The sequence below is a fragment of the Nonomuraea sp. NPDC050540 genome (assembly GCF_044457485.1).
Taxonomy (GTDB): domain Bacteria; phylum Actinomycetota; class Actinomycetes; order Streptosporangiales; family Streptosporangiaceae; genus Nonomuraea.
This window is the reverse complement of the sequence record NZ_JBITHA010000005.1, coordinates 507,211-679,657: the sequence shown is the minus strand read 5'-3', so window position 1 is coordinate 679,657 and position 172,447 is coordinate 507,211. Positions and strand designations below refer to the sequence as shown.

Here is a 172,447-nt window from a genome sequence, read left to right as displayed (position 1 = left end):
TCGCCGGGGAACCCCGCGACGATGTCGTCCTTGCCTTCGCCGAGCACGAAGGCGCCGACCATGAAGGCGGCGACGAACGCCAGCGCCCCCATGTGAACGGGCAGGACGGTGGCGACGAGGAACACTGCGGCGAGCACGATGATCGTGATGACTTGCACCGACATGCGGGGACTCCAGCGGTCGACGTGGCGGGTTTTCCATGATGTGGAAACTTGTTTCCGCTTTGCGAGAGTATGACCCGGCTCACATGCCACGTCAAGACTTTCGCACAGCCGGAAACCCGCATATATTCCGCATAGCGATATAGATTTTCCGTATTGCGGGAAGTTCTCATGCTCGGAACCCCCGAGAACGACGATGGCGGCACCGGTGAGCAAGACACCGATGCCGCCGTCGTCGCGGGCTCAGGAGATGCGAGTCGCCTTGTCCGCCGTTCTGCGGAACTTCGTGCCGTCCCATCGGTAGGTCTGGCTGACGACCAGGTCCGGACAGCATCTGGGGGCCCGGTCGCTGACCACCTTGCCGCGCAGGTGCACGAGCCCGTCGCGGATCGAGACCTTCATCGACGTGAAGGAGCGGTTCTTGCCGAGCCGCCCGATCAGGCGGGGGGCCGAGGGTTTGGAGACTCCGTCGTACACAAAGGCGATCAAGGGGTTGCTCGCCGTCGGGCTCGGGCACGACGACACGACGACGGTCTCGCGGCGTCCGTCACGGGTGAGGTCGCCGACGGCCGCGACGCGGGCGCGCACGACGTACCAGGCGGCTTTCGGCCGCGGCTTCGGACAGTTCAGCACCGGCTCCACCACGGACGCCCAGTCGACCCGGGTGGCGGCGTCCGCCGCCGCACCATCCGTGGTGGCCGCGTTGGCGACGCCTCCGCCCAGGACCATCGTCAGGGCGGCGGCGCTCGCCCATGCTCCGAAGCGGCGGCCGATGTGCTCGGTAGATGAGTTCATAGTCACTCAGACGCGCGGACTCTTGAAGATGTTGTGGATCGCGCCGTCCAGGGCTCCCGCGCCGGGCACGCCCGAAAGGCCGGTCCGGCAGGCCGGCGGTCTCCGCCTCGATGGCCGCCCGATGATGCTGCCACCAGGGCTGCGCAGTGGGGAGAACTCGACGTAGCCCTATTGCCGAGGAGGAGCGATGCCTGATTATCAATCGCCGGGCGTCTACATCGAAACAGTCGACTCCGGGTCCCGGCCGATCGAGGGCGTGGGTACGGCTGTCGCCGCGTTCGTCGGCTTCGCGAGCAAAGGACCGAGCGAGCCGACCCTGGTGACGAGCTGGACCCAGTACACGGCCTCCTTCGGTGAGTCCTTCGCGGGAGGCCTGCTCGCCCACGCCGTCTACGGGTTCTTCCTCAACGGCGGCAGCGCCTGCTACGTGGTCCGCATCGGCGGCGACGGCGCCGCCCCGGCCCCCGCGCCACAGGCGATGCTCGGTTCCTTCCGCATCGTGGCCAAGGAACTGCCCGAGGGCGACGGCGGGGACATCAGCGTCGAGGTGTCCGAGCTGCCCCAGGCCGAGGGTGAGCAGTCGCAGGAGGAAAGGTTCGCGATCAAGGTCAAGCGTGACGGCAAGGTCGAGGAGACCTTCGAGTTCCCGCCCAAGTCCGGTAAGGGCACGCTGGCGACGGCCGTCCGGCAGTCGAAGCTGATCAAGGTCGAAGAGGCGGGCGCGGAGCTGGCCAAGCTGGAGCCGCAGGCGGTCACGCTGACGGCGCCGCCCCCGGCCCCGGTGCTGCCCGCCAAGGTGACCCCGGATGTGTACATGGGGAACGAGGAGCAGCGCAGCGGCGTCAGCGGTCTCGCGGCGGTCGACGAGGTGACGATGATCGCGATACCCGACCTGATGGGCGCGTTCGAGCAGGGCGCCATCACCGCCGACGAGGTGAAGAGCGTGCAGGGCCAACTCGTCGCGCACTGCGCGAATTTGCAGGACAGGATGGCGATCCTCGACGCGCCACCCGGGCTGACCGCGGCCGACCTGAAGAAGTGGAATGAAGGTCTCGGCCTGAAGAGTATGTGGGCCACCCTCTACCACCCGTGGATCAAGGTCTTCGAGCCGCAGAGAGGGATGAGACTCATCCCGCCGAGCGGACACATCGCCGGAGTCTGGGCACGTAACGACGCGACCCGCGGAGTGCACAAGGCGCCGGCCAACGAGGTGATCCATGGCGCGATCGTGCTGGAGTCGCAGCTCACCCACGGGGAGCAGAACCTGATCAACCCGACCGGCGTCAACTGCATCCGGGTCATGCCCGGTAGGGGGATCCGCGTGTGGGGAGCACGTACCCTCGCCGACGCCAGCGAGAAGCAATGGCAGTACCTGAACGTCCGGCGCCTGTTCAACTACCTGCGGGAGTCGATTCTGGAAGGCACCCAGTGGGTGGTCTTCGAACCCAACGACGACGCCCTGTGGGCCAGGATCCGGCGTACCATCGCCGCCTTCCTCGTCATGGAGTGGCGCAAAGGCGCGCTGTTCGGGCTCACCCCGGACGAGGCCTTCTACGTCAAGTGCGATCGTGAGACCAATCCGGCAGAGAGCATCAGCAGAGGCATGGTCGTCTGTGAGATCGGTGTCGCACCGGTGAAGCCGGCCGAGTTCGTCATCTTCAGGCTGGCCCAAATGGCGAGCGGCACCAGCCTCGTCAGCGAATAGCACAGGAGATCGCAGATGGCACTTCCCGACCTCGACACCGCGGTCGCCCACTCCTTCGGCCTGGAGGTGGACGGCATCGTCATCAAACAGATCAGCGAGGTGGCCGGGCTCAAGATGGAGCAGGACGTCATCGAGCTGCGCCAGAACACCGCCGACGGCAAGTACATCGTCAAGAAGCTGCCCGGCCGCGTCAAAGCCGGCGAGGTGACGCTGGTCCGCGGCCTGACCGCCGACAACAGCTTCGAGAAATGGGCCAAAGAGGCGCAGTTCGGCCGGATGTCCAACGCCAGAAAAGGCGGCGCCATCATCGTCTACGACTACGAGAACAACCCCATCAAGCGCTACAAGCTGGTCAACGCCTGGCCGAAGAGCCTGGAGATCAGCGCCATGAAGGCGGGCGACACCAACGTGCTCACCGAGACCCTGGTCATCACGTACGAGCAGATGGAGGTCGAGTGAGCATGTGGCGATCGACGGCCGTCGCCGACCCCGCGCCGCCCGCCGGAGAAGCTGCTCCGCTGCGCACCGAGTTCCCCTTCCGGCTGCCACGCGGATACCTCGACGCCTCCGGCACCCTCCACCGCGACGGGGTCATGCGCCTGGCCACCGCCCGCGACGAGCTCATCCCCCTGCGCGACGACCGGGTACGGGAGAACGCCGCCTACCTCACGGTCGTGCTCCTCGGGCGGGTGGTCACCCGCCTGGGCGGCATCGCCGACGTGCACCCCGGGATCATCGAGAACCTCTTCGCCGCCGACCTCGCCTTCCTGCAGGACCTCTACCGCAGGGTCAACAGCGAGGGGCACGCCCGCGCTGACGTGGGCTGCCCCGCCTGCGGGCACGGATTCGCCGTCGACCTCTCGGGCAGCCGCCTGGGGGAATCGTGACCCACGCGCCGGACCGTCTCTACGGGGAGATCGCCTACGTCGCGTACCACTTCCACTGGCCGCTCGACGACATCCTGGACCTGGAGCACGCCGACCGCGAACGATTCGTGGCCCAGATCGCCGCCCTGGACGTCCGTACCTCGCAGGGCACCCCTCGATGAGATGGCCCTGGCGCGTCTCCCGCCGCCCGCGGCCGTCAGCGCCCGCCTCCTGCGCCGACTGGCAGACTTTGCCCCCCATCGCCCTTTCCATCCCCCCGCACCCCGTGCTGCTCGACCCCGCCCGCTTCGCGGCGACGCTGGCGTCCTGGCGCAACCCGTCCTTCCTGACCTTCCCCACCCACGAGCAATCCCCCGAAGCCCCCTCCGGCCTCGTCCACAACCTGGCCACCCCGATCCCGCCCCATACTCGTCGCACCACCCTGCCCCCCACACCCGCCCCCACCCCAACACCCATCAACCCCACACCCAGCCCCACCCCAACACCCACCGACCCCACGCCGGGCCCACGCCCCGCTTCAACACCCACCGAGCCCACGCCCGGCTCACACTCCACCCCGCCGCCCGACGAGCCCGCGCTCGCCTCACACCCCGCCCCCGCACCTGGCACCCACTCCCCCGTGACACCATCCGCTCAGTCGCCCGCCTCGCCCGAGCTCGATGTGCCTCCCGCTGCGCTCCCCGGCAGTCCCGCGCCCATCCCGCCCCGGCCCGCCCCCGAACCGCCCGCGAATGTGCCGCCCTCCCCTGTGACGCCTGCTGTGGAGCCGTGGCCCTCGACCTCTCACCCGGCGCCGACCGTGGGTCCGCGTCCTGAACCCACGCCGCCGATCACGCCACAGCCCCAGCACGCCACGTCACAACCCGCTGATCTAGTACGGCCGATGCCGCCCGTCACCCCCGAAGACGAGCCACTTCCCCCGCACCACACCCCCGGCTCCGTCAGCCGGCACACCCCCAAGCCCGCCACCGGTACACCTGCGGAACCCCGCAACACCTCCAAGCCCACCCCCGGTCCGCCCGCCGCACCCAACACCCGCCACACCCCCGGGCCGATCCCCGGCGCGCCTGCCGTACCCGGCGAGGAAGCGACCACGCCGGGCGGCGATGTGCCCGCAGTCATGCCGCGACCCGCAGGCCATGCCCCTCCGTCTCGCCCGCTGGGTCTGGGCGAACCCCTCATCACCCAGCCCAGCCCACGTACCCCGGAGCAGGCCACGACCACCACCGGCGAGCGACGAACGCCGACCCGAGGGACCACCCCCGAGCCCCCCGGCGAGCATGCCGCCACACGCCAAGACGTCCCCATGCACCAGCGTTCCGGCACACACCAAGACGTCGGCACGCACCATGGTTCCGCCACGCGTCGGGACCCGGGCACGCTCGGTTCGCCATCGGCGCCGCCCGCACTGGGTTCCTTCGCACCTGGCCTCTCCGCGGATCCCAGGATCCTGCGCGGAAGCGGCACCGAGACGGACGGCGACGTGCGGAGGACGCCATCTCCGCCAGAGGACCTGCCGCCGGAAGGCCGGCACCCCAGGCACGAGCCGGGATACCGGGAACCGGCCGCGACACCGCCCGGCGCATCAACGGGCGGACCGGCACCGGAGGGTGCACGGGTACGGGCGAATGGGGCGTCCGCCGTGCACGCGCCCAGTGCGGACGCGCGGGCCGTTCAGGCGACGCGAGTCGAGTGGGAGCCCTGGGACGGGACACGGGCCGTACCGGAGGAACGGGGCGACGGGGTACGCGGGTCGCGGGCCGTACCGGAGGAACCGGGGGACGGGGTGGGCGGGACACGGGACGCATCACAAGCCCAGGGGACACGGGACGGGCAGGAGCGGTCGGCGGGGCGGGTGGAGAGCGGTGAGGAGGGGCCGGTGAAGGTGGAAGAGCTGGTGGAGACGGTCTATGAGCTGCTCGTCCGCAGGTTGAGGGCCGATTCGCGGCTGGATCGGGAGCGGCGGGGGCTGTCCATGGGCTCGCGGTTCTGAGGGGGCGGAGATGGCGGAGGAGGAGATCGCGGTCGCGGTGTGCTACGTGCTCAAGATCGACGGCCATGATCTGGGAACGTTCGACAGCTGCGACGGGCTCGGCTGCGAGGTGGAGATGGAGGAGCGCGAGGAGGGCGGCAACAACGGGTATGTCTGGCAGCTGCCGACTCGGGTGCGGTTCTCCAACGTCCGGCTGTCCCGGCCCGTCACCGCTGCCAGCAAGGACGTCACCAGGTGGTTCGCGGGTACGGTGCACGGTGTGGCGCGCAGGACGGCGACGATCGAGGCGCGCACGCTCGCGGGCGAGCTGATCACGAGCTGGGGGCTGCGTGACGTCGTTCCGGTCAAGTGGACGGGGCCGCGGTTCGACGCCGGGACGCCCAGGCCCGCCATGGAGACGGTCGAGCTGGCCCATCACGGGTTCTTCGGACCGGGCTGGGGAGGCTGATCATGTCCACGCCTGTCGCGTTCGAGGCTTCCGCGCCGTCCGGGGTCGCCGCCCAGGGCCCGCCGCCCAGCCTGGAACGGGCCTATCTGGAGCTCCTTCATCCGCCGAGCGGCGGCTTCGGCAAGCCGGGCACCCGCTACGACACCATCGGCTTCCAGTTCAACCCGAGCGAGCTGTCGTTCACCAAGGCCGCGCGGTGGCGGCGCAGCCCTCAGCGCAACACCAGGAAGAGCGGCGTGCCCCAGTTCCAGGGCCCGGAGCCGTGCAAGCTGACGCTGGAGATGTTCTTCGACGCGAGCGACACCATGGACGACAAGGTCGTCAAGGCGGTGGAGAAGCTGTTCACCTGCGTGGTCCCCACGGACAGGACGCTGGCCAACGCCCAGTCGTGCCCGCCGTGGGTGGTGCTGCGGTGGGGGTTGCTGAACGGGTTCACCGCGTTCGTGAGCGACGTGGCGGCGAGGTTCACCCTGTTCACCCCGGGTGGCCTGCCGATCAGGGCGGTCTGCTCGGTGACGATGGAGGAGGTCGCCGGGGTCCTGCCGAAGCAGAATCCGACCTCGGGCGCGCTGGGCGCGGCCGAGGTGCACGTGGTGGTCGCCGGTGAGACGTTGGCGGCGGTGGCCTACCGCGCGTACGGCGATCCCGCCCTGTGGCGGGCTGTGGCCGAGGCCAATCACATCGACGACCCGTTGCGGCTGCGGCCCGGCACGCGGCTGCTGCTCCCGACGATCGAGGAGCTGACCAGTGGCCGCTGAGCTGTTCACCGGCGGCCTCGTGGTGGACGTCGAGGGCAGTCCTCTGCCGGAGGATGTCGCGGTGCGCCTCGTGTCGGGATATGTCGAGGACAGCGGGCATCTTCCCGACGTGTTCGTGCTGCGCTTCCGTGACGACGCCAACGTGGTGCTGAGCAAGGGCGGCTTCGCCATCGGCGCCAAGGTACGGCTGCGCGTGCAGACCTCCGATCCCGGCGGCCCCCGCCTCCTGATGAGCGGCGAGGTCACCTCGGTGGCCCTCGACCTGGCCGCGGACGGGGCCTTCGCCGAGGTCCGGGGGATGGATGAGGCACACCGGCTCATGCGCGGACGACGAGTGGCCGTATATCCGGACATGATGGTTGCGGACATCGTGCGCAAGGTGGCCCAGCGGGCGGGCCTGAAACCGGGAGAGATCGACCCGCTGCCGGGTGTCGGCGGCCGCCCCGGTACGCAGATCAACCAGGACGGGATCAGCGACTGGGAGTTCCTGTGCCGGTTGGCCCGTCGTACCGGGGCCAGAGTGCGCGTCACCGACGGGAAGCTCTCGTTCCGGCGGCCCGGACCGCCCGCCGGGGCGCCGGCGGTCACCGTGGCGGCGGGTGGCGCCCTGCTGTCGCTCCGCGCCACCGTCACGGCCGGCGGCCAGGTGCCGGAGGTCGAGGTACGGGGCTGGGACTCCGAGAACAAGCAGGAGGTCGCCGCCGTGGCCACCCCGCGCGCCCCCGAGGCGCAGGTGCCCGGCGCCGACCCGGTCGCGCTGGGCAGGCGGTTCGGGGCGCCGTCGTTGATGGCCGGCGACAGCACGTACCGCACACAGGCCGAAGTGACGGCGGCGGCCGGCGCGCTGGCCGCGGAGCTGGGCAGCGGCGCGGCCGAGCTGGAGGGTGTGGTCAGGGGCGATCCGGCGCTGCGGGCGGGCACCCTGGTGGCGCTGGCCAACGTGGGCGCGCCCTTCGAGGGGAAGTACACGCTGTCGACGACCCGGCACGCGTTCTCCGAGGTCACCGGCTACACCACCGCCTTCACCGTGTCGGCCGGACTCCCTCCCGGCCCCGCGCCGTCCGGCGGCACGGGACTGGTGCCCGCGATCGTGAGCGACGTGCACGACCCGGCGGGGCAGGGCAGGCTGCGGCTGAGCATGCCGTGGCTGGCCGACGGATACACGAGCGGCTGGGCCAGGGTGATCACGGCCGGTGCGGGGAGCGAACGCGGAGCGGTGCTGCCCGCGGAGGTCGGCGACGAGGTGCTGGTCGGCTTCGAGAACGGCGACTTCGACCATCCGTACGTGCTCGGCGGGCTCTACAACGGCCAGGACGCGCCCCCCGGCCTGTCCACCTCGATGATCGACGCCGTCAGCGGGGAGGTGAACGTCCGCGCCCTGGTCTCCCGGGCCGGCCACCGCCTGGAGCTCGTCGACTCGGTCACCGACGGCAGCGGAGTCCTGCTCGCCTCGGGCGACGAGCGGCTGACCGTACGGCTGGACGCGCTCACCGGCATGGTCGCGATCAAGGGGGCCAACGGCGTCGCCATCGACGCGGGCAACGGGCCACTGGAACTCAAGGGCGCCCGCGTCACCATGAGCGGCCTGGCCGACGTGGAGATCAGAGGCACCCAGGTGAGGATCAACTGATGGGGTTCGCGGCACGGGTGGGCGACCCGACGGATCATCCCGGCGTCATCACCGGGCCCGGTGTGCCGACCGTGCTCATCGGCGGCATGCCGGCGGCGACGGTCACCGCGATGCACGCCTGCTCGTTCCCCTCCCCCACCACGCCGCACCCGCCGACGCCCATCGTCGGGCCCGGCAGCGTGAGCGTGCTCATCGGCGGACTGCCCGCCGTACGCGTGGGCGACCGTGCCGGATGCGGCGCCATGATCCTCGTCGGCTGCCCGACGGTGACGATCGGCGGATGACCATGAGCAGAGACTTCATCGGGTCGGGCTGGGCCTTTCCCATCGCGGTGGACCGCACCGGATCGATCGCGCTCGTCGCGGCGGAGCGGGAGGTCGCGGAGAGCATCCGCCTCATCCTCGCCACCTCTCCCGGCGAGCGGCCGATGCGCCCCGAATTCGGCTGCGCGATCCATGACCTGGTGTTCGCGCCCGCCAACGCGGGCACGGCGGGACTCATCTCCTATGAGGTACGGCGGGCGGTCGAACGCTGGGAAGTCCGCGTCGACCTGCACGACGTCCAGGTGGGCTTCGGCCGCGCGGACGAAGGGATCCTGCTCATCGACATCCGCTACACGATCCGCGGCGACAACGACCCGCGCAACCTCGTCTTTCCCTTTTACGTCATCCCGCCGCACGAAGGAGCACGATGACGCTTCCAGCTCCCAATCTCGACGACCGGAATTTCCAGGACCTCGTGGACGAGGCCAAACGCCTGGTCCAGGAGCGCTGTCCGGACTGGACAGACCACAACGTCTCCGATCCGGGCATCACGCTCATCGAGACGTTCGCGTTCATGGTCGACCAACTGCTCTACCGCCTGAACCGGGTCACCGACCTGCACTACCTTCGCTATCTGGACCTCATCGGCGTACGGCGGTTTCCGCCGGCGCCGGCGGAGTGCGACCTCACGTTCATGCTGTCGGCGTCGAGGAAACAGCCGGTCACGGTCCCCAAGGGCACCCAGGTGGCGACCGAGATCAAGGTGGCGAAGGCGGAGGAGCCCATCGTCTTCACGACGAAGGACGACCTGCTGATCGTCCCGTGCTCGCTCACCCGCCTCTCCACCGGAACGGTCGGATCGGCTCCGGTGAACCAGAGCGACGCGCTCGCGGAGGGGACGGGCGTGGACTGCTTCTCCCGCTCCCCCGGCCAGGGCGACGCGGTGTACTTCGGGCTCTCGAACGCCGTGCCCGGATGTGTGGTCAGCCTCACGTTCGCGTGCGCGCTCGCGGGGCCCGGAATCGATCCCCGCGACCCCCCTCTCGAATGGCAGTACTGGGACGGGAAGGCCAAGGACTGGGTGTCCTGCGAGGTGGCCGGTGACACCACGGGCGGGCTCACCCAGGACGGCGTGGTGAACGTGTGCATCCCGGGCGGCCACGTGGCTTCCGTGGTGGGCGAGCAGCGGGCGGGCTGGCTCCGGTGCCGGGTGGTGGAGGCGAGGGACGGCCGGCCGTCGTACACCGCCTCACCACGCGTCATGGCGGTGAGCGCGAGGACCATCGGCGGTACGGTCGCGGCCTTCCACGCCGACGTCGTGGCGGACGAGATCGTCGGCGTGGCGGAGGGAGTTCCCGGGCAGCGGCTCACCGTCCAGCGCCCGCCCATCCTCGCCGACGAGCGGATGGTGGTGCAGGTGCACGCGCGTGACGGCACTCAGGAGTGGACCGAGGTGAGTTCCTTCGCCGCGTCGGGACCCGCCGACCGGCACATCATGGTGGACCGGGCGGCGGGCCAGATCGTCTTCGGGCCCGCGGTGCGGCAGAAGGACGGCTCGCTTCGCCGGTACGGCGACGTGCCGGAGAAGGGCGCGTTCATCCAGGTGCCGTACTACCTGACCGGCGGTGGGTCCCGCGGCAACGTGGCGCGCAAGGTGCTGATCGTTCAGCGCGAGCCGGTGCCGTTCGTGAAGTCGGTCATCAACGGCAAGCCCGCCATCGGCGGTGTGGACGGTGAGTCGGTGGCCAACGCCGCCGCCCGGGGCCCGTTGCAACTGCGCATCAGGGATCGCGCCGTCACCGCCGAGGACTACGAGGAACTCGCGCGGGAGGCGGCACCGGAAGCGGCGCGGATCACGTGCGTGACCGCGTCGGATCAAGCCGATCAAGGGGTCCGGGTGCTGGTGGTACCACGAGTGGACGCGACGAAGATGAGCTTCGAGCACCTCCAGCCCTCCAAGGAACTGGTCCGAAAGATCGGGCTGTACCTGGACGAACGGCGCTGCCTGGGTGCCCGCGTGCTCGTCGAGCCGCCCTATTACCAGGGCGTCACCGTCGTGGCCAGGTTGAAGGGCAGGTCGGGCTCGGAACGCGAGGCGGTGCGCACCCAGGCCGTGTCCGCCCTCGACGCCTACCTCAACCCGATCATCGGTGGTCAGTTCGGCACCGGCTGGCCGTTCGGCCGCATGGTGCAGTCGGGGGACGTGCACGCGGTGCTCCAGCGGGTCCCGGGCGTCGAACTCGTCGAGGACATCCAGCTGTTCGAGGCCGATCCGGTCACCGGGGACCGCGGCGAGCCCACCCAGCGCATCGTCCTGGAACCGGACGCCCTCGTCTTTTCCTACCGCCACCAGATCAGGGTGGGGGACTGAGCGATGCGCAAAGCGGTCAGCCACCTGGCGAGTGCCCACCCCATGGGCGAGCAGCTACCGGCCATCTTCGCCGTGGGCAAGGCCCAGAAGCTGACGCAGGCGCTGGACGAGGTGCTCGCCCCCGTCCTCACCACACTGGACTGCCTGGACAGTTACCTCGACCCCGCCCTCACGCCCACGGACATGCTCCCGTGGCTGGCGGGCTGGGTCGCGATCGGCTTCGGCGGGCAGATGACCGAAAAACAGCGGCGCGCGCTCGTGGCCGATGCCGTGTCGCTGCACCGGGGGCGCGGCACCCTGAACGCGTTGACCAGGCTGGTGAAAACCCTCACCGGCATCGACGCGCGGGTCACCGACTCGGGCGGCGTCGGCTGGTCCACCCGGCACGGCGGCTACCTGCCCGGTACGGACGAGGCCGTGGTCACCATCCACCTGCCCGACGAGACGGAGGTCGACCGTCAATGGCTCCAGGACGTGCTCGAACTGGGCGTACCCGCGCACGTCAGCGTCCGCATCACCATTCTCAACCCGCCGGGCTGACCTTTGGCGGAAAAGTGCCTCCTGAAGGTTTCAGGAGGCACTTTCCACGTCACGGGCAGGCGTTATGCGTCCAGGTGCACATTCCCGGTGGATAGCGCCGCTGCACCAATATGGCGTTGATGTTGGCCACGAAGTTGTCCATGATTGCCGCGACGTCCTCCGGCGAAGGCGCGGCGACCTTGAGCGAGCGCCAGGAACGCCCGTTGAACCGCACGCAGACGTCGAATACCGGAAGTTCGGTGACGTCCGCTCCCGCTTCCGGAAGTTGCTGAGGGAGTTCCAGATCGGGGAGGGTCTCCAGGTCCGGTTCCGTCATGTTCTTTTCCTTGCCGTCAGAGGGTGAAGACGCGGATGCCGACGCGCGTGCCGCTTGAGTCGGTGTCGTGAACCAGGGAAATGGCGTAGTCGCAGTCGCCCACGGGCGAGACCCCGTCGGCCCGTGTCGGGAAGCCGCTGAACTCCACCCAGCCGACGCTGCTGTCGCCCTCCTGCCAGGTCAGCGAGGCCTCGCCGACGAACCGCCCGCTGCCCTCCGGATCGGAGACGACGAACGTGCAGGTGTTGCCGTCGCCCCTGTCGTTCTCGGCGGAGATCTGAACCGTCAGCGGAACACCGGGCGTGGCCAGTGCCTTCCCCGACACGGGGAATCCGTTGCTGACATTGAACGAGCTGCCCAGCCCGGAGGATGTGGTGTCGGCGATGGCTCGCACCGACACATTCATGGTGGTTCCGACGCTCAGTGTCGCCATTTTCTGCCCCGTCGAATTCGTGTGCGTCAGATGGGACGATAAGATCCGCTCCCGCGAAGCGCCAAAGACGTCCGAACGATCATGCGGTAAAGGTTTGTTGGCCGAACTCTGGCGACGCCCAGAGCGACGCGGGCATCTTCGGAATGCTGGATATGCGATTTTCGTAGGTATCCGCCTTGCCCGATCGAGCGGGCGCCGAATGGAGATCGGATGGAGCGTATCCAGGTGGTCGTGCGGGCCCACGACCCCATCTCCCGTGCCGGGGTGCTGAGCCAGCTCAGGCAGCGACCCGAGGTTGAGATCTTGGAGACGGAACGCCCGGAGAACGCACACGTCGCGCTCGTCGTCGCCGACTCCGTGTGCCAGGAGACGCTGGGCGTCCTGCGCACCCTGCGCTGCCACGGTGACCTCCGGCTGGTGGTCGTCGCCGGGACCGTGGACGACTCCGGGCTGCTCGCCATCGTGGAGATCGGGGTGTCCGGCGTCGTACGGCGGGCCGAGGCGAGCCCCGAGCGGCTCGTCTCCGTGATCCGCTCGGCCACCACTGGCGGGGGCACCATGCCACCCGATCTCCTCGGCAGGCTGCTCGCCCAGGTCAGCCGGGTTCAGGGCGACCTGCTCACCCCACGCGGCCTGAACTTCTCCGGCCTGGCCGAGCGCGAGGTTCAGGTGCTGCGCCTCATCGCCGAGGGCTACGACACCGCGGAGGTCGCCGCCGAGTTGGCGTACTCGCAACGTACGGTGAAGACCGTCCTGCACGACATCACCACCAGGCTCCACCTCCGCAACCGCGCGCACGCGGTCGCCTACGCCCTGCGCAACGGGCTGCTGTGAGCGGGCAGGACGGTGTGATCGGCGAAGCCGACGACGCGCTGCGCGAGCTGATCCGCCGGGGAGCGCTGTCCGGCTCCAAGACCGAGGTTCTCCTCAGCGCGCCCGGCCAGGAGCCATCGGCCGAGGGCGCGGCTCCCGCGGTGCACCTGCGCCTCTACGACATCCGCGAGGACCTGGGCAAGCGACGGCAGGGCATGATCAACGAAACCAACGCCGACGGCGCGGTCACCGCGAGGCACCGCCCTCCCCGGTACGTCAGCCTGTCGTACGCGGTGACGGTCCGCGCGCCGGAGCCGGAGGAGGAGCACCGGCTCCTGGGCACGATTCTGCGCGCGCTCCTCGCCCACGACACCGTCCCGGCCGACCACCTGACGGGCTCGCTGGCCGAGCTCGGGCTCCCGGTCGCGCTGGTGGCCGCCCATCCGCCGCAGGAGGACCGCGCTTTCGCGGCCGCCTCGGTCGCGGGGGCGCGGCCGTTCGTCAATGTCGTGATCAGCGCTCCGATCAAGCCGGAGACGCCCGGCCCCGTCGCGCCACCGGTACGCAAGCCGCTCGGAGTACACGCGGAAGAACGCCACGGCACCGAAGGACTGGGATGAGTATCAAGTGCACGAACTGTGGCGACGTCAACCCGGACCGCACCAGGTTCTGCGTCCAGTGCGGCGAGTACCTGGCCTGGGACAAGCACGGCGGCGGGCCGGAGGACAACCGCCTGCCGCAGCCCGCCGAGCCGCGCCCGCCCGAGCAGCACGCGGAACTCGTCGCCGCGCTGTCCGAACGATCGGTGTCCGTCACGCCCGGTGAGCAGGCGTCGACGACCGTGACCGTGCGCAACAGGGGCACCCGGGTCGAGCGGGTCAGCGTCGGCGTCAAGGGGGACGCGGCGGCGTTCGCGACCGCCGAGCCCGACGAGCTCGTGATCCCGCCCGGGGACACGGCCACCTCCACGATCGTGTTCGACCCGCCGCGGTCCTCGTCCGTCGCCGCGGGCACGGCCGAGTTCACCGTGCTGTCCCGCTCCCTGGTCACCAGGGGCGTCTACGCGACCGCGGAAGGCACGTGCGACGTCGGCGGCTTCGACGACCTCAAGGTCGACCTGACTCCCGGGATCACCCGGGGCCGGTGGGCGACCCGCCACTCGATCACCTTCGACAGCCGCGGCAACCTGGCCCACCGGGCCCGGCTGCGCGCCACCGACGAAGAGGAGGCGTTGAGCTTCCGGATGCCGGTGTCCAATCTGCTGATCGACGCCGGCCGTACCGTGGTGCCGCTGCGTGTGTCCGCGCGCCCGCCCTTCACCGGGAAGCCGGCGGAGATCCCCTTCTCCGTGACGGCGAGCCTGGACGACGGCGAGAAGTCGTTCCGGGTCGACGGCACCCGGGTGGTGCTGCCGCTGATCCCGTCATGGGCGCTGAAGACCCTGATCGTGGTCCTTGGACTGGTCCTCATCGCCGTCGCCGCGATCGTCGTGATCAACGCGTTGCGGCCGGCGCCGGAGCAGAGGCCGGCGGTCACCGCCCAGGGGCCGTACTCCGCCGGAATCGGCACCCTCACCGACGGGTACGCGTCGGTCGCGGTGAACGGGCTGTCCGACCAGGCGAAGATCTTCGTGACCTCCGACCTGTCCAAGATCGGCGAGAAGGCGGCCAATCTCGGTCAGCCGCGCACCCGCGCGGAACTGCCCACCGGATCCCTCGGCGTGACCGGCCGCGACGGCGGCTCCTTCGCGGTTCAGCCGATCGACGGGGAGAGCGTGGAGGGGATGGCCTTCGACTACCTCGTCGTGAAGCAGTCCAGCGGGACCATCGGCGGCATGCCGTTCGAGGCGGGGTCGGGGTCGCTCCCGCAGGGGGAGACCAGCCTGGACGTACCGGCGGCCGCGGCCACGAGCGACTCGGTGATCCTGCTGACCGTGGAGCTGAACGGGCCTGCGGATCAGCCGATCACGGGTCTCAAGGTGGACGCCAAGAACGACGGCGCCTTCACGGTCGCCACCCTCGACCTGTCGCCGGCGCCCGTGGACGTCGGGTTCAACTGGATCGTCCTCGACTCCGGCGACCCCGCATCGGCCGGGGTGAGCTCGACGGACGCCGTGAGCGGCAGCGGGGACCCGGTGCGCATCAGTTCGCCTCTCGCGGACGGTTCCGGGATCATCCTGCTCACCACGGACGCCGCGCACCGGGGGCTGGCCGGTGTCGCCATGTCGGGAGTATGCGTGGGCGGTCAGGGCGACGGCGAGTTCACGGTGGAGTGGTTCTCCGATCGGATCACCGTTCTGCCCACGGACTTCGACTACCTGATCGTCCCGAAGAAGTGACCCCGCGCGTCCGTGCGTCCTGAAGGGCGGTGAACTCTGCCCTCGGGACGGCCTGATGTGCGCTGGCCGCCGCCACCGCCCGGGTGGCAGCCTCCTGCTGACGACTGTTTTCAGGGGGTATGAGGCCATGAATAACAGGATGCGACTCACGTCCGTCTTTGCAGCCGTTTGTATGACCTTGGCCGGCGCACCACCGGCCGCCTCGACGGTACTCGCCTCCCCCGCACCCGACACGACCCCGGAGGCCGAGCCCAACGAGGAGCCGAAGATCGAGCCCTACCCGGGACCGGAAGGGCCGTCCTCTCCGGGAGAAAAGTCTCCACCTCCGCCGGGAGGGGTGTCCCCGCCTCCGCCGGGAGGAGTGTCCCCGCCCCCACCGGGAGGAGTGTCCCCACCCCCACCGGAAGAGGTGTCCCCACCCCCGGAATGGAGCCCCAGGCCCCGCCCCCGCACCAGCCGGCCCCACGTGGCGCCCGCGGGCTGCGACATCCTGCCGGCCACCGGGCCCGGTAGCCGCAAATGGATGGCCGACCAGCAAGTGGTCGCCGCCATGTCCGGCATTCCGGAACTGTCGACCTTCGTCTCGGCCATCAACCAGGCGTCCTACGCCGCCACCTTCGACACCTCTCGCGACATCACCGTCTTCGCACCGGTGAACGATGCCTTCGACAAGCTCCCCGAGGGGCGGCTCGACACGTGGCTGGGCGACCGCGAGGCGCTCATCAGCCTCCTCGGCTACCACGTGGTCCAGGGCCGCAAGACCCCGGCGGACCTGGCCGACGACAAGCTCACCACGAGGCAGACCGGCACCATCACCGCCCAGACCAGCGACGGCACGATCACGCTGAACGGCGAGGCCGAGGTGACGTGCCCGGACATCAAGACGGCCAACGCGACCGTCTACCTCATCGACACCGTCCTGGACCCGCCCAGCTAGGTGACGACCGTCTTCCCTGGCCGGCCCGCACCCACCAGGGCTACCCGGCGAGCCAGAACCTCCCCGTGCTCACCCCGCCGGGTCAAGGGGAGCTCGCTGAGCGGCCTTCCAGGGTGCGAAGGTCACGGCCCAGTTGCAAGGCGCACTGGCTCTTGCTAGCTTTCCACGCGAGACTTCTCACCGCGGGCTCACGCCTCGCCAACCAGCTTCTTCGGGCCCCGACGGCCGCGGAAAAGGTGGGAGTCGTTCCACACCTGGAAGAGAGTATCTCTGCGATGGTGCTGGCAGTTTGGCGAGCCGTGAACGGGCCGACGACCTTCCTTCGGAGCGCGCGGGAACCCGTGTCCCGCCCTTAGCGCGACCGGTTTCACGTTCTCCCCCTCGCGGCGTTCCCCGCCGCCGCCGAGCAGAGATCCACGACCGGTCGCGAGCCCCGGGCCCGCCACCGCGACGAACAGTCCCTCCCGCGCGAGCACCGTGTGGCCATGACCGGTACTTCCGTGTTCATGGAGGTCGGACAGCATGACAGAAACCCCTTCGGCCACGCGGCGACCGTGGCTGGTCCTCGGCGTCTTCTGCGCCGGATTCTTCATGGCGCTGCTGGACGGAACCATCGTCAACATCGCCGTGCCCACGCTCATCAGCGACATCGGCGCCTCGTACCACCAGATGCTGTGGGTGCTCGACGCCTACCTGCTGGTCTTCACGGTGCTGCTGATCACCACCGGACGGCTCGGGGACATCTTCGGCTACCGGCGGCTGTTCCTGATCGGCACCACGCTCTTCACCGTGGCCTCGGCCCTGTGCGGCCTGGCCGACAGCGGAGGCTGGCTGCTGGCCGCGCGGGTACTGCAGGCCGTGGGTACGGCGCTGCTGTTCCCCCAGGTCATCTCCACGATCCTGACGATCTTCCCGCCGGAGCTGCGCGGCCGCGCGTTCGGCGTCTTCGGGGCGGTCGCGGGCCTGGCCCCGGTCGCCGGGCCGATCGTCGGCGGCTTCATCCTCGCCCACCTCGGCTGGTCCTGGATCTTCTTCATCAACATACCGATCGGCGTGATCACGATCATCCTGACCCTGGTCCACGCCCCGCCGATGCGCTCCGGGGGCAGCCACAGGCTCGACCCGATCGGTGTGGCCCTGGCCACCGGCGGGCTGACCGGCATCGTCTTCGGCCTGGTCGAGGGTGAGCGCTACGGCTGGGGGCCCATCGCCCCCGTCATCTTCGCGGGCATCGTGCTGCTGGTCCTGTTCGTGCTGTGGGAGAGCCGCGGGAAGAGCGAGCCGTTCATTCCCATGGCCCTGTTCGCCGCCCGGGGCTTCTCGGTCGGCAACGGGATCGGCTTCCTCTTCTACGCCGGCATGATGGCCATCCCGCTCGTCATGGTCCTCTACCTGCAGACGGCCCGCGGCCACACCCCGCTGGAGACCGGCCTGATCCTGCTGCCCGGCGCCGTTCTGACCGCTCTCACCTCTGCCCGCAGCGGGCGGCTGTCCGACAGGTTCGGCGGCAGGTACATCCTGATGGCCGGGCTGGCCACGCTCGCCCTCGGGCTGATCGTCCTGGCCGTCACCACCGGCCCGCACAGCACCGCCTGGAGCGTGCTCCCCGGCCTGATGATCATCGGCCTCGGCAACGGCGCCACGTACGCCCCTCTGCAACAGGTCACGATGGACGGCGTGAGCCCCCGGCTGGCCGGCGCCGCCTCCGGCGTCGCGAACACCGTCCGCCAGATCGGCAGCGTCGTGGGCCTGGCCGTCCTGGGCGCCCTGCTCTCCGCCCGTCTCAACGCCACACTCCAGAATGACGCCGTACGGCAGGCCGCCCGGCTGCCCGAGCACCTGCGCGACGCGTTCACGACCGCCATCAGCGACGGCGCCCGGCGCTCCAGCCCGCCCAGCCCACCTGCCGGCCTCAGCCCCGCTGAAGCCGCCCTCTTCCAACGCCTTGGCGACGAGGCCTTCGCCACGAGCTTCGCCAGCGCCATGCACACCACCCTGCTGGCCACCGCCGCCGTCCTCCTCGCCGCCACGGCGTCCTGCGCGCTCCTGGCGAAACGCCGAAAGGACGACCCAACCGTTTCGAAATCAAAATCTCAAAACTAATTTTGAGACAGCGATAGAGATTTCGAGCCTGGGCGCGAGCAAATACCGGAGATCAACACTTACCCTAGGTCAAGCTCTTGGGTAGTCTACTTACCGTAAGTCAGCTCGCTGAAGGGGTCACCACACCATGTATGAACGCACGAAAGTGTCCTTCCAGTCGTCCGGCACCCCCTGCGCGGGGTATCTCTACCTGCCGACCGGCCGTTCCGGGCGACTCCCCTGCGTCGTGCTCTGCCACGGCTTCAGCGGCACCATGGACCGCCTGTACGGCTACGCCGAGCGCTTCGCCGCCGAGGGCATCGCGGCACTGGTCTTCGACTACCGCACCTTCGGCGAGAGCGGCGGCGAACCACGGCAACTCGCCGCCATCAAGGGCCAGCACGACGACCTGCGCGCCGCCGTCGCCTTCGCCCGGGGCCACGAACGCGTCGACCCCCGCCAGATCGCGCTGTGGGGCAACTCGCTCGGCGGCGCGCACGTCGTGTCCGTGGCCGCCGACGACCCCGCGATCGTCGCCGTGGTCTCGCAGATCCCGTACAACGGCTTCCCGAAGCGGGTCGAAGGGCGCAGCACCGGCCAGACCCTCCGCGTCCTGGCCGCCATCGTCTGGGACACCATCCGCGGCAAACTGGGCCTCCGGCCGTACTACATCCCGATGGTGGGCCGTCCCGGCGAACTCGCCGTCACCACCACCCTTGAGGCCGATCAGCACATCCGCACCCTGACCGGCGACGGCCAGACCATGTGGCGCAACAGCGTCGCGCCCAGGGCCTTCATCCCCATGATGCGCTACCGCCCGGCCGAGGACGCCGCCCGCCTCACCCAGCCGCTCCTCGTCTGCATCGCCGCCACCGACCGGGAGACCCCCGGCGAGTCGACCCGCGCGCTGGCGAACAGCGCTCCCAAGGGCGAGCTGCGTGAGTACCCGGGCACCCACTTCAGCTTCTACACCGACCCCGCCATCCGCGACCAGGTCGCCGCCGACCAGATCACGTTCCTCCGCCGTCACCTGCCGTCAACGGCCCCGGTGGCGTGAACAAGGCGCGGCCGATGAGTTTTCCGTGCCCACGGTGTCTACCTAGAGGACAAGGATGAAGACGCGAGAACTGGAGCACCCCGTGGTCATCGTCGCAGGGCACATCATCGTCGAACCTCGGCAGCGCGAGTCCTACCTCGCGGATTGCGTGGACGTCGTTCGGCAGGCTCGCGGGGCGGCGGGATGCCTCGACTTCGCCATCACCGCGGACCTGCTCGACTCCGGCCGCGTCAACATCTTCGAGCGCTGGGAGTCGCAGGCGGCCGTCGACGGTTTTCGCGGCAGCGGTCCCGGCGACGACCAGGGCGCGGCGATGCTCTCGGCATCGGTGGCCGAGTACGACATCGCCGACGTACGCTCGTTGACCGGCGAAGACCACACATGAGGCCGTGGCACCGCCGCGAAAGGCAGCGGATATCTCGCGAGAAACCACGAGCGACACGCCAGTAGTGAGTATTTTGACAATGGCCAGGTGAGGAGAGATCGGCATGTCCCATGATGAGGCACGACGTGTCTTCCAGGCGGTCGACACCTTTGAACCCGGAGAGTTCGTACGATTACTGTCCGACGACGTCAGGATGGTGTTCGGCAACTCCGAGCCCATGGTCGGGCACGCGGCCGTCACCGACGGGCTGCGGGCTTTCTACGCCACCATCGCCGGCCTCGCACACAAGATCGTCAGAACGTGGCGGGCCGGCGGCGACACCGTCGCCGAGACCGAGGTGACCTACCGGCGGCTCGACGGCACGTACGTCAGCGTCGCGGCCGTGTCGATCTGGCACACCCGCGACGACGGCCTGATCGCGGACTACCGCATCTTCGTCGACCTGGCGCCGGTCTATTCCGGCTAACGCCGTATAACCCCGTCGCAGAACAGTGAAAGATTCTGTCCCCCTGGTTGAAGCGCCGCTTTAAAGCCGCGAAAACCCAGAGACCGGCAATGGTCTTACCGATCGGGCACGGCGATCCTGTCTTGGGCAACACCGGTGGTCGCCGTGCCACAGGACCGATGCCGGCCCTCCGCACGTCACCGCCGCCCGCTTAAAGGGTCATCCCTATCCGGCTTTTAAGGCCGAGCGCGCGAGAATGGCCTCTGTTGACAGTGCGATGAGCCGTCATGTATCTCTTGACCCTGGCGCCCGCATTCTCATTATGAAAGTCGCGGGACAAAGCAAATTAGAAATGAACTCCCTCAAAAGGGGTAAGATGTGTTCGCGGGAATTTGCATTAGCCGGCAGGGTGATCTCGGACCGCTCCGGCGCTTACGTCATCGCGGAGATCGGGCACAATCACGAAGGCGACCTCGAAAAGGCGGAGCGACTCGTACTGAGCGCCGCCGTCAAGGGCGCGAGCGCCGCCAAGCTGCAGAAGCGCGACAACAGGACACTGTTCACCAAGGCGATGTACGCGCAGCCCTACGAAGGGCGCAACAGCTTCGGCCCCACCTACGGAGAACACCGCGAGGCCCTGGAATTCGGCAGGACGGAGTACACGCACCTCGCGCAGGTGGCCAAGGAAGCGGGGATCGACTTCTTCTCCACCGCTTTCGACTTCCCGAGCGTCGACTTCCTGATGGAGTTCGACCCTCCGGCCATCAAAATCGCCTCCGCCGACCTCACCAACACCCCGCTGCTCGGCTACGCGGCCAAGACCGGCAAACCACTGATCGTCAGCACGGGCGGCGGCACCCAAGACGAGGTACGGCGAGCCGTCGACACCGTCCTTCCGGTCAACCCGAACCTGGCCCTGCTGCAGTGCACGGCCGTCTACCCCGCCGGTCCAGCGGACCTGAACCTGTCGGTGATCACCCGCTACCGCGAGGACTACCCGGACGTCGTGGTCGGCTTCTCCGGCCACGACCTGGGCGTCGAGGCGAGCCTGGTCGCCTTCACGCTGGGCGCGCGGGTCATCGAGAAGCACTTCACGCTCGACCAGAGCCGCCCCGGCAGCGACCATCACTTCTCGCTGACCCCGCCGCAGCTCGGCACGCTGACCGCCGCGCTGGACACGACGCGGCGGATGCTGGGCTCCCCGGAGAAGTCCTGCTCCGCGCGGGAGCTGGCGGCGGTGCGCAAGCTGGGCAAGAAGCTGGTCGCCGCCCACGACCTGCCGGCGGGGCATCTGCTGACCGAGTGCGACGTCGCCTGCAAATCTCCCGGTGACGGGCTCAAGCCGTACCAGATGGACCAGCTTCTGGGCAGGCGCCTGGCGGTTGCGGTGCGCGAGGACGAGGCATTCGCGATGGAGCTGCTCGCCGCCGGCCCACCCACCGCCAACGGATAGGTCCACGGAATGGCCACGACAGAAAAAGTCCCTTCCCTCTTCTCGCACCAGGCCTTCCGGCGGGTGTTCATGGCCGCGGCGGCCAGCCTGGTCGGCGTCGAGATCGCCTTCGTCGCGCTGCCGCTGGTCGCCATCTCGGCGCTGAACGCCTCCCCCGGCCAGGTCGCGGTGATCGGCGTGCTGGACACGATGGCGTTCCTGCTGATCGGGCTTCCGGCGGGCGCGTGGCTGGATCGGACCCGGCGGCGCTGGGTGATGGTCGTCGCCGACCTGGGCCGCGCCCTGCTCATGGCCTCGATCCCCGTCGCCTGGCTGATGGGCGTCCTGACGATCTGGCAGTTGTTCGCGGTGGCGCTGCTCACCGGGGTGGGGCGGGTCTTCTTCGACGTGGCCAGCCTGAGCTACCTGCCGACGGCCGTCGGCAGGGAACGCCTGGTCCAGGCCAACTCCTACCTGCAGTCCTGGGACGCCGGCGCGACCGTGGCGGGACCGAGCCTGGGCGGCTTCCTGGTCCAGCTGGCCGCCGCGCCCATCGCGATCGCGGTCACCGCGACGACCTATCTGTGGTCGGCGCTGTGCCTGTTCGGCATCCGGGTCAAGGAGCCGGAGCCGGAACGCCGGGCGGACCGGCACCTGGCGCGCGAGGTCGGCGAGGGCGTCTCCTTCGTGCTGCGCCATCGGCTCCTGCGGCCGATCGCGCTGCAGGGCGCGGTCACCAACCTGTTCCTCATGGTGGGCATCATCTCGATCCCGCTGGTGTTCACCCGCCTGCTCCACCTGAACGCCGGCGACATCGGCATCTTCTTCACCTTCGGCGGCGTGGGCATCCTGATCGGCTCGTCGATGGCCAGGCGGGTGGCCGACCGCATCGGCTACGGTCCGTCGCTGTGGCTGGCCGGGCTGGCCGGCGCGCCTCTGTGCCTGCTGGTGCCGCTGGTCCAGCGGGGGGTCTGGCAGTGGGTCACCTACGTGTGCTGGCTCGCGGTCACCTTGAGGATCGGCATGAACAACGTGGTCCTGGTCAGTTTCCGCCAGCGCATCACCCCCGACCGGCTGCTGGGCCGGATGAACGCCACCATGCGCTTCCTCATGACCGGCTCCCTGGCTCTCGGCGCGGGTGTCGCCGGCCTGGTCGGCCAGTTCGCCGGGGTGCGCGCCGCGCTGTGGGTGTCGGTCATCGGCCTGACGGTGGCCTGGCTGCCGGTCTATTTCTCGCCGCTGCGGTGGATGCGCGAGCTTCCGTCGGAAGAGGAAGGTTCAGATGTTCGCTCCGATGACTGAGCGCTACCTGGGTGAGGTGTCCGCGGGCAACCGGGCACTTCTGGAGGCGAAGGAGGCGGCGCCGTTCGGCCCGGCCTTCCTCGCCGCCCACGGCGGCGACCTCACGCTGCCGCGCCCGCTGTTCGTGGACGCCGAGCCCACCCGCGCGCTCGCCGCCGACCTGCACGCTCTCTACGAGCTGGTCTTCCAGCTGCCCGCGCGGCTGTTCGAGGGCGACTTCGACGCCTACCTGAAGGAACTGGGCCTGGAGCCGGCCAAGCACGCCGTCCTGCGCCGCTACCGCGCCACCCCTCTGCTGTACGGCAGGGCCGACGTCTACCACGACGGCGACTCCTACAAGGCACTGGAGTTCAACGTCGGCAGCTCCCTCGGCGGCATCGACCGATCGGCGGTCGAGGCGGGCTTGATGCGCGTACCGGCGTTCCGTGACTTCGCCGAGCGCCACGGCCTGTCCTACGTGAACGCGGCCGGGCGGCTGGCCGAGGAGTGGCGTAAGGCGGCGGCCCCGATCACCGGCGGCGCCGACCCCGTGGTGGCGTTCCTGGAGTGCGACGGCGGGCTGGAGGTGTACCTGCCGATGGTGGAGTCGCTGCGCGAGGCGATGGCGGGCCAGGGCATCGAGATGCTGCTCGGCGAGATCGGCCAGGTCACCGAGCGCGACGGCCGCCTGTGGCTGCACGGTCGCCGGATCGACCTCGTGCTCCGGTACTACACCGAGAACGAGATCGTCTCCGGCGAGGCCCCGATGGAGGCGGTCGAACGTGTCGAGCGCCTCCACGAGGAGGGCCGGGTGGTGCTGTGGGCGACGCTGGACAGCGCGCTCTACCACAGCAAGGGCTGCCTGGCGATGCTCTCCGACGAGCGGTGGCGCGCGGCGTTCACCGCCGAGGAGATCGCGCTGGTCGACCGGGTGCTGCCGCTGACCCGCACGCTCAGCACGTCCCACTCGGTGATCGAGGGCGAGCAGGTCGACCTCGTGGACTACTGCCGCGAGCACCGCGACGAGCTGATACTCAAGCCGCGCGCGAATTTCAGCAGCACCGGCATCGTGGTCGGCTGGGAGAGCGGCGAACGCGACTGGCACGAGGCGCTCGACGACGGCAGGACCACCGGCGCCATCGTCCAGCGCCGCGTACGCCCGAAGCCGTTCGAGGTCATGGATCCGGAGACGAACCAGGTGTCGCGCTGGGTGGGCGTGCTGGGGCCGTTCGTCATGCCCGGCGGGCGCTATTCCGGCTGCTACGCCAGGGCGATGCCCGAGGGCGCCAGCATCGTCAGGGGGCTGGGAGCAGGACCGTCCACGGGGGTCTTCCTGGTCGAAGGAGCAGCGTTATGACCGACCACGTGACCGAGATCTACATCGAGCGCTGCGAGGCGGGCCGCAGCGAACTGGCCAAGGCGATGAGCGACATCCGGCTGACGGAGAAGTTCGCCGCCTCCTGCGCGCACCGGCTGCTGCCGCGTCCGTTCTTCATGGAGCGCGAGCGCATCCTGGGCTTCGCCGCCGACCTGACGCGGCTGTTCGACGTGCTGGTCTCGCTGCCCGAGCGGCTGCACGCCGGCGACGTGGCCGCCTTCTGCGCCGCGCTCGGCTTCGACGCGCGCAGCTCGGCCTTGCTGGCCAAATTCCCGGAACGCCCCACCCTGTACGGCAGAGCCGACCTCTACCACGACGGAGACTCCTTCCGCCTGCTGGAGTTCAACTTCGGCAGCGCCCTCGGCGGCGCCGACCGGGCCCAGATCTCCGCGGCGCTCCTGGAGGTGCCGGCGTTCCGTTCGTTCGCCGTCGAGCACGCGCTGGACTTCGTGCACACCGGCGAGCGCGTGGCCGCGGCCCTGCGCGCCGCGGCGGCCCCGGTCACCGGCTCGCGCGATCCGGTCGTCGGCTTCGTGGAGGCGGACGGAGAGCTGGGGACGTACCTGAACCTGGTCGAGTCGTTCACCGAGGCGCTGACCGGGCTCGGCATCGAGGTGGTGCTGGGCGAGCTGAGCCAGACGGCCTACGACGGCTCCGCCCTGACCGTGGGCGGGCGTCGGGTGGATCTGGTGCTGCGCTACTTCAACATCGGCGAGATCATGGCGGCGTCCGGTGGCGAGCGGGCAGTGGAGCCGGTGCTGCGGGCGCACGCCGACGGCGCAGCGGTCCTGTTCACGACGCTCGCCAGCGAGATCTACAACAACAAGGGCTGCCTGGCGCTGCTGTCCGATGCCCGCTGCCGCGCGACCCTGACCGCCGAGGAGCTGGAGCTGGTGGACCGGGTGCTCCCCTGGACCAGGCGCCTGGTGCCCGGCGAGCTGCCGGAGCAGTGCCTGGACCAGCAGGACGACCTGATCATCAAGCCGTGGGCCGACTTCGGCGGCAGCGGCATCGTCGCGGGCTGGGACGTGCCCGCCGGCGCCTGGCGCGCCGCCGTCGAGCAGGGGGTCGCCACCGGCGCGGTGGTCCAGCGCCGGGTACGGCCCCGCCCAGAACCGGTGGTCAACCCCGACACCGGCGAACTGGAGCTGTGGGCGGCGGCCTGGGACGCCTTCCTCACCCCGGACGGCTACGCGGGCTCGCACATCAGGGCGCTGCCGCACGCGGAGGCGCCGATCATCGGCATGGGCGTCACCCCGGCGACCAGGACCACCGGCATCTTCCTCTACTGAAAGGTGTCCCCTTTCCGCCGGGCCGTTCGTGGTGTGGGTGTATCAGCCATTACCGCGAGGAGAGCTCTCATGGAAGCCCGGTTCGACTACGCCGCCAACCCGATCGGCGCCAAGGCCGCGAAGTACTTCGTCTCGGCGAGCAGGGCGGTGGCCGGCTCGTCGCTGCCGGCCACCACGCTGGAGCTGGTGCAGCTGCGCGTCAGCCAGATCAACGGCTGCGCCGTCTGCATCGACCAGCACACCAAGGACGCCGCGCACGCGGGTGAATCCTCGGTGCGCCTGAACCTGGTCGCGGCCTGGCGGGAGGCGACGGTCTTCACCGACGCCGAGCGGGCCGCCCTGGAACTGGCCGAGCAGGGCACCCGCGTCGCCGACGCGGCCGTCGGCGTCACCGACGAGGCATGGGCGAACGCCGCCAAGCACCACGACGAGGACCAGCTCGCCGCCCTGGTTTCGGCCATCGCCGTCATGAACGCCTGGAACCGCATGAACATCATCACCCAGCAGCCCGCGGGCGGCTACCAGCCCGGCCAGTGGGGGTGAACGGCCCCGCCGGGCCATACATCGTCGGCGCACAGCGGATGTATTAACTGCGGCGCGCACTCTGTTCTCACACGGACAACAACCGAGGAGCACAGATGAACCGTTCCGTCGTACGCGCGCACCGCTACTCCGTAGCCGAGTCCGACCTCGAGGAGTTCCTGGCCCGGCGTGGCTCGCTGATCGCCACCATCCGAGAGAGCCACCCGGGCCTCACCCACGCGGTCCTGGTCAGGCTGGAGGACGGCTCCTACACCGACACCTGGCACTGGGAGAGCGCCGGGCAGATGGGCGCCGCCTTCGCCGATCTGCCCACGTTCCCCGAGGCCCCGCTGACCATGGCACTGACCCAGGACGCCACCGCCCAGAACGGCCAGGTCATCGACGAGTCCTGACCGGCGGGCGATACGTTTCAAGTCCAGTTTCACGAAGGAGATCTGCCATGAGCACCTATGAGGGATTCTCGGCCGAGGAGCGGGCCGCGATGAAGGACCACGCCACGGAGATGAAGAAGGCGGCGCGCCGCGGCACGAAGGCCGACAAGGCCGCCGAGGCCCTGCGGGACGTGCTGGAGAAGATCGCCGAGATGCCGGAGGACGACCGGATTCTGGGCGAGCGCGTCCACGCCGTCGTCACCGCCGCCGCCCCGTCCCTCGCGCCCAAGCTCTGGTACGGCCAGCCCGCGTACGCCCTGGACGGCAAGCTCATCTGCTTCTTCCAGGGCAGGGCGAAGTTCAAGACCCGCTACGCGACGCTCGGGTTCAGCGACGACGCGAAGCTGGACGACGGCCCGATGTGGGCGACCTCCTTCGGCCTGCTCGAGATGACGCCAGAGGTCGAGGCCCGGATCACCGCGCTGGTGAAGCAGGCCGTCGGCTGAGGCCGGTATCCTCGGGAGCTCCCCCGCTCCCGGATTGGTGATCTTGCCGCGTCTCTCCCCGCCCGCCGAAGCGCCGGTCGTCTCGGGCCGTCGCGTGATCGCGGCCGTGGTGTGCGTGCAGCTGGCCGCCTCTCTCGGCTACTACGCGGTGATGGCCCACCTGGTCACGCACCTGCGCGACGACGTCGGCCTGCTCGCGGGCACGATCGCGCTGGTGCTGGGCCTGCGGGTGGCGATGCAGTACGCGCTGTTCCTGCCCTTCGGCTGGCTGGTCGACCGGATCGGTCCCGGCCTGGCGGGGGCGGCGGCGTGCGTGCTCAGGGTCGCCGCGTTCGGGCTGCTGGGGCTGGCCGACACGCTGAGCGGGTTCGTGGCCGGCGCCTTACTGCTCGCGATCGGCGGGGCGCTGTTCCATCCCGCGGCGCAGACGCTGCTGGCCAGGCTGCCCGACGGGGTGCGGCCCAAGGGCTTCGGCACGTACGTGGTGACGGGCCAGATCGCCGCGGTCGCCGGGCCGCCGGCCGGGCTGGTGCTGCTGGCGGGCGGGTTCGTGCTCGTGGCGAGCGTCTCGGCCGCCGCGTGGGCGGTGGCGGCGGTGTTGTTCTGGATGCTGCGCCGCGTGGGCGGCCCCGACGGGCGCTCCGAGGGCCTCATGCTCGCGCGGGGGGTGGCCGAGGTCGTGCGCGACCGGCCGTTCCTTCGCTTCGCCGTCGTCACCTCGCCGGGCACGCTGCTGGTCAGCCAGGCCGTGTCCGTGGTACCGCTGAGCGTCGGCCACTCCGGCCTGATCACCCTCTTCTTCTGTACGGTCGCCGTCGCGACGGCAGGCGTCCAGCCGTTCGTGGCCAGGCGGGCGGAACGGCCCTGGGTGATGCGCGGCGGCCTGCTCTTCCTGGGCGGCGGCTACCTGGTCCTGGCCGCCTACCCGGCGCTGCCGGGGTGGGAGGCGGCGGTGCTGGTGGCGGCGGCCGTACTGAGCGGGCTGGGCAACGGCCTGACCACGCCGGCCGCCTTCCAGACGATCGTCGGCCGCGCGCCAGCGGGGCGGATCGGGGTCTACAACGGCCTGTACGCCTTCGTGTCCGGGCTGGCGGCCTTCGCGGGCGGGCTGGTCATCGGGCCGTTGTTCGACGCGGGGGCCGTGGCGGCGGCGCTGATCGGGCTGGCCGCGCTGGCGGCGGTGTCGGCCGCCGCCCATCGCTAGGGCGCCGGCGGGCGGGCGGCCACCTCGGCGTCGTAGCGGCGGCGGTTGCCGTTGATCTCGTGCCGGTGCGTCCTGGCCCAGTCGCCGAGGCGGACGACGGAGTCCAGCAGCGTCGTGCCGAGTTCGGTGAGCGCGTAGTCCACGCGGGGCGGGACGCTGGGGTGGACGTGGCGCGACAGCAGGCCGTCGCGTTCGAGCTGCCGCAGGGTCCGGGTGAGCATGCGCTGGGAGATGCCGGTGACGGCGCGGTGCAGTTCGCCGAAGCGCAGGGTGCGGTCCTGGAGCTGCCCGATGACCATGATGCTCCACTTGTCGCCGATCAGCGCGAGAATCTGGAGCACCTCCCGGCACGCCTCCAGATCCGGCTCGTCGAGGGGCGGGGAGAGTACGCCGCGGGTCGCCAACACTTACCTCCGTGTGCGTCACCGACACAGATGTGCCGTCTTGTTCCCCACATTAGTAACAGGCCATGCTGCTACGAACAAAGAGTAAGGGAGCAGGTCATGGCAGAGACGCTGGTGGTCGTGGGTGCGGGTCCGGGGCTGGGAATGGGGGTCGCCCGTGCGTTCGGGCGCGCGGGCTTCCGGGTCGGGCTGATCGCGCGTACCCCGGAGAAACTGGACGCGCTGGTCGCGGAACTCACCGGCCTGGGCATCGGCGCGGCCGCCTTCCCCGCCGACATCCGCGACCGGGACGCCCTCGCCGCCGCGCTGGCCGCGGCGAAGGAGCGGCTGGGGGCGATCGACGTCCTCGAGTACGGCCCCAGCCCCACCGGGCCGATCACCAACGCCGTTCAGACCACGGTGGAGTCGGCGACGGCACAGTTCGAGCTGAACCTGCTCGGCGCCGTGCACGCGGTGGGCCAGGTGCTGCCGGACATGCGGGCCCGCGGCGACGGCGCGGTCCTGCTGACCACCGGCGTCTCCTCGACGGTTCCCGCGCCGTTCCTGGCCAACGTGGGCGCGGCGATGGCCGGACTGCGCAACTGGGCGCACTCCCTGCACGCCGAACTCGAGCCCGAGGGCGTCTACGTGGGGACGGTGACCATAGCCACCGGGATCGCCCCCGGCGGCGGCGAGGGCGACCCCGACGCCATCGGCGCCCGCTACCTGCGCATGTACCGGCAGCGTGACCAGGTGGAGGAGGTCATCGGCGACGTGGAAGCCTTCCGCGCCCTCGTCGCCCGGCACTAGCGACGGACGTGAACCACGGGTAGATCGTGCTGAGGCCGAGGCCGACGGTCACCTCCGGCCGCCCGCGCCACCGGCGCCGTCGGTGGCCGGGCGTCGGTGGCCGGGCAGGCGCGGGCGGGCGTCGGCGGGCAGGCGTCAGGGCCGCCACATGGGCCAGAATCTGGCTCCGTCCGGCAGGACGATCGGGCGGCGCTCGACGTAGCCGTGCCTGGCGTACAGGCGGCTGCTTTCCGGGCTGGCGGACTCCAGGTAGGCGGGCAGGCCGTTCAGGGTGGCGTGGTGGTGGTCCATCAGGGCGCTGCCCAGGCCGCGGTTCTGGTGGTCCGGGTGCACGGCCAGGAACAGCAGGTGGTGGTGGGGCGCGTGAGGATGGTGCTCCTCCAGGAGCTCGTCCACGATCTGGAAGCGCTCCCGATGCTCTCCCACCGCCTCCGCCAGACGCCCGTCGTAGTCGTCCGGCGCGGGCAGAGGCGCCTCGCGGTGGAACCAGACGGCGGCGCCCAGCAGGCCGGACTCATCGGCGACGAGGTCGATGTGACCGTTCTTGAGCGCGTCCTCGACGAGGATGGCGGCCCAGGCGGACATGACCGGTGCGCGCCGTTCCGGGTCGGAGATCATGTACGCCACAACCCCCAGACCGGCGAAGGCGGTGCCGACCAGGGCAGCCACCTGGTCGACGTCGGTGTAGTCGGCCCGGTGAACGACGCGGGACTCGGACACGGGTGTGCTCCTTCGGGGTGGCGGATCAGGACGCGACGGCCTTGGCGCCCTGGCCGATCTGGAGGTAGATGCCGGGGCGGTGGCGTTGCAGGACGAAGGCCCAGATCAGGCCGAGTACGGCGGCGATGCCGTACAGGCTGGGCAGGATGACCGCGATCGGCTCGCCCTCGGGCACGCCGAGCAGGGTGGAGAAGTTGGTGACGGCCAGCCCGAGCATGACCACCAGGATGACGGCGGCGGCCACCGGGGCGATGAGGGCGTGGGTGCGGGGTTCGGTGTGGGGGTTGCGGGCGAAGTAGATCGGCACGGAGATCGCGGTCACGGTGAGCAGCACCAGGATGCCGAAGCCGCCCAAGGTGCCGCCGAAGTAGAACAGCTGGACCATCGGGTCGAGTCCGAGGACGGCGTAGACGACGATGACCAGCAGGCCGAGGCAGCTCTGGGCGATGGATCCGGTCTTGGGGGCGCCGGTGCGGGCGGTGGTGCGGCCGAACACCTCGGGCAGCACGCGTTCGCGGCCGAGCGCGAACAGGTAGCGGGCGCTGGTGTTGTGGAAGGAGAGCATGGCGGCGAAGGTGCTGGTGATGAAGAGGACCCGGCCGATGGTGGCGACCACGTCGCCCATGTGGTCGGCGGCGAGGATGAAGATGGTCTCCGCGCTGTCGCGGCGGGCGACGGCGGCGATGTTGGCGGGACCGATGGCCACCTGCATGACCCAGGACGACAGCGCGTACACACCGGCGATCACGGCGACGGACAGGTAGGTGGCGGCGGGGATGGTGCGGCGCGGGTCGCGCGACTCCTCGGAGAACACGACGGCGGCCTCGAACCCGACGAACCCCAGGATGGCGATGACCAGCAGCGCCCCGATCCCGGGCGAGAACAACGCGGCCGGTGACAGCGCCTCCCAGGCCAGCGACGCCCCGGCGGGGTTGAGCAGGTCGGCCAGGTCGAACAGGAGGATGATCGCGATCTCGGCGGTCAGCAGGACGGCCAGCACGCGGCCGTTGAGGTCGACGCGGGACAGGCCGAGCACCGCGACCAGCGCCCAGGCCACCACGGCGATGATCCACCAGGGCAGGGTGATGCCGAGCCAGGCGGCCAGCAGCGGGACGGAGGCGGCGCCGAACACACCGTACAGGGCGACCTGGATGGAGTTGTAGGCCAGCAGCGCCCCCCAGGCGGCGGCTACTCCGGCGGGACGGCCCAGGCCGTGGGTGACATAGGTGTAGAAGGCCCCGGCGTTGGCCATGTAGCGGGCCATCGCCACGTACCCGACGGCGAACAGCGCGAGGACCGCGCCGACCACGAGGAACGCGATCGGCAGGCCGGTGATCCCGGTGACGGCGTAGCCGGTGGTCACCACTCCGGCGATGACGCTGAGCGGCCCGGCTGCCGACAGGACGAAGAACGCGACGGCGGGCACGCCGAGGCGGTTGGCGGCCAGCGCGGCGGTGATCCGGTCGCCCGGGGGGTGGCGATGCTGCGTGGTCACGGGGGTCCTTTCCAGGGGAGTCAGAGGCGGCGGGTGCGGTAGGTGAGGACGGCGTTGCCGACGGCGGCGCGTACCTGGCGGGCCAGGACGGTCAGCGGCGCGGGCAGGGCGCGCAGGACGGTCGCCAGATAGGCCTCGCCGGTCCGGCGCATGGCGGGGTCGTTCAGCAGCACGGGGGTCAGGCCGCACGCGTCGACCAGGGCGAGGAGCATCATGTCCTGGTCGGGGACGGGACGGTGCGCGACCAGGCAGCCCCGCAGCCGCTCCGGGGGCCAGGCGGCCCGGCCGAAGACGGCGCGGGAGGCGTAGCGGTAGCGGCACTGGCGGTTCTTGAGCAGGCGGGGCTGTTCGCGGACGAGCAGCCCGTCGCCGATGAGCCGGTCGGCGACCATGGTGGTGGCCTGGCTCTCCATGTAGGCCAGCCAGGTGGGGATCGAGGTGTGCTGCGGGTGCGCGACCAGTTCGGCCAGCACGCTGGCGGCCAGGGGGTCCTGGACGGCGCCCCGGCCGACGACGACGAGCTGTTCTTCGCGTACGGCCAGCCGTCCGGCGAACACCAGCTCGCCCAGCAGGGCTCCGGCCAGCGCCAGGGCGATGCCGTGCGGGTGCAGGCGGGGTTGCCCGGAAATGGTGACGTCCCAGGCTACGAGGAACAGATCGTCAGCCAGGGGAAGGACGGGTCGGGATGTCATGGGGATCGGAGGGGGACGAATCGGTCAGGCTGCTCCCTCGGGCGCGCGGGTGCGGGCTGTGGGGTGACGAGGGGTGCCAACGACGGTGCGATCCATTCCGGGCCTCCTGTCGGGATTTGCCGGCACGCAAATCCGCACTTTTCCAACCCGGCTGATCATGGTGAATACACCCACAGGGCGTCAAGCATCACTTGACTCTTCACAAGTATCGGCATGAACATAAATCACGATATGTCTCTCCGTTAGCGCAGATGGCGCTTAACGTGGGGTTCTATGCCGGGCTCGCAGCTTATGAGGCCACTATGAGGGTGATGGGCAATTTCGCCATGTCAAATGTGACTTGCCCTCATTTCAGCCGAGCCGCCAGGCCGTCCAGGACACATGCGAGCCCGTCCTCGAACTCCCGCTCCCGGGCTTCCCGCTGGTCCTGGCCGCGCTGGTCCGCGTACAGGGCGGCGAGCCTGGGGTAGGCCCTGACGGCCTCTTCGGCCGCGGGCCACAGGCGTTCGGCCCATTCCTGCTCGTTCTGGCCGCGGCGGGCCAGCCTCGTCAGCCACGCGGCCTCGCTGGCCGCCCGCCCGATGATGTAGGCCATGACCGTGTTCAGCGCCCGGTCGGCGGCCTTCAGGGAGAAGCCGCCCGCCTCGAACACCGCGAGCGTGCCCTCCGACATGCGCAGCACGTTCGGTCCCAGGTAGGCCACTCCGGCCTCGCCGAGCACGGATCCGATCCAGGGATGGCGCAGCAGTCCCGCCCGGACGTTCCGGGCGAACCCCGCGATGTCCGCCCGCCAGTCCTCCCCCGGCGCCGGCGGCTCGATCTCGCCGTAGACCTCGTCCACGACCAGTTCGAGCAGTTCCTCCTTGCTGGCCACGTGCGTGTACATGGAGGTGGCCCCCGCATTGAGCCGGGTGCCGAGCTTGCGCATGCTCAGGGCGTCGATGCCCTCGGCGTCCAGCAGGTCCAGCGCGGCGGCGACGATCTGCTCGCGGCTCAGCGCCGGCTGCTCCCGCCGCTGGGGTCGCGGACGGGTCCACACCGACAGTTCCTTCTCGCCGGACATGCCTTCTCCTCGCCTCGCGCACTCCCTTCCGCACAGTGTACGGCTTGCGCACACCAATCGCTCTCCGTACAGTGTGCGGAGCCCGAACACTGTACGGAGGTAGTCATGGCATCCCCCTTCCCCACTGACCGGTGGCAGGCCAGGCTCGACGAGCTGCGCGCCGCCCACCACGTGCCCGGAGCCACGCTGGCGGTGCTGACCGGCGGCACCGTCCACGAGCTGGCCAGCGGGCTGCTGCACCGCGGCACCGGCGTGCGCGCCACACCCGACTCGGTGTTCCTGGCCGGTTCGCTGGCCAAGGTGTACACCGCCACCCTCGTGACGCAGCTGGCCGCCGAAGGTGAGCTGGACCTGGACGCGCCCGTGGCCGGCGTGCTGCCCGAGTTCGGCACCCCCGACCCGGACGCCACCGCGACGATCACGATCAGGCAGTTGCTCTCGCACACCGGCGGCATGACCAACGACTTCATGTACGACTCGGGACGGGGCGACGACTGCCTGGCCAAGTACGTCCGGGCGTTGCGCGAGGTGCCGCTCGACTGCCCGCCCGGCATGGTGCTGTCCTATGGCAGCTCCGGCTACGTGGTGCTGGGCCGGCTGGTCGAGGTGCTGACCGGCCGGACCTGGGACCAGGCGCTGAGGGAGCGAGTGTTCGAGCCGCTGGGCCTGGAGCACTCGATGACGCTGCCGGAGGAGGCGCTGCGCTTCCGCACCGCGATGGGCCACATGGGCGAGCCCGGCCGGGAGCCAGAACCGGCGCCGATCTGGGACATGATGCCGCGCTCGGCGGGGCCGTACGGGAGGGTGATCGTCTCGGCGGGGGACGTCGTGCGCTTCGCCAAGATGCACCTGGACGGCGGGCTCGCCCCCGGCGGGGCCCGCGTGCTGCCCGCCGACGCGGTCGCCGCGATGCGGCGGCGCGAGGCCGACAGCCTGGACAAGTGGAGCGTCTCGGCCGACGGCTGGGGCCTCGGCTGGACCCTGCACGACTGGAACGGGGTCCCCGGCTTCGGCCATGACGGCAGCGCCGTCTCCCAGTTCTCCTTCCTGCGCGTGCTGCCCGGCGCGGGCGTGGCCGTCGCGCTGCTGGCCAACGGCGGTGCGGCCGGCCGCCTGTACGCCGACCTGTTCCGGGAACTGCTCGGCGAACTGGCCGGGGTGCACATGCCGCCGTCCTTCGCCCCGCCGGCGAACCCGCCGGAGGTGGACCTGACGCCGCTGGCAGGAACGTACCCGCGGGCCGGGGTCGTCACGACCATCAGCCGGGGCGCGGACGGCGGCGGGCGCCTGCGCTACGAGTTCGTCGATGAGATGCGGCACTTCTCCCCGCCGCTGGAGGCCGATCTGGTGCCGGTGTCGCGGACGGCGACCGCCACGGTGTTCGCCGCGGCGGGCATGCCGGTCGGGGAGGAGTTCTGGCCGGTGGTCTGCGCCACGCTGCCGGACGGCAGGCGGTACGTGCAGGTCGGCATGCGCGTCGCCGTCAAAGCGCCTTAGTTCGGCTTGGGCATCTGCTGGGTCGCGCAGTGGATGCCGCCGCCGCCCTCGCCGAGGGTGTCGACGGGCACCTGGACCACCTCGCGCCCGGGATAGAGGTCACGGACGATGGCGGCGGCGTCCTTGTCGGCCTTCTTGTCGCCGAAGCGGGGCAGGATGACGCCGTCGTTGACCACGTAGTAGTTGACGTACGTGGCGAGGAAGCCCTCGCCGCGGCGGCCGATGTCGACCGGCTCGGGCAGCTCGACGAGCTCCAGCCGCCTGCCGCGCGCGTCGACGGCCGTGTCGAGCACCTTGCGCGCCTGGTCGTAGGCGCCGGTCCAGACGTCCTGGGGAGCGTCGTCCGGCGGGGTGCTGATCACCACGACGCCGGGCTCGGAGAACCGGGCCAGGGCGTCGATGTGGTAGTCGGTGATGTCCTTGCCCTTGACGCCCTTCACCCAGATGAAGGTGGTCGCGCCGACGGTCCGCGTCAGCGCGCTTTCGATGTCGGCCCGGCTCTTGCCGGGGTTGCGGTTGTCGTTGATCAGTGAGCTCTCCGTGGCCATCAGCGTGCCCGCGCCGTCGACCTCGATCGAGCCGCCCTCCCCGACGATCGGCGCCTGGATCCTGGTGACGCGCTCCCTGGCCAGGATCTGCCGGGCGACGTCCTTGTCGCGTGAGTGCTTCTGCTTGCGGCCCCAGCCGTTGAAGTTGAAGTCGACGCCGGCGATGTCCTTGCCGCGCAGCACGAAGGTGGGGCCGGTGTCGCGCATCCACAGGTCGTCGACCGGGATCGGCACGACCTCGACCTGTGAACCGCAGGCGCGCTGCGCGGCCTTGACGTCGCCGGGGTTGGCCAGGAGCACCACCGGCTCGAAGGCGGCGATCGCACGGGCGATGCCGGCGATGTCGTCGCGCACGCCCGCGGTGTCGGACTTCCAGATGAGCTCGGTCGGCCACGACATGAACGTCTTCTGGTGCGGATGCGTCTCCTCCGGCATCAGCCATCCGGCGGCCTTCGGTGTGGGCCCCTGCTTCGCCGCCCCGGACCCCGTCACGGACGCGCCGCAGGCGCTCAGCGCGCCCCCCATAGCCGCAAACATCGCTGTTTGTAGCGTCTGACGTCGAGAAATACGCATCACAGTCCCCCTGACTGAAATTTTGGTTAGGATGCAGCCTAGCCGGGCGGCCGGGGTACCGACGCCAGCAGGAGCCGGGTGTAGGCGTGTCGTGGATCGGCCAGCACGGACGCCGTCGTACCGCGTTCGACGACCTCCCCCCGCCGCATGACCACCAGATGGTCGGTGACCTGACTCACCACGCCGAGATCATGGGTGATGAACAGGAACGCGGTGCCGGTCCGCTCACGCAGGTCGGCCAGGAGGTTGAGGATCTGCGCCTGGACGCAGACGTCGAGGGCGGCGACCGCCTCGTCCAGGACGAGGACGGCCGGTTCGACCGCGAGCGCGCGGGCGATGGCCACCCGCTGGCGCTGGCCGCCCGACAGGTGGCGCGGCAGCGCGTCCGCCTCCCGCTCCCCCAGACCCACCTGGTCGAGCAACTCGGCGATCCGCCGCGCGTGGTCGAGGCCGGGGAAGTGCAGCTTCAGGGTCTCCCGCAGCACCGTCCTGGCGCTGAGCCGAGGGTCCAGCGACAGGAACGGGTCCTGGAAGACGATCTGCGCCTCGCGGGCCAGGCGCAGCCGTCCGGCACGGCCGCGCCGCCGGACGGAGCGGTCGTGCCCGCCCACGGTGACGCGTCCGGCGTCGGGGCGCTCCAGGCCGAGGACGATGCGGGCGGTGGTGGTCTTGCCCGACCCCGACTCGCCGACGACGCCGAGCGAGCCGCCTTCGGCCAGCGTGAAGCTGACGTCGCGGACCGCCTGGACGCTTCCGTAGGACTTGGACAGCCCGTCGACTTCAAGCACGCTCTCCCCCTGGGATGCCGTGGTGGCAGGCGACCTGGGCGATCAGCTCGGGTGGATCGGTGCGGCACACGGCCGTCGCCAGCGGGCAGCGCGGGGCGAAGGCGCAGCCGATGAGCTCGGTCCGCGGATCGGGCGGCTGCCCGGGAATGGTGGCCAGCCGTGCCCGCGGCGCCTCCACCCGCGGGGTGGCCGCGAGCAGGGCCGCTGTGTACGGGTGGCGCGGGCGGGAGAACACCGTTCCCGCCGGCCCGCTCTCCGCGATCCGGCCCGCGTACATGACGTGGACACGGTCGGCGATGGCCGCGGCGAGCTCCAGATCGTGGGTGACGAACAACAGCCCGGTCCCGTACCGCCGCCGCACCTCGGCCAGCAGGGCCACGATCTCGGCCTGGGTGGTGATGTCGAGCGCGGTGGTCGGCTCGTCGCACAGCAGCAGCTTCGGATCGCCCATCAGCGCCCCGGCGATCATGACGCGCTGCAGCATGCCGCCCGACAGCTCGTGCGGGTACTGCCGCAGCACCCGTGCTTCCAGACCGACGGCGGCCACCAGCTCGCGGGCGCGATCCCGCGATCCGGGCCGCCCCTCGACCAGGAAGTCACCGATCCTGCGCAGCGGGTTGATGCCCGCCCGCGGGTCCTGAAAGATCATCGCGACGGTACGGCGGCGCAGCTCCCGAAGCCGGGCAGGGGTCAGCGTGAGCACGTCCTGCCCCGCGACCTCCACGCCGCCCTCGACCTCGGCTCCGTCGGGAAGCAGCCCGAGCACGGCCCGCGAGGTGAGGCTCTTGCCCGAGCCGGACTCCCCGACCAGCGCCACGGTCTCGCCCTCGCCCACGGTCAGCTCGACGCCGTCGAGGACGGGCCGCGGCGTGCCGGGCAACCACATCCGCAGGCCGGTGACGCGCAGCACGCTCATGCCCGCCTCCGTGACACGCGGTCGGCCCAGTGCTCGGCGACGACGTTGAACGCCACCACGGTGAGCACGATCGCCGCGCACGGCAGGATGGCCGACAGGGGGTGGCCCTGGAGCAGGGCGGACTGGCCGTCGTTGATCATCGATCCCCAGGTGGGTGTGAGGGGCGGTACGCCCAGGCCCAGGTAGGACAGGGCGGACAGGTCCAGCAGGGCGTAGCCGAAGTTGACCGAGGACTGGGCGAGCACCACGGGCGCGATGTTGGGGATCAGGTGGCGCGCGCAGATGGACAGGCCGGAGAAGCCCTGCACCCGGTAGGCGGCCAGGTAGGGGCGCCGGCGTTCGGAGAGGGTGAGGTCGCGGGCCAGGCGGCTGACGTACGGCAGGTAGGCCAGGGAGAGGGCGATGACCGGGGCGGCCAGGCCGGTGCCGTACAGGGAGACGAAGACGATCGCCACGAGCAGGGCGGGGAAGGCGAGCAGCAGTTCGGCGGCGCGCGACAGCAGCGTGTCGGGCCAGCCGCCGAACCAGCCGGCGGCGACGCCGACCAGAACTCCCGCGACGGTGGAGAACAGGACGACGGCGATCGGTCCCAGCAGCGAGGTGCTCGCGCCGGCGACGAGCCGGGAGAGGGTGTCGCGGCCGGCGGCGTCGGCGCCGAGCGGGTGGGCCGGGGACGGGCCGGTCAGGGCGGCGCCGAGGTCGGTGGCGTTGGGGTCGTGGGGCGTGAGCAGGGGCGCGGCGATCGCGACGAGGACCATCAGCGCGGCGAAGACAAGACAGGTCAGGTAGAGACCGTGCCGCGAGGCACGCGGGCCGCGCAGGATTGCGCCGGCGGCGGTCATACGGCGTCACTCCGTACGCCGAGCCGAACCCGGGGGTCGACCAGCGGGTAGCACAGGTCGACGATCAGGTTCGTCACCGTGAACAGGGCGACCACCAGCAGCGTGATGGCCTGGACGACGGGGAAGTCCTTGACCTGCACGGAGCTTTCCAGCAGCGCGCCGAGCCCGCCGATGCCGAAGGCGGCCTCGACCAGCACGGTGCTGATGACCAGACCGGACAGGGTCAGGCCGCTGACGGTGGCGACGGGGCCGAGCGCGTTGCGCAGGACGTGCCGGCGGATCACCAGGCGTTCGGGCAGGCCGCGGCTGCGGGCGACGGTGACGTGTTCGAGGGCGAGCTGGTCCTTCATGGCACCGCGCGTGACCCGCGCGAGCCAGCCGGTCCAGTACAGGGCCAGCGCCAGGGACGGCAGCGCCAGGTGGTAGATCATGTCGGGCAGCCCGTCGCCGCTGCCGATCGTCGGGAACCAGCCGAGCTGCACGGAGAACACCCACAGCAGGCCGATGGCGGCGACGAACGACGGGGTGCCGAGCGCGACCGAGGTGCCGACGAGCACCGCCGAGTCGGTGGCGGGCCCGCCCACCGCGGCCAGCCGGCCCAGGCCGATGCCGAAGACCACCACCAGCACGGCGGCCATGGTGATGAGCAGCAGCGTGCTCGGCAGCCGGGCCTCGATCAGCCCGAGCACCGGGCTGCGGTACTGCATCGACCGGCCCAGATCGCCGGTGAGCACGCCGCCCGCCCACTTCAGGTACTGCAGGAGGAACGGGTCGTCCAGGTGGTACTGGGCCCGGATCGCCGCGAGCGCCTCCGGGCTGGCCGCCCGGCCGCCGAGCAGGAAGGTCTCCGGGCGGCCAGGGGCCAGGTGGACCGCGCCGAACACCAGGAACGACGCGGTCACCAGCGTCAGCGCCAGCTCCAGCAGGCGCCGCAGCATGAAGCGGGCGATCATCCGGCCGCGCCCACGTCGGCCGCCCACGGGTAGTACATGTAGGCGATGGAGGTCGGGGCGCCGGTGATGCGCCTGCTGAGGTACAGGGACGTGGGCCATTCGGCGACGGGGATCCAGAGCACCTGCTCGGCCTCCTTCCGCCCCAGCCCGGCGGTCAGCGCCGCCCGCTTGACCGGGTCGTACTCGGCGACGGCCTGGTCGACGAGCGCGTCGTAGGCGGGGTCGGCGTAGCCCATGTAGTTCTCGAAGCCGTCGCTGCGGAAGATCGAGTAGCTGGCCAGCGGGTCGGTGATCGACAGGTAGTAGGTGCAGGGGAACAGGTCGACGGCCGCGCGGGCCTTCGGGTCGGAGAACAGCGCGGTGTAGGCGTCGGGCGCGATGGTCTTGAGCTCGACGTCGAGGCCGATCTCGGTGCCCGCCGCCTGTACGGCCGTGGCCAGCAGCGACACGTCGGTGCCGATGGGGCTGGTCGCCACGGTGATCTTCTTGCCGGTGGCGCCGGCCTGCCGGACGAGCTCCCTGGCCGCGGCCACGTCGCGCTTGGCGCCCGGCGGCGCTTGCGTCTGCTTCGGCCAGGCGTCGCGGGGCGCGGGCGCCGCGGCGATCGAGCCGACGCCCTGCAGGCCCGTCTTGACGAAGCCGTCGCGGTCCAGGGCCAGCGACAGCGCCCGCCGTACGCGGACGTCGCTCAGTGTGCCTTCGAGGTTGGTGAAGGCGAGGTTGACCGTGGTCAGGCTCTTGCCGAAGTAGAGCGTGCCCTTGCCGCCCGCGCGCAGGCCGGCGTAGCTGTCGGGGGCGATGAGGTAGCCGCCGTCGACCTCGCCGGTCAGCATCGCGTTGGTCCTGGCGGCCGGGTCGGTGATGAAGCGGAAGGCGACCTGTCCGGCCTTCGCCTTCTTGCCCCAGTAGCCGGGGAAGCGGTCGAGCGCGATCGACTCGCCCTTGCGCCACGGGCCGAGCCGGTAGGGGCCGGTGCAGTCGACGCCGCCGTCCGGGTTGCCGTAGTCGCGGCCCTTGGCCTGGACCGCGCGCGGGTTGACGACCGTTCCCGCGGAGGTGGCCATCCACTGGTTGAACTGGGAGTCCGGCCGCTTCAGCCGTACGGTCACCTCCATCGGGCCGCTCCTGCCGATCGAGGCGACCCGGTCGAAGGACTTGGCCCAGTAGGAGCCCAGGGCGGCGTCCAGGTGGCGGCGCAGGCTGAAGACGACGTCGTCGGCGGTGACCTCGCCGCCGCCGTGGTACTTCACCCCGGGCCGGATGCGGTAGACGAACGTCTTCGCGTCCGGCTGCTTCACCTCCTCGGCCAGGCCGGGCTCCAGGCCGAGCTGCGGGGTCCAGCGCATCAGGCTCTCGCAGATGTTGGACAGGATCATGTTCTGCGGGTAGTCGAAGGCGTAGATGTAGTCGAGCGTCGGCGGCTCGGCGTAGATGGACCAGGTGAAGCCGTCGATCTCGCCCTTGGCGGGCGGCGTCGTGGGCGACAGCGTGAAGCTCGTGCCGGCGGTGGAGTGGGGGGTGGCGGCCCCGCCGCAGGCCACCGCCATGAAGGTGAGGGCCGTGAGTGCTGCGATCCGCATGGGCTCTCCCTGAGGTCAGATCGGGCGGGTCAGCGCGCCGTAGAGCTCCGGCCGCCGGGTGTTGATCAGGCCGAACTCCAGCCAGTCGCGCCGCTGGTCCAGATCGAGGTCGGCGACGAGCACGGCGGGCCGGTCCCGCGGGGCGCGCAGCATCACGCGGCCGTAGGGGTCGGAGATGAACGACGAGCCGTAGAAGGTGATGAGCCCTTCCGCGCCGACCCGGTTGGGCACCACCATGAACAGGGCGTTGGCCAGCCCGTTGGCGGAGATGGCGTGCTCCCACAGGGGCCGGGTGTCGAAGTGCGGCAGTTCCGGCTCCGAGCCGATCGCCGTCGGGTGGACCAGCACCTGGGCGCCCTCCAGCGCGTAGGTCCTGGCCAGCTCGGGGAACCACTCGTCCCAGCAGGTGGGGAAGCCGAACCTGGCGCCGCGGATCTCGGTCACGGGGAAGCCGGTGTCGCCGGGGCGGAAGCACAGGTCCTCGTGGTAGCCGGGGAAGCGCGGGATGTGCAGTTTGCGGGTGCGCGCCAGCAGGGCGCCGTCCGGGTCCACGCAGATCGCGGTGTTGTAGCCGAGGCCGCCGTCGGTGGCCCGCTCGTACAGGGAGGCGTGCACCACGACGCCCAGGTCCGCGGCCAGTTCGGTGGCGAGCGCGGTGGTGGGGCCGCCGGGCAGGTCCTCCATGTGGCGGGCGGCGTCCTGCGCCCGCGTCTTGTCGGCGGCGAAGTAGGGGCTGCGGGTGAGCTCGGGCAGGCAGACCACCTCGGCGCCGAGGCCGGCGGCCAGGCGTACCCCGGTGCGCAGGGCCTCGTCGTGGGCCCGTTCGTCGGGCTGCCAGCGCATCTGGACCAGGCCCACTCGCAGGAGCGTGCCGGGTTCCGTGCCGGGCCGGGCCGGTGAGCCGAGCGGCGAGCCGTAGGAGGTCAGTTCGACGTAGTTCACGAGGCCTGCCCGGCGGCCGGGATCTGCTGGGTGACGCAGTGCACGCCGCCACCGCCGTAGGCGATGACCGGGGTGCGCACGCCGACCACGGTGCGGCCGGGGAAGGCGCCGGCGATGACGGCCAGGGCCTTCTCGTCGGCCTCGGCCCCGGCGACGGGGACGACCACGCCGCCGTTGGCCACGTAGAAGTTCAGGTAGCCGACCTCGATCCGCTCTCCGGCCACCTCGGTGAACGCGCTCTGGGGCAGTTCGACGAGCTCGAACGATCTGCCCGCGGCGTCGGTGGAGGCCTCCAGGACCGCCTTGTTGGCGCGCATGCGGGCGTAGTCGGGGTGCCCGGGGTCGTCGGGGAGCTGGATGAGCACCTTGCCGGGGGCGGTGAACGCGGCGACGCCGTCCACGTGGCCGTCGGTCTCCCGGTCCTCCAGCCCGCCGTACGGCAGCCAGATCACCTTGGTGACGCCCAGCCTGGCCTTGAGCTCGTCCTCGATCTCGGCGCGGGTCAGGCCGGGGTTCCTGTTGGGGTGGAGCAGGCACTGCTCGGTGGTGATCAGCGTGCCTTCGCCGTCGACGGTGATCGCGCCGCCCTCAAGGATCATGCCGGACTCGACGCGGGTGACGCCGAGGCGCTCCAGGAGCAGGGCGGAGATCCTGTCGTCGTGGTCCCAGGGGTGGTGCTTGCCGCCCCAGGAGTTGAAGCGGAAGTCCACGCCGGCGCGGGAGCCGTCCGGGCCGAGCACGAAGATCGGGCCGGAGTCGCGCAGCCACGAGTCGTCGATCGGCAGCTCGACCACCTCGACCGTGTCGCCGCACTGCGCACGCGCCTGTTCTCCCTGGCCGGGCAGCGCCACCATCGTCACCGGCTCGAACCGCGCGACGGCGCGGGCCACCGCCGCGTACTCCTGCCGGGCGGAGGTGAGCACGTCGCCCCACAGTTCCTCCCGGGTCGGCCAGGCCATGAGGCAGCCGTCATGGACGGCCCATTCGGCGGGCATACGCATGATCACTCCTGTCTGAAAATTCAGTCAGCCTTACGGAGTTGCTATAGTGCCCACCGACTGAAGATTCAGTCAAGGTGTCCCCGACCCTGCGACGTGAGGTGAAATGTCGTCCGATCGCCAGCGGCAGATCCTGGAAGCGGCCGTCCGCGTCATCGCCCACAGCGGCGTGCGCGGGCTACGGGTGGAAAAGCTGTCCGCCGAGGCCGGAGTGTCGACCGCGCTGATCTACTACCACTTCGGCGACCGGGCCGGGCTCATGCGCAAGACGCTGGAGTTCGTCAACGAGCGCGCCGGCCGCTACACGCACGAGGCCATGGAGATCGGCAAGGACCCGCGCGAGCAGCTCGAACTGCTCCTGCTCCTCGAACTGCAGGACACCCCCGCGGTCCGGGAGAACAGCGCGGCCTGGGGTGAGCTGCGGGCCAGCGCGGTCTTCAACCCCGACCTGCGCGAGCCGCTCAGCACCTCCACGCGCGGCTGGGTCGACGACCTCGCCGCCATGATCAGGCAGGCTCAGGCGGCCGGGCTGGCCGCCGCGCGGGCCGACCCGCTCGACGTGGCGGAACGGCTGACCGCCCTGGTCGAAGGCGTGAGCGAACGCTGGCTCAGCGGATCGATGACCCTGGAGCGCGCCCGCGAGCTGGTGGGGGGCGCCGTCATCGCGGAGCTCGGGGAAGCGTCGAGTCACGTTCGACCAGACGGGTCGGCAGGGCCCGCGTGACGGGGGCCGCGGCCCTGCCCTCCAGGAGGTCGGCGAGGAGCTCGGCTCCGTACCGGCCCATGAGGCGCGGGTTCAGGTCGATGGCCGTGATCGGCGGCTTGGCGCTCCAGAGGGAGGAGTGGTCGACGCACGAGGCGATGAGCATGTCTTCGGGTACCCGGATGCCGTGCCGTTCCGCCGCCTGGAGGATGCCGAGCGCGCCGCCCTCGGGCGCGCTGACGACGGCGTCGATCTCCGGGTGATCGTTCAGTAGCCGGTCGGCGGCCTGGTACCGGGACTCCGCCGAGTCGACGAAGGGAGTCTGGCTGATGAGCGGAGGCTGACCGCGCGCGGCGCACCAGTCGAGGTAGGCGGCGTGCACGTCGCTGCCGAACGCGGTGTCGCCCGCCAGGCCGAGCAGCCCGATCGTCGTGGCGCCCCGCCGCGCGAGGTGGCCGAGCAGTTCGTGAACGGCGGCGCGGTTGTCGGCCGTCACCACGCCGGCGAACCTGACCGGCGAGCCCAGGTCGCGCTCGCAGCTCACGATGGGCACGTCGAGCCCGGCCAGCGTGTCGAGCACGGGATCGGTGAGCATGGGGTCGACGACGATGAGGCCGTCCAGGAGATCGGCGGAGATCTTCTGCCGGGCGTCGGGCCTGATGGGCATCAGGGTCAGCGTGAGGTCACGGGCGAAGGCCGCGTCGGCGGCGCCGAGCGCGACGTTCATGTAGTAGTCGAGGCCGGAGGCCCGGTCGGGCAGGTACAGCCCGATGGCGCCGGTACGGCCCTGGCGCAGGCGGCGCGCGTTCGGGCTGGCGTGGTAACCGAGGCCGGCGGCCACGGCCACGACGCGGTCCCTGGTGGCGGCGGGCAGGCGGCCCTTGCCGTTGAGCGCGTCGGAGACGGTGGTGATCGAGACGGCGGCCGCCTTGGCCACGTCGCGGATCGTCACTCGCTTCGGCCTGCCCATGGTCGGAAATCTACCGCCTGGCCGGGACCCGAAAACTGAAAAAACGTTTCTGCAACGGCTCTTGAAGAAACGTTTTTTCGCGCACACACTGTGGCCTCTAGGCACCGGCGCCGCCCCAAGGAGGCCTCATGACGCAGGCGGAACACCCGGCCATCGAGCGGCATTCGATCGACTGGATCCCCCTCTCGGAACGCCACGGCCGGCTGTCGAGCCTCGGCGCCATCTGGTTCGTCGGCAGCCTCAACCTCACCGGCTTCGCCACCGGCGTGGTCACCCTGTCCATGGGCGCCACGCTCGTCTGGACCGTCGTCGCCACCGTGCTCGGCTCCCTGTTCGGCACGTTCTTCATGGCCTTCCACTCGGCGCAGGGCCCGCAGCTCGGCCTGCCGCAGCTCGTGCAGTCCAGGCCGCAGTTCGGGTACGTGGGCGCGGCCCTCACCGTCTGGGTGTTCGCGCTGGTCAACTACATCGGCTACAACACCTCCGACGCCCTGCTGGCCGGGGACGCGATGCACTCGCTGTTCGGCCTGCCGGACTGGCTCGGGTACGTGCTCGCCGCCGCGGTCGCCACCGTGATCGCGCTGCTCGGCCACGACTGGATCCACGCCGTCAACCGGTGGCTGACCTGGCCGTTCGTCGCCGTCATGGCCGCCATCACGGTCGCCGCGCTGCTCACCGGCGGCATCCCCGGCTCGGCATGGGAGGCGGGGCCGTTCGAGCCGACGACGTTCATGCTGGTCTTCGTCTTCGTGGCCGGGTTCCAGCTCGGCTGGGCGCCGTACGTCTCGGACTACTCCCGCTACCTGCGTCCCGATATTTCGGTACGTCGCACGTTCTGGTGGACGTACCTGCCGAGCGCGCTGTCCGGCATCTGGGTGTTCGTCCTGGGGGCGGCGGTCTCGGCCGCGGCGCCGAAGGGCGCCACGCCGGTGGCCGCGCTACGGCTGGCCGCCGACCGCCTGTTCTCCGGATTCGGCGCCGTCGCGGTCGGCGTCCTGCTCATCGGCCTGCTGTCGATCATGGCCATCAACCAGTACGGCGGCAGCCTCACCATGATCTCCATAGCCGACTCCTTCCGCCCGGTCAGGCCCACCCGCGAGATCCGGGTCGTGACGATCGGCATCATGCTCGTCAGCGTCGGCTCGATCGCCTCGTTCGTCGGCATCGACCAGTTCGCCTGGTTCTACGCCAACGTCGTGGTCCTCCTGACGTATCTGTTCATCCCGTGGACCGCCATCAACCTCGTGGACTACTTCTTCGTCCGCCGCGGCCGCTACGTGATCGCGGAGATCTTCAACCGCGACGGCATCTACGGGCGGTGGGCGTGGCGGGGCAACCTCGCCTACGTGATCGGCCTGGCCGCCATGACGCCCTTCATGGTCGTGGCGGGCCTGTACACCGGCCCCGTCGCCGCGCTCCTCGGCGGCGTCGACTACTCCCTGTTCGTCGGCCTGCCCGTCGCGGGCGGCTGCTATCTGCTCTTCGCGCGCAGCCTCGACCTGGCCACGGAGCGTGAAGAGGTCCACTGAGAAAGGAGTCACCCATGTCCGAGATCAGCAGACGTTCGATGCTGGCCCGTACGGGTCTCGCCGCGGCGGGTCTGGCGGCGGCGCAGGCGCTCGGCGACGCCCCGGCCGCCTCCGCGGCGTCGGCCGCCGCCTGGCGGGTGCCCGGCGAGGAGACGGCGCACATCCGGACCTGGATGTCCTGGCCGTCGAGCACCACCATCTGGGGCAACCTCCTGTCCAGGATCCAGGCCGACATCGCCAAGCTCGCCAAGGAGATCGCCCGGCACGAACCGGTCACCATGTGTGCCAGCGGCTCCACGAACGCGGCGCGGGCCCGGACGCAGTGCGGCTCCACCGTCACGGTGATCAGCTCGGTCCCGGTCTCCGACTGCTGGATACGCGACACGGGCCCCATGTTCCGCGTCGACGGAGCCGGCGGCCGCGACACCATCGGCCTGAACTTCAACGCCTGGGGCGAGAACGCCACCCGATTCCTCGGCATCCCCGCCTCCGCCTACAACAACGACCGGCGTCTGGCGCAGAATCTGGCCGCGCACATCGGCCTGCCGTTCACCAGGGCCGGGGTGGTGGGTGAAGGCGGCGGGATCGAGTACGACGGCGACGGCACACTCATGGCGACGGAGAGCTGCTGGGTCAACTCCAACCGCAACCCCGGCAAGTCCAGAAGCCAGATCGAGGCGGAACTCCTGGCCCGCTTCGGCGCGACCAAGATGATCTGGCTGCCCGGCGTGCGGGGCCAGGACGTGACCGACGGCCACGTCGACGGCACCGCCCGCTACATCGGGCCGGGCGTCGTGATGGTCCAACTGGCCGGCGACGTACGCCCCGACGTGTGGACCGCCAACGCCCAGGCCATCCACGACGTCCTGGTGAACGCCACCGACGCCAGGGGACGCAGGCTCCGGGTCCTGACCATCGAGGGCCCCGACACGCTCCCCCGCATCCCGTCCGGCCAGCGGGACGAATTCCTCAGCTCCTACATGAACTGGACCTTGACCAACCAGGCGGTCGTCACCGCCCAGTTCGGCGACACCGCGAAGGACACGGCCGCCAGGAACGCGATCGCCGCGGCCTTCGGCAAGCCGGTGGTCATGCTCAACCTGGACAACCTCTACGGAAACGGCGGTGGCGGCGCGCACTGCGTCACCATGCAGGAACCCACCCCCTGACCCGGCCTTCGGGCGGGCACCCCCCAGGCTGCCCGCCCGTGCCGGTGGGCTCTGCCCGCTCCGTGCCCTATGGTGGATCTTGAGTGCGGGACCAGAAGACCACGACCGGAAGGCGGAATCCGGATATGCCAGACGCTCCACAGAACCGGCCCGCCCCGATGGATCTGCAGACCCACCGGCCGCACTCGGCGCGCGTCTACGACTACATCATGGGCGGCAAGGACAACTTCGCCGCCGACCGGGACACCGCGTCCAAGGTGCTGACCAACTGGCCGGGGCTGCGTACCTCGATGCTCGCCAACCGCGCCTGCATGCACCGGATGGCCCGTTACCTGGCCGACGCGGGCGTCCAGCAGTTCGTCGACATCGGCACCGGCATCCCGTCCTCCCCGAACCTGCACGAGGTCGTCCAGGAGAGCGCGCCCGAGGCGCGGATCGTCTATGTCGACAACGACCTCATCGTGCTGACCCACGCGAGAGCCCTGCTGGCGGGTACTCCCGAGGGCCGCATCGCCTACATCCAGGCCGACATGCGCTCCCCCGAGGCGCTCCTCGGCGACCCCACCCTGCACGAGGTGATCGACCTCACCCGCCCGGTGGCCCTGACGGTGATCGCCATGCTCCAGTTCGTGGAGGACGCCCAGGGCCTGGTGGAGGCCCTGATCGCCCCGCTTCCCGCCGGCAGCTACCTGGCCGTCACCATCCCCACCGCCGACCTGGCTCCGGAGTCCGAGCAACTGGCCCGCGAGTACACCAGCAGCGGCATCCCCATGTACCTGCGCACCCGCGCCGAGGTGGAACGCCTGTTCACCGGCCTCGACCTCCTGGACCCGGGCGTCGTCCCGATGCCTCGCTGGCGCCCGGCCCCGGGTGACCGGCCTCTCCCGGACACCGCCACCAACATGTACGCCGCGGTGGGCCGCAAGCCATAGCTACACCGCGTCGTCGACGACCGCGACGGCGTCGACTTCGAGCAGGTACTCCGGCCTGGACAGCGCGGCGACCCCCACCAGCGTGTCCGCCGGCTTGTGGTCGCCGAACAGCGCGACCCTGCCCTCCTCGATCTGCGCGAGGTGCTCACGCCGGTACCCGGCGACGAAGATCGTCAGCTTCGTCACCTGGTCGGGGCGGGCGCCCGCGGCGGCGAGCGCGTGCCCGATGTTGGCGAACACCTGGCGCGCCTGGGCCGTCATGTCCCCGGGCCCGACGAGATCGCCCGCCCCGTCCTCGGCCACCTGACCGGCTATGAAGACCATCCGCGTGCCGGTGGCGACGACGACGTGGCTGTAGGTCTCCGGCGGGTCCAGTTCGCCGGGATTGATGGACTCCAATGCCATGGGGGCACCCTCTCCATAGGAAGCGCCGGCGGGGTCACGGGCGGCGGCCGGCGTAGTGGTGGATGATCAGGGCCGCGATGAAGCCGATGCAGACGATTCCGGCGATCAGGCCCGCGACCTGGGCTGGACCGCCGATGGAGCCGCCGATGGTGTTGATGGCCGCGAACACGAGGAAGCCGATCCACAGGAGCACACGGCGGCGCGGGTCGTTCATGCCGGCCAGTCTAGAAAGCTCCGTCCGGCCCGGAGAATGCCGCAGCCTGCCGGGCCGGTGGTAGTGCAGGGGGGAAGGGACGTCACAGGGCCTCCACCCCCGGCAGAACCGTGGCGCGGAAGGCGGCGTCGAGCTCGGCGGGTGTGGCGGTGATCTCCTCGTCCACCCACCTGCGCAACAACGTCATGAACGCCCCCGCCACACAGCTCACCACCAGCTCGGACACCTCCCCCGTCCTGGCCTCCAGCTCCGCGCGGATCATCCGGCCCAGCATCTTCTCGCCCCGCGCCACCACCACCCCGCCGCCGCGCCTGCCGAGCAGCGCCTTCACCAGCCGCCGCTGCTCGTGCACGTGCTCGAACATCGGCAGGCTGAAGGCGAACAACGGCCCGTCAGCGCCCGGCTCGGCACGCAGGAAGGTCAGCGCCTCCAGATTGCTGAACAGCACGTCCTGCTTGTCGGTGAAGTGCGCGTAGAACGTGGAGCGGCCCACGTCGGCCCGGTCGATGATGTCGGTGACCGTCACCGCGTCGTACCCCTTCTCCAGCGTCAGTTCCACCAGCGCCCCCTGGATGGCCTGCCGCGTGCGCCGTACCCTCCGGTCCAAAGTCCCTCCTTGTGTTCAGTACGGCACAGCCGGGCAGAACTGTTTGTTGCCCCGGCAACACCGACAGACAGACTATTCATTACAGAACACTCTGTTCGACATCGGAGGCGATGATGGGCTTGGGTAAGCTTCTGCACCGGCACGAAGAGCACGCCGACCACGGCGGCACGATCGACCGTCCGCGGGCCTACGGCATCGGCGCCACCCTAGGATTCCTGGGCCGGCGCCGCGAGGTCTTCACCCGCCTGGCCACCAGGTCCGGGGTGCGGACCGGCGACCGGGTCCTCGACGTGGGCTGCGGCACCGGCTACCTGACCAGGATCGTCGCCCCGATCGCGGCCGAGGTCACCGGCGTGGACCCCTCGCCGCCCATGGTGGAACACGCCCGCTCGCGCGCCCCGCGCAACTGCGCCTACCTGGTGGGCGAGGCGCAGGCGCTGGCCCTGCCTGACGACTCGTTCGACGTGGTCATGTCCACGCTCGCCGTCCACCACATCCCGGCCGATCTGCGCGGCGCCGCCGTACGGGAGATGTTCCGGGTGCTGCGTCCCGGCGGACGGCTGCTCATCGCCGAGTTCCGGCCGCCGACCGGACGGCTGGCCGGGCGGCTCACGCAACTGCTCACCGGGCCCGCCATGCGCCACAGTCCGCGCGACCTCCTCGGCGACCTGATCCCCGGCGCGGGCTTCCAGGTCGAGGGGGAAGGCGAACTCAGCCCGATGATCTACTACGTCACCGCGGCGCGCCCCAAATAGGGTCAGGGCCCGGCAGCTGGGCGATCCGCCGCCCGCCGACCCCGCACCCGCACCTTTCTCGATCGCGCCGACAGGGCCACGTTCACGAGCGGGGGTTCTCCAGGCGGGCCACGGCCTCGACCATTTGGGGGAAGGTGTCGATGAACGCGTCGACGCGATGGGCGGCGAAGTCGGCGCGCCGCCTGACGCCGCTTTGCATGCAGGCGATGAAGCGCAGGCCGGCGCCGTTGGCGGCGTGGGCGTCGCCGGGTGAGTCGCCGACGTACAGGCAGTGGTGGGGGTCGAGCCCGGTGGCGGCGAGGAGTTCGTCGAAGGCGCGGGCGTCGGGTTTGCCGTAGCGCATGTTGCCCGCGTGGTAGACGGCGGCGAGGCGGCCCGTCAGCGCGTGGTCCGGGGCCAGCAGGTGCTCCACCTCGGCTTCCGTGCGTGAGGTCAGGAGCATGAGGCTGCGGCCCGCGGCGGCGAGCGCGTCGAGGGCCTGGAGGTTCTCCTGTGCCACGACGTCCAGCCGCCCGGCCGCCACATACCGCCGGAGCACGGCCGGGTACGCGGCGGCGAAGGCCTCGACGTCGATGCCGGGCGAGCGCAGCGGCATCGCCTCCAGCAGCGGCTGCCCCCACGTGGACAGGTGCACGTCCCGGGACATCGGCTCACGGCCGATACACGCCAGGACCTCGTTCTCGAGCTCGAAGCACGCCGCCTCGGTGAGGCAGAGCGTGTCGTCCACATCGATCACCACGGCGCGGATCATCCCGTAAGGATACGGAAGCCGGGCAACAGCCTTACGCCTCGCGGACCTGGGCGTCATCGGGCAGGCGGCCGGGGTCGTTCGCCGCGACCGACATCGACGACATCGTCATCCTGGCCCTGTTCTTCGCCCAGAGCAGCGGGCGGAAGGCCGCGGCGCGCATCGTGGCCGGGCGGTACCTGGGCTTTCTCGGGATCCTGGTCGTGGCGGGGGCGGCCGCGTTCGCCACCCGGCCGCTGATCGCCAGGACCCTCAGCCGGTGGGGGTACATCGTGCCGCCGATCGTCCTGATCGGCATCGGCCTGCTGATCCTCGTCGAGGCGGCGCCTTTTGATCCAGATATTGACGACCTGGCGGGCAGGGGTTAACGTCGCATGTAATTAAAAGGAAACTTTCCTAAGAGTTTCTGAGCCTCTCTTCATCCCACCCCCCAAGCACCGGATGTCGGAGCAGTATGAAGCATCGCAAAACACTCGCAGTCCTGGCGGCCTTACTCTTGCCACTCGGCGCAGCGGTGGTCGCCCCGCCCATGGCCTTCAGTGCCAGCAGCACCCAGGTCGCCTTCGCCGACTGGGCCCCGTGGACCGCGTACACCGCGGGCACCCGGGTCACCTACAACGGCGTCGAGTACGAATGCCGCCAGAGCCACACCTCCCAGCCCGGCTGGGAGCCGCCCAACGTCGCGGCCCTGTGGAAGACCACCGGCGGCGGTGGCACCGACACGCAGGCGCCCACCGTGCCGGGCAACGCCCGTTCGACCGGCGTCACCGCCAGCAGCGTCTCCCTCGCCTGGAACGCCTCGACCGACAACGTCGGCGTCACCGGCTACGAGATCTACCGGGGCGGCACCCTGGTCACCACCGTGACCGGAACCACCCACACCGACAGCGGACTCACCGCCAGCACCAGCTACACCTACACCATCCGCGCCCGCGACGCCGCGGGCAACCGCTCGGCCAACAGCGCCACGGTCACGGCCACCACCTCGGGCGGCGGCGGCGACACGCAGGCACCGACGGTGCCGGGCAACGCCCGCTCGACCGGCGTCACCGCCAGCAGCGTCTCCCTCGCCTGGAACGCCTCGACCGACAACGTCGGCGTCACCGGCTACGAGATCTACCGGGGCGGCACCCTGGTCACCACCGTGACCGGAACCACCCACACCGACAGCGGACTCACCGCCAGCACCAGCTACACCTACACCATCCGCGCCCGCGACGCGGCGGGCAACCGCTCGGCCGACAGCGCGCCGGTCACCGCGACCACCTCGGGCGGCGGCGGCGACACGCAGGCACCCACCGTGCCGGGCAACCTCCGCTCCACCGGCGTCACCTCCAACAGCGTCTCCCTCGCCTGGAACGCCTCCACGGACAACGTCGGCGTCACCGGCTACGAGATCTACCGGGGCGGCACCCTGGTCACCACCGTGACCGGAACCACCCACACCGACACCGGGCTCAGCTCGAACACCGCCTACACCTACACCGTCCGGGCCCGCGACGCGGCGGGCAACCGCTCGGCCGACAGCAACTCGGCCTCCGCCACCACCTCGGACGGCCCCGGCGGCGGCGGTAACAAGGTGCTCGGCTACTTCGTCCAGTGGGGCGTCTACCAGCGCGGCTACCACGTCAAGAACATCGACACCAGCGGCTCGGCCGCCAAGATGACCCACATCAACTACGCGTTCGCCAACACCACGGGCGGCCGCTGCACCATCGGCGACTCCTTCGCCGACTACGAGAAGTCCTACTCGGCGGCCGAGAGCGTCGACGGCGTCGCCGACACCTGGGACCAGCCGCTGCGCGGTAACTTCAACCAGCTGCGCAAGCTGAAGAAGAAGTACCCGAACCTCAAGATCCTCTTCTCCATCGGCGGCTGGACCTGGTCCGGCGGCTTCACCCAGGCCGCGGCCAACCCCACCGCCTTCGCCGAGTCCTGCTACCAGATGGTCGAGGACCCCCGCTGGGCCGACGTCTTCGACGGCATCGACATCGACTGGGAGTACCCCAACGCCTGCGGCCTGACCTGTGACACCAGCGGCTTCGCCTCCTTCAAGAACGTCATGCAGGCCGTACGCGCCCGCTTCGGCCAGAACAACCTGGTCACCGCGGCCATCACCGCCGACGGCACCAACGGCGGCAAGATCGACGCGGCCGACTACGGCGGCGCCGCGCAGTACGTCGACTGGTACAACGTCATGACCTACGACTTCTTCGGCGCCTGGGCCGCGCAGGGCCCGACCGCCCCGCACTCGCCTCTCACCTCCTACACCGGCATCCCGATCGCGGGCTTCTACTCCGACAACGCCATCCAGAAGCTCAAGAGCAAGAACATCCCGGCGAGCAAGCTGCTCCTCGGCATCGGCTTCTACGGCCGAGGCTGGACCGGCGTCACCCAGGCCACACCTGGCGGAACCGCCACCGGCCCGGCGCCAGGCACCTACGAGCCGGGCAACGAGGACTACAAGGTCCTCAAGACCCGCTGTCCCTCCACCGGCACCGTCGCGGGCACGGCCTACGCCTTCTGCGGCAACCAGTGGTGGAGCTACGACACGCCGGCCACCATCGGCGGCAAGATGACCTACTCGAAGAACCAGGGCCTCGGTGGCGCGTTCTTCTGGGAGCTCAGCGGCGACACCAGCAACGGTGAACTGATCACCGCGCTCAAGAACGGTCTCGGCTGACCGTCTGACCGTTGAGGGCCGGTCCCGAAAGGGGCCGGCCCTCTCGTCCTGTCCAGGGTGCTCAGCCGCCCAGCCGGTAGACGTGGTCAGGGGTGACGACGCCGGTGACCGCCCGGCCGAGGACCGTGCTGGGTTCCTGGCCCTCGTAGGAGATGTCGGTGTTGAGCAGCATGACCAGCGTCGCCTGGTAGGCGGGCAGGTAGAGGGTCAAGGCCTGGTAGCCGGGCAGCGAGCCGTTGTGCCCGATCCAGCCCTCCACGTTGAAGATGCCGAGCCCGTAGCCGGTGCCGGAGATCTGCGTCGTTCCCGTCTTGAGGCGCTCGGCCTGCGTACGCGGAGTCAGCAGCGTGCCGGTGGCCAGGATCCTCGCCCACTTCCGCTGGTCCTCCAGGTCCGAGATCATGGCGCCCGCCGCCCAGCCCCAGGAGGGGTTCCAGCCGGTGGCGTCCTCGACCGCGCCCGACGCGGTCTGGTTGGTGTAGCCGTGGGGGTGCGGGCTCGGAAAGGCGGCGCCGGTCGGGAAGAGCGTCCGGTTCAGCCCCTCGGGCTTCAGGATGTTGGCGCTGACGAACTCGTGCAGCGGCCGCCCGCCGAGCTTCTCCACGACCAGCCCCAGCAGGATGAGGTTGGTGTTGCAGTAGGAGAACTCGGCGCCCGGCTCGAACAGCACGGGATGCTTGAAGGAGTAGGCCAGGAGCTCCTGCGGCGTGAAGGAGCGGGTGGGGTCGCCGGTGAGCGCCTTGAAGAACCCCTCGTCCTCGCTGTAGTTGAACAGCCCGCTGCGCATGCCGGCGAGCTGGCGCAGCGTGATGCGCTCGCCGTTCGGGACGCCCTCGACGTAGGTGGCGATCGGGTCGTCCAGGCCGGCCTTGCCCCGGTCGACGAGCTGGAGCAGCGCGGTCACGGTGAACGTCTTGGTGACGCTGCCGATCCGCGAGTACACGCCGGGCGTCATCGCGGCGCCGGTCGCCTTGTCGGCGACGCCGAAGGCCCGCACGTACGAGCCCTTGCCGGGCGCCGACAGGCCGACGACCACGCCGGGCACGCCCGCTTCACGCATGGTCTTCTGGACGACGGAGTCCAGGCGGGCGGCCACCGCCGGGGTCAGCTCGGGAAACTCCCGCGCGGCGACCGTGGCCCCGGCAGGCGTGTGCAGGGCCAGCAGCCCGGTCAGGGCCACCAGCACGCGCATTCGTGAGCACCTCATGGATGAGCCTCCCCCCGAACCCTCCTACCAGCGTAGACGTCCGCCGATCCGGAACTGTGACGACCTCGCCACTAGCCGCGACCACGGCTTCCGCGGGAAAAGAGGGAGTTCATATCAGCGCCAACCGGGACGGAGCGCAATGAAGCGTTTCAAGAAGAACCAGGATCCGACCGCGGGCGACACCGACACGACGCCGGTGGAAGGACCGATTCCCCTGGTGGCCCAGTCCCACTCGGACCTGCCCAAGGGCGCCACCGTCTACCTGCGACCGGCCATCCTGCCGCACACGGGCGGCGACATCATCCGGCGCGTGGTCATCAGTCCCCGTCCCCGCACCCCCTCCCCCTTCGGCGGGCGCATGGGCGACCACACCATCGCCTGGCAGGTGCACCTCGACGCGCTCAAGGCGGTCCTGCACAACCTGACCCTGACCGAGGCCATCAACAAGGTCCAGGCCCTGCACGACGAGGCGACCGCCTGGATGTCCAATCTCGACTCCACCCAGATGAAGCTCTTCCTGTGGCTGGAGGACCACGAGGAGCGCGCGCCCAGGCTGGAGGACGCCGCCCATCGCACGGTGACCGGCCTGGATCTGGCCCGCAGGGCGCTGATCGACGGCCCGCGGAAGAAGAAGGACGGCTCGATGGAGACCCAGGACGAGGTGCGCGCCCGCGCCGCCGACACCCTGGGCGTGGCCGTCGCCCACCATCTGGCCTACGTGAACTACCTCCCGTACGCCACCGTCTTCAACCCCTCGGCCCGCGGCTCGATCGGGTCGGGTGAGGGCCGCTACCGGAACATGCTCATCGCCCACGAGCGCCACTCCCTGTTCATGGACCGCCTGAGAGTCCAGCGCGAGGAGGAGGCGAAGCTGGCCGCCGAGCAGATGGAGACGGAACAACCCGGGCAGCCCGCGCAGCCCAAGGCGCAGCCGCCGAAGGACCCGGACCCGCCCTACACCGCCGACCAGGTCAAGGAGGCGCTGTGGCGGATGTTCTCCTACGACGCCGCCCTGCGCGAGTCGGGGATCATCTTCCTGCTCGACCCCGAGGCGGCCAAGGTCCCGCGCGCCAGCTACAAGGAGCTCGCGATCCTGGCCGAGAACCTGGAGAAGCTGGTCAGCGGCATCGGCTCGATCGCCATGACCCCCACCGACGTCGAGACCATGGCCGAGACGATCGCGCAGAGGTACGCCAGGCCCACCGACGACCAGGAGCTCTTCCACGCCGCCAAGGCCATCAAGACCGCGGCCCGCAGCGTCGTCGGCCTGTCTCCGGGCACCGGCAAGCAACGGCTGCGCGAGCTGCGCGACGGCGAGGGCCGGCACGTCGGCGCCTCCCTCAGCCGAGCCCTGCTCTCGGTCCAGGCCATCGAGGCCCTGGCCAAGGACGCCGCCGCCCGGGTCGAGGCGATCATTCCGACGCTGGTCCACGAACATCAGAGCCTGGTCGCCACCGCGTACCCGCGCAGTGTCACCTACTCGGGCTTCTTCGGCGCCTCCGCCGCCGAGGCGGCCAAGGCCAAGCTCACCGCCGAGCTGCGCCGCCTGTTCCCCGGGGCCGACCTCGGCCAGGAGGCGGTCACGAAACTGCTGACCCGGATCGCCGCGGCCTGGACCACGATGTCCGCCCTGCCGGACGCCACCGGCTCCAACGCCTGGGTGGACGACGCGGCCAACGACCCGCTCGTGGTGACCTTCACCGCCGGTCAGCCGCTGGTCGTCAACGGCCGCGCGCCCGCGCCTCCCGGGGTCACCGGGATGGGCTGCCACACGACCGCCTGGGTGGTCCAGTGCGGCGCCCTGTCACGCCGGCTCGTCACGGCTACGAACGAGGACCGCGCCATGGCGACGGTACGCCAGCTCGTCACCGACGACCTCACGTCGGAGGTCATGAAGCTGGACCGGCTGCTGCCGATCATCCAGTTGGAGGGCGGCCAGCTCGACGAGCTGTTCGACGCGGCACTGGAGGCGCTGACCGCGGCCACGGCCGGTGAGGCCGCCACCGCCTACCTGAACTTCCGCAACCTGCTCCCCTTCGCCACCGTGGACACCGGCGACCGGGGCGGCCACGGCGAGAAGAGCGACGCCGGGCGGAAGGAGACCTACGACGCGAAGGCGCTGGCGGACACGATGGCGCTGGTGGAGGAGGACCTGGCCAGACTGCGCGGCCAGTCCTACGGCGCTCGCCTGTCCACGATCGCCGCCGGCCTGCGCAAGAGCCTGAAGGAGGACGAGACCCACTGGGGCAGCCCGACGCCCCTGCGCGAAGCCGTCGCGGCCTCCGCCGCCCGCCTCAACGCGCTGGCCAGGGAGCTGCGCCGCGGCAGCGTGCCGGACGCGACCAAGGTCATCAGCACCGCCCGCTGGGACGAGCACGACCGGCTGTACACGCTGGCCCACTCCTAGCGCCCCTCGCGGCCGCCGGCGTCGTGAAGACGCCGGCGGCCCGCACCGCCGTCACGCCATGATGTGCGCCCGGTCAGCCGGTACGGCATGCCGCAACGCCTCCCCGCCGGCCAGGCGGCGCAGCTCGTCCACGACCAGTTCCCCCATGCGCGCCCGCTCACCGCCCAGAGCCCCCGCCACGTGCGCGGTCAGGACGACGTTGGGCAGGGTGAACAGCGGCGAGTCCGGCGGCGGCGGTTCCGGCCAGGTGACGTCGAGTACCGCTGTGAGGTCGGTCCTGCGGCGCAGGACGTCCACGAGGGAGTGCTCGTCCACCAGCGCGCCGCGGGCGGTGTTGATCAGGGTGCCGCCGGGCTCCAGGAGGTCGAGAAGCTCGCCGTCGACCACGCCTTCCGTCTCGGGCAGCAGCGGCGCGTGCAGGCTGACGACCGGGCAGGTGGCGAAGAGCTCGGGCAGTTCCACCAGGCGCACGTCCAGCCCGGCGGGGTCGGCCACGGGGTCGCAGGCCAGCACGTCCACGTCGAAGTGCCGCAGGTGGGCGGCGACGAGGCGGCCGATCGCGCCGAGGCCGAACAGGCCGACGCGGGAGCGGTACCCGCCGGCGACGGGCGGGTCGTGCGGGTAGCGGCGGGTGGCCCGGATCTCGCGGGCGATCCGGTGGGCCTGCTTCAGCGCCAGCAGGATCTGGGCCAGCGCGAACTCCGCCACCGGGATCGCGTTGGCGGAGGCGGCGGAGACGATCGGGATCTCGCGGGCCCAGAACTCCGGCGTGGTCAGCGGCCGTACCGAGCCGGCGGCGACCAGCACCGCGCGCAGCTTGGGCGCCCGGCTCAGCAGCGCCGCGTCGAGCCGGGGCGGGCCCCATCCGGTCAGCAGGATCTCCACGTCCGCCAGCACGTCCGGGTCCTGGGCCAGCTGCTCCCGGGTACGCGGTGGCGCGCCCCATCTGACCAGTTCGTCCAGGTCGCGCAGGACCTCGGGCGGGTAGACGTCGCCGCGCCGCCGTTCCTCCATGACGAGCAGGGCGGTGGGCCGGGGATCAAGCTCGGACATGAACACTCCAGAGTCATCAAGAGTCATCGGGTCAGTGGCAGCACGCGGCTTGTTTACGCATCGATTTCGGCCGGGAGTCATCGGACCATTGACCGTGCCAATGGGGCAACGCTAGCTTCTCGGAAAGCGTTATCCAAGAGACTGGGAGCCGTTCACATATGCGGACACATGCCAAATACAGGGTGGGTTGTCTCCTCGCCGCCGCGCTGGTGCTGACCGGGTGCGGCTCCGGTCCGGCGGGAGGCAACGTCGAGCAGGACGCCTCGGCGCCCCTGGAGCTCTGGACCAGGACGACGCCCGGCGGACCGGGCGAGCAGGGCACGATCAAGCTGGCCGCGGCGTTCGAGAAGGCCACGGGCCACAAGGTCAAGGTGACGGCCATCTTCGACGACTTCGAGACGAAGATGCAGCAGCGTGCCGCCCAGAAGGACCTGCCGGACATCGTCATGAACGACGTCGCCCAACTGGGAACGATGCAGAGCCAGGGCCTGCTGCGCGAGATCGACCTGTCCAAGGTCGCCAGCGCCAAGGACGTCAGCGAGCGGGCCCTGGCCGCGGGCAAGGCCGTGGACGGCAAGCAGTACGGCCTGCCGTACTCGGCGCAGGCCACCGCGCTGCTCATCCGCAAGGACTGGCGCGAGAAGCTGGGCCTGAAGCCGCCGCAGAGCTGGGCGGACCTGGCGGCGATGGCCAAGGCGTTCACCGAGAAGGACCCCGACGGCAACGGCGAGGCCGACACCTACGGGCTGGCCGCGCCGCTGTCGACCAAGCGCGGGTACGCGTCCTGGTACTTCTCGAACTTCCTCTGGGCCGCGGGCGGCGACTTCGTGGCCGACGCGGGCGGCGGCAAGTACAAGCCGGCCATGTCCACCGCCGAATCCGTCGCCGCGATGCAGTGGTTCCGCGACCTGGGCTGCAAGGACAAGGTGATCCAGCCGGGCGCGGTCACCATGGACACGCCGCCGACGAACGAGACGTTCGAGGCGGGCAAGGCCGGTCTCTACGTGGTCGGCCCCTACCTGCTGCCCCGTTTCGACAAGGCACTGGGCAAGGACAAGTACGAGGTCATGGCGATGCCCAAGGGCGCCAAGAGCGCCGAGGTGCTGGCCGAGGGCGGCGCGGTCTACCTGATGGCCGGCTCGCCCAACCAGGCGGCGCAGGACGCCTTCGCCGCCTTCGCCATCTCGGCCGAAGGCCAGAAGATCGGCATGGAGGGCGAAGCGGCGTACATCGTGCAGTTGCCCGTCAACACCACCGTCGACATCGCCCAGGTGCGGCCCGACCCGCGCTGGAAGACCTTCGCCGAGGCCTACCAGACCTCCGGCAGGTACGCGCCGTCGCTGCCGAACTGGACCCCGGTGCGCCAGGCGTCGGCCGAGACCGTCAACGCGCTCGTGGCGGACTGCTCCCTCGACCTCAAGGCCGAACTCGGCAAGCTCGACACCAAGCTCGCCGCCATCCTCACCGAACAGGGCATCGCCGCCTCATGAGCGTCGAGCAACTGAGTCCCGTCGCCGCGCGAGCGACGACCGGCGCCCCCGCTCCCCGTTCCAAGAACGGGGGGCGGGACGGCCGCTGGTGGATCCCGTGGCTGTTCCTGGCCCCGGCGATCATCCTGTTCGCGCTCTTCAAGTTCATCCCGATGGGCAACGCGCTGGTCATGTCCTTCCAGGACGTCCAGCCGTTCCTCGGCAACAGGTGGGTCGGGACCAGTAACTACGCCACGATGCTCGCCTCCGAGGGCTTCCACAGCGCGGCCTGGCACACGATCGTGCTGGCCGTGGGGCAGACGGCCGGCTCGATGGCGCTCGGGTTCGCGCTGGCGCTGCTGATGGAGGGGCAGAGCCGCAAGCTCGGCTTCATCAGGTCCGCCGCGTTCCTGCCGGTCGTGGTGCCGATGGCGGTGGTCGCCGAGCTCTGGCGGATCATGTACCACCCGACGGCCGACGGCATGATCAACTCGATCATCGGGCTGGTCGGGCTCGGGCCTTCCGGGTTCATCAACGACCCGGACGCCTCGATGGCCTCGGTGATCATGACCGGGATCTGGCGGGGCGCGCCGTACGACATGATGATCTTCATGGCGGGGCTGGCCGGCGTCAACCGGGACCTCTACGAGGCCGCCACCGTCGACGGCGCCTCCAGGTGGCGCCGGATCCTGCACGTCACGCTGCCCGGCCTGCGCTCGGTCTTCACGATCCTGTTCGTGCTGGCCGCCATCCGCGGGCTGCGGGTCTTCACCGAGGTGTTCCTGCTGACGAACGGCGGGCCGAACGGCTCCACCGAGGTGGTCATGACCCTGATCTACAAGCTCGGCCTGGAGCAGAACCGGCTGGGCGTCGGCGCGGCGGGGGCGGTCCTGCTGTTCGTCGCGACACTCGTGCTGACGGTCTTCGTCTACCTGCTCAGAAGGAAGGAGAACCGATGAGCGAGACGGCTCTCGGTCTCAAGGAGAACGCGACCCCCGCGGGCCGCGCGACGAAGCTGGTGATCTACTCGCTGGTGCTGGTCGTGTTCGCGGGGCCGCTGCTGGCCCTGCTGGTCAGCGCCTTCAACCACGTCTCCGACCCGACCCAGCTGAGCCTGGTGCCGACCAGCCCGACGCTGGACAACTTCACGGTCGCCGTCGACCAGGGCGTGCTGAAATATCTGCTCAACTCCTTCCTCGTCGTGGGCTTCGGGCTGCTGCTCCAGGTCACGGTCTCGGTGCTGGCCTCGTACGCGCTGGCGCGCAAGCGGTTCCGGTTCATGTCGCTGGTGTTCGTGGCCATTCTCGCGACGCTCATGCTGCCCGAGGAGATCCTGGCCATCCCGCTGTCGATCATCCTGGCCGACGTGCCGGTGATCCACGTGAACCTCATCGGGACGCTGGCCGGCATGATCGTGCCGCTCGGCGCCTGGGCGTTCTCCATCCTGGTGATGACCGAGTTCATGAAGGACGTGCCGCGCGAGCTGGAGGAGGCGGCGCGGATCGACGGGGCGGGCGAGCTGCGGATCTTCGCGCAGATCATCCTGCCGATGTGCAAGCCCGCGCTCGGGGTCATCGGCGTGTTCGGGTTCACCATGATCTGGGACCAGTACCTGCTGCCGCTGCTGGTGGCGCAGGACTCCTCGTCCTACACGCTGCCGCTGGCGCTGCGGACGCTGCGCATCGACCCGATCGTGACGCCGGGCGTGGTCATGGCGGCCTCGCTGCTGGCCCTGCTGCCCTCGGTGATCGTGTTCCTGTTCTTCCAGCGTTCGTTCGTCCACGGCCTGTCTTCCGGCGCCCTCAAGGGATGATTTTTCATGACGTGGTTCACCCATGACAGATTCGGGATGTTCATCCACTGGGGCCTGTACGCCCTGCCGGCCCGGCACGAGTGGGTCAAGACCCGGGAGAAGATGACCGACGAGCAGTACCAGGTCTACTTCGACCACTTCTCCCCCGACCGCTACGACCCGGCCGGCTGGGCGCGCGCGGCCAAGACCGCCGGGATGCGTTACGTGGTGCTGACGACCAAGCACCACGACGGGTTCTGCCTGTGGGACAGCGATCTGACCGACTACAAGGCGACCCGCACGCCGTACGGGAAGGACCTGGTGGGGCCCTTCGCCGAGGCCTGCAGGGCCGAGGGGCTGAAGGTCGGCTTCTACCACTCGCTGATCGACTGGCACCACCCGTCCTTCCCCGTCGACGGCACCCACCCCCGCCGTGACGAGGTGGACGGTGAGGGCGGTGGCGACATCGCCGAGTACCGGCGCTACCTGCACGGGCAGGTCCGCGAGCTGCTCACCCGCTACGGGACGATCGACTACCTGTTCTTCGACTTCTCCTACGCCGGCAGGAAGGAGTGGTGGGGCGGCAAGGGCGCCGAGGACTGGGGCTCGGCCGAACTGCTGGAGATGGTCCGCGAGCTGCAGCCCGGCATCCTGGTCAACGACCGCACCGGCCTGCCGGGCGACTTCGTCACGCCCGAGCAGTACCAGCCCTCCGGCCCGGTGGCCGAGGTGTGGGAGGCCTGCCAGACGCTCAACGGCAGCTGGGGCTACGACCGCGACAACCTCGACTACAAGAGCCCGGACCTGCTCATCCGCATGCTGGTCGACGGCGTCGCCAAGGGCGGCAACCTGCTGCTCAACGTGGGCCCGACGGGCCGGGGCGAGATCGACCCCAGGGCGCTGGCCGTCCTGGCCGAGATCGGCGGCTGGATGGACCGGAACGAGCGCTCGATCCGCGGCTGCGGGCCCGCCTCGTTCACGCCGCCCGCCGACTGCCGCTACACCCAGAACGGCGACCGCCTCTACCTGCACCTGTTCAGCTGGCCGCTGCGCCATGTGCACCTGCCGGGGCTGGCGGGCAAGGTCCGCTACGCACAACTGCTCGACGACGCCTCGGAGATCAGGATGGTCGTCACCAAGCCCGGCGAGGTCGCGCAGAACACCAAGATGGGCGGGCAGCCGGAGGGCACCTTGACCCTTCAGCTGCCCGTTCAGCGTCCCCCGGTCGCCGTCCCGGTGATCGAACTCTTCCTTGCCTGACCGCTCACTCGCGCCAGGCCGGCCCGGTATCCGCCGTGCTCGCGCTCCGCGGGGCTCGCGGGGCGGCCTTCCCCGCGAGGGGCACGACCGTGATGCCGTCGGCGGTGTTGGGCGCGTTCACGTCGAGCGTGCCGCCGACGACGAGGTTGCCGTGGAAGGTGTTGGGCTCGAAGGTGAACTTCTGCAACGGCGGCGCGGTGTCCTGCTTGCTGGTCTGCACCGAGACGCCGCCCGCCGGGCGATAGGCGAGGTTGCCGGTGAAGGTGTTGCGTGTGGGCAGGAGGACCATCTGGTAGCCGGGCCAGTGGTTCTTGTAGAACCAGCCGAGGTGCATGTCGCTCTTGGCGTTGTCGACGAACATGTTGCCGGTGAACCGGCTGTCGGTCACCTGGCCGTAGTGGAAGAGGTAGCCGTAGGGAGCGAGCGGGTTCTTCTGCGGCACGAAGCCGGGCGTCAGATAGTCGAGCTGGTTGTTCTCGTCGAACATGTGCTCGCCGCTGGTGACCTTGAGCCCGTAGCCGGAGACTCCGGCCACGTAGTTGCCGCGCACGGTGTGGTGGTCGCCGCTGACCCGGATGCCCTCGCTGGCCGGGTACCGGTCGCCCAGGATGACGTTGTTCTCGACCGTGTTGTAGTTGCCGTAGCGCAGGACGAGGCCGCCGCTCGACTGCTTGATCGTGTTGTGGCGCACGGTGTTGTGGTTGGACTTCAGCGAGATGATCTCGTCGTCGCCGTCGACGTGCTCGAAGAGGTTGTTCTCGATGGTGAAGTACGCCCCCTCCGTCGTCCCGAGATCGCCCCACTGCCCGTAACCCCAGATGCGCAGCGCCTCCATGCCGTTGCGCCCGATGTTGGGGACGTTGGCGAAGCGGCTGTGATCGACCTTGTTGTACGTGGCCCGCGGCCCCCGGTCGTTGCCCACCACGGGCTCCTGGTGGTTCTTGCCCTCCAGCAGGACGTGGTCGAGCCGGTTGGCGCCGCCGCGGAAGTAGACCCAGTAGTAGGGGGTCTGCGGTTCGGCCGGGTTGAAGTTCACCACGGCCGTGTCGGTGACCCGGCCCCGGTCGCTGTTGAACGTGATGACCGACCCCTTGCCGTCGGGCACGGTGCCGCCGGTGAAGGTCAGGCCGCTGACCACGAGGTCGGGGCTGTTCAGCGAGATCCCCGACCGGCCGGTGAGCACGACCTTGCCGGGCGTCTGCGCCCGCAGCGTCACCGGCCTGCCGGGCGCGGCGGCGGCGCTGAGGTCGAGGAAGGCGTTCTCCCATGTGCCGTCGGCCATGACGATCGTGTCGCCGGGGCCCGCGTCCGCCAGGGCCTTGGTGAGCTCGGCCGGATTCGCCACGAGCACCTCGGACGCGGACGCCGCCACGGCCGGGCTCTGGGCCAGGCCTAAGGCGAGGACGGCCGCGGCGAGCAGGCGCGGAGCAGTGATCACGAAACCTCCTACCAATCAAGGGATGAATCCCTTCAGAAGAGCGAATGGACCGCTCAATGCTCGTATTCATCGGAGCATTGAGAGAACCGTAACCTCCGGGCAAGCGTTTTCCAAGAGCCAGACGCACGATGACTTGCGCGACGTTTGCACGCGCTGACGCGCTGTCAGCCATCCCGTCATGGCCCGCGGCCACGTCCCGAACCGACAGTGAGTGCCATGAGCCCATCTGGCATGACCGCGGACCTTCTGCGGCAGGAGATCGACCTCAACGCGCTCGTCGACGCGCTCGGCGAGCGCGCCCCTCAGCTACGGTCGGCCATCGAGACCCGCGTGTCCGCCGCGATCAACGCGCGCACGACCTCGGAGCTGCTCACGCTGACCGTCACCGAAGGCGGCCACACCCGGACGGTGAGCCCCTCCCCCACCCCCGACTACGCCAAGTCGCTCTTCCACTACGTCAAGGGCACCGGCGGCGCGACGATCTCCTGCCGGATCGAGGACGTCGTCGAAGCCGCCGTCGTCGCGGCCACCACGGAGTTCTACCAGTCAGAGGAGACGATGTCGGATCTGGCGGAGGTCCTCGGCCGCCAGCTCGTGGAGAACGCCGCCGTCCACCGCATCCTGGAGGAGGAGTTCCGCGACCTCGCCGCGCACGTGCAACGGGAGGTGAAGGACTCCATCACGCTCTCGACGCACACCACCGTCGGCGAGCAGGCGGCCGACATGGCCCTCGCGAGCGCCACGCACGCCATGCACACCACGCTCGGCGCCACCGTCGCCGCCCTGCTGGCCAAGGCGCTCGCGCTGCCCATGGTGAAGGTCGCGGTGGCCAAGGCCGTGGGCGCGGTGCTGGCCAGCGCGGCGTTCCAGAAGGTGCTGATCATCCTGCTCAAGAAGATCGGGGTCGCGCTGGTCCTGAAGATGCTGCTGGTCAAGCTGTTCGGCGCGGGCGCCGGCGCGCTCGTCGGCTTCATCGTCATCCCGCTGATCGTCGCCTTCCTGGTGTACGAATGGAACACCTTCCCCCAGAAGATCGCGGCCAAGATGTCGGGGCAGGTGGCGGAGAAGCTCGTCGGCCAGAGCGCCGACCTCAACCGGCAGGTCGCCGCCTCCTTCGTGGCCGCCGCCCTCGACGAGGTGCTCGGCAAGCTGCACGACGACCTGCTCTCCCCGGCGAACTGACCTCCCGCGCATGCCAGGACGAAACGGCGGCCCTGTCCGCTGATGCGGGGGGCCATCGGTGTACGGGCTTGAATCTGCGAAGGGGTAACGTAGGCGTTCGTGACGACGTTTCGTATCAGTGAAGCCGCCGCGCTGCTCGGGGTCAGCGCGGACACGATCCGCCGCTGGGTGGACGCGGGCCGCCTCGGCGCCGAGCGCGACGAGCACGGCCACCGGCAGGTCGACGGCGCCGAGCTGGCCGCGTTCGCCCGCGCCCAGGTCGAGGAGGTCGAGGGTGGGCGTTCCTCGGCGCGCAACCGCTTCCGGGGCATCGTGACCGAGGTGATCCGCGACGCGGTGATGGCCCAGGTGGAGATCGCCGCGGGGCCGTTCCGTGTGGTGTCGCTGATGAGCCGGCAGGCCGCCGACGAGCTCGGCCTGGAGGTGGGGGTGGTGGCGGTCGCCGTGATCAAGTCCACCAACGTCGTCGTCGAGATCCCCGGTCACGAGCGCGTGGCCGGCGCGGCGTGAGGAGCCCCTCGATGTTCAGGCGTCTTTCCCCCTGGGTCATCGCGCTGGCCGTGCTGTCCGGGTGCGGTTCCGGAACGGGCGCCTCGGTCCCCCCCACGGGCGGGGCCAAGGAGCTGACGGTGTTCGCGGCGGCCTCGCTGACCGGAACGTTCACCGAGCTCGGCAAGACCTTCGAGGCCGCGCATCCGGGCACCACGGTGAAGTTCAACTTCGGCTCCAGCGCCACGCTGGCCCAGCAGATCGTCCAGGGCGCTCCGGCCGACGTGTTCGCCGCCGCGAGCCCGGCCACGATGAAGACCGTCACCGACGCCTCCCTGGCCGCCGCGCCCGCCACGTTCGTCCGCAACAAGCTGCAGATCGCGGTCCCGGCCGGCAACCCGGCCAAGGTGGACGAACTGAAGGACCTGGCCGACCCCAAGGTCAAGGTCGCGCTGTGCGCCGAGCAGGTGCCGTGCGGGGCCGCCGCGGTCAAGGCGCTGGGCGCGGCCGGTCTCAAGGTCACGCCGGTCACGCTGGAGCAGGACGTCAAGGCCACCCTGACCAAGGTCGAACTCGGCGAGGTGGACGCCGCACTGGTCTACACGACCGACGTGATCGCCTCGGCGGGCAAGGTGACCGGCATCGGCTTCCCCGAGGCCGACAAGGCGATCAACGACTACCCGATCGCCACCCTGACCAAGGCGCCCGCCGGTGACCTGGCCAAGCGGTTCACCGACCTGGTGCTGTCACAGCAGGGCAAGGACGTGCTGACCAAGGCCGGCTTCGAGGCTCCCTGATCCCGATGAGCTCTTCCACGCGCGAGCGGGCCGGGCGGCTGCCATGGATGCTGGTGGTGCCCGCCGTCGCCGGCCTGGTGTTCCTGGTGCTGCCGCTGGCCGGGCTGCTGATCCGCGCGCCCTGGTCCACGCTGGGCCGGCGGCTGGCCGAACCGCACGTGCTGGAGGCGTTGCGGCTGTCGGTGGTGTGCGCTTCCCTGGCCACGCTCATCTGCCTGGTGCTCGGCGTGCCGCTGGCCTGGCTGCTGGCCCGGGTGAGCTTTCCCGGGCGGCGGCTGGCGCGGGCGCTGGTGACCGTGCCGCTGGTGCTGCCGCCGGTGGTCGGCGGCGTCGCGCTGCTGCTCGTGCTGGGGCGGCGGGGGCTCGTCGGGCAGTGGCTGGAGTCGGCGTTCGGGATCACGCTGCCGTTCACCACGGCGGGGGTGGTCATCGCGGAGGCGTTCGTGGCGATGCCGTTCCTGGTGATCAGTGTGGAGGGCGCGCTGCGCGGCGCCGACCAGCGCTTCGAGGAGGCGGCGGCCACGCTCGGCGCCTCCCGGTGGATCGTGTTCCGGCGGGTCACGCTGCCGATGATCATGCCGGGGGTGGTGGCGGGGGCGGTGTTGTGCTGGGCGCGGGCGCTGGGTGAGTTCGGGGCGACGATCACGTTCGCCGGGAACTTCCCCGGCACCACCCGCACGATGCCGCTGGCGGTCTACCTGGCGCTGGAGACCGAGCCGGAGGCGGCGATCGTGCTCAGCCTGGTGCTGCTCGCGGTCTCGGTGATCATCCTGGCCAGCCTGCGCGACCGATGGGTGAACAGCCCATGAGCGCGCGTGACGCGACGGGCGAGGGGCGGGAAGAACCGGTGGGGTTGCGTGCCCGGCTGCGAGTGGACCGGGCCGCGTTCACGCTCGACATCGCGTTCGACGTGGCGCCCGGCGAGGTGGTGGCGCTGCTCGGGCCCAACGGCGCGGGCAAGACCACCGCGCTGCGCGCCCTGGCCGGGCTCACCCGCATGTCCGGCGGCCGGATCATCCTGCGCGGCCGGGACCTGGACGCCCTGCCCGCCGAGAGCCGCCCGATCGGCATGGTCTTCCAGGACTACCTGCTCTTCCCGCACCTGTCCGCGCTGGAGAACGTCGCGTTCGGGCCACGCTGCCGCGGGGTCGCCAAGGCCGAGGCGCGCCGTACCGCCGCCGCCCTGCTGGAGCGGGTCGGGCTGGGCGGCAAGGCCGCCGCCAAGCCGCGGCAGTTGTCCGGCGGGCAGGCGCAGCGGGTCGCGCTGGCCCGGGCGCTGGCCGTCCGGCCCGAGCTGCTGCTGCTGGACGAGCCGCTGGCCGCGCTCGACGCCCACACCCGGCTGGAGGTCCGCTCGCAGCTGCGCCGCCACCTCGACGACTTCGACGGCGCCACCGTCCTGGTCACCCACGACCCGCTCGACGCCATGGTGCTGGCCGACCGGCTGATCGTGATCGAGGACGGGGCCATCGTGCAGCAGGGCGCGCCCGCCGAGGTCGCCCGCCGCCCCCGGACCGACTACGTGGCCCGCCTGGTCGGGCTCAACCTGTACCGCGGCGTGGCCGCCGAGTCCGGGGTCAAGGTGGGCGGGCTGCTGCTGCACGCCAGCGAGCACTTCGACGGGCCGGTGTTCGTGGCCTTCCCGCCCGCCGCCGTGGCCCTGTACCGCTCCCGGCCGGACGGCAGCCCGCGCAACCTGTGGCAGGCCCGCATCGACGGCATCGAACGGCACGGCGACAACGTCCGCGTCCACCTCGGCGGTCCCGTCTCCGCGTTCGCCGACATCACCCCCGCGGCGGTGGCCGAACTCGACCTGTCACCCGGCCAGCGGATCTGGGCTTCGGTCAAGGCCACCGAGACTCACGCGTACCCGGCCTGACCGGCCCACCCGCCGCAGGCCCGCGGCGGGCGATGGGATAGGAAGAAAGTGGAACGGGGTGATGTGTCGTGATCGTTGTCGGCGTGGATGGTTCGCGGGCAGGGCTTGAGGCCGTCGGCTGGGCGGCCAGGGAGGCGGCGCTGCGCGGGCGGACCCTGCTGGTCGTGCACGCGATGCCCGCCTGGGCGCACGCCGCCGTTCCCGGCGAGCGGTACGCCGGGGTGGCGGAGTGGATGCGGGACGGCGCCGCGACCGTGCTGGCCGCCGCCGTCGAGCAGGCCGGGCAGGAGGCGCCCGGCCTGGACGTCGAGCGGCGGGCCGTACCGGGTGACGCCCGCGCGGCGCTGCTGGAGCTGTCCGCCGGCGCCGAACTGCTCGTGATGGGCAGCCACGGGATGGGCGGCTTCCGCGGGCTGCTGCTCGGATCGGTGGCGGCGGGGGTGACCGGGCACGCGGCGTGTGACGTGGTCATCGTCAGGGAACCGCCCGCCACGGTGCCGCGCGGGGAGGTGGTCGTGGGAGTGGACGGTTCCGAGGCCGGTCGGCGCGTGCTCGCGTACGCCTTCGGGCACGCCGACCGGCACGGTCTCGCGCTGCGGGCGGTGCACGCCTGGAACCGGCTGGACCTCGACGGCGTCCTGGCGTCGGCCTCGGCGGAGGAGGACGAGCTGCGGCTGCTGAAGGAGGCGGTCGCGGGCTATCGCGACCGCCATCCCGACGTGCGGGTCGTGTGGGAGGTGGTGCACGACCATCCGGCGCAGGCGCTCAGGAACGCCTCCGAGGGCGCCGACCTGCTCGTCGTGGGGACGCATGGGCAGAGCGCGCTCACCGGGCTGATCCTGGGGTCGGTGAGCCAGGCGATGCTGCACTACGCCACGTGCCCGCTCGCGGTGGTCCGCAACGCGCCGGCGGCGCGTTAGGCGCACTCGGCCAGGCCCAGGGTGAGCGTGCCGTTGAGGTCCTCCAGGTTCCATCCGCCGGTGCTGTAGGCCTGGTTGGTGATCCAGAAGACCATCACGCGCCTGCCGGTGAAGCGGGCGTACTCGCCGAAGGACCAGCCGTTGCCGCCGTCGTGCTCGGCGACCCGGCCGAGGCGGGTGCGGGGGACGATGCCCCAGCCGTAGCCGTAGTAGTGGCGTTCGCGCCGGTCGGTGAGCACGCGCGGGGTGAACATCTCGGCCTTGGCCCGGCGCGACAGGACGGTGTCGCCCTCCAGGGCGCGGTGCCAGCGGTACAGGTCGGCGGCGGTGGAGAGCATGCCGCCGTTGCCGCGCAGGTACCAGTGCGGGCCGTCCTTGGCCCAGGGATGGTCGGTGGGACGGCCCCGCCGCTTGCCGCGCCGGTCGTACTCGACGGCCAGGTCGGCGGGTGACCAGCGCGGCAGCACGTACCCGGTGCGGGTCATTCCCGCGGGCGCGAACAGGTACGCGGCCAGGAACCTCTCGTAGCTGAGACCGGAGGCGCGCTCGACGACGGCGGCCAGCAGGCTGTAGCCGAGGTTGGAGTAGCGGAACCCGGCTCCGGGGGCCTGGCGCAGTGGCGCGGCCAGGGCGCGCCGGATCATGGTGTCGCGCGAGACGGGGACGTAGTCGTCGCCGCCGTCGCCCAGGCCGGAGGTGTGCGTGAGCAGGTGGCGCAGGGTGATCGCGCGCTTGCCGGCGGGGACGCGGCCGAGATGGGCGCTGATCCGGTCGGTGGTGCGGAGCCTGCCCATCATCTGCAGCTTCATGATGGCCGCGGCGGTGAACTGCTTGGTGATCGACATGATGTCGTAGACGGTCTCGCAGCCGGCGGGCGTGCCGCGTTCGCGGTCGGCCAGGCCGAAACCGGCGCAGTGCACGAGCCGGCCGTCGCGCACGACGGCGACGGTGCCGCCGGGACCGTCCGGCAGCGTCCGGTCGAGGAAGGACACGATCCCCTTGTCGACGGGAGCCGGCGCCAGCAGCGTGCCGGCGAGGGCGGCGTGGATCCACACGGAAGTCATGTCCTCGACGCTGGCCCGCCGGCCGGCCCGGAGGTGGCGGGATCGCTGTTCCGGGTTGTGCGGGTCTGTGCGAGTCGGCTGTACTGCCGGGTTATGAGCGACACGACTGATCCTTCTGACGTGCGGACCGGTGCCGAGTTCATGAGCGGGTTGCGCCGGCTCAAGGCGTGGTCGGGGCGGAGCTACCGGGAGATCCAGGCGCGGGCGCAGCGGGCCGGGCACGCGCTGCCGTACTCGACGGCGGCGGGGATGCTGAAGCGTGAGACGCTGCCGCGTGAGCAGGTGGTGGAGGCGTTCGCGCGCGGGTGCGGGCTCGGGGCCGAGCAGGCGTCGGCCTGGGTGGCCGCCCGCAAGCGGGTGGCCACCCAGGTGGCGCCCACACCGCAAGCGGAGGTGGCGCCCGTGCTTGTGGCGGAGCCGGTGCGGACACCGGAGGCGGAGCCGGTGCGGGCGCGGCCGTCGAGGCGGCGGCGGTGGGTCGCGGCCGTGCTCGTGGCCGCGGGGCTGGTCGGCGTCACCGCCACGGTGACCGCGGCGGTGACCACCACGGGGGCGGTCACGCCGGGGGCGGCGCAGCAGGAGGAGACGGATGTTCAGGAGATCGAGCCGTAGCTCGGCAGGTGGGAGAGGTCCGCGGTCATGCGGGCCGCGGCCGAGGTGAGTTCGGGCAGGACGCGCTCCACGAGGGTCTGGGCGGTGGCGCGGCTGGCGTGGGTGGCGACGTTGACGGCGGCGACCACGTTGCCGTCGCCGTCGTGCAGGGGCACCGCGATCGAGCGGACGCCGTCCTCCAGCTCCTGGTCGACCAGCGCGTAGCCGTCGCCGCCCGCCTGCCGTACCGCCTCGGCCAGCAGCGCGGGGTCGGTGACGGTGCGGCAGGTCAGGGGTTTGAGCTCCAGCGCGGCGAGGCGGGCGACGGGCTCGGCGGCCAGGAGCACGCGGCCCATCGAGGTGGCATGGGCGGGGAAGCGGGTGCCGAGCGTGATGTCCACGCTCATGATGCTGGCCGTCGGTACGCGGGCGACGTAGACGACGTCGTCCCCGGACAGCACGGCGACCGAGGCGGACTCGCGCACCCGTTCGGCGAGCGCCGCCAGGTGCGGCTGGACGACCTCGGCGAGGGTGAGCGCCGACAGGCGCGCGTACCCCAGCTCCAGGACGCGCGGCAGGGGCACGAAGCGGGCGCGCCGCGCGCTCACGTAGCCGAACCGCTCCATCGTCTGTACGGCCCGCCGCACGGTAGCCCGCGCCAGCCCCGTGACCTGGGCCGCCTCGGCCAGCGTGAGCCCGCCGGGCGCGGCGCCGAGGGCGACGAGCACGCCGAGCCCGCGGGCCAGCGACTGCAGGTAGGCGGCGCCCATCTCGTCCTTGGGCACGCGCGACAGGTCGGCGCCCGGCACGAGCCGGCGCGGTGGGTCGAGGCGTAGCGCGGCCTCCATGGCGGCGACGGCACGCCGCAGGTGGGGCAGGGCGTGTTCACGCAGGCCGTCGGCGGTGTGCCGGCTGGTGTGGCTGATGACGCTGACCGCGCAGACGGCCTCGCCGCCGGGTTCGTGGACGGGCATGGCGACGGCGACCAGGCCGGGCTCGACGAGCTGGTCGTCCACGGCCCAGGGCACGGCGGCCCCGAGCAGCACGAACCCGGCGGCGCACCGTTCGGCGGCCAGCACGTCGCCGACGCGCAGGGCGACGGTCATCGTGCGCCGCCGGGTGTAGCGGGCGACGAAGCGCACGCTGCCGCCGTCGGGCACGGCGAGGGAGACCGACTCGTCCAGCTCTTCCGCGAGGGCCTCGGCGTGCGGGCCGAGCGTGGCGGGCAGGCCGCTCGCGGCGAGGTAGGCGGCGCCCAGCTCCAGCAGCCGGGGCGCGAGCAGCACGTCGCGGCCGTCGGCCCGCAGGTGGCCGAGGGTGACCAGCGTGGCGAGCACGCGGTCGACCGTCGCGCGGGCCAGCCCGGTGGCTTGCACCAGGTCGGTGGCGCGCCAGCGGCGGTCCGGCACGGCGGTCACCACCCGCAGCACCGTCAGTCCGCGCTCCAGCGCTCCGCTCGGCTCCATGAGCCCTCCTTTGACAGCCCGGCGGGGCGGTCCCCATACTCGAAACCGGCTCATAGTGAACTTTAGTTCACTCTGCGAACGCTTGGAGCGACAATGGACAAGGTGGTCGGCTCCGCCGCGGAGGCGCTGAGCGGCGTGCACGACGGCGCCTCCTTCGCGGTCGGCGGCTTCGGCCTGAGCGGCATCCCGGCCGTGCTGATCGACGCCCTGCTGGACAGCGGCGTCACCGGCATCGGCGTGGTCTCCAACAACTGCGGCACCGACGGCGGCGGCCTCGGGCTCCTGCTGGCGGCCGGGCGCATCGCCCGCGTCACCGCCTCCTACATCGGGGAGAACAAGGAGTTCGGCCGGCGGTACCTGGCGGGTGAGGTCGAGGTGGAGCTGACCCCGCAGGGCAGCCTCGCCGAACGGCTGCGCGCCGGCGGCTGCGGCATCCCCGCCTTCTACACGCCCGCCGGGGTGGGCACACCGGTCGCGGAGTCCGGCCTGCCCCTGCGCCACCACCCCGACGGCTCGGTGGCGCTGACCGCGCCGCCCAAGGAGGTGCGGGAGTTCGACGGCGTGCCGTACGTGCTGGAACACGCGATCACCACCGACTTCGCGCTGGTACGGGCGGCGCGCGGCGACCGGCACGGGAACCTGTCCTTCCGCAAGGCGGCGCGCAACTTCAACCCGCTGGCCGCCATGGCGGGGCGGATCACGATCGCCGAGGTGGAGGAGCTGACCGACCTCGACCCCGACGAGGTGCACCTGCCGGGCGTCTTCGTGCAGCGCGTGCTGCCGCTGACCCCGGAGCAGGCCGCGGCCAAGGGCATCGAGTGGCGCACGGTGCGGGCATGAGCTGGAGCCGCGACGAGATGGCCGCCAGAGCGGCGGCGGAGTTGCGCGACGGCGACTACGTCAACCTCGGGATCGGGCTGCCCACCCGCATCCCGTCGTTCCTGCCGCGCGGGATCAGGGTCACGCTGCACTCGGAGAACGGCGTGCTCGGCGTCGGCCCGTACCCCGCGGCCGACGAGGTGGACCCCGACCTGATCAACGCGGGCAAGGAGACCGTCACCGTCGTGCCCGGCGCGGCCTTCTTCGACTCGGCGCTGTCGTTCGGCATGATCCGCGGCGGGCACATCGACGTGGCGGTGCTCGGCGCGATGCAGGTGTCCGCGGGCGGCGACCTGGCCAACTGGATGGTTCCCGGACGCCTGGTCAAGGGCATGGGTGGAGCCATGGACCTGGTGCACGGCGCGCGGCGGGTGCTCGTCGTCACCGAGCACACCGCCAAGGACGGCAGCCCCAAACTGGTGCGGGAGTGCACGCTGCCGCTCACCGGGCGGGCCTGCGTGCACCGGGTGATCACCGACCTCGGCGTCCTGGACGTCACCCCCGAAGGCTTCGCGCTGGTCGAGACCGCGCCCGGCGTGAGCGTGGACGAACTGCGCGGCCGTACAGGAGCAGTGATCGGATGAGAGCCGTCTACATCGCCGACGCCGTGCGGACCCCCATCGGCCGGTACGGCGGGGCGCTGGCCGAGACCCGTCCGGACGACCTGGCGGCGCACGTGGTCAGGGCGCTGGCCGAGCGCACCGGGCGCGAGCACGTGGACGAGGTGCTGCTCGGCAACGCCAACGGCGCCGGTGAGGACAACCGCAACGTGGCCCGCATGGCGGCGTTGCTGGCCCAGCTGCCGGTGAGCACGCCGGGCGCCACCGTCAACCGGCTGTGCGGTTCGGGGATGGAGGCGGTCATCCAGGCCTACCGCGCCATCGCGATGGGCGACGCCTCGGCGATCATCGCGGGCGGCGTGGAGTCGATGACCCGCGCGCCCTGGGTGCTGCCGAAGCCTTCGCGCGCCTTCCCTGCCGGGGGCGCGGAGCTCGTGTCGACCACGCTCGGGTGGCGGCTGGTCAACCCCAGGATGCCGGCCGAGCACACGGTGCCGCTGGGCGAGGGCGCGGAGCTGATCGCCGACCGGTACGGCATCGCCCGCGAGACCCAGGACACGTTCGCCCTGGAGAGCCACCAGAAAGCCGCAAAAGCCGATTTTTCCCAAGAAGTTGTGCCCGTGGGCGATTTTTCGGCGGATGAGGGCATCAGGCGGGACACCTCGCTGGAGGCCCTGGCCAAACTCAAACCCGCCTTCCGCGCCGGCGGCACGGTCACCGCGGGCAACTCCTCCCCCCTCAACGACGGCGCCGCGGCGCTCCTGCTGACCGACGAGGAAGGGCTCGGCGGCCGCGAGCCCCTCGCCCGGATCGTGGCCTCCGGCGTCAGCGCCCTCGAACCCGCCTTCTTCGGACTCGGCCCGGTCGAGGCGAGCCGCCGGGCCCTGGCCAAGGCCGGCAGGAGCTTCGGCGAGCTGGCCGTGGCCGAGCTGAACGAGGCCTTCGCCGCCCAGGTCCTCGGCTGCCTGGCCGAGCTGCCCGAGCTCGACCCCGCCATCGTCAACCCGCGCGGCGGCGCGATCGCCCTGGGCCACCCCCTGGGCATGTCCGGCGCCCGCCTGACCGGCGCCCTGGCCCACCAGCTCGCCGAAGCCGGGTCGGGCACGGGCCTCGCCTCCCTCTGCATCGGCGTCGGCCAGGGCCTGGCCGTCGTGCTCGAAAGGTGACCCGCATGCTGACGCAGGACGACATCGACCGCGAGATCGCCGAGTGGCCGGCGCCGCCCGAGCCCTCCGGCCACCCACGGCGCGACTACGCCCCCTACCGCAGCAGCGTGCTGCGCCACCCCAAGCAACCCCTGGTGCCGGTCAAGGACCCGGACGCCGCCGAGCTGCGCGGACCCGTCTTCGGCGTCACCGACGTGACCGCCCTGGACGCCGACCTGACCAGGCAGCACGCGGGCGAGCCGCTGGGCGAGCGCATCACCGTCGAGGGCCGGGTCACCGACCGGCAGGGCCGCCCGGTCCGCGGACAACTCGTGGAGATCTGGCAGGCCAACGCCTCCGGCCGCTACCCCCACCAGCGCGACGACCACCCGGCCCCGCACGACCCCCACTTCTCCGGCGTCGGCCGCTGCCTGACCGGCGAGGACGGCGCCTACAGGTTCACCACGATCAAGCCCGGCGCCTACCCCTGGCGCAACCACCGCAACGCCTGGCGACCGGCGCACATCCACTTCTCCGTCTTCGGCAGCGCCTTCACCCAGCGCCTGGTCACGCAGATGTACTTCCCCGGCGACCCGCTCTTCCCCTACGACCCGGTCCTGCGCTCGGTGACCGACGCCGCCGCCAGGCAACGGCTGGTCGCCGCCTACGACCACGCGCTGTCGCAGCCGGAGTGGTCGCTCGGCTACCGCTGGGACATCGTGCTCGACGGGCCCGCCGCCACCTGGACGGAGTCATGACCCTCCCGCCCACCCCCTCCCAGACCGTCGGTCCCTTCTACGGCTACGCCCTGCCCTTCCCCGGCGGCGGCGACCTGGCGAGCGGCGGGATCACCGTGCACGGCCAGGTGTTCGACGGCGCGGGCGCGCCGGTGCCCGACGCGCTGCTGGAGTTCTGGCAGGCCGACGCGGCCGGTTCGCTGCGGGGCGCGCCGGGCAGCCTGCGCCGCGACCCGGTCACCGGGGCGGTCATCGGGCGGCACGGCGCGGACTTCACCGGGTTCGGCCGCGTCTCGACCGACGCCGACGGGCACTGGCTGCTGCGGACCGTGGCGCCGGCCAACGGGTACATCAGCGTGTGCGTGTTCGCACGCGGGCTGCTGCATCACCTGTTCACGCGGATCTACCTGCGGCCCGGCGCGTTCCCCGACTCGATCGAGCGGGGCGGGACGCTGCTGGCCGTACCGGAGCGTGCGGGTGTGTACCGGTGGGACCTGTGGTTGCAGGGGGAGAAGGAGACGGTCTTCCTTGAGTTCGGCTGATCTGGGGCTGTTGTCGCCCATGCGGGGGGCGGGCGAGGCCACCGGCGACCCGGCGGTGCTGCGGGCGATGCTGGAGGCGGAGCTGGCGCTGGCCAGGATCCAGGCCCCGGCGGAGGCGGTCGCGGCGATCGAGCGGGCGTGCGCCGCGCTCGCCGCCACCACGGAGCCGGCCGAGCTGGCCGATCGGGCGCGGTCCGGCGGCAACCCGGTGATCCCGCTCGTCGAACGGCTGCGCGCGGCGGCCGGCGAGCACGCGCGGTGGGTGCACGCGGGCGCCACCAGCCAGGACATCCTCGACACCGCGCTCATGCTCGTCACCCGGCGGGCGCTCGGCCCGCTCCTCGCCGACCTCGACACCGTGATCGCCGGGCTGACCCGGCTGGCCCGCGAGCACCGCGACACCCCGATGGCCGCGCGCACGCTCACCCAGCAGGCTGTGCCCACCACCTTCGGGCTCAAGGCGGCCGGATGGCGCAAGCTCGCGATCGACGCGCGCCGCCGCGTGGCGGCGCTCGACCCGCCCGCCCAGCTCGGCGGTCCCGCCGGGACTCTCGATCCGGCGCTGAGCGCCGCGTTCGCCCGCGAGCTGGGGCTCGCCGCACCGCTCCTGCCCTGGCACGTCCTGCGCGCCCCGGTCGCCGACCTGGCGGGCGCGCTGGCGTTCACCTGCGGGGCGCTCGGCAAGCTCGCCGCGGACGTGCTGGTCCTGTCGCGCGGCGAGATCGGCGAGCTGTCGGAGGGGGTCGGCGGCGGCTCGTCGTCGATGCCGCACAAGCACAACCCCGTCCGCGCCGTCATGATCGCCGCCGCCGCGCGGCAGGTCCCCGCGCTGGCCTCCATCCTGTACGGCTCGCTCGCCGCCGAGGACGAACGGCCGCCAGGCGCCTGGCACGCGGAGTGGCAACCGCTGCGCGAGGCGCTGCGCCTGGCGGCCGGGGCCGCCCGTGACGCCGCCGAGCTGGTGTCCGGCCTGCGCGTGCATCCGGGCCGGATGCGCGCCAACCTGGCGGCCCCCGGCTCCACCGGCGCCGCCGCCGACCTGGTCACCCGAGCGCTGGAGGACACGCCATGAGGCACCGGATCGACGGCCCGGCCGACGGCGAGCCGCTTCTGCTGGGCCCGTCCGTGGGCACGACCGCGCGGCTGTGGGAAGCCCAGGTGCCCGAACTCGCCCGGCGCTTCCGGGTGGTCCGCTACGAGCTGCCCGCTCTCGGCTCCGTCGGCGAGCTGGCCGAGGCGGTGATCGGGCTGGCGGACACGCTGGGGATCGGCGCGTTCCACCACGCGGGCGTCTCCCTCGGCGGGGCGATCGGGGCGCAGCTCGCGCTGACGCGTCCGGGGCGGGTGCGTTCACTGGCGATGATCTGCTCGTCGGCCCGTTTCGGCGAGCCGGAGGGCTGGCACGAGCGGGCGCGGCTGGTGCGCGCGCGGGGCACCGCTCCGCTGCTCGACGCCGCGGCGCGGCGCTGGTTCGCGGCCGGGGCGGGCACCTCGCGGGCCAAAGAGCTGCTGGACGATCTGGCCGGGTTCGACCCCGAGACGTACGCCGCCTGCTGTGACGCGCTGGCCGCGTACGACCTGAGGGGGTCGCTCGCCGCGATCGCGGCGCCCACGCTGATCGTCGCCGGGCGCGAGGATCCGGCCACGCCGCCCGCCCACGCCCGGCTGCTGGCCGACGGCATCCCCGGGGCGAGCCTGGTGGAGATCTCCGGAGCCGCCCACCTGGCCACCGTGGACCGCCCCGCGCAGGTCACCGCCGCCCTGCTGGCCCATCTGCCACCGGCTGACGGCATGCGGGTACGGCGCGAAGTCCTGGGAGACGCGCACGTGGACCGGGCCGTCGCCCGCACCACCGCCTTCACCCGCGACTTCCAGGACTTCATCACCCGCTACGCCTGGGGCGAGATCTGGACCCGCCCCGGGCTCGACCGGCGTACCCGCAGCTGCGTCACGCTGACCGCGCTGGTCGCCGGAGGGCACCTGGAGGAACTGGCCATGCACGCGCGCGCCGCGCTCCGCAACGGCCTGTCCCCCGACGAGATCGGCGAGGTGCTGTTGCAGAGCGCTGTCTACTGCGGCGTCCCGGCGGCCAACGCGGCCTTCGCCGTGGTCCAGCGCGTGCTGGAGGAGCCTCCGTCAGGAGCGTGACGGAACCGGCGGCGTGTCCAGGTTCGGCAGCGTGAACGGGGCGGACTTGGCGGCGGGCTGATCGGTGCCGCACAGCCCGGTGAGCAGGTGCCGCGCGTGGGCGATCTCGCCCGGCTCGGCGGCCGGGTGCCAGGTGAGGTTGACGCCGGTCGAGGCCTGCCGCTGCAGGTTCTCGGTGGTGAAGGAGTTGGTCCCCATGCCGATCACGCCGCCGTCGTGGCCCCACGCCTTGCCGCCGCAGGGCAGGTTCAGCGAGAAGATGCCCAGGCCGTAGTCGGCCGCCGACGGCGCTCCCTCGCCCGGCAGGACCGGAACGGTCTGCTTCATCTGCGCCAGCGAGGCCTGACTGACCAGCTTGCCCCCGAGCAGCGCCCGGTAGAAGCGGTTGAGGTCGGACATCGTGGACACGATCGCCCCGGCGGTCGAGCCCCACGACATGTTGAACACGGTGTAGTCACGCGGCGGGTCGAAGTACCCGAACACCGACGTGTACGCCCTGGCGTGCGGGCGCGGCAGGTACGGCGTACGGGGGAAGGACGTGTTCACCAGCCCCGCCGGGCGGATCACGGACCGGGTGATGTGGTCCTCGGCCTCCTCGCCGGTGATCTTGGTGATCAGCAGCGCGAGGACGATGTAGTTCGTGTTGGAGTACACCCCGGGCAGCTGTCCGGGTTCGCCGGTCTTGCCCACGCCCACTCCGAGGGTGATCAGCTCCTGCTTGGAGTACTGGCGGACCCGCATGGCCTCCAGGTCCTCCGGAACGGTGATCAGCGCCTCGTCGTAGTCGCCGAGGTGGCTGGTGTGGTTGAGCAGCATCCGCACGGTGATGCGCGCATCGGGCAGCAGGCCGGGCAGGTACGTCTCCACCGGAGTGTCCAGCCCGATGCGGCCCCGCTCCACCAGGCGCATCACGGCGGTGGCGGTGAAGCTCTTGGTGATGCTGCCCACCCGGTGGCGCATGTCGGGCCGCATCCTCTGACCGGTCGTCACGTCGGCACGACCGGCGGCGCCCCGCCACTCCTGGCCCCGGTACCGCACGTCGGAGTAGATGCCGTAGACGCCGCCCTTGGGCACCTCCTCCAGCGTCTGCCGCAACGCCCGCCGGTCGAGCCCCGGGTCGGCGGCGGCCGGGGTGGCGGTGACGGTCGCGGTGGCCAGGATCGCCGACCCTGCCACGACTGCGGTCAACAACTTCCTCGCGAGCATGATGAGCCCTTTCACGGAGTGACGCGGAACATCTCCGACCCTCCCAGCTCGAAGATCGTCCCGCCTCCGGCCCGATGCCGAACCCCGCCTCCTTCCCGAGGCGGATCGACAGGCTCGCGAGGAGGAGGTAAGCGCGGCTACGAGCCCACCTGGTCCGGGGCCTCGACCCGGGTGACCGTGACGGCCGGGCCGCCGGGCCGTCCGGTCAGGAAGGCCACGGATTCCTGGTAGGCGGGGTCGAGCCAGTAGTCGGAGTGCCAGTACGCGATGGGCAGCCGTTCGCCGTGCTCGGGGCGGGCCGGGTCCCAGCAGTGGCGGTCGACGACATGGCTGCTTCCGGGACGGGTGACCGAGCCCATGAGCGGCCCGGTGTCCGACGCCGTCGTCGCCACCGTGGCCCACTCCGTGACGGGGCCTGTGATCGACCCCGGTCCTTTGGCGGTTTCTCCGGCTTCCTCGGGGTCCGCGGCCGCGTTCGGGATGCGGTGGAAGATGGGACCGCCGATCGGGTCGCTGCGGCGGTAAAGGTTGATCCACGGCACCTTCGCCACCTCCTTCAGGCAGTCGGGGCCGAAGTAGGCGGGGAAGAAGGCCGCGTACAGGCGGCGCAGCGGGGAGCCGTGCGTCAGCAGGCTGACGCGCTTCTTCATCTCCGGGTCGAGCTGCATGATCGCGGCGACCGCGATGACGCTGCCCTGGCTGTGGCCCGACAGCAGGACCCGGTCGGTCTCGCCGGGGGCGAGCGTGCGCAGGCGGCGCAGCAGGTCGGGGATGACCCTCTCGGTGTAGCAGGGCGGGGCGAGCGGGTGGATGGCCCGCGGCCAGAACGTGCAGATGTCCCACGAAATCCCGATCGTCCGGCGCAGCCCGTTGTCGCTGTACGCCCGCCGGCCCAGCAGAACCAGCCCGACCAGCAGTGCGGCCAGCGCCCAGCTGCCGAGGGTGGCCATGAGCCCGGCGACCCCGCCCACGGGGATGAGCAGCTCGCGCTGGTAGATGACGGTCACCACGGCGAACCCCACCAGCCCGAACCCGGACAGCACCCCCAAGACCAGCCCGGCCTTGTCGGTCAGCGAGGCCAGCGCCCACATGCGCGCCACCGTGGTCTGGTTCTCCGCCCCGTACGGCCCCGCCAGCTTGGGCGCCAGCGCCGCGGCCACCCGCAGCCGCACGCACACCAGGACGACGCCCACGACCAGCGCGCCCACCCCCACGACGGGCAGCAGCGAGGCGGTCCACCAGGTCTCGTCACCCAGGAAGAGGCGGCGGCCGGGACCGTCGGCGGAGATCCCGGAGTTCATGGAGTCGGGGACCCCGAAGAAGGAGGCGGTCCAGAACACGACCCCGAGCCCGAGCGCGTTCACGCAGGCGGTGGCGGCCATCAGCACGAACCAGCTCGCCATCCCGCCCACCGGCCGCCGCGCCTCCCGCTGCCGGTCCATCAGCACCAGGCCCAGAACGACGGCCAGCAGCACCAGCGCCACCCCCGACGTCAACGCGAAGTTCACCCGCCCCAGCACACCGGCCGGCAGCCGGTAGGCCGGCGCCCCGTTGGGCAACCCGTTCAGCGCCACCAGGAACGTGACCACGAAGGCCCCCAGCCCCGCCCACCGCACCGCGACGCACACCCCGTCGAGCCACGGCCGGCCGGAGTCCGACCGGGGGTTGACGCGGCGGGCCACGCCGGGCAGGAGCACCAGCAGCATCGCGGCGACCTGCACGCCCGCGTTGGCGAGCGTCAGGGCCAGCCCCACCCCGATCCCCGTGTACGGCAGCGCCACCACCAGCCCGATCGACCCGAGCGCGAACGCGAGATGGAGCGCCCGCAGCCGCCCCACCGGCCCTTCCCCGTGCCACAACCGTGGCTGGGCGAGAAGGGCGGAGGTGGACTCGGCCCCGTTGGACGGCATGGCCGTACCCTCGTCGCGCTTCCAGGTCCGCCGGCCGATCACCCACAGCAGCACCACGACGGCGAAGGGCACCAGCGCGGTGAGCGCGAGCCGGGGCGAGATCTCATTCGGCCACAGCGCGTTCAGCCACTGCACCCACGACGGCGCGTCCGCCAGGGTGCAGCTCCGGCGGGCGTTCGCGCACTGCCAGCCGACGAGGTCCACGGCGGCCCGGGTCACCGCCCCGACCAGCGCCCCGGTCAGCAGCAGCGCGTAGAGCCGCAGCCCGGCCTCGGCCACGTCGCGCAGCAGGGTCCCCCAGCGCGAGGGTGTGCGGCCCGGGGACCGGGGCGCGGGCCGGGGCAGCATGAAGTACGCCAGGTTGACCAGCGCGAACGGCAGCAGCAACAACCACAGCGCGATCGTCTTGCCGCCGGAGGTGAGGCCGCCCCACGCGTACGCCTCCCTGCGCCGGATCCCGGGCAGGTCGGCGTCCGGGCCGGTCGGCTGCCCGCCGGGCCACCACCGCCGGTAGAACCCGGCCTCGTCGTCACCGCAGACCTGCCGCGGGTGGGGGTGGTTGAGGATGTCGGCGGGCGGGGTGCCGGAGACCCCGTGCACGCGCAGTTCGGTCACCCCGGCCGTGGTGGTGTCGTGGAAACCATCCATACCAGGCACGGTCCGGCATATCCGGGTATGGCGCATGAGTAGGCCCTACTCATGCGCTCCGTCGACAGCCTCCCAAGCCGGGCAGACCACCGGCCCGCACACCCGGCAGCGCAACGGCCGGCCGGTCGTCGTGGACGGCGACGCCGGAACGGTTGGTCTCTAGCGGCGAGGGCGGTTCCTGCGGAATGATCGAACGCATGTCGACGGTGGTGTTCGCCTCAGGCACGAACTATCCGGTGTTCCGCATTCCCGCGATCGTCCGCGCGCAGGACGGGACACTGGTCGCGTTCGCCGAGGGACGGCAGGCGATCAGCGACACCGGCGACATCGACGTGGTGTGCCGCCGCTCCTCCGACGGCGGCCAGAGCTGGGGCCCGCTCCAGGTGGTCACCAGCCACGGGAACGACACCGCGGGAAACCCGGCCCCCGTGGTCCTGCCGTCGGGCCGCATCCTCCTGCTCACCTGCCGCAACGCGGGCGCGGCCACCGAGCACGAGATCATGCGCGGCACCGCCGCCCCCCGCCGCGTCTACCTGCAGCGCTCCGACGACGCCGGCGCGACGTGGAGCCCGCCGGCCGAGATCACCGCCGCCGTGAAGCAACCGGCCTGGCGCTGGTACGCCACCGGCCCCGGCCACGGCATCGTCACCACCTCCGGCCGGATCGTCATCGGCGCCAGCCACTCCCGCCCGCCCGCCGCCGGTGACACCGGATCGGAGCCCAAGCACTACGGCGGCCACTGCGTCTACTCCGACGACCAGGGCGCGAACTGGCGGATCGGCTTCACCTCCTCCAACCCCAACGGCTACGTCAACGAGAACGAGACCACCCTGGCCGAACTGCCCGACGGCCGCCTCTACTTCAACTGCCGCGACCGCGGCGGCACCGGCCCCGGCAACCGCGCCGACGCCTACAGCCGCGACGGCGGCCAGACCCTTGAGCTCTCCTACCGCGCCCAGGCCACGATCGTCACCGCCGACGTCCAGGCCAGCGTCCTGGCGCTGCCGGGCGGCCGGCTCCTGTACTCCGGCCCGTCCCACCTCACCGACCGGGCCGCGATGGGGCTGCGGGTCAGCGAGGACGCGGGTCAGACGTGGCGGTTCGTCCGGCACGTGTCCGGGGTGCCCGCCGCCTACTCCGACCTGGTGCACCTGGGCGACGCGGGGGTCGGGCTGCTGTACGAGACGGGAAACTGGTCACCGTACGACCGCATCACGTTCACCACTCTGCCGGGCATCTGACCGCTCCCCGCCGCATCACGGAGGGATCGCCTCGATCGCGTTCCGCAGGCGGCGCAGCGCGGGCCCGAGTTCGGCCTGCGGCGGCGTGCCCAGGGCCAGCCGCAGCGCGCGCGGACGATACGGGCCGGTGACGAAGGCATCGGCGGTGGATTCGGCTTCCCGCCGGCGGGCTCCTCACCGCGGCGCGCGACCTGGCCGCCCGGATCGTCCGCCACGCGCCGACGGCCGTGGCGGCCTGCCTGCGCGCGGTCACCCGGGGCGTCAACCTGCCGATCGACGAGGCGCTCGCGGTCGAGGCGTCAGCCTTCGCCGCCGCCGTGCCCACCGACGCCGTACGCGCCGGGCTGCGCCGCTTCCTCGACCGAGGCGCCTGACGGGAGCTCGCCGTACAGGCAGGTGACGTGGACGCCGTCGGCGTCGCGGGTCAGGTGGCCCCAGCCGGTCGGCAGCAGCAGGGGCCAGCGGCCGTGCCCCCGGTCCCGCACGGTGAGCCGCCCTGTGCCCGCGTCCCAGACGGCGCCGGACATCGCGTCCAGCACCGACCAGCCCGCCATGGCGCGCACGTAGTGGTCGCCGCACTCGATCTGGTTGTACGGGTTGCGCCGCCGCCCGTCATACCGGCGCCAGAGCCCGCCCAGGATGGCGTCGGCCTCCTCCGTCAGCCCCTCCCACAGGCAGTGCGCGGCGACCTGGTACTCGCTGCCCGTCCACACCTCGTCGCAGTACCGGGTCGGCACCTCGGGCCGCCCGCCCCGCGGCCACGTGCACATGAGCAACCCGGTGTCGCCGCCGTCGGCGAAGACCCGGTACGGATGCTCGAACCCCTCGAAGCCGGTACGCAGGTTGTGCCGCACGATCGCCCGCAACGCCGAGACCACGTGCTCGCGAGGCAGGATGTGGCCGAGGCCGAGCTGGTGTGCCCACCACTGCCCGATGAGCTGGTCGGACAGGCAGCCCGTCCCCCACTGGTAGTCGGTGCCGGGTTCCGGCTCCTGGATGTAGTACTCGCCGTTGAAGAGCCGTTCGTCGTACAGGGCGCTGCCCCGGGCGAACAGCTCGGGCAGGTCGTCGCCGAGGCCCATCTCGGCGGCGGCGCGCAGCGCGGCCAGCCACAGTCCGCCCATGTACGGGTTGAGGCCGTTCAGGTCGATGTCGTGCGTGGACGGCTGCACGCCGCGCAGCACGCCGGTCGCCTCCGGGTCCCAGGTGCGGCGGATGTGGCCGAGCAGCCGCCGGAGGGCGGGGCGGTGGTCGGCGGGGTCGCCGTGCCGTACCTCGCGAAAGGTCTTGAGCAGGGCGCCGAGCATGCCGTCGAGCGCGGGTTCGGTGGGGCCGCCGATGGGGACGTCCCAGAGCTGGCGCAGGTAGGCGGGGGCCAGGACGCGGTGCGGGAGGTAGCCCTGCGGCGCCTGCGTGACGCCGAACTCGGTGGCCCGCATGTCGCGCTCCAGCGTGGGGAAGAGCTTGGCGACGGCCTGGGCGTAGTTCCACACGTGGGTGCAGTTGAGCGGGCACGAGCCGCCGACGTCGCCCGACCACATCGGGGTGGAGGCGCCGAGCACGCCTTCGAAACCGTAGAAGGTGCCGTCGGCGGCCAGGAAGCAGGAGGGACTGCGCAGGATCGCGGCCTGCGCGGCGAGGTGCTCGGCCAGGTCCACCGGCAGGCCGGCGAAGGTGCCGGTCCAGCGCAGCGAGTCGTCGCGCAGGCCGGTCCAGTGTTCCTGGGTGTAGGCGGCCACGTCGATGGCGTCGGGGAAGCGGGTGGCGTAGGCGTTGCCCAGCCAGAAGCGGGTCGGGCCCCAGGCGGGGTTCGGCGGGCCGAACTGGATGAAGTCCGCGTATCTATTGGGGAAGTGCCAGGCGAGACATATCCGGATCTGGGCGCTTGCGCCGGGTTCGAGGGTGACCGGTGCCACCAGGCCGCCGTTCCAGGTGTGGCCCGCCGGCGAAGGGCCCGGCCAGGCGCTGCCGATCTGGGGGTCGGGTGACCAGGACGCGTGCCGTACCCGATCGGCGTCGCCGTAGACGGCGCGTCCGGCGAGAAACGACAGAAACTCCTCCGGGTGCGCCCACTGCGGCAGGAACGACGCGTGCGGCGAGTCGGCCGACAGCACCGCCTGCCCCGCGCCCGGCGCGGCCGGGTCCACGCGCGTGTTCTCCATCACCAGCGCGCTCCACCCGCCGTGGCGGCGCACGCGGTTGGTGTTGCCGCCGTAGCCGGCCGCGCGCACGCCCTCGACCGCGGTGCTCCCGTCGTGCCCCACCGGATTCTGTACGGCCGCCGCCAGCCACACCTGCGCCGGCACGGCCCCGTCGTTGGCCAGCGTGAACGTGAACATCGCCACCGGCAGCGAACTGCGCTCCACGTCGAGCGGGATCAGCGGGTTGAACGCCTCCAGCTCCGCCCGCACCGGCAGCCCGTGGTACTCGATCCGGGCGAACGGATACAGCCCGCGAAAGGTCGTTCCCCGCACTCCCGGATGCCGCGTCAGCAGTTCCCGCTGCCACGCGGGCACGTGGTCGTCGTTGACCAGCGGTGTTCCCTCCGCCCCCGGCGCGGGGGGCGGCGCCTGCAGGATGACGGTCCTGTTCGCCGGCGGCTCCCACGTGCTCACCCGCAGCGCGAAGAAGGTGTACGGCAGGCCGCCCAGGTGGTTGCCCGAGTTCTGGAGCTGCCACTGGCGCAGCCCCCCGTCGGCGCAGATCGCGAGGTTGCCGGTGCCGATCCCGCCCAGCGGCATGGCCACGTGCCGCCCCCGCTCGTGCGGGATGGGCCGCGCCCTCACTTCAGCCCCGAGATGCGGATGCCGGCGATGATGTGCCGCTGGAAGCACAGGAACAGGACGATGACCGGCAGCGCGGCCAGCGTCGAGCCCGCCATGAGCAGGCTCATCTCGGAGCTCCGGTCGGAGCGGAAGGCCGCCAGGTACTGCTGCACCTGGAACAGCTCCGGATCGGTGATCGTCAGCACCGGCCAGATGTAGGCGTTCCAGAACGCCAGGAACGACGTCACCCCCACGACCACGAAGGCTCCTTTGGACATCGGGACGAAGATGTGCAGGAAGACGCGCCACGGCCCGGCGCCGTCGAGCTGGGCGGCCTCCTCCAGCGCGACCGGCAGCCCGAGGTAGTACTGGCGCAGGAAGAAGACCTGCAGGCCGGACGCGGCGCCGGGGATCACCAGGACGGCCAGCGAGTCCAGCATGCCGAGCTGGGTGACGACGACGAACGAGGTGAGCATGATCGCGATGCCCGGGACGAACATCGTGGTGATCACGACGAACCACAGCGTCCGTTTGAGCGCGAAGTCCAGCCGGGCGAAGGCGTAGGCGCCGAGCGCGTTGACGGCCAGGCTGAGCGCCGCGAACAGGACCGCGCCGGTGAACGTGACCGCCAGCGAGCGCAGGAACGCCGCGTCGCCGAGCAACTGGGCGTAGTTCTCCCAGCGCCACATCTCGGGGAAGAACTGGAACGGCGTCGCCACGACCTCGGTCCTGGCCTTGAACCCGGCCACCGCCATCCAGGCCAGCGGGAACAGCGCCGCCACGGTGAACAGGGCGGCGGTGCCGTACCTGATGGCTCGCCCGATCATCCGTCCATCGCCTTCTCCGATCGCACGAGACGGAAGATGATCGCGGAGACCGCGCCCAGGACGGCGAAGAGCAGCAGGGCGGCGGCGATCGAGTAGCCGATGTAGAGGTCGTTGGTGAAGTGGCGGAAGATGAACAGGTTGGGCAGCGTCGTGGAGTCGACCGGGCCGCCCTGTGTCATGACCAGCGGCAGCACGAGAAACTGCAGCGACGCGGCGAACCCGGTGACCAGCAGGAACAGGATGATGTTCTTCATGAGCGGCAGCGTGATCCGGAACATCTTGGTCCACGGTCCGGCGCCGTCCAGCGAGGCGCACTCGTAGTAGGTCTCGGGGATGTCGAGCAGCCCGGCCAGCATGATCAGGGAGGCGACGCCCGCACCGAGCCAGACCGCCGGCACCGCGACCGCGGCGAGCGCGGTGCCGCTCTCGCCGAGCCAGGCCGTGTCCTCCTGTTTGCCCAGCAGGCCGAGGAACCAGTTCAGCAGGCCGCCGCGGTGCGTGTAGATGAGCGAGAAGACGATGGCGGCGATCACCTCGGAGACCACCGCGGGGATGTAGATCGTCACCTTCATGAACGCGGCCATCCGCCGGCTGAGCGACTTGACCAGGACGGCGAAGACGAAGGCCACGGACACCTGGGCCGGCACCACCATGGCCGAGAACGCCAGCCCGCGCAGCACCGCCTCGACGAACGCCTGGTCGGTCAGCACGTCGAGGTAGTTGCCGAGGCCGACGAAGACGGGCGACTCGTAGAAGCTCCAGGTGTAGAAGCTGATGTACGCCGCGTGGACCAGCGGCCAGAGGACGAAGACGCCCAGCAGGGCCAGGAGCGGCGCCAGCATGAGCAGCGCCGTCCCGGTGTCCCTTCGGCGCCTCGTCAAGATCCCTGGCCCGCGAGGTCGTTCTTCGCGATGAACTCCTTGATCTCGGCGTCGGCCGCCTTCAGCGCGGCGTCGATGTCCTTGCCCTGCAGCGCCTTCTCGATGGCCTTGCCGAAGGCCAGGCTGATGGCCCAGTCGTAGGTCGGCTCCGGCTTGGCGCGGGCGACCACCTGGTCCTCGATGGTCTTGGCCCAGGGGTTCTCCGCGGCGGCCGGGTCGTTCTTGACCGCGTCGGCCACGGCCGCGCGCGGCGAGTACTTGGAGAACTTCGTGATCTTGAAGTAGTCGACCAGCAGCCGGGTGTCTCCGGCCAGCAGCCAGCTGATGGCGTCGGCGGCGGGCCGCGCGTGCTTCGACTTGGCGTCCACGACGAGCGTCCAGCCGCCGAGGGTCGCGGTCGGCTTGGAGCCGTCGCCGTCGAAGGACGGCAGCGCGGCGGCGGCGATGTCCGGGACGAGCTGGGGGTAGTCCGACAGCAGGACGCTCGCGGCCCACGAACCGCAGATCATCATGGCCGCCTTGCCCTGGCCCATCGGGTTGGCGTCGGCGTACGGCGCGAGCGGCTGCTTGGGCATGATGCCCTGCTGGTAGAGGGTCTGGTAGACCCGCAGAAGCTGCCGGTACGCCGGGTCGCTCGCCCGCGGCGCCGCCCAGTCGTCGCTGATGGGCAGGTGGGAGGCGGCGTTCCACTGCAGGCCCCAGGTGGACCACGCCATGTCGATCGCGTTGCCGGCGGTCACCACGCCCGAGACGTCCCTGGTGGTGAGCCGCTTGCCGTACGCGATGAGCTCGGCCCAGGTGGCGGGCGGCCGGTTGGGGTCGAGCCCGGCTTTGGCGAACAGGTCCTTGCGATAGAACAGGACGGCCGACGGCTCGACCAGCATCGGGTAGGCGAACTTGCGGCCCTTGTACTCCACCGAGCGCAGCACGGGTTCCTGCAGCCCGGTCCACTTGCCCGCCGGGATGAGCGGGTCGAGCGCCTGGATCTGGCCGGTGCGGGCGAAACCCGGCGCCTTGCTGTAGTTGAGCGTGTAGAGGTCGGGCGCCTTGCCCGCGGCCTGGGCCGCCTTCATCTTCTGGTCCCATGCGTCGGCAGAGACGATCTGGTGCTTGAGTACGACCTTGTCCTGCGCCTGGTTGTAGGCCGCCACGGCCTTCTTGTACCAGGCGTCCTCCTGGTCGGTGAACTTCTGCTGCCACAGGGTGATCTCGGTCCTGCCGCCGGGCCGCTTGTCCGCGCCGGATCCGCAGCCGAGCGCCAGCACCGCCGCGCCCGCCAGGCACGCGGTCAGCCGGATGACTCGCACGTCTCCTCCTTCCCGCTCCTCAGGTCAGCCGGGCGCTCACGGGCGGCAGGGTGAACGGCCGGTGCGGCAGCTCCTGGTACCAGTACGCGACCGAGGACAGGTCGTCGCTGCGCCGGTTGGCGTGCCCGTGCTCGATCGTCACGCGGATCGAGGTGGTGAAGGGCACGGGGTCCTCGATGTGGAAGCGGTACAGGGAGATCTGGCCGCTCCAGTTCTCGCCGCCCGGGAGCGTGATCCCGTGATAGGGCGCGTGGTACGGCCGGCTGGGGCACCACGCGGTGTTGAAGTAGTCCTCGGTGCCGGTGCCGTGCAGGCTCGGCGGGAAGGCCTCGCCGTCGATGAAGATCATGTCGTCGCCCTCGCCGTACCAGTTCCAGTCGGCCGTCTGGCGCAGGTTCGTCACGTTGAGCACGCAGCCGACGTAGTGGCCGCGGCCCTCGGCGTCGAGGATGACGTAGTTCCCGGCGCCGTCGGTGTTGGCGCCGTCGAACAGCCACGCGGAGTTGGACAGCTCGCCCTGCTCCAGGCCGTCGGCGGGGCACTCGCGCCGCCACTGGGCGTGAAATCGGCCCAGCCCGTCGCCCAGCTCGCCGAACTCGTCGTAGTCGATGTAGTAGTAGAACCACAGCACCTCGGACGCGCACTCGCTGACCAGCTCGAACCTGGCGCCGTCGGCGAAGGGCATGTGGAACCAGCAGTTGAACGCCTTGCCGTCCTGCGGGCTCATCTGGAGCGGGGCGGAGACGAAGTCGGCGGTGCGCGCGTGGCCCATGCCGAAGAAGTCCCCGAGCGGCACGAACACGCTGGGGTGCTCGGAGCCGTCCCAGTAGATCTTCAGCACGAGCTTGCGCAGGAAGTCCCGGTCGGCCGTCTCCGGGGTGGCCGGGTCGCGGGGGGCGACGGTCATCCAGATGTGGTTGACCGATCCCGCCCCGCGCAGGTCGGCCAGCGTCACGGTCTGGCCGGGCTCGATGGTGATCCTGTCGTCGTTGCCGCCGGTGCGGTCCCAGCTCGACGCCCGGCGGCGGCGGTGCGCGCGTAACCTCGGCAGGTCGCGGAGGCTGCTGCCGTGCTGGCCGTAGGTCACGGTCATCCTCCTTGAGAAATCGATTGCTGACGTCGTACCTCGGTTGGCGGGTGGCGTCAAGAGGCTCACTGCTGCGTCGAGCCCCTGATTGCGGTCTTGTCCTGGGGTTTTGTCGGAGGAATCGATTTCTCACCCGCGGACGAGCGAGACGTCGTCGAGCTGGAGCCACATGTCGCCGTTGTCGGTCCAGATGCCGGCGAACACCTCCACCGAGGTACGCGGGCCGCTGTCGAACGCCACCTGGTAGCGGGTCCACGAACCCACCGCCCGGAAGTTCGTCTCGCTGAACGGCGCGCCGCCCGGATCCCTGACGCCGAAGAAGCCGTTGTCGTTGTTGGCCGAGGTGCGCAGCCAGCCGGTCATGACATAGCGGGTGTTCGGCGCGACCGTCACCACCTGGTACAGGTCATGCCAGCCCCGGTTGTAGCGGGCGAAGGCATTGCGGTCTGCGGTGAAGGACCAGGTCCCGTTGTCAATGCCGCAGTTGCCGTGACAGGCCCACGGGGTGGCGACCGTACCGGTGGCCTGGCGCTCGAAGCTCGGGTCGCGGACCAGGTTGGCGTTGGTGATGGCGGCGTCCGGGGTCAGGGTGATCCGGATGAGGTAGACGTTGTACGGCGTCCACTCCGACAGCGTCAGGTACAGATCGGGGCCCTGCGACCAGGGGTGCATGAAGCCGCCGTACAGGCCGGGGTGGTCGGCGGAGCTCGCGACGACCGCCGGGGCGCTCCACGGTCCCGTCGGGGCGGCGGCCGAGCGCAGGACCACGTCGCCGCCCTGCAGGTAGGTCATCAGCCACTTGCCGGTGTAGGCGTTGAACCGCACCGACAACTCGGCCACGGGGGCGTTCACCACTGGGGCGGCCAGGGTGTCCTGGCCCTGCTGCCATCGGGAGCCGGTCCAGTACTGGTAGGCGGCCTTGTCGAGGATCTGCTGCTCGGGGACGCGGGCCAGGTAGGCGGCGCCGCTCCGGCCGTTGGGGGTGGCGAAGAGGTGGATATATCCGTCACGTCGGACCATCGCCGCCATCTGGAAGTGGTTGCCGCCGCCCGGGTTGTCCCAGCGGGGGGTGCCCGGGGTGGTCGCCGTCCAGTTCTGGCCGTTGTCGTCGGAGTAGGCGATGCCGGCGTAGTTGGTGTCCCATTGGCCGGGCTGGCCCCAGTGGCGTACCGACATGTACCCCATGTACTGCCGCGTCCCCACCGACACCCCGGCCGTGGGGATGACGGTGATCTCGTCGCCGTCGACCTTCCTGCTGGGGATCAGCTCCTTGGCATGGCCCGCCCGATCGGTGGCCGCACCGCTGAAGGTCATCCCGTCGGCCAGATCCCGGTCGACGCTCCGCAAGAGCACCTGACTCCGCCAGTCACCCCCGTTCGCGCCCGGCGGCGCCCACCCGTCCCCAAAGGTGTCCCCGAACGCGGCCAGCACCTCCCCGGCCCCGTTGTCCCACATGATCCCCAGATCGGTGGCATTGACCTTCCAAGCCAGATCCGTCCCCGACCCCGCCCCCGTAACCTTCGCCACCACCACCCCCGGCGACCGCCCCACCCCCAGGACACCCCACCCTTCTCCCCCACCCAACACCGCCCCCAGGCCCTGCCCTCCTAACACCTTGGGGTCTCGCCCTCTCGGCGCGACCCCCACGCCCCACCTTCCTCGCGCCGCTTCCCCTTGCCCATCCCGTGCGACCTCCCCGCCCGAGACCGTCGAACCCGCGTGCCGCCCTCCCGGCGCGGCCACCGACTGCCACACCCCGGGGTGTCCCGCTGGGGCGCTTTCCCGGCCCGGCGCCGCTTGCCATGGTCCTGGAGCGGGACCTTTCCGCATCGCCGTCGCGGCCGGGAGCGAGCCGGGAGATGCCTGCCTCCCGTGCGACGCGGCGTCGGCGGGCAGGTGGGGGGCAGTGGCGGCGATCAGGGCGAGCAGGCTGCCCGTGACCGTCCAGGTACGTAAGCGTGTGTCCATGTGCCCGGCCTCCTCGGGAAATCGATTTCCCGCATTGTCAAGCGGCCCGGCGACGCCGTCAAGAACCCTGTCATACCAGTACGGCAGGCAGCACCACGTGCCGAGGCGGGAACCCCTCCCCCGACACGCGGCGCAACAACAACTCCACCGCGAGCCGCCCGATCTCGTACGTGGGCTGCGAGATCAGCGTCATCGCGTCACTCAGCCCCAGCGCCCACCGCATGTCGTCGAACACCGCCAGCGTGATGTCCTCCGGATAGCGCAGGCCGTACTCCCGCAAAGCGGTCGCCGCGCCGAGCGCCATCAGGTTGTTCGACACGAACAGCGCGTCCGGCCCGGGTTTGAGACGCAGCAGTCCGGCGGCGGCGGCGCGCCCGCCCTCGATGCGGTAGTCCCCCCGCACGACCAGCTCGCGACGGTAGGCGAGACCGGCGGCCCGCAGCCCGTGCCGGTACCCGGCCAGCCGGTCCACGGCGGTCGTCACCTCGGTCGGCCCCGCGATGAACCCGATCCGCCGACACCCCTGATCCACCAGCCGCAGGACCGCGTCCTGGGCGGCTTTGACGTTGTTGACCCCGACCCGGTCGACTTTGGCCGTCTGCAACCGCCGGTCGACGGTAACGACGGGTATGCCGCGTTCGGCGAGAAGCGAGATCGAGGTACGCGTCGCGGAGGCCGGCGACAGGATCACCCCGGCCATGTTCTCGGCGGCGGCCACCTCGATCGAACGCTGCTCCTTCTCCAGGTCCTCGTCGGTGTTGGCCAGCATCACCGAGTACCCCGCCTTGCTGGCGGCGTCCTCCGCTCCGCGCACCATCGAGGTGAAGAACGGGTTCGTGATGTCCGAGATGATCAGCCCGAGCACGGTGGTGGCACGGGTCCGCAGGAACCTGGCCTGCGAGCTCGGCCGATAGCCCAGCTCCCGGACGGCCGCCAGCACCCGCTCCCGCAGTTCCTCGGCCACCGTGGGCCCGTGGTTGAGCACCCGCGACACCGTGGCCGGAGAAACTCCGGCCCGACCGGCCACATCCTTGATCGTGATCTGCGCCACCGCACCTCCAGTCCCCTGGAAATCGATTTCCCCCGAGTCTCCCACGCCTGCCGGCCCACGACGCCCACATGCCGGCAGACCCGCCCGCGCGAGAGCCCGCAAGCGCGCACACCCACGGACGCACACCGACCGGCGCGCGATGCACACCGACGCGTGCACCGGCCGGCGTGTGCCCACCGCACGCGTGCCCACACGCGCGGGTAGCGCGGACCCGCGTGGCCGCAGACCCGCCCCGCACCACACCTGCGTGGCCCCAGGCGCGGGCGCCCCACAGACGCGTATGACCCCTCGGGTAAACGACCCCGTGCCTCGGGCGACACCGCCTCGGCGCAGGTGAAGCAGCCGGAGGCCGGGTGCACGGCTCCGGACCCGATGGGCATGGGTTGGCCGGGGCCGAGCCTGGTGACCGTGCCCGGTCTTGGGGCTAGGGGGTGTGGAGGGCGGCGTAGAGGCCGTTGGCGGCGAGGAGTTCTTCGTGGGTGCCCTGTTCGGTGATGGTGCCGTTGTGCAGCATCAGGATCAGGTCGGCCTGGCGGATCGTGCTCAGGCGGTGGGCGATGACGAAGCTGGTGCGGTTGCGGCGGGCTCGGGTCAGCGCCTGCTGGATGAGGAGTTCGGTGCGGCTGTCGACCGAGCTCGTGGCTTCGTCCAGGACGAGGATGACCGGGCCGGCGAGGATGGCTCTGGCTATGGTGATCAGCTGGCGTTCTCCCGCGCTCAGGGCACCGCCGTCCTGGTCGATGACGGTGTCGTAGCCGTGGGAGAGGGTGCGGATGAAGTGGTCGGCGTGGGCGGCTCTGGCGGCGGCTTCGACGTCGGCCGGGGTCGCGCCGGTGCGGCCGTAGGCGATGTTGTCGCGGATGGTGCCGCCGAACAGCCAGTTGTCCTGGGGGACCATGCCGGTCGCCGCGCGTAGCGTGTCGCGTTTCATGTCGCGGACGTCCACCCCGTCGACGGTGATACGGCCGGACGTCACGTCGTAGAACCGCATCAGGAGGTTGACCAGAGTGGTCTTGCCCGCACCCGTCGGGCCGACGACGGCCACGGTGCTGCCCGGCTCGACGACCAGCGAAAGGTCCCGGATCACCGCCTCGCCGGACACAGCTCCAGGCACTCCCGCGCTTTCGAGGGCGACCGCGCGTTCCAACGCCGCCTCGGGTTTGCGGAGCGCGGGGCCGTACGTGAAGGAGACCGCTTCGAAGACGACGCGGCCCCGCACAGGCGCGGCCGTCCCAGGCGGGTCCGCGGGCTCCTCCTCGGCGTCGAGCAGGTCGAGGACGCGCGCGCCCGACGCCACCCCCGACTGGATCACCCCCGCCAGACCCGCCAGCGCCGTCAACGGCCCGCCGAACTCGCGCGAGTACTGGACGAACGCCTGCACGGCCCCCACCGTCAATCCACCGGCGGCCAGTTGCAGGCCGCCGACGACCGCGACGAGCACGTAGCCGAGGTTCCCTGCGAGCCCGGTCGCCGGGCCGATGACGCCGCTGACGAACTGGGCGCGGGCCGACGAGTGGTACAGGCGGGCGTTGTGTTCGCGGAAGGACTCGGCCGACTCCTGGCCGCGGCCGTAGGCGGTGATCAGGGTGTGGCCGGTGTAGGCCTCCTCGACGTGCGCGTTCAGTTCGCCCGTGGCCTGCCACTGCCGCGCGAACTCCACCTGCGCCCGCCGCCCCGCCACCCGCGTGAGCTGGACCGACAGCGGTACGGTCACCAGCGCCACCACCGCCAGCAACGGCGAGATCCAGAACATCATCCCCAGCGTCCCCACGATCAGGAACGCGGAGTTGGTGATCTGGCCGATGCTCTGCTGCATGCTCTGCGCGAGGTTGTCGATGTCGTTGGTGGTACGGCTCAGCACCTCCCCCCGGTGCTGCCGGTCGAAGTAGGGCACGGGCAGCCGCCCGAGCTTCTCCTCGACCTCCCGCCGCAGGTGGAAGATGGCGCCCTGGACGAGCCGGGTGGTGTAGCGCCGCTGGAGTATCCAGAACGTCGCGGAACCGGCGTACACGGCGAGCGCGCCCAGCAGCGTGAGGGTCAGCGCGCGGCCGTCGATCCCCTGCTCCGGCCGGGTGATCGCGCCGATGACGACGAGGTCGGTGGCGCGGCCGAGCAGCAGCGGGCCGGTGACGTTGAGGACGATGCTGGCCAGGCCGAGCACCGCCACCCCCCACAACCGGCGCGACGGCCGCAGGAGCGTCAGCAGGCGCCAGGCCGTGCGCCCGAAGCTCATCCGACCAGTTCCTCGCCGAGCTGGGAACGGACGATCTCCCGGTAGACGGGGCTGTCGCGGACGAGCTCGTCGTGCGTGCCCGCGCCCGCGACCCGGCCCTCGTCGAGGACGACGATGTGGTCGGCGTCGAGGATGGCGCGCACGCGCTGGGCCACGACGATGACGGTGGCGTCGGCGGTCTCGGCGGCGAGGGCCTGCCGTACCCGCGACTCCGTGGTGTGGTCGAGGGCGGAGAAGGGGTCGTCGAGGAGGTACACGGGCGCGCGGCGGACCAGCGCGCGGGCCAGGGACAGCCGCTGGCGCTGGCCGCCGGAGAGGTTGGCGCCGCCCTGGGCGACGGGCGTGTCGAGGGCGGGCACGAAGTCGCGGGCCTGGGCGATGCCGAGGGCGTGCCAGAGTTCGTCGTCGGTGGCGCGCGGGCGGCCGTGGCGGAGGTTGGTGGCCACGGTGCCGGAGAACAGGTGCGGGCGCTGCTCGACCAGGCTCGCCGACCGGGCCAGGAGGCCGGGGTCGAGGGTGGTGGCGTCTTCGCCGCCGAAGAGCACCGTGCCTTGCGTGGGATCGGACAGGCGGCGGATCAGGCTGAGCAGCGTGCTCTTGCCGCTGCCGGTGGAGCCGACGATCGCCGTCGTCGTGCCGGGGCGGGCCACCAGGTCGACGCCGTGGAGCACGTCGTCCTCCGCGCCGGGGTAGCGGAAGCGCACGCCGCGCAGCTCGACGCGGCCGGGGGCGCGCATCCGGCCGACCGGGTTCGCGGGCGGCGCCAGGCCGGGCTCGGTGTCCAGCACCTCGGCGACGCGGACGGCGCAGACCTCGGCTCTGGGCAGGTTCATGATGACGAACGCGGCGGTGAGCACGGCGGTCTGGATCATGGCCAGGTAGGTGAGGAACGCGGTCAGCTCGCCGACGCCCAGACCGGCGTCGCCGACCCGCCGCGCGCCCGCCCAGATCACGAAGACGCCGCAGACGTTGACCAGGTTGACCACCAGCGGCATCAGCGCGGCCGACGTGTAGCCCAGGCGGGTCGAGACGTCGGTCAGCTCCTCGTTCGCCCGCCCGAAGCGCGCGCGCTCGGCGTCCTGCCTGACGAACGCGCGGGTCACCCGGATGCCCGCGATCTGCTCCCTGAGCACCCGGTTCACGGCGTCGACGCGCTCCTGTACGGCCCGCGACAACGGCCGCATCCTGCCGACCAGCACCGCCGTGACGGCACCGAGGACCAGCGCGAGCGCGACCAGTAGCCACGACAGCGCGACGTCCTGGAGGACGGCCATCACGATCCCGCCCACGGCCATGACCGGAGCCGCGACGATCACCGTCAGCAGCGACAGCGCGAGCGTCTGGATCTGCTGAACGTCGTTGGTGGTGCGGGTGATCAGCGAGGGTACGCCGAGCGCGCCCACCTCCTGCGTGGACAGGCGCTGGACGTGCAGGTACACCGCCTCCCGCAGGTCACGGCCCACCCCCATGGCCGTACGCGCGCTCAGGTGGACGGCGGCGAGCGTGGCGCCGCCCTGCACGAGGGACACGCCGGCCATGACCGCGCCCAGGCGCAGGATCAGCCCGGTGTCGCCGGTGAACACGCCGTCGTCGATGATCACGGCGTTGAGCGTGGGCAGGTAGAGCAGGGCGGCCGTCTGCGCCACCTGCAGGAAAACGACGGCGGCGACCGCGCGGCGACGCGGGCGCAGATATCTGGCCAGCAGCCGCCAGAGTGCCACGTCGCGCCTCCCTTCACGATCGACTGTAGGGAGGCGCGCGTGGGGTGAGGAAGCGGTTCCGCCCCGGGCGTAGCGGTCCGCTCAGATGCTCAGCCGGCTCCCCGACAGCGGCCGCATGGCCAGCCGCATGAGAGCCAGCGCGTTGTCGTCGCCGGCGATCCGGTTGGCGCTGAGCACGCCGCACCGGCGGCATTCGTGGATCAGCAGCCACTCGCCGTCGTCGCGTACGGTCACGCCCAGCGCCTCCATCCGCCCGCCGCACCCGGCCGCACGGTCGCCCGGCACCCGCCGGTCGAGGTGAAGACTGCCGAGGCAGGACGGGCAGTGGTTGCGGTGCGCGGTGCCCGGCGCGTGCATGGACACGTCCATCCGGCACGAGGCGCACCGGAAGGTCGCCGCCCGCGGCTCCTTACGCCGCTGCGGCCTCCTGACCCGCCCGCGCATCACAGCCTCCCGAACAGCTCGAACGGGAACGGCGGCGACGCCAGCGGGCGTACGGCCATCCGCATGAGGATGAGGACGTTGTCGTCGCCGCGCGCGGGCGAGGAGACGAGATGACCACACGACTCGCACCGGTGCACGACCACCCAGTCGCCTTCGGACGGCACGGCGACCGCGATGGGCGCCATGCGCGCACCGTCGGTCTCGTGTACGGCCGTCAGGCATTCGGGACAGTGATGACGCCGGTCGTCCGAGGTGACCCCGCACCCCGGACAGGAAAAGTATTCGGACACGTTGGAGGTGCTCCTTGCCGAGAAACCACGTGGAACGACAGCAAGGAAGCGCCGAGCCGCCTAGCTCAGCATGCGATGCGGCAGCCCCGGGACAGCGTGACGGCCCGAGACACGGTAGGCGCGCTCGGCGCGGACCGGGGCATACATCACTGCTTCCTGGGGCTCGGCGGCCCGGTTGATTCACCTTCACGGACATCGCGACGCTATCAGCGCCCCGGCCCACCCGACCACGGGTTTTCTCCCCATGCCAACCGAACCCCCCTCTCCCCCGTCCTCTCTTGCGTCCCACCCACCCCGAGGGGGCCACCATGCGCGTCCACCTGCTCGTCCCCGCCGTCGTCCTGCTCGCCGCCTCCTCCGGCGTCCTCCCGATGGGCGGTGAGAGCGCCGGCGTGATGACGTACACGTGCACCACGACCGCCACCGCGCAGACCCAGGAGATCCGGGTGAACGTGGACCTGACCGTGCCCCCCACCGCGAAGGTGGGCGAGCAGATGACGATCGGGTGGCGTGGCTCGTACGCCGGGGGCGGCGAGCTGATCGCACCCATAGCCGGGCTCAAGCTGTACGTCTACGCGGGCATCAGCAAGATCGACAAACTGACCTCCGCCACCGGGGTGGCGACGCTGCCCGAGATCGCCGCCGGGGAGCCCATCCCATTACCCGAGAGCGTCGTCGAGCTCAAGACGACCCCCAGCCAGGAGGGCAGCGGCTTGGTCCGCCCGGGCGCCATGAATTTCGGCACCACGAACACCAGCCCCGTGATCAGGTGCAAGGCTCCTGACAACCGCCCGGTGTACCCGCTCACCGTGGAAGGGGGGACGACCCCCACGGACGCCGAGACCGAGCAGCCCGACGAGACCGAGCAGCCCGGCGAGCCCGTGGACGACGCCGAGACCGTGCGGTCCAACGAGCCGGTGGACGAGGTGAGAACGCCTGTCGGTGGAGCGGAGACGGGTGGTGGTGGTGAGGCCGGGCCGGATGGGCGGATCGTGGTGCTCGCGGGCCTGGTCATGCTGGCCGGGGCCGGAGCGGGGCTGGCCCGCCGGACGAGGTCGCGCGGTTAGCCTCGGCGGTTGCGGCGGTCGAGGATGAACCACCAGGCCAGGCAGATCAGACCGAGCACGCACAGGCTGGCGATCAGCAGCGGCGAGGTGACCAGGAAGGCCAGGACGATCGCGATGACCGCGATGACGATCGGCAGCGTCGGAGTGGGCGTCATGTGCTGATTATCGGGCGGAGCGGATGGCGTCGGCGACTCTGGTGGCCAGGGCCATGACGGTGAGCGACGGGTTGACCGACAGGGAGACGGGGATCAGGGAGGCGTCGCCGACGTACAGGCCGGAGACGCCGATCGCGGCGCCGTCGAGGTCGACGGCGCCGCCCATGGGGACGCTGCCCTGGACGTGCGAGGTGGTCAGGCCGGTCCACACCACGCGCCTGGCCCCGGCGGCGGCCAGTACCTCGACCGCGAAGGCGAGGCCGTCGGCCAGGCGGCGGCGTTCCACGGGGGCGAAGCGTTTGCGGAAGATGTCGCCGGGCTCGGCCGTGGCGGTGTTGAGGTCGTTGGCCATGACGAGCAGCCCGGCCCAGTGGCGGTACGTACGCAGGGTCTCGGTCAGAGCGTCGCCCCACAGAGGCAGGCCGGAGGCGTCCACCAGGCTCATGGCGAAGGCCACCGGGTCCTGGATGGTGGTGCCCTCGACGACGAAGTCCTCCTGGTAGTCGAGGCAGTGCGCGGTGATCGGGTAGACCATGTGGCAGTCCTGCGGCTCGTCGAACAGGCCGTAGACGAGCCGGGCGGGGTGCAGGCCGAGCGTGCCGGGCAGGTCGGGGAAGCCGGGGCTGCGCCGGAGGATCTGCGGTGTGTTGAGTGCCCCGGCAGCCAGGACGACGACGGGCGCGCGGGCCACGCCGCCCGTGTGAACGACGCCGGTGACCTTGCCGTTCTCGATGAGCACCCGGTCGACCTCGGCGCCGGTGGCCAGGCGGATCTCGCCGCGGGCCAGGGCGGGGGCGAGCCACGTGTTGAGGGTGTTGCGGCCGGCGTTGGTCGGGCAGCCCTGCAGGCAGGAGCCGCATCGGCTGCAGTTGTAGTCGGTGTAGGACTCGACCGGGGTCAGGTCGGTGCCGAGTGCCCGGAAGCCGGGCCGTACCCGGTGGACGCTGGGCGGCCAGTCGGCGCGGACCCGCACGCCGAGTGCGGCCTCCACCCGCTCGTAGTAGGGCGTCAGGTCGAACGGGAGCTCGCTCGCGGGCGCCCGCAGCGCGACCTTGGTGTTGATCACGGTGGTGCCGCCGACACAGCGCCCGGACAGGAGGGTGAGCGGGCGCTCGCCCTCGACGTCGGCGAACCGCGCCGGCCACCACAGCCGGTGGTTGGCGCGCAGCTCGAAGCGGGTGTGGTCGGCCGCGCCGCGCAGCTCACCGGCCTCCAGCACCAGCACGTCCAGCCCGGCGCGGCCGAGCTCGGCCGCGATCAGCCCGCCGCCCGCGCCTGACCCGACGACGACCACGTCCGCCGTGTCGTCTCCCCGGTACGGCTCCCGCCGCTCGTCGAGGAAGTCCCAGTCCTTACGCAGCCGAGCCCCCTGCGGCGGCTGGAACCCGATCGCCTCATGCCCGGTGGGCCCGGTATGCCCGGGGGCGGTGTAGTCCCCGTAGTAGGCCTCGATCGCGACCGCCCGCACCAGGTCGAAGGCGGGGCTGCCCACCTGGCCCGCGAGGTCGGCACGGCCCAGCGTGGCAAGGGCGGCGGCGAGGCCGGGCGGGTCGGTCCTGGCGGCGTACTCGGTGACCCCGATGTCAGCCGATCCCGGCACGAGCCGGTCGAAGACGTTCACAGGAAGGCCGCCCCTCCGTCGACGTTGAGTGTCTGCCCGGTGAGGAACCCGCTGGCCGGATCGCACACGTACAGCAGCGTCGACACCAGATCGTCCGGTTCCGCCACCCGCGGCACCCGCTGCATGGCCGCCACGCGCTCGAACCCGCCGTCCGCCCCGGTGCTGCGCGCGGCGGTCTCGGTCCTGGTCAGGCCGGGGGCGATGACGTTGGCGGTGATGTTCTCGGGTCCGAGCAGGGTGGCGAGCGAGCGGGTCATGCCGATGAGCGCGGCCTTGGAGGCGGTGTAGGCGACGAGGTCGGGCGGGCCGACGAAGACGGCGCCGGAGGCGATGCTGACGACGCGCCCCCACCCGGCCTCGCGCAGGTACGGCAGCGCCGCCTGCGTCACCGTGAACGGCCCTTCGACGTTGACCCGCAGGATCCGCCGCAGGTCGTCGAGCGTCGTCTTCTCGAACGGGATGGGCGGGTAGACCCCGGCGTTGTTGACCACGATGTGCGGCCCGCCCGCCTCGGCGGCGACCAGCGCCATGGCCCGCGTGACCTGCGAGGGTTCGGTCACGTCGACGGTGACGGGTAGGAACGCGGCGCCGATCCGCCGGGCGGTCGCGCTCTGGGCGGCGACGTCGAACCCGGCCACCCGCGCCCCGGCGGCGGCCAGGGCGGCGGCGAACTCCCGGCCGAGCCCGCCGGCCGAGCCGGTCACCACCGCGGTACGTCCGGCGAGACGATCACTCACTGTTGGCTCCATGGGCGAGGTGGAGGATCTCGTGGTCGGTCAGCCGCTCGCCGGCCAGTTCGGCGGCGACGCGGCCTTTGCGGAAGACAAGGACCCGGTCGCAGACCTCGGCCAGCTCGGCCGGGTCGGTGGAGGTGAGCAGCACGACCCGGCCCTCCGCGGCCAGTTCCCGCACGATGGCGTGCATTTCGGCTTTCGCCGCGACGTCGACGCCGCGTGTGGGGTCGTCGAGCAGGACGACGCCGGGCGCGGCCTCCAGCCACTTGGCGAAGACGACCTTCTGCTGGTTGCCGCCGGACAGCCGGCCGGCGAGCTGGCCGGGGCCGCTCGCCCGGATCCGCAGCCGCGCGGTGGCCGCGACCGCGCGCTCGCGCAGGTCCTTCGCGCGCACCCAGGTCCCGGTACGGCCCAGCGCGACGGTCCGCACCTGGGCGATGTTCTCCCAGAGGGGTTTGTCCAGCATGAGGCCGAGGCGCTTGCGGTCGCTGGGCACCACGGCGACGCCCGCCTTGATGGCCTGGCGCAGGCCGCGCGGGCGTGGGCCGCCTCCGGGGTAGGCGAGCGTGCCGGCCGAGGGGGCGCGCAGGCCGCAGACGACCTCAAGGACGGCCGTCTGGCCGGCGCCCGCGATGCCGGCCAGGCCGACGATCTCGCCCTGCCGCGCCTCCAGGTCGACGCCGTCGAGGTGGCCGGGCACGTGGACGCCGCGCAGGCGGAGGCCGGCCGTACCGGGGCCGGCGGGGCGGGTGGCACGGGCGGCGGGGACCGTGGGGCGCTCGCCGACCATGGCGCGCACGATCTTCTCAAGCGTCAGCTCGGCCATCGGGACGGCGCTCAGCGCGTTGCGGCCGTCGCGCAGGACCGTGACCTCGTCGCACAGTTGCACCACCTCTTCCAGCACGTGCGAAACGTAGGCGACGGCGACCTGCCTCGAGCGCAGCGCGGCGAGGATGCGCAGCAACCGGGCGGCGGCGTCGGCCTGGAGCGCCGAGGTGGGCTCGTCGAGGATGAGCACCGCGGGGTCCTCCAGCAGCGCCCGCGCGATCTCGACGAGCTGGCGTTCCGCGAGGGTGAGCTCACCCACCCTGGTGGTGGGCGGGCGGGTGAGCTCCAGCTCGTCCAGGACCGGTCCTGCCTTGCGCGCCATGGCCTTCCTGTCCAGCAGGAGGCCGCCGCGGCGCAGGTCGCAGGCGGGGAACAGGTTGGCCAGCACGTCCATGTCGGGGAAGAGGCTGGGCTCCTGGGAGACGACGGCGACGCCCCGCCGTACCGCGTCGCGGGTGGTGGAGAAGCGCACGGGCGCGCCGTTCAGCAGGAGCTCGCCCTCGTCGGGCGGGAGGGCGCCGGCCAAGATCTTGACCAGCGTGGACTTGCCGGCGCCGTTCTCGCCGAGGAGGGCGTGGACGCTGCCGGGGCGCAGCTCGATGCGGGCGCCGTCGAGGGCGCGCACGCCACCGAAGCGCTTGCCGATGCCCGACGCGAGGTACATGGGCTACTTCGCCTCGCTCAGCGGCCTCAGCCTGCCCTGGATACCGCTGAAGAACTCATCGGCCCGGCTCTTCAGCCACGCCCGTTTGGCCTGGTCGGAGGCCTGTCTGGCGGTGATCTCGTCGACGTTGGCCTTGGTGACGAGCAGGTGACCGGGGTCGGCCCAGCCCTCGGGCAGCGCCTTGCCCGCCTTGGCGGCCTCGGCCAGCATGCGGATCGCGACATAGCCCTTGAAGTAGTGCTCGGGGGACATGGCGGCGAAGCTGGTGCCGTCCTTGACCGCGGCCAGCGTCTTGGGGTCGAGGTCGAAGGCGGCCACCAGGTACGAGCCCCCGGCGGTCTGCTTGGCCTTGGCCAGGTTGTACGCGTCCTGGTCCCCGGTGCCGAGGAAGGCCAGCGCCTTCGGATGGGCCTTGACCAGCCCGTTCCAGATCTCGAAGTTGGCGGCCGGGTCGTTCTTGGTCTCGAAGGGGCCGAGCACCTTCACACCGGGCAGCTTCTCGGCGAAGGCCTCCTTCATGCCGTTGGCCCGCTCGTCCAGCACCGGCACACCGGGGTTCGGCGTGCCGAGCACCACGTCGCCGGTGGCGTCCGGCGGCAGGAGCTTGATGGCTTCGAGCGCGAGCTGCTTGCCCGCGCCCCGGTTGTCGTTGCCGACGTAGAGGCCGACGTTGCTGCCGGGGGCGGGCACGGTGTCCACGCCGACCAGCCGGATCTTCCGCGCCGCCAGGTCGGCCAGCGGCCGTACGAACAACTCCGGCGCCAGGTCCTCGATCGCGATGCCGTCGGGCGCGGTGCGGCCGAGGTCGCCGAAGAGCTTGACCTGGGCCGGCGGGTCCACCGAGTTGGGGGCGCTGATCTGCAGGTCGACGCCGCCGACCGCGTCGGCGGCGAACTGCCCGCCGGCCGCCATCTCCTGCGCGAAGTCGGCGTCGGTGGTGGCCAGCGAGAACCCGATCTTCGGGGCGCCGGAGGAGGTGGGGCCGCCGCCGGAACAGGCGGCGGTCAGGACGAGGACGGCGGCGATCAGGGCGCGTTTCACAGAGTTCCTCACAGGGACTCCCTAGAGCTGGCGGAGCCGCGGCGGCGCAACAGGGCGTCGAGCGCGACGGCGAGGAGGATGACGATGCCTGTGGCGAACAGGCTCCAGTTGATGGGGACGCCGAAGTACACGAGTCCGCTGGCGACCGTCCCGAGGATCACGGTGCCGAGGACGGAGCCCCAGACCGTGCCGGAACCGCCGCGCAGCGGGGTGCCGCCGATGATCGCGGCGGCGATGGCCTGCAGCTCGTAGCCCTGGCCGATGGTCGGCTGGCCGGAGGCGAAGAAGCCCAGCGTGAGCACGCCCGCCACCCCGGCCAGCGCGCCGGACAGCACCAGCACCTGGAGGCGGACGCGCGGGATCGAGATGCCGGAGAAGCGCGCGGCGTCGGGGTTCGAGCCGATCGCCCGCACCCGGTAGCCGAACGGCGTGGCCTTGAAGACCACGGTCAGCGCTATCGCCACCGCCGCCAGCACCCAGATCGAGGTGGGCAGGCCCAGCAGGTCGCCGCCGACCACCGTGAAGAAGGCGTCCTCGCGCGGCAGCCCGGCCACCTGGCGGCCCTCGCTCAGCGCCAGGGCCAGGCCGCGGAAGACCGACAGGGTGCCCAGCGTGGCGATGATCGACGGGATGCCGAGCGTGTTGCACAGCGCCCCGTTGACCAGGCCGAGCACGGCGCCCACGGCCACGCCGGCCGCCGCGGCCAGCCACGGGTTCACGCCCGCGCGCATCATCATGCTGCCCGCGATGAGGCTGAGCGCGTAGGTGGATCCGACCGAGAGGTCCAGCTCGCGCATGGCGAGCAGGTACGTCATGCCGCAGGCCAGCACGCCGATGAAGGAGGCCTGCCGTACCACGTCGATGAGCTGCGCGCGGTCGAGGAAGGCGGGGTGGAACAGTCCGATGGCCACCACGAGCACGACGAGCACCACGACGACGCCGAACTCGTCCACACCGAAGACACGCTTCACGCCGTCTCCCTAGAACGGGTAGGTCTCGATCGGGCCCTGGACGGTGATCCAGCGCGTCTCGGTGAACGCCTCGACGTTGGCGGCGGCGCCCCCGAAGCGGGAGCCGGTGCCCGAGTGGGCCACGCCGCCGAACGGGGCGACCGCCTCGTCGTCCACGGTCTGGTCGTTGACGTGCGCGATCCCGGTCGGGATGCGCTCGGCCAGGTCGAGGCCACGCATGGCGTCGCGGGTGAGGATGGACAGCGACAGCCCGTACTCGCTGCCGGTGGCCAGCGCCACGGCCTCGTCCTCGTCGCGGAAGGTGAGCACGGGCGCCACCGGGCCGAAGACCTCCTGGGCATAGGCGGGGCTGTCGGGGGTGAGGCCGGTCAGCACGGTCGGGCGGTAGAACAGGCCGTCGTAGGTGCCGCCGGTGACCACCTCGCCGCCGGCGCCGACGAGCGCGTGGACCTTGTCGCGCTGGCCGGCGTCGATGAGCGGGCCGAGCGCCACGTCCTGGGTGAAGGGGTCGCCGACCGGCAGTGCGGCGGCTTTGGCGGCCAGCTTCCCGACGTACTCGGCGGCGACGGACGCGTGGACGAGGTGGCGGCCCGCGGTCATGCAGATCTGACCTTGGTGGAAGTAGGAGCCCCAGGCACCGGCGGAGACGGCCCGGTCGAGGTCGGCGTCGTCCAGCACGATCAGCGCGGAGTTGCCGCCGAGCTCCAGGTGCGCCCGCTTGAGATGGCGGGCCGCGGCCTCGCCCACCTTTCTGCCGGCGGCCGTGGAGCCGGTGAAGGAGATCACCCTGACGTCCGGGTCGGCGACCAGGGCCTGCCCCACGTCGGGGCCGCCGGGCAGCACGTGCAGCAGTCCCTCGGGCAGGCCCGCGTCCTCGAAGACGCGGGCGATCGAGACGCCGCCGCACACGGCGGTGCGCGGGTCCGGCTTGAGCACGACCGCGTTGCCCAGGGCCAGGGCGGGCGCGACGGAGCGGATGGCCAGGATGAGCGGGGCGTTGAACGGCGCGATCACCCCGATCACACCCGACGGCACCCGCCTGGCCAGGCTGAGCCGCCGTTTGGCCGTGGGCAGGATCTCGCCGATCGGCCGGGAGGCCAGCGCGGCGGCCTCGTGGCACTCCTGGGCGGCGATGTGGGTCTCGAAGCCCGCCTTGCCGCGGATGGAGCCGGACTCACGCATGATCCACTCGTGGAGTTCGGCCGCGTGCTGCTCGAAGGCCAGGCCCGCGCGGCGCAGCACGGCCGCGCGTTCCTCGAAGTTCGTGCGGGCCCATTCCGGCTGTACGGCCCGGCCGCGCCGGGCGGCGGCCGTGACGTCGTCCGGCGTGGCCAGGCCGATGGTGCCGAGACGGACGCCGGTGGCGGGCTCGGTGACGGGAGCGGTGGCGGCGGCCTGCGTCCAGGTGCCGCCGAACAGGCGTCCCGTCCAGGTGGACGGGTCGAGCAGGGTCATGGGGGTGGGCCTCCTGCTGTTGTGGCCTTGAGGGGGGTGGTCGGCGTCAGGGGGCTATGGCGATGTCGAGGAGGAGAGGCTGGGTGCGGTCCAGCAGGCTGGGGATGACGCCGTCGAGGACGTCCAGCAGTTCGTCGTGGCCGGTGATGCGGCGGGCCGGGCAACCGAACGCGGTGGCCAGGCCGCTCAGGCTGACCTCCTCGAAGGCAGGCCACGGGGGCTTGCCCGCGTCCGCCGCCTCGGCGAGTTGGTCCATGACCGCGTACCTGCCGTTGGCCAGCACCACGAACAGGGCGCCCACCCGGTAGCGGGCGGCGCTCCAGAGGGCCTGGATGCCGTAGATGGCCGACCCGTCGCCGACCACCGCCACCACCGGGCGGTCGGGCAGCGCCATGCGCAGCCCGACCGCGGCGGGCAGCGCGAAGCCCAGGCCGCCCATGGCCGCCGACACGAAACCCAGGGGGCGCCTGGCCGGGAGCAGGCGGTGGAGCTCCGGCCTGGACGACGGGGTCTCCTCGACCACGATCGTCTCGGGCGCCAGCCGTACCGCCAGGGCCGCCAGGACGTGCGCGGCCCGCAGCGGCTCGCCCACGCCGGGGTCGACCAGGCCGTGCGCGTCGGCGCGGCCCTGCTGGGCGGGCACCACCCAGCGCGGCTCCCATGTACCTTCCGCCGGCTCGTCCGTCGCCCACCGGCCCCCGCTCAGCACGCGCCCGCCGTCGCCCGCGCTCTGCACGGGCCCGATGCCGCCCGCGCTTGGTGCGGGCCGCCCACCGGTGTCCCATCGCGGGTCCACGGGCTCGGGCGACGCGAACGCGGTGTCGCGCGGTTCGCCGGGTTCCTGCTCGGCCTGGTGGTTCGGGGTGGCCGGGTTCGTGAGCGCCCGGGGCGGGGCGGGGCGGGGGTGGAGGTGGGTGGGCAGGTGTTCGCAGACGGTGGCGGGCGAGGCGAGGATGGCCAGGTCGGCGGGGGCGCGGTGGGCCTCGGACGGGTCGTCGGTGACCACGGCGATCCGGGTGCCGGGGGTGACGAGGTGGCCCGGCTGGTAGGGGTTGTGGCGGAAGACGGGGGCGCCGACCGCGAGCACGAAGTCGTGGCCCGACAGGATCGTGCGCTGCTGGGCCCGGCCGGAAGGCAGGACTCCGGCGTACTGCGGGTGGTGCTGGGGGAAACCGGCTCTGGCGCCGAACGACTCCTGCCAGACCGGGCAGCCCAGCCGTTCGGCCAGGGCGACCAGGGCGGCCCAGGTACGCGGGTGGTCGGCGCCGGCGCCGGCGACGATCACCGGGGAGGCGGACTCGTTCAGGAGCGCGGCCAGTTCGATGGCGGCGTCGAGGGCGGTCGCGCTGGGCCGCAGCAGCGTATGGGGAGCGGCGACCACCTGGTCCGGCGGCATGACGCTGAGCCAGTCATCCATGGGCACCACCACCAGGGCGGGTCCGCGGGCGGTCTGCGCCTCGTGCCACGCGCGGGCCACCGCTCCCGGCACGTCCTGGGCCCGCGCGGGCTGCGCCCGCCACACGGGGTAGTCGCCGGCGAGGCCGTCGAGCCGGCCGGTCAGGAACGGCTCCAGCGCCAGGTGGCGGCGGTCCTGCTGGCCGGCGATCACGACCAGCGGCGCGCGGTTGACGCGCGCGGTGGCCAGGGCGCCGACGGCGTTGCCGAGCCCGGCGGTCGTGTGCACGATCGCCAGCGCCGGGCGGTCGGTGGCGATGGCGTGGCCGGTCGCCATCCCCACCACGGAGCCCTCGTGCAACGCGAGAACGAACGTCAGGTCGTCGGGCAGCCCGGTGAGCAGGGACACCTCGCTGGAACCCGGGTTGGCGAAAAGGGTGGTCATGGCATAGCGCCGAAGCACGTCAAAGGTGGCGTCTCGGACCGTCTGCATCATCGCCTCGATGTTCGTATGCCGCACAGTCGTTCGCACAGTGTGCGTTTCCGTGACGTTAGGCGGTGATCGGGGTCACGTCAATGGATAGATGTTCGCAGTCCATACGAATGTACGGATGGCGAACACGTTCTATAGTTACTTCATGGTAAGTAGGGACACTTCCGAAAACCGGGCGCCGGAACACGTACAGTCGCTGGCCAGAGGCCTGTCGGTGATCCGCGCGTTCGACTCCGAACATCCCGCGCTGACACTCGCCGAGGTGGCCAGGGCCACCGGACTGACCCGGGCGGCGGCCCGCAGGTTCCTGCTGACGCTGGCCGACCTGGGCTACGTGCGGACCGACGGGCGGTTCTTCACGCTCACGCCGAGGGTCCTGGAGCTGGGGTACGCGTACCTGTCGAGCATGTCGCTGCCCGAAGTCGCGCAGCCGCACCTGGAACGGCTGGTGGCCGAGGTGCACGAATCCGCGTCCGTGGCGGTGCTCGACCAGGAGGACGTCGTCTACGTGGCCAGGGTCGCCACCTCGCGGATCATGCGGGTGACCATCAACATCGGCACCCGCTTCCCCGCGCACGTCACCTCGATGGGCCGGGTCCTGCTGGCCTGGCTGCCCCCCGCCGAACTCGACGCCTACTTCACCCGGGCGAAGCTGCGGCGTCACACCTCACGCACGCTCACCTCGCCGATCCAGCTGCGCGCCGAGCTCGATCGGGTACGCGCGCAGGGGTGGGCCATGGTGGACCAGGAGCTGGAGGAGGGCCTGCGGTCGCTGGCCGCCCCCATCCGCGACGCGACCGGCCAGGTGGTGGCCGCGGTCAACGTCTCCACGCACGCCAGCCGTACCACCCCGGAGTCGGCCCGCCGCGACCTCCTGCCTTCCCTGCTCGCGACGGCGGCCCGCATCGAAACCGACCTCCACGCCACGGGCACCCCCCGCTTCCACGGCCGCCTCCCCTCCTAGCCCGCTCCCCCGCCACCACGCGCCGGCGGCAACCCAAGACGGCGGCCCGAGGCGGTGGCCCGGAGCAGGTGGCGGGGTTCAGGTGAGGGGGAAGCGGGGGGTGGTCGCGGTGAGAGTGGCCGAGATGGGGGTGGTGTGCCAGATGGCCGTCAGTTCGTCGGACACCGTCTGGGCGAGCTTGGTGACGTCCGTGGCCGCCGTGGCGTGCAGCGCCTCCGCCACGATCAGCACCGACGACGTCCCGGCCCGCACCGCCGAGTACCCGCTCTGCCGGTTCGTCCAGCGCCGCGCGTGCGCCCGCCCGGCGGAGTCGGCGAAGACCACCTCGCCGGGCTCCGGGTTCTCCACCTCACGGGAGAACGTCTCGTAGATCTCGTCTCCGGCGGCGGGCCGCACGGTCAGGTCGCCGGTCACCCGCGCGAGGTCGATCGCGGCCACCGGCACCGCGAAGGCCAGCGAGATCGCGTTGCACAGGTCGATCAGCGGGTGGATGCGCGGGAGTTCGCCCTCTTTCCTGAAGCGCCGCAGCAACGCCTCCGACGCGCACCGGTACTGGGTGGGCTTGAGGCCCATCGCGGCGAACGTCCGCCGCCAGGCCTGGATCTCCGGCAGGTCGGACTCGGTACGGCCGGCCAGCCGTTCGGCCGCGACCGCGCTGAACCTGGCCACCTGCTCGCCGACCTCTGCCGTGGCGGTGACGCCGTCCGCGCGGACCACGCCGGCGGCCAGATCGGGGTGGGCCGACCACATGGCGGTGGAGTGCTGGAAGTACATGGCCCACCAGCCTGCCGCGATTCCCACCCGATCGGCAAGACCAATCACGGCCGCGCGGGCCGTACCATCAGGAGGTCACATCAGGCCCGCGGCGGCGAGGAGTTTGCCGATGCGGCCGGTCTCGTCGGCGTTGAGCGGGGTCTGGGGCGGGGCGGTCGTGGGGTGGTCGATGATGCCACGCAGGCACAGGGCCGCCTTGAAGGCGCCGAGCCCGGCCGAGCTGCCGCCCATGCGCGACCCGCCGACGCGCACGATCTGGAAGAGCCGCACCAGCCGCTCCTGTTCCTCCCTGGCCGCGGCCGCGTCGCCGCGCAGCGCGGCGGCGGTCAGGCGGACGTAACCGTGCGGGTCGACGTTCCCCAGCCCGGGTACGACGCCGTCGGCCCCCATGGCCAGGGCGGAGTCCACGGTGATCTCCGAACCGGTCAGCACGCTGAAGCCCGGGGGGCGGCCGAGGATGACCTGGCGCATGGCGCCGTCGTCGCCGCTGGAGTCCTTGAGCCCGGCGAGCGCGCCGTCGGCGGCCAGGTCGAGCAGCAGGTCGGCGGTGAGCTTGATGTGGACGGACACGGGCAGGTCGTAGGCGTAGACGGGCAGGCCGGCCCGGTCGGCGAGGATCCTGAAGTGGGTGCGGATCTCGGCGGGGTGGGTGCGGGTGTAGAAGGGCGCGGTGGCGACGAGGGCGTCGGCTCCGGCGGCGCGGGCGGCGCGGGCGTGTTCCAGGACCCGCGGCGTGGTCATGTCGATCACCCCGGCCAGCACCGGCACCCGCCCGCCCACGTGGCCCACGACCGTCTCCAGCACGAGCGCGCGCTGGGCGTCGGTCAGGTAGGCCACCTCCGAGGAGGAGCCGAGCACGAACAACCCGTCCACGCCCCCCTCCAGCAGATGGTCGATCAGCCGGACGAGCGAGGCGGCGTCCACCTCGTGCTCCGGCGTCATCGGGGTACATACCGGCGGAATCACACCGGTCAACATCATGCGCGCTCCTGGATCAGGTCGAGGTCTGTCGCCCCCGCGGTCACGGGGTGGTGGCAGTGGAAGAGATGCCCGCCCTCACGCAGTACGGCCGGCATCTCCGCGGCACAGGCGTCGTCGGCCCGCCAGCACCGGGTGCGGAACGGGCAGCCGCTCGGCGGCCTGGTCGCCGACGGCACCGCGCCGACCAGCGGGATCGGGTTGATCGGCGAGATGAGCCCGGGGGTGGCGGAGAACAGCGCCCGCGTGTACGGGTGCCGCGCCCCGCCGGGCACGCCGGCGGCGGGAGCCTGCTCGACGATCCTGCCGAGGTACATGGTGACCACCCGGTCGCTCATCCGCCGCACGGTCTGAATGTCATGCGAAACGAACACGAGCGCCAGGCCCAGCCGGGCCTTGAGGTCGAGCAGCAGGTTGAGTATCTGGGCGCGTACCGACACGTCGAGCGCGCTGGTCGGCTCGTCGGCGACGACGAGGCCGGGCTCCAGCGCGAGCGCCCTGGCCACGGCGACCCGCTGCCGCTGCCCGCCGGACAGCTGGCCGGGCAGCGCGTCGGCGGCGCTCTGGGGCAGGCCGACGAGGTCGAGCAGCTCGCGTACGCGCTCGTCGCGCTGGCGCGGGGTGCCACGGCGGTGCACGTTGAGCGGGTCGCGCAGCACCTGGGCGACGGGCAGGCGGCGGTTGAGCGCGGTGGACGGGTCCTGGAAGATCATGCCGACGCCGGTGCCGATCAGCTCGCGGCGTTCCGGCTCCTTCGTGGCCCACAGGTCGCGGCCCTGGACGCGTACGGTCCCCTCGGTGGGCCGCTGCAGCCCGACCAGCACCCTGGCCAGCGTGGACTTGCCGCACCCCGACTCGCCCACGACGCCGACGGTCTCGCCGGGCGCGACGGCCAGGTCGGCGGCGGTCAGCGCGTAGACGCGGTCGCGGGAGAACAACCCGCCGGAGCGGGCCTTGTGCACGACGTGCACGCCCGAGACCTCGGCTACCGGAACGGAGACGGCGGGTTCAGACATGCTCTTCTCCTCGGACTCCCGCCGGGGTGAGCGCGGGGTGGTGGCAGGCCACGGCGTGCGCGTGCGCGTCGCCCTCCAGCGGCGGCCGCGAGGTGTGGCACAGCGCGTCGGCCATCGGGCAGCGGTCGGCGAAGCGGCACCCGGCGGGGAAGCCGGCCGGCGAGGGGACCACGCCGGGGATCTGGGTGAGCCGTTCCGCCCCCGACTCCAGGGACAGCACCGATCCGAGCAGGCCGCGGGCGTAGTGGTGCGCGGGCGCCCCGACCAGCGTGGCGGTGGCGCCGGTCTCGACGATCTGCCCGCCGTACATGACGACCACGCGGTCGGTGACGTCGGCGACCAGCGCGAGGTCGTGCGAGACGAGCACGAGCGCGAACCCGAGCTCCTCCCGCAGCCGCAGCAGCAGCTCGATGACCTGCGCCTGCACGGTGACGTCGAGCGCGGTGGTGGGCTCGTCGGCGACGATCAGCTTGGGCTCGCGCGAGAGCGCCATGGCGATGAGCACCCGCTGCCGCTGCCCGCCCGACAGCTCGTGCGGGTAGGCGGAGAGCGTGCGCGTGGCGTCGAGCCCGACCAGGGCCAGCAGGTCGGCTGGGGTGCGTCGGCCGCCGCGCCGGGTGAGCTGTTTGAGCTGGGCGCGGATGGTCATGGCGGGGTTCAGCGAGGAGAGCGCGTCCTGGTAGATCATCGCCATCTCGTGGCCGAGCAGCCGCCTGCGGGCGCGGCGTGGCAGGGCGATCAGTTCGCGCTGGTCGAAGCGGATGTGCCCGCGCACCCTGGCCTCGCGCGGCTGCAGGCCCATGATGGTCAGCGCGGTCAGCGACTTGCCGCAGCCGGACTCGCCGACCAGGCCGAGCACCTCGCCGGGCCGCACGTCGAAGGAGATGCCGTCGACGATGTCGACGCCGCCGTGCCGGTGCTCGAAGCCGATCGCGAGGTTCTCCACGGCGAGGATCGGCGGCCCCGTGGGCAGCGGGCGGGCGCGCTCGGCCAGGCGGCGCGCCGCCTCCTCCAGACCGGGCAGCACGGTGACCTGGCCGGAGCCGGGCACGGCCCGCTCGAAGGCGTCGTCGTCGCGGGCGGGCGGCGCGGTGCGGGCGGCGGGCGCCGCCCAGGCGTCGGAGATGCCCTCGGACAGGATGTTGAGCGCGAGCACCGTGAGCAGGATCAGCAGGCCGGGAAAGACCGTGGCCCACCAGCCGCCGAGCAGCACCATGTTCTTGCCGTCGGCGATGACGCTGCCCCAGGAGGGGTCCGGCGGGCGTACGCCGGCGCCGATGAACGACAGCGACGCCTCGAACACGATCGCGTCGGCGACCATCACCGTGCAGAAGACCAGCACGGGCGCGGCGGTGTTCACCGCGACATGCCTGATCACGATGTACGGCGTGCGCGCCCCGATGACCCGTTCCGCGGCGACGTAGTCCTCCCCGTACTGGGCCAGTACGTTGGCGCGCACCACGCGGGCCACGGACGGCATGTACAGGAAGGCCATGGCCATGACGAGCACCGGGACGCTGCCGCCGAAGACGGCCACGAGCACGGCGGCCAGCGCGATGCCGGGAAAGGCCATGACCACGTCGAGCAGGCGCATCAGCGTCTCGTCCACGGCCTTGCGGGAGGTGGCGGCGATCGCGCCCACGACCGCGCCGGCCAGCAGGGCCAGGCCGGTGGCGCCGAGGCCGATGAGCAGCGAGAAGCGCGCGCCGTACAGGAGCCTCGAAAGGATGTCGCGGTTGGCGCTGTCGAGCCCCATCCAGTGCGCGGCCGACGGGCCGCCGCCGGCGACCTCCTGGAAGTACGGCGAGTGCGGCGCCAGCAGCGGCGCGAACAACGCGGCGAGCACGACCAGCGCGATCAGCACGACGGCCGCCCACGACAGCGGCGGCAGCCGGCGGAAGGTGACGCCCGGCCGGGCCAGCCGATCGGCGAGTCCTCGTCTCATGCGGCGCTCCTGAGGCGGGGGTTGACCAGCAGGTACAGGATGTCGACGACCAGGTTGACCAGCATGAACCCGACCGCGATGGTCAGCACCACGCCCTGCACCACGGCGGGGTCGCCGTCGCGCACCGCGTTGATCATGAGCTGGCCCATGCCGGGCAGGCCGTAGATCTGCTCGATCACGACCGCGCCGCCGATGAGGTAGCCGATGCGCAGGCCGAGCACGGTCAGCGGGTTGATGAGGGCGTTGCGCAGCACGTTGCGGCCGACCACGACGACCGGCGGCAGGCCGCTGCCGACGGCGGTGCGGACATAGTCGCGGTCGAGCTCTTCGACCATCGAGGTGCGCACGATGCGGATGAGCTGGGCGGCGACGGGCAGCGACAGCGACAGGGCGGGCAGCGTCATCGAGCGCAGCCAGCCGGCGGTGGAGTCGGCGGGGTTGATGTAGCCGCCGGTCGGGAACAGCCCCTCCCCCACGGCCAGCCATTGGATCATCAGCAGGGCCAGCCAGAACGCCGGGGCGGCCACGCCGACCAGCGACACCAGCCGGATCACCTGGTCGGGCCAGCGGTCGCGGAACAGCGCCGCGGTGACGCCGAACACCAGCGCCAGCACGGTCGCGACGGCCAGCCCGAGCAGGGTGAGCTGGAGCGTCAGCGGCAGCGCGGTGAGCACCGACTCCAGCACCGGCTTCTTCGTGAGCACGCTGGTGCCCATGTCGCCGGTGGCCAGTTCGCCGACGAAGCGCAGGTAGCGCACCGGCAGCGGGTCGAGCAGCCCGTTCTCCAGCTGGAACCGGCGGATCTGCTCGGCGGTGGGGTTGGCGCCCTGGAAGTAGGCGTACTCGGGCTTGCTGGAGGAGAAGCGCATCACGATGAAGACGAACGCGATGACGCCGAGCAGCAGCGGAACGAGGATCAGGACGCGGCGGACCAGCATCCGGGCGACGAGGATCATGTCCTCTTGGCCTGCAGGAGGTTGATGCCCGGGTAGGCCTGGGCGCGTACGCCGGACAGCTTCTTCGGGTCCCAGGCGGTCATGAGCTCGGTGTGGACGACCGGGTAGAGGACGGCCTGCTCAGCGATCACATCCAGATATTTCTGGACCAGGGCGGTCTTCTGGGCTTTGTCCGGCTCGCGGGTGGCCTCGTCCATCATGCGGAACAGGGCCTTGGCGTCCTTGCTCGCCTCCCAGTGGGAGTACTTCATCCACAGGCCGTCGGGCACGTAGTTGTAGTGCAGGATCAGGTCGGCGTCCATGCCGAACTGGTTGGGGTTCGATGCCGCCGCGACCACCTGGTAGTCCTGCATCTGGTCCATCTTGGCGAACAGCGCCGCGGTGTCCTGCGGCTCCAGCGTGGTCTTGACGCCGATCGCCTCCCAGGAGGCGGCGATCGTGGGCAGGCAGTCGGCCAGCCAGCTCACGTTGACCGCCATGAGGTTGACCGTCAGGTTGGTGACGCCCGCCTCCTTGAGCAGCGCCTTGGCCTTGTCCGGGTCGTGGTCGTAGACGACCGCGGCGCGCTTGTGGTCAGGGTGGCCCTCGTTGAGGAACGAGCTGGAGGGCGTGCCGTGGCCCTTGAGCGCCACGTCGATCATCTTCTTGCGGTCGATGGCGTAGTGGAGCGCCTGCCGTACGCGCACGTCGTCGAAGGGTTTGGCGGCGGTGTTGAACATGAGGAACAGGTGGTTCATGCCCTTGCCGCCCTCGACGTTCAGGCCCTGCTGCTTGAGCCGGTCGATGTTGGCGTAGGGGATGTTGTCGGCGATCTGGGCCTCGGCGCCGCCGCCGGAGATCTTGGCCACGCGGGCGGCGGCGTCCACGATGGTCAGCCAGTTCATGCGCTTTGCGGTGGCCGGGCGCGGGCCGTTGTAGCCGGCGAAGGCCTCGAAGGCGGTGTTGGACTTGGGGTTGTGCGCGGTCATCTTGTACGGCCCCGAGCCGACCGCCTTGCCGCCCTTGGCCGCGTCCCAGCCGCCGGCGGCGCCGAACACGTGCTTGGGCATGATCTTGGCGATGGTCAGGCGCGGCGCCGCGTCCGGGAAGGGGAAGTTGAAGACCAGCTCGACGCTGCGCTCGCCGGTCTTCCTGACCTCCTTCAGCCAGGCCTTGAAGAAGTTGCCGACCAGCACGTTGGCCGCCGGGTCCAGGACCCGCTCGAAGGTGAAGACCACGTCGTCGGCGGTCACGGGCTGCCCGTCGTGCCACGTGGCGCCCTCGCGGAGGGTGAAGGTCCAGCTCGTCGCGTTGAGGTCCGCCGGCAGCGCCGTCGCCAGCGCGGGGTACGGCTCGCGCGTGATCGGATCGGTGTCGAGCAGGCCTTCGTAGATGTGGGTGATGCCGGCCATGGCGAAGGCCGACGCCGTCTGGGTGGGGTCCCAGCTCTGGTCGTTGCCGTAGCCGATGACGGCGGTGATGAGGTCCTTGTCCGATCCGGCGCCGACGGAGCCGGTCGAGGCGGGGCCGCCGCTGCAGGCGGCGACGGTGGCGACGACGAACGCCGAGGCGCTGGTGTAGCGCAGGAAGTCGCGGCGGCTGAACTCAGAGCTCACGGATGCCTCCTGGGGGATACGCTGGCCGGATGTGGCCAGGGGTAGAACGTGGGACATCCCATGTCCTATCTTGTGCGTAACGTGGACGCTAAGCCGGGAGACAGCTTGCGGTCAACGGATGGTTTCCGGAATGTTACGCAGTGATCGCCGAGAAGGGGCTGTACATGCGTTCACGACCCAGCCGTGCCGTCGAGGCCCAGGAGGCCGTCAAGGAGATCATTCTCGGGCGCGGCCTGGCCGCTGGGGATCCCCTGCCCACCGAGTCGGAGCTCATGGAGGAGCTCGGCATCAGCCGTAACTCGGTCAGGGAGGCGCTCAAGGCGCTCCAGGCCGTCGGCATCGTGGACATCCGCCACGGCTTCGGCATGTTCGTCGGCCGGATGTCGCTGGCCGGCCTCGTGGACGAGCTGACCTTCCACAGCCGCATCACCCTGCAGGACGGCCGCAGCCACATCGCCCACCTCGTCGAGATCCGCGAGATGCTGGAGACCGGCCTCGTCCAGAAGCTCATCGACCTGGGCTCGGAGGCCGACCTGTCGGCCTCCGCCGAGGTCATGGCCAGGATGGAGGACGAGGCCGAGCGCGGCGGGGTCTCCCCCGAGATCGACCGGCTCTTCCACGACGTGCTCTACCGCCCGCTGGGCAACCCGCTGGTCAGCCAGCTGCTCGGCGCGTTCTGGGACGTCTACCACCAGCTGCGCGACCAGATCGGCGCCCCGGACGAGCCGCCCGCCGACGTCGCCCGCCGTCACCGCGACATCTACGCCGCGGTGACGGCCGGGGACAAGAGCGCCGCGATCGCCGCCGTCCGCGCCCACTTCGAGGGGGTACGCAACCGGGTGGCCCGGCTGGGCGTCCCTCAGAGGTAGACGCGGGGGTCGGCGCGCAGGCCGCGCGTCAGCCGTACCTTGATGAACTCGTTGTCGTCGGCCGCGCCCGCGGTGCGGCCGGAGGAGAACGGGAAGTTGTTGTCGTTGAGAATGCCCAGCGTGCGGTCGTCGAGGATGATGACGTCCTCGATGGTCTGGAACGGGAAGGTGAAGGTGCCGCCGCCCGGGGCCGCGAGGTCGAGCAGGTCGGCCACCTGGGTCTTGTCGAGGGCGCCGTCGCCGTCCCTGTCGCGGGTGTCGGCCAGGTAGACGCGCTTGAAGCGGGCCTCGGCCCCCTGCAGGTTGTCCCGCTCGATGATCAGGAAGCGATGGCGATCCACCGCGATGGCGTCGCCGATCGCGTGGGAGGGGTCCTCCAGGCGGTAGGTCCAGCGGCGCTCGCCGTAGGAGCGCTTGCGCGGATCGAACTCGTACATGCGCAGCGTGCCCGCGGGGTCGCCGGTCACGGTCCCCTCCAGCAGCGGGTACAGGCGGCGCCCGTCCACGGACCTGGCCATGCCCTCGAAGCCCTTGCTGCGGCCGAGGTTCGGCTGCCCGCCGTTGAGCTCGGGGTTCTCCGGGGCCTTCACGCCGGGCAGCGGAACCGGCGCGTCGAGCAGCTCACCGCGCGCGTTGGCGTGCAGCAGGAACGGGCCGAACTCGTCGCCGAACCAGTAGGTGCCGTCGAGCGAGCGCACGATCGACTCGACGTCGAAGTCGGCGCCGGTCAGCTTGCGGTCGGGGCGGGTGAGCGGGAAGGGCACCCGCTTGTGCGGGTCGGACAGGTTGAAGCCGCCGCGCAGGCTCAGCTTCCTCGTCCGGAAGTCGGGGCGTACGTGGTGCACGCGCAGCAGGAAGTCGGCGCTGTTGGCCTGGGCGCCGAAGCCGTTGTCGGACAGGACGTCGTAGCCTCCGTCGTGGCGGCGGGCGATGCCGCTGAAACCCTGCACGGGCTGGCCGGGGAAGGGCGGGGTGAGCCCGTTGATGGGAGCCGTGCCCAGCTGCGCGCCGGACCGCTCGCTGCCCGGCACGTACGTCTGCGCGGGCAGCGACGCGAACCCGGCCAGGGCGGCCCTGCCGAAACCGTGCTCGGGGGTGGCGGTGGCCGGGACCGCGGCGGTCCCGAAGGCCAGCGCGCCGGCGCACATCACGATGGCGAAACGTCTCATGGCGCGCACCCTAGGCCGGTCAGGTGACGGGACGTGGAACACCACGCGAACCACCCGGATGCGAGAGCGCTCTCATCGAGGTTGACACGGCGTTAGCCATATGTTTCTTTCAGGTGTGAGAGCGCTCTCTGCACCGTCCACCCCCCGCTAGGAGCAGTGATGCCGCGCCGCCGTCTCGCCGTCGCCGCCGCCGCCTTGTCGGCCGCCTTCTCCCTCGTCCTGTACGCCGCTCTCGCCGCCTCGGCCGCCGTGCCGCCCCCGCCCTCCGGGTGGTCGCTGGTCTGGGCCGACGACTTCAACGGCCCCGCCGGATCGTTGCCGGACTCCGGCAACTGGATCATCGACACCGGCCACTCCTACCCGGGCGGCCCCGCCAACTGGGGCACCGGCGAGATCCAGAACTACACCTCCAGCCCCTCCAACCTCAGCCTCGACGGAACCGGCAACCTGCGCATCACCCCGCACGGCGCCAACCGCGACTGGACCTCCGCCCGCATCGAGACCCGCCGCTCCGACTTCAAGCCCGCCGACGGCCGCGTGCTGCGCATCGAGGGCCGCATCCAGATGCCCAACGTGACCGGGCAGGCCGCGCTCGGCTACTGGCCGGCCTTCTGGGCGCTCGGCTCGCCGTACCGGGGGAACTACTGGAACTGGCCGGGCATCGGCGAGTTCGACATCATGGAGAACGTCAACGGCATCAACTCGGTGTGGGCCGTGCTCCACTGCGGCGTCGCGCCCGGCGGGCCGTGCAACGAGTTCAGCGGTCTCGGCGCCAGCCGCGCCTGCCCCGGCGCCTCCTGCCAGTCGGCCTTCCACACCTACCGGTTCGAGTGGGACCGCAGCGTCTCGCCCAACCAGTTGCGCTGGTACGTGGACGGCCAGCAGTTCCACTCGGTCAGCCAGTCGCAGTTCGACGCCGCGACCTGGAACAACATGACCGGCCACGCCGGCTACTTCATCCTGCTGAACGTGGCCATGGGCGGCGCCTTCCCCGACGGCGTGGCCGGCTTCTCCACGCCCACCGCCGCGACCGTCTCCGGCCGGCCGATGGTCGTCGACTACGTGGCCGTCTGGCAGAGCGGCGCCACCGGCCCCACCCCCACTCCCACCGATCCGCCGGGTGACGTCGACGCCCGCTCCACCATCCAGGCCGAGCGCCACCAGGCCCAGTCGGGCACCATCGTCGAGACGACCACCGACACCGGCGGCGGTCAGAACGTCGGCGCGATCACCAACGGCGACTGGCTGCGCTTCGACAACGTCCGCTTCGGCGGCACCGCCGCCACCCAGTTCCGCGCCCGGGTGGCCTCCGGGGCCGCGGGCGGGGTGAGCGGGCTCGTCCAGGTCCGCCTCGGCAGCCCGACCGCGCCGCCGATCGGCGACTTCGCACTGGCGAACACCGGCGGATGGCAGAGCTGGCGCACCATACCCGCCAACATCTCACCGGTGACCGGCACCCACACGGTCTACCTGACCTTCAGCAGCGGCCAGCCGGCCGACTTCGTCAACGTCAACTGGTTCACCTTCTCCACTAGCTGACCCGCACGCAGTACGCGTTGAGCGCGGTGGTGAAGTCCCGCAGGCGGTACTGGGCGGCACGGGCGTCGGCGTAGCCGGCGTGCCCGAGCTTCACCAGGAAAGGGCTCCGGCTGGCGCCGAGCCTGACGAAGGCGGTCGCCCACGTGGCGTAGTAGCCGTCTCCGACGAACGGCGTCAGCGCGGCGCTCGCCAGCGCCGCGCACGCCTCTCGGTCGGTGACCGTGCCGGGCGGGCCCGGCGGCGGGACGGCGTTCCCCGGGCTGTCGAAGCTGCCGCTCTGCGGGAAGTCGACGAAACCGTGCTGGAGCAGCCAGGTCGGCGCCGTCCCTGCGATCCACACCGCCGACGCCCCCAGGGCGGCGACCGCCAGCGTACGGCGCAGCCACGCACGCGCCGGGCGCACCAAGGGCCGGGCGGGAGCCGAGGACGCCAACGCCACGAGGGCGCGCACCGCGCTCACCGCGCCCGCCCCCAGCAGGCTCACCGGCACCCCGAACCCGAGCACGCCGATGCACAGCGCGGCGAACTGGGACAGGAGGTCCGCCGCCACGCACTGCCCGGTGGCACACGTCCGGGCCAGCGGCTGCCACACGATCGCCACCGAACAGCCCAGTCCCCCGGCGACCGCCGCCAGGACGGCGTGCGAAGGACCCAGACCGCGGCCGGTGAACGCCGACACCACGACCGCGGTCAGCGTCTGCAGCAGCCCCAGGACGACGACGATCGCGGCGGCCACGGCCATCATGTCGCCGAGGGAGTCGGTACGCACGCCCGGACCGAACCCGGCGACCAGCGACAGCAGTATCGGCTCCGGCGTGGCCAGCTCGGCGACCACCACCAGCGACGTCAGGACCGCGGCGGGGGCGAGCGCCACGAGCGGCCTGACCCGGGCGGCCGGCAGGGCGAACTCCTGCGGCGAGTCCAGGTAGAGCCGCCGCCCTCGCGCCCGCGAGGTGTACAGCAGCCAGGAGCCCAGCGGATACAGCGCCGCCAGGAGCAGGACGGTCAGCTTCCCGGAATCGAAAACCGACACCAGGATCGCCCAGACGGCCGTGCCGGGCGCGCGCGTCTCCATGCCGAAGACGGCGGACATGACCCAGGCACCGAGAAAGGGCCCGAACAGCAACGTGGCCGGCACCAAGGCGCCCAGATAGACGGGCAGCAGCGTGCGCGACCTCGCGACGGGCAGCCACGCGTCGGCGCACGCCGACAGCCAGCGCACGAACGTCACGCACAGCGCGAGCAGGAAGAGCGCCATGACGGCGGCGGCCACGGGCGCGGCGGCGATGGACTCCGCCCAGGACAGGCGCATCCGGCTCGGCGCGCCCAGCAGGCCCAGGACGATTCCCGCCGCCAGCGCCACCCCCGCCGCGACGCCCCTGGGCGCGGGCCGGTCGGCCGCCATGGCCGCGAGCGTGGCACGGAACGCCCCGGCCAGCAGGATCGCCGCCACGGGCAGACCCGCGAGCAACGCGCTCACCTGATAGGCGAGCAGATCCGCGTTGCTCAGCCACAGGCTGACGAACTCCATCAGATGCGGCAGCACCAGCCCGGCCGCGATCCCGGCGCCCAGTGCCTCGCCCGGCATCCACCGCAGCAGCCGTCCCGGCTGCCGGACCACCTCGGCCCGGTCGGCCGCGCGCGGATGCAGGCGCAGCAGCCTGACCAGGCTGCCCTTCACATCGCCCCGGGACTCGACCGGGGCGCCGCCGGACATCGCCGCCCGCACGTCCGCGTAGTGCTCGCGGGCGCGCAGCACCGACGCCGCCAGCAGGACGACCAGGACGGTGCCGATCAGGGTCCTGATCGACAGGGGCGCCAGCCATACCGGGTCGAAGATCGCGGTGTGGACCAGCAGCGGCGCGCCGACCAGCACCGCGAAGACCCACACGGCCGACAGCGTGAGGCTGGTCAGGTCCACGTCGCGGTTGCGGAGGTGGGCCAGCTCGTGCAGGACGATCGCCCTCAGCTCGCTCCGGTCGCCGCGCCGCGTGGCCTCGTGGAGCGTCCCGATGTTGAGGCGGAGGTAGTAGCGCGGGTAGCGGCCGAACGCGCGCCCGCCCGGCGTGCCGCGGTTGGCGTCGAGAAGCACCTCGGGCGTACGGCGCAGCCCCTCCTCGGCCGCCAGCCCCGCGACCAGGCCCGACAGCTCCTCACCCGCGGGCACCAGATGCTGGCGGGCGATCGTCAGCCGGGGCCTGACCAGGTACAGGAGCAGGATCGCGACGGCCACCGCCAGCATGGCGCCCAGCGCGACCGCGGCCCGCTCCAGGCCGACCCCGCGCAGGCAGCCGAGGTAGCCGGCGGCCAGCGCCCGCGTGTCCTGGCCGCCGGCTCGGGCGGCGTCGGCGGCGAGGTCGCAGGGCGCGTAGGCCGCGCGCCACCGCGAGGCACCGCCCGCGACCAAGTCGAAGGAGGAGGCCGCGGCCGCGAGCACGATCGTGACCAGCAGGACGAAGCGGGAGGTGGTCGCCGCCGGTAACAGGAACGGGTTGCCGGGACGATCCCCGCCGCTCACTGGGGAGGCGTCCAGTCTCGGCGGCTCCAGCGTTCCACGGCGCGTTCGGCGATGGTCTCCGCGTGGTCGCGGCCGGCGGCCTCCAGTTCCTTGGCGATGCGCCGCCTGGCCTGGTCGGCGGACTCACCCAGCTCGGGCACCGGCGCCTCCGGGCCGCCCGCCCTGCGGCGCTCGCGCCAGCGCCGCAGCCTGGACCTGCCGTCGCGCACGCCGATGACCACCATCTCGGTCATGAGGCCGCCGACGACGCCCCACAGCAGGTTGGTGAGGGTGGGGTCGCCCAGGTCGATGCCGGAGGCCCCGGGCTCGTCGCGGGCCCTGCGCGCACGGCGGGCGGCTCCGGGGTTGGCGAAGTACACGCCGGTCATCAGGTCGAAGTCGGGGAGTTCCTGGGGGGCGAACTCGGCCACCAGCGCGCGTACGAGCGCACGGCGATCACCGTCACTGTCCGTCGTCACGCCAGCACTGTAGATCGGGCCGAGGCCCGGGGAGAAGCCTTGACGGGGAGAAGGCGATCCCTGCCACGCAATCGGTCAGCAATCGGGGCGCGTATCCGTCTTCGCCTGAGGCAGCCGGTGCCCGGTCCAGGGCCAGCTTGGCGCGCCGGTAGACGACGCACCGCTCCTCCCATTCCATCTCGTCGGTCATGACGGCCATCGTGACCACAGGACGTGATCGTTCGCATGCGTCTTGTCATCCTTTGAGGACTTCCACAGTCCCTCGTTCCCCGTCGACGCGGACGCGGTCGCCGTCGTGGATGCGCGCGGTGGCGTTGCCGGTGCCGACGACGGCCGGGATGCCGAGCTCGCGGGCGACGATCGAGGCGTGGGAGAGCGGCGCGCCCATGTCGGTGACGACGGCGGCGGCGCGCGGGAACATGGGCGTCCAGCCGATGTTGGTCAGCGTCGTCACCAGGATCTCCCCCGCCTTCAGCCGCTCGCCCTCCTCGGGGCCCGACAGCACGCGGGCCACGCCCTCGACGACGCCGGGCGCGCCGGGAAAGCCGGACACCGTGTCCGCGGGGGGCGCCTGGCCGCCGCGGGCGTCGTAGAGGTCGACGCGCCGGTCGGGCGAGGCGGCCCAGCGGACCGGGTCGAAGGGCCCGACGATCAGCATCGGGTAGATCGGCAGTGCGGCGTACTTCCGGTAGGTGGCGCGCCTCACCGGGATCCTCGCCAGCGGCGAGCGCCCGCCGCGCAGCACGTCGAGGATCTCGTCGATCTCCAGGTAGAAGATGTCGTCGCCGAGGCCGGTCAGCTCCCCCGCCCGCAGCACGAACGCGCGCATCGCCCAGAAGACCCGCATGTTCTCCGACCGGGTGTCCTCCCGGTCCCTGACGATCGCGTTCCACCTGTCCACCCGCTCGCGCATCGCCGCGCCCTTGCGCGGGAAGCGGTGGTCGAAGCGGGCCCAGGCCGCCGCGCGCGCCTCCTCCTGCCGGGTGAGCAGGTCGCCGGCGGCACCGGAGGCGACCTCGGCGAGCCGCCTGTCGATCCAGCCGGGATCCTCGCCGGGCCTGGGCACGCTGACCTCGAACTCGTGGGCGCCGCGATGCCCGTAGACCGCGGCGAACTCCGCCCGGTCGATCACGCCCCCGGCCAGCTTGTCCAGGCCGATGATCGGGCCCATGCTGGCCAGCTCGCCGCCGGCGTTGGCGCCGGTGAGCATGGCCTCGGCGTCGCTGTCGCCGACCATCTCGCGTAGCTTGTCGCGGGTCATGACGAGCGCGCCGCCGCCCTGGCGTCCGGCCGCCTCCAGCATCCGGCAGGTTTCCACGACGTACGGCCGCAGCCCCTCCTCCCAGAAGGCGGCCAGCTCCGCGGGCTCGGAGATCAGCCCGGCGCGCTCGCGCAGCTCCTCGCATCGCGACCGGGCGGTCGCCAGGAAGGGCCGCAGCCGCTTCACGTTGGCGGCGACCCGGCGGCGCAGCCTGATCGCCATCGGCAACAGGGCCTTGATCAGCTGCCACCGGGAGGCGGGCAGCAGCGGCACGTCGAGATCCGGCGGGATCCTGCCGAAGACCTGCTCGATCGCGCCGAGCCTGCCGCCCATGCCGAACGCCTTGGCGGCGGAGATGGCGATGCTGAGGTTCAGGTAGAAGCGCCCGCCGATGTTGCCGACCAGGCGGTAGCCGGGGATGGCCGACGCGGACATGGCCTCGCGGATGAACAGCCGCACCAGCGACCAGGTGACCGGGGTCATCACGTCGGGGATGGCCTCGCCGAGGTTGCCGCTGGTCCACAGGTAGGGGCCGGTGAGGCTGTCGTTCCACTCCTCCACCTCCTCGGCCAGGCCGGTGATCGGGCGGGCCTGGACGATGAAGAGCTCCTCGCCGCGCCTGGCCCACTCGACGTCCACGGGCGTGCCGTACAGCCGCTGGATCTGCTCGCCCAGGGCGGCGAGGCGCAGGACCTGCTCGTCGGAGAGCACGCGCCGCGAGCGGCGTGCGGGAGGGACCTCCTGCTCGTGCGTGCCCTCGGGGCCGCGCACGGTCATGACGGCCTTGTCGGCCACGGTGTACGAGCGCACGCGCCCGCCGGCGACCACGGCGGTGTCGGGTGTCACCTGGCCGCCGACGACGGCTTCGCCGAGGCCCCAGGCCGCGTTGACCACGCTCTGCCCGCGCGCGCCGGTGACGGGGTCGGCGGTGAACACGACCCCTGCGGCGTCGGCGTCGACCAGCTGCTGGACGACCACGGCGAGCGCCACGTCGTCGTGCGGGACGTGGTTGCGCTCGCGGTAGGCGACGGCCCGCGGGTTCCAGAGCGAGGCCCAGCAGCGGCGGACGGCGTCGAGCAGATCCGCGCGGTGGACGTTCAGGTAGCTGTCCTGCTGGCCGGCGAAGGACATCTCGGGCAGGTCCTCGGCGGTGGCCGACGAGCGCACCGCCACCGCCACCGCGCCGTGGCCCTCGCCATCGCCGTCGCCATCGCCGTCGCCATCGCCGTCGCCATCGCCGTCGCCATCGCCGTCGCCGTCGCCATCGCCGTCGCCGTCGCCATCGCCGTCGCCGTCGCCATCGCCGTCGCCGAGCTCGGCGTAGGCGGCGAGGATCTCGGCGGCCAGGTCCGGCGGGATCTCGTGCGTGGTGAACAACTCCTGCGCGCCGGGAGCGCCGAGCCGCTCGCGGAAGGGCGCGGTGAACGCGCGGTAGGCGTCGGTGGTGATGTGGAAGCCCGGCGGGACCGGCAGTCCGGCGCGGCTCAGCCGGGCCAGCGACGCGCCCTTCCCGCCCGCGAGGGCGAGATCGGCGGCCGCGTCGTCGAGAGGGAGAACGTTCATGGCAGCTGCCCTTCGAGAGCGAACTCAAGCTTGCGCCCGGCCAGGCCCGCGGCCTGCTCGACGTAGGCGCGGACGGCTTCCGCGACGGCGCGGGCCTCGCGCGGGGACGGCTCGCGCCCCGCTCCGAGCGCGCGGTGCGCGGTGTCGGCCAGCAGTACGGCGCGCATGAGCGGCCGGCGCATGATCTCGGCGGCCGCCACCCCGGCCAGCTCGCGCAGGGTGCCCGGCTCGGCCGGCCGTACCTCCTCCAGGGTGGCGACGCGCTCGCGGCGCAGCAGCGCGGCGAACAGCAGCTCGCGCGTCTTCCAGTGCAGGTAGATCGTGCCCTTGGCGGCGCGCGCGACGTCCGCGATGGTGGTCTTGTCGTAGCCCCGGCGCAGGATCAGCTCGGCGGCGGCGTCGAGCACGCGGTGGGCGCGCTCCCTCCGGCGCTCGGGATCGGCGGGCGGCCAGGCCATGCGCGTTCTCCGTTCTCTGACCAGATAGGCGTAATTGGTCAGAAAATTCAGCACGAGGGACGTTCCCGGATCTTCGGCCCCCGAACCCGCCCCGCGCCGTACGGTAGATCCCATGGCCAAGGCCTTCTGGATCGACCAGGACTTCGACAGGGACCGCCACGGGCGCTACGCCGCGCACGTGGAGAAGAACCTGCCGGAGTTCGAATGGGGCGACATCGCTCCGGTGCGCTTCGCCTGTGCCGCCTGGAGACTGGCCACGCCGCCGTCGCTCGACCCCGGCTACGTCCGCTGGGACCGGCGCGTGCTCGACGCCACCTGCGCGCGCAACACCTGGGACGGCACGCTGATCGCCCGCGTCCGGATCGTCTCGCCGCTGCCCGAGCCGCTCACCCGCTCACGCGCCTGGTGGCGCGACCGCGGCTGGCAGGGCTGGCAGGAGCTGTTCGGCCAGTACGTCGAGCCGACCCAGCAGGACTTCGCCAGAAGCCCGTTCCTGCGCGCGACGCTCCTGGTGGAGGCGCCGGTGCCGCTGGCCGGGCTGCCGCCGGAGCCGGAGGGCCCGCACGAGCGCGTCGAGGAGAGCGCCCAGCGGGCCGTCGCCGTGCTGGTGCGCGAGCTCAACGAACTCGTCTCGCCGATCCTCGACCAGCTCGGCTAACCGGGCGGCGACAGCACCACGCGCAGCGTCTTCGGCTCGCGCAGGTCGCCGGAGCGGTATTCGAGCTCCTTCTCCACCAGCCGCATCCGGGGGAAGCGGGCCAGCAGCGTCGTCAGCGCCAGCCCGGCTTCTGCCCTGGCCAGCGCCGCGCCCAGGCAGAAGTGGTGCCCGTAGCCGAAGGACAGATGGGCGTTGTCCGGCCGGGCCGGGTCGAAGGCGTCGGGCTCGGCGAAGCGCGCCGGGTCCCGGTTGGCGGCTCCCCACGCGCAGCGCACCACCGCCCGGTCGGGCACCTCCGCCCCGCACACCTCCACGGCGGCCGTGGCGTGCCGCGGCACGCTCAGCGCGATCGGCGTGACATAGCGCAGCAGTTCCTCGACCGCGTCGCCGATCAGCTCGGGCCGCTCCAGCAACAGCCGCCACGACCCCGGCTCGCGCAGCAGCAGAGCCAGCCCGTTGGCCAGCAGCGCGGTGACCGCCCGGTGCCCGGCCACCAGCGTGAGCCTGACCCCCGCCACCAGGTACGCGTCCGGCAGCCCTTCCCGATCCGCCTGCCGGATCATGCCGCTGACCAGGTCGTCAGCCGGTGCGCGGCGCCGCTCGGCGATCAGCGCGGCGAGGTGGGAGACCATCGCGGCCGTCTCCGGCGAGGTCATGTCGGGCCCCGGCGTCCTGGCCTCCGGCCGCTCGGGCAGCGTGGCGATCCGGCCGCTCACGTACGCCTGCACGTACGCCCGGTCGGCGTCCGGCACCCCGATCAGCGCGCAGAGCGTCATGATCGGCAGGGGGCGGGCGAAGGCGGCGATGAAGTCAACGCTCTCGGCGGGCGGGATCGCGTCCAGGAGTTCGCCGGTGATCCGCTCGATCCTGGGGAGCAGCGCGGCCACGCGGCGCGGGGTGAGCTGGCGGGAGATCATCCGGCGGACCCGCTGGTGGTCCTCGCCGGACAGGTCGACCAGGTCCTCCTCGAAGATGACCCGGCCCGCCTTCTCCGCCTCCTCGATCGGGTTGCCCGCCGCGCCGCCGCCCATGAGGCGCTGGTCGGCGAAGCCGGTGACCGCCGCCTCGTAGCCTGTCAGCAGCCATTCGGCGCCGCCCCGGCCCAGGTCGACGTGGTGGACGGGGGCGGCCTCACGCAGGCGGCGTACCGTGGGCACGTCGTTGAGCTGGGCGGGAGTCAGGCGGGTGGTCATGCGATCCGCTCCTCGAGGTAACCGTCGGCCTGCAGCGTGAACAGCTCGGCGTAGCGGCCGTCCAGGGCCATCAGGTGGCCGTGGGTGCCCTCCTCGACGACGCGGCCGTGGTGCAGGACGTAGATGCGGTCGGCGTGCCGTACGTTGGCCAGGCGGTGGGTGATCAGCACCGTGATCCGGCGCTCGGCGCCGGCACGCAGGCTGGCGAACAGCGCGTGCTCCGCCTTCGGGTCGAGCGCGGCCGACGGCTCGTCGCAGATGAGCAGCGGGGCGTCGCGGTAGAAGGCGCGGGCGCAGGTCAGCCGCTGCCACTGCCCGCCCGACAGGTCCTGGCCGCCGGCGAAGACCCGCGACAGCAGCGTGTCGTAGCCCTCGGGCAGCTTCTCGATCACCTGGTGCGCGCCGGCCTTGACGGCGGCGGCGCGCATCCGGGCGCGGTCCTCGTGCTCGGTGCCGAGCGTGATGTTGCGGGCGGCGGTGAACGGCCAGCGCCAGAACTCCTGGCTGACCAGCCCCACGTGCCGCCACAGCTCGTGGCGTTCCACGGCGTCCAGCGGCAGGCCGTCCCAGGTGACCGCGCCGGAGGTGGGCCGGCGCAGCCCGGCCAGGAGCATGGCGAGGCTGGTCTTGCCCGAGCCGTTCTCGCCGACGAGCGCGATCGTCTGGCCGCGCCGGGCGGTCAGGCTGACGCCGCCGAGCGCCATGGGGCCGTCCTCGCCGTAGCTGAGCCCGGCGTGCTTCACCTCGATCGTCTCGGGCGGCATGATCACGGCGGTGTCGGCCTGCGGCGGCAGGCGGCTCTCGCAGCGCTCGGCGAACTCGGTGAAGTCGCCGTAGTAGAGGCCCTCTTCGTAGATCTTGTTGACGTTCGTGAGCGCCAGCGTGAGCGACTGCCTGGCCGCCTGCAGGGCCAGCACCGCGGTGGCCGCAGCGGCCAGCGGCAGCCCGCCGCCGATCAGCAGCATGCCGAGCACCGTGTAGAGCCCGGCGGTGGCGCCGCCGGACAGCAGGCCGCCCAGCACCCGCACGCGGGTCTGCCCGGCGACGACCTCCAGTTCGGCGTCGGTCTCCGCCGAGACCATCCGGTCGTACTCGCGCAGCAGGAAGTCGCGCATGGTGAACACGCGCACCTCCGCCGCGGTCAGCCGCTCGGCCATGAGCTCGCCGAGCATCCACATGCGGCGGCGGCGCGAGGTGCGGTTGCGCTCGCTCACGTACGACAGCCGTGCCACGCGCACCGCCGCCCACGCCCCCGGCAGGCTGGCCAGCACCAGGGCGGCCAGCAGCAGCGGGTGCACGACCAGGAGCGCCACCGCGGTGCCCGCCAGCCCGGCCAGGCCCGCGACCAGGTCGAGGGTCCCGCGCACCAGCGCCTGCAGGGCCATGCCGCCGCGGTTGCGCGCCCGTTTCATCTCGTCGCTGAAGCCCGGGTCGTCGAACGCGGCCAGCTCCACCCGGGTGGTCAGCTCGAACAGCTCCCGCTCGACCAGCGTCAGCACCCTGGGCATGAGCCTGGCCTGCGCCCAGCCGGCGCCGATCGACAGCCCTGACCTGGCCGCCACGGCCGCCGCCACCACCAGCAGCGAGGGCAGCGCCGCCTGGACCCGTCCGAGCGTCGGCCCGGCGGCGAACAGCGCCACGAGCACGTCGCGCGTGGCCAGCAGGCCGTAGGAGGTCGCGACTCCGCCGAGCAGGCTCAGCGCGATCGCGCACGCGGTGTCGCGGCGGTCGGCCCGCCAGGCGACGGCCACCGCGCGGGCGGTGGTGGCGGGCAGCCGGGCGGCGATCCGCAGGAAGCTCGTGCCGGCGAGCGCGGCCGTGTGGGCGTCCCACCAGGCCGTGGCCAGGGACGGCAGGTCCGCGCTCCCCCGCGCGGCGCCCGCGCCTCGCCTTCGCATCCGCATGTTCCCTCCGCGTTTCGGCCGACGCCGCTGGCCAGCGTAGGAAGCCCGGCTTGGAAGTGGCTTGACGACGGCGGGGAGGCCCGGCTTTGGGGCGTTGACCTGCGGATCCATCGCCTCCGGACGGCGCGGGGCGGGGTGCCTCGTTCCGCCCGCCGGGACGCCGCGGGTCGCGGGCGGGCGGTGCCGTACGCGCTGACCTGGGCCGACACAGGTCTGACCGGGCTTTGCAGCCGTCTCCCAGGGCGATCCAAGTCCGGCCGTCCATCCTCGGTCTGTCAGCTCGAAGACGTGAGGGAGCGGTGATGACGGGGACCCTGGTGGTGTTCGGCGCGGGGGCGCCGCCGGTGCGCGAGGATTGGCGGGTCCACGTGGCCGGGACGCCGGACGGCGACTGGGCGCAGGCGGTCGAGGACTTCCTCGCCGCACCCGGAAGCCCCGCCCGTGCGGTTCTCCTAGGCTACGGCGCCGCCGCCCCGGCCGTCATGGATTTCGCCGACCTCCACCCGGAGCGCGCGGCGGCGGTCGTGGCCGTGGGCGCGCCCGGCGACCTCGACCCGTCCGGCCTGTGCTGCCCGGCCCTCGTGCTGGCCGAGGACGACGCCCGGAGCGTGGCCTCGTTCCTGGCCGCGCTCGACCCGGGTGAGGACACCGGCTGCCCCGTCCGGCTGCCCGCGCTCACCCCGGTCCTGCTCAACGATCCCGACGTGATCCGGCAACTGCGCGTGCTGGGTCCGGTCCACCGGGTCAACGCCCCCGGGGTGTCGACCTCGTGGATCCTCACCGGCCACGCCGTGAGCACCGCCGCCCTCGCGGACCCGGCGCTGGCCGGTGAACTGGAGATCACCGCCGGCTTCCGCCTCCAGGGCGAGCTGGAGCACCGCGGCGAGCAGGACCTCATCACGATCGGCGGCGACGAGCACGCCCGGCTGCGCAAGCTGGTCGGCCCGCACCTGACGCCGCGCCGGATGGAGACGCTGACGCCGCGCGTGCGGGCCGCGTGCGAACGCCTGCTGGACGCGTTGCCCGCGCACAAGCCCGTGGACCTGGTGCGCGCCTTCGCCCGCCCGCTGCCGATCATCGTCCTGTGCGAGCTGCTCGGCATCGCCGAGCACGACCGCGACGACATCGCCGACTGGCTGCTGGTGCGGATGAACACCGTGCCGCCGGTGGCCCACGCCGACATCGACGAGCGCCTGCGCGCGCTCATCGCGGACCGGCGGGCGGCCCCCCGCGACGACCTGCTGAGCTGGGTGGCCGAGGCCGAGGGCGAGCGCCTGCCGGAGGACGATCTCGTGGCCGCCGCCCGCCTGCTGATGGTGGGCGGGCACCGCGCGCCGACGACCCTGCTGGCCAACGGCCTGGCCGCGCTGCTGCGCGAACGGGAGCAGTGGAAGCGGCTGGTCGCCGAGCCGGCGCTGGCCGAGAGCGCGGTCGAGGAACTGCTGCGCTACGTCACGCCCTTCCCCGTCGGCCTGGCCAGGACCGTGTCCTGCCCGGCCGAGGTGGCCGGCCGGGCGATCCCGCCCGGTGACCTCGTGGCCGCCTCCCTCGTGGCGGCCAACCGCGACCCGGCCTTCTTCGACGAGCCCGACGAACTGGACATCGGCCGCGCCCGCAATCCACACCTGGCCTTCGGCCACGGGCACCACTTCTGCCTGGGCGCCGCCCTGGCCAGGATCCAGGCGCGCGTCGCCCTGGAGACGCTGGCCCGCCGCTTCCCCGGCGTCGACCTCACGCACGACGCCCGTGACCTGCACTACCGGCAGAACCGCGTGCGCTACCTGCTGGAACTCCCCGTCGTCCTCAGCCCGCGCTAGGAGCCCGTCCCATGGACGCGACCATTCCCCAGCTGCTCGCCTACTGCCAGGCGGACCCGTTGTTCTTCGAGCCGCCGTGGCGCATCGCCGACGGTCCCGCGCGCTTCGCCACCGCCCGCCGCGACCTGCCGGAAGGCTGGCGGCGGAGCGAGAAGGAGCTGTGGGTCGTGCTGCGCCCGCCCGTCGGGGAGCTGCCCGAACAGGGGTGGAAGATCCACGTCTCGGCCACCGCCGGTGACGCCGAGCGGGTGTGCGACCTCGTCGTGGAGCACTGCCTGGCGCGCGGGATCGCGGTGAAGTTCCTGCGCGGCGCCGCCGCGGTGCGGCTGCTCAACAGCAAGTACGCCGAGCGCGGCAGCAGCGGCAAGCTGCTCACCCTCTACCCGGCCGATGAGGACGAGCTGAGCCGCGTGCTGCCCGAGCTGGAGGAGTTGCTGCGCGGGTTCGCCGGGCCGTACGTGCTGACCGATCTGCGCTACGGCGAGGCCCCGGTCTACGTGCGCTACGGCGCGTTCCGCCCGATGACCTACGTCGGCGCGGACGGCGAGACCGTCTACGCGATCCGCGATCCGGACGGCGCGCTGGTGCCCGACGACCGCAGCCCCGCCTTCACCGTGCCCGAGTGGGTTCGGGTGCCCGAGGTGCTGGCCGGGTCGCTGGCCCGCCGCGGCCAGGGCGGCGCACAGGACTTCCCTTACCAGATCGAGCGCCCGCTGCACTTCTCCAACGGCGGCGGCGTGTACCTGGCCCGCGACAGGGAGTCCGGCGGATATGTGGTGCTCTCCGAGGCGCGCCCGCACGCCGGTCTCGACCGCGACGGCACCGACGCGGTCGCCCGGCTGGCGCGCGAGCGCGAGGTGCTGAAGCGGCTGGACGGCCTCGACTGCGTGCCCCGCGTCCTGGACCACCTGGTGATCTGGGAGCACCACTTCATGGTCGAGGAGTACATCGAGGGCAAGACGCTGATGGAGGAGGTCTTCGACCGCTATCCGCTGGCCGGGCCCGACCCGACGCCGGAGGACGCGGCCGCGTACACGCGGTGGGCGGTCGGCGTGCTCGCCAAGGTCGACCAGGCGCTCACGGCCGTGCACGCCAGGGGCGTGCGCTTCACCGACCTGCACCCGGGCAACGTCATCGTGCGTACGGACGGGCGGGTGGCGCTGATCGACTTCGAGATCGCCTGCGACCTGGCCGACCCGCACCGGCCGGGGCTGGCGGCGCCCGGATTCGCCGCCCCGGTGGGGCTGAGCGGGCGCGAGGCCGACCGGTACGTGCTGAACTGCCTGCGCCAGTGGGTGTTCCTGCCGATCTCGCCGCTGCAGGAGCGCGACCGGGTCAAGCTCTCCAGCCTGACCGACGTGATCACCGAGCACTTCCCGGTGCCGCCGGGGTTCGGCCCCAGGATGCTCAGGGGGTTCGGGCTGAGCGCCGGGATGGACGAGCGGGCCAGGATGTTCGACGACCCGTCCTGGCCGGAGATCAGCGACTCGATCACGGCCGGGATTCTGGCCGCTGCCACGCCCGATCGGCGCGACCGGCTCTATCCGGGCGACCCCCGGCAGTTCGTCTCGGGCGGGCACACCGTGGCCCACGGCGCCGCCGGGGTGCTCTGGGCGCTTCGCTCCGTGGGGTCGCCGGTGCCGGAGGAGCACGTGGACTGGCTGGTGGCCGCCACCCGCGCGGCTCCCGCCCGGCCCGGACTGCTCGACGGCCTGCACGGCGTCGCGGTGGTGCTGGACGAGCTCGGCCGCGGCGAGGAGGCCGCGCGGACGCTGGCCCGCGCCAGGGCGGCCGAGCCCGGCTGCGTGGCCGCGGGGCTCCACGGCGGGCTGGCCGGCGTCGGGATGAGCCTGCTGCACTTCGGGCAGGCCGAAGCGGCCGTCGCGGTGGGCGAGCGGGTCGCCGCGGCGGCCGACGGCTGCGAACGCGGCGGGCTCCAGCACGGCCTGGCCGGCATCGCGCACTTCTTCCTGCGGCTGCACGAGACCACCGGCGACGAACGCCACCTCGACCGGGCGCTGAAGGCCCTGCGCCGGGCCGTCGAGCACGGGCAGGTCCTGCCGGACGGCGGCTTCCAGCTCCTGGAGGACAACCGCTACCACGCCTACCTCGGCACCGGCGGCAGCGGTCTCGCCCTGGTCCTGTCGCAGTATCTGGCCCGGCGGGACGAGCCCGGCTTCGCCGAGGTGATCGACGGAGCGCGCCGATCGTGCCGCGCGCCGTTCGTCCGGCACCCGTTCCTGTTCATGGGCCGGGCCGGCACCATCGCCGCCCTCCACCACCTCGGCCTGCCCGAGGACCGGCCGGTGATCCACGACCACGTGCGCAGGCTCGCCTGGCACGCCCTGTCCTACCGAGGCCATCTGGCCTTCCCCGGCAACCAGCTGCTGCGCCTGTCCATGGATCTGGCCACGGGCACCGCCGGTGTGCTTGCCGCCCTAGGCGTCGCGTTCGGCCTGAACGCGTCGGTCATCCCCGCCGTCGACCTGCGTGCACCCGCGGTCGAAGGCGCCGGAAGGAGGTGAAGGAAATGGCATTCGTCCTTGAGCTCCAGGCGCTCAACGCCCCCAAGGCTCTCACGGCGCACCCGTGCTACAGCCACGTCACGTCGTACGCAGGCACCTGCTGATCGACACCGGTGCCGGGGATCGGGCAGTGATCCCCGGCACCGGCCACGGAAAGGTTCCCCATGGACAGTAGTTTGCCCCTCGTCGGCGTCGAGACGCTTCGCGACATGGACGCGCTGCGCCGGATGAGGGAGGCCGGTCCGGTCCACCACGTCGACATGGGCGGCAGGGAGCCGGGCTGGATCCTGACCTGCCACGAGGACGCCGCCAAGGCGCTGGTCGACCCCAGGCTGCGCGGCGACGCGCCCCAGGCGCAGGGACCGGAGAAGGAGCTCGCCGACGAGGAGGACCTGTTCTTCCTGCCGGGCGAGCAGCACGCCAGGCTGCGCCGGATGATCTCCCGTCAGCTCACCCCGCGCCGCGTGGCCGGGCTGCTGCCGCGCATCCAGCACGAGGCCGACCTCCTGCTGGACGCCATGCCGGCCGGCGAGCCCGCCGACTTCATCGCCGCGTTCTCCCGTCCGTTCCCCGTCGCGGTGCTGTGCGAGCTGCTGGGCGTCCCGCCCGAGGGCCGCCGCCACATCCGCGACTACGTCTTCGGCTGGATCGCCGAGGCCGGCGTGGGCACCGTGGTCACCGAGAGCGCGGGCGTCGCCATGGCCGGCTACCTCAAGGAGCTCATCGCCGAGCGCCGCGCCGCGCCGCGCGACGACCTCATCAGCGCGATGTCCGCCGCCGGCCCGCGCGACGTGCTCTCCGCGGTACGGCTGCTGCTCGTCGCCGGCCACCGTCCCGTCACCCGCCTGCTGACCGAGGGTGTGGAGATCCTCCTGAGCCGCCCGCCCGGCCTGGTCGAGGACCCCTCGCGGCTCGACCCGACCGTGGAGGAACTGCTCAGGCTCATCACCCCCACCGCCCTTTCGTCCAGGTACGTCAAGGAGAGCCTGGAGATCGGCGGCGTGGAGCTGCCGGAGGGCGGCGGCGTCCACTGCGTGCTCGCGGCGGTCAACCGCGATCCGGACCGCTTCCCCGACCCGGACGCCTTCGCCCCGGACCGCCCGGCCAACCCGCATCTCGCCTTCGGCCTCGGCCACCGCCACTGCCTGGGCGCCGCCCTGGCCAGGGCGGAGGCCAAGGTCGCCGTCGGCACGCTGGCCCGGCGCTTCCCGCGCATGCGGCTCGCGGCCGACCAGGGCCCGGCTCCCACCCGGGCGGGCACCAGGAAGCTGCTCGTCGTCCTCGACCCTGGAGACCCGCTGTGACCATCCCCGACCGTCCCCTGGAGATCATCTGGGACATCACCTACGCCTGCCCGCTGCGGTGCGTGCACTGCTATTCGGAGTCCGGCCGGCGGCCCAGCCGCCAGCTGCGCCGCGACGACCTGCTGCGCATGGCCGACGCCATCGTCGCGATGCGCCCCCACGGGATCTCGATCGCCGGTGGCGAGCCGCTGCTGGTGAAGGAGCTGTTCGAGGTCACGGAGCGGATGACGGCGGCGGGCATCCAGGTGGCGCTGTTCACCGGCGGCTGGACGCTGCCGCCCGAGATGGTCGGCGACCTGGCCCGCGCCTTCTTCCGGGTGAGCGTCAGCGTCGACGGGGCCACGGCGGAGGTGCACGACCGCGTCCGCGGCCGGCGCGGCTCCTTCGACCGGGCCCTGGGGGCGCTGGCCATGCTGGACGGGGTCGGGCCCGTGTTCGGCATCGACTACGTCGTGGTGCGCAGTAACTTCCGGCAGATCGAGCAGGTGTGCACGGAACTGGTGCCGCGCTTTCCCGGGCTCGGGTTCGTCTCCTTCGGGGCGGTGGTGCCCGAGGGGCTGGCCAGCCGTACCGGCTTCGCCGAGCACGAGCTGCTGACGGAGGAGCAGATGGCGGCGATGGGCGAGCCCGCCTTCCGCGAACGGCTGCGCGCGCTGGTCCCGCCGGGCGTGCATGTCACCGCCACCGACAACCTCGCCCTGCAGATGCATCCCGACCGGATCCGCGAGGGCCAGTTCTTCCCCGCGCTCCAGATCGAGCCCGACGGCGCCGTACGGGCGATGCCCGCCTACGAGGGCACCGTCGGCAACCTGCTGACCGACTCCCCCGCCGAGCTCTGGCGGCGCTCGGTCGAGCGGTGGCACGACCCGTTCGTGGTCGCCACGCTCACCCCGGTGCGTACCGTGCGGGAGTGGGCCGAGGCCACCCGGCGGATCGACTACCACTTCGCCTCGGCCGCCGACCGCGCGCGTATCGACCGCCGCCCGGCGTTCGCCCAGCTGTGAGGCGGGTTCCGCGTTGAGCGGACGTTGATCCGACGTTGGCAGGCCGCGATTAACCTCCCCGGAAGAGATGGGGAGCAGCTACAGGGTCCGCAGCGTGGCGATCGGTGTCGCCACGCTCGCCGTCATGCTCGCGGCCGTGGGCGCGGCCCGCGCCGCCGGTCAGTGGGCGGGCCTCGGGGCCGCGCTGCTGGCCGGCGCGCTCTTCCAGCCCCTGCACCGGCTGTTCAGGCGCGCCGCCGACCGGCTGCTGGACGGCAGGACCGCCGACGTGCGCGCGCTGGCCGCCACCGCCAGGCAACGCCTCCAGCAGGGCGACCCGCACTCCGGGCTGCGCGCGATCCTGGCGTTGCTGTGCGCCGCGCTGCCGGTGACCGGCGCCGCCGTCGAGCTCGACGACCAGGTCGTCCAGACCGGCACGCTGCCCGCCGCCGCCACCTCGGTGACCCTGGACCGGCACGGCGAGCCGGTCGGCCGGCTGCTCCTCGGGGCCTACACCGGACGGGGCGCGCCCGGCCCGGTCACCACGCGGGTGCTGGCCGCGCTCCTGCCCGCTCTGGCCGACGCCGCCCACGCCGTACGGCTGGCCGGAACGCTCCAACGCGAGCACGAGCGGGCCTCCGCGCTGCGCGCCCAGGAGCGCCGGCGGCTCGGCCGGGACCTGCACGACGGGCTCGGCCAGTCGCTCAGCGGCCTGGCGATGTCCATCCACGCGGCTCGCCTGGCCGCCAGGACCGCCCCGGAACAGGCCGAAGCCCTGTTTATGCGGTTGCTCTCCGCGATGGAGGAGGTGACTATTGAGGTCGGCAGGCTGGTGGACGGCGCGCCCCCACCCCAGCTGGCCGAGCTCGGCCTCCTCAGGGCGATCGAGGCATTCGTCGGTTCCCCGCTCTCGTCGGGGGGCGGCGACCTGGAAGGGTTGCCGCCCGCGGTGGAGCTTGCGGTCTACCGCATCGTCCAGGAGGCGGTGACGAACGCGCATCGGCACGCGGCGGCGACCTCGGTCACCGTCGCCGTGGAGCGATGCCGGGACCGGCTGTTCGTGCGGGTCCGTGACGACGGTCGCGGGCTGCCCGCCCTGCCGCCGGCGGGCATCGGTCTGCGGTCCATGCGCGAGCGGGCCGCCGAGCTCGGCGGCTGCTGCGTGATCCGGCACGCGGAGGGAGGCGGGACGATTGTCGAAGTCGATCTACCCCTGTGAGGTTCCCACGTCCACCCGGCTGAGCTTTCACATCCTTGGACCGTTCCAGGCTCAACGCGACGGCACCGCCCTCGACCTGGGCGGGCTGCGCCAGCTCGCGGTGCTGGCCCGGCTGCTGGTGGCGCGGGGGCGGGCCGTACCGGCGAGCCTGCTCGTGGACGAGATCTGGCCGGGACGCCCGCCCGCGCAGCCGCTGGCCAGCATCCAGGGGTACGTCTCCCGGCTGCGCCGCGCCCTTGAGCCCGACCGGCCGCCGCGCCAGGAGGCCACGGTGCTGGTCAACGCGCCGCCCGGCTACGCCCTGCGGGCCGGCGCCGAGCAGGTCGACGCCTGGCGCTTCGAGTCCGAGGTACGCCGCGTCCGCGACGAGCCCCGACAGGTCTGGACGTCCATGGAGGCGGCCCTGGCCCTGTGGCGCGGACCGGCGCTGGCCGAGCTGGCCAACCTTCCCTGGGCGGCCACCGAGGCCGCCCGGCTGGAGGAGCTGCGGCTGGTGGCCGTGGAGCGCCACGCCGACGCCGGGATCCGGCTGGGCATGGGCGCGGCGCTCGTTCCCGATCTTGAGGCGCACGCGTGCGCCCACCCGCTGCGCGAGGAGGCTTGGCGGCTGCTGGCCTCCTCGCTCTACTCCAGCGGCCGCCTGGGCGACGCGCTCGGCGCGCTGCGCAGGGCCCGCGCCTTCTGGCGGGAGGAGCTGGGGCTCGACCTGTCGGCGGAGCTGCGCGCGCTGGAGGCGGACTTCCTGGCTCAGCGTCCTGCCGGGGGGCCGTGGCTGCCCGAGCAGCGGCGCGCGCCCGAGCGTGCGGCGCCGCGGGTGCTGATCGCCGACGACCAGGCGCTCGTACGGGCGGGGCTGCGCGTGGTGCTGGACGCCGAGCCCGACGTGCGCTTCGCGGGTGAGGCCGCCGACGGGGAGGAGGCGGTGACGGCGGTGCGGGCGCTCAGGCCGGACGTGGTGCTGCTCGACATCCAGATGCCGCGCCTGGACGGCCTGGCCTCCGCCCGCCGCATCCTGGCCGGGCCACGACCGCCGAAGGTGATCATGCTGACCACGTTCGGCAGCGACGAGAACCTCTACGCGGCGCTGCGGGCGGGGGTGAGCGGGTTCATACTCAAGACCTCGCCGCCCGAGCAGATCGTCGCCGCCGTGCGCGCGGCAGCGGCGGGGGACGCGCTCATCGACCCGGCGGTCACGACCCGCCTCATCGCCTCCTTCGCGTCCTTCCCCTCCTCCGATTCCTTCGTGGCGCCGCCTGAGCCCGCGGGAGGGCCGGTGGGCGGGCTCGACGGGTTGCCGCCGGGGCAGCTGAGCGTGCTGCGCCTGGTCGCGCGGGGGCTGAGCGACCGGCAGATCGGCGAGGTGATGGGCGTCGCCGACGCCGGCGCGATGGTCGGCGAGCTGCTGGCCCGGCTGGGCCTGCTCGACCGCGCCCAGCTCGTCGTGCTCGCCTACGAGTCGGGCCTGGTCACACCGGGGGGCCGATGAGCGCATGGAGCCGATGGGTGGCCGTCGCGGCGGCGGCGCTGACGTTCGCGGCGCTGGTGATGCGGGCGTTGCTGCCCGGCGCGTGGTCGCCCGACGTGCCGCTGCTGCCGGACTACGCCGCCGGGCTGGCCTTCCCCGCGCTGGGGGCGTTCCTGCTGCGCCGCCGTCCCGGTCATCTGCTGGCCCGGCTGATGTGCGCGGGCGGGCTGGCCTGCGCCGTGCGGATCGGCGCCGAGACGGGCATGCTCACCGCGGCCGCCGCCGGTGACCTCGAACTGGCCGCGCTGCTGCGCTATCCGGCCGCGATCGGCCGCGTGGTGGGCGGCATGCTGCTGGCCGGGCTGCTGCCCGCGTACTCGCCGGACGGGCGGCTGCCCTCGCCGCGCTGGCGGCCGGTGGTCGCCTTCGCGGTGCTGGTGACGGCGCTGGAGTGCGTACGGGCGGTCGTCCGGCCCACGCCGCCGCCCCAGACGCTCCGCTGGCCCGCGCCCATCCCCAACCCGCTCGCGATCGAGGCGCTGGCTCCGGTCGACGGCCTGCTGCGTGACGTCACCGAGGTCGGCACGCTGGCGGTGGTCGTGGCCGGGTTGTTCTCGCTGGCCCTGCGGGCGCGGGGGGCCGACGCCGCGCTGCGCCGCCAGCTCGCCTGGCCGCTCGGGGCCTTCGCCCTGTATGTCGTCTGCCTGCTGGCCGGACCGGCGTTCTGGGCGGCGTGCCTGGTCGCGACGGCGCTCGTGCCGATCGCCATCGTCGCCTCGGTGCTGCGCCACCAACTGTTCGGCATCGAGGTGCTGCTCGGCAAGGCGCTGGTCGGCGCGGGGGTGGCGGGCGTGGTCAGCGTCGCCTACCTGGCCGCCTCCGGTGCGGCCAGCCTCGTGGTCTCCGGCCGCGGCCAGGTCGCCGGGCTGGCCGCCGCGCTCCTGGCGGGCGCCGCCTTCCAGCCTTTGCGGGTACGGCTGCGCCGCCTCGTCGACCACGCCATGTACGGCCCCCACGGCGACCCGCACCGCCTGGCCAGGCGCCTGGCCGCCGAGGTGGGCCGCGCCGACACCGACCAGGCGCTCCGCGCGGCGTTGCGGGTGACGGCCGACGGGCTCGCGGTCCGCGGCCTGGCCGTCCGCATCCGCCACGGCGCCACGATCGCGATCGGCGAACCCATCCAGGTGGGCGACGCCGACACCATCGGCCGGCGGGCGGACGGGAAGGCGCGGGGCGGGCGCCGCGCGGGCGGGGTGCGGGCGGCGGGCAGGGAGTTGCCGCTGGTCTGGTACGGCGAGCCCGTCGGCACGCTGGTCATCGGCCCGCCGGGCGCCAGGCAGTTCACCGCCGACTACGCCGAGGAACTGCTGTGGGCGGCGGCGCCGTACATCGCCGACTGCGCCCACGCCGTGCGGATGCGCGACGACCTGCGGCGCTCGCGCGAACGGCTGGCGGCGGCCAGAGAGGAGGAGCGGCGGCTTCGTGACGGCCTGCGCGCCGAGCTCGACCGGGCGCTCGAAGGCGTCCACCGGTCGCTGCGGGAGGCGGGCACGAGCCTGCGCAGTTCGCCGTCGGCGGCCGACCGGCTGCTCGGCGACGTGGGCACGGACGTGCACGACGCGGCCATGCGGGTACGCGCGCTGCTCCACGGCCTGAGCGGCGAGGCGGACGCGGCGCCCCGTCGCTAGCCGCCCCTCGTGTCATCGCTCCAGGGTGCCGGAGGTGACGAGGGCGACGATCCGGGTGCCGGGGGCGAAGGCGCCGTGCCGTACCAGATCGAGGACGCCGTAGAGCATCTTGGCGACGTAGACCTTCTCCACGCCGTGCTGGGCGGCGAAGGCGTCGAGCTCGGGGGTGGTCTTGGCGTAGCCGCCGAAGTGGTAGCCGGTCTCCAGACTCCAGTTGGGCCGGACCCGGCCGTAGGCCTCGTGCTGCAGGCGCTCCACCTCGCCGGCCAGGAAGCCGCCGCCCTTCAGGACGGGGAAGCCGATCGCCCGCCGTCCCTCGGGCAGCCCGGCGGAGATGCCGGCCAGCGTGCCTCCGGTGCCGACCGCGCAGCAGATCACGTCGTACGGCTCGCCGATCTCGCCCGGCAGCTCCGCGCAGCCGCGTACCGCCGCCGCGTTGCTGCCGCCCTCGGGCAGGATGGCCACCTCGCCCCACCGCTCGCGCAGCATCTCCTGTACGGCCGGCGTGTGCTTGAGCCGATAGGTGGCCCGGTCGAGATAGCCGAGGCGCATGCCGCACGAGACGGCGTGGGCGAGGCAGGGGTTGAGCGGCAGGCGCTGCTCGCCGCGGATGATCCCGATCGTCTCGATGCCGCGTTCGCGCCCCGCGGCGGCCACGGCGCGGATGTGGTTGGAGTAGGCGCCGCCGAAGGTGAGGATGCGCGGGTGGCCGAGGTTGTACTTCAGCTTGCGCGGTTTGTTGTCGTCGGCCTTCAGCATGACCCGTACCGAGCCCAGCGACGGATCTGCCAGCGTGCGCATGGCGCTAGTCTACGGACGGACCGTTGTTGAGGAGTGTTCGATTATGCGGGTTACTGAAGCTTTCCGTGCGGCGTTCGGCGCCGATCCCCGGACCGTCTGGCACGCGCCCGGCCGGGTCAACCTGATCGGCGAGCACACCGACTACAACGACGGCTTCGTCCTGCCCTTCGCGGTGCCGTGGGGCGTGACGGCCGCGGTCAGCCCGCGCGCGGACGGCGTCGTGCGCCTCCTGTCGCTGCAGGCCGAGGGCGGCCCGGTCACCCGCGGGCGGCTCGACGACACCCGGGGCTGGGAGCGGTACGCCGCCGGTGTGCTGGCCATCCTCGGCGACCGGGTGCGCGGCGCCGACATCGCCGTGGACGGCGACGTGCCGCAGGGCGCGGGGCTCAGCTCCAGCGCGGCGCTGGAGGTCTCGGTCGGCTCCGCCGTCAACGAGGTGTACGGCCTGGGCCTGACCCCCATGGAGATCGCCCTGATCGGCCAGAAGGCGGAGAACGACTTCGTCGGCATGCCCTGCGGGATCATGGACCAGGCGGCGTCGGCGCTGTCGAAGGAGGGCCACGCGCTCTTCCTCGACTGCCGCTCGCTGGCCTCCCGCAACGTCCCGCTCGACCTGGCCGCCGACGGCCTGGAGATCCTCATCATCGACACCCGCGCCCACCACGAGCTGGCCGACGGCGAGTACGCCAAGCGCCGGGCGGAGTGCGAGTCGGCCGCGCGCACGCTGGGCGTGGCCGCGCTGCGCGACGTCACCGACCTGGCCGACGCGCTGGGCAGGCTCTCGGGCGACGAGCGCAAGCGGACCATGCACGTCGTGACCGAGAACCACCGGGTCGAGGCGCTCATCGGGCTCCTGCGGGCGGGCAAGGCGGCGGAGATCGGCGCGCTGCTCAACGCCTCCCACCTGTCGCTGCGCGACCAGTTCGAGGTGACCGTGCCCGAGCTGGACGTGGCGGCGGAGGCCGCGGTGCGGGGCGGCGCCCGGGGGGCCCGCATGACCGGCGGCGGCTTCGGCGGCTCGGTGATCGCCCTGACCGCCGCCGACCGCGTCGAAGCGGTTCAGCGCTCGGTCACCGCCGCGTACGCGGAAAAGGGCTGGCAGGAGCCCCGCTACCTGCGCGCCACCCCGGCACAGGGCGCCCGCAAGCTCGCCTGATCATCACTCTATGTATCCATAAGATCACCGAGTTTTCGATTTTGTGGGACAAATCCTCGCCTGTCGGTAAAGGATGTGAACTGCTGCGGAAACGGGGCGGTGTGGAGAGGGCACCGCCACGAGGACGTCAGGCCGGCCCGGAACCGGCCGGGCGATCCGTGTTGCGGAATGCGTTGGTTCACTGCGTGCGTACCTGGATCAGGTCCCTGCGTCCCTTCGACGCCGTCTCCATCCACACGATCATCGAGCGAACGGTCGACCTCCGCGAGGCGGAGCGTTTCATCAGGCTTTTCCACGCCGAGAACCCCGGCTCCGGCGACCTGCTGTCCCGCCTGCGCCAGGTGGTCACCGACGTGGCCCGCCACGGCACCTACACCCACACCCCCGAGGAGCTCCAGTTCGGCGCCAGGGTCGCCTGGCGCAACAACGACCGCTGCATCGGCCGCCTCTACTGGCGTTCGCTCAAGGTCCGCGACCGGCGCACGATCTCCAGCGCCGAGGGCGTGGCCCTGGAGTGCGTCGAGCACCTGCGCCAGGCCACCGGCGACGGCAGGATCCGGCCCACGATCACGGTGTTCGCCCCCGACGCGCCCGCCCGCCCCGGTCCGCGCATCCTCAACGAGCAGCTCATCCGGTACGCCGGCCACCGAGCCCGCGACGGCTCGGTCATCGGCGACCCGCGTGCCGCCGAGCTGACCGCGCTGACCCGCGAGCTGGGCTGGCGGGGCGGCCTGGGCCGCTTCGACGTGCTGCCCCTGGTCATCCAGCCGGGGTTCGGGGAGCCGTTGTTATGCCACCTGCCCGGGGACGCGGTGCTGGAGGTGCCGATCGAGCATCCGGAGTACCGGTGGTTCGCGGATCTGGGGCTGCGGTGGCACGCCGTACCGGCGATCTCGAACATGTGCCTGGAGATCGGCGGGATCTGCTACCCGTGCGCGCCCTTCAACGGCTGGTACATGGGCGCGGAGATCGGCGCGCGCAACCTCGCCGACGCCACCCGCTACGACCAGCTTCCCGTGGTGGCCGAGCGCCTCGGTCTCGACACCTCGACCGAGCGCTCGCTGTGGCGTGACCACGCGCTGGTGGAGCTGAACGTGGCGGTGCTGCACTCCTTCGACCGGGCGGGGGTGACGATGACCGACCACCACACCGAGTCACGCCGCTTCCTCACCCATCTGGAGCGTGAGGAGAAGGCCGGGCGGGTCTGCCCGGCGGACTGGTCGTGGATCGTCCCGCCGATCTCGGGGGCGGCCACGCCGGTCTTCCACCGGTACTACGACCAGTCCACGCTGACCCCCGCCTACGTCCCCCGCCATTGAGCGGGGTCCTTGCGCGCGCGCCCTAGAACATGATTCGGTTGCGGTATGCCGGAACTCGTTCTCTCCTCGCTCGACCAGGGTGTGCTGACGCTGACGTTCAACCGACCCGAACGTCTCAACGCCTGGACCGACGCGCTCGGCCGCCGCTACTTCGACCTGCTCGAACAGGCCGAGAAGGACACCGCGGTACGCGCCGTCGTCGTGACCGGAGCGGGCAAGGGCTTCTGCTCCGGCGCCGACTTCCAGACCCTCACCGCGCTGCGGACCGGCGACTACGACGAGACCCCGGACCCCCGCCCCACCACCTTCCCCACCACGATCCGCAAACCGGTCATCGCCGCGGTGAACGGCGCCTGCGCCGGGCTCGGCATGGTCCACGCGCTCGTCTGCGACCTGGTCTTCACCGCGGCCGAGGCCAAGTGGACCACCGCCTTTCCCCGGCGCGGCCTGGTCGCCGAGTACGGGCTCTCGTGGATCCTGCCCCGGCTGATGGGCCAGCAGCGGGCCATGGACGTGCTCCTGTCCGGCCGCGTCTTCACCGGCGCCGAGGCGTACGAGATGGGCCTGGTCAACCGTGTCCTGCCCGCCGGCGAACTGCTGGCGGGAGCCCAGGCGTACGCGCGCGAACTCGCCACGCACAGCTCACCCGCCTCGATGGCCGTCATCAAGCGCCAGGTGTGGAACGACTGGGACGTCACCCTGGAGGCCTCCGCCAAGACCGCCGTGCAGGAGATGCTCGCCTCCTTCGGCCGCCCCGACTTCGCCGAGGGCGTCGCCAGCTTCCTCGAACGCCGCGACCCCGACTTCCCGCCCCTCTAGCTCCACGTCGAGGGGTCCTCCGCGCGCTGTCATATCCGTTCCGCTATTAATCCATGATCCATATCGCTATTGGACATCCACCGGCGATCTCTGCTCTGCTCTCCGCTATGCGATTTCCCTTCCGGAGTGCCACGGCGGTGCTCACCGCGGCCGCTTCGCTCGCCTCCGCCTCCCCGGCGCACGCGCGCACCGCCCAGACCGATCTGGAGCGCAAGCTGCGGGAGCTCGAGAAGTCCTACGACGGGCGCATCGGCGCGGCGGCCATCGACCTGGCCACCGGCAAGACCATCGGATACCGGGCGAACGAGAGGTTCCCGTTCAACTCCATGTTCAAGGCGTACGCGTGCGCCGCCGTCCTGCGAAAGGCTCGCGACACCGACCCCGGCCTCCTCGACCGCGTCCAGCGCTGGAAGCCGGAAGAGGTGCTGGAGAACTCCCCGGAAACCCGCGAATACACCGACACCGGCATGACCCCGGCCCAGTTCTGCCGCGCGGCCGTCACCAAGAGCGACGGCTTCGCGGGCAACATGCTGCTGAAGCAGATCGGCGGCCCCGCCGGCCTGACCACGTACTTCCGCTCCCTGGGAGACCGCCACAGCCGCCTGGACCGCTTCGAGCCCCACCTCACCGAATGGAAACCCGGCGAGGTACGCGACACCAGCACCCCGGCGGCCGCCGCCGCCGGCCTGTCCAAAATCACCGCGGGCAACGCCCTCCACCCCGATGACAGAAAACGGCTGATCGGCTGGCTACGCGCCTCCCTCACCGGAGCCGAGCGCATCCGTGCCGGACTCCCCAAGAACTGGACAGTGGGCGACAAGACGGGCACGGGGGGCGCGAGCAACTACGGCACCGCGAACGACATCGCGATCGCCTGGCCACCCAGGTCAAAGGCGCCGATCATCATCTCGATCTTCACCAACCGCAACACCAACGGCGTCTCCCCCGACCAAAAGGTCATCGCCACCACCGCCACCGAACTGGCCAAGGCCCTCGGCCATATCCGTTAGATCTCGGCGTCGGGCTGCGGTCGATCACCAGGCGGGGCCTGCCACCCGCGGTGCTCATCACCGCCGGCCGGAGACCATCAGCGGCGCTCCGAAACATCCGCTCATGCCGAGGAGCAGGTGCGAGGTCTGACGACGGCCATGCCGCGCCCCCGGGGTCAGCGCCAGGGCATGTGCTGCAGGCACCAGGTGTTGCCGTCGGGGTCGGCGAAGTAGGCGTAGAGCACTCCGCCGAGGTCCTCGACCTCGCTGATCTCGACGCCGCGTTCGGCGAGTTCGGCGCGGGACGCCTCGATGTCGGCGACCACCAGGTGCAGACCACGCAGCGTTCCCGGCGGCATGTCGAGGGTGGGGAGACCTTCGGCGAGGGTGATCGAGCATGCCGAACCGGGTGGGGTGAGCTGGACGACGCGGATGCCGGGTTTCGGGTTGACGTCGACGTCGAGGCGGAACCCGAGCCGGTCCCGGTAGAAGGCTTTGGCCCGCTCGATATCGGTGACCGGCACCGGCACCAGCTCCAGCAACAGCACGCCGGGCGGCACGGGCGGGTTGCCGGCATTCTTGGGGACCTCGTTGGCGGGGGTGGACGTGTCGGTCACGGGTGGGGCCTTTCGTGGATGAGGGTCGGCGAGTGCCGAGCACGTCGTGTCCAGCGTGTCGATAACCCACCGGTTCAATAACCTGATGGTTTTATATGTGCGAGAGTCCGGATTTGTCAAGATCGCGAACGTTCTTGGGCACCATGGGCAGGTCTTCACACAGGCGTCGGTCTCGCTGGACGGGTACCTCTCCGGGCCTGGTCAGACGGGGTTCGACCGGCTGTTCGCATGGTACGGCCGGCACCGTCGCCACCCCCACGGCCGATCCGGACCGGCCGGCTGGGAGGCCACGACGACGTCGTTCACGTTCGGTGAGCTCGGCCGGCGCCCGGACAGGTGATGGGATCAGTCACCCAAGCCCGGTTCCGATCCACGTCCCGCGGGAAAGCCTGACCTGCGGCGCCAAACGGAGGCACCGCGAGAGAGGCGGCAATGGACCATGGCACCCGCGGCGAGCTCATCAGCCGGCTGACCGAGGCGATCACGTCCGTCACGACCGGGCACCCCCTGCGGGTCGCCATCGACGGGCCGCCCGCCGCCGGCAAGACCACGCTGGCCGACGAGCTCGCGGCCGTCCTGCGCGCGGAGGGCCGCGACGTCATCCGCGCGACCATCGACGACTTCCTCGTCCCCCGCGCACGGCGCTACCGACGCGGCCGGTACTCGGCCGAAGGCTGCTACTTCGACGCCCACGACCACGCCGCGCTGTGCCGGGTCCTGCTCGATCCGCTGGGCCCGGGGGGAGACCGAAGGTTCCGGCACACGGTCTACGACGCGGACACCGACACCCCGTCGTCCCCGCCGGCCACGACCGCCTCCGCGGACGCCGTCCTGCTCTTCGACGGCGTCTTCCTCCTGCGCCCCGAACTCATCGACCGGTGGGACCTGCGCGTCTTCGTGTCCGTCCCGTTCGAGCAGACGGTAGATCGCGCCCGGGAACGAGGCAAAGGATCGACCGGATCCACCGCCGACATCGAACGGTCCTGGCGCAACCGCTACATCCCCTCGCAACAGCTCTACTTCGCCGCAGCCCGCCCCACCGACCACGCCGACGTCATCGTGTACAACGATCAGCTCCAACGGCCGGCCTGGGAAGTCCGGCCACACCCATCGATACACGGGATGTGACCCTTGCTCCGCCTCCGGCCGGATCACAGCGGGCTTCAACCGCCCGGACCATGGACACCGTCCTCGGCAGCGGCTCCCGAAACGACTCAGGCCCCCTACCTGTCATTAGGTAGAGGGCCTGAGTCGTGCCTCAATGGGCACCGTCCTGCTCCCGCGATAGGACTCGAACCTATAACCTGCCGGTTAACAGCCGGCTGCTCTGCCGGTTGAGCTACACGGGATTGAACTTCGCGCTGATCGGCGGGGCTTTGGGCCTCTCGTTCGGCGCATGAATAGATTAGCGCACTCCGGGAGTGCGTGTCGCATCGATAGTGGGGTAGGCCGGGAGACAGCGGAGGTGCAAGATGCGTTATCGGATGACATTCGCGATTGGCCTGGCTGTGGGCTATGTGCTGGGCAGCCGCGCCGGTCGTGAGCGTTACGAGCAGATCAAGCGGGCCGCCCAGCGGGTGGCCGACAGTCCCACGGTGCAGGAGGCCGCGGGGCTGCTCGGAGCACAGGTCTCCAAGGCGGCCTCGAAGACGAAGGCCAAGGTCGGCGACCGGGTTCCGTTCCTGTCGCGGTTCAACCACCACGACACGGGCACCGGCTGGCCGGACGAGGAACGCAAGCCCGAGGAGACCGGCGTTCCCTACTGAGAGACGATGCGGGCCAGCGCCCTCAGGCCGGCGACCACGTCGGCCCCGGCCGGGGTCTGGCCCGGATCGGTGAGCCCCGGATCGGTGAGCCACTGCGTCACCAGACCGGTGAGCAGGCCATCTGAACCGCGCCGAGTGTACGCGCCTCGGCATCACCCACCGCGCCCTCTTCGAAGCCGCCCAGGTGGACGCCGACCACCTGGTCTGCACCTCGGACCCTGAGGGCGTTCGCCCGCCGCCGTCCGGGACTTCCTGGCGACGGTCTAGACGCCCATGCTCCGCCGTACCCCCTCAAGGGCTTGTTCGGCCTGGGCGCGCACGCCCGGGTCGTTGGGGTCGATGCCCTCGTCGAACACGAGCGTCCATTCCTTCACCTCGCCGCCCGGCGGGCGGCGGGCGACCAGGCGCACGCCGCCCCGCCCCGGCAGCCGCACGTGCTTGTTGACCACGATCGTGGCGTTCACCCGCTCGCGGACCGTCTCGGGCAGGCGGCGGGGCTCGCTCACCGGCGCCTGGTGACGCTCGCCGGTGGTGGTCGCGACGTTCAGCACGCCGTCCTCGCTCCACGCCGCACGATCGATCGTCTCGTACGGCACCCGCACCCCGTCAGGCAGGAACAACGCCCGATCGGTGGCCACCACGTACCCGTCGCCCGAGGGCGCGAAGGCGAGCACGCGCTCCCCCGGCTCGGTGGCCAGGGATTTGCGGACATCGGCGGGCAGGCGGCTCAGGAAGCTCATTCCTCCACGCTATCGGCCAGCAGGTCGAGGGTGAGCGCCGCACTCCAGGAGAAGTCCCTGCACCCGCGCCCGCTGCCGTCGAACGGGTCGAAGCACTCGCGGAACCCGGCCTGCCTGACCAGCCGCAGGGTGCCGGTGGTGAGCTGGCGGGAGAGCTGGCCGAGGGAGTGGACGGCGGCGGCGCGGCGCAGCAGCCAGTTGGTGTTGACCCAGGACGGGCCGCGCCAGTACCGGGTGCGGTCGAACTGGGCGGCCCTGATCTCGCAGCTCGGAACGGGGTAGCCGGTGGCGCCCATGAACCTGGCCGACTCCAGCACGTCGATCAGCGCGCGCACGTGGTCGGCCGGCAGGCCGGGGTCGAGCAGGGGGCCGAACGCGCCGATGGTGCTGACCCGGATGAGGCGGTCGGCGCGCAGGTCGCGGGCGTAGAAGCAGCCGTCCCAGAGCCGGTCGAGCAGCGCCTGCCTGATGCGTTCCGCCTGCTCGCGGTGGGGTGTGGGGTCGGCTCCCGCGACCCGGGCGAGCTCGGCGAGAGCATGGCAGGAGGCCAGCCAGATGCCGTTGAAGAAGGGGTCCTCGACGGCGAAGGGGTGCTCGTCGCGCAGGTACTCGGGGAGGTATCCGGCGTTGCGGTAGCGCAGGGCGAGCCAGACGTAGCGGTCGTGGTCGCTGTCGGGGTGGCGCTCGTCGAGTTCGACGTTGCGGTAGCCGTACCGGATCTCGGGGAGGGCGGCGAGCGGCTCGTCCCAGGACGGGCTGTCGTCCATGCCGGACTCCCACGGATGGATGATCGCGGCGAGTCCCGAGCCGCCCAGGTCACGGGCGGCGGCGAGGTAGGCGTGCTGGGCGGCGAGCTTCGGATACAGGTGGCGCGCGAAGGCGGCGTCGCCGCCGTGCCGCCAGATCCACCAGGTGGCGAGCGCGTGCAGCGGCGGCGCGGTGAGGCCGGAGGTGAGCACGCCGCCGGGCGCAGCGGCGTGGTCCTGGGAGCGCCAGACGGACGGCCCGGGGAAATACGCCTCGGGGGTGTGGAAGACGATGTGCGGCACCATCCCGGTGGACCACTGCCCGGCGAGCAGCCCGGCGAGTTCGGCGTGGGCGCGCTGGGGGCGGTGGCGGGCGAGGCCGATGGCGACGAAGGCGGAGTCCCAGCTCCACTGGTGGGGGTAGAGGCCGGGCGCGGGCACGGTAGCGGTCCCCGTCCAGTTCGCCTCGAGCACGGCCATGGCCTCGCGCCCGAGCGCGGCGTCATCGACCGCGGGCCGCGCTTCCATCAACCCACTATGCGCGCCCCACGTCAAAACCCAAACCCCCAAAATTCTGAGGATCTCGTACGGCTTTCGCCATCCCCCCGCCCCGCCGCCCCCGGCGGGCCTCCGTCGAGCGCCGCGAGTGAGGGCTCACGGGGCCGCCCGCCGTAACGACTACGCCCTCACCCGAACAACTCGTGCCCCCAGAACTGGCCGGGTGCGACGCCCGGCGGGCAGGCCCAGATCCCGGACCCGACGTGCTGGATGTACTCGTTGAGCGGATCCTGCCGAGCCAACGCCCGCTGAATCGGGATGAATCCGGTTTCGGGGTTGCGTTGGTAGGCGAGGAAGAACAACCCCGCGTCCAACCGTCCCAGCCCGTCGGTGCCGTCGGTGAACGAGTAGCCCCTGCGCAGGATGCGCACCCCGCCCAGCGAATCCGGGTTCGACAGCCGCACGTGCGAGTCCGCGGGCTGCTTGGCCAGGTCCACGGCGTCGTGCTCGCGCCGCCCGCCGTAAGGCGCGCCCTCCCCCTTGGTCCGCCCGAAGATGTCCTCCTGCTCCCGCAGCGAGGTACGGTCCCAGGTCTCGATGTGCATCCGGACCCGCCTGGCCACCAGGTACGAGCCGCCGCGCAGCCACGACGGCGCCTCCGCGCCCGCCCACACGTGCCGGTCGAGCGCGGCCCGGTCGTTGAAGGCGATGTTGTTGGTGCCGTCCTTGAACCCCATGAGGTTGCGCGGCGTCTGGGCGTCCGGCGTGGTGGAGGAGGTCTTGCCGAAGCCGAGCTGCGACCAGCGCACCGCGGCGGTGCCGAAGGCCAGCCTGGCCAGGTTCCTGACCGCGTGCACCGCCACCTGGGGGTCGTCGGCGCACGCCTGGACGCACAGGTCGCCGTCGCTGCGCGCCGGATCCAGCTTGTCGGCCGGGAAGTGCGGCAGCCTCCGCAACGGGGCGGGCCGGTGGGCGGTCAGCTTGAGCCGGTCGAAGAACGACGGGCCGAAGCCCACCGTCAGCGTGAGCCGCGAGGCGGGCAGCCCGAGCGCCTCCCCGGTGTCGTCGGGCGGGGCCAGCGCCGAGCCCAGCGCGCCCCTGCCGACCTCCTGCCCGGCGGTCATCCGTACGGCCGCCTCGGTCCACGCCTTCAGCAGGGCCACCGCCTTGGGCACGGAGGGCTCGACGAGGTCGAAGGCGGCGAAGTGCAGCCGGTCCTGGACCGGGGTGGCGATGCCGGCCTGGTGCGGGCCGTGGAAGGGGACGGCGGACGGCGCCGCCTGGGCGGGTTCCGGGCCGCCGAGCCGTACCAGGGAGACTCCCGCCACCGCGACGCCCGCGCCGGCGGCCAGGCCCGCGCCCGTGAGCAGCTTCCTGCGCGAGACGGCCACGGCTCAGCCCGCCACGGCGTCGGCCAGCCCGGACAGCGGCTCGGCGAGCGCGTTGACGCCGTCGGCCAGCTCCTTGATCTGGGCCTTGGACAGCTTGTCGTAGGTGACCCAGCCGTCGCCGGAGACGTGCGCCTTCAGCAGCTCGTCCAGGTCGGCGAACTCGGTGTCCAGGGTGGTGACCAGGGCCGGGTTCTTCTCCTGCAGGACGGGCGTGAGCAGGTCGTAGACCTTCTTGGCGCCCTCGACGTTGGCGGCGAAGTCCCACAGGTCGGTGTGCGAGAAGGCCTCCTCCTCGCCGGTGATCTTGCCGGTGGCCACCTCGTCGAGGAGCTCCTTGGCGCCGTTGGCCATGGAGGTGGCGTCGATCTGCGCCTTGGGGATGCGGGAGTTGAGGTCGGCGAGGTCCTTGAGCAGGAGGTCGCCGTACTTCTTCTCCTTGGCCAGCGTGCCGGGCGCGGTCCAGAGGGCCTTCTCCAGGCGGTGCCAGCCGGTCCACTGCTGGCCCTCTTCGAGGTCGGCCTCGCGCAGGTCCACCTTGGGGTCGATGTCGCCGAACGCCTCGGCCACCGGCTCGACGCTCTCCCAGCCGTAGCGGCTGGGGGCGTAGAGGTCCTTGGCCCGGTCGACGTCGCCCTTCTTGACTGCGGCGACGAACTTCTCGGTCTTGGCGATCGTGTCGTCCACCTGCGCGGTGACGTAGGCGCGGTAGTCCTCGACCGCGCGGGTGACGCGCGGGTCGGCCTGCTTGGCCAGCTCGCCGGAGACCTTGAAGTCCTGGCGGATGCCCTCGCCCTTGTGGCCGGGCTTGCAGGCCAGCTGGTAGGAGCCGCCGCCCAGCTCGACGACGAGCTCACCGGAGGCTCCCGGCTGGATGTTGTTGCGCTCGGAGACCACGCTCTTGTCGGCGCGGTAGACGTAGACCGCGGTGGCCTGGGCGCCCTGGTTCTTGATCGCGAACTTGATGACTCCGGCGGCCAGGTCGGTCTTCTCGGCCACGCAGGTGGTGTCGGTGGCGGCCACCGCCACGGTCTCCTTGACCGCGCCGGTGGGCGCGGCCTGCGTGAAGCCGGAGCTGCCGCTACCGCTCCCGGTGCCGCCGTCGGCTCCGTCGTCGGTACCGCCGCAGGCGGCCAGGGCGAGAGCGAGAGAACCGCTCAGGGCGAGCGTCCGGAGCACGGAAGCCATGGGGTCTCCTGGTGACGTAAGGTGCCCCTAACTTAGCTTCCCCTAACCTAACAGTGGAGAGTGACGTACGCCACCAAAGTGACCTCAGTCGGTGAGCACCTTCTTCAGCAGCAGGACGCCGAGCCCGACGGCGCCGATGATCAGGGCCCACTTGATCAGCGTGAACACGAGACCCACGAGCGGACCGAGCAGAAGGAAGGCCGCGACGAGGGCGGCGATGATCAGAAGAATTCGTCCCATGTCATCGACGGTATGCGCGGATTCAAGCCAAATGCAGGCGTCACAGGGTTGAATCAGGGTCAAGTCAGGGATCCCCCTACCTGGCCTGAACGGGGAGTGTGATGAGCCTGGGTCTGCCCATGAGCCGAGAAGGCGCCGACTATGAGCTCCGAGCACGCGCGGAGGAGCGCGACCGCATCTCGGGCGACCTTCTCGACCTGGATGCCCACAACACCTACCAGCTGCTCAAGGGCGCCACCCTGCGGGGCGCCACGGCGAGCAGGTGGGCCGCCGCGCAGGCGTCGGTGGCCGCGATGTGGGCGCTGTACGACCTCTACCGCGCCGTGCTCCGGCAGGCGGAAGAGGTACGGGCACGGCGCGGTAAACCGGGTACCGCGGAGCTGGCCGAGATCACCGCGTTACTCACCGGCCCGTCCGTCGTGCTCAAGGCCGCGGCCAAGCCCGTGGAGCAGCGCACGCTGGGCGAGGCGGAACCGGACGAGCTGCTCACCCTCGACCAGACGGTGGCCAGGATGGACGCGGCGTTCGGCGAGATCGCCAAGACCCTGCAGGACGTCGACGCGGTCTGGAACCCCGCCCTGCCCCGCGTCGAGCAGGCCGAGGCGAGCGCCCAGGCGCTCGTGACGCTGACCGCCGAGGTGGGCGAGCGCCTGGACCTCAGCGCGGTCGAGTCCGACCTCGCGCGCGTGCGCGCGCAGGTCGTCGAGGACCCCATCGGCTGCGCTCCGCCCGGCCCCGAGCTGGACCGCCTCACCAAGCTCCTCGACGCGAGCCGCGCCGACCTGGAGCGCGCCGTGCGCGCCAAGCGCGACTACGCCACCCGCCGCGACCGGCTGCTGGCCGCCATCGACACGGTACGGCAGGCCGAGGCGGAGGCCAGGATGGCCCACGGCCAGGTCGTCGTCAAGATCGTCCTGCCGCCGTCCGCGGCGCCCGGGAACCGCCTGCGGGACCTCGTCGCCCACCTCTCCGGCCTCGACGCCGCGACCGAGGGCTGGCTCACGCGATCGACCCGCCTCGACGCGCTGGAGAAGGCCGCCGCCGAGGCCGCCGACAAGGCGCGGGCCAGCACGCGGGCGCTGTTCGGCCTCATCGGCCGCCGCGACGAGCTGCGCGGCAGGCTCACCGCCACCCAGGCCAAGGCCGCCAGGGTCGGCCTGGCGGAGAACACCGAGTTCACCCGCCTGTACGAGCGGGCGCACCAGATCCTCTGGACCGCCCCCTGTGACCTGAGGCAGGCGTCCACCGCCGTCGACCTTTACCAGAACGCCATTCATGGAGGCAGCCGATGACCACGTGTGCCCAGCCGGGCTGCCCGGGCACCATCGAAGACGGCTACTGCGACTACTGCGGCCACGCGGCCGCCACACCACCCTCCGCGCAGAGCGCCTCCCCGGCCACCGGTCCGCTGAGCACGCCCATGAGCACGCCGGTCAGCGGCCCGGTGAGCCGCTCGACCGGCGGCCGGCTGGCCGCCTCGCTGGAGGACCTGCCGGCGGTGCCCGCCGTCAACCCCGACGACGTGGTGCTCAAGGACCCGCAGGTCGCCGAGGAAAAGCGCTACTGCACCTCGTGCAGTGAGCCGGTGGGCCGCGGCAGGGACGGCCGGCCCGGCCGTGCCGACGGGTTCTGCCCGAACTGCCGCACCCGCTTCTCCTTCAGTCCCAAGCTGGTGGAGGGCGACCTGGTCGGCGGCCAGTACCGGGTGCGGGGCGCGATGGCCCACGGCGGTCTCGGCTGGATCTACCTGGCCACCGACGAGAACCTCGACGGCAAGCCCGTCGTGCTCAAGGGCCTGCTCAACACCAACGACCCCGAGGCCCTGGCCGCGGCCGAGGCCGAGCGGCGCTTCCTCACCTCTGTCGACCACCCGAACATCGTCGACATCATCAACTTCCAGCACCACGACGGCCTCAGCTACATCGTCATGGAGTTCGTCGGCGGCCAGTCGCTGCACCAGTTGCGCCGCCAGGGCGTGGTCCCGCTGCGCGACGCGCTCAAGTACGGCAGGGAGATCCTGCGCGCCTTCGGCTACCTGCACGAGCAGGGCCTGGTCTACTGCGACCTCAAGCCCGCCAACGCCATCCGCGTCGGCAGGCGGCTCAAGCTCATCGACCTGGGCGCGGTCCAGCGGCTCGGCTCTCCACCTGGCACCTCGTGGGTGACGCGCGGCTACCACGCGCCCGAGCTGGAAACCCTGCCCTCCTCCGTGGTCTCCGACCTCTACACCGTGGCCAGGACGCTGGCGGTGCTGGCCATACCCGGCTTCAGCCCGGTGCGCGACGGCAAGGAGAACCCGCTGCCGGCCGACTGCGGGCACGAGTCCTTCACCCGGCTGCTGCGCCGGACGACCGCTCCCGAGCCGCCGGCCCGCTTCCAGAGCGCGGCCGAGATGGAGGAGCAGCTCGTCGGCGTGCTGCGGGAGATCAGCGCCGAGGCGGAAGGCGTCCCGTTCCCGCAGGTGTCCGGGCTGTTCGGGCCGGAACGCCTGGCGGCGGGCGCGGCCCTGTCCCCCGACCCGGCCCGGGTCTTCGCCGAGCTGGATCCGCTGGAGGCCGCGGCGGCGATGCCGGTGCCGCTGGCCGACCCCGCCGACCCCGCCGCCGGCGCGCTGGCGGGGCTCGCGGGCCGCTTCCCGCACCAGTTGCTCGCCCAGGTGGAGGCGATGCCACAGACGCCGGAGACCGTCCTGACCCGGATCAGGCTGCTGGCCGAGACCGGCAGCCCGGAGGCCGGGCAGGCTCTCACCGACGCGGCCGGCACCCTGGGCGGCGACTGGCGCCTCACCTGGTACCAGGGCGTGCACGCGCTGGCGACCGGCCACGCCGACACGGCCGCCGGGCTGTTCGACGAGACCTTCACCATGCTGCCCGGTGAACTCGCCCCCAAGCTGGCCTACGCCCTGGCCCTGGAGGCCGCGGGCAAGGACGCCGGCCGCTGGTACGAGACCGTCTGGCGTACCGACCGCTCCTACGTCAGCGCCGCCTTCGGCCTGGCCAGACGCCATCTGGCCGCGGGCGACACCGCCTCGGCGATACGCGTGCTCGACCAGGTGCCGGCCAGCTCCAGCCACCGCGTGGCCGCCCAGCTCGCCTGCGTGGCCATCGGCGCCCGCACCCGGGCGGGTGACGCGCACGAGGCCGCCGGCGCGGCCGACCGCCTCGACGCGCTGACCGACCTCGACCAGAGCCGCCGCGACGGCATGCTGGCGGAGGTCCTGACCTCGGCGCTCGCCGGGCTCGCGAAGGCGCCCCCGCAGCCGGGCCTGACGATCGCCGGGCAGCCGGTCACCGAGGAGAGCGTGCGCGGCCAGCTGGAGAGCATCTACCGCCGCCTGGCCCACGCCGCGACCTCGCGCCGCGAACGCCACGCCCTGGTCGACCGGGCCAACGCCGTCCGGGTGAGGACGTGGGTATGACCTGTCCCCTCTGCGCGGCCTCGGTGCTGCCGTCGGACTCCTTCTGCGAGGCCTGCGGCCACCCGCTCAACGCCCCCACGTGTACGGCGTGCGGCACCCCCACCGTGGACCCCGAGGGCTACTGCGAACGCTGCGGCCTGCGCCAGCCCACCGGCCGCGACCACGAGGAGGCGGCCCTGGAGACGGGCGCCGCGGGGGTCACCGACAAGGGGCTGCGCCGTACCCGCAACGAGGACGCGATGGCGCTGCTGGAGGCGGGCGGCACGACCGTGGCGGTGGTCTGCGACGGCGTCGCCTCCTCGCCCAGGGCGGACGAGGCGTCGGCGACGGCCGTCCGGACCGCCTCGGCCGCGCTGGCCGGCGGCGCCTCGTCGGAGGAGGCGTTCAAGCTGGCGTTCCGCGCCGTCGCCGATCTGGCCGACGACCCGGCCGACCCGCCGGCCTGCACCTATGTCTCGGCCCTGGTGGGCGGCGGGCGGATCACGCTGGCCTGGGCGGGCGACAGCCGCGCGTACTGGCTGCCCGGCTGGACTCAGCTGACCGTGGACGACGCCGCGCCCACCGGCGAGATCACCGCCTGGCTCGGCGCCGACGCCGGCCCGGTCGAACCGCATGTGCGGACCTTCGCGCCCAGCGAGCCGGGCCTTCTGTGCGTGTGCACGGACGGCCTGTCCGGTTACCTCGGCGACGGTGTGCCCGACGCGGGCGAGCCTCAGGCGCTCGCCCGCGACCTGCTCAAGCACGCGCTCGACGCGGGCGGGCGGGACAACGTGACCGTCGTTCTGATCCCCGTGAACCCCCTAGGAGGCACTGATGGCTGACTTCAAGCTGAATATCGACCAGAACAAGTTCCTGCCGACCGACGGCCGGGAGGTGCACGCCGTTCTGACCATTGAGTCCTCCGGGACCGTCACCACGGACACGGGGCCCGCCGAGGCCGCGGAGATCATCATCATCGACGTGTCCGGTTCCATGAGCGGGAGCAAGATCAGGGATGCGAGGGAGGCCGCTTCCGCGGCGGTGCAGGCGCTGCGCGACGGCGTGCACTTCGCGGTGATCGCCGGCAACCACGAGGCCGCGGTGATCTATCCGCAGAGCGGCAGGCTGGTTCCGGCGCACGGTGCCTCGCGCAAGGAGGCGCTGGGCGCGATCAGGCGGCTGGGCGCCGGTGGCGGCACCGAGATCGGCCGGTGGCTCCAGCTGGCCGAGAACCTGTTCCGTTACCACCCGAACGCCATCAAGCACGCGATCCTGATGACCGACGGGCAGAACAACCAGAGCGCCGACGTCTTCGCCCGCGCGCTGCAGGCGTGCGAGGGCAGGTTCGTCTGCGACAGCCTCGGCATCGGCGAGGACTGGGTCCCGGCCGAGCTGCGCAAGGTGGCCGAGGCGCTGCTCGGCACCTCCGCCTTCGTCAGGAACCAGGGCGACCTGGCCGCGTTCTTCCGCGACCTGACCCAGCAGTCGATGGGCAAGACCGTGGCCGAGCTGGCCCTGCGCCTGTGGGCGCCGCAGAACTCGCGGATCAAGTTCGTCAAGCAGGTCAACCCCACGCTCGTGGAGCTCACCGGCAAGCGCACGGACGTGAACCCGCTGACCGGCGACTACCCGACCGGCTCCTGGGGCGCCGAGGAGCGCGTCTACCACCTGTGCGTGGAGCTCGACCAGCCCGGCCAGATCGGCAACGAGATCAGGGCCGGCTGGGTGAAGCTCGTGCTGCCGGACACGCAGGAGGTCTTCGCCAGCGGCAACGTGCTGGCCCAGTGGACCGACGACCTGGCCCTGTCCACCCGGCTCAACCCGAAGGTCGCCCACTACAGCGGCCAGGCCGAGATGGCCGTGCTGATCCAGGAGGGACTCAGCGCCCGCGACGCCGGCGACCTGGACACCGCCACCGCCCGCCTGGCCAGGGCCAGGAAGATCGCGGTCGAGTCCGGCCACGGCGACACCGCGAGGCTGCTGGACAAGGTGGTCGAGGTCGACTCCTCCGGCACCGCGCGGCTGCGCCGCCAGGTGGACAAGGCCGACATGATCGAGCTCGACACGGGCTCGGTGCGCACCAGCAAGCTGAGGAAGGAGGAGGGCTGATGGCCACCTGCCCGAGCGGGCACCCATCGGGCGCCGACGACTACTGCGACGTCTGCGGCACCCAGATGCCCGGCGGGTCCGGCGCGGCCTCTCCGGCCGTCCAGTCTCCCACCCGGGTGGCGGCGGCCCCGGCCGGCGGCGAGCCGTGCCCGGTGTGCCAGGCTCCGCGGGCCGGGCAGTTCTGCGAGGTCTGCGGCCACGACTTCAACGCACCCGCCGACGCGCAGGACCACCGCGGCCCCGGCCCCGGCCCCGGCCCCGGCCCGCTCCCGCGCCCACCGACGCCGACGCGCTGGGAGGCGATCGCCGGCGCCGACCGGGCCTACTTCAACGAGATCATCGCCGAAGGCGGTCCCGACGCGGCCGCCATGGCCTTCCCGCCGTACTGCCCCGAGCGTTCGTTCGCGATGGCCGGCCGGCACGTGCGGATCGGCCGGCACAGATCCTCCGGCGGCAACGACCCCGAGATCGACCTCAGCGGCCCGCCGCAGGACCCGGGCGTCTCCCACCTGCACGCCGTCCTCCTGCTCAGGGACGACGGCGGCTGGGACCTCGTCGACCCCGGTTCCGCCAACGGCACCCGCGTCAACGGCAAGGCGCTCAAGGTCAACGTGCCGGTGCCGGTGAAGCCGGGCGACCGCATCCACGTGGGCGCGTGGACCGTCATCACCATCCGCGAGAACATGCCATGACGATCGTCCAGCCCGCCACCACGCCAACGCCCGCGCAGACCCAGAGCGCGGTCCCCGCGCCGGTGATCACGCAGCACGCCGTCTCGCGCCACAGTGTGCCCGGCCGCGTCCGCACCCTCACCGGCGCGGTGCTGATCGCGCTGGCGCTGCTGTCGGCGCTGCTCGCCTTCGGCAGCGGCAGCGCCCGCGAGGGCCTGCGGGTGATCGGCCACGACTCCGGACCGCAGGTCGTCGCCACGGCCGGCCTCTATCTCGGGCTGAGCGACATGGACGCGCAGGTCGCCGACGTGCTGCTCATGGGCAGCCAGTACGGCGAGCGCCGCACCGCCGCCCTCGCCCAGTACGAGCGCCGCCGCACGGAGGCCAACCAGGCGCTGCTGGACGCGTTCGAGCTGGCCGACGGAGACCCGGCGGAGCGGCTCACCATCCAGTCCGTCCTGGACGGCCTGGGCCGCTACGAGCGCCTGGCCGGCGAGGCCCTGCTGCTGAACACCCAGTCGGGCCACGCCGCGGGCGTGCCCCCGGAGCGGGTGTTGCGCGTCTACCGGCAGGCCACCGACCTGATGCGGCTGGAACTGCTGCCGAAGGCGTACAACCTGACGCTGGAGAGCGGCACGATCGTGCGCCGCACCCACGACGAGGAGAGCGCGGCCGTCCGGCTGCTCATGCTCGGGCTGATCGCCGCGCTGATCGCGGTCGGCGGGCTCATCGTGGCCCTGCAGCTCTATCTGGCCCGTGCCTTCCGCAGGCGGCTGGCGCCCGCGCTGCTCCTCGCGACGGCGCTGACCGTCGTCGCGGGGCTGGTCGGGGTGGGGGTGCTGGGCCAGGCGCTGCAGTCGATCGCGGCGGCCAAGCGCGACGGCTTCGACGCGGTGCTGACCACCGCCCGCGCCCGCGCCATCGGCAACAGTCTCCACGCCGACCAGGCACGTTACCTGCTCGACCCGGACAGAGCCGACACCTACGAGCACGCCTTCCTCGACAAGTCTCAGTCGCTCGTCTACGCCGACGGCGGCAACGTGGAGGCCTACCACGCCACCTTGGCCAAGAACGGGCAGGTCAGCCTGGGCCTGCTGGCCCCGGTCCGCGCCAACGTCTCCGGCAACTTCGCCGCCTACCGGCGCTTCCAGGAGGCCGACGGCCGGATGCGCGCGCTGGCGACCTCGGGACAGACCCCGCAGGCCGTCTCGGCCAAGCTCGACGAGCTGGCGCAGAGCTTCACGGCGTTCGACAAGGAACTGGTGACGGTCGGCGAGCGCTACGAGGCGACGTTCACGAAGACCGTCGCCGCCGGTGACGGGGCGCTGGACGGGCTGTGGCGGCTGGCGCCGTGGGCGCTCGGCGCGGCCGCCGTCCTGATCGCCGCCGGCGTGTGGCCCCGGCTGAGGGAGTACCGATGAGGCGGATCGCGGCGCTGGCCGTACTGGCGCTCGTGGCGGTGTCCTGCGGGACCGGCGGGGTCGAGAGCGTGATGGGCAAGGAGACGATCAGGATCGGGGTCCGTACCGACCTGCCGGGGATCGGCGTGCGCACGGCTTCCGGCGGGTTCGAGGGCCTGGACGTGGACGTGGCCCGCTACCTCGCCAACAAGCTCGGGGCGCGGCCGCAGTTCGTGCCGGTGCTGGCCGCCGACCGGGAGAAGGTGCTCGCCGACGACCGGGCCGACCTGGTGCTGGCCACGTTCTCCATCACCCAGGAACGCAAGTCGCGGGTGTTGTTCGCCGGTCCTTACCACCTGTCGTACCAGGACATCCTGGTGCGGCCCGACGAGGCGCGGATCAAGAAGGTCCGGGACCTGGCGGGGCGGCGGATCTGCGAGGTGCAGGGCGCCAACGCCGGTCAGCGGGTGGTCGAGGAACGGAAGGTGGCGGCCCTGCTCGTCCCGGTGCCCGACTACGGCACCTGCCTGCAACGCCTGAAGGCCGGGCAGGTGGACGCCATCACCACCAACGACATCATCCTCGCCGGCCTGGCCGCGAAGGACGGCTCCGGCCTGCGGCTGCTCAACGCGCGCTTCAACGAGCAGCGGACCGGCGTGGGCCTGCGAGTGGGCGATGTGGAGGGCTGCGAGGCGGTCAACCGCGCGATCACCGACATGTACCAGGACGGCACGGCCAAGTCGCTGTTCAAGAAGTGGTTCGGCACGACCGACCTGGACTTCTCGACGATCGCCGTGCCCCAGTTCGAGGGCTGCTCGTAATCACGGACGCGCGGGCCCGGGGGTGTCCGGGCCCGCGTGCGTCGGTGAACTCAGTCCAGGTAGTCCCTGAGCATCTGCGCGCGGGTGGGGTGGCGCAGCTTGGCCAGGGTCTTGGACTCGATCTGCCGGATGCGCTCGCGGGTGACGCCGAACTCGCGTCCGACCTCCTCCAGCGTGCGCGGATGACCGTCGGCGAGGCCGAAGCGCAGCTGGATGATGCGCTGCTCGCGATCCGACAAGGTCGCCAGGATGTCGTCGAGCTGGTCCTGGAGCATGATGAAGGCGGCGGCTTCCATGGGGACCACCGCGTCGGCGTCCTCGATGAAGTCGCCCAGGTCGGAGTCTTCCTCACCGATCGGCGACTGCAGCGAGACCGGCTCCTGGGCGATGCGCTGGATCTCCACCACGCGATCGACCGGCAGGTCCATTTCCTTGGCGATCTCTTCGGGGATGGGCTCGCGCCCGAGGTCCTGGTGGAGCTGACGCTGCACCCGGACGAGTTTGTTGATCGTCTCCACCATGTGCACCGGAATGCGAATGGTGCGCGCCTGGTCGGCAATCGCCCGAGTGATCGCCTGCCGGATCCACCAGGTGGCGTACGTGGAGAACTTGTAGCCCTTGGTGTAGTCGAACTTCTCGACCGCGCGGATCAGGCCGAGATTGCCTTCCTGGATCAGGTCCAGGAAGAGCATTCCGCGGCCCACATAGCGTTTGGCTATCGACACCACGAGTCGCAGGTTGGCCTCGATGAGGCGTTGTTTGGCCCGGGTTCCCTGCCAGACGAGCTCGCGTAGCTCGGGGAAGGCCAGACGGGAGACCCCGTTGCCCAGCTTGTCCTCGGCGAACAGGCCGGCTTCGATCGACTTGGCGAGTTCCACCTCCTCCTCAGCGGTCAGCAGCGGCACGCGGCCGATCTCGCGCAGGTAGATGCGGACAAGATCGCTGGTCGGCGCGCGTTTGCCTACGTCTTCCTCGTCGGCGCGGGTGGTCTCCTCGTCGCCCTGAGGCTCAAGGACCTCCACGCCGTTCTCGGCGAGCATGCGCACGACGCGTTCCAGCGCGTCGGACGGCAGCTCGGATCGGTCGAGCGCGGCGGCGACGTCATCGACGGTTACGCTGCCGCGCTCCCTTCCCTTCGCGACGAGGTCCGCCACCTGGTCGACCGATGGCGCTCCTGCTGGCAGTACCGATGCACCCACGGGACACAGTCTGCAGTATTGGTTCCATAAAATGGCAGACCCATTTTTGTCACAGAAGGTAAGGCGGGGAGTCTTACCAAATTGAGATCGGTTTAAGGTTTAGCCCGAGTTTGATCAGGAAAGTAAAGTCAATTGCGCGCTCCGGTTAGGTGCGCCCGGGTGCCGGGCGCCACCTTTCCCTGCCTGAGACGTCGGGAATCAATCCACTGAATTCACCGGAAATCGCCGATGTGGTCGCGGGCCCAATCGGCGTACGTGCGTCCCGGACGGCCCAGCACCTGCTCCAGATCGGGCCACGGACGCTCCAGCGCCGACCAGTCCTGCTCGGAGTAGCCGTCCTCGCCGGAGGCCGCGCCGCCGTCGTAGTCGACGAAGCCGAGCATGAGATCGGCGGACGCGGCGGCGAACCCGCCCTGCGCCTTGAGCAGTTCCCTGGCCCGCTCGCGCGAGACCTCCTCGTAGCGCACCGGCTCGCCGAGCGCCGCCCCGATGGCGGCGACCTGCTCGCGCACCGTCCACGAGGCCGGCCCGGTGATCGTGTACGCGCGGCCGTGATGCCCGTCCTCCAGCAGCGCCCGTACGGCGACGGCGGCGATGTCGGCCTCGTGGACGAGGTTCATCGGCTCGTCGGCGAACGGATAGCGCACCACCCGCTCTGCCCGCACCGACGGCGCCCAGAGCTGCAGCATGTTCGCCATGAAGCCGCCGGGCCGCACGTGGGTCCACTCCAGGCCCGACTTCTCCACGACCGTCTCGACCGGGTTGTGATGCAGACCCACGCTCACCGAGGCGCCCGACAGATCGACGATCCGCCGCACGCCCGCCTCCTTGGCCAGCGCCACCACCTCCTCGGCGGTCTCCTCGACCGGGAACAGGTACAGCGCCCGTACCCCCTCCAGCGCCGCTTCCAGCGTCCGCGGGCGCTCCAGGTCGGCCCCGGCCACCTCGACCCCGTCCGGCAGCCCGTCCGCCGCCTCGGGCCTGCGCGTCGTCGCCCTTACCTCCGCGCCCGCGTCCACGAGCTGCTTCACCACGTTGCGGCCCACGAATCCCGTGGCGCCCGTCACCAGAACCGTCATGCCACCCACGCTAGAACCCATTCCGGCCACTTTCCGTCCGCAATATGCTGCCGGTCATGGCGAATACAAGCGGCCGGATGCTGCGCCTGCTGTCCCTCCTGCAGACACACCGCCACTGGCCCGGCACCGACCTCGCCGCCCGCCTCGGCGTCAGCGAGCGCACGCTGCGCCGCGACATCGACCGCCTGCGCGAGCTCGGCTACCCGGTCGACGCCGCCCGCGGCGTCGACGGCGGCTACCAGCTCCGATCCGGTACGGCCATGCCGCCCCTCCTCCTGGACGACGACGAGGCGGTGGCCATCGCGGTCGGCCTTCAGGCGGCCGCCGACGGCGCGGTCGTGGGCGCGGAGGAGACGTCCGTCCAGGCCCTCGCCAAAATCGTCCAGGTCATGCCGCCCAGGCTGCGGCACCGGGTCGACGCTCTCGCCCGCTACACCGTCCGCCCCTTCACCTCGACGGGCCCTCGGACCGACCCCGCCACCCTCACCGCCCTCGCCCAGTCCTGCCGCGACACCGAACGCCTCCACTTCACCTACCGCGCCCCTGATCCGGCGTCCCGTCCGGAACCCGCCGCGGAGGACAGACGGCATGTGGAGCCGCATCGGCTGGTGTCCGTGCGGCACAAGTGGTACCTGCTGGCCTGGGACCTCGACCGGCACGACTGGCGGACCTTCCGGGTGGACCGGATGCGGGCCCCGGCCACCACCGGCGTGCCGTTCCGACCTCGGGAGGTGCCGGGCGGCGATCCGGCCGCGTTCGTGCGGGACCGCTTCACCTCGCAGTCCACCGCCTGGGAGATCGTGGTGATCGTCCAGACCTCCCTGGAGCACGCCCGGCGCGTGGTCGCGGCGACCGGAGGCGTCGTGGAACCCGTCGACGACGCGAGCTGCCGTCTCGTGCTGCACGTGGACGAGTTCGACTGGCCGGTGCTCATCCTGACCGCGCTGGCCGCCGACTTCGAGGTGGTGAGGCCGCCCGAGTTCCGCGCGTACCTCGGGGAGACCGTGGCGCGCCTGGCTCGCGGCGTCAGCCGGTCGGACGGACGGTCAGGCTGACGGCGCGATCCTGACGTTCACCCGCCGGGTCAGCTGCCGGCGGCGCGGTCGCGCAGGACGCGGCGCTGTTGTTCGAGGGCGACCAGTTCGCCGAACATCCGGTTGTACTCCTGCTGCTCCTCCACCGGGTTGAGCCGCTGGATCCGCGCCTTGACCTGGGCGATGGCCCGGTCGACCGCGACCGCCTCGATGGCGGCCAGCATCGCCGCGCCGTACCTCTCCTCGACGTGCGCCTCGGCCCGGATGACCTCGACGGCGAAGCGCGTCACCAGCCCGCGCGCGGCCTCGTCGGGCGCGTGCTCCAGCAGGCGGTCGACCCACTCGCGCCCGCCGAACCCGGCCGCCGCCACACCGCCCGCCGCGACGATCACGCCGTGGAGCAGCACGTGGTCGGCCCCGGTGAACGCCGCCGGGTCGAGCGCGTCGAAGCGCGGCCCGAGCAGCGCCGGACGCTGGATGGCCAGCTTGAGCAGCTCGCCCTCGACCCGCACGTTCGGGTCGATCGGCGCCTCCCGCCGCGCCCGCTGCGGACGCCCCTGCTGCGCGCCGCCGACCTCGGCGATGCGCTGCATGACGAAGCGCTCGTCCATGAAACCGAGCCACCGGTCGAGGTCGATCGCGTAGCGCTTGCGCAGGCCGACGTCCTTGATCCCGGCCACGATCGGCGCCGCCGCGTCCAGCGCCGCGATCTTGCCCTCGTTGCTGCGCAGGTCGTAGCGGGCGATGGTGGAGCGGATCGCGAACTGGAAGAGCGGTTCCCTGCTGGCGATCAGGTCGCGTACCGCCGCGTCGCCCTGCTTGATCCGCAGATCGCAGGGGTCGAGGCCGTCGGGCTGGATGGCGACATAGGTCTGGGTCACGAACTTCTGCTCGTCCGCGAACGCCCGCAGCGCCGCCTTCTGCCCCGCAGCGTCACCGTCGAAGGTGAAGATCACCTCACCGGTGGCGGCCGACTGGTCGAGCAGGAAGCGCCGCAGCACCTTGATGTGCTCTTCGCCGAACGCCGTCCCGCAGGTGGCCACGGCCGTGGGCACACCGGCGAGGTGGCAGGCCATCACGTCGGTGTAGCCCTCGACGATGACGGCCTGCGAACGCTTGGAGATCTCCTTCTTGGACAGGTCGATGCCGTAGAGCACCTGGGACTTCTTGTAGAGCGGTGAATCAGGGGTGTTGAGGTACTTGGGGCCGTCGTCGGCCTCGATCAGCTTGCGCGCCCCGAACCCGATGACATCGCCCGTGGCATCGCGAATGGGCCAGATCAACCGCCCGCGGAAGCGGTCGATGGGCCCCCGCCGCCCTTCCTTGGCCAGCCCGCCCTTGACGATCTCCTCCGCCGTGAAGCCCCGCCCCATCAGGTGCCGGGTCAGCGCCTCCCATTCGTTGGGCGCGTACCCCACGCCGAAGAGCTCGGCGTCGGCCCGCTCGAACCCCCGCTCCGACAGGAACTTCCGGCCCGGCGCCGCGTCCGGCGACAGCAGCCTGTCGCGGTAGAACTCCGCCGCCGCCTTGTGCGCCTCGATCAGCCGGGCCCGCTCCCCGTGATCGCGCTTGGGCACGTAGCCGCCCTGCTCGTACTGGAGCGTGATCCCGGCTCGCGCGGCCAGCCGCTCCACCGCCTCGCTGAACGGCAGGTGCTCGGTCTTCTCCACGAAGGTGATCACATCGCCACCTTCTGAGCAGCCGAAGCAGTAGTACATGCCGCGCTCGGGGGTGACGTTGAAGGACGGGCTCTTCTCGTCATGGAAGGGGCAGAGGCCCTTGAGATTGCCTCCGCCGGCGTTGCGCAACTGGATGTGCTCGCCGATCACCTCGGCGATGGGGGAGCGCTCACGAACGAGTGCGATGTCGACATCACGGATCCGGCCAGCCACGCGGCAGAGTCTATTGCGACCCACCGACACAATCGCCGCCGCATGCGCAACGGGCTTCATTGATCAAGGCATGGAGATGCACGTGCCACTCCACGCGTGCCGTCCATCCTGGCGGCAGGTGGTCCGCAAGAGGCGAGGACGGGCGAGCGGAGTGGGCGGCTCGCCCGTAAAGTGGGGTCCGGGTGCATCCTGGGAGATACCATCCGGATCCGCGCGAAGCGTGGCCCCAGAGATAGGCGCAGCCCCAAGCCCTTTCGGGCAAACAGGTGATGCGGGAGCTCCCGGTCGGCTACAAAGGGAACGGTTGTCGTTGGATACGGTGACACGGGTGGAGATCATGCGATCGGGGCTTTTGGGGCGTTGCGCCGCCGCTGCGGGGGCATTGCTGGTCAGCGCGGGTTGTGCGCAGGGTGCCGGTGTCGCCGGGGTCAGCGCCAGCGCGCCCGCCACCGTCACCCCTTCCGCCACCCCACAGGTCACCGGCACCATTCCGCCCAAGGAGCCGCAGGCCCGGCCCCAAGGCGATGAGCCCGTCAAGGTGCCGCCGCCCAAGATGTCCAAGTACGAATACGTCTTCCCCGTGAAGGGCTGCCGGACCACGTACCAGCGGCAGCTGCTCGTCCTTCCCAAGACCACGATCTGGGCCGCCCAGGGGTGCTCTTTCGTCGCCCCCATCGGCGGGACGATCGACGAGGTCAACACCAAGAACCGCTGGCGCCCCTCCACCGACAAGGGCGCCGACCGCGAAGGCAGGTTCGTCACGCTCATCGGCGACGACGGCGTCCGCTACCTGGGCGGCCACCTCGACAGCGTCACCGAGGGCCTCGCCCCCGGCACCAAGGTCAAGGCGGGCCAGGTCCTCGGCCAGGTCGGCAAGTCGGGCAACGCCCGCGACACCGGCGCGAACCTGTACTTCGCCATCTCCTGGAAGACCGGCCCCGCCTACTGGTGGGTACGCCGCGGCATGGTCGAACCCTGGACGTACCTGGACGCGTGGGCCGAGGGCAACAAGACCTACTCCCCCCGCGACGCCGCCTTCGGCCTGCGTAAGAAGCTGGGCGAGACACCGCCCTGCCAGGTGCAGTGCAAGTCGAAGAAGGCGCCGCAGTCGACCAACGACACGAAGAAGCCGAAGGACGAGGAGCCGCCGGTCGTCATCGGTGACCCGACGACAACTCCTGCGAGTCGACCTTGACCCCTGACCTGATGAGGTCCTGGATGTCGCCGACGACGTCCCACACGTTGACGTTCATCCCGGCGACGACCCGGCCGTCGCGCAGCCAGTAGGCGATGAACTCCAGCTCGCCGACGTCACCGCGGAAGACGACCTCGTCGTAGCCCTGGATGTCGCCGGAGAACTCCATCCCGATCTCGAACTGGTCGCTGAAGAAGTACGGCACGCGGTCGTACACCACGTCCTGCCCGAGCATGGAGCGCGCCGCCGCCGGGCCGCCGTTCAGGGCGTTGGCCCAGTGCTCGACGCGCAGCCTGCGGCCGTACAGCGGGTTGAAGGACTCCGCCACGTCACCGGCGGCGTACACGTCGGGGTCGGAGGTGCGCAGCGCGGCGTCGGTCAGGATGCCGTCGGCGACGTCGAGCCCGGCGTCCACGGCCAGGCCGGTGTCGGGCGTGGCTCCGATGCCGACGAGGACGAGGTCGGCTTCGAGTCGTTCGCCGCTGCTGAGCCGTACCCCCGTCTGCGTGATCTCCGCGACGGGCGTGCCGAGGCGCAGGTCGACGCCGTTGCGGCGGTGCACGCTCGCGAAGACCTCGCCGAGTTCCGGCCCGAGCACGCGGTGCAGCGGCGTGGGCTCGGGCTCGACGATCGTCACCTGGCAGCCGGCGGCGCGGGCCGCGGCCGTGGTCTCCAGGCCGATCCAGCCGGCGCCGACGACGAGCACCCGTCCGCCGCGGGCGAAGCGCTCTTTGAGCGCCTCGCTGTCCTGCACGGTGCGCAGGTAGCGTGCGGGCCCCGGCAGCCGCCGGGGGCTGGATCCGGTCGCGATGAGCAGTTTCTGGTACGGCTGCCGCGACCCGTCGGACAGCCTGACGGTGCGGCTTCCGAGGTCCAGCCGGGTGGCCCGGAGGCCGAGGCGCAGGTCGATATCGTGCTCCGCGTACCAGCCGGCGGCGTGGACGAAGATCTTTTCTCTTTCGCTCTTGCCCTGCAGAAAGCCCTTGGACAGGGGCGGGCGTTCGTAGGGCCGTTCCGTTTCCGCGCCGATGAGGACGATCTCGCCGTCGAAGCCCTCTTCGCGCAGCGTCTGCGCCGCCTTGGCCCCAGCAAGCCCGGCACCGACGATCACAAATGTGGCCATGGGGGCAGTATCCGCCCCCGCAGGTCGTCAGGAAAGTCGCCGGTGCCAGGCGACGGCTGAAGTGTCGGTGAGAGAGGCGATCTGGTCGATGACGACACGCACGCGCGCGGCGTCGTCCTCGGCCTTGAGGTAGGCGGGGCGGAAGGCGGGTTCGAGCGTACGGGGCGCGCCGAGCGTGATGAGGGAGGCCAGCTCGGCGATGAGCTCGCGCTGCCGGGCCTGATTGGCGTGGTGGTCGTCGCGGGTCATCACGTAGTGGGCGGTGACGCCTTTGAGCAGCGCGCATTCGAGCCGGGTGTCTTCGGGCACGACGAGGTCGGCGCGGTGGCGCGGGCCGTACGCGCCGATGGTGGCGCTCTGCGCGGAACGGCAGAATCGTCCGATGAGACCGCTGGTGAGGGCTTTGAGGCCGGCCAGGTCGGCCAGGGTGGCGGCGAACGTCCGCGGCCAGAGCGGGTCGGCGATGAACTTGGCGAAGACCTCTTCGAGCCGGCCGGGGTCGGCGTCGCGGGCGTACCAGAGGCGGGTGACCTCGCAGACCTGGCGGCGCTCCTCGGCCGACTGGAGGGCTTCCGGGGTGACGTATCCGGCGTGCAGCGCGTCTTCGAGGTCGTGGACGGAGTAGGCGACGTCGTCGGCCCAGTCCATGATCTGCGCCTCGAAGCTGACGCGGCCCTCGGGGGCGCCGTCGCGGATCCACGCGAAGACCGGCAGGTCGTCCTGGTAGACGCCGAACTTGGGGGACTTGTCGCAGGTCCAGGGGTACTTGATGGAGGCGTCGAGCGCGGCTCTGGTCAGGTTGAGCCCGGCGCTCTCGCCCGACTCCGTGAGGACCTTGGCCTCCAGGCGGGTGAGCAGGCGCAGGCTCTGGGCGTTGCCCTCGAAGCCGCCGCACGAGGGGGCGAGGGCGTTGAGCGCGACCTCGCCGTTGTGCCCGAACGGCGGATGCCCGAGGTCGTGCGCCAGGCAGGCGGTCTCCACGAGGTCGGGGTCGACGCCCAGGGTGGCGCCCATCTCCCGTCCGACCTGGGCGCACTCCAGCGAATGCGTCAGCCGCGTACGCGGGATGTGCTGGCCGACGCCCAGCGTCTCTCCGGGGCCGACGACCTGGGTCTTGGCCGCGAGGCGGCGCAGGGCGGCGCTGTGGAGCACGCGGGCCCGGTCCCGCCCGAACGGGCTGCGCTCGGGGTTGCCGGGTGGCTCCGGCACCCAGCGCTCCTGGTCATGCTGGTCATAGCGGGACATAAGAACGGTGAGTCTACTCCTGTCCACCCAACCCCTCCTGTGCTGGGAGTACTGCCCCGGTGACCACCTCCCTACGCGTGGATGAAGCGCCAGGCCGCCCGGCCTGGCGCCCGTGCCGTCAGCGGGTGTCGGAGTCGTTGTGCGTCAGTACGGCCCGGCCGGCCTCCAGGCGGGCGACCGGGATGCGGAAGGGCGAGCAGGAGACGTAGTCGAGCCCGGCCTCGTGGCAGAAGTGGACCGAGTCGGGGTCGCCGCCGTGTTCGCCGCAGATGCCGAGCTTGAGGCCGGGCCGGGTGGCCCTGCCCTCCTCGACGGCGATGCGGACCAGGCGGCCGACGCCGTCGCGGTCGAGGGTCTCGAACGGGGAGACGCCGAAGATGCCGAGCTCCAGGTAGCGGGAGAAGAAGGCGGCTTCGACGTCGTCGCGGGAGAAGCCCCAGGTCATCTGAGTGAGGTCGTTGGTTCCGAAGGAGAAGAACTCGGCGGCCTCGGCGACCTGCCCGGCGGTGAGCGCGGCGCGCGGGGTCTCGATCATGGTGCCGACGAGGGCGTCCACGCCGGTCGCCTGGAGGATCTTGACCGCCTCCTCGCGGACCGCCTCCAGCTCCTGGACGGCGGCCACGAGCGGGATCATGATCTCCGGGCGGGCACCGGGCACCTCGCGGGCGGCTTCGGCGATGGCCCGGACCTGCATGGCGAACAGGCCGGGGATGACCAGGCCGAGCCGTACCCCTCGAAGGCCCAGCATGGGGTTCTGCTCGTGCAGTCTCTTGACGGCTGCCAGCAGCGCGCGGTCCTTGTCCGTGGCCTCGCCCGTGGCGGCCTTGACCGAGAGGGCGACGAGGTCGGGCAGGAACTCGTGCAGGGGCGGGTCGATGAGGCGAATGGTGACAGGAAGACCCTCCATAGCCCGAAAAATGCCGATGAAGTCGGATTTCTGGTGTGGCTCCAGCGCGTCCAGCGCCGCCTGCCGCTCCTCCTTGGAGGTGGCCAGCACGAGGTCCTCGACGAGCTGACGGCGCTCGCCCAGAAACATGTGCTCGGTACGGCACAGCCCGATCCCCTGGGCGCCGAAGCGGCGCGCCCTGGCCGAGTCCTCGGCGTTGTCGGCGTTGGCCCGCACCCCGAGCCGGCGTACCGAATCGGCGTGCGCCATGATCCGGTCCACCGCCTTCACCAGCTCGTCCTGCGGTTGTGCGCCCTCGAAGTACTCCACCACCACCGAGTCGACGACCGGCACCTCACCGAGGAACACCTCCCCGGTGCTGCCGTCGATCGAGATGACCTCG

The 172,447-nt window shown here is 71.7% G+C and carries 158 protein-coding genes, 1 tRNA gene and 1 pseudogene (1 of these 160 cut by a window edge); 84 read left to right on the top strand and 76 right to left on the bottom strand.

Annotation, left to right across the window (positions count from 1 at the left end):
• Together ACIBI5_RS21100 and ACIBI5_RS21095 are read right to left on the bottom strand one after the other, a co-directional pair.
• Nucleotides 1-164 (bottom strand): annotated as a pseudogene (locus ACIBI5_RS21100) (hypothetical protein); the annotation flags it as partial.
• 240 nt (nucleotides 165-404) lie between these two features.
• Nucleotides 405-956 carry a hypothetical protein gene (locus ACIBI5_RS21095; protein ID WP_397249125.1) on the bottom strand — a complete coding sequence of 184 codons (552 nt, stop codon included), beginning with the start codon at nucleotides 954-956 and terminating at the stop codon, nucleotides 405-407.
• Nucleotides 957-1,143: 187 nt separating this feature from the next.
• Here ACIBI5_RS21095 and ACIBI5_RS21090 point away from each other — a divergent pair, with 187 nt between their 5' ends.
• The 12 genes from ACIBI5_RS21090 to ACIBI5_RS21035 all read left to right on the top strand — a co-directional run bounded on the left by ACIBI5_RS21090 (nucleotide 1,144) and on the right by ACIBI5_RS21035 (nucleotide 11,551).
• A complete protein-coding gene (locus tag ACIBI5_RS21090) occupies nucleotides 1,144-2,661 on the top strand; it encodes a phage tail sheath family protein (protein ID WP_397249123.1) in 1,518 nt (505 codons plus the stop codon).
• Between the two features lie 15 nt (nucleotides 2,662-2,676).
• Nucleotides 2,677-3,120 (top strand): phage tail protein, encoded by a 444-nt coding sequence (locus tag ACIBI5_RS21085; protein WP_397249121.1) that lies wholly within the window; start codon nucleotides 2,677-2,679, stop codon nucleotides 3,118-3,120.
• Nucleotides 3,117-3,548, top strand: coding sequence for a hypothetical protein (locus ACIBI5_RS21080; RefSeq protein ID WP_397249119.1), 432 nt, complete (start codon nucleotides 3,117-3,119; stop codon nucleotides 3,546-3,548). Before ACIBI5_RS21085 ends, ACIBI5_RS21080 begins: the two co-directional genes overlap by 4 nt.
• Nucleotides 3,545-3,709, top strand: coding sequence for a DUF6760 family protein (locus ACIBI5_RS21075; RefSeq protein WP_397249116.1), 165 nt, complete (start codon nucleotides 3,545-3,547; stop codon nucleotides 3,707-3,709). The genes ACIBI5_RS21080 and ACIBI5_RS21075 overlap by 4 nt, the downstream gene beginning before the upstream one ends.
• Nucleotides 3,710-5,190: 1,481 nt before the next feature.
• A complete protein-coding gene (locus ACIBI5_RS21070; RefSeq protein ID WP_397249114.1) occupies nucleotides 5,191-5,541 on the top strand; it encodes a hypothetical protein in 351 nt (116 codons plus the stop codon).
• 10 nt (nucleotides 5,542-5,551) lie between these two features.
• Entirely contained in the window at nucleotides 5,552-5,989 is a 438-nt protein-coding gene (locus ACIBI5_RS21065) for a phage tail protein (protein WP_397249112.1), read from the top strand.
• Between the two features lie 2 nt (nucleotides 5,990-5,991).
• Nucleotides 5,992-6,747, top strand: coding sequence for a LysM peptidoglycan-binding domain-containing protein (locus ACIBI5_RS21060; RefSeq protein ID WP_397249110.1), 756 nt, complete (start codon nucleotides 5,992-5,994; stop codon nucleotides 6,745-6,747).
• A complete protein-coding gene (locus tag ACIBI5_RS21055; RefSeq protein WP_397249108.1) occupies nucleotides 6,737-8,377 on the top strand; it encodes a VgrG-related protein in 1,641 nt (546 codons plus the stop codon). The genes ACIBI5_RS21060 and ACIBI5_RS21055 overlap by 11 nt, the downstream gene beginning before the upstream one ends.
• Nucleotides 8,377-8,661, top strand: coding sequence for a PAAR domain-containing protein (locus ACIBI5_RS21050; RefSeq protein ID WP_379610807.1), 285 nt, complete (start codon nucleotides 8,377-8,379; stop codon nucleotides 8,659-8,661). Before ACIBI5_RS21055 ends, ACIBI5_RS21050 begins: the two co-directional genes overlap by 1 nt.
• Nucleotides 8,658-9,071 (top strand): GPW/gp25 family protein, encoded by a 414-nt coding sequence (locus ACIBI5_RS21045; RefSeq protein ID WP_397249106.1) that lies wholly within the window; start codon nucleotides 8,658-8,660, stop codon nucleotides 9,069-9,071. Before ACIBI5_RS21050 ends, ACIBI5_RS21045 begins: the two co-directional genes overlap by 4 nt.
• Nucleotides 9,068-11,011 (top strand): putative baseplate assembly protein, encoded by a 1,944-nt coding sequence (locus ACIBI5_RS21040; RefSeq protein ID WP_397249104.1) that lies wholly within the window; start codon nucleotides 9,068-9,070, stop codon nucleotides 11,009-11,011. The genes ACIBI5_RS21045 and ACIBI5_RS21040 overlap by 4 nt, the downstream gene beginning before the upstream one ends.
• A gap of 3 nt (nucleotides 11,012-11,014) precedes the next feature.
• A complete protein-coding gene (locus ACIBI5_RS21035; protein ID WP_397249102.1) occupies nucleotides 11,015-11,551 on the top strand; it encodes a phage tail protein I in 537 nt (178 codons plus the stop codon).
• Nucleotides 11,552-11,600: 49 nt separating this feature from the next.
• Here ACIBI5_RS21035 and ACIBI5_RS21030 read toward each other — a convergent pair whose 3' ends face one another.
• A complete protein-coding gene (locus ACIBI5_RS21030) occupies nucleotides 11,601-11,867 on the bottom strand; it encodes a hypothetical protein (protein WP_397249100.1) in 267 nt (88 codons plus the stop codon).
• Nucleotides 11,868-11,883: 16 nt separating this feature from the next.
• On the bottom strand, nucleotides 11,884-12,261 hold the full coding sequence (locus ACIBI5_RS21025) for a hypothetical protein (protein ID WP_397249098.1): 378 nt from the start codon (nucleotides 12,259-12,261) through the stop codon (nucleotides 11,884-11,886).
• Nucleotides 12,262-12,510: 249 nt separating this feature from the next.
• Between ACIBI5_RS21025 and ACIBI5_RS21020 the strand changes: the two genes are divergently transcribed.
• From ACIBI5_RS21020 to ACIBI5_RS20945, 16 genes are all read left to right on the top strand, one after another.
• Nucleotides 12,511-13,134, top strand: coding sequence for a LuxR C-terminal-related transcriptional regulator (locus ACIBI5_RS21020; protein ID WP_397249096.1), 624 nt, complete (start codon nucleotides 12,511-12,513; stop codon nucleotides 13,132-13,134).
• On the top strand, nucleotides 13,131-13,733 hold the full coding sequence (locus ACIBI5_RS21015) for a DUF4255 domain-containing protein (protein ID WP_397249094.1): 603 nt from the start codon (nucleotides 13,131-13,133) through the stop codon (nucleotides 13,731-13,733). The genes ACIBI5_RS21020 and ACIBI5_RS21015 overlap by 4 nt, the downstream gene beginning before the upstream one ends.
• Nucleotides 13,730-15,451, top strand: coding sequence for a hypothetical protein (locus tag ACIBI5_RS21010; RefSeq protein ID WP_397249092.1), 1,722 nt, complete (start codon nucleotides 13,730-13,732; stop codon nucleotides 15,449-15,451). The genes ACIBI5_RS21015 and ACIBI5_RS21010 overlap by 4 nt, the downstream gene beginning before the upstream one ends.
• Before the next feature lie 523 nt (nucleotides 15,452-15,974).
• Nucleotides 15,975-16,388, top strand: a complete 414-nt coding sequence (locus tag ACIBI5_RS21005) for a fasciclin domain-containing protein (RefSeq protein ID WP_397249090.1) — start codon at nucleotides 15,975-15,977, stop codon at nucleotides 16,386-16,388.
• Between the two features lie 522 nt (nucleotides 16,389-16,910).
• Nucleotides 16,911-18,491, top strand: a complete 1,581-nt coding sequence (locus tag ACIBI5_RS21000) for an MFS transporter (protein ID WP_397249088.1) — start codon at nucleotides 16,911-16,913, stop codon at nucleotides 18,489-18,491.
• 127 nt (nucleotides 18,492-18,618) lie between these two features.
• Nucleotides 18,619-19,527 carry an alpha/beta hydrolase gene (locus ACIBI5_RS20995; protein WP_397249086.1) on the top strand — a complete coding sequence of 303 codons (909 nt, stop codon included), beginning with the start codon at nucleotides 18,619-18,621 and terminating at the stop codon, nucleotides 19,525-19,527.
• A gap of 55 nt (nucleotides 19,528-19,582) precedes the next feature.
• A complete protein-coding gene (locus ACIBI5_RS20990) occupies nucleotides 19,583-19,912 on the top strand; it encodes a putative quinol monooxygenase (protein ID WP_397249084.1) in 330 nt (109 codons plus the stop codon).
• 103 nt (nucleotides 19,913-20,015) lie between these two features.
• The gene (locus ACIBI5_RS20985) at nucleotides 20,016-20,378 is read left to right on the top strand and encodes a nuclear transport factor 2 family protein (protein ID WP_397249082.1); all 363 of its coding nucleotides are present in this window, start codon (nucleotides 20,016-20,018) and stop codon (nucleotides 20,376-20,378) included.
• A gap of 388 nt (nucleotides 20,379-20,766) precedes the next feature.
• On the top strand, nucleotides 20,767-21,810 hold the full coding sequence (locus ACIBI5_RS20980; protein WP_397249080.1) for an N-acetylneuraminate synthase family protein: 1,044 nt from the start codon (nucleotides 20,767-20,769) through the stop codon (nucleotides 21,808-21,810).
• A 9-nt stretch (nucleotides 21,811-21,819) separates the two neighbouring features.
• Complete coding sequence (locus ACIBI5_RS20975; protein ID WP_397249078.1) at nucleotides 21,820-23,091, top strand: MFS transporter; 1,272 nt, start codon at nucleotides 21,820-21,822, stop codon at nucleotides 23,089-23,091.
• Nucleotides 23,084-24,427, top strand: coding sequence for a hypothetical protein (locus ACIBI5_RS20970; RefSeq protein ID WP_397249076.1), 1,344 nt, complete (start codon nucleotides 23,084-23,086; stop codon nucleotides 24,425-24,427). Before ACIBI5_RS20975 ends, ACIBI5_RS20970 begins: the two co-directional genes overlap by 8 nt.
• A complete protein-coding gene (locus ACIBI5_RS20965) occupies nucleotides 24,424-25,740 on the top strand; it encodes a hypothetical protein (protein ID WP_397249074.1) in 1,317 nt (438 codons plus the stop codon). Before ACIBI5_RS20970 ends, ACIBI5_RS20965 begins: the two co-directional genes overlap by 4 nt.
• Nucleotides 25,741-25,809: 69 nt before the next feature.
• Entirely contained in the window at nucleotides 25,810-26,283 is a 474-nt protein-coding gene (locus ACIBI5_RS20960; RefSeq protein WP_397249072.1) for a carboxymuconolactone decarboxylase family protein, read from the top strand.
• A 95-nt stretch (nucleotides 26,284-26,378) separates the two neighbouring features.
• Nucleotides 26,379-26,675, top strand: a complete 297-nt coding sequence (locus ACIBI5_RS20955) for a hypothetical protein (RefSeq protein WP_397249070.1) — start codon at nucleotides 26,379-26,381, stop codon at nucleotides 26,673-26,675.
• Nucleotides 26,676-26,722: 47 nt separating this feature from the next.
• A complete protein-coding gene (locus tag ACIBI5_RS20950; RefSeq protein ID WP_397249068.1) occupies nucleotides 26,723-27,160 on the top strand; it encodes an iron chaperone in 438 nt (145 codons plus the stop codon).
• Between the two features lie 43 nt (nucleotides 27,161-27,203).
• Nucleotides 27,204-28,364, top strand: coding sequence for an MFS transporter (locus ACIBI5_RS20945; protein WP_397249066.1), 1,161 nt, complete (start codon nucleotides 27,204-27,206; stop codon nucleotides 28,362-28,364).
• Here the strand turns inward: ACIBI5_RS20945 and ACIBI5_RS20940 are convergent.
• Complete coding sequence (locus ACIBI5_RS20940) at nucleotides 28,361-28,771, bottom strand: winged helix-turn-helix transcriptional regulator (protein ID WP_397249064.1); 411 nt, start codon at nucleotides 28,769-28,771, stop codon at nucleotides 28,361-28,363. The genes ACIBI5_RS20945 and ACIBI5_RS20940 overlap by 4 nt on opposite strands.
• A gap of 96 nt (nucleotides 28,772-28,867) precedes the next feature.
• Between ACIBI5_RS20940 and ACIBI5_RS20935 the strand changes: the two genes are divergently transcribed.
• Nucleotides 28,868-29,557, top strand: a complete 690-nt coding sequence (locus tag ACIBI5_RS20935; protein ID WP_397249062.1) for an SDR family NAD(P)-dependent oxidoreductase — start codon at nucleotides 28,868-28,870, stop codon at nucleotides 29,555-29,557.
• Between the two features lie 135 nt (nucleotides 29,558-29,692).
• Here ACIBI5_RS20935 and ACIBI5_RS20930 read toward each other — a convergent pair whose 3' ends face one another.
• The 4 genes from ACIBI5_RS20930 to ACIBI5_RS20915 all read right to left on the bottom strand — a co-directional run bounded on the left by ACIBI5_RS20930 (nucleotide 29,693) and on the right by ACIBI5_RS20915 (nucleotide 33,527).
• Nucleotides 29,693-30,277, bottom strand: a complete 585-nt coding sequence (locus ACIBI5_RS20930) for a GNAT family N-acetyltransferase (protein WP_397249060.1) — start codon at nucleotides 30,275-30,277, stop codon at nucleotides 29,693-29,695.
• 25 nt (nucleotides 30,278-30,302) lie between these two features.
• On the bottom strand, nucleotides 30,303-31,772 hold the full coding sequence (locus ACIBI5_RS20925; RefSeq protein ID WP_397249058.1) for an APC family permease: 1,470 nt from the start codon (nucleotides 31,770-31,772) through the stop codon (nucleotides 30,303-30,305).
• A 20-nt stretch (nucleotides 31,773-31,792) separates the two neighbouring features.
• On the bottom strand, nucleotides 31,793-32,464 hold the full coding sequence (locus ACIBI5_RS20920; protein ID WP_397249056.1) for a GPP34 family phosphoprotein: 672 nt from the start codon (nucleotides 32,462-32,464) through the stop codon (nucleotides 31,793-31,795).
• 346 nt (nucleotides 32,465-32,810) lie between these two features.
• A complete protein-coding gene (locus tag ACIBI5_RS20915) occupies nucleotides 32,811-33,527 on the bottom strand; it encodes a TetR/AcrR family transcriptional regulator (protein WP_397249054.1) in 717 nt (238 codons plus the stop codon).
• A gap of 105 nt (nucleotides 33,528-33,632) precedes the next feature.
• Here ACIBI5_RS20915 and ACIBI5_RS20910 point away from each other — a divergent pair, with 105 nt between their 5' ends.
• Nucleotides 33,633-35,024, top strand: a complete 1,392-nt coding sequence (locus tag ACIBI5_RS20910) for a serine hydrolase domain-containing protein (RefSeq protein WP_397249052.1) — start codon at nucleotides 33,633-33,635, stop codon at nucleotides 35,022-35,024.
• Here ACIBI5_RS20910 and ACIBI5_RS20905 read toward each other — a convergent pair.
• From ACIBI5_RS20905 to ACIBI5_RS20870, 8 genes are all read right to left on the bottom strand, one after another.
• Entirely contained in the window at nucleotides 35,021-36,097 is a 1,077-nt protein-coding gene (locus tag ACIBI5_RS20905) for an agmatine deiminase family protein (RefSeq protein WP_397249050.1), read from the bottom strand. The genes ACIBI5_RS20910 and ACIBI5_RS20905 overlap by 4 nt on opposite strands.
• An 86-nt stretch (nucleotides 36,098-36,183) precedes the next feature.
• Nucleotides 36,184-36,933: an ABC transporter ATP-binding protein gene (locus ACIBI5_RS20900; RefSeq protein ID WP_397249048.1), complete on the bottom strand. Its 750-nt coding sequence runs from the start codon at nucleotides 36,931-36,933 to the stop codon at nucleotides 36,184-36,186.
• The gene (locus ACIBI5_RS20895; protein ID WP_397249046.1) at nucleotides 36,926-37,849 is read right to left on the bottom strand and encodes an ABC transporter ATP-binding protein; all 924 of its coding nucleotides are present in this window, start codon (nucleotides 37,847-37,849) and stop codon (nucleotides 36,926-36,928) included. Before ACIBI5_RS20895 ends, ACIBI5_RS20900 begins: the two co-directional genes overlap by 8 nt.
• Complete coding sequence (locus tag ACIBI5_RS20890) at nucleotides 37,846-38,691, bottom strand: ABC transporter permease (protein WP_397249044.1); 846 nt, start codon at nucleotides 38,689-38,691, stop codon at nucleotides 37,846-37,848. Before ACIBI5_RS20890 ends, ACIBI5_RS20895 begins: the two co-directional genes overlap by 4 nt.
• Entirely contained in the window at nucleotides 38,688-39,644 is a 957-nt protein-coding gene (locus ACIBI5_RS20885; protein ID WP_397249042.1) for an ABC transporter permease, read from the bottom strand. The genes ACIBI5_RS20890 and ACIBI5_RS20885 overlap by 4 nt, the downstream gene beginning before the upstream one ends.
• Complete coding sequence (locus ACIBI5_RS20880) at nucleotides 39,641-41,224, bottom strand: ABC transporter substrate-binding protein (RefSeq protein WP_397249040.1); 1,584 nt, start codon at nucleotides 41,222-41,224, stop codon at nucleotides 39,641-39,643. The genes ACIBI5_RS20885 and ACIBI5_RS20880 overlap by 4 nt, the downstream gene beginning before the upstream one ends.
• A gap of 15 nt (nucleotides 41,225-41,239) precedes the next feature.
• Nucleotides 41,240-42,166 carry a nitrilase-related carbon-nitrogen hydrolase gene (locus ACIBI5_RS20875; RefSeq protein ID WP_397249038.1) on the bottom strand — a complete coding sequence of 309 codons (927 nt, stop codon included), beginning with the start codon at nucleotides 42,164-42,166 and terminating at the stop codon, nucleotides 41,240-41,242.
• Nucleotides 42,163-43,167, bottom strand: a complete 1,005-nt coding sequence (locus ACIBI5_RS20870) for an agmatine/peptidylarginine deiminase (RefSeq protein ID WP_397249036.1) — start codon at nucleotides 43,165-43,167, stop codon at nucleotides 42,163-42,165. Before ACIBI5_RS20870 ends, ACIBI5_RS20875 begins: the two co-directional genes overlap by 4 nt.
• Nucleotides 43,168-43,270: 103 nt before the next feature.
• Between ACIBI5_RS20870 and ACIBI5_RS20865 the strand changes: the two genes are divergently transcribed.
• On the top strand, nucleotides 43,271-43,888 hold the full coding sequence (locus ACIBI5_RS20865; RefSeq protein WP_397249034.1) for a TetR/AcrR family transcriptional regulator: 618 nt from the start codon (nucleotides 43,271-43,273) through the stop codon (nucleotides 43,886-43,888).
• Here ACIBI5_RS20865 and ACIBI5_RS20860 read toward each other — a convergent pair.
• The gene (locus ACIBI5_RS20860; protein ID WP_397249032.1) at nucleotides 43,824-44,837 is read right to left on the bottom strand and encodes a LacI family DNA-binding transcriptional regulator; all 1,014 of its coding nucleotides are present in this window, start codon (nucleotides 44,835-44,837) and stop codon (nucleotides 43,824-43,826) included. The two genes, ACIBI5_RS20865 and ACIBI5_RS20860, sit on opposite strands and share 65 nt — an antisense overlap.
• A gap of 128 nt (nucleotides 44,838-44,965) precedes the next feature.
• On the opposite strand from ACIBI5_RS20860, the gene ACIBI5_RS20855 reads away from it, so the two are divergent.
• From ACIBI5_RS20855 to ACIBI5_RS20845, 3 genes are all read left to right on the top strand, one after another.
• On the top strand, nucleotides 44,966-46,366 hold the full coding sequence (locus tag ACIBI5_RS20855; protein WP_397249030.1) for a purine-cytosine permease family protein: 1,401 nt from the start codon (nucleotides 44,966-44,968) through the stop codon (nucleotides 46,364-46,366).
• A 14-nt stretch (nucleotides 46,367-46,380) separates the two neighbouring features.
• On the top strand, nucleotides 46,381-47,535 hold the full coding sequence (locus tag ACIBI5_RS20850; protein ID WP_397249028.1) for an agmatine/peptidylarginine deiminase: 1,155 nt from the start codon (nucleotides 46,381-46,383) through the stop codon (nucleotides 47,533-47,535).
• Nucleotides 47,536-47,660: 125 nt separating this feature from the next.
• Nucleotides 47,661-48,467: an SAM-dependent methyltransferase gene (locus tag ACIBI5_RS20845; RefSeq protein ID WP_397249026.1), complete on the top strand. Its 807-nt coding sequence runs from the start codon at nucleotides 47,661-47,663 to the stop codon at nucleotides 48,465-48,467.
• On the opposite strand, the gene ACIBI5_RS20840 is transcribed toward ACIBI5_RS20845, so the two are convergent.
• From ACIBI5_RS20840 to ACIBI5_RS20830, 3 genes are all read right to left on the bottom strand, one after another.
• Nucleotides 48,468-48,872, bottom strand: a complete 405-nt coding sequence (locus tag ACIBI5_RS20840; protein WP_397249024.1) for a RidA family protein — start codon at nucleotides 48,870-48,872, stop codon at nucleotides 48,468-48,470.
• 34 nt (nucleotides 48,873-48,906) lie between these two features.
• Nucleotides 48,907-49,086: a hypothetical protein gene (locus ACIBI5_RS20835; RefSeq protein WP_397249022.1), complete on the bottom strand. Its 180-nt coding sequence runs from the start codon at nucleotides 49,084-49,086 to the stop codon at nucleotides 48,907-48,909.
• Nucleotides 49,087-49,168: 82 nt separating this feature from the next.
• Complete coding sequence (locus ACIBI5_RS20830; protein ID WP_397249020.1) at nucleotides 49,169-49,693, bottom strand: TetR/AcrR family transcriptional regulator; 525 nt, start codon at nucleotides 49,691-49,693, stop codon at nucleotides 49,169-49,171.
• Between the two features lie 119 nt (nucleotides 49,694-49,812).
• Between ACIBI5_RS20830 and ACIBI5_RS20825 the strand changes: the two genes are divergently transcribed.
• Nucleotides 49,813-50,448, top strand: coding sequence for a class I SAM-dependent methyltransferase (locus ACIBI5_RS20825; RefSeq protein ID WP_397249018.1), 636 nt, complete (start codon nucleotides 49,813-49,815; stop codon nucleotides 50,446-50,448).
• 82 nt (nucleotides 50,449-50,530) lie between these two features.
• Here the strand turns inward: ACIBI5_RS20825 and ACIBI5_RS20820 are convergent, their stop codons facing one another.
• The gene (locus tag ACIBI5_RS20820; RefSeq protein WP_397249016.1) at nucleotides 50,531-51,199 is read right to left on the bottom strand and encodes an HAD family hydrolase; all 669 of its coding nucleotides are present in this window, start codon (nucleotides 51,197-51,199) and stop codon (nucleotides 50,531-50,533) included.
• A 31-nt stretch (nucleotides 51,200-51,230) separates the two neighbouring features.
• Nucleotides 51,231-51,359 carry a hypothetical protein gene (locus ACIBI5_RS20815; RefSeq protein ID WP_397249014.1) on the bottom strand — a complete coding sequence of 43 codons (129 nt, stop codon included), beginning with the start codon at nucleotides 51,357-51,359 and terminating at the stop codon, nucleotides 51,231-51,233.
• Between the two features lies 1 nt (nucleotide 51,360).
• On the opposite strand from ACIBI5_RS20815, the gene ACIBI5_RS20810 reads away from it, so the two are divergent.
• Both ACIBI5_RS20810 and ACIBI5_RS20805 read left to right on the top strand, forming a co-directional pair.
• Nucleotides 51,361-51,564 (top strand): hypothetical protein, encoded by a 204-nt coding sequence (locus ACIBI5_RS20810; RefSeq protein ID WP_397249012.1) that lies wholly within the window; start codon nucleotides 51,361-51,363, stop codon nucleotides 51,562-51,564.
• A 161-nt stretch (nucleotides 51,565-51,725) separates the two neighbouring features.
• Nucleotides 51,726-53,879 (top strand): glycosyl hydrolase family 18 protein, encoded by a 2,154-nt coding sequence (locus ACIBI5_RS20805; RefSeq protein ID WP_397249010.1) that lies wholly within the window; start codon nucleotides 51,726-51,728, stop codon nucleotides 53,877-53,879.
• A gap of 61 nt (nucleotides 53,880-53,940) precedes the next feature.
• Here ACIBI5_RS20805 and ACIBI5_RS20800 read toward each other — a convergent pair whose 3' ends face one another.
• Nucleotides 53,941-55,071, bottom strand: a complete 1,131-nt coding sequence (locus tag ACIBI5_RS20800) for a serine hydrolase domain-containing protein (RefSeq protein ID WP_397249008.1) — start codon at nucleotides 55,069-55,071, stop codon at nucleotides 53,941-53,943.
• A gap of 154 nt (nucleotides 55,072-55,225) precedes the next feature.
• On the opposite strand from ACIBI5_RS20800, the gene ACIBI5_RS20795 reads away from it, so the two are divergent.
• Nucleotides 55,226-57,493, top strand: a complete 2,268-nt coding sequence (locus ACIBI5_RS20795) for a hypothetical protein (RefSeq protein ID WP_397249006.1) — start codon at nucleotides 55,226-55,228, stop codon at nucleotides 57,491-57,493.
• Between the two features lie 51 nt (nucleotides 57,494-57,544).
• Here the strand turns inward: ACIBI5_RS20795 and ACIBI5_RS20790 are convergent, their stop codons facing one another.
• Entirely contained in the window at nucleotides 57,545-58,546 is a 1,002-nt protein-coding gene (locus tag ACIBI5_RS20790; RefSeq protein WP_397249004.1) for a hydroxyacid dehydrogenase, read from the bottom strand.
• Nucleotides 58,547-58,728: 182 nt separating this feature from the next.
• On the opposite strand from ACIBI5_RS20790, the gene ACIBI5_RS20785 reads away from it, so the two are divergent.
• From ACIBI5_RS20785 to ACIBI5_RS20770, 4 genes are read left to right on the top strand one after another with little or no spacing between them, the layout of a single operon-like run.
• Nucleotides 58,729-60,036, top strand: coding sequence for an extracellular solute-binding protein (locus ACIBI5_RS20785; protein ID WP_397249002.1), 1,308 nt, complete (start codon nucleotides 58,729-58,731; stop codon nucleotides 60,034-60,036).
• Nucleotides 60,033-60,974 carry a carbohydrate ABC transporter permease gene (locus ACIBI5_RS20780; protein ID WP_397249000.1) on the top strand — a complete coding sequence of 314 codons (942 nt, stop codon included), beginning with the start codon at nucleotides 60,033-60,035 and terminating at the stop codon, nucleotides 60,972-60,974. Before ACIBI5_RS20785 ends, ACIBI5_RS20780 begins: the two co-directional genes overlap by 4 nt.
• Complete coding sequence (locus tag ACIBI5_RS20775; protein ID WP_184973813.1) at nucleotides 60,971-61,828, top strand: carbohydrate ABC transporter permease; 858 nt, start codon at nucleotides 60,971-60,973, stop codon at nucleotides 61,826-61,828. Before ACIBI5_RS20780 ends, ACIBI5_RS20775 begins: the two co-directional genes overlap by 4 nt.
• Before the next feature lie 6 nt (nucleotides 61,829-61,834).
• Complete coding sequence (locus ACIBI5_RS20770; protein WP_397248998.1) at nucleotides 61,835-63,067, top strand: alpha-L-fucosidase; 1,233 nt, start codon at nucleotides 61,835-61,837, stop codon at nucleotides 63,065-63,067.
• 4 nt (nucleotides 63,068-63,071) lie between these two features.
• On the opposite strand, the gene ACIBI5_RS20765 is transcribed toward ACIBI5_RS20770, so the two are convergent.
• A complete protein-coding gene (locus ACIBI5_RS20765; RefSeq protein ID WP_397248996.1) occupies nucleotides 63,072-64,505 on the bottom strand; it encodes a polysaccharide lyase 6 family protein in 1,434 nt (477 codons plus the stop codon).
• A 231-nt stretch (nucleotides 64,506-64,736) separates the two neighbouring features.
• Here ACIBI5_RS20765 and ACIBI5_RS20760 point away from each other — a divergent pair, with 231 nt between their 5' ends.
• The 6 genes from ACIBI5_RS20760 (at nucleotide 64,737) to ACIBI5_RS20735 (ending at nucleotide 69,772) form a co-directional block, all read left to right on the top strand.
• A complete protein-coding gene (locus ACIBI5_RS20760) occupies nucleotides 64,737-65,687 on the top strand; it encodes a hypothetical protein (RefSeq protein ID WP_397248994.1) in 951 nt (316 codons plus the stop codon).
• 99 nt (nucleotides 65,688-65,786) lie between these two features.
• Nucleotides 65,787-66,197 (top strand): molybdopterin-binding protein, encoded by a 411-nt coding sequence (locus ACIBI5_RS20755; protein WP_379619482.1) that lies wholly within the window; start codon nucleotides 65,787-65,789, stop codon nucleotides 66,195-66,197.
• A gap of 11 nt (nucleotides 66,198-66,208) precedes the next feature.
• Nucleotides 66,209-66,973, top strand: a complete 765-nt coding sequence (gene modA / locus ACIBI5_RS20750) for a molybdate ABC transporter substrate-binding protein (protein ID WP_397248992.1) — start codon at nucleotides 66,209-66,211, stop codon at nucleotides 66,971-66,973.
• A gap of 5 nt (nucleotides 66,974-66,978) precedes the next feature.
• On the top strand, nucleotides 66,979-67,782 hold the full coding sequence (locus ACIBI5_RS20745; RefSeq protein ID WP_397248990.1) for an ABC transporter permease: 804 nt from the start codon (nucleotides 66,979-66,981) through the stop codon (nucleotides 67,780-67,782).
• Nucleotides 67,779-68,852, top strand: a complete 1,074-nt coding sequence (locus ACIBI5_RS20740) for an ABC transporter ATP-binding protein (protein WP_397248988.1) — start codon at nucleotides 67,779-67,781, stop codon at nucleotides 68,850-68,852. Before ACIBI5_RS20745 ends, ACIBI5_RS20740 begins: the two co-directional genes overlap by 4 nt.
• A 68-nt stretch (nucleotides 68,853-68,920) precedes the next feature.
• On the top strand, nucleotides 68,921-69,772 hold the full coding sequence (locus ACIBI5_RS20735) for a universal stress protein (RefSeq protein ID WP_397248986.1): 852 nt from the start codon (nucleotides 68,921-68,923) through the stop codon (nucleotides 69,770-69,772).
• Here ACIBI5_RS20735 and ACIBI5_RS20730 read toward each other — a convergent pair.
• A complete protein-coding gene (locus ACIBI5_RS20730) occupies nucleotides 69,769-70,836 on the bottom strand; it encodes a serine hydrolase domain-containing protein (protein WP_397248984.1) in 1,068 nt (355 codons plus the stop codon). The two genes, ACIBI5_RS20735 and ACIBI5_RS20730, sit on opposite strands and share 4 nt — an antisense overlap.
• A gap of 120 nt (nucleotides 70,837-70,956) precedes the next feature.
• On the opposite strand from ACIBI5_RS20730, the gene ACIBI5_RS20725 reads away from it, so the two are divergent.
• Nucleotides 70,957-71,448 (top strand): hypothetical protein, encoded by a 492-nt coding sequence (locus ACIBI5_RS20725; RefSeq protein ID WP_397248982.1) that lies wholly within the window; start codon nucleotides 70,957-70,959, stop codon nucleotides 71,446-71,448.
• Here ACIBI5_RS20725 and ACIBI5_RS20720 read toward each other — a convergent pair.
• Entirely contained in the window at nucleotides 71,430-72,893 is a 1,464-nt protein-coding gene (locus ACIBI5_RS20720; RefSeq protein ID WP_397248980.1) for an IclR family transcriptional regulator C-terminal domain-containing protein, read from the bottom strand. The genes ACIBI5_RS20725 and ACIBI5_RS20720 overlap by 19 nt on opposite strands.
• Nucleotides 72,894-72,986: 93 nt before the next feature.
• On the opposite strand from ACIBI5_RS20720, the gene ACIBI5_RS20715 reads away from it, so the two are divergent.
• The 7 genes from ACIBI5_RS20715 to pcaC are packed head-to-tail and all read left to right on the top strand — an operon-like array spanning nucleotide 72,987 to nucleotide 78,904.
• Nucleotides 72,987-73,733, top strand: coding sequence for a CoA transferase subunit A (locus ACIBI5_RS20715; RefSeq protein ID WP_397248977.1), 747 nt, complete (start codon nucleotides 72,987-72,989; stop codon nucleotides 73,731-73,733).
• Nucleotides 73,730-74,356, top strand: coding sequence for a CoA transferase subunit B (locus tag ACIBI5_RS20710; protein WP_397248975.1), 627 nt, complete (start codon nucleotides 73,730-73,732; stop codon nucleotides 74,354-74,356). Before ACIBI5_RS20715 ends, ACIBI5_RS20710 begins: the two co-directional genes overlap by 4 nt.
• A complete protein-coding gene (locus ACIBI5_RS20705) occupies nucleotides 74,353-75,498 on the top strand; it encodes a thiolase family protein (RefSeq protein ID WP_397248973.1) in 1,146 nt (381 codons plus the stop codon). The genes ACIBI5_RS20710 and ACIBI5_RS20705 overlap by 4 nt, the downstream gene beginning before the upstream one ends.
• A gap of 5 nt (nucleotides 75,499-75,503) precedes the next feature.
• The gene (gene pcaH, locus ACIBI5_RS20700; RefSeq protein ID WP_397248971.1) at nucleotides 75,504-76,235 is read left to right on the top strand and encodes a protocatechuate 3,4-dioxygenase subunit beta; all 732 of its coding nucleotides are present in this window, start codon (nucleotides 75,504-75,506) and stop codon (nucleotides 76,233-76,235) included.
• Complete coding sequence (locus tag ACIBI5_RS20695; protein ID WP_397248969.1) at nucleotides 76,232-76,756, top strand: protocatechuate 3,4-dioxygenase subunit alpha; 525 nt, start codon at nucleotides 76,232-76,234, stop codon at nucleotides 76,754-76,756. Before pcaH ends, ACIBI5_RS20695 begins: the two co-directional genes overlap by 4 nt.
• Nucleotides 76,743-77,828 (top strand): lyase family protein, encoded by a 1,086-nt coding sequence (locus ACIBI5_RS20690; RefSeq protein ID WP_397248967.1) that lies wholly within the window; start codon nucleotides 76,743-76,745, stop codon nucleotides 77,826-77,828. The genes ACIBI5_RS20695 and ACIBI5_RS20690 overlap by 14 nt, the downstream gene beginning before the upstream one ends.
• Nucleotides 77,825-78,904, top strand: coding sequence for a 4-carboxymuconolactone decarboxylase (gene pcaC / locus ACIBI5_RS20685; protein ID WP_397248965.1), 1,080 nt, complete (start codon nucleotides 77,825-77,827; stop codon nucleotides 78,902-78,904). The genes ACIBI5_RS20690 and pcaC overlap by 4 nt, the downstream gene beginning before the upstream one ends.
• Here pcaC and ACIBI5_RS20680 read toward each other — a convergent pair.
• Both ACIBI5_RS20680 and ACIBI5_RS20675 read right to left on the bottom strand, forming a co-directional pair.
• Complete coding sequence (locus tag ACIBI5_RS20680) at nucleotides 78,893-80,092, bottom strand: serine hydrolase domain-containing protein (protein ID WP_397248963.1); 1,200 nt, start codon at nucleotides 80,090-80,092, stop codon at nucleotides 78,893-78,895. The two genes, pcaC and ACIBI5_RS20680, sit on opposite strands and share 12 nt — an antisense overlap.
• 155 nt (nucleotides 80,093-80,247) lie before the next feature.
• The gene (locus tag ACIBI5_RS20675) at nucleotides 80,248-82,668 is read right to left on the bottom strand and encodes a hypothetical protein (RefSeq protein ID WP_397248961.1); all 2,421 of its coding nucleotides are present in this window, start codon (nucleotides 82,666-82,668) and stop codon (nucleotides 80,248-80,250) included.
• 197 nt (nucleotides 82,669-82,865) lie between these two features.
• Between ACIBI5_RS20675 and ACIBI5_RS20670 the strand changes: the two genes are divergently transcribed.
• Nucleotides 82,866-83,909, top strand: a complete 1,044-nt coding sequence (locus tag ACIBI5_RS20670) for an exo-alpha-sialidase (RefSeq protein ID WP_397248959.1) — start codon at nucleotides 82,866-82,868, stop codon at nucleotides 83,907-83,909.
• 299 nt (nucleotides 83,910-84,208) lie between these two features.
• Here the strand turns inward: ACIBI5_RS20670 and ACIBI5_RS20665 are convergent, their stop codons facing one another.
• From ACIBI5_RS20665 to ACIBI5_RS20615, 11 genes are all read right to left on the bottom strand, one after another.
• Nucleotides 84,209-86,695 carry a GH116 family glycosyl-hydrolase gene (locus ACIBI5_RS20665; RefSeq protein WP_397248957.1) on the bottom strand — a complete coding sequence of 829 codons (2,487 nt, stop codon included), beginning with the start codon at nucleotides 86,693-86,695 and terminating at the stop codon, nucleotides 84,209-84,211.
• Nucleotides 86,692-87,501, bottom strand: a complete 810-nt coding sequence (locus ACIBI5_RS20660) for a carbohydrate ABC transporter permease (protein ID WP_397248955.1) — start codon at nucleotides 87,499-87,501, stop codon at nucleotides 86,692-86,694. The genes ACIBI5_RS20665 and ACIBI5_RS20660 overlap by 4 nt, the downstream gene beginning before the upstream one ends.
• Complete coding sequence (locus ACIBI5_RS20655) at nucleotides 87,498-88,382, bottom strand: carbohydrate ABC transporter permease (protein WP_397248953.1); 885 nt, start codon at nucleotides 88,380-88,382, stop codon at nucleotides 87,498-87,500. Before ACIBI5_RS20655 ends, ACIBI5_RS20660 begins: the two co-directional genes overlap by 4 nt.
• Complete coding sequence (locus ACIBI5_RS20650) at nucleotides 88,379-89,689, bottom strand: ABC transporter substrate-binding protein (RefSeq protein ID WP_397248951.1); 1,311 nt, start codon at nucleotides 89,687-89,689, stop codon at nucleotides 88,379-88,381. Before ACIBI5_RS20650 ends, ACIBI5_RS20655 begins: the two co-directional genes overlap by 4 nt.
• A 19-nt stretch (nucleotides 89,690-89,708) precedes the next feature.
• Nucleotides 89,709-90,782: a glycoside hydrolase family 172 protein gene (locus ACIBI5_RS20645; protein WP_397248949.1), complete on the bottom strand. Its 1,074-nt coding sequence runs from the start codon at nucleotides 90,780-90,782 to the stop codon at nucleotides 89,709-89,711.
• Between the two features lie 123 nt (nucleotides 90,783-90,905).
• On the bottom strand, nucleotides 90,906-92,606 hold the full coding sequence (locus tag ACIBI5_RS20640; RefSeq protein WP_397249151.1) for a DUF4185 domain-containing protein: 1,701 nt from the start codon (nucleotides 92,604-92,606) through the stop codon (nucleotides 90,906-90,908).
• 208 nt (nucleotides 92,607-92,814) lie between these two features.
• Nucleotides 92,815-93,795 (bottom strand): LacI family DNA-binding transcriptional regulator, encoded by a 981-nt coding sequence (locus ACIBI5_RS20635; RefSeq protein ID WP_397097773.1) that lies wholly within the window; start codon nucleotides 93,793-93,795, stop codon nucleotides 92,815-92,817.
• 424 nt (nucleotides 93,796-94,219) lie between these two features.
• Nucleotides 94,220-96,028 (bottom strand): ABC transporter ATP-binding protein, encoded by a 1,809-nt coding sequence (locus ACIBI5_RS20630; RefSeq protein ID WP_397248947.1) that lies wholly within the window; start codon nucleotides 96,026-96,028, stop codon nucleotides 94,220-94,222.
• Complete coding sequence (locus ACIBI5_RS20625) at nucleotides 96,025-97,749, bottom strand: ABC transporter ATP-binding protein (protein WP_397248945.1); 1,725 nt, start codon at nucleotides 97,747-97,749, stop codon at nucleotides 96,025-96,027. Before ACIBI5_RS20625 ends, ACIBI5_RS20630 begins: the two co-directional genes overlap by 4 nt.
• An 81-nt stretch (nucleotides 97,750-97,830) precedes the next feature.
• On the bottom strand, nucleotides 97,831-98,193 hold the full coding sequence (locus ACIBI5_RS20620) for an RNHCP domain-containing protein (protein WP_397248943.1): 363 nt from the start codon (nucleotides 98,191-98,193) through the stop codon (nucleotides 97,831-97,833).
• Entirely contained in the window at nucleotides 98,193-98,483 is a 291-nt protein-coding gene (locus ACIBI5_RS20615; protein WP_397248941.1) for an RNHCP domain-containing protein, read from the bottom strand. Before ACIBI5_RS20615 ends, ACIBI5_RS20620 begins: the two co-directional genes overlap by 1 nt.
• A gap of 308 nt (nucleotides 98,484-98,791) precedes the next feature.
• Between ACIBI5_RS20615 and ACIBI5_RS20610 the strand changes: the two genes are divergently transcribed.
• Complete coding sequence (locus ACIBI5_RS20610; protein WP_397248939.1) at nucleotides 98,792-99,550, top strand: hypothetical protein; 759 nt, start codon at nucleotides 98,792-98,794, stop codon at nucleotides 99,548-99,550.
• Here ACIBI5_RS20610 and ACIBI5_RS20605 read toward each other — a convergent pair.
• Genes ACIBI5_RS20605 through ACIBI5_RS20570 form a run of 8 tightly spaced genes read right to left on the bottom strand, consistent with a single transcriptional unit; the run spans nucleotide 99,547 to nucleotide 108,910 of the window.
• Complete coding sequence (locus ACIBI5_RS20605; RefSeq protein ID WP_184973862.1) at nucleotides 99,547-99,705, bottom strand: hypothetical protein; 159 nt, start codon at nucleotides 99,703-99,705, stop codon at nucleotides 99,547-99,549. The genes ACIBI5_RS20610 and ACIBI5_RS20605 overlap by 4 nt on opposite strands.
• A gap of 7 nt (nucleotides 99,706-99,712) precedes the next feature.
• A complete protein-coding gene (locus ACIBI5_RS20600; RefSeq protein WP_397248937.1) occupies nucleotides 99,713-101,326 on the bottom strand; it encodes a GMC family oxidoreductase N-terminal domain-containing protein in 1,614 nt (537 codons plus the stop codon).
• Entirely contained in the window at nucleotides 101,323-102,063 is a 741-nt protein-coding gene (locus tag ACIBI5_RS20595; RefSeq protein WP_397248935.1) for an SDR family NAD(P)-dependent oxidoreductase, read from the bottom strand. The genes ACIBI5_RS20600 and ACIBI5_RS20595 overlap by 4 nt, the downstream gene beginning before the upstream one ends.
• The gene (locus ACIBI5_RS20590) at nucleotides 102,056-103,552 is read right to left on the bottom strand and encodes a sugar ABC transporter ATP-binding protein (protein ID WP_397248933.1); all 1,497 of its coding nucleotides are present in this window, start codon (nucleotides 103,550-103,552) and stop codon (nucleotides 102,056-102,058) included. The genes ACIBI5_RS20595 and ACIBI5_RS20590 overlap by 8 nt, the downstream gene beginning before the upstream one ends.
• A 3-nt stretch (nucleotides 103,553-103,555) precedes the next feature.
• Complete coding sequence (locus ACIBI5_RS20585) at nucleotides 103,556-104,605, bottom strand: sugar ABC transporter substrate-binding protein (protein ID WP_397248931.1); 1,050 nt, start codon at nucleotides 104,603-104,605, stop codon at nucleotides 103,556-103,558.
• The gene (locus tag ACIBI5_RS20580) at nucleotides 104,602-105,564 is read right to left on the bottom strand and encodes an ABC transporter permease (protein ID WP_397248929.1); all 963 of its coding nucleotides are present in this window, start codon (nucleotides 105,562-105,564) and stop codon (nucleotides 104,602-104,604) included. Before ACIBI5_RS20580 ends, ACIBI5_RS20585 begins: the two co-directional genes overlap by 4 nt.
• A gap of 9 nt (nucleotides 105,565-105,573) precedes the next feature.
• Nucleotides 105,574-107,019, bottom strand: a complete 1,446-nt coding sequence (locus tag ACIBI5_RS20575; protein ID WP_397248927.1) for a benzaldehyde dehydrogenase — start codon at nucleotides 107,017-107,019, stop codon at nucleotides 105,574-105,576.
• 46 nt (nucleotides 107,020-107,065) lie between these two features.
• The gene (locus ACIBI5_RS20570) at nucleotides 107,066-108,910 is read right to left on the bottom strand and encodes a thiamine pyrophosphate-dependent enzyme (RefSeq protein ID WP_397248925.1); all 1,845 of its coding nucleotides are present in this window, start codon (nucleotides 108,908-108,910) and stop codon (nucleotides 107,066-107,068) included.
• 142 nt (nucleotides 108,911-109,052) lie between these two features.
• Here ACIBI5_RS20570 and ACIBI5_RS20565 point away from each other — a divergent pair, with 142 nt between their 5' ends.
• Nucleotides 109,053-109,871 (top strand): IclR family transcriptional regulator, encoded by an 819-nt coding sequence (locus ACIBI5_RS20565; RefSeq protein ID WP_397248923.1) that lies wholly within the window; start codon nucleotides 109,053-109,055, stop codon nucleotides 109,869-109,871.
• Nucleotides 109,872-109,949: 78 nt separating this feature from the next.
• Here the strand turns inward: ACIBI5_RS20565 and ACIBI5_RS20560 are convergent, their stop codons facing one another.
• The 6 genes from ACIBI5_RS20560 to ACIBI5_RS20535 are packed head-to-tail and all read right to left on the bottom strand — an operon-like array spanning nucleotide 109,950 to nucleotide 117,135.
• Nucleotides 109,950-110,672 carry a B3/4 domain-containing protein gene (locus ACIBI5_RS20560; protein ID WP_397248921.1) on the bottom strand — a complete coding sequence of 241 codons (723 nt, stop codon included), beginning with the start codon at nucleotides 110,670-110,672 and terminating at the stop codon, nucleotides 109,950-109,952.
• Nucleotides 110,673-110,720: 48 nt separating this feature from the next.
• The gene (locus tag ACIBI5_RS20555) at nucleotides 110,721-111,626 is read right to left on the bottom strand and encodes a dihydrodipicolinate synthase family protein (RefSeq protein WP_397248919.1); all 906 of its coding nucleotides are present in this window, start codon (nucleotides 111,624-111,626) and stop codon (nucleotides 110,721-110,723) included.
• On the bottom strand, nucleotides 111,623-112,639 hold the full coding sequence (locus tag ACIBI5_RS20550) for an oligopeptide/dipeptide ABC transporter ATP-binding protein (RefSeq protein WP_397248917.1): 1,017 nt from the start codon (nucleotides 112,637-112,639) through the stop codon (nucleotides 111,623-111,625). Before ACIBI5_RS20550 ends, ACIBI5_RS20555 begins: the two co-directional genes overlap by 4 nt.
• Nucleotides 112,632-114,584, bottom strand: coding sequence for a dipeptide/oligopeptide/nickel ABC transporter permease/ATP-binding protein (locus tag ACIBI5_RS20545; protein WP_397248915.1), 1,953 nt, complete (start codon nucleotides 114,582-114,584; stop codon nucleotides 112,632-112,634). The genes ACIBI5_RS20550 and ACIBI5_RS20545 overlap by 8 nt, the downstream gene beginning before the upstream one ends.
• Nucleotides 114,581-115,540: an ABC transporter permease gene (locus ACIBI5_RS20540; protein WP_397248913.1), complete on the bottom strand. Its 960-nt coding sequence runs from the start codon at nucleotides 115,538-115,540 to the stop codon at nucleotides 114,581-114,583. The genes ACIBI5_RS20545 and ACIBI5_RS20540 overlap by 4 nt, the downstream gene beginning before the upstream one ends.
• Entirely contained in the window at nucleotides 115,537-117,135 is a 1,599-nt protein-coding gene (locus ACIBI5_RS20535) for an ABC transporter substrate-binding protein (RefSeq protein WP_397248911.1), read from the bottom strand. Before ACIBI5_RS20535 ends, ACIBI5_RS20540 begins: the two co-directional genes overlap by 4 nt.
• A gap of 164 nt (nucleotides 117,136-117,299) precedes the next feature.
• On the opposite strand from ACIBI5_RS20535, the gene ACIBI5_RS20530 reads away from it, so the two are divergent.
• Entirely contained in the window at nucleotides 117,300-118,004 is a 705-nt protein-coding gene (locus ACIBI5_RS20530; protein ID WP_397248909.1) for a FadR/GntR family transcriptional regulator, read from the top strand.
• Here ACIBI5_RS20530 and ACIBI5_RS20525 read toward each other — a convergent pair.
• Nucleotides 117,995-119,173 (bottom strand): esterase-like activity of phytase family protein, encoded by a 1,179-nt coding sequence (locus ACIBI5_RS20525; RefSeq protein ID WP_397248907.1) that lies wholly within the window; start codon nucleotides 119,171-119,173, stop codon nucleotides 117,995-117,997. The two genes, ACIBI5_RS20530 and ACIBI5_RS20525, sit on opposite strands and share 10 nt — an antisense overlap.
• Before the next feature lie 159 nt (nucleotides 119,174-119,332).
• Here ACIBI5_RS20525 and ACIBI5_RS20520 point away from each other — a divergent pair, with 159 nt between their 5' ends.
• Entirely contained in the window at nucleotides 119,333-120,712 is a 1,380-nt protein-coding gene (locus ACIBI5_RS20520) for a glycoside hydrolase family 16 protein (RefSeq protein ID WP_397248905.1), read from the top strand.
• Here the strand turns inward: ACIBI5_RS20520 and ACIBI5_RS20515 are convergent.
• The 4 genes from ACIBI5_RS20515 to ACIBI5_RS20500 all read right to left on the bottom strand — a co-directional run bounded on the left by ACIBI5_RS20515 (nucleotide 120,705) and on the right by ACIBI5_RS20500 (nucleotide 126,970).
• Nucleotides 120,705-123,230 (bottom strand): M48 family metalloprotease, encoded by a 2,526-nt coding sequence (locus tag ACIBI5_RS20515; protein ID WP_397248903.1) that lies wholly within the window; start codon nucleotides 123,228-123,230, stop codon nucleotides 120,705-120,707. The two genes, ACIBI5_RS20520 and ACIBI5_RS20515, sit on opposite strands and share 8 nt — an antisense overlap.
• The gene (locus ACIBI5_RS20510; protein WP_397248901.1) at nucleotides 123,227-123,688 is read right to left on the bottom strand and encodes a hypothetical protein; all 462 of its coding nucleotides are present in this window, start codon (nucleotides 123,686-123,688) and stop codon (nucleotides 123,227-123,229) included. Before ACIBI5_RS20510 ends, ACIBI5_RS20515 begins: the two co-directional genes overlap by 4 nt.
• 235 nt (nucleotides 123,689-123,923) lie before the next feature.
• Nucleotides 123,924-126,512 carry a PEP/pyruvate-binding domain-containing protein gene (locus ACIBI5_RS20505; protein ID WP_397248899.1) on the bottom strand — a complete coding sequence of 863 codons (2,589 nt, stop codon included), beginning with the start codon at nucleotides 126,510-126,512 and terminating at the stop codon, nucleotides 123,924-123,926.
• Nucleotides 126,509-126,970 (bottom strand): TetR/AcrR family transcriptional regulator, encoded by a 462-nt coding sequence (locus ACIBI5_RS20500; RefSeq protein WP_397248897.1) that lies wholly within the window; start codon nucleotides 126,968-126,970, stop codon nucleotides 126,509-126,511. The genes ACIBI5_RS20505 and ACIBI5_RS20500 overlap by 4 nt, the downstream gene beginning before the upstream one ends.
• A gap of 112 nt (nucleotides 126,971-127,082) precedes the next feature.
• Between ACIBI5_RS20500 and ACIBI5_RS20495 the strand changes: the two genes are divergently transcribed.
• Nucleotides 127,083-127,628: a hypothetical protein gene (locus ACIBI5_RS20495; RefSeq protein ID WP_379619586.1), complete on the top strand. Its 546-nt coding sequence runs from the start codon at nucleotides 127,083-127,085 to the stop codon at nucleotides 127,626-127,628.
• On the opposite strand, the gene ACIBI5_RS20490 is transcribed toward ACIBI5_RS20495, so the two are convergent.
• On the bottom strand, nucleotides 127,625-128,821 hold the full coding sequence (locus tag ACIBI5_RS20490; RefSeq protein ID WP_397248895.1) for a cytochrome P450: 1,197 nt from the start codon (nucleotides 128,819-128,821) through the stop codon (nucleotides 127,625-127,627). The genes ACIBI5_RS20495 and ACIBI5_RS20490 overlap by 4 nt on opposite strands.
• Entirely contained in the window at nucleotides 128,818-130,719 is a 1,902-nt protein-coding gene (locus ACIBI5_RS20485; RefSeq protein ID WP_397248893.1) for an ABC transporter ATP-binding protein, read from the bottom strand. Before ACIBI5_RS20485 ends, ACIBI5_RS20490 begins: the two co-directional genes overlap by 4 nt.
• Nucleotides 130,720-131,027: 308 nt before the next feature.
• On the opposite strand from ACIBI5_RS20485, the gene ACIBI5_RS20480 reads away from it, so the two are divergent.
• The 7 genes from ACIBI5_RS20480 to ACIBI5_RS20450 all read left to right on the top strand — a co-directional run bounded on the left by ACIBI5_RS20480 (nucleotide 131,028) and on the right by ACIBI5_RS20450 (nucleotide 141,726).
• On the top strand, nucleotides 131,028-132,542 hold the full coding sequence (locus ACIBI5_RS20480; protein ID WP_397248891.1) for a cytochrome P450: 1,515 nt from the start codon (nucleotides 131,028-131,030) through the stop codon (nucleotides 132,540-132,542).
• A gap of 11 nt (nucleotides 132,543-132,553) precedes the next feature.
• The gene (lanKC, locus tag ACIBI5_RS20475) at nucleotides 132,554-135,067 is read left to right on the top strand and encodes a class III lanthionine synthetase LanKC (RefSeq protein WP_397248889.1); all 2,514 of its coding nucleotides are present in this window, start codon (nucleotides 132,554-132,556) and stop codon (nucleotides 135,065-135,067) included.
• A gap of 164 nt (nucleotides 135,068-135,231) precedes the next feature.
• Complete coding sequence (locus ACIBI5_RS20470) at nucleotides 135,232-136,371, top strand: cytochrome P450 (RefSeq protein ID WP_397248887.1); 1,140 nt, start codon at nucleotides 135,232-135,234, stop codon at nucleotides 136,369-136,371.
• Entirely contained in the window at nucleotides 136,368-137,375 is a 1,008-nt protein-coding gene (locus ACIBI5_RS20465; protein WP_397248885.1) for a radical SAM protein, read from the top strand. The genes ACIBI5_RS20470 and ACIBI5_RS20465 overlap by 4 nt, the downstream gene beginning before the upstream one ends.
• A gap of 94 nt (nucleotides 137,376-137,469) precedes the next feature.
• Complete coding sequence (locus ACIBI5_RS20460; protein ID WP_397248883.1) at nucleotides 137,470-138,573, top strand: sensor histidine kinase; 1,104 nt, start codon at nucleotides 137,470-137,472, stop codon at nucleotides 138,571-138,573.
• On the top strand, nucleotides 138,548-140,059 hold the full coding sequence (locus ACIBI5_RS20455; protein WP_397248881.1) for a BTAD domain-containing putative transcriptional regulator: 1,512 nt from the start codon (nucleotides 138,548-138,550) through the stop codon (nucleotides 140,057-140,059). Before ACIBI5_RS20460 ends, ACIBI5_RS20455 begins: the two co-directional genes overlap by 26 nt.
• The gene (locus tag ACIBI5_RS20450; protein WP_397248879.1) at nucleotides 140,056-141,726 is read left to right on the top strand and encodes a sensor histidine kinase; all 1,671 of its coding nucleotides are present in this window, start codon (nucleotides 140,056-140,058) and stop codon (nucleotides 141,724-141,726) included. The genes ACIBI5_RS20455 and ACIBI5_RS20450 overlap by 4 nt, the downstream gene beginning before the upstream one ends.
• Nucleotides 141,727-141,738: 12 nt before the next feature.
• Here ACIBI5_RS20450 and ACIBI5_RS20445 read toward each other — a convergent pair whose 3' ends face one another.
• Entirely contained in the window at nucleotides 141,739-142,527 is a 789-nt protein-coding gene (locus ACIBI5_RS20445) for a 1-aminocyclopropane-1-carboxylate deaminase/D-cysteine desulfhydrase (protein ID WP_397248877.1), read from the bottom strand.
• A gap of 43 nt (nucleotides 142,528-142,570) precedes the next feature.
• Between ACIBI5_RS20445 and galK the strand changes: the two genes are divergently transcribed.
• The 4 genes from galK (at nucleotide 142,571) to bla (ending at nucleotide 146,831) form a co-directional block, all read left to right on the top strand.
• Nucleotides 142,571-143,683: a galactokinase gene (gene galK / locus ACIBI5_RS20440; RefSeq protein ID WP_397248875.1), complete on the top strand. Its 1,113-nt coding sequence runs from the start codon at nucleotides 142,571-142,573 to the stop codon at nucleotides 143,681-143,683.
• 185 nt (nucleotides 143,684-143,868) lie between these two features.
• A complete protein-coding gene (locus tag ACIBI5_RS20435; protein ID WP_397248873.1) occupies nucleotides 143,869-145,002 on the top strand; it encodes a nitric oxide synthase oxygenase in 1,134 nt (377 codons plus the stop codon).
• A 45-nt stretch (nucleotides 145,003-145,047) separates the two neighbouring features.
• The gene (locus ACIBI5_RS20430) at nucleotides 145,048-145,821 is read left to right on the top strand and encodes an enoyl-CoA hydratase-related protein (protein WP_397248871.1); all 774 of its coding nucleotides are present in this window, start codon (nucleotides 145,048-145,050) and stop codon (nucleotides 145,819-145,821) included.
• A gap of 107 nt (nucleotides 145,822-145,928) precedes the next feature.
• Nucleotides 145,929-146,831, top strand: coding sequence for a class A beta-lactamase (gene bla / locus ACIBI5_RS20425; RefSeq protein ID WP_397248869.1), 903 nt, complete (start codon nucleotides 145,929-145,931; stop codon nucleotides 146,829-146,831).
• Between the two features lie 155 nt (nucleotides 146,832-146,986).
• Here bla and ACIBI5_RS20420 read toward each other — a convergent pair whose 3' ends face one another.
• Entirely contained in the window at nucleotides 146,987-147,427 is a 441-nt protein-coding gene (locus ACIBI5_RS20420; RefSeq protein ID WP_397248867.1) for a VOC family protein, read from the bottom strand.
• 432 nt (nucleotides 147,428-147,859) lie between these two features.
• Between ACIBI5_RS20420 and ACIBI5_RS20415 the strand changes: the two genes are divergently transcribed.
• Nucleotides 147,860-148,555 carry a cytidylate kinase family protein gene (locus ACIBI5_RS20415; RefSeq protein WP_397248865.1) on the top strand — a complete coding sequence of 232 codons (696 nt, stop codon included), beginning with the start codon at nucleotides 147,860-147,862 and terminating at the stop codon, nucleotides 148,553-148,555.
• Between the two features lie 148 nt (nucleotides 148,556-148,703).
• On the opposite strand, the gene ACIBI5_RS20410 is transcribed toward ACIBI5_RS20415, so the two are convergent.
• Nucleotides 148,704-148,776, bottom strand: a tRNA-Asn gene (locus tag ACIBI5_RS20410).
• 123 nt (nucleotides 148,777-148,899) lie between these two features.
• Here ACIBI5_RS20410 and ACIBI5_RS20405 point away from each other — a divergent pair.
• Nucleotides 148,900-149,193, top strand: a complete 294-nt coding sequence (locus ACIBI5_RS20405; protein ID WP_379619610.1) for a YtxH domain-containing protein — start codon at nucleotides 148,900-148,902, stop codon at nucleotides 149,191-149,193.
• A 263-nt stretch (nucleotides 149,194-149,456) separates the two neighbouring features.
• Here ACIBI5_RS20405 and ACIBI5_RS20400 read toward each other — a convergent pair whose 3' ends face one another.
• The 5 genes from ACIBI5_RS20400 to ACIBI5_RS20380 form a co-directional block, all read right to left on the bottom strand.
• A complete protein-coding gene (locus ACIBI5_RS20400) occupies nucleotides 149,457-149,933 on the bottom strand; it encodes a hypothetical protein (RefSeq protein ID WP_397248863.1) in 477 nt (158 codons plus the stop codon).
• Nucleotides 149,930-151,207 carry an amylo-alpha-1,6-glucosidase gene (locus ACIBI5_RS20395; RefSeq protein ID WP_397248861.1) on the bottom strand — a complete coding sequence of 426 codons (1,278 nt, stop codon included), beginning with the start codon at nucleotides 151,205-151,207 and terminating at the stop codon, nucleotides 149,930-149,932. The genes ACIBI5_RS20400 and ACIBI5_RS20395 overlap by 4 nt, the downstream gene beginning before the upstream one ends.
• Nucleotides 151,208-151,365: 158 nt before the next feature.
• Nucleotides 151,366-152,568, bottom strand: coding sequence for an iron uptake transporter deferrochelatase/peroxidase subunit (gene efeB / locus ACIBI5_RS20390; protein ID WP_397248859.1), 1,203 nt, complete (start codon nucleotides 152,566-152,568; stop codon nucleotides 151,366-151,368).
• Nucleotides 152,569-152,571: 3 nt separating this feature from the next.
• A complete protein-coding gene (gene efeO / locus ACIBI5_RS20385; RefSeq protein WP_397248857.1) occupies nucleotides 152,572-153,753 on the bottom strand; it encodes an iron uptake system protein EfeO in 1,182 nt (393 codons plus the stop codon).
• Between the two features lie 84 nt (nucleotides 153,754-153,837).
• Complete coding sequence (locus tag ACIBI5_RS20380) at nucleotides 153,838-153,993, bottom strand: hypothetical protein (protein ID WP_397248855.1); 156 nt, start codon at nucleotides 153,991-153,993, stop codon at nucleotides 153,838-153,840.
• 119 nt (nucleotides 153,994-154,112) lie between these two features.
• Here ACIBI5_RS20380 and ACIBI5_RS20375 point away from each other — a divergent pair, with 119 nt between their 5' ends.
• From ACIBI5_RS20375 to ACIBI5_RS20345, 7 genes are read left to right on the top strand one after another with little or no spacing between them, the layout of a single operon-like run.
• Nucleotides 154,113-155,285 carry a hypothetical protein gene (locus ACIBI5_RS20375; RefSeq protein ID WP_397248853.1) on the top strand — a complete coding sequence of 391 codons (1,173 nt, stop codon included), beginning with the start codon at nucleotides 154,113-154,115 and terminating at the stop codon, nucleotides 155,283-155,285.
• A complete protein-coding gene (locus tag ACIBI5_RS20370) occupies nucleotides 155,282-157,411 on the top strand; it encodes a tetratricopeptide repeat protein (protein WP_397248851.1) in 2,130 nt (709 codons plus the stop codon). Before ACIBI5_RS20375 ends, ACIBI5_RS20370 begins: the two co-directional genes overlap by 4 nt.
• Nucleotides 157,408-158,232 carry a PP2C family serine/threonine-protein phosphatase gene (locus ACIBI5_RS20365; RefSeq protein WP_397248849.1) on the top strand — a complete coding sequence of 275 codons (825 nt, stop codon included), beginning with the start codon at nucleotides 157,408-157,410 and terminating at the stop codon, nucleotides 158,230-158,232. Before ACIBI5_RS20370 ends, ACIBI5_RS20365 begins: the two co-directional genes overlap by 4 nt.
• A complete protein-coding gene (locus ACIBI5_RS20360) occupies nucleotides 158,225-159,499 on the top strand; it encodes a VWA domain-containing protein (protein ID WP_397248847.1) in 1,275 nt (424 codons plus the stop codon). The genes ACIBI5_RS20365 and ACIBI5_RS20360 overlap by 8 nt, the downstream gene beginning before the upstream one ends.
• Nucleotides 159,499-160,191: an FHA domain-containing protein gene (locus ACIBI5_RS20355; protein WP_397248845.1), complete on the top strand. Its 693-nt coding sequence runs from the start codon at nucleotides 159,499-159,501 to the stop codon at nucleotides 160,189-160,191. The genes ACIBI5_RS20360 and ACIBI5_RS20355 overlap by 1 nt, the downstream gene beginning before the upstream one ends.
• Complete coding sequence (locus ACIBI5_RS20350; protein WP_397248843.1) at nucleotides 160,188-161,591, top strand: hypothetical protein; 1,404 nt, start codon at nucleotides 160,188-160,190, stop codon at nucleotides 161,589-161,591. Before ACIBI5_RS20355 ends, ACIBI5_RS20350 begins: the two co-directional genes overlap by 4 nt.
• Nucleotides 161,588-162,391 carry a transporter substrate-binding domain-containing protein gene (locus ACIBI5_RS20345; protein WP_397248841.1) on the top strand — a complete coding sequence of 268 codons (804 nt, stop codon included), beginning with the start codon at nucleotides 161,588-161,590 and terminating at the stop codon, nucleotides 162,389-162,391. Before ACIBI5_RS20350 ends, ACIBI5_RS20345 begins: the two co-directional genes overlap by 4 nt.
• A gap of 50 nt (nucleotides 162,392-162,441) precedes the next feature.
• Here the strand turns inward: ACIBI5_RS20345 and rpoD are convergent, their stop codons facing one another.
• Nucleotides 162,442-163,545, bottom strand: a complete 1,104-nt coding sequence (rpoD, locus tag ACIBI5_RS20340; protein ID WP_312896804.1) for an RNA polymerase sigma factor RpoD — start codon at nucleotides 163,543-163,545, stop codon at nucleotides 162,442-162,444.
• Nucleotides 163,546-163,802: 257 nt separating this feature from the next.
• On the bottom strand, nucleotides 163,803-164,669 hold the full coding sequence (locus tag ACIBI5_RS20335; protein ID WP_397248839.1) for an NAD(P)H-binding protein: 867 nt from the start codon (nucleotides 164,667-164,669) through the stop codon (nucleotides 163,803-163,805).
• A 56-nt stretch (nucleotides 164,670-164,725) separates the two neighbouring features.
• On the opposite strand from ACIBI5_RS20335, the gene ACIBI5_RS20330 reads away from it, so the two are divergent.
• Nucleotides 164,726-165,724 (top strand): helix-turn-helix transcriptional regulator, encoded by a 999-nt coding sequence (locus ACIBI5_RS20330; protein ID WP_397248837.1) that lies wholly within the window; start codon nucleotides 164,726-164,728, stop codon nucleotides 165,722-165,724.
• A 29-nt stretch (nucleotides 165,725-165,753) separates the two neighbouring features.
• Here ACIBI5_RS20330 and dnaG read toward each other — a convergent pair whose 3' ends face one another.
• A complete protein-coding gene (dnaG, locus tag ACIBI5_RS20325; protein ID WP_397248835.1) occupies nucleotides 165,754-167,595 on the bottom strand; it encodes a DNA primase in 1,842 nt (613 codons plus the stop codon).
• Between the two features lie 337 nt (nucleotides 167,596-167,932).
• On the opposite strand from dnaG, the gene ACIBI5_RS20320 reads away from it, so the two are divergent.
• Complete coding sequence (locus ACIBI5_RS20320) at nucleotides 167,933-168,790, top strand: M23 family metallopeptidase (protein WP_397249149.1); 858 nt, start codon at nucleotides 167,933-167,935, stop codon at nucleotides 168,788-168,790.
• Here the strand turns inward: ACIBI5_RS20320 and ACIBI5_RS20315 are convergent.
• The 3 genes from ACIBI5_RS20315 to ppdK form a co-directional block, all read right to left on the bottom strand.
• Nucleotides 168,750-169,913, bottom strand: coding sequence for an NAD(P)/FAD-dependent oxidoreductase (locus ACIBI5_RS20315; RefSeq protein WP_397248833.1), 1,164 nt, complete (start codon nucleotides 169,911-169,913; stop codon nucleotides 168,750-168,752). The two genes, ACIBI5_RS20320 and ACIBI5_RS20315, sit on opposite strands and share 41 nt — an antisense overlap.
• Before the next feature lie 27 nt (nucleotides 169,914-169,940).
• Nucleotides 169,941-171,158, bottom strand: coding sequence for a deoxyguanosinetriphosphate triphosphohydrolase (locus ACIBI5_RS20310; RefSeq protein WP_397248831.1), 1,218 nt, complete (start codon nucleotides 171,156-171,158; stop codon nucleotides 169,941-169,943).
• A gap of 118 nt (nucleotides 171,159-171,276) precedes the next feature.
• Nucleotides 171,277-172,447: the end of a pyruvate, phosphate dikinase gene (ppdK, locus tag ACIBI5_RS20305; protein ID WP_397248829.1), read on the bottom strand. Its footprint extends 1,463 nt past the window's final position; the window shows 1,171 of its 2,634 coding nt (coding positions 1,464-2,634); its start codon lies off the right edge, out of view — the gene reads right to left on this strand; the stop codon is at nucleotides 171,277-171,279.

Excerpts from the sequence above, each read along its gene's own strand:
- ACIBI5_RS21095 (WP_397249125.1), bottom strand. The coding sequence starts at position 956 with ATGAACTCATCTACCGAGCACATCGGCCGCCGCTTCGGAGCATGGGCG.
- ACIBI5_RS21090 (WP_397249123.1), top strand. The coding sequence starts at position 1,144 with ATGCCTGATTATCAATCGCCGGGCGTCTACATCGAAACAGTCGACTCC.
- ACIBI5_RS21085 (WP_397249121.1), top strand. The coding sequence starts at position 2,677 with ATGGCACTTCCCGACCTCGACACCGCGGTCGCCCACTCCTTCGGCCTG.
- ACIBI5_RS21065 (WP_397249112.1), top strand. The coding sequence starts at position 5,552 with ATGGCGGAGGAGGAGATCGCGGTCGCGGTGTGCTACGTGCTCAAGATC.
- ACIBI5_RS21060 (WP_397249110.1), top strand. The coding sequence starts at position 5,992 with ATGTCCACGCCTGTCGCGTTCGAGGCTTCCGCGCCGTCCGGGGTCGCC.
- ACIBI5_RS21050 (WP_379610807.1), top strand. The coding sequence starts at position 8,377 with ATGGGGTTCGCGGCACGGGTGGGCGACCCGACGGATCATCCCGGCGTC.
- ACIBI5_RS21045 (WP_397249106.1), top strand. The coding sequence starts at position 8,658 with ATGACCATGAGCAGAGACTTCATCGGGTCGGGCTGGGCCTTTCCCATC.
- ACIBI5_RS21040 (WP_397249104.1), top strand. The coding sequence starts at position 9,068 with ATGACGCTTCCAGCTCCCAATCTCGACGACCGGAATTTCCAGGACCTC.
- ACIBI5_RS21035 (WP_397249102.1), top strand. The coding sequence starts at position 11,015 with ATGCGCAAAGCGGTCAGCCACCTGGCGAGTGCCCACCCCATGGGCGAG.
- ACIBI5_RS21030 (WP_397249100.1), bottom strand. The coding sequence starts at position 11,867 with ATGACGGAACCGGACCTGGAGACCCTCCCCGATCTGGAACTCCCTCAG.
- ACIBI5_RS21020 (WP_397249096.1), top strand. The coding sequence starts at position 12,511 with ATGGAGCGTATCCAGGTGGTCGTGCGGGCCCACGACCCCATCTCCCGT.
- ACIBI5_RS21010 (WP_397249092.1), top strand. The coding sequence starts at position 13,730 with ATGAGTATCAAGTGCACGAACTGTGGCGACGTCAACCCGGACCGCACC.
- ACIBI5_RS21005 (WP_397249090.1), top strand. The coding sequence starts at position 15,975 with ATGGCCGACCAGCAAGTGGTCGCCGCCATGTCCGGCATTCCGGAACTG.
- ACIBI5_RS21000 (WP_397249088.1), top strand. The coding sequence starts at position 16,911 with ATGACAGAAACCCCTTCGGCCACGCGGCGACCGTGGCTGGTCCTCGGC.
- ACIBI5_RS20995 (WP_397249086.1), top strand. The coding sequence starts at position 18,619 with ATGTATGAACGCACGAAAGTGTCCTTCCAGTCGTCCGGCACCCCCTGC.
- ACIBI5_RS20990 (WP_397249084.1), top strand. The coding sequence starts at position 19,583 with ATGAAGACGCGAGAACTGGAGCACCCCGTGGTCATCGTCGCAGGGCAC.
- ACIBI5_RS20985 (WP_397249082.1), top strand. The coding sequence starts at position 20,016 with ATGTCCCATGATGAGGCACGACGTGTCTTCCAGGCGGTCGACACCTTT.
- ACIBI5_RS20975 (WP_397249078.1), top strand. The coding sequence starts at position 21,820 with ATGGCCACGACAGAAAAAGTCCCTTCCCTCTTCTCGCACCAGGCCTTC.
- ACIBI5_RS20970 (WP_397249076.1), top strand. The coding sequence starts at position 23,084 with ATGACTGAGCGCTACCTGGGTGAGGTGTCCGCGGGCAACCGGGCACTT.
- ACIBI5_RS20965 (WP_397249074.1), top strand. The coding sequence starts at position 24,424 with ATGACCGACCACGTGACCGAGATCTACATCGAGCGCTGCGAGGCGGGC.
- ACIBI5_RS20960 (WP_397249072.1), top strand. The coding sequence starts at position 25,810 with ATGGAAGCCCGGTTCGACTACGCCGCCAACCCGATCGGCGCCAAGGCC.
- ACIBI5_RS20955 (WP_397249070.1), top strand. The coding sequence starts at position 26,379 with ATGAACCGTTCCGTCGTACGCGCGCACCGCTACTCCGTAGCCGAGTCC.
- ACIBI5_RS20950 (WP_397249068.1), top strand. The coding sequence starts at position 26,723 with ATGAGCACCTATGAGGGATTCTCGGCCGAGGAGCGGGCCGCGATGAAG.
- ACIBI5_RS20935 (WP_397249062.1), top strand. The coding sequence starts at position 28,868 with ATGGCAGAGACGCTGGTGGTCGTGGGTGCGGGTCCGGGGCTGGGAATG.
- ACIBI5_RS20920 (WP_397249056.1), bottom strand. The coding sequence starts at position 32,464 with ATGACATCCCGACCCGTCCTTCCCCTGGCTGACGATCTGTTCCTCGTA.
- ACIBI5_RS20915 (WP_397249054.1), bottom strand. The coding sequence starts at position 33,527 with ATGTCCGGCGAGAAGGAACTGTCGGTGTGGACCCGTCCGCGACCCCAG.
- ACIBI5_RS20910 (WP_397249052.1), top strand. The coding sequence starts at position 33,633 with ATGGCATCCCCCTTCCCCACTGACCGGTGGCAGGCCAGGCTCGACGAG.
- ACIBI5_RS20905 (WP_397249050.1), bottom strand. The coding sequence starts at position 36,097 with ATGGGGGGCGCGCTGAGCGCCTGCGGCGCGTCCGTGACGGGGTCCGGG.
- ACIBI5_RS20895 (WP_397249046.1), bottom strand. The coding sequence starts at position 37,849 with ATGAGCGTGCTGCGCGTCACCGGCCTGCGGATGTGGTTGCCCGGCACG.
- ACIBI5_RS20890 (WP_397249044.1), bottom strand. The coding sequence starts at position 38,691 with ATGACCGCCGCCGGCGCAATCCTGCGCGGCCCGCGTGCCTCGCGGCAC.
- ACIBI5_RS20885 (WP_397249042.1), bottom strand. The coding sequence starts at position 39,644 with ATGATCGCCCGCTTCATGCTGCGGCGCCTGCTGGAGCTGGCGCTGACG.
- ACIBI5_RS20880 (WP_397249040.1), bottom strand. The coding sequence starts at position 41,224 with ATGCGGATCGCAGCACTCACGGCCCTCACCTTCATGGCGGTGGCCTGC.
- ACIBI5_RS20870 (WP_397249036.1), bottom strand. The coding sequence starts at position 43,167 with ATGCGTATGCCCGCCGAATGGGCCGTCCATGACGGCTGCCTCATGGCC.
- ACIBI5_RS20865 (WP_397249034.1), top strand. The coding sequence starts at position 43,271 with ATGTCGTCCGATCGCCAGCGGCAGATCCTGGAAGCGGCCGTCCGCGTC.
- ACIBI5_RS20860 (WP_397249032.1), bottom strand. The coding sequence starts at position 44,837 with ATGGGCAGGCCGAAGCGAGTGACGATCCGCGACGTGGCCAAGGCGGCC.
- ACIBI5_RS20855 (WP_397249030.1), top strand. The coding sequence starts at position 44,966 with ATGACGCAGGCGGAACACCCGGCCATCGAGCGGCATTCGATCGACTGG.
- ACIBI5_RS20850 (WP_397249028.1), top strand. The coding sequence starts at position 46,381 with ATGTCCGAGATCAGCAGACGTTCGATGCTGGCCCGTACGGGTCTCGCC.
- ACIBI5_RS20845 (WP_397249026.1), top strand. The coding sequence starts at position 47,661 with ATGCCAGACGCTCCACAGAACCGGCCCGCCCCGATGGATCTGCAGACC.
- ACIBI5_RS20840 (WP_397249024.1), bottom strand. The coding sequence starts at position 48,872 with ATGGCATTGGAGTCCATCAATCCCGGCGAACTGGACCCGCCGGAGACC.
- ACIBI5_RS20835 (WP_397249022.1), bottom strand. The coding sequence starts at position 49,086 with ATGAACGACCCGCGCCGCCGTGTGCTCCTGTGGATCGGCTTCCTCGTG.
- ACIBI5_RS20820 (WP_397249016.1), bottom strand. The coding sequence starts at position 51,199 with ATGATCCGCGCCGTGGTGATCGATGTGGACGACACGCTCTGCCTCACC.
- ACIBI5_RS20815 (WP_397249014.1), bottom strand. The coding sequence starts at position 51,359 with ATGCGCGCCGCGGCCTTCCGCCCGCTGCTCTGGGCGAAGAACAGGGCC.
- ACIBI5_RS20805 (WP_397249010.1), top strand. The coding sequence starts at position 51,726 with ATGGCCTTCAGTGCCAGCAGCACCCAGGTCGCCTTCGCCGACTGGGCC.
- ACIBI5_RS20800 (WP_397249008.1), bottom strand. The coding sequence starts at position 55,071 with ATGCGCGTGCTGGTGGCCCTGACCGGGCTGCTGGCCCTGCACACGCCT.
- ACIBI5_RS20795 (WP_397249006.1), top strand. The coding sequence starts at position 55,226 with ATGAAGCGTTTCAAGAAGAACCAGGATCCGACCGCGGGCGACACCGAC.
- ACIBI5_RS20790 (WP_397249004.1), bottom strand. The coding sequence starts at position 58,546 with ATGTCCGAGCTTGATCCCCGGCCCACCGCCCTGCTCGTCATGGAGGAA.
- ACIBI5_RS20780 (WP_397249000.1), top strand. The coding sequence starts at position 60,033 with ATGAGCGTCGAGCAACTGAGTCCCGTCGCCGCGCGAGCGACGACCGGC.
- ACIBI5_RS20775 (WP_184973813.1), top strand. The coding sequence starts at position 60,971 with ATGAGCGAGACGGCTCTCGGTCTCAAGGAGAACGCGACCCCCGCGGGC.
- ACIBI5_RS20770 (WP_397248998.1), top strand. The coding sequence starts at position 61,835 with ATGACGTGGTTCACCCATGACAGATTCGGGATGTTCATCCACTGGGGC.
- ACIBI5_RS20760 (WP_397248994.1), top strand. The coding sequence starts at position 64,737 with ATGACCGCGGACCTTCTGCGGCAGGAGATCGACCTCAACGCGCTCGTC.
- modA (WP_397248992.1), top strand. The coding sequence starts at position 66,209 with ATGTTCAGGCGTCTTTCCCCCTGGGTCATCGCGCTGGCCGTGCTGTCC.
- ACIBI5_RS20745 (WP_397248990.1), top strand. The coding sequence starts at position 66,979 with ATGAGCTCTTCCACGCGCGAGCGGGCCGGGCGGCTGCCATGGATGCTG.
- ACIBI5_RS20740 (WP_397248988.1), top strand. The coding sequence starts at position 67,779 with ATGAGCGCGCGTGACGCGACGGGCGAGGGGCGGGAAGAACCGGTGGGG.
- ACIBI5_RS20730 (WP_397248984.1), bottom strand. The coding sequence starts at position 70,836 with ATGACTTCCGTGTGGATCCACGCCGCCCTCGCCGGCACGCTGCTGGCG.
- ACIBI5_RS20720 (WP_397248980.1), bottom strand. The coding sequence starts at position 72,893 with ATGGAGCCGAGCGGAGCGCTGGAGCGCGGACTGACGGTGCTGCGGGTG.
- ACIBI5_RS20715 (WP_397248977.1), top strand. The coding sequence starts at position 72,987 with ATGGACAAGGTGGTCGGCTCCGCCGCGGAGGCGCTGAGCGGCGTGCAC.
- ACIBI5_RS20710 (WP_397248975.1), top strand. The coding sequence starts at position 73,730 with ATGAGCTGGAGCCGCGACGAGATGGCCGCCAGAGCGGCGGCGGAGTTG.
- ACIBI5_RS20705 (WP_397248973.1), top strand. The coding sequence starts at position 74,353 with ATGAGAGCCGTCTACATCGCCGACGCCGTGCGGACCCCCATCGGCCGG.
- pcaH (WP_397248971.1), top strand. The coding sequence starts at position 75,504 with ATGCTGACGCAGGACGACATCGACCGCGAGATCGCCGAGTGGCCGGCG.
- ACIBI5_RS20695 (WP_397248969.1), top strand. The coding sequence starts at position 76,232 with ATGACCCTCCCGCCCACCCCCTCCCAGACCGTCGGTCCCTTCTACGGC.
- pcaC (WP_397248965.1), top strand. The coding sequence starts at position 77,825 with ATGAGGCACCGGATCGACGGCCCGGCCGACGGCGAGCCGCTTCTGCTG.
- ACIBI5_RS20675 (WP_397248961.1), bottom strand. The coding sequence starts at position 82,668 with ATGGATGGTTTCCACGACACCACCACGGCCGGGGTGACCGAACTGCGC.
- ACIBI5_RS20670 (WP_397248959.1), top strand. The coding sequence starts at position 82,866 with ATGTCGACGGTGGTGTTCGCCTCAGGCACGAACTATCCGGTGTTCCGC.
- ACIBI5_RS20660 (WP_397248955.1), bottom strand. The coding sequence starts at position 87,501 with ATGATCGGGCGAGCCATCAGGTACGGCACCGCCGCCCTGTTCACCGTG.
- ACIBI5_RS20645 (WP_397248949.1), bottom strand. The coding sequence starts at position 90,782 with ATGACCGTGACCTACGGCCAGCACGGCAGCAGCCTCCGCGACCTGCCG.
- ACIBI5_RS20640 (WP_397249151.1), bottom strand. The coding sequence starts at position 92,606 with ATGCGGAAAGGTCCCGCTCCAGGACCATGGCAAGCGGCGCCGGGCCGG.
- ACIBI5_RS20630 (WP_397248947.1), bottom strand. The coding sequence starts at position 96,028 with ATGAGCTTCGGGCGCACGGCCTGGCGCCTGCTGACGCTCCTGCGGCCG.
- ACIBI5_RS20620 (WP_397248943.1), bottom strand. The coding sequence starts at position 98,193 with ATGCGCGGGCGGGTCAGGAGGCCGCAGCGGCGTAAGGAGCCGCGGGCG.
- ACIBI5_RS20610 (WP_397248939.1), top strand. The coding sequence starts at position 98,792 with ATGCGCGTCCACCTGCTCGTCCCCGCCGTCGTCCTGCTCGCCGCCTCC.
- ACIBI5_RS20605 (WP_184973862.1), bottom strand. The coding sequence starts at position 99,705 with ATGACGCCCACTCCGACGCTGCCGATCGTCATCGCGGTCATCGCGATC.
- ACIBI5_RS20590 (WP_397248933.1), bottom strand. The coding sequence starts at position 103,552 with ATGTACCTCGCGTCGGGCATCGGCAAGCGCTTCGGTGGCGTGCGCGCC.
- ACIBI5_RS20575 (WP_397248927.1), bottom strand. The coding sequence starts at position 107,019 with ATGACCCTGCTCGACCCGTCCACCTGGACGGGACGCCTGTTCGGCGGC.
- ACIBI5_RS20570 (WP_397248925.1), bottom strand. The coding sequence starts at position 108,910 with ATGATGCAGACGGTCCGAGACGCCACCTTTGACGTGCTTCGGCGCTAT.
- ACIBI5_RS20565 (WP_397248923.1), top strand. The coding sequence starts at position 109,053 with ATGGTAAGTAGGGACACTTCCGAAAACCGGGCGCCGGAACACGTACAG.
- ACIBI5_RS20555 (WP_397248919.1), bottom strand. The coding sequence starts at position 111,626 with ATGATGTTGACCGGTGTGATTCCGCCGGTATGTACCCCGATGACGCCG.
- ACIBI5_RS20550 (WP_397248917.1), bottom strand. The coding sequence starts at position 112,639 with ATGTCTGAACCCGCCGTCTCCGTTCCGGTAGCCGAGGTCTCGGGCGTG.
- ACIBI5_RS20545 (WP_397248915.1), bottom strand. The coding sequence starts at position 114,584 with ATGAGACGAGGACTCGCCGATCGGCTGGCCCGGCCGGGCGTCACCTTC.
- ACIBI5_RS20540 (WP_397248913.1), bottom strand. The coding sequence starts at position 115,540 with ATGATCCTCGTCGCCCGGATGCTGGTCCGCCGCGTCCTGATCCTCGTT.
- ACIBI5_RS20530 (WP_397248909.1), top strand. The coding sequence starts at position 117,300 with ATGCGTTCACGACCCAGCCGTGCCGTCGAGGCCCAGGAGGCCGTCAAG.
- ACIBI5_RS20525 (WP_397248907.1), bottom strand. The coding sequence starts at position 119,173 with ATGAGACGTTTCGCCATCGTGATGTGCGCCGGCGCGCTGGCCTTCGGG.
- ACIBI5_RS20520 (WP_397248905.1), top strand. The coding sequence starts at position 119,333 with ATGCCGCGCCGCCGTCTCGCCGTCGCCGCCGCCGCCTTGTCGGCCGCC.
- ACIBI5_RS20505 (WP_397248899.1), bottom strand. The coding sequence starts at position 126,512 with ATGAACGTTCTCCCTCTCGACGACGCGGCCGCCGATCTCGCCCTCGCG.
- ACIBI5_RS20500 (WP_397248897.1), bottom strand. The coding sequence starts at position 126,970 with ATGGCCTGGCCGCCCGCCGATCCCGAGCGCCGGAGGGAGCGCGCCCAC.
- ACIBI5_RS20495 (WP_379619586.1), top strand. The coding sequence starts at position 127,083 with ATGGCCAAGGCCTTCTGGATCGACCAGGACTTCGACAGGGACCGCCAC.
- ACIBI5_RS20490 (WP_397248895.1), bottom strand. The coding sequence starts at position 128,821 with ATGACCACCCGCCTGACTCCCGCCCAGCTCAACGACGTGCCCACGGTA.
- ACIBI5_RS20485 (WP_397248893.1), bottom strand. The coding sequence starts at position 130,719 with ATGCGAAGGCGAGGCGCGGGCGCCGCGCGGGGGAGCGCGGACCTGCCG.
- ACIBI5_RS20480 (WP_397248891.1), top strand. The coding sequence starts at position 131,028 with ATGACGGGGACCCTGGTGGTGTTCGGCGCGGGGGCGCCGCCGGTGCGC.
- lanKC (WP_397248889.1), top strand. The coding sequence starts at position 132,554 with ATGGACGCGACCATTCCCCAGCTGCTCGCCTACTGCCAGGCGGACCCG.
- ACIBI5_RS20470 (WP_397248887.1), top strand. The coding sequence starts at position 135,232 with ATGGACAGTAGTTTGCCCCTCGTCGGCGTCGAGACGCTTCGCGACATG.
- ACIBI5_RS20450 (WP_397248879.1), top strand. The coding sequence starts at position 140,056 with ATGAGCGCATGGAGCCGATGGGTGGCCGTCGCGGCGGCGGCGCTGACG.
- ACIBI5_RS20445 (WP_397248877.1), bottom strand. The coding sequence starts at position 142,527 with ATGCGCACGCTGGCAGATCCGTCGCTGGGCTCGGTACGGGTCATGCTG.
- galK (WP_397248875.1), top strand. The coding sequence starts at position 142,571 with ATGCGGGTTACTGAAGCTTTCCGTGCGGCGTTCGGCGCCGATCCCCGG.
- ACIBI5_RS20430 (WP_397248871.1), top strand. The coding sequence starts at position 145,048 with ATGCCGGAACTCGTTCTCTCCTCGCTCGACCAGGGTGTGCTGACGCTG.
- bla (WP_397248869.1), top strand. The coding sequence starts at position 145,929 with ATGCGATTTCCCTTCCGGAGTGCCACGGCGGTGCTCACCGCGGCCGCT.
- ACIBI5_RS20415 (WP_397248865.1), top strand. The coding sequence starts at position 147,860 with ATGGACCATGGCACCCGCGGCGAGCTCATCAGCCGGCTGACCGAGGCG.
- ACIBI5_RS20405 (WP_379619610.1), top strand. The coding sequence starts at position 148,900 with ATGCGTTATCGGATGACATTCGCGATTGGCCTGGCTGTGGGCTATGTG.
- ACIBI5_RS20400 (WP_397248863.1), bottom strand. The coding sequence starts at position 149,933 with ATGAGCTTCCTGAGCCGCCTGCCCGCCGATGTCCGCAAATCCCTGGCC.
- ACIBI5_RS20395 (WP_397248861.1), bottom strand. The coding sequence starts at position 151,207 with ATGGAAGCGCGGCCCGCGGTCGATGACGCCGCGCTCGGGCGCGAGGCC.
- efeO (WP_397248857.1), bottom strand. The coding sequence starts at position 153,753 with ATGGCTTCCGTGCTCCGGACGCTCGCCCTGAGCGGTTCTCTCGCTCTC.
- ACIBI5_RS20380 (WP_397248855.1), bottom strand. The coding sequence starts at position 153,993 with ATGGGACGAATTCTTCTGATCATCGCCGCCCTCGTCGCGGCCTTCCTT.
- ACIBI5_RS20375 (WP_397248853.1), top strand. The coding sequence starts at position 154,113 with ATGAGCCGAGAAGGCGCCGACTATGAGCTCCGAGCACGCGCGGAGGAG.
- ACIBI5_RS20370 (WP_397248851.1), top strand. The coding sequence starts at position 155,282 with ATGACCACGTGTGCCCAGCCGGGCTGCCCGGGCACCATCGAAGACGGC.
- ACIBI5_RS20365 (WP_397248849.1), top strand. The coding sequence starts at position 157,408 with ATGACCTGTCCCCTCTGCGCGGCCTCGGTGCTGCCGTCGGACTCCTTC.
- ACIBI5_RS20360 (WP_397248847.1), top strand. The coding sequence starts at position 158,225 with ATGGCTGACTTCAAGCTGAATATCGACCAGAACAAGTTCCTGCCGACC.
- ACIBI5_RS20355 (WP_397248845.1), top strand. The coding sequence starts at position 159,499 with ATGGCCACCTGCCCGAGCGGGCACCCATCGGGCGCCGACGACTACTGC.
- ACIBI5_RS20350 (WP_397248843.1), top strand. The coding sequence starts at position 160,188 with ATGACGATCGTCCAGCCCGCCACCACGCCAACGCCCGCGCAGACCCAG.
- ACIBI5_RS20345 (WP_397248841.1), top strand. The coding sequence starts at position 161,588 with ATGAGGCGGATCGCGGCGCTGGCCGTACTGGCGCTCGTGGCGGTGTCC.
- ACIBI5_RS20335 (WP_397248839.1), bottom strand. The coding sequence starts at position 164,669 with ATGACGGTTCTGGTGACGGGCGCCACGGGATTCGTGGGCCGCAACGTG.
- ACIBI5_RS20330 (WP_397248837.1), top strand. The coding sequence starts at position 164,726 with ATGGCGAATACAAGCGGCCGGATGCTGCGCCTGCTGTCCCTCCTGCAG.
- ACIBI5_RS20320 (WP_397249149.1), top strand. The coding sequence starts at position 167,933 with ATGCGATCGGGGCTTTTGGGGCGTTGCGCCGCCGCTGCGGGGGCATTG.
- ACIBI5_RS20315 (WP_397248833.1), bottom strand. The coding sequence starts at position 169,913 with ATGGCCACATTTGTGATCGTCGGTGCCGGGCTTGCTGGGGCCAAGGCG.
- ACIBI5_RS20310 (WP_397248831.1), bottom strand. The coding sequence starts at position 171,158 with ATGTCCCGCTATGACCAGCATGACCAGGAGCGCTGGGTGCCGGAGCCA.